General features: G+C 70.3%; 192 protein-coding genes, 6 tRNA genes, 2 pseudogenes and 2 riboswitches (2 of these 202 only partly in view). Of the genes and pseudogenes, 95 read left to right on the top strand and 105 right to left on the bottom strand.

Going from position 1 to position 229,954, the window contains the following annotated elements:
* The 3 genes from DVK44_RS09570 to DVK44_RS37600 form a co-directional block, all read left to right on the top strand.
* Nucleotides 1–2,053, top strand: partial view of an alpha-mannosidase gene (locus tag DVK44_RS09570; RefSeq protein ID WP_114659269.1) — the 3' portion only. 1,016 nt of this gene lie to the left of the window's left edge; the window shows 2,053 of its 3,069 coding nt (coding positions 1,017–3,069); the start codon falls outside the window, past its left edge; its stop codon occupies nt 2,051–2,053.
* Nucleotides 2,054–2,154: 101 nt separating this feature from the next.
* Entirely contained in the window at nt 2,155–2,688 is a 534-nt protein-coding gene (locus DVK44_RS09575; protein WP_114659270.1) for a GNAT family N-acetyltransferase, read from the top strand.
* Between the two features lie 245 nt (nt 2,689–2,933).
* A complete protein-coding gene (locus DVK44_RS37600; protein WP_114659271.1) occupies nt 2,934–3,737 on the top strand; it encodes a DUF4232 domain-containing protein in 804 nt (267 codons plus the stop codon).
* Nucleotides 3,738–3,962: 225 nt separating this feature from the next.
* Here the strand turns inward: DVK44_RS37600 and DVK44_RS09585 are convergent, their stop codons facing one another.
* Complete coding sequence (locus DVK44_RS09585; RefSeq protein WP_114659272.1) at nt 3,963–4,748, bottom strand: DUF4232 domain-containing protein; 786 nt, start codon at nt 4,746–4,748, stop codon at nt 3,963–3,965.
* A gap of 47 nt (nt 4,749–4,795) precedes the next feature.
* A pseudogene (locus DVK44_RS37005) lies at nt 4,796–5,113 on the bottom strand (DUF4291 family protein); the annotation flags it as partial.
* A gap of 454 nt (nt 5,114–5,567) precedes the next feature.
* On the opposite strand from DVK44_RS37005, the gene DVK44_RS09595 reads away from it, so the two are divergent.
* Entirely contained in the window at nt 5,568–6,173 is a 606-nt protein-coding gene (locus DVK44_RS09595) for a response regulator transcription factor (protein WP_162793731.1), read from the top strand.
* 129 nt (nt 6,174–6,302) lie between these two features.
* Nucleotides 6,303–7,643, top strand: coding sequence for a cation:proton antiporter (locus DVK44_RS09600; RefSeq protein WP_228447063.1), 1,341 nt, complete (start codon nt 6,303–6,305; stop codon nt 7,641–7,643).
* A gap of 64 nt (nt 7,644–7,707) precedes the next feature.
* On the opposite strand, the gene asnB (DVK44_RS09605) is transcribed toward DVK44_RS09600, so the two are convergent.
* The gene (gene asnB / locus DVK44_RS09605; RefSeq protein WP_114659276.1) at nt 7,708–9,552 is read right to left on the bottom strand and encodes an asparagine synthase (glutamine-hydrolyzing); all 1,845 of its coding nucleotides are present in this window, start codon (nt 9,550–9,552) and stop codon (nt 7,708–7,710) included.
* A gap of 167 nt (nt 9,553–9,719) precedes the next feature.
* Between asnB (DVK44_RS09605) and DVK44_RS09610 the strand changes: the two genes are divergently transcribed.
* Nucleotides 9,720–10,403 (top strand): TetR/AcrR family transcriptional regulator, encoded by a 684-nt coding sequence (locus DVK44_RS09610; protein WP_114659277.1) that lies wholly within the window; start codon nt 9,720–9,722, stop codon nt 10,401–10,403.
* Nucleotides 10,404–10,412: 9 nt separating this feature from the next.
* Here DVK44_RS09610 and DVK44_RS09615 read toward each other — a convergent pair whose 3' ends face one another.
* From DVK44_RS09615 to DVK44_RS09655, 9 genes are read right to left on the bottom strand one after another with little or no spacing between them, the layout of a single operon-like run.
* Entirely contained in the window at nt 10,413–11,213 is an 801-nt protein-coding gene (locus DVK44_RS09615) for a thioesterase II family protein (RefSeq protein ID WP_181957438.1), read from the bottom strand.
* A gap of 6 nt (nt 11,214–11,219) precedes the next feature.
* Entirely contained in the window at nt 11,220–12,935 is a 1,716-nt protein-coding gene (locus DVK44_RS09620) for an ABC transporter ATP-binding protein (RefSeq protein WP_114659279.1), read from the bottom strand.
* Nucleotides 12,932–14,644 carry an ABC transporter ATP-binding protein gene (locus DVK44_RS09625; protein ID WP_228447590.1) on the bottom strand — a complete coding sequence of 571 codons (1,713 nt, stop codon included), beginning with the start codon at nt 14,642–14,644 and terminating at the stop codon, nt 12,932–12,934. The genes DVK44_RS09620 and DVK44_RS09625 overlap by 4 nt, the downstream gene beginning before the upstream one ends.
* A 38-nt stretch (nt 14,645–14,682) precedes the next feature.
* The gene (locus DVK44_RS09630; protein ID WP_114659281.1) at nt 14,683–15,759 is read right to left on the bottom strand and encodes a Gfo/Idh/MocA family oxidoreductase; all 1,077 of its coding nucleotides are present in this window, start codon (nt 15,757–15,759) and stop codon (nt 14,683–14,685) included.
* Complete coding sequence (locus tag DVK44_RS09635) at nt 15,756–20,048, bottom strand: non-ribosomal peptide synthetase (protein ID WP_228447064.1); 4,293 nt, start codon at nt 20,046–20,048, stop codon at nt 15,756–15,758. The genes DVK44_RS09630 and DVK44_RS09635 overlap by 4 nt, the downstream gene beginning before the upstream one ends.
* Nucleotides 20,045–24,511, bottom strand: coding sequence for a non-ribosomal peptide synthetase (locus DVK44_RS09640; protein ID WP_114659283.1), 4,467 nt, complete (start codon nt 24,509–24,511; stop codon nt 20,045–20,047). Before DVK44_RS09640 ends, DVK44_RS09635 begins: the two co-directional genes overlap by 4 nt.
* A 12-nt stretch (nt 24,512–24,523) precedes the next feature.
* Nucleotides 24,524–26,134 (bottom strand): tryptophan halogenase family protein, encoded by a 1,611-nt coding sequence (locus DVK44_RS09645; RefSeq protein WP_114659284.1) that lies wholly within the window; start codon nt 26,132–26,134, stop codon nt 24,524–24,526.
* The gene (locus tag DVK44_RS09650) at nt 26,115–26,873 is read right to left on the bottom strand and encodes a tryptophan 2,3-dioxygenase family protein (RefSeq protein ID WP_114659285.1); all 759 of its coding nucleotides are present in this window, start codon (nt 26,871–26,873) and stop codon (nt 26,115–26,117) included. The genes DVK44_RS09645 and DVK44_RS09650 overlap by 20 nt, the downstream gene beginning before the upstream one ends.
* Entirely contained in the window at nt 26,870–28,483 is a 1,614-nt protein-coding gene (locus DVK44_RS09655) for a (2,3-dihydroxybenzoyl)adenylate synthase (RefSeq protein WP_114659286.1), read from the bottom strand. The genes DVK44_RS09650 and DVK44_RS09655 overlap by 4 nt, the downstream gene beginning before the upstream one ends.
* Before the next feature lie 119 nt (nt 28,484–28,602).
* Between DVK44_RS09655 and DVK44_RS09660 the strand changes: the two genes are divergently transcribed.
* The 6 genes from DVK44_RS09660 (at nt 28,603) to DVK44_RS09685 (ending at nt 33,662) form a co-directional block, all read left to right on the top strand.
* Nucleotides 28,603–29,370, top strand: a complete 768-nt coding sequence (locus DVK44_RS09660; protein WP_162793733.1) for a thioesterase II family protein — start codon at nt 28,603–28,605, stop codon at nt 29,368–29,370.
* Nucleotides 29,367–30,113, top strand: coding sequence for an SDR family NAD(P)-dependent oxidoreductase (locus tag DVK44_RS09665; RefSeq protein WP_114659287.1), 747 nt, complete (start codon nt 29,367–29,369; stop codon nt 30,111–30,113). Before DVK44_RS09660 ends, DVK44_RS09665 begins: the two co-directional genes overlap by 4 nt.
* A gap of 41 nt (nt 30,114–30,154) precedes the next feature.
* Complete coding sequence (locus tag DVK44_RS09670) at nt 30,155–31,408, top strand: pyridoxal phosphate-dependent aminotransferase (protein WP_114659288.1); 1,254 nt, start codon at nt 30,155–30,157, stop codon at nt 31,406–31,408.
* A gap of 72 nt (nt 31,409–31,480) precedes the next feature.
* Complete coding sequence (locus tag DVK44_RS09675; protein ID WP_228447065.1) at nt 31,481–31,963, top strand: flavin reductase family protein; 483 nt, start codon at nt 31,481–31,483, stop codon at nt 31,961–31,963.
* A complete protein-coding gene (locus DVK44_RS09680; protein WP_114659290.1) occupies nt 31,960–32,454 on the top strand; it encodes a winged helix-turn-helix transcriptional regulator in 495 nt (164 codons plus the stop codon). The genes DVK44_RS09675 and DVK44_RS09680 overlap by 4 nt, the downstream gene beginning before the upstream one ends.
* Nucleotides 32,451–33,662 carry a cytochrome P450 gene (locus DVK44_RS09685; protein WP_114659291.1) on the top strand — a complete coding sequence of 404 codons (1,212 nt, stop codon included), beginning with the start codon at nt 32,451–32,453 and terminating at the stop codon, nt 33,660–33,662. The genes DVK44_RS09680 and DVK44_RS09685 overlap by 4 nt, the downstream gene beginning before the upstream one ends.
* A 7-nt stretch (nt 33,663–33,669) precedes the next feature.
* Here the strand turns inward: DVK44_RS09685 and DVK44_RS09690 are convergent, their stop codons facing one another.
* The 3 genes from DVK44_RS09690 to DVK44_RS09700 all read right to left on the bottom strand — a co-directional run bounded on the left by DVK44_RS09690 (nt 33,670) and on the right by DVK44_RS09700 (nt 36,249).
* The gene (locus tag DVK44_RS09690; protein ID WP_162793735.1) at nt 33,670–35,436 is read right to left on the bottom strand and encodes a non-ribosomal peptide synthetase; all 1,767 of its coding nucleotides are present in this window, start codon (nt 35,434–35,436) and stop codon (nt 33,670–33,672) included.
* Nucleotides 35,437–35,530: 94 nt separating this feature from the next.
* A complete protein-coding gene (locus tag DVK44_RS09695; protein ID WP_162793737.1) occupies nt 35,531–36,031 on the bottom strand; it encodes a winged helix-turn-helix domain-containing protein in 501 nt (166 codons plus the stop codon).
* A complete protein-coding gene (locus tag DVK44_RS09700; protein WP_114659294.1) occupies nt 36,028–36,249 on the bottom strand; it encodes an MbtH family protein in 222 nt (73 codons plus the stop codon). Before DVK44_RS09700 ends, DVK44_RS09695 begins: the two co-directional genes overlap by 4 nt.
* Nucleotides 36,250–36,442: 193 nt before the next feature.
* Between DVK44_RS09700 and DVK44_RS09705 the strand changes: the two genes are divergently transcribed.
* A complete protein-coding gene (locus DVK44_RS09705; RefSeq protein WP_114659295.1) occupies nt 36,443–37,393 on the top strand; it encodes an alpha/beta hydrolase in 951 nt (316 codons plus the stop codon).
* Here DVK44_RS09705 and DVK44_RS09710 read toward each other — a convergent pair.
* The 5 genes from DVK44_RS09710 to DVK44_RS09730 form a co-directional block, all read right to left on the bottom strand.
* Nucleotides 37,371–37,970 (bottom strand): GNAT family N-acetyltransferase, encoded by a 600-nt coding sequence (locus DVK44_RS09710; protein WP_162793741.1) that lies wholly within the window; start codon nt 37,968–37,970, stop codon nt 37,371–37,373. The genes DVK44_RS09705 and DVK44_RS09710 overlap by 23 nt on opposite strands.
* 94 nt (nt 37,971–38,064) lie before the next feature.
* The gene (locus tag DVK44_RS09715) at nt 38,065–39,048 is read right to left on the bottom strand and encodes a 4-hydroxy-3-methylbut-2-enyl diphosphate reductase (RefSeq protein WP_114659297.1); all 984 of its coding nucleotides are present in this window, start codon (nt 39,046–39,048) and stop codon (nt 38,065–38,067) included.
* Nucleotides 39,045–40,124, bottom strand: coding sequence for a polyprenyl synthetase family protein (locus tag DVK44_RS09720; RefSeq protein WP_114659298.1), 1,080 nt, complete (start codon nt 40,122–40,124; stop codon nt 39,045–39,047). Before DVK44_RS09720 ends, DVK44_RS09715 begins: the two co-directional genes overlap by 4 nt.
* Nucleotides 40,121–41,266: a flavodoxin-dependent (E)-4-hydroxy-3-methylbut-2-enyl-diphosphate synthase gene (gene ispG / locus DVK44_RS09725; RefSeq protein ID WP_114659299.1), complete on the bottom strand. Its 1,146-nt coding sequence runs from the start codon at nt 41,264–41,266 to the stop codon at nt 40,121–40,123. Before ispG ends, DVK44_RS09720 begins: the two co-directional genes overlap by 4 nt.
* Complete coding sequence (locus DVK44_RS09730) at nt 41,263–43,104, bottom strand: 1-deoxy-D-xylulose-5-phosphate synthase (protein WP_228447066.1); 1,842 nt, start codon at nt 43,102–43,104, stop codon at nt 41,263–41,265. Before DVK44_RS09730 ends, ispG begins: the two co-directional genes overlap by 4 nt.
* A gap of 271 nt (nt 43,105–43,375) precedes the next feature.
* On the opposite strand from DVK44_RS09730, the gene DVK44_RS09735 reads away from it, so the two are divergent.
* From DVK44_RS09735 to DVK44_RS09745, 3 genes are read left to right on the top strand one after another with little or no spacing between them, the layout of a single operon-like run.
* A complete protein-coding gene (locus tag DVK44_RS09735; RefSeq protein WP_162793743.1) occupies nt 43,376–44,740 on the top strand; it encodes a cytochrome P450 in 1,365 nt (454 codons plus the stop codon).
* A gap of 13 nt (nt 44,741–44,753) precedes the next feature.
* A complete protein-coding gene (locus DVK44_RS09740; RefSeq protein ID WP_228447067.1) occupies nt 44,754–46,277 on the top strand; it encodes an ent-copalyl diphosphate synthase in 1,524 nt (507 codons plus the stop codon).
* 56 nt (nt 46,278–46,333) lie between these two features.
* Nucleotides 46,334–47,191 carry an ent-pimara-9(11),15-diene synthase gene (locus DVK44_RS09745; RefSeq protein ID WP_456243364.1) on the top strand — a complete coding sequence of 286 codons (858 nt, stop codon included), beginning with the start codon at nt 46,334–46,336 and terminating at the stop codon, nt 47,189–47,191.
* Here the strand turns inward: DVK44_RS09745 and DVK44_RS09750 are convergent.
* Nucleotides 47,181–47,810, bottom strand: a complete 630-nt coding sequence (locus DVK44_RS09750) for a TetR/AcrR family transcriptional regulator C-terminal domain-containing protein (protein ID WP_162793745.1) — start codon at nt 47,808–47,810, stop codon at nt 47,181–47,183. The genes DVK44_RS09745 and DVK44_RS09750 overlap by 11 nt on opposite strands.
* 169 nt (nt 47,811–47,979) lie before the next feature.
* On the opposite strand from DVK44_RS09750, the gene DVK44_RS09755 reads away from it, so the two are divergent.
* Nucleotides 47,980–49,401, top strand: a complete 1,422-nt coding sequence (locus tag DVK44_RS09755; protein ID WP_162793747.1) for a DHA2 family efflux MFS transporter permease subunit — start codon at nt 47,980–47,982, stop codon at nt 49,399–49,401.
* 8 nt (nt 49,402–49,409) lie between these two features.
* Here DVK44_RS09755 and DVK44_RS09760 read toward each other — a convergent pair whose 3' ends face one another.
* The 12 genes from DVK44_RS09760 to DVK44_RS09815 form a co-directional block, all read right to left on the bottom strand.
* Nucleotides 49,410–50,663 (bottom strand): hypothetical protein, encoded by a 1,254-nt coding sequence (locus tag DVK44_RS09760; RefSeq protein ID WP_162793750.1) that lies wholly within the window; start codon nt 50,661–50,663, stop codon nt 49,410–49,412.
* Between the two features lie 117 nt (nt 50,664–50,780).
* Nucleotides 50,781–52,232 (bottom strand): hypothetical protein, encoded by a 1,452-nt coding sequence (locus DVK44_RS09765; RefSeq protein ID WP_162793752.1) that lies wholly within the window; start codon nt 52,230–52,232, stop codon nt 50,781–50,783.
* Between the two features lie 129 nt (nt 52,233–52,361).
* Nucleotides 52,362–52,937 carry a 4'-phosphopantetheinyl transferase superfamily protein gene (locus tag DVK44_RS09770; protein WP_162793754.1) on the bottom strand — a complete coding sequence of 192 codons (576 nt, stop codon included), beginning with the start codon at nt 52,935–52,937 and terminating at the stop codon, nt 52,362–52,364.
* Between the two features lie 11 nt (nt 52,938–52,948).
* The gene (locus tag DVK44_RS09775; protein WP_162793756.1) at nt 52,949–53,200 is read right to left on the bottom strand and encodes a phosphopantetheine-binding protein; all 252 of its coding nucleotides are present in this window, start codon (nt 53,198–53,200) and stop codon (nt 52,949–52,951) included.
* Nucleotides 53,193–54,059: an alpha/beta fold hydrolase gene (locus DVK44_RS09780; protein ID WP_114659309.1), complete on the bottom strand. Its 867-nt coding sequence runs from the start codon at nt 54,057–54,059 to the stop codon at nt 53,193–53,195. The genes DVK44_RS09775 and DVK44_RS09780 overlap by 8 nt, the downstream gene beginning before the upstream one ends.
* A gap of 7 nt (nt 54,060–54,066) precedes the next feature.
* Nucleotides 54,067–55,050, bottom strand: coding sequence for an NAD(P)H-dependent flavin oxidoreductase (locus tag DVK44_RS09785; RefSeq protein ID WP_114659310.1), 984 nt, complete (start codon nt 55,048–55,050; stop codon nt 54,067–54,069).
* Nucleotides 55,050–55,877, bottom strand: coding sequence for an aminoacyl--tRNA ligase-related protein (locus DVK44_RS09790; RefSeq protein WP_114659311.1), 828 nt, complete (start codon nt 55,875–55,877; stop codon nt 55,050–55,052). The genes DVK44_RS09785 and DVK44_RS09790 overlap by 1 nt, the downstream gene beginning before the upstream one ends.
* Nucleotides 55,874–56,122: an acyl carrier protein gene (locus DVK44_RS09795; protein ID WP_114659312.1), complete on the bottom strand. Its 249-nt coding sequence runs from the start codon at nt 56,120–56,122 to the stop codon at nt 55,874–55,876. Before DVK44_RS09795 ends, DVK44_RS09790 begins: the two co-directional genes overlap by 4 nt.
* Complete coding sequence (locus DVK44_RS09800; protein ID WP_114659313.1) at nt 56,119–56,997, bottom strand: diiron oxygenase; 879 nt, start codon at nt 56,995–56,997, stop codon at nt 56,119–56,121. Before DVK44_RS09800 ends, DVK44_RS09795 begins: the two co-directional genes overlap by 4 nt.
* A gap of 42 nt (nt 56,998–57,039) precedes the next feature.
* Nucleotides 57,040–57,984: a hypothetical protein gene (locus tag DVK44_RS09805; protein ID WP_114659314.1), complete on the bottom strand. Its 945-nt coding sequence runs from the start codon at nt 57,982–57,984 to the stop codon at nt 57,040–57,042.
* A gap of 216 nt (nt 57,985–58,200) precedes the next feature.
* On the bottom strand, nt 58,201–59,769 hold the full coding sequence (locus DVK44_RS09810) for a flavin-containing monooxygenase (protein ID WP_114659315.1): 1,569 nt from the start codon (nt 59,767–59,769) through the stop codon (nt 58,201–58,203).
* A 319-nt stretch (nt 59,770–60,088) separates the two neighbouring features.
* A complete protein-coding gene (locus DVK44_RS09815; protein WP_114659316.1) occupies nt 60,089–60,679 on the bottom strand; it encodes a DUF4291 domain-containing protein in 591 nt (196 codons plus the stop codon).
* A 174-nt stretch (nt 60,680–60,853) separates the two neighbouring features.
* Between DVK44_RS09815 and DVK44_RS09820 the strand changes: the two genes are divergently transcribed.
* Complete coding sequence (locus DVK44_RS09820) at nt 60,854–64,606, top strand: glycoside hydrolase family 9 protein (protein WP_162793758.1); 3,753 nt, start codon at nt 60,854–60,856, stop codon at nt 64,604–64,606.
* Nucleotides 64,607–64,702: 96 nt separating this feature from the next.
* On the opposite strand, the gene DVK44_RS09825 is transcribed toward DVK44_RS09820, so the two are convergent.
* Nucleotides 64,703–65,113 carry an organic hydroperoxide resistance protein gene (locus DVK44_RS09825; RefSeq protein ID WP_114659318.1) on the bottom strand — a complete coding sequence of 137 codons (411 nt, stop codon included), beginning with the start codon at nt 65,111–65,113 and terminating at the stop codon, nt 64,703–64,705.
* Nucleotides 65,114–65,238: 125 nt separating this feature from the next.
* Between DVK44_RS09825 and DVK44_RS09830 the strand changes: the two genes are divergently transcribed.
* Nucleotides 65,239–65,784 (top strand): MarR family winged helix-turn-helix transcriptional regulator, encoded by a 546-nt coding sequence (locus DVK44_RS09830; RefSeq protein ID WP_114659319.1) that lies wholly within the window; start codon nt 65,239–65,241, stop codon nt 65,782–65,784.
* A 64-nt stretch (nt 65,785–65,848) separates the two neighbouring features.
* Here the strand turns inward: DVK44_RS09830 and DVK44_RS09835 are convergent, their stop codons facing one another.
* From DVK44_RS09835 to mmsA, 3 genes are all read right to left on the bottom strand, one after another.
* Nucleotides 65,849–66,040, bottom strand: coding sequence for a YegP family protein (locus DVK44_RS09835; protein WP_114659320.1), 192 nt, complete (start codon nt 66,038–66,040; stop codon nt 65,849–65,851).
* Nucleotides 66,041–66,161: 121 nt separating this feature from the next.
* Nucleotides 66,162–68,003, bottom strand: a complete 1,842-nt coding sequence (asnB, locus tag DVK44_RS09840) for an asparagine synthase (glutamine-hydrolyzing) (RefSeq protein ID WP_114659321.1) — start codon at nt 68,001–68,003, stop codon at nt 66,162–66,164.
* 258 nt (nt 68,004–68,261) lie between these two features.
* Entirely contained in the window at nt 68,262–69,761 is a 1,500-nt protein-coding gene (mmsA, locus tag DVK44_RS09845) for a CoA-acylating methylmalonate-semialdehyde dehydrogenase (RefSeq protein WP_114659322.1), read from the bottom strand.
* 669 nt (nt 69,762–70,430) lie between these two features.
* Between mmsA and DVK44_RS09850 the strand changes: the two genes are divergently transcribed.
* Nucleotides 70,431–71,342 carry a sugar phosphate isomerase/epimerase family protein gene (locus tag DVK44_RS09850; protein WP_114665028.1) on the top strand — a complete coding sequence of 304 codons (912 nt, stop codon included), beginning with the start codon at nt 70,431–70,433 and terminating at the stop codon, nt 71,340–71,342.
* A 127-nt stretch (nt 71,343–71,469) separates the two neighbouring features.
* Here the strand turns inward: DVK44_RS09850 and DVK44_RS09855 are convergent, their stop codons facing one another.
* The gene (locus tag DVK44_RS09855) at nt 71,470–73,695 is read right to left on the bottom strand and encodes an MMPL family transporter (protein ID WP_114659323.1); all 2,226 of its coding nucleotides are present in this window, start codon (nt 73,693–73,695) and stop codon (nt 71,470–71,472) included.
* A 141-nt stretch (nt 73,696–73,836) separates the two neighbouring features.
* Between DVK44_RS09855 and DVK44_RS09860 the strand changes: the two genes are divergently transcribed.
* Nucleotides 73,837–74,496, top strand: a complete 660-nt coding sequence (locus DVK44_RS09860) for a TetR/AcrR family transcriptional regulator (protein WP_114659324.1) — start codon at nt 73,837–73,839, stop codon at nt 74,494–74,496.
* 148 nt (nt 74,497–74,644) lie between these two features.
* Nucleotides 74,645–74,878, top strand: coding sequence for a heavy-metal-associated domain-containing protein (locus tag DVK44_RS09865; protein WP_114659325.1), 234 nt, complete (start codon nt 74,645–74,647; stop codon nt 74,876–74,878).
* 488 nt (nt 74,879–75,366) lie between these two features.
* On the opposite strand, the gene DVK44_RS09870 is transcribed toward DVK44_RS09865, so the two are convergent.
* The 5 genes from DVK44_RS09870 to DVK44_RS09890 all read right to left on the bottom strand — a co-directional run bounded on the left by DVK44_RS09870 (nt 75,367) and on the right by DVK44_RS09890 (nt 82,447).
* Complete coding sequence (locus tag DVK44_RS09870) at nt 75,367–76,665, bottom strand: citrate synthase (protein ID WP_114659326.1); 1,299 nt, start codon at nt 76,663–76,665, stop codon at nt 75,367–75,369.
* A gap of 133 nt (nt 76,666–76,798) precedes the next feature.
* On the bottom strand, nt 76,799–79,051 hold the full coding sequence (recD2, locus tag DVK44_RS09875; RefSeq protein WP_114659327.1) for an SF1B family DNA helicase RecD2: 2,253 nt from the start codon (nt 79,049–79,051) through the stop codon (nt 76,799–76,801).
* 251 nt (nt 79,052–79,302) lie between these two features.
* Nucleotides 79,303–80,139 (bottom strand): sugar phosphate isomerase/epimerase family protein, encoded by an 837-nt coding sequence (locus DVK44_RS09880; RefSeq protein WP_114659328.1) that lies wholly within the window; start codon nt 80,137–80,139, stop codon nt 79,303–79,305.
* Nucleotides 80,136–81,299: a dihydrodipicolinate synthase family protein gene (locus DVK44_RS09885; RefSeq protein WP_114659329.1), complete on the bottom strand. Its 1,164-nt coding sequence runs from the start codon at nt 81,297–81,299 to the stop codon at nt 80,136–80,138. The genes DVK44_RS09880 and DVK44_RS09885 overlap by 4 nt, the downstream gene beginning before the upstream one ends.
* Nucleotides 81,296–82,447, bottom strand: a complete 1,152-nt coding sequence (locus tag DVK44_RS09890) for a Gfo/Idh/MocA family protein (RefSeq protein WP_114659330.1) — start codon at nt 82,445–82,447, stop codon at nt 81,296–81,298. Before DVK44_RS09890 ends, DVK44_RS09885 begins: the two co-directional genes overlap by 4 nt.
* A gap of 149 nt (nt 82,448–82,596) precedes the next feature.
* Here DVK44_RS09890 and DVK44_RS09895 point away from each other — a divergent pair, with 149 nt between their 5' ends.
* The 3 genes from DVK44_RS09895 to DVK44_RS09905 all read left to right on the top strand — a co-directional run bounded on the left by DVK44_RS09895 (nt 82,597) and on the right by DVK44_RS09905 (nt 85,622).
* Nucleotides 82,597–83,661 carry a LacI family DNA-binding transcriptional regulator gene (locus DVK44_RS09895; RefSeq protein ID WP_114659331.1) on the top strand — a complete coding sequence of 355 codons (1,065 nt, stop codon included), beginning with the start codon at nt 82,597–82,599 and terminating at the stop codon, nt 83,659–83,661.
* Nucleotides 83,662–83,865: 204 nt separating this feature from the next.
* Complete coding sequence (locus DVK44_RS09900; RefSeq protein ID WP_114659332.1) at nt 83,866–84,834, top strand: bifunctional helix-turn-helix transcriptional regulator/GNAT family N-acetyltransferase; 969 nt, start codon at nt 83,866–83,868, stop codon at nt 84,832–84,834.
* Complete coding sequence (locus DVK44_RS09905) at nt 84,831–85,622, top strand: sugar phosphate isomerase/epimerase family protein (protein WP_114659333.1); 792 nt, start codon at nt 84,831–84,833, stop codon at nt 85,620–85,622. The genes DVK44_RS09900 and DVK44_RS09905 overlap by 4 nt, the downstream gene beginning before the upstream one ends.
* Nucleotides 85,623–85,681: 59 nt before the next feature.
* Here DVK44_RS09905 and DVK44_RS09915 read toward each other — a convergent pair whose 3' ends face one another.
* Complete coding sequence (locus DVK44_RS09915) at nt 85,682–86,146, bottom strand: DUF2269 family protein (protein WP_114659334.1); 465 nt, start codon at nt 86,144–86,146, stop codon at nt 85,682–85,684.
* Between the two features lie 322 nt (nt 86,147–86,468).
* Between DVK44_RS09915 and DVK44_RS09920 the strand changes: the two genes are divergently transcribed.
* Nucleotides 86,469–87,437, top strand: coding sequence for a GlxA family transcriptional regulator (locus DVK44_RS09920; protein ID WP_114659335.1), 969 nt, complete (start codon nt 86,469–86,471; stop codon nt 87,435–87,437).
* Here the strand turns inward: DVK44_RS09920 and DVK44_RS09925 are convergent.
* Nucleotides 87,355–88,317 (bottom strand): EamA family transporter, encoded by a 963-nt coding sequence (locus DVK44_RS09925; protein ID WP_114659336.1) that lies wholly within the window; start codon nt 88,315–88,317, stop codon nt 87,355–87,357. The genes DVK44_RS09920 and DVK44_RS09925 overlap by 83 nt on opposite strands.
* Nucleotides 88,318–88,403: 86 nt before the next feature.
* Between DVK44_RS09925 and DVK44_RS09930 the strand changes: the two genes are divergently transcribed.
* Nucleotides 88,404–89,312 carry a LysR family transcriptional regulator gene (locus tag DVK44_RS09930; protein ID WP_114659337.1) on the top strand — a complete coding sequence of 303 codons (909 nt, stop codon included), beginning with the start codon at nt 88,404–88,406 and terminating at the stop codon, nt 89,310–89,312.
* A 442-nt stretch (nt 89,313–89,754) separates the two neighbouring features.
* Nucleotides 89,755–91,584 (top strand): glycoside hydrolase family 3 protein, encoded by a 1,830-nt coding sequence (locus DVK44_RS09935; protein WP_114659338.1) that lies wholly within the window; start codon nt 89,755–89,757, stop codon nt 91,582–91,584.
* Nucleotides 91,585–91,671: 87 nt separating this feature from the next.
* On the opposite strand, the gene DVK44_RS09940 is transcribed toward DVK44_RS09935, so the two are convergent.
* From DVK44_RS09940 to DVK44_RS09960, 5 genes are all read right to left on the bottom strand, one after another.
* Nucleotides 91,672–93,093, bottom strand: a complete 1,422-nt coding sequence (locus DVK44_RS09940) for a S28 family serine protease (RefSeq protein WP_114659339.1) — start codon at nt 93,091–93,093, stop codon at nt 91,672–91,674.
* A 186-nt stretch (nt 93,094–93,279) separates the two neighbouring features.
* Complete coding sequence (locus DVK44_RS09945; protein ID WP_114659340.1) at nt 93,280–93,645, bottom strand: hypothetical protein; 366 nt, start codon at nt 93,643–93,645, stop codon at nt 93,280–93,282.
* 214 nt (nt 93,646–93,859) lie between these two features.
* Nucleotides 93,860–97,840, bottom strand: coding sequence for an ABC transporter ATP-binding protein (locus DVK44_RS09950; protein ID WP_114659341.1), 3,981 nt, complete (start codon nt 97,838–97,840; stop codon nt 93,860–93,862).
* Nucleotides 97,841–97,986: 146 nt separating this feature from the next.
* The gene (locus tag DVK44_RS09955; protein ID WP_114659342.1) at nt 97,987–98,931 is read right to left on the bottom strand and encodes a serine hydrolase; all 945 of its coding nucleotides are present in this window, start codon (nt 98,929–98,931) and stop codon (nt 97,987–97,989) included.
* Nucleotides 98,932–99,162: 231 nt separating this feature from the next.
* Nucleotides 99,163–100,827 (bottom strand): thiamine pyrophosphate-binding protein, encoded by a 1,665-nt coding sequence (locus tag DVK44_RS09960; protein WP_114665029.1) that lies wholly within the window; start codon nt 100,825–100,827, stop codon nt 99,163–99,165.
* 210 nt (nt 100,828–101,037) lie between these two features.
* Here DVK44_RS09960 and DVK44_RS09965 point away from each other — a divergent pair, with 210 nt between their 5' ends.
* From DVK44_RS09965 to DVK44_RS09975, 3 genes are all read left to right on the top strand, one after another.
* Nucleotides 101,038–101,724 (top strand): hypothetical protein, encoded by a 687-nt coding sequence (locus DVK44_RS09965; protein ID WP_162793760.1) that lies wholly within the window; start codon nt 101,038–101,040, stop codon nt 101,722–101,724.
* Between the two features lie 116 nt (nt 101,725–101,840).
* On the top strand, nt 101,841–102,998 hold the full coding sequence (locus DVK44_RS09970) for an acyl-CoA dehydrogenase family protein (protein WP_114659344.1): 1,158 nt from the start codon (nt 101,841–101,843) through the stop codon (nt 102,996–102,998).
* A 26-nt stretch (nt 102,999–103,024) separates the two neighbouring features.
* Nucleotides 103,025–103,915 (top strand): acyl-CoA thioesterase, encoded by an 891-nt coding sequence (locus DVK44_RS09975; RefSeq protein ID WP_114659345.1) that lies wholly within the window; start codon nt 103,025–103,027, stop codon nt 103,913–103,915.
* 46 nt (nt 103,916–103,961) lie between these two features.
* On the opposite strand, the gene DVK44_RS09980 is transcribed toward DVK44_RS09975, so the two are convergent.
* Nucleotides 103,962–104,741 carry a phosphatase gene (locus DVK44_RS09980; protein ID WP_114659346.1) on the bottom strand — a complete coding sequence of 260 codons (780 nt, stop codon included), beginning with the start codon at nt 104,739–104,741 and terminating at the stop codon, nt 103,962–103,964.
* 82 nt (nt 104,742–104,823) lie between these two features.
* Between DVK44_RS09980 and DVK44_RS09985 the strand changes: the two genes are divergently transcribed.
* The 3 genes from DVK44_RS09985 to DVK44_RS09995 all read left to right on the top strand — a co-directional run bounded on the left by DVK44_RS09985 (nt 104,824) and on the right by DVK44_RS09995 (nt 105,948).
* On the top strand, nt 104,824–105,105 hold the full coding sequence (locus DVK44_RS09985; protein ID WP_228447068.1) for a type II toxin-antitoxin system Phd/YefM family antitoxin: 282 nt from the start codon (nt 104,824–104,826) through the stop codon (nt 105,103–105,105).
* A gap of 4 nt (nt 105,106–105,109) precedes the next feature.
* The gene (locus DVK44_RS09990) at nt 105,110–105,388 is read left to right on the top strand and encodes a type II toxin-antitoxin system RelE family toxin (RefSeq protein ID WP_114659347.1); all 279 of its coding nucleotides are present in this window, start codon (nt 105,110–105,112) and stop codon (nt 105,386–105,388) included.
* Between the two features lie 74 nt (nt 105,389–105,462).
* Complete coding sequence (locus tag DVK44_RS09995; protein ID WP_114659348.1) at nt 105,463–105,948, top strand: peroxiredoxin; 486 nt, start codon at nt 105,463–105,465, stop codon at nt 105,946–105,948.
* Nucleotides 105,949–106,026: 78 nt separating this feature from the next.
* On the opposite strand, the gene DVK44_RS10000 is transcribed toward DVK44_RS09995, so the two are convergent.
* A complete protein-coding gene (locus tag DVK44_RS10000) occupies nt 106,027–106,725 on the bottom strand; it encodes an SACE_7040 family transcriptional regulator (protein WP_114659349.1) in 699 nt (232 codons plus the stop codon).
* Nucleotides 106,726–106,865: 140 nt separating this feature from the next.
* Between DVK44_RS10000 and DVK44_RS10005 the strand changes: the two genes are divergently transcribed.
* The 13 genes from DVK44_RS10005 (at nt 106,866) to glmS (ending at nt 123,722) form a co-directional block, all read left to right on the top strand.
* Nucleotides 106,866–108,482 carry a carboxyl transferase domain-containing protein gene (locus DVK44_RS10005; RefSeq protein ID WP_114659350.1) on the top strand — a complete coding sequence of 539 codons (1,617 nt, stop codon included), beginning with the start codon at nt 106,866–106,868 and terminating at the stop codon, nt 108,480–108,482.
* A gap of 14 nt (nt 108,483–108,496) precedes the next feature.
* The gene (locus DVK44_RS10010; RefSeq protein ID WP_114659351.1) at nt 108,497–110,680 is read left to right on the top strand and encodes an acetyl/propionyl/methylcrotonyl-CoA carboxylase subunit alpha; all 2,184 of its coding nucleotides are present in this window, start codon (nt 108,497–108,499) and stop codon (nt 110,678–110,680) included.
* Nucleotides 110,677–111,651: a hydroxymethylglutaryl-CoA lyase gene (locus tag DVK44_RS10015; RefSeq protein WP_114659352.1), complete on the top strand. Its 975-nt coding sequence runs from the start codon at nt 110,677–110,679 to the stop codon at nt 111,649–111,651. Before DVK44_RS10010 ends, DVK44_RS10015 begins: the two co-directional genes overlap by 4 nt.
* A gap of 8 nt (nt 111,652–111,659) precedes the next feature.
* Nucleotides 111,660–112,820, top strand: coding sequence for an acyl-CoA dehydrogenase family protein (locus tag DVK44_RS10020; RefSeq protein ID WP_114659353.1), 1,161 nt, complete (start codon nt 111,660–111,662; stop codon nt 112,818–112,820).
* Between the two features lie 161 nt (nt 112,821–112,981).
* Nucleotides 112,982–114,037: an ABC transporter substrate-binding protein gene (locus DVK44_RS10025; protein ID WP_114659354.1), complete on the top strand. Its 1,056-nt coding sequence runs from the start codon at nt 112,982–112,984 to the stop codon at nt 114,035–114,037.
* A 4-nt stretch (nt 114,038–114,041) separates the two neighbouring features.
* Complete coding sequence (locus DVK44_RS10030) at nt 114,042–114,866, top strand: siderophore-interacting protein (RefSeq protein ID WP_114659355.1); 825 nt, start codon at nt 114,042–114,044, stop codon at nt 114,864–114,866.
* A gap of 372 nt (nt 114,867–115,238) precedes the next feature.
* Nucleotides 115,239–116,681, top strand: a complete 1,443-nt coding sequence (locus DVK44_RS10035) for a pyridoxal phosphate-dependent decarboxylase family protein (protein ID WP_114659356.1) — start codon at nt 115,239–115,241, stop codon at nt 116,679–116,681.
* A complete protein-coding gene (locus DVK44_RS10040) occupies nt 116,665–117,975 on the top strand; it encodes a lysine N(6)-hydroxylase/L-ornithine N(5)-oxygenase family protein (protein ID WP_114659357.1) in 1,311 nt (436 codons plus the stop codon). Before DVK44_RS10035 ends, DVK44_RS10040 begins: the two co-directional genes overlap by 17 nt.
* A complete protein-coding gene (locus DVK44_RS10045; RefSeq protein ID WP_114659358.1) occupies nt 117,972–118,586 on the top strand; it encodes a GNAT family N-acetyltransferase in 615 nt (204 codons plus the stop codon). The genes DVK44_RS10040 and DVK44_RS10045 overlap by 4 nt, the downstream gene beginning before the upstream one ends.
* Nucleotides 118,583–120,397: an IucA/IucC family protein gene (locus DVK44_RS10050; RefSeq protein ID WP_114659359.1), complete on the top strand. Its 1,815-nt coding sequence runs from the start codon at nt 118,583–118,585 to the stop codon at nt 120,395–120,397. The genes DVK44_RS10045 and DVK44_RS10050 overlap by 4 nt, the downstream gene beginning before the upstream one ends.
* 89 nt (nt 120,398–120,486) lie before the next feature.
* The gene (locus tag DVK44_RS10055) at nt 120,487–121,452 is read left to right on the top strand and encodes a DUF4429 domain-containing protein (RefSeq protein WP_114659360.1); all 966 of its coding nucleotides are present in this window, start codon (nt 120,487–120,489) and stop codon (nt 121,450–121,452) included.
* A gap of 88 nt (nt 121,453–121,540) precedes the next feature.
* The gene (locus DVK44_RS10060; RefSeq protein WP_114659361.1) at nt 121,541–121,816 is read left to right on the top strand and encodes a hypothetical protein; all 276 of its coding nucleotides are present in this window, start codon (nt 121,541–121,543) and stop codon (nt 121,814–121,816) included.
* A 76-nt stretch (nt 121,817–121,892) separates the two neighbouring features.
* Nucleotides 121,893–123,722, top strand: coding sequence for a glutamine--fructose-6-phosphate transaminase (isomerizing) (gene glmS / locus DVK44_RS10065; protein ID WP_114659362.1), 1,830 nt, complete (start codon nt 121,893–121,895; stop codon nt 123,720–123,722).
* A gap of 159 nt (nt 123,723–123,881) precedes the next feature.
* Here the strand turns inward: glmS and DVK44_RS10070 are convergent, their stop codons facing one another.
* Both DVK44_RS10070 and DVK44_RS10075 read right to left on the bottom strand, forming a co-directional pair.
* A complete protein-coding gene (locus tag DVK44_RS10070) occupies nt 123,882–124,472 on the bottom strand; it encodes a GPR1/FUN34/YaaH family transporter (protein ID WP_114659363.1) in 591 nt (196 codons plus the stop codon).
* A gap of 215 nt (nt 124,473–124,687) precedes the next feature.
* Complete coding sequence (locus tag DVK44_RS10075) at nt 124,688–125,209, bottom strand: universal stress protein (RefSeq protein ID WP_114665031.1); 522 nt, start codon at nt 125,207–125,209, stop codon at nt 124,688–124,690.
* Between the two features lie 1,020 nt (nt 125,210–126,229).
* Between DVK44_RS10075 and DVK44_RS10080 the strand changes: the two genes are divergently transcribed.
* From DVK44_RS10080 to DVK44_RS10090, 3 genes are all read left to right on the top strand, one after another.
* A complete protein-coding gene (locus DVK44_RS10080) occupies nt 126,230–127,447 on the top strand; it encodes a GlxA family transcriptional regulator (protein ID WP_114659364.1) in 1,218 nt (405 codons plus the stop codon).
* Nucleotides 127,448–127,457: 10 nt separating this feature from the next.
* Entirely contained in the window at nt 127,458–128,060 is a 603-nt protein-coding gene (gene orn / locus DVK44_RS10085) for an oligoribonuclease (protein ID WP_114659365.1), read from the top strand.
* Nucleotides 128,061–128,135: 75 nt separating this feature from the next.
* Nucleotides 128,136–128,208, top strand: a tRNA-His gene (locus DVK44_RS10090).
* A 91-nt stretch (nt 128,209–128,299) separates the two neighbouring features.
* On the opposite strand, the gene DVK44_RS10095 is transcribed toward DVK44_RS10090, so the two are convergent.
* Complete coding sequence (locus DVK44_RS10095; protein ID WP_114659366.1) at nt 128,300–129,349, bottom strand: LacI family DNA-binding transcriptional regulator; 1,050 nt, start codon at nt 129,347–129,349, stop codon at nt 128,300–128,302.
* Nucleotides 129,350–129,618: 269 nt separating this feature from the next.
* Between DVK44_RS10095 and DVK44_RS10100 the strand changes: the two genes are divergently transcribed.
* The 4 genes from DVK44_RS10100 to DVK44_RS10115 all read left to right on the top strand — a co-directional run bounded on the left by DVK44_RS10100 (nt 129,619) and on the right by DVK44_RS10115 (nt 134,527).
* A complete protein-coding gene (locus tag DVK44_RS10100; protein ID WP_114659367.1) occupies nt 129,619–130,968 on the top strand; it encodes an ABC transporter substrate-binding protein in 1,350 nt (449 codons plus the stop codon).
* Nucleotides 130,969–130,971: 3 nt separating this feature from the next.
* On the top strand, nt 130,972–131,973 hold the full coding sequence (locus DVK44_RS10105; RefSeq protein WP_114659368.1) for a carbohydrate ABC transporter permease: 1,002 nt from the start codon (nt 130,972–130,974) through the stop codon (nt 131,971–131,973).
* 9 nt (nt 131,974–131,982) lie between these two features.
* Entirely contained in the window at nt 131,983–132,933 is a 951-nt protein-coding gene (locus DVK44_RS10110; protein ID WP_114659369.1) for a carbohydrate ABC transporter permease, read from the top strand.
* A 184-nt stretch (nt 132,934–133,117) separates the two neighbouring features.
* Entirely contained in the window at nt 133,118–134,527 is a 1,410-nt protein-coding gene (locus tag DVK44_RS10115; RefSeq protein ID WP_114659370.1) for a GH1 family beta-glucosidase, read from the top strand.
* A 282-nt stretch (nt 134,528–134,809) separates the two neighbouring features.
* Here the strand turns inward: DVK44_RS10115 and DVK44_RS10120 are convergent, their stop codons facing one another.
* Nucleotides 134,810–136,246, bottom strand: coding sequence for a HAMP domain-containing sensor histidine kinase (locus tag DVK44_RS10120; protein WP_114659371.1), 1,437 nt, complete (start codon nt 136,244–136,246; stop codon nt 134,810–134,812).
* Complete coding sequence (locus tag DVK44_RS10125; RefSeq protein ID WP_162793762.1) at nt 136,243–136,935, bottom strand: response regulator transcription factor; 693 nt, start codon at nt 136,933–136,935, stop codon at nt 136,243–136,245. Before DVK44_RS10125 ends, DVK44_RS10120 begins: the two co-directional genes overlap by 4 nt.
* Before the next feature lie 178 nt (nt 136,936–137,113).
* Between DVK44_RS10125 and DVK44_RS10130 the strand changes: the two genes are divergently transcribed.
* Nucleotides 137,114–137,734, top strand: coding sequence for a hypothetical protein (locus DVK44_RS10130; protein ID WP_114659373.1), 621 nt, complete (start codon nt 137,114–137,116; stop codon nt 137,732–137,734).
* Between the two features lie 46 nt (nt 137,735–137,780).
* Here DVK44_RS10130 and DVK44_RS10135 read toward each other — a convergent pair whose 3' ends face one another.
* Both DVK44_RS10135 and DVK44_RS10140 read right to left on the bottom strand, forming a co-directional pair.
* Nucleotides 137,781–138,656 (bottom strand): spermidine synthase, encoded by an 876-nt coding sequence (locus tag DVK44_RS10135; protein WP_114659374.1) that lies wholly within the window; start codon nt 138,654–138,656, stop codon nt 137,781–137,783.
* 55 nt (nt 138,657–138,711) lie between these two features.
* Nucleotides 138,712–139,101 (bottom strand): hypothetical protein, encoded by a 390-nt coding sequence (locus tag DVK44_RS10140; RefSeq protein ID WP_114665032.1) that lies wholly within the window; start codon nt 139,099–139,101, stop codon nt 138,712–138,714.
* A gap of 264 nt (nt 139,102–139,365) precedes the next feature.
* Here DVK44_RS10140 and DVK44_RS10145 point away from each other — a divergent pair, with 264 nt between their 5' ends.
* Nucleotides 139,366–140,808, top strand: coding sequence for a tetratricopeptide repeat protein (locus tag DVK44_RS10145; RefSeq protein ID WP_114659375.1), 1,443 nt, complete (start codon nt 139,366–139,368; stop codon nt 140,806–140,808).
* A 64-nt stretch (nt 140,809–140,872) separates the two neighbouring features.
* Here the strand turns inward: DVK44_RS10145 and DVK44_RS10150 are convergent, their stop codons facing one another.
* A complete protein-coding gene (locus DVK44_RS10150; protein WP_114659376.1) occupies nt 140,873–141,469 on the bottom strand; it encodes a histidine phosphatase family protein in 597 nt (198 codons plus the stop codon).
* A 232-nt stretch (nt 141,470–141,701) separates the two neighbouring features.
* Between DVK44_RS10150 and DVK44_RS10155 the strand changes: the two genes are divergently transcribed.
* The 7 genes and pseudogenes from DVK44_RS10155 to DVK44_RS10185 all read left to right on the top strand — a co-directional run bounded on the left by DVK44_RS10155 (nt 141,702) and on the right by DVK44_RS10185 (nt 148,286).
* Complete coding sequence (locus tag DVK44_RS10155; RefSeq protein ID WP_114659377.1) at nt 141,702–142,763, top strand: phosphatase PAP2 family protein; 1,062 nt, start codon at nt 141,702–141,704, stop codon at nt 142,761–142,763.
* Nucleotides 142,714–143,898, top strand: coding sequence for a hypothetical protein (locus DVK44_RS10160; RefSeq protein WP_114659378.1), 1,185 nt, complete (start codon nt 142,714–142,716; stop codon nt 143,896–143,898). Before DVK44_RS10155 ends, DVK44_RS10160 begins: the two co-directional genes overlap by 50 nt.
* Complete coding sequence (locus DVK44_RS10165) at nt 143,889–145,466, top strand: hypothetical protein (protein WP_114659379.1); 1,578 nt, start codon at nt 143,889–143,891, stop codon at nt 145,464–145,466. Before DVK44_RS10160 ends, DVK44_RS10165 begins: the two co-directional genes overlap by 10 nt.
* Before the next feature lie 51 nt (nt 145,467–145,517).
* Entirely contained in the window at nt 145,518–146,867 is a 1,350-nt protein-coding gene (locus tag DVK44_RS10170; protein WP_114659380.1) for an AAA family ATPase, read from the top strand.
* 107 nt (nt 146,868–146,974) lie between these two features.
* Complete coding sequence (locus tag DVK44_RS10175; protein ID WP_114659381.1) at nt 146,975–147,337, top strand: hypothetical protein; 363 nt, start codon at nt 146,975–146,977, stop codon at nt 147,335–147,337.
* Nucleotides 147,338–147,528: 191 nt separating this feature from the next.
* A pseudogene (locus tag DVK44_RS10180) lies at nt 147,529–148,222 on the top strand (bifunctional DNA primase/polymerase).
* Nucleotides 148,213–148,286: transfer RNA gene (locus DVK44_RS10185), tRNA-Lys, on the top strand. The pseudogene DVK44_RS10180 and the gene DVK44_RS10185 overlap by 10 nt, the downstream one beginning before the upstream one ends.
* An 82-nt stretch (nt 148,287–148,368) precedes the next feature.
* On the opposite strand, the gene DVK44_RS10190 is transcribed toward DVK44_RS10185, so the two are convergent.
* Nucleotides 148,369–149,613 carry a M6 family metalloprotease domain-containing protein gene (locus tag DVK44_RS10190; protein WP_114659383.1) on the bottom strand — a complete coding sequence of 415 codons (1,245 nt, stop codon included), beginning with the start codon at nt 149,611–149,613 and terminating at the stop codon, nt 148,369–148,371.
* Between the two features lie 367 nt (nt 149,614–149,980).
* On the opposite strand from DVK44_RS10190, the gene DVK44_RS10195 reads away from it, so the two are divergent.
* Nucleotides 149,981–152,047: a putative bifunctional diguanylate cyclase/phosphodiesterase gene (locus DVK44_RS10195; protein ID WP_228447069.1), complete on the top strand. Its 2,067-nt coding sequence runs from the start codon at nt 149,981–149,983 to the stop codon at nt 152,045–152,047.
* Here the strand turns inward: DVK44_RS10195 and DVK44_RS10200 are convergent.
* Nucleotides 152,031–153,470: a WGR domain-containing protein gene (locus DVK44_RS10200; protein ID WP_114659384.1), complete on the bottom strand. Its 1,440-nt coding sequence runs from the start codon at nt 153,468–153,470 to the stop codon at nt 152,031–152,033. The genes DVK44_RS10195 and DVK44_RS10200 overlap by 17 nt on opposite strands.
* Before the next feature lie 157 nt (nt 153,471–153,627).
* Nucleotides 153,628–154,680 carry an LLM class flavin-dependent oxidoreductase gene (locus tag DVK44_RS10205; protein ID WP_228447591.1) on the bottom strand — a complete coding sequence of 351 codons (1,053 nt, stop codon included), beginning with the start codon at nt 154,678–154,680 and terminating at the stop codon, nt 153,628–153,630.
* A 303-nt stretch (nt 154,681–154,983) separates the two neighbouring features.
* Between DVK44_RS10205 and DVK44_RS10210 the strand changes: the two genes are divergently transcribed.
* The 4 genes from DVK44_RS10210 (at nt 154,984) to DVK44_RS10225 (ending at nt 158,646) form a co-directional block, all read left to right on the top strand.
* Nucleotides 154,984–156,003, top strand: a complete 1,020-nt coding sequence (locus DVK44_RS10210; protein WP_114659386.1) for a D-2-hydroxyacid dehydrogenase — start codon at nt 154,984–154,986, stop codon at nt 156,001–156,003.
* Nucleotides 155,996–157,450, top strand: coding sequence for an amidase (locus tag DVK44_RS10215; protein ID WP_114659387.1), 1,455 nt, complete (start codon nt 155,996–155,998; stop codon nt 157,448–157,450). Before DVK44_RS10210 ends, DVK44_RS10215 begins: the two co-directional genes overlap by 8 nt.
* A 261-nt stretch (nt 157,451–157,711) precedes the next feature.
* Nucleotides 157,712–158,470, top strand: coding sequence for an IclR family transcriptional regulator (locus DVK44_RS10220; protein WP_114659388.1), 759 nt, complete (start codon nt 157,712–157,714; stop codon nt 158,468–158,470).
* A gap of 102 nt (nt 158,471–158,572) precedes the next feature.
* A tRNA-Lys gene (locus DVK44_RS10225) sits at nt 158,573–158,646 on the top strand.
* Between the two features lie 62 nt (nt 158,647–158,708).
* On the opposite strand, the gene DVK44_RS10230 is transcribed toward DVK44_RS10225, so the two are convergent.
* The 3 genes from DVK44_RS10230 to DVK44_RS10240 all read right to left on the bottom strand — a co-directional run bounded on the left by DVK44_RS10230 (nt 158,709) and on the right by DVK44_RS10240 (nt 162,679).
* Nucleotides 158,709–159,188, bottom strand: coding sequence for a phospholipase (locus DVK44_RS10230; protein WP_114659389.1), 480 nt, complete (start codon nt 159,186–159,188; stop codon nt 158,709–158,711).
* A gap of 390 nt (nt 159,189–159,578) precedes the next feature.
* A complete protein-coding gene (locus DVK44_RS10235; protein WP_408055304.1) occupies nt 159,579–161,108 on the bottom strand; it encodes an SPFH domain-containing protein in 1,530 nt (509 codons plus the stop codon).
* Between the two features lie 14 nt (nt 161,109–161,122).
* Nucleotides 161,123–162,679 (bottom strand): peptidoglycan-binding protein, encoded by a 1,557-nt coding sequence (locus tag DVK44_RS10240; protein WP_114659391.1) that lies wholly within the window; start codon nt 162,677–162,679, stop codon nt 161,123–161,125.
* Nucleotides 162,680–162,862: 183 nt separating this feature from the next.
* Between DVK44_RS10240 and DVK44_RS10245 the strand changes: the two genes are divergently transcribed.
* From DVK44_RS10245 to DVK44_RS10275, 7 genes are all read left to right on the top strand, one after another.
* Nucleotides 162,863–162,936: transfer RNA gene (locus DVK44_RS10245), tRNA-Lys, on the top strand.
* A 595-nt stretch (nt 162,937–163,531) separates the two neighbouring features.
* Complete coding sequence (locus tag DVK44_RS10250) at nt 163,532–165,520, top strand: glycosyltransferase family 2 protein (protein ID WP_114659392.1); 1,989 nt, start codon at nt 163,532–163,534, stop codon at nt 165,518–165,520.
* Nucleotides 165,517–167,472: a radical copper oxidase GlxA gene (gene glxA / locus DVK44_RS10255; RefSeq protein ID WP_114659393.1), complete on the top strand. Its 1,956-nt coding sequence runs from the start codon at nt 165,517–165,519 to the stop codon at nt 167,470–167,472. The genes DVK44_RS10250 and glxA overlap by 4 nt, the downstream gene beginning before the upstream one ends.
* An 82-nt stretch (nt 167,473–167,554) precedes the next feature.
* Nucleotides 167,555–167,869 carry a hypothetical protein gene (locus DVK44_RS10260; protein ID WP_114659394.1) on the top strand — a complete coding sequence of 105 codons (315 nt, stop codon included), beginning with the start codon at nt 167,555–167,557 and terminating at the stop codon, nt 167,867–167,869.
* Nucleotides 167,851–168,264 (top strand): PIN domain-containing protein, encoded by a 414-nt coding sequence (locus DVK44_RS10265; RefSeq protein WP_114659395.1) that lies wholly within the window; start codon nt 167,851–167,853, stop codon nt 168,262–168,264. Before DVK44_RS10260 ends, DVK44_RS10265 begins: the two co-directional genes overlap by 19 nt.
* Before the next feature lie 83 nt (nt 168,265–168,347).
* Nucleotides 168,348–168,437, top strand: a riboswitch (ZMP/ZTP riboswitch).
* A 98-nt stretch (nt 168,438–168,535) separates the two neighbouring features.
* Nucleotides 168,536–169,825 (top strand): serine hydroxymethyltransferase, encoded by a 1,290-nt coding sequence (locus DVK44_RS10270; protein WP_114659396.1) that lies wholly within the window; start codon nt 168,536–168,538, stop codon nt 169,823–169,825.
* Between the two features lie 194 nt (nt 169,826–170,019).
* A tRNA-Trp gene (locus DVK44_RS10275) sits at nt 170,020–170,096 on the top strand.
* Between the two features lie 10 nt (nt 170,097–170,106).
* Here the strand turns inward: DVK44_RS10275 and DVK44_RS10280 are convergent.
* From DVK44_RS10280 to DVK44_RS10305, 6 genes are all read right to left on the bottom strand, one after another.
* Nucleotides 170,107–170,781, bottom strand: coding sequence for a hypothetical protein (locus DVK44_RS10280; RefSeq protein ID WP_114659397.1), 675 nt, complete (start codon nt 170,779–170,781; stop codon nt 170,107–170,109).
* A gap of 139 nt (nt 170,782–170,920) precedes the next feature.
* Nucleotides 170,921–171,964 carry a glycoside hydrolase family 6 protein gene (locus DVK44_RS10285; protein ID WP_114665034.1) on the bottom strand — a complete coding sequence of 348 codons (1,044 nt, stop codon included), beginning with the start codon at nt 171,962–171,964 and terminating at the stop codon, nt 170,921–170,923.
* Between the two features lie 119 nt (nt 171,965–172,083).
* Nucleotides 172,084–172,941, bottom strand: a complete 858-nt coding sequence (locus tag DVK44_RS10290) for a class F sortase (protein WP_114665035.1) — start codon at nt 172,939–172,941, stop codon at nt 172,084–172,086.
* 107 nt (nt 172,942–173,048) lie between these two features.
* Complete coding sequence (locus DVK44_RS10295; RefSeq protein ID WP_228447070.1) at nt 173,049–173,792, bottom strand: hypothetical protein; 744 nt, start codon at nt 173,790–173,792, stop codon at nt 173,049–173,051.
* 135 nt (nt 173,793–173,927) lie between these two features.
* The gene (locus tag DVK44_RS10300; protein ID WP_114659398.1) at nt 173,928–174,707 is read right to left on the bottom strand and encodes an HAD-IIA family hydrolase; all 780 of its coding nucleotides are present in this window, start codon (nt 174,705–174,707) and stop codon (nt 173,928–173,930) included.
* 54 nt (nt 174,708–174,761) lie between these two features.
* Nucleotides 174,762–176,267, bottom strand: coding sequence for an ROK family transcriptional regulator (locus DVK44_RS10305; RefSeq protein WP_114659399.1), 1,506 nt, complete (start codon nt 176,265–176,267; stop codon nt 174,762–174,764).
* A 58-nt stretch (nt 176,268–176,325) separates the two neighbouring features.
* Between DVK44_RS10305 and DVK44_RS10310 the strand changes: the two genes are divergently transcribed.
* Complete coding sequence (locus DVK44_RS10310) at nt 176,326–177,444, top strand: Gfo/Idh/MocA family oxidoreductase (RefSeq protein ID WP_114659400.1); 1,119 nt, start codon at nt 176,326–176,328, stop codon at nt 177,442–177,444.
* A 132-nt stretch (nt 177,445–177,576) separates the two neighbouring features.
* Here the strand turns inward: DVK44_RS10310 and DVK44_RS10315 are convergent, their stop codons facing one another.
* The 5 genes from DVK44_RS10315 to DVK44_RS10335 form a co-directional block, all read right to left on the bottom strand.
* The gene (locus DVK44_RS10315; protein ID WP_114659401.1) at nt 177,577–178,452 is read right to left on the bottom strand and encodes a fumarylacetoacetate hydrolase family protein; all 876 of its coding nucleotides are present in this window, start codon (nt 178,450–178,452) and stop codon (nt 177,577–177,579) included.
* 221 nt (nt 178,453–178,673) lie between these two features.
* Nucleotides 178,674–179,456, bottom strand: coding sequence for a YidC/Oxa1 family membrane protein insertase (locus tag DVK44_RS10320; protein ID WP_114659402.1), 783 nt, complete (start codon nt 179,454–179,456; stop codon nt 178,674–178,676).
* 205 nt (nt 179,457–179,661) lie between these two features.
* Nucleotides 179,662–179,979 (bottom strand): DUF6412 domain-containing protein, encoded by a 318-nt coding sequence (locus DVK44_RS10325; RefSeq protein WP_331461587.1) that lies wholly within the window; start codon nt 179,977–179,979, stop codon nt 179,662–179,664.
* 55 nt (nt 179,980–180,034) lie between these two features.
* Entirely contained in the window at nt 180,035–181,648 is a 1,614-nt protein-coding gene (locus DVK44_RS10330) for a sodium:solute symporter family protein (RefSeq protein WP_114659404.1), read from the bottom strand.
* Entirely contained in the window at nt 181,645–181,878 is a 234-nt protein-coding gene (locus DVK44_RS10335) for a DUF3311 domain-containing protein (RefSeq protein WP_228447072.1), read from the bottom strand. Before DVK44_RS10335 ends, DVK44_RS10330 begins: the two co-directional genes overlap by 4 nt.
* Nucleotides 181,879–182,060: 182 nt before the next feature.
* Between DVK44_RS10335 and DVK44_RS10340 the strand changes: the two genes are divergently transcribed.
* Both DVK44_RS10340 and DVK44_RS10345 read left to right on the top strand, forming a co-directional pair.
* Nucleotides 182,061–183,062 carry a tetratricopeptide repeat protein gene (locus DVK44_RS10340; RefSeq protein WP_114659405.1) on the top strand — a complete coding sequence of 334 codons (1,002 nt, stop codon included), beginning with the start codon at nt 182,061–182,063 and terminating at the stop codon, nt 183,060–183,062.
* Between the two features lie 81 nt (nt 183,063–183,143).
* Nucleotides 183,144–183,575, top strand: coding sequence for a very short patch repair endonuclease (locus tag DVK44_RS10345; protein WP_181957440.1), 432 nt, complete (start codon nt 183,144–183,146; stop codon nt 183,573–183,575).
* A 66-nt stretch (nt 183,576–183,641) separates the two neighbouring features.
* On the opposite strand, the gene DVK44_RS10350 is transcribed toward DVK44_RS10345, so the two are convergent.
* Both DVK44_RS10350 and DVK44_RS37780 read right to left on the bottom strand, forming a co-directional pair.
* Nucleotides 183,642–184,757, bottom strand: a complete 1,116-nt coding sequence (locus DVK44_RS10350; protein WP_114659406.1) for an MrcB family domain-containing protein — start codon at nt 184,755–184,757, stop codon at nt 183,642–183,644.
* Between the two features lie 35 nt (nt 184,758–184,792).
* The gene (locus DVK44_RS37780) at nt 184,793–185,131 is read right to left on the bottom strand and encodes a hypothetical protein (protein WP_331461588.1); all 339 of its coding nucleotides are present in this window, start codon (nt 185,129–185,131) and stop codon (nt 184,793–184,795) included.
* Between the two features lie 426 nt (nt 185,132–185,557).
* Here DVK44_RS37780 and DVK44_RS10360 point away from each other — a divergent pair, with 426 nt between their 5' ends.
* Together DVK44_RS10360 and DVK44_RS10365 are read left to right on the top strand one after the other, a co-directional pair.
* Nucleotides 185,558–186,403, top strand: coding sequence for a helix-turn-helix domain-containing protein (locus DVK44_RS10360; RefSeq protein ID WP_114659407.1), 846 nt, complete (start codon nt 185,558–185,560; stop codon nt 186,401–186,403).
* A 5-nt stretch (nt 186,404–186,408) separates the two neighbouring features.
* Nucleotides 186,409–186,639: a DUF397 domain-containing protein gene (locus DVK44_RS10365; RefSeq protein WP_114659408.1), complete on the top strand. Its 231-nt coding sequence runs from the start codon at nt 186,409–186,411 to the stop codon at nt 186,637–186,639.
* 1,193 nt (nt 186,640–187,832) lie between these two features.
* On the opposite strand, the gene DVK44_RS10375 is transcribed toward DVK44_RS10365, so the two are convergent.
* The 4 genes from DVK44_RS10375 to DVK44_RS10390 form a co-directional block, all read right to left on the bottom strand.
* Nucleotides 187,833–188,921 (bottom strand): hypothetical protein, encoded by a 1,089-nt coding sequence (locus DVK44_RS10375; RefSeq protein ID WP_114659409.1) that lies wholly within the window; start codon nt 188,919–188,921, stop codon nt 187,833–187,835.
* A gap of 78 nt (nt 188,922–188,999) precedes the next feature.
* On the bottom strand, nt 189,000–189,992 hold the full coding sequence (locus tag DVK44_RS10380; protein WP_114659410.1) for an ABC transporter ATP-binding protein: 993 nt from the start codon (nt 189,990–189,992) through the stop codon (nt 189,000–189,002).
* Entirely contained in the window at nt 189,989–192,964 is a 2,976-nt protein-coding gene (locus tag DVK44_RS10385; protein ID WP_228447073.1) for an ABC transporter permease, read from the bottom strand. The genes DVK44_RS10380 and DVK44_RS10385 overlap by 4 nt, the downstream gene beginning before the upstream one ends.
* Nucleotides 192,965–193,029: 65 nt before the next feature.
* Complete coding sequence (locus DVK44_RS10390; RefSeq protein ID WP_114659411.1) at nt 193,030–196,500, bottom strand: FtsX-like permease family protein; 3,471 nt, start codon at nt 196,498–196,500, stop codon at nt 193,030–193,032.
* A 228-nt stretch (nt 196,501–196,728) separates the two neighbouring features.
* On the opposite strand from DVK44_RS10390, the gene DVK44_RS10395 reads away from it, so the two are divergent.
* Nucleotides 196,729–197,472, top strand: a complete 744-nt coding sequence (locus DVK44_RS10395) for an ABC transporter ATP-binding protein (protein WP_114659412.1) — start codon at nt 196,729–196,731, stop codon at nt 197,470–197,472.
* 134 nt (nt 197,473–197,606) lie between these two features.
* On the top strand, nt 197,607–197,924 hold the full coding sequence (locus DVK44_RS10400; protein ID WP_114659413.1) for a hypothetical protein: 318 nt from the start codon (nt 197,607–197,609) through the stop codon (nt 197,922–197,924).
* A gap of 165 nt (nt 197,925–198,089) precedes the next feature.
* Here DVK44_RS10400 and DVK44_RS10405 read toward each other — a convergent pair whose 3' ends face one another.
* The 5 genes from DVK44_RS10405 to DVK44_RS10425 form a co-directional block, all read right to left on the bottom strand.
* A complete protein-coding gene (locus tag DVK44_RS10405) occupies nt 198,090–199,484 on the bottom strand; it encodes a DUF445 domain-containing protein (RefSeq protein ID WP_114659414.1) in 1,395 nt (464 codons plus the stop codon).
* A gap of 149 nt (nt 199,485–199,633) precedes the next feature.
* Nucleotides 199,634–200,383 carry a DUF1707 SHOCT-like domain-containing protein gene (locus DVK44_RS10410; RefSeq protein ID WP_228447074.1) on the bottom strand — a complete coding sequence of 250 codons (750 nt, stop codon included), beginning with the start codon at nt 200,381–200,383 and terminating at the stop codon, nt 199,634–199,636.
* 115 nt (nt 200,384–200,498) lie between these two features.
* Nucleotides 200,499–201,479 carry an ABC transporter ATP-binding protein gene (locus tag DVK44_RS10415; protein WP_228447075.1) on the bottom strand — a complete coding sequence of 327 codons (981 nt, stop codon included), beginning with the start codon at nt 201,477–201,479 and terminating at the stop codon, nt 200,499–200,501.
* A gap of 13 nt (nt 201,480–201,492) precedes the next feature.
* Nucleotides 201,493–202,344, bottom strand: coding sequence for an ABC transporter permease (locus DVK44_RS10420; protein WP_228447076.1), 852 nt, complete (start codon nt 202,342–202,344; stop codon nt 201,493–201,495).
* Nucleotides 202,345–202,441: 97 nt separating this feature from the next.
* Entirely contained in the window at nt 202,442–203,242 is an 801-nt protein-coding gene (locus DVK44_RS10425; RefSeq protein ID WP_114659417.1) for an ABC transporter permease, read from the bottom strand.
* A gap of 219 nt (nt 203,243–203,461) precedes the next feature.
* Between DVK44_RS10425 and DVK44_RS10430 the strand changes: the two genes are divergently transcribed.
* Nucleotides 203,462–205,954 carry a transglycosylase domain-containing protein gene (locus DVK44_RS10430; RefSeq protein ID WP_114659418.1) on the top strand — a complete coding sequence of 831 codons (2,493 nt, stop codon included), beginning with the start codon at nt 203,462–203,464 and terminating at the stop codon, nt 205,952–205,954.
* A 41-nt stretch (nt 205,955–205,995) separates the two neighbouring features.
* Here the strand turns inward: DVK44_RS10430 and DVK44_RS10435 are convergent, their stop codons facing one another.
* The 3 genes from DVK44_RS10435 to DVK44_RS10445 all read right to left on the bottom strand — a co-directional run bounded on the left by DVK44_RS10435 (nt 205,996) and on the right by DVK44_RS10445 (nt 207,192).
* Complete coding sequence (locus DVK44_RS10435; protein WP_114659419.1) at nt 205,996–206,316, bottom strand: DMT family transporter; 321 nt, start codon at nt 206,314–206,316, stop codon at nt 205,996–205,998.
* A gap of 34 nt (nt 206,317–206,350) precedes the next feature.
* Nucleotides 206,351–206,410, bottom strand: a riboswitch (guanidine-III (ykkC-III) riboswitch).
* 58 nt (nt 206,411–206,468) lie between these two features.
* Entirely contained in the window at nt 206,469–206,771 is a 303-nt protein-coding gene (locus DVK44_RS10440; RefSeq protein ID WP_114665042.1) for a GroES family chaperonin, read from the bottom strand.
* A gap of 100 nt (nt 206,772–206,871) precedes the next feature.
* The gene (locus DVK44_RS10445; RefSeq protein WP_114659420.1) at nt 206,872–207,192 is read right to left on the bottom strand and encodes a DUF3618 domain-containing protein; all 321 of its coding nucleotides are present in this window, start codon (nt 207,190–207,192) and stop codon (nt 206,872–206,874) included.
* Nucleotides 207,193–207,337: 145 nt separating this feature from the next.
* Between DVK44_RS10445 and bcp the strand changes: the two genes are divergently transcribed.
* The 4 genes from bcp to DVK44_RS10465 all read left to right on the top strand — a co-directional run bounded on the left by bcp (nt 207,338) and on the right by DVK44_RS10465 (nt 209,514).
* Complete coding sequence (gene bcp, locus DVK44_RS10450) at nt 207,338–207,805, top strand: thioredoxin-dependent thiol peroxidase (protein WP_114659421.1); 468 nt, start codon at nt 207,338–207,340, stop codon at nt 207,803–207,805.
* A 147-nt stretch (nt 207,806–207,952) separates the two neighbouring features.
* Nucleotides 207,953–208,582, top strand: coding sequence for an HNH endonuclease signature motif containing protein (locus DVK44_RS10455; protein WP_114659422.1), 630 nt, complete (start codon nt 207,953–207,955; stop codon nt 208,580–208,582).
* Nucleotides 208,579–209,427 (top strand): HNH endonuclease signature motif containing protein, encoded by an 849-nt coding sequence (locus DVK44_RS10460; protein WP_114659423.1) that lies wholly within the window; start codon nt 208,579–208,581, stop codon nt 209,425–209,427. The genes DVK44_RS10455 and DVK44_RS10460 overlap by 4 nt, the downstream gene beginning before the upstream one ends.
* Before the next feature lie 12 nt (nt 209,428–209,439).
* Nucleotides 209,440–209,514 (top strand) — tRNA-Leu (locus DVK44_RS10465).
* Between the two features lie 57 nt (nt 209,515–209,571).
* Here the strand turns inward: DVK44_RS10465 and rdgB are convergent.
* On the bottom strand, nt 209,572–210,174 hold the full coding sequence (rdgB, locus tag DVK44_RS10470; protein ID WP_114659424.1) for an RdgB/HAM1 family non-canonical purine NTP pyrophosphatase: 603 nt from the start codon (nt 210,172–210,174) through the stop codon (nt 209,572–209,574).
* Between the two features lie 131 nt (nt 210,175–210,305).
* Nucleotides 210,306–212,540, bottom strand: coding sequence for an MMPL family transporter (locus DVK44_RS10475; RefSeq protein ID WP_162793764.1), 2,235 nt, complete (start codon nt 212,538–212,540; stop codon nt 210,306–210,308).
* A 95-nt stretch (nt 212,541–212,635) separates the two neighbouring features.
* On the opposite strand from DVK44_RS10475, the gene DVK44_RS10480 reads away from it, so the two are divergent.
* The gene (locus DVK44_RS10480) at nt 212,636–213,247 is read left to right on the top strand and encodes a TetR/AcrR family transcriptional regulator (RefSeq protein ID WP_114659426.1); all 612 of its coding nucleotides are present in this window, start codon (nt 212,636–212,638) and stop codon (nt 213,245–213,247) included.
* A 161-nt stretch (nt 213,248–213,408) separates the two neighbouring features.
* Here the strand turns inward: DVK44_RS10480 and rph are convergent, their stop codons facing one another.
* Both rph and DVK44_RS10490 read right to left on the bottom strand, forming a co-directional pair.
* Nucleotides 213,409–214,140 carry a ribonuclease PH gene (gene rph, locus DVK44_RS10485; protein WP_114659427.1) on the bottom strand — a complete coding sequence of 244 codons (732 nt, stop codon included), beginning with the start codon at nt 214,138–214,140 and terminating at the stop codon, nt 213,409–213,411.
* A 123-nt stretch (nt 214,141–214,263) separates the two neighbouring features.
* On the bottom strand, nt 214,264–214,497 hold the full coding sequence (locus tag DVK44_RS10490; RefSeq protein ID WP_114659428.1) for a glucose PTS transporter subunit EIIB: 234 nt from the start codon (nt 214,495–214,497) through the stop codon (nt 214,264–214,266).
* Nucleotides 214,498–214,653: 156 nt separating this feature from the next.
* Between DVK44_RS10490 and DVK44_RS10495 the strand changes: the two genes are divergently transcribed.
* A complete protein-coding gene (locus DVK44_RS10495) occupies nt 214,654–215,937 on the top strand; it encodes a PTS transporter subunit EIIC (protein WP_114659429.1) in 1,284 nt (427 codons plus the stop codon).
* A 90-nt stretch (nt 215,938–216,027) separates the two neighbouring features.
* On the opposite strand, the gene DVK44_RS10500 is transcribed toward DVK44_RS10495, so the two are convergent.
* The 7 genes from DVK44_RS10500 to DVK44_RS10530 all read right to left on the bottom strand — a co-directional run bounded on the left by DVK44_RS10500 (nt 216,028) and on the right by DVK44_RS10530 (nt 221,190).
* Nucleotides 216,028–216,780: an MBL fold metallo-hydrolase gene (locus DVK44_RS10500; protein ID WP_114659430.1), complete on the bottom strand. Its 753-nt coding sequence runs from the start codon at nt 216,778–216,780 to the stop codon at nt 216,028–216,030.
* 497 nt (nt 216,781–217,277) lie between these two features.
* A complete protein-coding gene (locus DVK44_RS10510) occupies nt 217,278–218,228 on the bottom strand; it encodes a PLP-dependent cysteine synthase family protein (RefSeq protein ID WP_114659431.1) in 951 nt (316 codons plus the stop codon).
* Nucleotides 218,228–218,530, bottom strand: coding sequence for a MoaD/ThiS family protein (locus DVK44_RS10515; protein ID WP_114659432.1), 303 nt, complete (start codon nt 218,528–218,530; stop codon nt 218,228–218,230). Before DVK44_RS10515 ends, DVK44_RS10510 begins: the two co-directional genes overlap by 1 nt.
* Nucleotides 218,531–218,650: 120 nt before the next feature.
* Complete coding sequence (locus DVK44_RS37785; RefSeq protein ID WP_331461589.1) at nt 218,651–218,767, bottom strand: putative leader peptide; 117 nt, start codon at nt 218,765–218,767, stop codon at nt 218,651–218,653.
* Nucleotides 218,768–218,864: 97 nt separating this feature from the next.
* A complete protein-coding gene (locus DVK44_RS10520) occupies nt 218,865–219,278 on the bottom strand; it encodes a Mov34/MPN/PAD-1 family protein (RefSeq protein WP_114659433.1) in 414 nt (137 codons plus the stop codon).
* 122 nt (nt 219,279–219,400) lie between these two features.
* Nucleotides 219,401–219,940, bottom strand: coding sequence for a GNAT family N-acetyltransferase (locus tag DVK44_RS10525; protein ID WP_114659434.1), 540 nt, complete (start codon nt 219,938–219,940; stop codon nt 219,401–219,403).
* Nucleotides 219,925–221,190, bottom strand: coding sequence for a helix-turn-helix domain-containing protein (locus DVK44_RS10530; RefSeq protein WP_114665043.1), 1,266 nt, complete (start codon nt 221,188–221,190; stop codon nt 219,925–219,927). The genes DVK44_RS10525 and DVK44_RS10530 overlap by 16 nt, the downstream gene beginning before the upstream one ends.
* Before the next feature lie 182 nt (nt 221,191–221,372).
* Between DVK44_RS10530 and DVK44_RS10535 the strand changes: the two genes are divergently transcribed.
* The 5 genes from DVK44_RS10535 to DVK44_RS10555 all read left to right on the top strand — a co-directional run bounded on the left by DVK44_RS10535 (nt 221,373) and on the right by DVK44_RS10555 (nt 226,306).
* Nucleotides 221,373–221,798 (top strand): ATP-binding protein, encoded by a 426-nt coding sequence (locus DVK44_RS10535; RefSeq protein ID WP_114659435.1) that lies wholly within the window; start codon nt 221,373–221,375, stop codon nt 221,796–221,798.
* A 510-nt stretch (nt 221,799–222,308) separates the two neighbouring features.
* Nucleotides 222,309–223,667, top strand: a complete 1,359-nt coding sequence (locus tag DVK44_RS36305; protein WP_162793766.1) for a radical SAM/SPASM domain-containing protein — start codon at nt 222,309–222,311, stop codon at nt 223,665–223,667.
* Entirely contained in the window at nt 223,664–223,942 is a 279-nt protein-coding gene (locus tag DVK44_RS10545; RefSeq protein WP_162793768.1) for an acyl carrier protein, read from the top strand. The genes DVK44_RS36305 and DVK44_RS10545 overlap by 4 nt, the downstream gene beginning before the upstream one ends.
* Nucleotides 223,939–225,147, top strand: coding sequence for an enoyl-[acyl-carrier-protein] reductase FabV (gene fabV / locus DVK44_RS10550; RefSeq protein WP_114659437.1), 1,209 nt, complete (start codon nt 223,939–223,941; stop codon nt 225,145–225,147). The genes DVK44_RS10545 and fabV overlap by 4 nt, the downstream gene beginning before the upstream one ends.
* A 19-nt stretch (nt 225,148–225,166) precedes the next feature.
* Nucleotides 225,167–226,306 carry a polyprenyl synthetase family protein gene (locus DVK44_RS10555; protein ID WP_162793770.1) on the top strand — a complete coding sequence of 380 codons (1,140 nt, stop codon included), beginning with the start codon at nt 225,167–225,169 and terminating at the stop codon, nt 226,304–226,306.
* A 97-nt stretch (nt 226,307–226,403) separates the two neighbouring features.
* On the opposite strand, the gene DVK44_RS10560 is transcribed toward DVK44_RS10555, so the two are convergent.
* The 3 genes from DVK44_RS10560 to clpS form a co-directional block, all read right to left on the bottom strand.
* The gene (locus tag DVK44_RS10560) at nt 226,404–227,867 is read right to left on the bottom strand and encodes an amino acid permease (RefSeq protein WP_114659439.1); all 1,464 of its coding nucleotides are present in this window, start codon (nt 227,865–227,867) and stop codon (nt 226,404–226,406) included.
* A gap of 319 nt (nt 227,868–228,186) precedes the next feature.
* On the bottom strand, nt 228,187–228,780 hold the full coding sequence (locus DVK44_RS10565) for a DUF2017 domain-containing protein (protein WP_114659440.1): 594 nt from the start codon (nt 228,778–228,780) through the stop codon (nt 228,187–228,189).
* Nucleotides 228,780–229,085 (bottom strand): ATP-dependent Clp protease adapter ClpS, encoded by a 306-nt coding sequence (gene clpS / locus DVK44_RS10570; protein ID WP_114659441.1) that lies wholly within the window; start codon nt 229,083–229,085, stop codon nt 228,780–228,782. The genes DVK44_RS10565 and clpS overlap by 1 nt, the downstream gene beginning before the upstream one ends.
* A 202-nt stretch (nt 229,086–229,287) precedes the next feature.
* Between clpS and DVK44_RS10575 the strand changes: the two genes are divergently transcribed.
* Nucleotides 229,288–229,954: the 5' portion of a nicotinate phosphoribosyltransferase gene (locus tag DVK44_RS10575; protein ID WP_114659442.1), read on the top strand. The gene runs 662 nt beyond the window's last position; the window shows 667 of its 1,329 coding nt (coding positions 1–667); the start codon lies at nt 229,288–229,290; its stop codon lies beyond the right edge, outside the window.

Genomic DNA, 229,954 nt, shown 5'->3' on the forward strand with positions numbered 1-229,954 from the left:
GCAGTTCCTGCCGACGGGCAGCCTCTGGGTGGAGCCGGACACGAACATCACGGGCGGCGAGGCGCTGGCGCGGCAGTTCGTGCACGGAAAGCGCTTCTACCTCGACGAGTTCGGTGTCGAGACCGAGGAGATGTGGCTGCCCGACACCTTCGGCTACAACGCGGCGCTGCCGCAGCTGATGAAGCTGGCCGGGGTGAAGTGGTTCCTGACGCAGAAGATCTCCTGGAACACCACCAACAAGTTCCCGCACCACACCTTCCGCTGGGAGGGCATCGACGGCACCCGGATCCTCAGCCACTTCCCGCCGGTCGACACGTACAACAGCGATCTGTCCGGCGCCGAAGTCGCCCACAGCGTAAGGAACTTCCAGGACAAGGGCGCCACGAACCGCTCGATGATCCCGTTCGGTTACGGGGACGGCGGCGGCGGCCCGACCCGCGAGATGGTGGCCCGCGCGGGCCGTCTCGCGGACCTGGAGGGCTCGGCCCGGATCGCGATCGAGAAGCCGGCCGACTTCTTCGAGCAGGCGGAGGCGGACTACCCGGACGCGCCGGTGTGGGTCGGCGAGCTGTATCTGGAGTTCCACCGGGGCACACTGACCAGCCAGCTGGCGGGCAAGCAGGGGAACAGGCGCAGCGAGCACCTGCTGCGCGAGGCGGAGCTGTGGGCGGCGACCGCGGCGGTACGCGGCGATTTCGACTACCCCCACGAGCAGCTGGACCGTATCTGGAAGACCGTTCTGCTGCACCAGTTCCACGACATCCTGCCGGGCACGTCGATCGCGTGGGTGCACCGCGAGGCGGAGGAGACGTACGCGGAGCTGGCGCGTGAGCTGGGCGAACTGATCGAGCGGGCGCAGCGCTCGCTGGCCGGTCCGGCGACGGACGGCGGCGAGGTCGTCTTCAACGCGGCGCCGCACCCGCGCGGCGGCGTACCGGCGCTGGGCGGCACGGTCCGTACGGCGGCGTCCGCGGCGGCGGTGGCCCCGGTGGCCGAGGGCACGGATCTGGTCCTGGACAACGGTCTGGTACGGGTCGTGATCGACGCCCGTGGTCTGATCACCTCGGCGTACGACCTGACGGCGGACCGCGAGGCGCTGGCCCCGGGCACGACGGCCAACCTGCTCCAGCTGCACCAGGACTTCCCGAACGAGTGGGACGCCTGGGACATCGACGCCTTCTACCGCAACTCGGTCCGCGACCTGACGGAGGTGGAGGAGGTGACGGCGACCGCGACCGGAGTGTCGGTCACCCGTGCCTTCAACGCCTCCCGGATCACCCAGACGCTGACCCTGCGCGAGGGCGCCCGCCGGCTGGACATCGACAACGTCATCGACTGGCACGAGAAGGAGAAGCTCCTCAAGGCGGCCTTCCCGCTGGACGTACGGGCCGCGCACTCCACGGCGGAGATCCCGTACGGTCACGTCGAGCGCCCCACGCACACCAACACCAGCTGGGACGCGGCGAAGTTCGAGTTCTGCGCGCACCGCTTCCTGCATGTGGGCGAGCGCGGCTGGGGTGCGGCGCTGGTCAACGACTCGACGTACGGCCATGACGTCACCCGGGACGTACGCGAGGACGGCGGGACGACCACCACGGTCCGCCTCTCCCTGCTGCGCGCGCCCCTCTTCCCGGACCCCGACGCGGACCAGGGCCGCCACCGCCTCTCCTACGGCTTCGTCATCGGCGCCGAGGTGGCGGACGCGGTCCGCGAGGGCTACCACCTGAACCTGCCCGAGCGCGCGGTCCCCGGCTCGGCGGCGGTGGCACCGCTGGTGGAGGTCGACAACGACGCGGTGGTGATCGAGGCGGTCAAGCTGGCGGACGACCGCTCGGGCGACCTGGTGGTACGCCTGTACGAGGCCCATGGCGCGCGCGCCGGGGCGACCCTGACCACCAGCTTCCCGCTGGCGGGCGCGGAGGCGACGGACCTGCTGGAGCGGCCCCTGCCGGAGGAGACGGCGGCGGAGTACACGGCGGGGGCGGAGGCGTCGGTGGGGCTGCGGCTGCGGCCGTTCCAGATCCTGACGCTGAGGCTGAAGGCGGGCGCGTAACGCCGTAGGGGGGTGGGGGCGGACCAAGAACAGGGTCCGCCCCCACTGCCATGCCCATGCCCGCCCCCGTACCCGTCCCCGTCCCCTGACAAGATGGGGAGATGACCGAGATCCAGACCCCCCGCCTGCTCCTGCGCCGCTGGCACGAGGACGACCTCGTCCCCATGGCCGAGATCAACGCCGACCCCGAGGTCATGCGGTGGATCGACGACGGCGAGGTCCTCGACACCGACGGCACGGCCGAGGCCATCGAGGTGTGGGAGGAGGAGTGGGACGAGGAGGGCTTCGGCATCTTCGCCGTGGAACTGCTCGCCTCGGGCGAACTGGCGGGCTTCACGGGCCTGTCCGTACCGCACTACCTGCCCGGGGAACTGCCGGCCGTGGAGATCGGCTGGCGCCTGGGCCAGCCGTTCTGGGGCCAGGGCTACGCGTCCGAAGCGGCCCACGCGGCCCTGGAGTTCGCCCTCCAGGACCGGGGCCTGGACCGTGTCATCAGCATCAGCCGCCCGGGCAACGAGGCGTCGGAGAACGTGATGCGGAAGCTGGGCATGGAGCTGGACCACACCACCAGCCACCCCCGCTACGGCTTCCCCCTCCACGTACACGCCATCGACCTGACCGAATTCACGGCCTGAACCGCCTGCGGGCGCGTCGGAGGAGTGCGCCCGGATCCGTAGCGGGAGAGACCTCCGCCGAACGGGCCTCCGGCGGCCCGCCGGAGGGTCAACTCCCTTGCCCCAAAGGGCAGTTACACAACCTGTACACATTCTTCAGAACCAGGCCCCCGGCAGATCGCTCTCAGTCTCCGTATTGATCAGTTGGAACGGTGGAACGACGCGAAAGCAGCGGTCGCACCGTGCCCGAAGCACATGGAGATTCAGTGAAGTCCGCTCGTCGCGCCGCCCGTTCCATCGGGTTCGCCACCCTCGCCGCTGTCGCCACGTTCTCGCTGACAGCCTGCGACGGCGATGACAGCTCGGCCGCCGCCGGCTCATCGGCCAGCCCATCGGCGTCCACCGATCCATCGGCCTCCGCCGAGCCGTCGAAGGAGTCGGAGTCGGAGTCGGAGTCGGGAGAATCGGGCTCCGACAAGTCGGGGGCGACCGGCTCCACCGGCTCCACCGGCTCCGGCTCCACCGGCGGGTCCAGCTCGTCCGGCGGGTCCGGCTCCACCGGCGGCTCCAGCTCGTCCGGCGGCTCCAGCTCCTCCGGCTCCGGATCCACGGGCGGCGGGAGCAGCACGGACGACGACGAGGACGTGCCCGAGGCCCGTTCGTGCAACACCAGCTCTGTCAGCGTCAAGCTGGAAGCATCCGGCGGTACCGTGCCGGTCGCCATTCTCAAGGCCACCAACAAGACGTCCACCGCATGCAGCCTGCACGGCTTCCCGTTCGTCGGCTGGCCGAACGCCCAGGCGCCGCTTTTCGAAGCCACCAGCACCGCCTACAACGGCGGGCTGCTTCTGGAGCCGGGTGTCACCGCCTACGCCTCCATCCGCCTGGAGCAGGGTGATGCCAACAACATGCACCGTGAGAAGAGCATCACCGTCCAGTTCGCCGACTCCCAGCAGAGGGGCATCGGTGGCACCGCCACAGTCGCCGCCCCCGGCGGCGCCGGCATCGCCCTGAGCGACAAGTCCACCGTCACCTACTGGGTCGACAACCAGGAGCAAGCGATGCGCTGAACATCGCCCTCGCACCACCGGTCCGAGTAGTCCACAGGAGCTGTCCGCCTCCCCCAGGGCGGACAGTGAACAGCGAAGCACCCCTCCGGCCACGGACCGCCCCGGCCCCGGACCGCCGCGCGCCGGCCACTCCCACGTTCTTCTGAATCCGGTCCACCGCGCACACACGAAAGTGCTGGCCGCAGCCGCCACGAGCGGCCGCGACCAGCACTTTCGTCATATGCCCTAGTAGTTGCGGAGGTTGGGGATGGCCTTCTGCTGGTCGGTGTGCCAGTACGAGACGATGGGCTTGTTGACCTCGCCCCAGCCCTTGGGGACCTTGAACGTGACGGGCGTGTCGGTCTCGAAGGTGATGAGGGAGAAGTTGCTGTACTCCTTGGCCCCGCCGTCGTCGACAGAGATGGGCATGACGCCGAGGTAGGCGACGGCGGAACCGGTGAGCTTGATGTTCTCCGGCTTGTCCTTCTTGTCGATGGTGGCGTTGCCGTCCACGTCGGCGCCGTAGAAGAGCGACGGCACGTCGCCCAGGTGACAGGTGATGCCGGACTTGGCCTGCGCCTTGATGTACATGTAGCCGCCGGCCTGGGTGTCCGTGCCGACCGTGAGGGTCAGGTCGCCGTTTCCGCACGACTGCCCGTAGCCGTCCTTGCCGGCGTCGTCACCGCTGGAGCCAGAACCGGTGGACCCACTGGAGCCGGTGGACCCACCGGACCCACCGGACCCGCTGGAGCCCGAGCCAGTAGAGCCGGTGGAGCCGCCTCCGGTGGAGCCACCACTCGTCGACCCATCGGAGCTGGAACCGGCTTCGCCGGCGTCCGTGCCGGTCGAGGGGGAGGAGGCACCGTCGCTCGCCTCGGGAGAGGCGGAGCTTTCACTCGCCGAGGGGCTGCTGCCGGCCGCCGCGTCGGCGGCGTCGTCCGAGTCGCAGGCGGTGGCGGTGGCGGCGAGGGCTGTCACCGCCACCGCTGTCATGGCGAGGCGGGCAAGGCGGGAGGTGGGGCGCGAGCGCATGCGAAACTCCGTGAACTGTGTGGGTTGATGGTGCCGCGTCAGAGGTTTCAGCCGTACCACCAGCTCCGCCCGTTGGTGTCCGCGGCGGCCGTCGTGCTGTCCTGCTGCTGTCGATAACTGTAGGAGGCAGGAGTTTCTCGAATGATCTCGTGACTGTCGTGATTCTGTATCAACTGCCTTGCCTCAAGGCTGAGTTGGAGGGAGCGGTAGGGCAGCGGTTTCAGGTGGAGGTCGCGCTCCGGGTCCCACTGCACGCGTGCCGGTGCTCGCTTCAACTCCCGTTTCCAGGACGCCCGGTCGGGGTGGACCGAGGGCACGCAGTGGGAGAGGCAGGCGTTGTCCAGCGCCCAGCCGTGTGCCTTCCTGCCGGCAGGAAGGCACACCCACCCCGGCGGGTCGGATCATGAAACCGTGACACGCGCGGACGGAAAGTCTCAATTGTTCTGAAAGCAACGACAGCAATGGTGTCAAGAGGCGCGAATGAGTCACACCGCGGCACCCAAAAGGGCCACGCCGAGCCTTGCGTTCTCGTATGACCATTGTATTATTTGTTTTCAGTTTGATCGTCTGATTGCGGGGGTTCAGGGAGATCACGACGGGGGAGTCCTGACGTCCAGGACAGGATGCGGCAGGAAACGGCGCAGCGCCGCCTGCGAATGTCCATGACGTTCTGCTCATTCTCAGCATGTCGCTACACCGCGTAGCTCCCATCACGCCCTGACCGGACCGCTCCAGGAGCCGGTCCGGCCCCGAATCATGCGCGTGCTCAGTCAGAGTCGAACAATCTGCCTCAGCATCAGCAACAGGGGGAAGAAAGTAATGGGAATCAACGTACTGGTATCCGACAAGTTAAATGTGTCCCGTTACGCGCTCAGCGCGCTGCTCGAAAAGGGCAAGGGGATCCAGGTCGTCGGGTCAGTGGGCGGCAATCTCGATGCGCTTGAGTACGCCGACGCGCATCAACCGGACGTCATAATCTTCAGCTTCGACGGCGCGGACGGCGACACCATCACCATTGCCGAGAAGATCACGGGCCTTCCGAAGTGCCGATGTCTGCTGCTCGCCGAATCATTCACCCGATCGGTAGTACGCCAGGCATTCACCGGCGGAATCGCCGGGATGGTACAGCAGAACGCCTCTCCGTACCGCCTTTTCGAGGCTGTCCATCGAGTACACCAAGGCGAAAGGATCTTCGACACGGAGTTAACGGTAGCCGTACTGGGAAACAGCGACTGCCCGTTGTCCGAGCGGCAACTCTCCGTGCTCGAAAAGCTCTCCCAAGGTGACACACTCAGCGAGATAGCCGCACAGTTGCACATCTCCGACGGAACCGTGCGGAACTACCTCTTGTCCGCGGTGACGAAACTGGGCGCACGTAACCGCATAGACGCACTGCGCATCGCGCAGGAATCACACTGGATCTGAAATGTAAGCCACCCTCGGCGTGGGGACTTACGTCAGAACATTCCAGCTCTTATTGATGGAAAACCTCCGGCATCCGCCGCGCACGGCGCTGACCTGCATCAATGCGGCACACCGGGCGGAACCGTATGAGTGACCATCAATATTCACGGAGGGTCGATCATGGCGGATGCATCCGCTCGGAGCGCAGACCTGATCATCGCCATCACGATGGCCGATATCGCCATCATTCTTGTCGCCGGCTCGATCCTGGGTTGGCTCGTCCGATACGTGCGCCAGCCGCCCGTCGTAGGAGAGATCATTGCCGGTATCGCCCTGGGGCCGAGTCTTCTCGGTCTACTGCCCGGGGATCTCCCCTCTCACATCTTCCCGAGTGAGGTGCGGCCGCATCTGTCGGCGATAGCCCAGGTCGGACTGCTCGTCTTCATGTTCGGAATCGGGTGGGAATTCGACAAGAGGTTGTTGCAGGGACGGCAAGGAACCGCAGCGGCAGTCTCGATCGCCTCGGTCGTGGTCTCTTTCGTCCTGGCCATCGGGCTCGCGGCGCTGCTGTACGACCGGCACAACGTCGTCAACGGAAAACACATCTCCTTTACCGCGTTCGCACTTTTCATGGGCGCGGCAATGTCGATCACCGCTTTCCCCGTCCTGGCCCGGATACTGACCGAACACCGGATGATGGGAACGCGTGTCGGTGCACTGGCACTGGCCAGCGCGGCCATCGACGATGTCCTCGCCTGGTGCCTGCTCGCGCTGGTGGCGGCGATCGTGACCGCGTCCGGCGGTTCCGGAGATTTCGCGCAGACCATCGTCCTCTCCCTGCTCTATGTCACGGTGATGTTGCTCGTCGTGCGCCCCCTTCTGTCGTACCTCATACGCCGCCGGGTCCGTGACCGAATTCCTCCGCAGCTCATCGTGGTACTCGTCGCCGGCCTGTTCCTGTCCTCCTATGCGACGACATGGATCGGGATCCACGCGATATTCGGCGCTTTCGCCTTCGGCTTCGTCATGCCGAGAGAGCCGCGCGGTGTGCTCGACGAAGGAGCGAAAAGGCCATTCGGCGGGATCAGCCTGGTGTTGCTGCCAGTCTTTTTCATCGTCACCGGACTGAACGTCGACATCGGCGCACTGTCCGGACGTGACCTGCTCGAACTGAGCGCCATCATTTTCGTTGCCTGCGCCGGTAAGCTGATCGGCGCCTCGGTTCCCGGGAGACTGGCCGGAATGTCGTGGAGGGAGGCCGGCACCCTCGGCATCCTGATGAACACGCGCGGCCTCACCGAGTTGATCATCCTGAACGCCGGCGTCAGCCTCGGCGTCCTGGACGATCGGATGTTCACCATGATGGTCGTGATGGCGTTGTTCACGACCGTGCTCACCGGGCCGTTCCTCCCGAAGGCTCCGGTCCGCGTAGACCGGGCCGGATCCCGGGCCCTCTCGGAGGAGCCGGCCGCGGCTGCCTCCTCGGTGTAAGCCGGTGGACAAGGCGATCGCCGCCATGACAGTGCCATGGCGGCGATGCACCGAGCAGAGCCGATCAGTCCAGCAACAGTTCGGGTGAGTGCAGCTCCAGCCAGACGTGCAGGTCGAGCATGCGCTCGAGGTTGGACCGTACCGCCATCGACATGGCCGCCGGATCCTGCGACCCGATCTGCTGCGCCCAAGCGCGGTCGACCAGCGCGAACACCTGCGCGTCCGGTTCCGCCACCACCTCCTTCACCTGTTGCTGAAGGTGAGCGGCGTACCCGGGATTCTGAGGCGAGGGGTACGGGCTCTTGACCCGCTCCAGCACCGAGCGTGGCAGCACAGGCGCCGCGGCCTGTCGGAGCAGACTCTTCTCCTGGCCGTCAAACGTCTTCATCGCCCATGGTGTGTTGTAGACGTACTCAACGAGCTGATGACTGCAGAAGGGCACCCGCACCTCAAGCCCGACGGCCATCGACAGCCGGTCCTTGCGGTCCAGCAGCGCGCGAACGAATCGTGTGAGATGCAAATGGCTCGTCATGCGCATGAGCTGGTCAAGCTCGGATTCCCCGTCCAGATGCTCGACCTCGGCGCGCGCCGTCGCGAATTGGTCGGCGGTGTAGGCCGCCACATCGAGCCGCGCCCGCAGGCCGGGTTCGATGTGATCGGTCCGTGCCGCGAGACTCATCGGGGGGATGAACATCATCCACGGGAAGGTGTCCCCGCGCAGCGCCGCCGGGTGATGAAACCAGGGGTAGCCGCCGAAGAGCTCGTCGGCCGACTCGCCCGACAGAGCCACCGTCGAATGCTCCCGGATCGCCTTGAACAGCAGGTACAGGGAACTGTCGAGATCCCCGAACCCGTTCGGGATGTCCCGGGCGCCGACCGTGGCGCGGCGCACCGAAGGGTCCGAGATATCGGCGGGGTCGAGCATCACATTCCGGTGCGTAGACCGCACATGTGCTGCGACATCACGAACGAAGGGCGCATCGGGAGTCTCGCGCATCTCGTCCGGGACGAAGTTCTTCTCCTGGCCGACGAAGTCCACGGAGAACGTGCGCACCTGCTCGCCCCGCATACCCAGCCGCTGCGCCGCCAGCCCGGTAATCGCGCTGGAGTCCAGACCGCCCGAGAGCAGGACACACTGCGGCACATCGGAGATCAGCTGCCGGTCGACGATGCCGGTGAGCAGTTCCCGCACCCGGGCCACGGTGTCCTCGCGGCTGTCGGTGTGCTCGACCGCGCGCAGGCGCCAATACGTCCGTTCCCGCAAACCACTGCGGTCCACACTGATCAGCGTGCCGGGCGCCACCTCGCGCATGCCCTTCCACAGTGCCCAGCCCGGGGTCTTGGTCTGCGCGACCAGCTCTCTCAGCCCGTCGGCGTCGACCGCCTTCCGCACCAGGGGGTTCGCCAGGATCGCCTTGGGTTCGGAGCCGAACAGCACTCCGTCGGGTGTCGGATAGCAGAAGAGCGGTTTGATACCCATGCGGTCGCGGACGAGAAGCAGCCTCTGATCGCGCTCGTCCCAGATGGCGAACGCGTACATGCCGTCCAGGTGGTCGACGACGCTCTCGCCCCACCGCAGGTAACCGCGGAGCACGACCTCGGTGTCACTTTCCGTCCGGAACGGGTGCCCCAACGCCTTGAGCTGATCGCGTAGTTCCCGGAAGTTGTAGATCTCCCCGGAGAAGACCAGGACGATGTCGCCGGCCGGTGTGCTCACACTCATCGGCTGCGCTCCGCCGGGCAGGTCGATGACGGCCAGGCGCCGATGCCCCAGCGCGGTATGTGTGCGCAGATATGTGCCGCGATCGTCCGGCCCGCGACAGGCCATTGTCTCGGTCATCGCGTCGAGAACATCACCCCGGTGCGTCAGATCGGCTTCGAAGGATACCCAGCCCGCAATCCCGCACATCTCACGTCCTCTTTTCCATGGCACCCTTTTTCAACCAATCAAGAACACACGAATATGGCCAAATTAACATCGCAGCCTTTACCCGGCAATGTTCGTTCCACATCGACCTGTGTGGATTTTCCATAGGCACGGAATGATAGAATCCCCTTACCGATACGGAGGACAAGATGCCCGCAGAGCAGCCCCGCGCAAAACCCGTCGGCCGGCCACCTCATTTGTCCCTCGACGCCATCATCGCCGCAGCGGATCGCATTCTGCAGACCGAGGGTGCGGGAAAACTGTCGATGCGGCGCCTGGCGGACGAATTGAACAGCGCCCCAATGGCGCTTTACTACCATGTGCGCAACAAAGATGAGCTGCTTCTGCTCGTGATGGAGAATCAGGCTCGGAACACACCCCGCCCGGAACTTCCGGAGGATCCCCGTGAGCGGCTGATCGCGGTGTCGACCACGCTCTACGAGCTGCTCGCCGACCGGCTGTGGATCATCCAGGTGCTGGCCGGTGACGACCTCATGGCTCCCTCGGCCCTCTGGTTCGTCGAGGAGATGATCGGCGCCGCGGTGGACTACGGCCACACTCCGGAACAGGCCGTATACATCTACCGCACGATCTGGTACTCCATCGTCGGCGACCTGATCATCCGTGTGAACGGCAAGCACCGGCGCAGCCGGGCCACCGGACCGACCTATGAGGACCAGGTCGTCGCCGGTCTCGGGAGCGGCACACATCCGCATCTGACGTCGGTCGCCGACCGATGGGCCGATCTCAACGCCCGTGACACTCACCGGCAGGGTCTGGCGGCGATCATTGACGGACTGCTGCGGTCGGACACGACCACACAAGACCGGTGACTCAACGCCTCACGGGGCGGACGGCCAGGGGACCGATGAGGTCCCGGACGCCGTCCGCGCGTACGCGGTGAGGAGTTCGATGACCGCGTCGCGGTGCTCGTCCAGGTAGAAGTGCCCGCCCTCGAAGGTGCGGAATACGCACGCGCCGTCGGTGACCTCGCGCCACCCCTGTGCTTCCGCCGGAGTGATCTCCGGATCCCGATCGCCGTACAGCACCGTGACCGGAGTCCGCAGGCGCGCGCCGGGCGACGGCCGATATGTCTCGCTCAACCGGTAGTCGCTCCGGATCATGGGCAGGAACGTCCGGACGATCGGGGCATTGTCGAGGATATCGAGCCGGGTCGCATCGGTGCGGCGTAATTCCTCGATCAGCTCCTCGTCACTGCCAAGATGAATCCGGCCCCGCCGTGTCAACGCCGGGGCGGGATGTCCGGACACGGCCAACCCCATGGGCGGGTCGCCCGCCGCCGTAAGACGACGGGCGATCTCATACGCGACGACGGCTCCCATACTGTGCCCGAAAAGAATCGTCGGAATCGGCGGGCCATCAAGCGGCAGGTCGGCCGCCAATACGTCGGTGAGCCGTCGCATGTCGTCCGGCACCGGTTCGGCATACCGGTCCTCCCGGCCCGGGTACTGGACAGCGAAGAATTCGATGTCCCAGGGGGCTGCCCGGGCCCATGACCGGTAATAGCTCGCGCTGCCGCCACCATGCGGAAACAGAAGCACTCGGGCCCGGGCACAGGGCCGGGATGCGATCCGTCGGAATGCGCCGGCCCGCCGGTCCCCCGGCAAAGGATCGATCAGCATACCCACTCATTCACTCGCTACCGGTGTCACGGAAATGTTCCAGAAGTCGGCGTAGCGGCCACTTCGGCTCAGAAGCTCGTCGTGGCTGCCCTCCTCCACAATCCGGCCGCCTTCCAGGAAAAGGACGCGGTCGGCACGTTGCACGGTCCGCATCCGGTGCGCGACCATCACCACGGTCCGCCCCGCCATGAGGCGCTCAATGCCCTCGTGGACGGCTGCCTCGTTCACCGGGTCAAGGGCGGAGGTCACCTCGTCCAGCAGGACCACGGGCACGTTCTTCAGCAGCGCCCGCGCGATCGAAACACGCTGGCGTTCACCGCCCGACAGCAGTGTGCCGCCCTCGCCGACGTTCGCCGCCCATCCGCCGGGCAGCCGCTCGACCACCTCGTCCAGTCGTGCGGCGGTCGCCGCCGCCCGGACGTCGGCTTCGTCGGCGTCGGGACGGCCGAGGCGTACGTTCTCCTCGATGGTGCCGTCGAAGAGATAGACGTCCTGGAAGACGATGGCGATCTGCGCCATCAGCACGTCCGTACTGATCTCGCGCACATCCACGCCGCCCACGCGTACCGCGCCCGTGTCCACGTCATAGAAGCGCGCGAGCAGTTGCAGCAGTGTGCTCTTGCCCGCACCCGACAGTCCGACAACGGCGAGCCGCTGTCCCTGAGGTACGGAGAACGACACTTCGTCGAACACGGTGCGTTCGCCATGCCGGAAGGTTACGGACTCGAGCGCCAGGTCGTGGCGGACCGGCCGGAGGGGTTCCCGGGGCTCCGGCAGCGGCTCGGTGCGCAGAACCTTGTCGAGCCTCTCCAGCTCGGACCGCGCACCGCGGAGTTTGCCGCCGATGTCCGACAGCGACAGCAGCGGATCGGCGCAGCGAGCCGCGAGCACCAGGATCGTCAGGACCTCCGCCGCCCCGATGCTCCCGCCGAGTGCGAGGGAAGTGCCCAGAGCCAGCACCACGGTGAAACTCACCTGGACCGTGAGCGTCAGGCCCACCGCACCGGGCAGCATCGCCAGCACGCTACGGCGGGATGCGCGCTGGACCTCCCGCAACGAGTCGTCGAGCAGTTCGAAGCGTTCTCCGGTCCGGCCGCCGGCGCGCAGCACCGGCTGCGCCTGGAGGAATTCGATGACGCGGCCCGAGGCCTCCGTGTCCCGTGCGTGACGCTCCGCGTCGGTGCCGGCCATCGAGCGTGCGGTCCAGACCTGGATCGCCGCCACGACGGGAGCGGCGATCAACGCGGCGAGTCCCAGCTGCCAGTTGAAGGCGATCATCACGGCGACGATCGTCAGGGGAGTCACCAGGGCGGAGACGAACGGTGCCAGCAGGTGGGCGGCCACGCCCATCGCCTGCAGCAGGCCGCGGCTGGCCATGACGGACACCTCGCCGACCCGTCCGGAGTTGTACCAGCCGATGGGCAGCCGGGCCAGGTGCTCGCCCAGCCGGTAGTACATGCCGTGCAACATCTTCGTGCCGACGCGCATGCCGGACAGATCGCTGATGTAGCGCAGCACTGCGTAGACCGCGACCGCCGCCCCGAACGCGATCAGCCACGGCACGGCGTCGTCGGGTGTGCTGCCGAACAGTTCCCGCAGCACCGGAACCAGCAACGCGTAGGACAGACCCTCGACCGCCGCGGTGATCGCCATCAGGGCGACGGTGCGACGCATCGTCCGGGCGTACTCGGGTCCCAGCACGCGCAGCAGTGTTCGAATCATCCGGGCAAGCCTCCTTGGGATCGCCAGAACGCGGCGAACCTTCCTTCCCGCGCCAGCAGTTCGGCGGGTCTGCCGCGCTCGACGATCGACCCGTTCTCCAGCATCACGACGGTGTCCGCGTCGGCAACCGTTTCCAGTCGATGGGCGATCACCATGATCGTTCGGTCGCCGCCCAGCGTCGCCAGGGCCTGACGGATCGCCTGTTCGGTCTGCGGGTCGGCGAAGGCGGTCGCCTCGTCCAGCACCAGCACGGGCGTGTCGGCCAGCAACGCCCGGGCGAGAGAGAGCCGCTGGGCCTCGCCGCCCGAGAGCTTGACGTCCTCACCGATCACTGTCTCGTAGCCGTGCGGCAGTTCAAGAATCCGGTCATGGATATGCGCCAGCCGGGCAGCGCGCACCACGTCGTCGCGCTCGGCGTGCGGCACCGCCAGTGCGATGTTGTCCGCGACCGACGCGCGCAGCAGGCGGACGTCCTGGAAGACGAAGGAGACCATCCGGTAGAGCTGCCGACTGCCGATCTCACGCAGATCGACACCGCCCAGGACGACCGAGCCGTGGTCCGGGTCGAAAAACCGCGGCAGCAGTTGGACCAGTGTTGATTTCCCGCTTCCCGACGGCCCGACGACCGCTGTGCATGTCCCCGGCTCCAGTACCAGGTCGATACCGCGCAGCACCTCGCGACCGTCTTCGTAGCCGAAGCGAACGTCCCGCAGTTCTACCCGGTGCCCTTGGGGCGCTACCGGGTGCGCGGGCTCCGGCAGGGGCTCGACGTCGAGCACTTCCCTGATCCGGCCGACCGCGCGGCCGGCGGCCTGCATGTCGTCGAAGCCGTGGCCCAGTGCCGCCACCGGAGCGGTCAGTCCCAGGCCCAGCAGCAGGAAGGGCAGCAGATCGGCCGGGGCGAGACTCCCGGACCTGATCAGCGACGTACCGCCGATCAGGACGACCAGCAGGACGAAAGGCGGCGACAGCGCCAGCTGCATCCCGGCGGCGACCAGGGACATGCCGCGCACCCACCGGAAGAAGGTACGGACGAAATCGTCCACGGCGGAGAGGAACTTCCCGTGGGCTCGCTCGGATCCGCCGAACGCCTTGACCACCGAGATGCCCTGTACGAACTCGACGACGGAGCTGGCGATCCGTCCCATCGCCGCGTCGAACTCCTCCTGCTCACGCGTCCTGGCGGGGAGCATCAGCAGCGGGACCAGCGCGATGGCCAGCACCACCGGGATCAGCGTGATCAACGTCAGCCGCCAGTCAATGGTGAACAGGTAGATCAGCGACACCAGTGGGACCACGAACGCGGAGACCAGTTCGCCGGGCGCGTGGGCGATGAGGGGGTGCACGGCACTCACGTCCTCCCCCACCACCTTGGCCAGCTCGCCGGTCCTGCGCCGGGAGAACCAGCCGATCGGCACGCGTCCCAGCCGCGCTGCCAGTAATCGGCGGAACGTGAGTTGCACCTGCCCGTCGAGCACATGCCCGAGCCCCGAGGACGCGGCCGTGAACAGCAGCCGCACGAGCAAGCCGGCCGCTCCCGCGGTCACGACCCACCAGAGGTGAGCTTCATCGACCGGGCCCGGCGCCAGCAGGGTGCGCCCCAGTTCGACGACCGCCAGCAGCGGTGCCAGTCCCGCGAGAGCGCCGACCACTTGCAGGATCGCGACGGCCGCAAAACTCCGGACATGGGGGCGCAGCATGCGTGGCAGGCTCCGCTCCCCCGCTCCAACAGCGTCGATCGCGTTCATCACCCTCCATTCGTACGCGTACAAATATTACTGTACTTCGCCGCACGCTCCGAGGGCCAGAGATCAGCGACCGTCAGCGTCTCCCCGGGGTCCGGTTCGGCGGCCGCGGGATAACCCAGGGCCTCGGTCAGCTCCTTCCAGGCACCGGCGACGGCCAGATGGCGCTGCTGGCCGCGCAGCGGATCCGCGCCCGCCTCTATCCGCGCGCGCAGCTCATCCATGACGGTCAGCACCCCCTCCCCCCACACCTCATCGACGGCGACCGCCCAGGCGGGCGTCTCGGCCGCACCCACGTAGGCGCCGGTCGGCCCGAGAGCGTCCGGGCCCGGCAGGCGCAGCACCGGGCTCCAGATCACCGGACCATGGGTGTTGACCAGCATCAGGTTGCCCGCGTCGGTGCCGATGGTGATCCGGTGCAGGAACAGGCTGGTGCTGTCGTCGCCCGCCTGCATCCGGTTCTCCACCCGCAGCGTCAGCGGAACACCCGCGACCCGCGCGTCCACACCGGCCAGTGGGCGACCGGCATGGCCGGCGACCGGGGCGATCGACCATGGGCGCAGCCCGTCGAAGATCTCAGCGAGGATGTCAAGCAGATCGAAGGAGACCTGCACCGCGCACATGGCGTCGACGAACACCGGCTTGCGCAGCCGGACCAGCTCGCGGGCGGCCGAGGTGAACCGCCGCACCGGTTCGAGATGCGGGTAGAAGGTGTTCAGCAGGTACTGGGTCCCGGTCCTGCGCGCCACCCGCAGGCAATCGGCCAGCTCGTCGGGGTGCACCGGATGCTCCTGAAGCACATGGATTCCGCGTTCGAGCAGGGCCTTGGCCAGTTCGGCGCCCCGCCCGCCGCCGACCGCGGTCGACACCACGACACACGCCGCGTCGATGTCGTCGGGCAGCTGCTCGACGGAGTCGTACAGCGGGACGCCGTACGCGTGGGCGAGCGCCACGGAGCGGGCGCTGCCCCGTGCCAGGATGCCGGCGAGCAGGAAGCCCTCGGGCGCGCAGGCGAGAGCCTCGGCGTATATCCGGCCGAAGCGTGTGCCGCAGACGACCACGCGCATCGGGCGGGTCATCGGCGCTCCGCCGGCCGCGCGGTGAGAACGTCCGTCAGGCGCGTCACGTGGGGTGGTTGGAGGCAGCTGAAGTGATCGCCCGGAACGTCGGCCACCGTCATCTCCCCCAGACACACCCCGCGCCAGAAATCGCTTGTGTCGTCCCGCGTGCCGGGGATGATGTGCGCGGGCTCCACGGGGCGCAGAAAGGTGATGTCCCCCGCGTACGGGAGCGGCTCGTAGCGCGTCACCGCCTCAAGGATCCGCGCGAAGACGGCATGTCTCGCGGCCACCTGGACGGGGTCGCCGAGCGCGCGGTGCAGTTCCTCCCGCCGTTCCGCGGCGTCCCGCTGCCCAAGGGCGTGGAACCGCGCGGGGACCGGTTCGAGCGGCTCGTCGCCCGCCAGCCTCCCGGTGGCGCCCTCGGCCGGGACGGCCGGCGCCTCGGCGGGCCGGTCGAAGGCCGCCGGGTCGGCGCCCATCGTCCGGGCGAAGGCGTAGTCGACCGTGAGGTCGTCGTGCGGCAGGCAGGGAACCCGGTAGCTGGAGACCAGGGTCAGCCGCCGCACCGTCACATCCGCTTCACCCAGGGCGCGGCCCAGCTCCAGGGCGATCGGGCCGCCGAGGCAGTAGCCGATGATCTCGACGCTGTCGTGCCCGGCGGCCCGTACCTCACGGGCGTATCCGAGGGCCAGTTCCTCGATGAGGTCCGGGGCGGCGGGGCCGAGGTAACGTTCGCTGCCGGACGCGGCGAGCCCCAGCAGGGTGGTGTCGGCACCGAGTTCGCCGATCAGCGCCTGGTACGGCCCGAGGGTGCCCGATCCGTCGTGCACCAGCAGCCGCACCGGACCCGCCCCGGACCCGGCCAGCGGAATCAGCGACGATGTCCGGGCCGTCGCGGCCGGCTCCGTGGCCCGTGCCGCCGCGGCACCGGATCGCAGCCACTGTGCCAGGCCGGCGACCGAAGGGGTGTCCAGCAGAGCCCGCAGCAGCATGTCGAAGGTGACGTCCGCGGCCTCGGGAACGAGTTCGCGCACCCGCCCGACGAGCCGCGCCGCCAGCAGCGAGTCACCGCCGGTGTCGAAGAATCCCGCTTCGCGGCTCGGCGGTTCGGAACCGAGGACCGCGCCCCACAGTTCGGCAATCCGCCGCTCCAGGCCCGGACGCGGTGGCTCGGAAGACTCGTTCCGCGGTGCGGCGGAAGGCGCCGACGCGAGCAGCTTCGCGCGGTCGACCTTGCCGTTCGGGGTCAGCGGCAGCGTGCCGACGAGCCGCACCTGCGCGGGAACCATGTGCGACGGCAGCCGATCGGCCACCCATCCGACGAGTTCCGCGGGCTCGACGGATCCGGACCGCTGCCGTGGCATCACAAAGGCGACCAGGGCCCGTTCGAACGCGCTGCTGCCTGCCGCCAGGACTACGGACGTGTCCACCATCGGGTGCTCACCGAGCACCGCCTCGATCTCGCCGAGTTCGATCCGATGTCCGCGGATCTTGACCTGCTGGTCCGCGCGGCCGAGGAACTCGATCTCGCCGGACGGCAGGTAGCGGCCCAGATCACCGGTGCGGTAGAGCCGCTCTCTCGTCTCCGGGTGGTGGATGAATCGCTCCGCGGTCCGCTCGGGGTCGTTGAGATAGCCGGTCGCCAGGCCGGTGCCCGCGATGTACAGCTCGCCGACGACCAGATCGGGCCGGTCGCGCAGCGCGGTATCGAGCACGTGGAAACGCTGGTTCGCCAGGGGGATCCCGTACGGAATGCTGCGCCAGTGCGCTTCGACGGTCTTGACTGGATGGTGGATCGACCAGATCGCCGCCTCCGTCGCCCCGCCCAGGCTGACCAGCTCGGCGTCGGGCAGGTGCCGTCCGGCGTGGCCGGGCAGGGTCAGCGGAATCCAGTCGCCCGACAGCAGCGCCAGCCGCAGCTTCCCGAGGCCGGCGGATTCGGCGGATTCGGCGTCAAGATAGTGCAGCAGCATCTGCAACTGCGCGGGAACCGAGTTCCACAGCGTCACCCCGTGCGCCGCCAGCGTCTCGGCCCAGTGCGAGGGATCACCGCGGCGTGCGGGGTCCGGCAGCACCAGGGCGGCACCGGCGGCCGGCGGGCCGAACAGGTCGTAGACGGACAGGTCGAAGCTCAACGCCGCCAGCCCCAGAACGCGATCGGAGCCGCTGACGCCAAAGCGCTGATTGATGTCGAGCACCGTGTTGAGGGCGGCGCGGTGGCTGATCATCACCCCCTTGGGCACTCCGGTCGAACCCGAGGTGTGCATGACGTAGGCCAGCTCCCCGGGGGCCGTCCGGGGGCCCCGGGGGATCTCGGACACCGGGATCGGCCGCACCCCGGCCACGGCCACCGCCCTTACGCCCTGCGGGAGTTCGGCGGTCGCGGCGTCGGCGACGACCGCGAACCCGGTGCGGCTGTCGGTGAGAATGCGGTCGCGTCGGATCCGGGGCTGGCCGGAGTCGACCGGAACGTACACGCCACCCACGAGCAGCACACCGAGTACGGCGACGGCCTGAGCCCGGCACTTGTCGATCAGCACACCGACGAAGTCACCGGGGCCGCATCCAGCGGCCCGGAGCCGCTCGGCCACCGCGGCGGCGCCGCCCAGCCACTGCCCGTACGTCAGCGACCCGGCGGTGTCGATCACCGCGACCCGGTCGGGGAATTCCCGCGCGTAGGCGACGAGCGGCTCGTGCAGCAGGCCCGCCGGCGCCGGCGCCGCCGTCGCGTTCACCGCGGCGCGGAGGGTGCGCTGCCGTTCGGGCAACGGCTGCGGATCCACCGCGGTCCAGGTCTCGGCGCGCTCGGCCAGCCGGTGCAGCAACGCCTCGAACGTGGCGAACATGTCGTCCACCATGCCGTCGGGGAAGATCCCCTCCCGCACGTCCCAGTTCATGTCCAGGCCGCCGGACTGGTCGCCCACCTGGCAGTCGATCCACACCTGTGGCGTCTGGCTGATTCCGTACGACGGCCGCGGCTTCCTGCCCGCCACCGACACCGCGTCGCCACCGACACCGACACCGACACCGATGCTGCCGGTGAACACCACCGGCAGCATCGCCTCCTCTCGGCCACGGCGGCGGGCGATCTCACGCAGCACTTCGACCCCGCTGTACAGCCGGTGATCGAGGTCGTCGAAGACCCGCTCGCCCAGAAGTCGGGCGCGTTCGGCAAAGCTCGTCCTGCCTTCCCGGTCGACAGCGAGAAGGCTCAGCGAAGTGAAGTCGCCGAGCAGCCGGTCCACGTGCGGGTGCAACGGCATGCGCTGGAGCACGGGCAACCCGACACAGAATCGTTCGGCGCCGCTCCAGCGGCCGATCGTCTCCACGTACGCCGCGAGCACCGCGTTGGCCGGCGTGATCCCCTGCTCGGCGGAGCGGGCCTTCAACGACCGCCACACGCGGTTGTCCAGTGTCGTCGCCAGGCGGCGGAACCGCGGTGGCGCCGTGGCCGGATCGTGGTCCTCGCGCAGCGGCAGCACCGGCGGCCCGGGCAGCTCGTCGACACGGTTCCACCAGTACGCGCGGTCGCGCGCGTACTGGCCGGTGTCACGCAGCCGGCGCTCGGCGAGAACGTAGTCCCGGTAGGTGGCGTCGATCTCGGGCAGTTCACACTCCGGCTGCTGGTAACGGCGGTCCAGCTCGGTCAGCACGTGCTGCATGCTGAGCCAGTCCAGCGCCATGAAATCCACCGACAGGTGGAGGACGCTGCGATCGGCGACCAGGGTCAGGCGCAGCTCGTACATGGGGCGTTCACCCGTGGGGTGCACCTTGTGCGACAGCTCGTCGCGCACCCCGCTGATCGCTCTTTCGGCCTCGTCACCGGTCGCTCCACGAAGGTCGGCGACCGCGATACGGGTGTCCCCCAGTTCGGGCAGGACACGTTGCGTACCGTCCTCGCGGACAACCATCCGCAGGACGTCGTGTCGCCGGACCAGACCGTCCCACGCCTTTTGCAGCCGGTCCGCGTCCAGGCCTGCCGGATAGTCCAGTTCCTGATAGATGTGGCAGGAGACGCCGCCGTAGCCGAAGGCGGGATTGCGGCCGAAAAGGTAGGCGGACTGGATATCGGTCAGCGGGAAGGGCTGCTCCCGCTCGTCGGGCCGGGCCAGCCACACCGGATCGTCCTGGGAGCCGGCTCCGGTGTCCGCCATGACGGTCAGCAGTTCCGCTTTGTGGCGGCGCAGCTCCGCCAGACGCCGGTCGTTCATGACGCCCCGGGGAGCGCGGAATCGCAGTTGCCCGCCCTCACGCCACAGGCGGATCCCGGCGCCGGAAAACTCCTCAAGCAGGTCGTTGGCGTTCACACCGCACCCTCTTCGCATCCGTCAGCGGCACGGAGCCGGTCGATCAGCACGCTCAGCCCCGCGACGGTCGGTGTGCGGATGACGTCGCGCATGGGCAGTTCGACACCCCAGGCGCCGCGCACCTCGGCGACGAAGCGCGTCGCGATCAGGCTGTCGCCGCCGAGCCTGAAGAAGTTCTCGTCCCGGCCCACCGACTCCAGCCCGACCAGCTTCGTCCACCGGTCGGCGACGAATGTCTCGGTGGCGCCGCGCGGCGGATCGCCCACGTCACGCGGCCGGTCGACGCACTGTTCGAGGATGGTCCGCACCTGCGGGCGGTCGATCTTTCCGTTGGCGCTGAGCGGCAACGCGGGCAGCACGGCGAAGTGGGCCGGGACCATGTGTTCCGGCAGCCGGTCGGCCGCCCAGTGGCGCAGCCCGGCCGCGTCGAACCCGCGGGCCGTACCGGGCCGGTCCGCGGAGAGCAGGATCTCGCCGCCTGTCCCGGTGCGCAGGACCCGGACATCGGACAGGCCCGCCTCGGCGCAGGCTCGCTGCCACCGATCGGAGCCGTACAGCCAGGCGGTTTCGGGACGGCCCGCCGCGAACCTCCCCGCACGCGCTTCCAACGGCAACGCGGTCACCAGCCCGAGCGGCGTCGGATGCGCGCGTTCGAGCAAATAAAGGCGTCCGCCCGGCGCGAGCAGCAGGGCCAGCGTGGCCACGGCGACTTCCGGGTCCGGCATGCGGTGCAGGACGTTGTTCGCGACGACGGCGTCGTAGGCGTGGAGGTGCCGCACGTCCACGGCGTCAGCGCTCTGCCATGCGGTCCGGGTGCGGTGCCCCCGCTCTTCCAGCAGCGTCCGGGTCCTGGCCAGCGAGGACTTCGAGGAGCCGAGCAGGGTGTATTCGACCGCGTCGGGCCCGAGTTCGGCGAGCAGTCGCGCGGCACCACGGCCACCGGCCACGTCCCACTCCGCGACACGCGCCCGCGCGCCACCGTCGCTTCGTGCCCGCAGGTCCCGCGCGACGTCCCGGAGACAAGCGGCCGTCGCCGGCATCAGATCGCCGAGTGCCTCCGGAGCCAGTACCGGATCGTCCAGCAGAGCGGTGGCGTCGGCGTCGCCGGACATGATGCCCGACATGAGCGGCCCGGCCCATTCCAGCGCGGCGGCCACGGGCTCGAAGCACGTCCCGCCGGCGGCCTCGCGAGCCTGCTCGATCCACGCCGGACCCGTGACCTCGTCCCATCGGGCGCCGTACGAGTACGTCCCGCCGCCGCGGACGAGCACGCGGCGTTCCCCGAGGTACTCGAGCCAGATGTCCACCACCGGACGCTGTTCGTCGCAGACCGGCGGGCGGACGCCGTCGGTCCCGATCAGCGGTGCGACGACTTCGGCCAGCAGTACCTCCACCAACTGGTGTTCCCGCAGATGCGGATCGGGCACGCGCGAGGCTTCGGGCGGCAGGAACGCGTTCCTCGTACGGTCCGTGTCCTCCCGGGCCCGGTCCGGCGCCGACGAGCGTTCGACCACGGCGGCGACCAGTTCCCGGCGCCCTTCGGTGACCGGAACGGCCACGGCCTGAGCCACCTCGGGATGCCCCTGCAAGCAGGCTTCGACCTCCCCCAGCTCGACCCGGAAGCCGTTGATCTTCACCTGATGGTCGAGCCGCCCGAGGAACTCCAGATTGCCGTCGGGCCGGTAGCGGCCGAGGTCGCCGGTGCGGTACCAGCGCTCGCCCTTGTGCTCGGGGAAGCGTGTCGCGGTCAGCTCAGGATCGCCCAGGTAGCCGAGGGCGACACCGGTGCCGCCGATCCATAGCTCGCCGGGCACCCAGTCCGGGCAGTCCCTGCCCCGTCCGTCCACCACCCGGAACTTCTGATTCCGCAACGGCTTCCCGTACGGAATCGATCGCCAGCCGGCCGGAACCTCGGTGACCTCATACGCGTTCGACCAGATCGCGGCCTCGGTGGCGCCGCCGAGTGAGATGAACCGGCACCGGCCGTCCGTCGCCCAGGCCAGTCGTTCGGGCAGGTCAAGCCCGATCCAGTCGCCGGACAGCAGGGCCAGGCGCAGCGTGTCGGCCAGCGGAGACCCGTCCGCCGCGGTCAGCAGCATCTCAAGCAGGGCCGGGACGGTGTTCCAGACGGTCACCGCGTGCCGTCCGCACAGCGTCAGCCACTCGGCGGCGTCGCGCCGCCCGGACTCCGGCACCAGGACAGCGGCGCCGCCCACCGCGAGGAATCCGAAGATGTCCCACACCGAGAGATCGAAATCCAGCGCGGAGACCGCCAGCACCCGATCGCCCGCCCCGATCCCGAACCGCTCATTGAGGTCTTCGACGGTGTTGACCGCGGCGCGATGGCTGACCTCGACCCCCTTGGGCAGGCCCGTGGAGCCCGAGGTGAAGATCACGTACGCGGTGTCCGAGGGTTCGGCCGGCACCGGTGCGCTCAGCGGCCGCGCGCGCATCGCCGCGTCGATCGAGAGCACCTCGCCGTCCGCGTCGGCCGGTTCGAGGAGCCCACTGCCGTCGAGAACGACCTCGGCTCCGCACAGCTCCAGGATGCGGGCGCGCCGCTCCGCCGGCTGCTCGACACCGATCGGCACATACGCCGCGCCCGCGGCCAGGACCCCGAGCACCGCCGCGATCTGCCGCGTCCCCTTGGGCGCGACCACCGCCACGTACGATCCGCGGCCGACTCCGCGCCGCACCAGGGCACCCGCGATGCTGAGCGCGCGCCGAGCGACCTCGTCGTGCGCCATCGATGCGCCGTCGCCCCACAGCAGGGCGGGCTGCCCGGCGCGCTCGGCGGCCCGCTCGAAGAACACCGTGTGCAGAAGGTTCCCGGTGACCGTACGTACCTGCGAGTTGACCGCCGTCCGTGTCATCCGCTGCGCGGCCGGCAACGGCATCTCCGGCAGCGCGGCCTGCCACTCGCCGTGGAGCAGATCGCGGACCAGTGCCTCGTAGGCCGACATCATCGTGTCGAGGACGCCGTCCGGGAACAGCTCCTCGACGGCGTCCCAGACCATCCGCACGCTGCCGTCCCGGGTGCGGTAGACCTGATGGTCGAGCCAGACCTGCGGCGTCTGGGAGATCATCCAGCTCACGTCACCGAAGCGCTCCGCGAACTCGTCCGGGATCAGCGGCGCCGACAGATCGAGGGAGAACACGACGGGCGCGCTGCGGAGCGAGTCCAGGTCGTCGCGGGCGAGGTCGCGCAGGACGTCGACGCCGCTGTAGGCCGCGTGCCCGATGTCCTCGTGCACCTGCTTCTGAACGGCACGGGCGCACTCCTCGAAGCCGGATCCGGAGAGGTTCACCTCAAGCAGCACCAGCCCCGTGAAGTCGCCCACGACGCGCTCGATCTCGGGGTGCGCGCCGAGGTCACGGTCGAACAGCGGCAGGCCGAGCAGGAAGCGCTCGTCGCCGGACCAGCGGCTCAGGATCATGGCGTACGCGGTGGCCAGGACCACCGCCGGTGTCAGGCCCGCGCTGTTCCCCCGCCGCTCCAGGGTGAGCCACTCGTCCGCCGTGAGATCGAAGTACCGGCGGACGAAGCGCGGGGCGGCGACAGCCAGGGGGTCGATCGCCAACGGCAGCTTCGGCCCGCCCGGCAGCGACGGAACCCGCCGCTGCCAGTACGGGCGTGCCCGCTCGCTCTCCGCACGGCGGCCGGCGGCCCGGTCGGCGAGATACCGGCCGAATGTGTAGTCAATCCCGTCGAGGCTCACCGGGTCGTCGTACAGGGCGGCCAGCTCGACGAGCAGCAGCCGGAAACTGGCCAGATCGGCGACGAGGAGGTCGGTGTTGAAGTGGAGCCGGTCGACCCCACCGGGCAGCCGTGTCAGCTGGACGTCGATGACTTCTCCGCGGCCGACGTCCAGCACCCGGTGTGACAGCCGGTCGCGGAGGTCCAGTGCCGCGGCCTCCGCCTCGGCAGCCGTGTGGGCGCGGAAGTCGTTGACGGTCAGACCGGGCCACGGCGACTCCGGCAGGACATGGTGGGTCGCGTCGTCGGTGAAGCGCGCCCGGAGCATCGGATGCCGTGCGAGCAGTGCCCGTACGGCCCGGTCGAGGCGTTCGGGCCCGATCGGCCGGACCACATCGAATTCCATGTAGTTGTGGCAGCCGACGCCGCCGAGGGGCTGGCCCTCGGCACGGCCGATCAGATACGCCTGCTGCACCGCGGTCAGCGAGTAGCCCCGGTCCGTCTCGTCCTGATGCTCCTCGACGGCTTCCGGCTCCGGTTCCCCGCCCTTGAGGGGCAGCACCCTCTCGTACCAGGCCGACAGCCGCGGTTCGTCGGCCAACCGCGCGAACGAGGCGTCGAGGCCAGCCCGGTTGAGCCGGCTCACCAGCCGCATCAGGTCCATGGACTGCAAGCCCAGCTCAAAGAGGTCGCAGTCGTCGTCCGCCGCGGTCAGTTCCATACCGAGCACGCCGGACACCACTTCACGCAGAGCTTCCCGGTCCATGTCGACACTCCTTCAGACCGCGCCGGCGCGCATGTTCGCGAAGTACTGGTTCTGGGTGGGGAGTTCCTGGACGAGCTTCTCCGCCTTCAGCCGGATGCGTTCGAACTCGGCCAGCGCCGCCCGGTCGTCGGCCAGGTCGAGTGCGGGCGAGTGACGGACCTCGATACCGCCGGCACCCAGCAGGATGCAGTTGTACGAGTACGGCGGAAGCCCGTGGTAGTACGGGAATACGGTCTGCGCGTCCGGCACCTTGTGCTTCCAGATCTCGATGCGCTCGGCCAGCGAATCCGGGATCCTGCGCGTCTTCGTGTCCTTCCAGTACTGGTTGTCGGCGCGCTTGGCACCCACGTAATGCAGCACCAGGAACTCGCGAACGCCGTCCATGACGTGCTCGATCGATTCGTTGTACAGATTCCGCAGGTGATGGTCGTCGCGGCCGGACGGGAAGTACTTGACGATCTGCTCGATGGCGTGGTGGATGAAGAAGATCCCGGTCGATTCAAGCGGCTCCACGAAGCCGCTCGACAGCCCGACGGCCACGCAGTTCTTCACCCAGGAACGGCGGCTGCGGCCGATGCGCATCTTGATGTGGTTCGCCTCGACGTCCGCTGCCGCGGGGCCTATGAACGCACGCAGCGTGCGCTCCGCCTCCTCGGGTGTGGTGTAGTCACTGGCGTAGACGTAGCCCGAGCCGATGCGGCTGACCAGCGGGATCGTCCAGATCCACCCCGCCTCCCGAGCCGTCGCGGTGGTGCAGGGCCGCATCGGCTCGCGGTCCATGTCCAGCGGCACCTGGAGTGCGACCGCCCTGTCGTTGGGCAACGTGTCCTGGTACGACTCGAAGGGCTCGCCGAGCGCCTTGTTCAACAGCAGCGCGCGGAAACCCGTACAGTCCACGAACAGATCGCCATCGAGCCGTCCGTGCCCGGCCGTCCGCACATGCGAGATGAACCCGTCCTCGTCGAGCGCGACATCCGTGACATCGTCGGAGATGTGCCGGACGCCGCGCTGGGTGGAGTATTTCGTCAGGTACTTCGCCAGCAGGGCTGCTTCGAAATGGTAGGCGTACGGGAACTGCGTCCCCTGATACTCCACGATCGTCGACCGGGCCGAGGTCTCATCACGCTCCTGCTCGGCGAATCCCTGGTCGATCAGCTTTCCGTCGAGGTAGCGTGGCGAGCGCCCGGCGTCGCACAGCGACGCCAGCACAAAGCAGTCCTTGTCGAACCGGCTCGTGGTCGGGCTGCGCAGCCACCAGTCGCTGAGCGGGAACCCGTCGACCGAGCCGAGCTGCTCGAACGGGTGGTAGAAGTGATGCCCCGGTTCCCGCCAGTCCTCGAACCGCACGGCCAGTTTGTAGGTGGCGTTGCAGGCCGGCATCCAGTCCGACTCGGCCAGCTGGAGGAATTCGAAGAAGTGCCTGATGTCGCTGAATGTCGCCTCACCGACACCGACGGTGCCGATCCGGGCCGATTCCACGACGGTCACGTCGATCCGGTCGCCGAACGCGGCCACCAGGTAGGACGCCGTCATCCATCCCGCCGTACCGCCGCCGACGATCACCACGCGCTTCTTCCGGCCCGGGTCGTTCGCCTGCCGATTGTCAGTACCGCTCGCAGACATCACTGTGCACTCCTTCATCAACGCGGTGACGAGATTCGGGGGACGCCGGCTCTTCGGCCGCCATGAGTTCCGGAAAAAGGGTGCGCGCCGCCGCGCGCCGCAGATACGCGGCACCGGACGAGCCCGCCGTGCCCGACCCGCCGCCGAGGAACGACTCCGCCACCGCGGCGTGCCGCCCCCGGCAGAAACGCATCGAGGCGTCGAAGGCGGCCATCGCGTCGCGGATCCGCTCGACGTCCGCACCGGCACGGTGCCGGTACGCGCCGAACGCGGCGTCCAGCGACTGCTCGTCGAGGCGCCCGAGCAAACGGGCCCGATCACGGTCGGTCAGCCCGGGAATGTTCAGCAGCCGGTGGTCCCTGGCCCCGCAGAGGAACTCGATCTCGCGGAACTGGACGGACTGGAAACCGCTCGATGTCCCGAGCGTCAGCCGGATGGCGTTGAACTCATCCGGAGTCAGCGCGCGAAATGCCTCGAAGTGCTGGGTGATCACCGTCATGATCAGGGGCAGCCGCTCCAGATGTTCGCAGGCCGCGGCGGCTTCCCCCTCGGTCAGCGCCTGACATGCGGACTCCAGGTGGCGCAGGACGACGGCGAACCAGATCTCGCATGCCTGGTGGGCCCCGAAGAACAGGGCACGTTCCGGAGTGTCGCGCACGCAGGCGATCTCAAGAAGCTCGTCCAGCCTGAGCCTTTCGCCGTACGCCGGACAGTGATCGGTGTCTGCCTGATCGTTCACCGCGGCTGCCCCTCACGCAGAAGCCTCTTGTCGATCTTTCCGACGGGAGTGCGGGGGAAATCGGACACGACGACCAGGTCGTCCGGCAGCTTGTACAGGGCCAGCCCGCGGTGGCGGATGTGCTCCCTGATCGCGCGCAACGAGAGCGGTGCCGCCGCGCCGTCCGCGCCCGCGGCGAGGACGACGAACACGCGGATGCGCTCGTCGCGCTCCTCGTCGGGGATGCCGACGACCGCGGCGTCCCGGACCAGTGGATGGGTCAGTACGTGGCCCTCCACCTCCTCGGCCGAAACCTTCTCGCCGAGACGGTGGATGATGTCCTTCAGCCGGCCCTCGATGACGATGTTCCCGTCCGCCGTCATGCGGGCCAGATCGCCGGTGCGGTAGAACCCGTCAGCGGTGAACGCCCGGCGATTGGCCTCGGGCGCGGCGAAGTAGCCCCGGATCGTGTACGGGCCGCGGGTGAGCAGCTCGCCGGTCGCGCCAGGGGCGACAGCGTTGTCGGCGGCGTCGACGATCCTGATCTCGTCGTCGGGTGACAGCGGCTTGCCCTCGGTGCCGAAGACGACCTCCCGCGGATCGTCGAGCCGCGTGTGGGTGATCAGTCCCTCACCCGTACCGAACACATTCATGATCCGGCACCCGAGGTTCTTGCTGACCCGTTCCGCCGCGGTCGGCCCGAACTTCGAACTGCCCACCTGAATGGTCATGCCGGTCATGTCGACCGGGTTGGCGAGCGCCTCTTCCGCCCACAGCAGCGCCATCGCGGGTACCAGCGAGGTGAGCGTGACGCCCTCCTTCCCGATGAGCGGGAACACCAGGCCGGGGCTGGGGTTGGCGGCCAGGACGGCCTTTCCGCCGACGAGCAGCGCGCCCAGCACGCCGGGGCAGCCGAGCGCGGCGTTGTGCGGCACGGGATTCGCGGCGAGATACACACCGTTCTCGTCGAACCCGGTCGCCCTGGCACACGCGAGCATGTTGTAGGCGTAGTCGTCGTGGGTCCGGGGAATCAGCTTCGGCGCCCCGGTGGTCCCGCCCGACAGCAGCAGCAGCGCCACCTCGGACGCGTCGGCCATCGGCAGGTCCCGCGGTTCGGATCCGGCCAGCTCGGACAGCGGTGTGTGCTCCTCCGCCTCGCCGGCTATCACGATGTGCCGCAGCCCCGGTGCGTCGGCGCGAACCTCGCGGGCCAGCTTCCGGTGGTCGAAACCCTGCAAACGGTCCGGGCCGACGTAGGCCACCGCGTCCGAGGCGCGTACCAGGTGGCGGATCTCGTCCCGGCGATGTCCGGGCAGTGCCATCACGGGGATGGCCCCGATACGGAACAGCGCGATCATGGTGGTCAGGAACTCGATGACGTTCGGCAGGTGCAGCACGACCCGGTCCTGCCCGCGGACGCCGAGTTCCAGCAGGCCGGACGCGATACGGTCGGCCTCGTCGAGCAGCTCCCCGTAGGTGACCCGGCGCCTCATGTCCACCGCGGCGGTCCTGTCCGGGTGGCGCTCCGCACGGTCGGCCACCCGTTGCGGGAGGGAGACCCCCGTCCAGTGGCCGGCTCGCCGGTATCTCTCCGCGAAGTCGGGTGGCCACGGCACGAACCCGTCCTGCATGCGTCCTCCTTGGTTGCGGCGCCTTCAGAGTCGGGCAGGGGCCCTCACGCCGCATCAATCCCCAACAGAGCTATGAAAGTTTTGGCCAGGGAGGCCATCGGCCTGGTGAACCTCGTGTCGTGAACCGAGTGCGAACTCAAGGGCGAAACTGGGTACGGGTCATCAGCGGCGAGGAGCGGCCGGCGGCGCGGCTGGTCTGCTTCCCTCATTCCGGTGGTACCGCGGCGGCCTACCGTGACTGGTCATCGGCGATGCCGGCGGGCACCCAGCTGCTGGCCGTGCAGTATCCGGGCCTGGCGGACCGGATCCGCGAGGCACCCGCGGGCCTCATCACCGAGATCGCGTCGTGCGTGGGCGCGGAGCTGTCACTGCTGGACCCGGCCCGCTGCGTCCTGTTCGGACACAGCCTGGGCGCGCTGGCCGCGTACGAGACCGCGAGAGTACTGCAGGCAGTCGGACGCCCCGCGCACGGGCTGGTCGTCTCGGGGTCGCTCGCACCAGGGCAGGCTCATGGCGGCGCGATGCACCGGGCCGGTGACGCGGAGCTGTGGTCCATCCTGCGGGATTTCGGCGGAATCGACCCGTCGATCGCCGACGACCAGGAGCTGCGGGATCTGCTGCTCCCGCCCCTTCGCGCGTACATCGAACTCACCGAGACCTACCGGCCCGCGGCGGGCCCGGAGCCGCTGCACTGCCAGGTCCGTTGCCACTACAACACCGGGGATCCGCTCATGGACCCCGCGCGGGTCGAGCCCTGGGCGGCGGTCACCACCGGCCGGACCGGCGTAAGGGTCCGGCCGGGCGGACACTTCGGGTCGCTCTCCGAACCCTCGGAACTGATCGCCGACATCTCCGAAGTTCTCCTGGAAGGACCAGCCCTGCCATGACCCTTGCCGGTAAGTCCGTCATCGTCACCGGCGCCGCCACAGGCATCGGCCGGGGAATCACGGAATGCTTGCTGAAGGCGGGGGCCGGCATCACGGTGGCCGGCCGCCGGGAGAAGCCGCTGCTGGAGCTGGCGGAGCGGTACGGGGACGCGGTGTCCGTCGTGGCACAGGATGTCGCCGCGCCCGGGGCCGCCGAACGGATCGTCGCGGCGGCGGCCGACAGGTTCGGCGGAGTCGACGCCGTGGTCAACAATGCGGGCCTGGCCCGGTTCGGCGACCTGGACACGATCGACCCCGCGCAGTTCGACGCAATGTTCGCCGTCAACGTCCGTGCGCCCGCCGAGCTGATCCGGTGCGCCCTGCCGTATCTCCGTGCCGGCCGGGGCAGCGTCGTCAACATCTCGTCGGCCGGCGGCGTCCTGTCCATGCCCGGGCGGGCTTTCTACGGTGCGACCAAGGCGGCCGTCAACAGCCTCACCCGCTCCCTGGCGGTGGAACTCGCGCCGGACGTACGGGTGAACGCCCTCCTGCCCGGACCGGTGCTGACGCCGATGTGGGACGAGACCGGCCTGGACACGGAGGGCGCCGAGCGGCTGCGCGCGGGCCTGCTCAAGTCGACCCCGATGGGGCGGTTCGGAGAAGACGGGGAGATCGGCCGGTGGGTCTGCCTGCTGCTCGACTCGGAGGTATCGGGCTGGGTCACCGGCGCTCTGATGTCCGTCGACGGCGGGCGCACGGCATGACCGGCCTGTCGGCCGAAAACACTCTCGCAGAACAAAGGGGTATGAGCGTGAGTCCAGAGAACATGTCCGTCGCAGGCTCCATTCCCTCGTCGTGCCTGGTCAGCATCTTCTGGGCAGCGGAGAAGCTGGAGAGGGAGACCGGCATCGACGTGGTGAAGCTGCACGTCGGCGACCCGTATTTCCATCCGTCGGACGATGTCGCCCAGGCGTTCGTGGACGCCGTGCGGCGCGGCGACACCAAGTACACCGGTGTTGAGGGCCTGACCGCTCTGCGGGAGGCGGCGGCCGAGAAGCTGCGCACGGACAACGGATTGGACAGCGATGTCAACAGGCTTCTGATCTCGCCCGGTTCGGCCCAGGGCCTGACCGGCCTCCTGCATTCGCTCGCCGAACCCGGCGCCGAGATCCTGCTGCCGGAACTGCACTGGCCGGTCCACCTCCAGCAGAGCCTGCTCGCGGGTTTCCGGCCGGTCCTGTACCCGCTGGGTCCCGGCTTCCGGCCCGATCCCGACAGGATCGCGGCCGCCGCGACGCCCCGCACCCGAGTCCTTCTGATCAACTCTCCGGCCAACCCGACCGGCGTCGTCCTCGACGGCGACGAGATCCGCACCCTGCTGGACCTGGCCCGGAGAAACCGCTGGCAGGTCATCAGCGACGAGGCATACGAGCACTTCTGCTACGAGGGGGAGCACATATCGGCCGCCTCCTTCGAGCGCGACGTCCCGGCAGCCGAGCGCATCGTGCACAGCGTCTTCACCTTCTCCAAAGGCTTCGCGATGACCGGCTACCGGCTGGGCTACGTGGCACCGGCCACCGATCGCGCCGCCGACGTCATGAAGGTCGTCCAGGAGGCCGGCATCATCGGTACGTCGACCCCGGTGCAGCACGCGGGCATCGCCGCGCTGAAGGGCCGGGCGGACTCGACGGCGTCCCACCGCAAGCTGGTGCAGCGCAACCGGGACGCGGCACTGCCGCCGCTGATCAAGGCCGGGCTGCTGCACGCGCTGCCGGCCGGCGGCTGGTACGCGATGCTCGACGTGACCAGGTCCGGCTTGGACGCCGAGTCGTTCGCGATGCGGCTGCTCGAACGCAAGGGCGTCGCGGTGGTGGCGGGCAACGGGTTCGCCATGCGTCCCGGTGTCGACGACAGGGGTCGTATCCGTTCCCACGACTACGCGCCCTGGGCACGGCACTTGGTGCGGATCGCGTTCTGTGTCGATCCGGCGGCACTCGAAACCGGTGTGCGGCGGATCGTGGAGTTCGTCGAGGAATGCGTCGCCGAGGCGAGGGGGTGACCGGGCATGGCGGATTCCCCAGCCGGTACGGCGACACGGGCGATGGCAGACCCGGCTGCCTTCCGTTCCCTCATGACGGCGCACCCGGCCGGCGTCACGATCGTGACCACCGTGGGACCCGATGCCACACCGTGGGGCATGACCTGCTCCTCGTTGTGCGGTGTCTCGGTCGAACCGCCCACCCTGCTCGTCTGCCTGCGCGCGGAGAGCCCGACGCTGGCGGCGCTGCTGGGAATGTCGGCGTTCGCCGTCAACCTCCTGCACGACCGGGCCGAACCGATGGCGCGGCTGTTCTCCTCCGGGGCGCCGGACCGGTTCGAGAAGGTCGAGTGGGTTCGGAACCCGGAGTCCGGTGTCCCGCACCTGGTCGAGGACGCCCACACGATCGCGGACTGCGAGGTCAGTGAGACGCTGCCGGTCGGGGACCATGTCGTCGTCTTCGGGCAGGTGGTCCAGGTGGCGACCCACGTGACCCGGTCGGCGAATCCGCTGTTGTACGGAATGCGGCGGTACTGGTCGCTGCCGGCTCCGGCGGACGAAGGGAGCGGGCGGTGACCCAGGCGCGCATCCACGACTGCCCGCTGGCACGCACGGCCGGGGTGATCGACCAGTGGTGGACGTTGGAGATCCTGCACGAGGTCCTCGACGGCCACACCCGGTTCGCGTCGATCCGCCGGCACCTCGGGACTCCCGCCGATGTCCTGACGGAGCGGATCGCCGTGCTGACGGCAAGAGGTCTTCTCGAGACCGACGACACAGCCGGGCCCGGTGACCCGGCGTACCGGCCCACCGGTCTGGGCCGCTCGCTGCGCCCGCTCCTCCTGGTCATGGCGGCCTTCGGAAACCACCGGCTGGCTCCGGAGGACCGCAGCGTCATCGTGGTCGACGAGGAGACGGGCGTGGCGGTGGAACCGGTTGTGGTCGACCGGCTGACCGGCCGCCGGCTCGACACCACCGGCTACGTCTTCGCCCGTGGCCCGAGGGCCGGCGAACAAGTCATGGCCCGCTATCCGGAAGTCCCCGCGAGAAGGAACCGTCCGACATGAGCCAGACCGATCTCAGCGCGCGTTCCCTGGACCTCACCGATCCGGCCACGTTCGTGGAGAACGACGTTCACGAGTTCTGGCGTGGAGTGCGCGCGCGCAATCCCGTCTACTGGCACGAGCCCACGGACCGCAACCCGGGATTCTGGGTGGTGTCCCGGTACGCCGACGTGCAACCGCTGTACACCGATGCGGCCCTGATCTCCGCTCGGGGAAACGTCCTCGACGTCGTCCTGCGCGGTGACGACTCGGCCGGCGGGAGCATGGTGGCGGTCACCGACGCTCCGCGCCACCGGCCCTTGCGCAATCTCATGTTCAGCGCGTTCACCCCGCGGGTTCTCGGAAAGGTCGTCGAGGAGGTCGGGCGGCGCACCACCGCGCTCGTGTCCGCGGCCGTCGGACGGGATTCGTTCGACTTCGCCGCCGAGATCGCGGACCGGATCCCGATGAACACGATCTGCGATCTGCTGTCCGTTCCCGCGGGAGACCGCGGCGACCTGCTGCGGTGGAACAAGATGGCGCTCTCGTCGGTCCACGCCGAGCACGATGAGCTGGACGCGCTCGGCGCCCGCAACGAGATCGTGCTCTACTTCATGGATCTGGCGCAGGAGCGCCGCGACCGTCCCGGCGACGATGTCATCAGCCTGCTCGCCGCCGCCGAGGTCGAGGGCCGCCCGCTCACTGTCGAGGAGCTGGCGGTCAACTGCTACAGCCTGGTTCTCGGCGGCGACGAGACATCCCGGGTCTCGGCGATCTGCGGGGTGCTCGCCCTGATCGACCATCCCGGTCAGTGGCAGGCCCTGCGAACGGGCGAGGTCTCCGTCGAGTCGGCCGTGGAGGAGGTCCTTCGCTGGTCGACGCCCTCCTTCCACCTGGCCCGCACCGCCGTCCGGGACATGGAGATCAACGGCAACCAGGTACGCGCCGGAGACATCGTCACGCTGTGGACCGTCTCCGCCAACAACGACGAGGAGGTCTTCGACGAGCCGCGCCGGTTCACGCTGTCCCGCTCGCCCAACAAGCACCTCTCGTTCGGCCACGGCCCGCACTACTGCCTGGGCGCGTTCCTTGCCCGTGCGGAGCTGAGGACGCTGCTCGGCGCCCTGGTGGCTCAGGTCGGCCGGATGGAGCTGCGCGGCACGCCCCGGCCGATCTATTCGAACTTCCTGAACGGCTACGACGTCCTGCCGGTCCGCTTCGAAGGCCGCTGACGCCGGATCAGACGCGCTCGGCACGCTCCATGATCCTCGCCAGCTCCGCGATGCTCTCCGCCCCGAGCATGTCCCGCATCGGCAGGACCACGCCCAGCTCCTGGCGCACCCGCCTGGCCAGCTTCGCGGCGAGTACCGAGTGGCCGCCCAGATCGAAGAAGTTGTCCTCGGGCCCCACTTCGCCGATCTTCAGCGTCTCCCTCACCATGCCGCAGAGGATCTGTTCGTACGATCCCCGGTCGCCCGCGGCGACGGGCACCGTGGTGGCGGGCGCGGTGCGCGCCGCCCGCTCCTGGAGTTCCCCGCGATCGATCTTCCCGTTCAGCAGGGTCGGGAACCGTTCGAGCATCACGACGGCCGACGGGACCATGTGCTCGGGAAGTGCGCCACGAGCGTGCTCGCGCAGCTGCTCCTCCGTCACCTCGTGCCGCGCCGAGGGCTTGACATAGGCGACGATGTGCTGGGAGGAGGCGTCGTCACCGCTCACCACCGCGACGACGATCTCCACGGCCCGGTGGCTCTCCAGCCGCGCCTCGACCTCACCCAGCTCGACACGGAAGCCACGGACCTTGACCTGGTTGTCGACCCGGCCGGTGAAGTACAGCGCGCCGTCGGCCTCGCGCCTGCCCCTGTCGCCCGACCGGTACATTCTGCTGCCGGGCGGGCCGTACGGATCCGCGACAAAGCGGGCCGCGGTCAGGCCGGGACGGTTCAGATAGCCTCGGGCCACGCCTGAGCCCGCCAGGTACAGCTCGCCTTCGGTGCCGTCGCGCAGGTCGCTCAGCGACCCGTCGAGCACGTGGACCGCGCCGCCGTCCCACGGCGTCCCGACGGGCACTTCCTCCTGGATGCCCTCGATCGGCCCGCCGATCGACGCGCCCACCGTCACCTCGGTCGGGCCGTAGCCGTTGTAGAGGCGCCTGCCCTTGGACCACTCAGCCGCCAGGGACCTCGTGCAGACATCACCGGTGGAGGTGACCGTGCCGCCGAGCAGAAGCCCCGCACTGTCGGTGATACCCAGCGCCACCGGCGGCAGGACAGCGTGGTCGACGTCGTGCTTGAGCATGGTGTCACGCAGCGACTCCCCCGGCATCAGCTCGTGCTGCTCCGCCATGACGAGTGCCGCACCGTTCAGCAGGGCCAGTGTGAAGTCCCAGAACCAGGCGTCAAAGCTGAAGGACGCCCATTGCAGCACACGCTCGCCGGGACCGACTCCGAACACCCTCGCCTGGGTCGAGACCAGGTCTGCCACACCGGAGTGGCTGACCGCGACACCCTTGGGCACGCCGGTCGAACCGGAGGTGTAGATGACGTACATCAGATGGGCCGGGCGCAGCGGCGCGAGGCGCTCGTCCTCAGTGACGTCGCCACCGCTCTTCCGTTCGCAGGCGGCTTCGAAGGCCGGGTCGCCGAGTACGGCCTCGGGCACGTCCAGCCGCGGCGAGGTGACGTCTTCCGTCCGCAGCAGCAGGACGGGCTTCGCGTCCATGACCATGTGCGTGAGCCGATCGGCCGGATAGGCCGGGTCCAGTGGCAGGTACGCCCCGCCGGCCTTCAGTACGGCGAGCACCGCGACCACCAGCCGCACCGAACGCGGCACCGCGATCGCGACCAGGCGGTCGGGGCCGACGCCGGATGCGATCAGCCATCTGGCGAGCCGGTTCGCCTGTGCGTTCAGCTCCGTGTAGCCGACGACGGTGTCTCCGAAGACGACCGCCGGAGCGTCGGCGGACTCGGCGACCTTGGACTCGAAGAAATCCGGGAAAACACTCAACTCCGCCTCCGAGGCAGGCTTCCAGCGTGATGGGGACGAATAGTGGTGCGCGGCACCGGGGCACGCGAGGCCGGCGAGATCCAGACGAGAGGCCCTAGTCCGGCTCGATGGTGAAGCCCCGTCCCCAGACGTTCCGCAGCGTGAGGCCGACGGGCCGCAGCCGGCGGCGCAGCCGGAGCACATGCAGATCGATCGCGTTGCTGGACGCGCTGGCACCGGCCTGCTCAAGGATCTTCCCCAGTTCGTCGCGGTAGACCACCTGGCAGTAGCGGGTGACCAGCGGGGCGAGGATCTCGCACTGGAGCATCGAGAGCGTGACGGAGGAGTCCCGGAAGCAGAGAATACCGGCCGGGTCGAGCACGGGCTTCTCGTTGAGGACGACACGGGCCTCCAGCTGGCTGACCCGGGCCTGGAGATCCTCCGGAACGATGGGCGGGCGTACCCAGTCCTCGTAGAGACCGATCCGCTCGGGCGGAGGGGCGCCATGCTCCACGACCAGAAGACAGAGACGCCGCGTTGCCCGGCACTCCTCACGGATGTCGCGCTCCGCGGGCCAGCGGACGAATCTCACCCAGCTCTTCAGATCGGCCGTCACCGGGAGTCTCCTTGTGCGACTGCGTTCCGCAGACTTTTCGGCCGCATATCCGTCCATGACCGTTCGATATGGTCAAGAATCTCCTTCCTGGTGGCCGGCCCGTACACGACGCGCCAGCCGACGGGGACCTCGGTGTCCTGCGGCCAGAGCGAATACTGCTCTTCTTCATTACTCAGCGCCAGATACTCCCGGCTGTCGTCCTCGAATGGATTGGGCATAAGCAGAACCTTCCCCCGGACCTGAAACCATCACTCGACGGTACCGCAGCGTCCCGTACTGGAGAAGGATTAATTTTCCATATGCGCCCATGTGATTTGCATTCGTTTCAGAGCGATCTTCACCATGGTTCTTCCAGAACGAACCATTTATCATTAATCGTTGATTCCACGAACCAGCCCGCAGGGGGCCGTGATGCCTTTGGACCGATTTTTGCGCAGCTTGATCGCCTGGCAGAGCGCCGGGGATCCTCCGGTTCCGGATCGCTTCCTGACAGTCGAACAGGCCCGTGAGCGGTACCGGGCGAGTGTGTCGCGCCCGCACCGGGAGGACGGTCTTCCCCCCACCGCTGTCACCGCCGTCGATCAGACGATCGGTACCGCGGACGGAGCCTCGATCCGGTGCAGGGTGTACACGCCGGCATCGGATGAGCGCCGGGTGATCACTTATCTGCACGGTGGCGGATGGGTGCTGGGCGATCTCGACACTCACGACGGGGCCTGCCGGATCCTCGCGGCGACACTGGGCGCCGTCGTCGTCTCCGCCGACTATCGACGGCCGCCGGAGTTCCCGTACCCCACTCCGCTGCGCGATGCCGTCGCCGCGGCCCGCTGGACGGCTCGGTCGTTCCCCGGCCGCGATCATGTGATCGCCGGCGACAGTGCCGGTGCCGGCCTGTCGCTGGGTGTCGCCTTCGACGCACGCGACACCGGTGACCTACCGCTCGCCGCGCTGCTGCTGATGTACCCGCCGGTGGATCCGAGCCTGCGGATCGCCTCGGCCTCCGAGCATGCCGAGGGATACCTGCTGACCGTCGCGGACATGGTCTGGAGCTATGAGATGTACGTCCCCGACCCGCGGCACCGCGGCGATCCCGCTGTCGACCTGCTCAACGCCGATCTGCGGGGTCTGCCGGCGACGGTGCTCGCCACCGCCGAGTTCGACCCGCTTCACGACGAGGGAGTGCGGCTGGCCGAAAGGCTGGACGCCTCAGGTGTGTCCGTGTGCGAGATACCTGGACCAGGTCTCGTCCACGGCTATTTCCTGATGCAGGACATGGTGCCCGCAGCGGCCGCGTGCAGCCGGCTGGTCCTCGAAAAGCTGCACGCGGTGCTGAGGTCGCTCAGCGCGCCTCGCGCCACATGAAGCGGGTGTTGACGCCAAGGATCTCCTCCTGGGAGACCACCTTGAAGCCGAACCTCTCGTAGAGCACGACGTTGCGGTCGACATCCGTCTGCAGGAAGACAGGTGCCCGCTGCTGATCGACCTCGTCGAGGAACGCGCCGAGCAGCGCCGTCCCGACCCCGTGCCGCTGCTCTTCCGGGTGCACGGCGACCGGCCCTATGTGCCAGTGGGGCTCGCGGGGCTCGTGCTTGGCCCTCGAACTCATCACCTTGAAGGCGCGCGGCAGGTTGAAGCCGATCGTCCGGATCATCACCGGCGCCATTTTCAGTTTCTCGCCCGTCGTCATCTGACAGTGCGGCCATTCCGTGGCATTCAGCACGCCGACGAGCCGCCCTTTCCGTTCGGCCCCGAGCACATGGCTGAAAGGGCTCCCGAGCTTGATGATGCGCGTTCCCTGCTCCATCGCCCGGGTGGCCTTTTCCTGGTCACCGCGCACGGTGGCCAGATTACTCGGATTATCGGCGAAGGCGAGCCCGACTATTCGGCACGCGATTTCCAACTCGGCGGCAGAAACCGACCGTACGGCCACATCGCTCACTTCAACCTCCAGGATGCAATCATCGGCTGCGTTCGATTCGGCCGATCATTGCGTAAACGATTGAGCAATTCAACCGATACTGGAAAATCGATGACTATATCGGCTTCTTCTCGGCCATCCGCGCCTGGTGGGGCGGGGCGGCGTTCAGCTCATGGGGAAGGGCGAAGGTGATCGACTCGATGGCGGCCCGGGAGGTCTCGACCCGGTCCCAGCCGCGTGCCGCCAGGAAGCCGAGGACCTCCTGGACGAGGGACTCGGGAGACGAGGCCCCGGCGGACAGACCGATGGCCCCGGCTCCTTCGAGCCATGCCTCGTCGATCCTCGTGGCGTCCTCGATCAGATGGGCCCGGCGGGCGCCCGCCAGGACGGCTGTCTCGACGAGACGGCGGGAGTTGGAGGACGTGGCCGAGCCGACGATCAGGACGAGATCGGAGTCGGCGGCGAGCCGCTTGACGGCCTGCTGCCGGTTCTGGGTCGCGTAACAGATGTCCGAGCTGGGCGGGCCCTGAAGGTGGGGAAAGCGTTCGGCGAGCACCTCGACGGTCTCGGTGGTCTCGTCCACGCACAAGGTGGTCTGGGACAGCCACGCGAGTCTTTCCCTGTCGGGCACGCTGATGTGGAGTGCGTCTTCGGGGCCGTCGACCAGGGTGACCCGTCCGGGGGCATGGCCCATGGTGCCGATGACCTCTTCGTGGCCTTCGTGTCCGATCAGAAGGATGTGGTAGTCCTCGGCCACGTATCGCTGCACTTCTCTGTGGACCTTGGTGACCAGCGGGCAGGTGGCATCGATGGTCCGCTGCCCGCGCGCCCGGGCCTCGGCGCGCACGGCCGGGGCGACACCGTGCGCGGAGTACATCAGGATCGCGCCCTCGGGTGCCTGTGCGGCCTCGTCCACGAACACCGCGCCCTTGGCTTCGAGTTCGCGCACGACATGGACATTGTGGACAATCTCGTGCCGGACATAGACCGGCGCACCATAGAGTTCGAGCGCCTTCTCCACCGCGGCCACCGCCCGCTCGACTCCGGCGCAGAAGCCGCGGGGGGCGGCGAGCAATACCCGCTTGCCCTCGCCGCTCATGAGTTCCTCCAGGCAGCCGCGCGCGCGATGGTGCGAAGCGCGTGCTCGACGGGTTCGGGCAGGAGGGCGGCCCCCAGTGCGTCCAGGGCCTGGCGGTAGCGCTCCTCGATCATCTGCTCGACGCCCGCGGCGGCGCCGGTCGCGGTCATGATCTCCCTCGCGCGCTCGGCCGCGTCCTCCGTGATCGCCCGGTCACCCAGGGTCGCGCGCAGGTCGGCCTCCTGCTCCTTGTCGGCGGCGGCCAGCGTGAGTGCGACCAGGACGGTGTGTTTGCCCTCGCGCAGGTCGTCGGAGCGGGACTTGCCGGTCTCCCCCGGGTCGCCGAATATCCCGAGGAGGTCGTCGCGCAGCTGGAACGCCTCACCGAGCGGGATCGCGAAAGCGCTGAGGGCGTCGAGCAGCCGCCGGTCCGCGCCGGCGAGCGCCGCGCCGACCTGCAACGGCCGCTCGATCGTGTATTTCGCGGTCTTGTACCTGATGACGGTGAGCGGGCGCCGGGTGGACGCCTCCAACCGCGCGCCGCCCGTGAGGTCGAGGTACTGCCCGTACATGACCTCCGTGCGCATCTTGTCGATCAGCGAGAACACGGCGGCGAGGCGGTCCGGCGACAGGCCCACGCTGCGCAGGAGTTCGTCGGACCAGGTCATCGCGAGGTCGCCGATGAGAATCGCCGCGCCGATGCCCAGCTGCTCCGCCTCGGCGTGCGGGTGAGTACGGGCGAATTCGGTGGCCATGCCCCGGTGAACGGTGGGCCGGCCGCGGCGGACGTCGGAACGGTCCATGACATCGTCGTGGATCAGGGCGAAGGCGTGAAACATCTCAAGAGCGGCCCCCGCCGTTACCAGGCCGGCTCCCTCGGGCCCGCCCCCTGCGGCATGCCAGCCGCACGCGCAGAGCAGGGGCCTGATCCGCTTGCCGCTGGCGGCCAGGAACGTCCGGAGACCCTGGACCGCGGGCAGGGCGTACGGTTGGGCGGCGTGGATCTTCCCGGTGAGGAACGCCTCCAGACACGCCTCCACCCGGATCCGGTAGGAGTCGAGGTCCAGGTCGGCAGGAGAGGTAAGAGTCCCGGTCACAGGTTGTCCTCCGCGGTCTCTGAGGTGTCGGACTCGGCGATACGCAGCGCTTCTTCCATGAGTCGTTCGACGATCCGGCTTTCGGGAACCGTGGCCACGACCTGGCCACGTACGAAGATCTGGCCCTTTCCGTTGCCGGAGGACACACCGAGGTCCGCCTCGCGCGATTCACCGGGACCGTTGACCACACAGCCCATCACCGCCACCCGCAGCGGGTGGGGGAATCCGTCGAAAGCCGCCTCGACCTTCTTGGCGAGGGAGTGGATATCGACTTGGAGCCGCCCGCATCCGGGGCAGGAGACGATCTCGAGGCGGCGGGCGCGCAGCCCGAGCGAGGCGAGGATGTGGATGCCGGCCTTGACCTGCTCGACCGGCGGCTCGGACAGGGAGACACGGATGGTGTCACCGACCCCCTCCGCGAGAAGGACTCCCATCGCGACGGCGGATTTGATCGAACCCTGGAAGGCGGGTCCGGCCTCGGTCACCCCGAGGTGCAGGGGGTAGTCGCAGGAGCGCGCGAGGATCCGGTTGGCCTGGATCATCACGAGGGGGTCGTGGTGCTTGACGGCGATCTTCAGATCGGTGAAGCCGTGCTCCTCGAACAGCGAGCACTCCCACAGCGCCGATTCGGCGAGGGCTCCGGGGGTGGGGCCGCCGTGCTTGGCCAGCAACCGCGCGTCGAGGGAACCCGCGTTGACCCCGATACGGATCGGGACGCCCGCCGCGCCCGCCACTTCGGCGATCCGCTGGACCTGGTCGTCAAAACGCTTGATGTTGCCGGGGTTGACCCGCACGGCCGCGCATCCGGCGTCGATGGCGGAGAAGATGTACCGGGGCTGGAAGTGGATATCGGCGATCACCGGGATCGGGGACCGTTCGACGATCGAGGCAAGCGCGTCGGCGTCGTCCTGGGAGGGCACGGCGACCCGGACGATATCGCACCCGGCCGCGGTGACCGCGGCTATCTGCTGCAGGGTGGCATCGACGTCGGCGGTGACGGTGGTGGTCATCGTCTGCACGCTGACCGGCGCACCGCCGCCCACGGGCACACTGCCCACCTCAAGCCGTCTGCTGGTCCGGCGCGGGCGCAGGACCCCGGCGGACGGAGGGAGAGCCGGAGTGGGTACATCGACGAGGGTCATCGCGTCCTCTCAGCGGGGCGGGCAAGGGCGAGCGCGTCGAGGGACGCGCGGACAATACCGGGTGCGTCGAGACCGTGTGCCGCGAGCAGTTCGCCGCGCGAACCGTGCTCGATGAACTCCCTCGGCAGCCCGAGCACCCGTATCCGGTGCGGAAGTCCGGCGTCCACGCAGGCCAGGGCAAGCGCGGCGCCGAATCCTCCGACGCGGCAGCCGTCCTCGACCGTCACCACCGAGCCGTGGCTCCGGACGAGATCGAGCGCGGCCTCGGGAACCGGCAGGACCCAGCGTGGATCGGCGACCGTCACACCGACGCCGCGGGCCTCCAGTCGCCGTGCCGCTTCGACCGCGTCGGCGGCCAGTGGGCCGCAGGCCAGCAGCAGTACATCGCGCTTGCCGGCTTCGTCGTGGTGAAGCACGTCGATCCCGTCAATGCCCTTGAGCCGCGCGATCCCGGGTCCCGCCGCGGCCTTCGGAAAGCGGATCACGCACGGTCCCGTTCCCGTGACCGCTTCGCGCAGCAGCGCCTTGAGCTGCCCGGCGTCACGCGGGGCGGCCACCCTCAGGCCGGGGATCTGTGCGAGGAACCCCAGGTCCCACATGCCGTGGTGGCTTGCCCCGTCCGGCCCGGTGACTCCGGCGCGGTCGAGGACGAACGTCACCGGCATGCGGTGCAGGGCAACGTCCATGAGTACTTGGTCCAGTGCCCGGGTGAGGAACGTGGCGTAGACCGCGACCACCGGACGGCTCCCCGCCATCGCCATTCCCGACGCGGTACACACCGCCTGCTGCTCGGCGATCCCGACATCGAAGAACCGCTCGGGAAAACGCTCGGCGAACGGAGCGAGTCCCACCGGCCCGCGCATCGCGCCGCTCAGACAGACGATGTCCTCGAACTCCGCGCCCAGCTCGGCCATCTCCCGCCCGAACACCTCGGTCCACGACGTGCCCGCCGGAGCGTGGGGCCTCCCGGTCACGGGGTCGAGCACGCCGATCCCGTGCATACGATCCGCCGGGTCGGTCTCGGCCGGCGCCCAGCCGCGGCCCTTGTCGGTGACGGTGTGCACCACCACTACCTGGCGCATTTCGCGCGCCTTTCGCAGCGCCGCCTCCGTGGCGGGGATGTCGTGCCCGTCCACCGGGCCGAGGTAGGCGAGTCCCAGCTGCTCGAACACGTTCGGGCCATCGGCGCCCGGACCGCGGCGTCCGGCGCGCAGTCCGGCCAGATGCCGGGCGAGGCCGCCGATCGTCGGATCGTAGGATCTGCCGTTGTCGTTGAGCACGATCACCACCGGCAGCTCCGGACGCTCAGCCAGATTGTTCAGGCCCTCCCAGGCGAGACCTCCGGTCATCGCCCCGTCCCCGATCACCGCCGCCACGGACCTGCCCGCCCGGTGATCATGGAGCCCGAGCCCGGCGGCAAGCCCGTGCGCGTAGGAGAGCGCGGTCGAGGCGTGCGAGTTCTCCACCCAGTCGTGGACGGACTCGGCCCGCGACGGGTAGCCCGACAGGCCGTGCCGCCGGCGCAGGCTCCCGAACTCCTTCGCCCGCCCCGTAAGGATCTTGTGGACATACGACTGATGCCCGGTGTCGAACACGATCGGATCCCGCGGGGAGTCGAAGACCCGGTGCAGCGCGATCGACAGCTCCACCACGCCCAGGTTCACGCCCAGATGCCCACCGGAGGCGCACACCTGCTCCACCAGCATCGTCCTGATCTCGGCCGCAAGGGCACGAAGACGGCCGTGACCCATCGCGAGCAGAGCCGAGCGGTCAAGGTCCAGCCGGCTTTCGGCGTCCGGTCTCGCCACCGGAGCGTTGGGGGCGGCCTGCTCAGCCACGGGCATCCTCCTGCCTTCACACACGACGATTCGTCGAACTCTCGCCGAGACGGGAATGGGGTTTCCGTACGCGTACAACTCTCATTTGCGCTGCTCCAGGGCCTGCCCGGCAAGGCCCCCGTACGGACTGACGTGTCGCGCTTCGGCCGTGTGTCGCGCCTCCGCGGGCAAGCGCGACACGCGTCCGAAGCGCGACACGTCGCGCGTGTTCGGCCCCTGTCGGGGAGGGCCCCGGTCTGTCGTACTTGGAGCCATGCCGGAGCAACCTGCCATGAGAACAGCCCCCCGAAGCCTGCCTCTGGCGGGCCACGCCGTACCACTGCTCACCCGGCCACTGGAATTCCTCAAGACGCTTCCGGCATTCGGCAGCCTTGTGCGAATCCGGATCGGCCCCGGTGATGCCTACGTGCCCTGCGAACCAGCCCTGTTCCGGCAGATACTCAAGGATCCCCGGGTCCACGACAAAGGCGGCCTGTTCTACGAGCGGGGACGCGAGGCGGTGGGCAATGGCCTGGTCACCTGCCGCTGGGACGACCATCGCCGACAACGCCCGCTGATGCAGCCGTCGTTCGACCACAGGCACATCAACCACTACGCCGGGCTCATGGCGGACGAGATAGCCGCCTTGATGCGAACATGGCGATCAGGCGATGTCGTCGACATCGACAGGGCGATGGCGACCCTCACCCTCCGCATCACGACCAGAGCCCTGTTCTCGGTCCCCGCGGATCACGAGCTGGTCGCTCAGGTGGAGAAATGGCTCCCGGTCCTCATGGACGGCTTCTTCCGCCGCATGTTCGTCCCGGCACGGCTCCTGTCACTCGTTCCGACGAGGATGAACCGGCAGTATCCCCGCGCGATCGCCGAAATGCGGAAGCTCACCGAAGAGATCATCCATGAGGTGAGACGCAAGAAGGGCCAGGACCCCGGCCTTCTCGCAAGCCTGCTGAACGCACGCGACGAGGTGACCGGAGACCCGCTCGGAACCCAGGAGATCTTCGATCAGGCCCTCATCCTTCTGATCGCCGGCTCGGAGACCACCGCGACAGCGCTGGGGTTCACCTTTCATCTGCTCGGCGCACACCCCGAAGCCGGCGCCCGTCTCCGGGACGAAGTCGACGGCCTGCTGGGCGGCCGGACACCCCGCTTCGAGGATCTCTCCGGACTGACGTTCACGAGGCAGGTGCTCATGGAGAGCCTTCGCCTCTATCCGCCGGCGTGGATGTTCACCCGTGCCACCACCACCGCCTGCGAACTCGGCGGTCATGAGTTCCCCGAGGCGACGACGTTCCTGCTCAGCCCTTACATCCTGCACCACGATCCGGATCTGTTCCCCAGCCCGGAAACCTTCGATCCGGATCGCTGGCAGCCCGGGGGAATGAGTGAGGAGTCACGCCGGTCGGTGCTCCCCTTCGGCTCGGGCGGCCGAAAGTGCATCGGCGACCAGTTCGCGCTCAACGAAGCGATGCTGGCCGTCGCGGGAATCGCGGGCCGCTGGAACCTGAGCCCGGTCACCGACCGGCCGATGCGGCCCATCGCCCGGGCCACGCTCAAACCGGGCCCTCTCCCGATGAGGCTCCAGGAACGTCTGCGCCAACCGGTCCGGAAAGCGACGATCACAGATCTCAGAGACTAGAGGCGGGCGGATCATGAACGTGACCTCCTTCGCGGCCATGCGCGGTTCGGCTCAGGAAATCGTCGACGCGATGACCGCCGATCCCTACGGACTCACCTCACCCTCGGTGTACGAGACCGCGCGGATGGTGGCGTCCGCGTCCTGGCTGGCCGGCCATCAACAGCGTGTGGAGTTCCTGCTGGCGGAGCAGCACGAGGACGGTACCTGGGGCGGGCCGGCGGCTTACGGTCTGCTGCCCACGCTCAGCGCCGTCGACGCCCTGCTGTCCGTCGCCGGACCGTATGACACGCGGCGGGTCGCCAGGGCCGTGGAATCAGGGATGGCCGCACTGGCCAGGCGGTCCCGCCGGAACGTCCAATTGCCGGACACCATCGCGGTGGAGCTTCTGGTGCCCTGGCTGGTCGAACAGATCAATCAGCGGCTCACCCGGATGGACGGCCGAGACGGTATGCCCGGCCGGCTCAGTCTCCAGGCCGACACGGGAACGCTGAGCCGGATCCGCGAGCTTCTGCGTACCCACTCCGGCATCCCCGAGAAGACCTGGCACTCGCTGGAGGCCCTCGGCACACCGGCCGTCCGGTCCCCCGCGGTGATACCGACGAGCGGATCGGTAGGCGCCTCTCCCGCGGCCACCACCGCCTGGCTGGGCGATCCGCCTCATGCGTACGCCGCGACATCATGTCTGGACTATCTGCACCGGACCCAGGCACGCCATGGCGGCCCGGTCTCGGGCATCACCTCGATCACCTATTTCGAACAGGCATGGGTGGTGACGGCACTGTGCGGCTCCGGTCTGGATGTGGAGATCCCCGCCCAGGTCCCGGACAGCCTGCGGAGCGCTCTGCGGACGAATGGCCTGCCCGCCGGCCCGGGTCTCCCGGCCGACTCCGATGACACGGCCGCCGCCCTGCACGCCCTCGCGCTTCTCGGGAAACCCGAATCAGTCGACTGCCTGTGGGAATACGACACCGGCAGCCACTTCGTCTGCTTCCCCAACGAACGGACCCCTTCAACCTCGACGAACGCGCACATCCTCGTCGCCTTGGCGGATCGCCACGGACAGGGCGACCCGCGCTGCGACCTCGCCGTGGAGCGGGTGGGCGGCTGGCTCACCGAGCAGCAGCACCCGGCCGGTCACTGGACCGACAAGTGGCACGCCTCTCCGTACTACGCGACCGCCTGCGGTGCCGCCGCCGTGTCCCGCCTGGACGGACCGCAGGCATCCGCGGCCCTGGACAACGCCGTCCGCTGGGTGCTGAGCACACAGCGCGCCGACGGGTCATGGGGACAATGGGCGGGCACCGGCGAGGAGACCGCCTACGCCCTTCAGATACTGAATCACCGCGCCGTCCCCGATCGGCCGGCCATCGACGCGATCCTCGGCGGCAGGGCGTTCCTGTCGCACCATATCGGGACCGACAGCGACGATCCGCCGCTGTGGCACGACAAGGACCTGTACACGCCGGTCCGGGTCATCCGCGCCGAGATCCTTGCCACCCTGGCCGCGACGCGGCACCTGACCGAGGCCCAGAATTGAGCACGGACGTGTCCCAGACCCTCGACGGCCTCTCTTTTCCGTCCGCGGCGCAGTGTGTGCCGGTCACCGTACTGGCGCTGGAACTCCTGGCCGACCTGCGGTCCTGGGCGGCTCAATACCCGCAGGTCCTTGCGGCCACGCCCATCGAAGCCCTCGCGATCTCCACCGCGGCGATCAGCCCGTGGCGCGGCGCGGACGAACTCCGGCTGCCGGCGCGCATGTACGTGTGGGCCTACGCGCTGGACGACCATGTCGAGCAGAACGTCCGGAGCCTCGACGAACTCGACGACCTGTTCGGCCGCTGCGACGCGGTCGTCCGGAGCGGTGGCCGAGACGACAGCCACCCCTTGCTGGCCTCGCTGTCCGGCTGGCAGTCCGCGCTGGAGAGTGCTCCGCTCTACCCGCGACTGGCCGGCCTGTGGGCCGCCAGATTCGCCGAGGCCCTGCGCGGTGAGCGGTACGACTGGACCGCCGGACGGGCCAGAGACCGCGGAGACGGCCCTTCCGATCCCGAGGAGTACCTGACCTACGCCGCCAGTTCCAACGCGTGGATGACCCACTTCCCACGCTGGGCGACCAGCGATCGCGGCGATCTCCTCGACAACCTGCCCGTCCTCGACAGCGCCCTTGAGGCGATCGAGGTCGCCGTCCGCCTCTCCAATGACCTGGCCACCTTCGAGCGGGAACGGTCCGAGCCCGGGCAGAACAACATCCTGATGTACGACACCTCACCCGAATGGGTACGCGGCGAACTCGCCCGGCACTCCCGGAAAGCGCGGGAGCAGCTGAAGGCACTGGTGACCGCCGGGTCCGCGCCCGCTGTCGAACTGCTCCGCCTGCTCGATTGGTCGGTCACCTTCTACAGCGGCGCCGACTTCCGCGGATGGGGATCGGACCGCGATCTCACCGGGTAGCGGCCGTCGGTGGGATCCGGCTGGCGACGCCCTCGATGAAGGTGTTCAGACCGTAGGCGAACCGTTCCGCCGGATCGGTCTTCATGAGGGAAGCGAACGCCTCCGCGTACTGGGGCGACAGCACGTTCGCAAGCTGGGTGCCGCGGGCCTGCCACTCCTCGGCCGACGAGTGGGCCTGGTTCTGCTCATCGATGGTGTGGCCGAGAACGTAGTAATAAAGGGAGAAAGCCAGCGATCCGGCCTGTGCGGGGGCCAGGCCCGCTCCACAGAGAACATCGACGACGAGGCTGCCCGCGGTGATGGAGTTGGCGCCGGTGGCGTGGGTGCCGCTCACCAGGCGCGCGCCGTCGCGGTGCGCCAGCATGGCCGTCCGGAACCGCTGTCCCAGGACGTAGATCTGGTCGCGCCAGGGAGCCTCGGGCAAGGGGACCCCGACACCTTCGGTGAGCTTGTTGGCCATCGCCTCGAGCAGGGCCGCCTTGTTCGGGAAGTGCCGGTAGAGGGCACCGCCGTGCACGTTGAGCGCGGCGCCGAGCTTGCGCATCGTCAGACCGTCGAGCCCTTCGGCGTCGAGGAACTTCAGGGCGCCGTCGACCACGTCGGCCTTTCGCAGCAGCATTCGTCGCTCCATCGTTGACATCCCCCGAATCATATAGCTAACGTAAACGACGTTCACAGTAAACAACGTTCACGGTGAACGGCGTTCACCAGGAGGTCCGATGTCCGCACTCCCTCCCTCACCGCCCACCCCCGCGGTCCTTCGACCGAACCTGCCACTCGGTGTCGTAGTGGCCATATCCTGCGTGGCGCTCTTCATGGTCGTGCTCGACACCACGATCGTCACGCTCGCCCTGCCGCAGATGCACGACGCACTGGACATGTCGGTCAGCGAGCAGCAGTGGGTCGTGACCGGCTACCTGATCACTCTCGGCGGTTTCCTGCTGCTGGCCGCCAGGGCCGGTGACCTGTTCGGTCACAAACGCGTGTTCCTGTTCGGCATGGTCGTCTTCACCGCCGCCAGCCTCGTGGGCGGCCTTGCCACCAGTCCCACCACGCTGATCGTGTCCCGGTTCGTCCAGGGCATCGGTGCCGCCGCGCTCACACCCACCAGTCTGAGCCTCATCACCACGAGCCATACCGACGAAACCCAGCGGCAGCGCGCCCTGTCCCTGTGGAGCATCACCATCGCGTTCGCCGGCACGGCCGGTGTTCTCCTGGGCGGCGTACTCACCAGCGAGCTGAACTGGCGATGGGTGCTGTTCATCAACATCCCGCCCGGCGTCGCGCTGTTCACCGCGGCGGTCCTGTGCCTGCTCCCCGCCCGGGTCGGCCCCAAGCGGGTCCGGCTCGATCTTCCCGGCGCCCTCAGCGTGACCCTGGGGATCGGGGCGCTCTCCTACGGGCTCTCGCAGGCGTCCGCCGACGGGTGGGGGTCGTCGAAGGTCCTGATCGCCCTTGGCGCGGCCGTGGTCCTCATCGCGTGCTTCGTGGCCGTCCAGATCACCAGCGCCCAGCCGCTCATCCCGCGGACCCTGTTCCGGCTGCGCACCCTGGCGCTCGGAAACCTGGTCATGTTCCTTCTCGGGGTGGTCCTCAACGCGTCCTTCTTCTTCATCTCCCTGTACCTGCAGCAGGCCATCGGTTACGGCCCTCTGCGGGCCGGCATGGCCATGGTGCCCGTGACCCTCATCGTCATCGTCGGCGGCTTCGCCTCCCGCAAGCTCGTCCTCGTCCTCGGGCCCCGCAACTTGATCATCATCGGCGGGCTCGTCGTCGCCGCCGGCATGGCCTGGCTGTCCGGAGTGCCCGCCCGTCCCCCGGTCTTCCTGGCCCATATCCTCGGGCCCACCCTCATCGTCGGGATCGGCCTGGGCTTCCTGCTCCTGTCGATCACCCTCACCGGTACCTCCGACGTCGGTCCCGAGGACGCCGGCGCCGCCTCCGGGTTGCTCAACACCTCCCGCCAGGTCGGCGGAGCCATCGGCCTCGCCGTACTCACCACCATCGCCGCCACCGCGACCACCAACGCCGTCGACACATCCCATCCCGTCGAGGCGCTCGTCCATGGATACCGTGTCGCGTTCCTGATCTGTGCGGGCGTCATGATCGCCGCCGCCCTGATCGCGCTGGCCCTGCCGAACATCAAGGCGCCCAGGCCGGAGGCAGGAGAAAAGGTCAGCGAGGAGCGGTCGGCGAACACTCCGTCATGAACCGGATCTCACGCGTCGATGACGGTCCCGTCCGGCAAGGCGGGTGCGGTGAGTGCCGGGCCTCCGTACCCCGGGCGAGGGCCGGTCCGGACCTGCCGGGTCACGACGGACAGCGGTCCCAGGCCCGCCAGGGCGTCGAGCACCTGGGTCATCAGCTCCTCGGGGGCCGACCGGGTGGGAACCACGCCGATCGCGTTCACACCGGTCAGCCAGGCGGCTGCGACATCACCCGCGGCCGCCAGGCGACGGACGGTCCGGCCGCCCGCGGAGGCTTCCGCCTCCATGTGATCGGCGTCCGGGTCGTCGGCGGCGCCGAGGACCAGGGTGAGGTCGCTGGTCCCGGCGACCATACGGACGGCATCGGCGCGGTCGGTGGCGGCGTAGCAGAGCGCGTCGTAATGCTGCCCGCGCACCCGCGGGAAGCGCTCACGCAGGGTCCCGATCATCACAGCCGCGTCCTCCACGGAGATCCCTGTCTGCACCACGAGGGAAAGCCTGTCCGGGTCGGCCCCGGACCACTGGAGACCGGCCGCCTGTGCGGCGCTCCGCATCGTCAGCACGAACTCCGGCGCCTGAGAGACCGATACCCGCTCCGCCACGGTGTCGCGGGCCCCGGTGATCAGCACCACGGTGTCGCCGCGGTGGACGTAGGCCGCGACATCGCGATGCGTCAGGGCGGCCAGCGGGCAGGTCGTGTCCACCAGCCCGAGCCCGCGTGCGGCCGCTTCCGCCCGTACCGGCAAGGGCACCCCGTGCGGTGGGAACACCACCACTCCCCCGTCCGGTACGGCATCCAGATCGTCGGTGATCGCGACACCGGCCGCGGTGAGCCGCGCGAGCCGGCTGACCGAGGCGACCGGCCGGCCGTACACATGCACCGGCGCATCCGGCGCCTCACGGACTGCCCGGAGGGTGGCCTCGATACCCGCCCGGGCACCCGCGCAGTCGGGATCGGCATCCGCCACCAGCAGCCGGCGCGACCGCAGGAGTCCGGCCCACTGGGCGACAAGCTCCGCGCACACCTCCACCGCCGCGCGATCACCCGCGTGCGCGGCCGCTCCGAGGCCCACAGCCCGGCCGTTCAGGTCCAGGTAGGAGGCCATGACGAGCACCGCGCCGCCCCCGCCGGAGTCCGCCGCCGTCCCGTTCACCGGATGGAGCCGGACCCGCCGTCGGCCCGGATCGGGTTCGCCGCGGCCCAGTGCCGCGGCCAACAGCGGTGCCGCGGGCGAGCTGACCGTCCCTCGCTCAGGATGAGTCATACCGGTGGCGACCAGAATCTCTCCCGGCCGAACGCCGCTCACGCAAAACCGCTCCACCCGCAACGTACGATTCACGATCACTCATCTCATATGGCTGAATTGGGATGTTGCCGGCACTCACGAGGCCACCGTGTCCGGAGTCCAGGTGGTGGTGCGGACCAGCAGCTGCCTGACGGCACGATTGGCGCGCTGCGGATGAAGCCGGGATCGCAGGGCGTTCACCGCGGTGGTGGCGCGCCCGCACGTCAGGAAGGCCGCGTCATCGAGGAATGCGTGCCAGACGGCGACGGCCTGGTCGAGATCTCCCTGGTCCAGGTGCAACCCGGCGAGGCGGGCATGGACGAGAGCGCGGGAGCGGCGCTCCCGCAGCGGGCGGTGGCGGGTGGCCTCGGCGAGCGTGGCGATCGCTCCCTTCGTGTCACCGAGCAGCGCCCGGACGGCCGCCTGCTGGTTCGCCAGTGCCGCGGGATGGTACCTGCCCATGGCGGTGCCGCCCTGGGCCGCCGAGTCCCCCGCTGTCCGGGAGCAAGCCTGCTCCAGGCGCCGTTCCGCGGCCGCGATCGTGGTCAGTGCGTGCTGCCGGTCCCCCGCCGCGGCGGCGGCGACCGCGACCTGCCCCAGGAAGAATGCCTGGCGGGCCGGACCAGTGGTGCCCCTGCTGATCCTCGCCGCGGACTCGGCGAGGTCGACGGCGTGCTGGTGGTGCCCCAGGGTCTGTGCCTGAACCGACAGGCCCCGCAGCGTGACGGCGTATCCGGCCGGGTCGTTGTTCTCGCACGCCAGCATCAGAGCGGCCCGGTAGTAGCGCTGCCCCAGCCCATGGCACCCGTCGTCGAAGCACATGAACGCGGCCAGGTAGGTGAGCTGCGTGGCCGCCGCGAGGAGTCTGCGTCGCAGCGCCGGAGTCCCGGCGGCACGCAGCCTGGGCGCGATGTCGAAGGCGAGATAACAGGACAGTTCCGCACGAGCGTGGCCGCCTCCGAAGGAGTCGTCGATGTCGGAGAACAGCCGTGCCATCTGCTCGGCCGCGGCCACCTGCCCCAACTCCAGCCGCTGCGCACACGCCGTGTCCGGCCAGGGCCTCGGACCGGATTGACAGGCGGCGGCCTGCGCCCACCCGGGCACTGCGAGAGCGGCCACGCGGTAGGCGGTGGCGGACAGCGCCCGCCGCCGGTCGTCGTCGAACTGCGCCAGACCGGTCAGAACCGAGACAACGTCCCGGGGCTGGCCGTCAGTGTCCGACGGCCGGTCGGCAGCGGCGGGGGAAAGACGTCTCGGATCCCGCTCCTCCCGGACGGCCGGAGCGGCGGCCTGCCCGCCCAGCCCCATGTCGGCGAGACCGACCGAGCGGTGGAGCCCGCGAGAGATCGCCTCGGCGATCAGCTCGGGCACCGGTGATCTGGGACGCCGGCCGGCGAGCCAGTGCGTCACCGACCGCCGGTCCAGCCGCATCACCACACCGGATTCGGCGGCCACCGCGTTGACCTGCCGGGCGAGGAAGTCCTCGGTCCAGCCCGCCTCGGCCAGCAGGCCGCGCAATAGCCTGTTCGGCACCTTCGGTTTCGTCATGACGCGCTCCAGCCCCCACGAGTCGCCGCACATTTCCCGAGCCTTCCCGTTGGCCAAATCGGAGGCTACCAATCAAGTCGATTCGGGAAATAGTGACAATTTCACATGCGATCGTGAGTTATGGAGAACTCACCCGGGTAAAATAGCCAGGGCGAGCGAAAGATCTACGTCGGAGTTGATCCACACCGTTACCGGCACTCCACCGTAGGACGCGATCAGAGCGTCATCGGACTGACCGAGTTCAATCCGCCAGAACAGGAAATCACCCAGGGTGCCCCTTGCGGAAAGCGCCTTGAAGGCTGCCTCCTTGGCGGCGAACAGCTCACGTGGGGTGTATTTTCCCGCGGGCGGCAGCAGCGTCAGCCGCTCCTGCCCGCGGAGGATGAATCCGGCCACGCGGGGGCTGATAACCGCGCTTTCGATATCCACACCGACCGCCGCGGCACCGGGGACCACCACGGCGACCGCCAGGCGGTCGGTGTGGGCGATCGAGCCGGCGAACCCTCGCGGGAAGCGCGGCCGACCGCCGGGTTCACGAGGCACGACCCGATCGGGGGCCCCTGCCGCCGCCAGTGCCGCCGCAGCCGCCCGGCGTCCCGCCGTGAACTGCTGACGTGGCCCGAACGGCCGACGTACCGGGCGCCATTCGGCCCGGACCCCCGACGCGGCGGCGCCGGCGGGAACCTCGGGCCCGTCGGTTGGCATGTGGACCTCGGTCAACGAAGGGAAACGACGTGGTCGGCCAGCGACTCGATCGAGCGCAGCGCCTCGGGCCGGACGTCCTCGTCCCATTCGAAGCCGAACGCGTCCTCCATCGCCACCAGCAGGCTGACCAGCGCGGTGGAGGAAATCCCGGCCTGCCGGAGGGACTCGGCGTCGGAAACGTTGCCGACGAGACGGTCGTTGCCGAAGAGATCGATGAGCAGCCCTCTGATGCGCCGCCGAACTGCGAGTGCCTTGTCAGACACGCGATTCCACGTCCTTGATGAATTCGAGAATGATTTCCTGGAAGGCTCCGGCGTCATCGAAGAAAGGCTGATGCCCGGCTTTCGGAATGATCCGGCAGGTACCGTCCTGGAACTGCTCGGCCAGCTCCCTGGCGCCCGTCGGGCTCAGCAGGAGGTCGTCATCGCCCACGACGACCAGCGTGGGCGCGGCGATGCGTGGCGGCAGCTCGGGGCTGTGGTTGTCGCTCGCGGCACTCTTGAAGCTCTGGGCGAGTTCCTTGGGGTCGGAGACCGCCATGAACGCTTCCCGCAGACCCAGGAAACCCGGGGTACCGAGTGCCTCATTCATTTCCGAGCTGAACATCTCCGGATAGAGATGGTCGAACACGGCCGCGAGGCCATGGCTTTCCAGCGTTCTCAGCCAGTTCCGCTGCAACTGCTTCTGACGCCGCATGCCCTGGGGACCGAAGACCGGGCCCGACAGCACCAGGCCCTTGATGCGGTCCGGGTGCCACAGCGCCATGTCCCGGGCGAAGACCGTGGTGGTCGACGAGCCGATCAGATAGGTCGACTCGATCTCCAGCGCGTCGAGCATCGCGATCAGATCGGCCCCGTGCTCTTCCCAGGTCGGCTCTTTCTCGACCCGTGACGAGGCGCCATGATTGCACAGGTCGTAGACGAGGACACGGTGGTGCTGCGCGAGTTCCTGGGTGAATCCCCGCCAGATCGGAGCTGTCGCGACGAGATTGCTGAGGGGAGTAATGACCGTGCCTTCACCACGGGACTCGCAGTAGAGTTCAACGCCTTCCCTGGTGCGAATCCGCGGCGCGTCGTCGCGATATGACAGGTCCAGCCGGGCCATGTTCTCAATGATTGACATGGAATCTCTATCCTATTTCTGTTTCGAAGATCTCGATACCTCGAAGGATGCGAGCGAACTCGGCAACAATTTCGGCCGCCGCTTGCACGCCAGAAATATCGCCGCAGGACAGGCCGCAGTACATCGCCATTTCCTCGATCCGACCACTGGTCGCCTCGGTCGGTGCCGCGGCACTGAACCGCGGTATCAGATAGGGCTTTCCCTCGACCACGGTCCGGCCGATGAACTTCCTGGCCTGCTTCCCGTCGCGCGTGGCAGCCGTCTCCAGCACACGGTGCCGCCGGCCCGGCCACCCGATCTCGTAGACATCGGTGATCACCGTGTCGGTCTCGTCGGCGGTGCTCACCGCTCCCTTGAAGTAGGAGTGCGCCCGCGATTCGTGGGCGACGACGAAGGCGGTACCAAGCAGCACACCATCGGCACCGGCGGTGAGGGCCCTGCCGGCCTCGGCGGGCGAACCGATGCCGCCCGCGGCGACGATGCATGCCTCCGGAAGTGCTTCGCGCAGCGCGGCGACCAGCGTGTCCCGGCGCGATTCGCCCAGGAGATGGCCACCAGCCTCGATGCCCTGTGCCACCACCACGGAGCCCTGTCCGGCGGCTCGCACACCGTCCTTCACGGTCCCGACCTGGACGACCAGGTGCCGTCCCGCCGCGGTGATCCGATCGAATACGGCGTCACCCGGCATGCCGAACAGGGACAGGTACACGTGCTGAGGCGTCTCGTCGAGCACCTGCGTCACCTGCTGATCCAGCTCTTCCGGCCCGACCACCTCCGGAATCAGGTTTACGCCGACTGGCCGATCGGTCCCCGCGGTCAGCCGGCTGAGCACGGCCGACAGCGCGTCGCCGACCAGTTTGTAACCGCCCACGCAGCCTGCCGCACCCGCGTTGGACACCGCGCATGCCAGTTCGGGCCCGGCGACACCACCCATGCCCGACTGAAGCAGGCTCACTTCGATTCCGAGCACCCCGGCCAGCGTGTTTCGCATCAGCCCAGAGCCTCCATCGCGGAAAGGGCTGCCTCAGTACTGCCGAAATGCTCTGTCAAGGTGTGCACCCAGCGTTCCAGACCGAAGGCAAGACAGCTGGTGTGCGCCGTGTCATCACCTGCCCGGATCGAGCACCGTTCACCGAAGAAGTTCCGGTGGTAGTTCACCGAGCCGATCGCCAGGCCGTTGACGACGAACTCCTCCTTCACCGGGAACAAGCGCTGCATCTTGGCCTTACCACTGTTCTTGTCGAAGAACGGATCGGTGGCGACCTCAAGGCGGACGTCCAGTCCCAGCTCGGCGCAGAGCGCCGCCACGGCATCCTTGGCGCGGAGCAGATGCTGCTTGGCTCCGTCCTCGGGTCCGATGAAGACGATCTCCCGCATGGAGAAGCCGTGGAGCCGCTGCAGACCGTCGTAGTGGTCCTCGTTACGGAAACAGGTTCCGAGCGTGGTCCGCGTCACCCCGTCCGCGGACAGCCCGGAACCGGCCAGGTCGAGGTAGACCGCGTAGCACGCCGCCGAGGGCAGCGCCAACGCGGTCGGCTCCATCACCTCCGCCGGAATCCGGTCCAGCGGCCGGGGCGCGTCCGCCAGCAGGGCGCCGAGGCGCCGCGGATCCAGCCGAGTGGCTGCCAGACCCAAGTGGGGGAAGTTGTCGAAGTAGTCGAAGGTGTCGAGATCCTGGCACCTGATCAGGAACGGGAACCGGAACTCCGGGGCGTTCCAGGTCTGGCCCAGGCGCAGGAACGCCGCGTCGATCGACCGCAACAACCGCAGCTGGCCTCCGTCGAGGATCCGTAAGCCGTTGTCGGTAGTCGTGGTCATTGCGCTGCCTTCTGCTTGAAGAAGCGGGCTTCAATAGCGTTGAGACTGCGGAAGTCGTCCAAGTCCAGGTCTTCCGGATCGATCCCCTCGCCGGTCAGCTCTTCCAGCAGGAAGATGAAGTCGACGAAGGCCAGTGAGTTGATGGCCCGGCTGTCGATCAGATCCATCTGGGGTGCCAGCTGACCGATCTTCGGGTTGCGCTCCAGGATGAAATCCCGGACCTTCTGCATCGGATCAGCCGTCATCCGATCAGTTCCCTTCCAGCACCTGCCCTGCTCAGGAACTTCCTCGTCCGCTTCAGGATCTGATCGTGCGCCTGCAGCCGGGCGGGGTGCTCAAGCGCGCGCCGCCGCAGCGCCAGCGCGTCCGGGATGCCCGCGTCACGGTAGGCGGCGGGGTTGTAGAGGGTGCCGATGCTGTACTGCAGATAGTTCTCGAGGTACTCGGCGACCGCCGGCACCTCGGCCGGATCGCGCTTGGCCACCTGGCCGAGCAGGTCGACAAAGACCATCCGGCCGAACGCGACGTGCCTGCTCTCGTCCTGATGGTGCACTCGGTTGATCTCACGAGCGATGTGCGGCAGCGACTGGTCGGTCGCCATGTAGGCGTTGAAGTAGTCGACTATCTCTTCGAAGATCAGGATGCGCGCGAATATGATCGCCTCACGGGCCACCGGTGAGAGGTGTGCCACGGAGTCGGCCCGCAACGCCGGCTGCGCCGGATACAACTTGCCGCCGTAGCGCAGGCAGAACCGCGCGAAGAACCACATGTGCTCGTTTTCTTCACCGATGAAGTGATGCAGAAACTCCGAGACGCCCGCGTAGGCACGCTCATGAATGCGCATCACTACTTCGCTCATCAGCTCACGGATGCCGTGGATGTTGAGGCTGAAGAAGTTGATCGCCTCGTACTTGGTCAGCGCGAACTGCTGCTCGCGGCTCAGTTCGTCCCACATCGGCGTACCCGCCAGCGTGGTCAGGTTCTCGCTCATCCACGGCTTTCCGGGCTCGATTACCTCGGGCCATTCGAAAATCGTGTACGGATTGTAGTAGCCGGATTCGGCCATTTGCTCGAGCCGATCCAGGTCCAGCGAAATCGGCTCAATTTCTCGTACAGTCATTTACCCTCAGTCTTCCCCGTAGAGTGTCTCTGGGTTCCGCCTTCAACGCACTGCCTGAATGTCCGCGTGAACCTGAATCGGCAGCCGCGAACCGCAGTCGTGATATCCGAAGGCCGCATTTCCGGAGGCGGTTGACGGAATGACCTTGTTGTAGATCGATCCGAGGCACAATTCCTGGAATTCCGCCGTGTTGGGCGAGAGCCGCGCGGCCAGTTGGGCCTTGGCGATATCGACGGTCTTGACCGCACCGTCATCGTCCTCGACCTCCACACACGCGTGCGGCAGGTCAAGGGCACCGCCGAGCACGCCGCAGAACCAGCCTCGTTTCGCCTCGGCCCGGTACCCTGCCTCGCGAAAGCTCTCGGCCAGAAACAGACTCGCCGCGATGCAACTCGTGGCACCCATGGCGTGCACCTGCTCCGGGTGCGCCTGCATAGGGACGGGAATCATCTGCCAGCGATAGCCGGCATCCAGGTACTCACGGGTCAGCCGCCGCAGCGCGGGTGAGACGACGGGAGTCCGGGCGCCGGTCGTCGTCACCGTCGCCACGTATTCCGCCGATCCCCGGCTCGCAGCCGGCGCCGTCACACCGGAAACGCTTCCTCCGAACCGGAGGACATCCGGCTCTTCCAGACGCCATGGAGCCGTCTCCGAGCAGCCGCCGCATTCCAGCCCGACCCGGAAGGCCCATGTCCTGGCGCGCAGCAAATCGTCCACCGGCCGCTGGGCGAACCGGAAGAGCAGACGGAACGTCAGTTCCGGCTGCGTCCTCGCGCTGTTTGAGTACATGCCGAGGTTGTACAGATCATTGGCGTCGAAATAGCGCACTCCGGCCCGACACTCGAACGGAAGGCCCGCGTCGACAAGTCTGTCGATCTCTGCCGGTACGCAGCGCAGCATCTCCTGGGCGCCCGATTCCGGCTGAGTCTTGCTGGAATATTCGGCGGGAACGAACTCGATGGAGTTCGCCACCTTCTCCCAGGCCACATTCTCTGCTGCAGCTTGACGAGACACAGTCCTTCTCCCGGACAGAACGAGTCTGAATCTGCGGACAACCAGACAGTACTGGCAGGTGATACCGCACGACAGATTGTTTCCACACGCACCCCTATGGATTTTCCATATCCAAGAAAGGCGATACACATTCAATGCGCAATCGGTTCCGGCCCGACGGACAGGCCGGAAGGGTCCCTGTCCGTGATCTCAGTAGAGGGGGTCCGGCTTCATCAAGCCCATCGCTATCAGCACACGCGAAGCGCCGCTGACCGCCAAGGTCGCGAGAATCTCGGGAGCCCGGAACGCCGAGGGAAGGCTCATGACCGTCCGGCGTGCCGCCCTGCGGTCACTGTGCGGTCCGTACAGTCGATAGACGTGGGGCATCTGAGAGCCGCACCACAGCCTCTGGGCCAGCCGCGGATTCAGGAAGACGGCCGGACGCCACGGGGAGCATCCGATCACCTTCGCGAAATCGATCATGTAGTGGTTGTAGTGCACCAGGGTCCGCAGACCGGGATTGCCGTGGAATACCTCGTTCTCGTAGGCAGCCTGCCGCTCGATGAGGCCCTGGAGCCGCACCCGGTCCGGCAGCTGTTTCTTGCCGCTGCACAGGAGAGCGAAATACCTGCTCTGCATCTCGGAACAGGCCGGCACGCCACCGGCGGCCGGCCTCGCCCACCCGATAAAGACCACATCGGCACCGAGATCCGGATGGATCATATGCTTGTACAGTCTGCGGACATCGCTGATGTTCGCATCCTTGAGGATGCTGAAGTCTTCGGTGTACCCCGTGTTCAGCATGACCGTGTCGATCGTTTCTCGATGACCGTCCTTGAACAGGACATAATCCTCGCCGAGACGCTCGATACCCGATGCGTTGACCGTCAATGTGCCGTCGACGACCCTATGGATAAAGGACTCGTTCTTGGTCAGGAAGTGGTTGAAGAAATTTCTGTTCTTCGAGTTCCACTCGCCCACCGCCCTGGCGGCACCTGTCTTTCCCTGGGTCTTGTTCCGCTTCATCCCGAACCGCATGACCGCGGTAGCGGCTGCCAACGGTACCGAATGCAGCAGATGCGAAGTGTAGGCGTCATTCGTGTGCCCCCGCCCTCCGGGGTACCTCTCGACAACGGACTGGTAGCGGCGCACGGACAATGTGCAGCTCTCGGACACCTGGGCGATCTCGTTCACGACGTCCGCCGCCGTCTCGCCGATCCCCACACACAGGACCCGCTTTCCGCGAAAGCGTTCGGAGTTTCGATAGTGGGCCGAGTGCACAATCTCTCCGGCGAATTCTTCCTGCCCGGGAAGATCGATGAAGTTCGGGACTCTGTGGGTCCCCGTGGAGATGACCACCGCATCGAACTGATGCGTAACTCTCTCCTCGGGGGCGTCGGCCGGGGAAACCTCCACCGCGTAGCCGCCGCTTTCGTTCTTCGATATACCCAGAACGTCGGTCCGATAGCGGATTACGGAACCGAGCTTGAACTTATCGACAAAGTCGATCAGGTATTGACGGTATTCACCTGCCGACCAGTACCGGCGCTCCTGGTTCTCCGGCGGAGGGAAGCTGGAGAAGGTCATCATATAATTCGAGATGGTCAGCATTGTCGAGTCGTAGGCGCCCGCTTCGTCGGGTCCGACTCCCGCGCGGAACACACCACCGATTTCGGATCCACGCTCAAAGCAGGTAACCGACTGGCCTTCGTCCAGCAGCTCCTTCAGCGCGACCAAACCCGACGGACCCGCACCGATGACACAGACATTCCTTCTCACTTTTTACCTCTCCGCTTCGGGTAGTTTTCTCGGTCGCCACATCGGGGGCCTTCGAGGTGAATGGGCAGGCTTGGGCGGAAGGTACAGAAAATGCGCATCGGAAAGTGCCCGGATGGTCGCGATCGAGAGAACAACAAGCACCGAGATCGGGCCCGACTCATCGCGTTATGGTGGCAGGTTCACAGGCCCGCCGCCCAAACTCTTACCAGTTCCTTTCCACTGACCTTCCGACAGCCCGCACCACAGCGGGCAGACGGGCGCCGACCGTCAGACGGTTGCCACTCGTGACAGCCAGTCCGCAAGGCCGGCCGCTGCGCCATCAGCGCTCCGCGCGGACATGGACGGTGTCGGCCGGGTATCCCGTCTCCACCGGCAACAGCGCCGTCGCCGCCGCCAGGTCTCCGGCCCGTACGGCATCACGCACCCGGTGGGCGAGCGGGGTCACATCCCGTACGGATACGGTCCACTCGTCCGCGTACCTCCGCGCCGCCTCGCCCGTCAGGCCGAGCTGAAGAGCGCGGGAGGACAGCGGTTTCAGATGGAGATCGCGCTCCGGGTCCCACTGCACCCGTGCCGGCGCTCGCTTCAACTCCCGTTTCCAGGAAGCCCGGTCGGGGTGGACCGAGGGCACGTAGTGGGAGAGGCAGGCGTTGTCCAGCGCCCAGTCGAAGCCGGTGCGGCTGATCTCCACGGCCAGGACCGTCGTCTGGCCCTCCTTGGTGCCCCAGCCGCTGCGGTACATCATCCAGAGGAACGACGGCTTGATCCAGGTCATGCGGTCGCGCTTCCACTCCTCGGGGAACCGGCCGTCGCGGGCGGTGGGCAGGCCGATGGTTGGCCCGTATGCCTGGTAGACGGTGATCGTGGAGTCGGTGTGGAGTGCGCGGACGCGGTGCTTCGGTTCTGGCATGGGGTCAGGTTTCCTGGAACGCTCCTTGAGCGCCACCGAGTATGGGCGCGGCCTGAAGTCGTGGGCGTTCACGTCGAGTTGATCAACATGTGCGAACCTGCTGGGCCACCGGGGGCGGCCGGCTCCCGGGATTCGAGCAGAGGGAGTTCCGCAGTGCGTGCACGAAGCACTGTCATGCGTTCAAGACCTACGGCCCTGGGCTGGTGTGTGGCGCTGGCGCTGGTCATGCTGGCCGGGCCCGCGGTTACGGCGCCGGTTCCGGGGGGTGGTGGCGAAGGGACGATGGGCCTCGCGTCGACCGGGACGCCGGGGCCGTCCGAGGACGGCAAGTTCTATCTCCAGAGCGTCGTCAGCGGCTACAACATGTCGGCCTCCAAGGACTGGGTCGCCACTCACAAGCCCAAGGGCGACGAGGACGATCAGCAGTGGGAATTCAGTCACAACGCGAACGGCACCTACAAGATCAAGAATCTTGACCAGAGCGGAAAGTGCCTGACCGAGAAGGACAACCCCGAGGGCAACGCGCGCCTCGTCCTCGGCTCCTGCGATGCCGCGAAGACTGACTGGGAGCTGCGCCACGAGGCCGGGGAGAAGTACCGGATCCATGTGCCGGGGACCGAGCGCCGGCTGTGGGGCGAGCCGGTGCTGGACTCGTACATGCAGGTGAAGATAGCGGAGAGCAGCGTCCCCGGGCAGTCCTGGTATCTCACACCGGTCGCGCCGCTGCGCAAGCCGATGCCGTCGGACCCCCGGCTCGACGACATGACGTTCCTGACGTCGCACAACGCCATGCACAACTCCGAGGACCATCCGCTCGCCCTCGTCGCCGCGCCCAACCAGCCGCACCGGGTCAGCAGACAGCTCAGGGACGGGGTGCGGGCGCTGATGCTGGACGCGCACTTCGCGGAAGACCGGGTGCGTTTCTGTCACGACATGCCGGTGCTGGCCAAATGCGGTGTCATGCGGGAAGGGGTCAAGTTCTTCGAGGACATCGCCGAGTTCCTGGAGGAGGACAAGCAGGCCGTGGTGACCGTCCTGCTGGAGGACTACACCACCGCCGAGCAGCTGGAGAAGGAGCTGGGCAGCCTCCTCGGGGCGGGCAAGCCGCTGGCCCGCAAGGTCTTCAGGCCCGATGCGGAAGGGGTACGGGAGCACGGCTGGCCGACGGTGAAGTCGATGGTGGAGTCGGACAAGCGCCTGCTGCTCTTCACCCATGACAACGCGGCGTCGAACACGGACAACGGCAAGAACAAGCTCGGGTTCATGGCCCAGGAGGACTGGACCGTCGAGAACTACTGGTCGATGGGTCCGGGCCTCGGCGGTTCCAACTGGAGCTGCTACAGCCGGTGGAATCATCTCCCGCTCAGCCTGGAGGAGGAGGGGTTCCGGCGGCTGTACGTGATGAACCACTTCCGCGATGTGCCGATGTCCCCGACGTACCGCACGGACAACGAGAAGCTCCAGAACCGCGCCGAGCGCTTCTGCACCCCCGCCGCCCGTAAGAAGCCGAACTTCCTGGCCATCGACGAGTACAAGGACGGCGACCCGATGGCCGCCGTCACGGCGCTCAACAGGTACACGTACCACGGGGACACCCCCGGAATGGGCGGCACCCCGAAGGACGACGGCAGCGGCGACGGCGGTGGTGGTGGTAATGGTGATGGCGGCGGCAGCGGTCCGCCGAGCGGTCAGCTGCCGACGGGCACACTGCCCGCGTACGGCGGCGGGCAGCCCAGCCCCCGGGTGAACGGCAGGCTGCTCCAGAACGAGGGCTTCTCGGAGACGGACAAGCCCTGGTGGGCGAATGCCGGGATGGAGCCGGAGCTGAAGGACGGGGCCTACTGCGTCACCGCCCCCGCGTCGGAGAAGCCGTGGGACATCCTGGTCGGGCACAACAGCATCTATCTGCCGGGCGGCGGCTCGTACACCCTGAAGTTCAAGGTGCGGACGAGCGCGACCGCGAGCATGGTGGTGCAGGTGGCGCCCTTCGACAATCCCGGCAATGTCACGTACCTCGTCAAGTACCCGACGGTGGCCGGCGGGGCGTGGAAGGAGTACGAGTACACCTTCGACACGACGTACCGCGACGAGTACGTGCTCTCGCAGTTGCAGTTCCGGCTCGGGGGAGCCGCCAAGCCGTACGAGTTCTGCATGGACGACGTGTCGCTCAACGGTGCCGAGTACGCGTACGCGGCGAAGACCGGCCCGGCGGTGAAGGTGAACCAGCACGGGTACCTCCCGAACGGTCCGAAGAAGGCGACGGTGCTGACCAACGCCGCGTCCGCGCTGCCCTGGACGCTGCGGCGCGCCGGCGGCGCCGCTGTCGCGAGCGGTATGACGACCCCCGCGGGCCACGACGGTTCCGCCGCGGCCCGGGTCCACACGGTCGACTTCGGCTCCGTATCGGCCACCGGCACGTTCCGGCTGGTGGTCGACGGCGCGGAGAGCCACTCCTTCGACATCAGGAAGGACCTGTACGCGTCGCTGCGCTCCGACTCGATGCGGTTCTTCTACACCAACCGCAGTGGCATCGCGATCGACGGCGGCATCGCGGGCGCGGCGTACGCCCGCCCGGCCGGGCACGTCGCCTCCTCACCGGGCGGTGGTGACACCAAGGTGCCGTGCCAGTCACCGAAGTCCTACGTCGACAACTGGACGTGTGACTACACACTGGATGTGACCGGCGGCTGGTACGACGCGGGCGACCACGGGAAGTACGTCGTCAACGGCGGTATCGCCACCTACCAGTTGCTCAACGCCTGGGAGCGCGCCGTGGCCGAGGGCAGCGAAGCCGCCCTCGGTGACTCCACCCTCGCCATCCCCGAGCGCGGCAACGGTGTGCCCGACATCCTCGACGAGGCCCGCTGGAACCTGGAGTTCATGCTCAAAATGCAGGTGCCCAGCGGCAAACCCGACTCGGGCATGGTCCACCACAAAGTCCACGACGAGACCTGGACCGGCCCCCCGACCCTCCCCCACCTCGACAAGAAGAAGCGCGAACTGCACCGCCCCTCGACCGCGGCCACCCTCAACCTCGCCGCCGTCGCCGCCCAGGGCGCCCGCGTCTACAAGCGCTTCGACCCGGCCTTCGCCGAACGGCTGAGCCTCGCCGCCGTACGCGCCTACAACGCGGCTGAGATGAACCAGAGGCAGTACGCGCCGCAGGCGGACCGTATCGGCGGCGGCCCGTACGCGGACAACGACGTCTCCGACGAGATCTACTGGGCCTCCGCGCAGCTCTACCTCACCACCAAGAGCCAGCGCTACCTCGACGCCGTACGCGTCAGCCGCTTCCACAAGGCGGGAGAGGCGTTCAACCAGAACGGCTTCTACTGGGGCTCGGTGGCCGCGATCGCCCAGCTCGACCTGGCACGCTTCGGAACGGACCTCTCCGAGCGGGACCAGATCCGGAAGTGGGTGAGCCAGGGGGCGGACCGGCTCATCTCGTTCCAGCGGGCCGAGCGGTTCGGCCAGACGTACACACCGACGAACGGTAAATACGACTGGGGATCGAACGCCTCGATGCTCAACAACCAGGCCGTCCTGGCCACCGCCTACGACCTGACCGGCGACACGAAGTACGCCGACGCCGTGTTCGAGGGCCTCGACTATCTGCTCGGCCGTAACGCCCTCGGGCAGTCGTACATCACGGGTTACGGCACGAACGACGCCAAGAACCAGCACAGCCGCTGGTACGCGAAGTCCCTGGACGCCACCCTGCCCAACCCGCCGGCCGGATCCGTGTCCGGCGGACCGAACTCCACGCTCCAGGACCCGCTGGCGGCGTCCTGGCTCCACGGCTGCGCGCCCCAGCTGTGCTACGTCGACAACATCGAGGCGTGGTCGGTCAACGAGATCACCATCAACTGGAACTCGGCACTCGCCTGGGTGAGCGCCTTCGCGGCCGACGTGGCCGCCAAACGCTGAGACACCGCCGCTGAGGCACCGTCTCCGAAAGCTCCACCGACGACTGCCCGCCCGGTCCCCCGGGCGGGCAGTCCCCGTTCCGGGCCCGTGGCACCGCTACTCGGTGACGAGGGTGACCTCGATGTTGCCCCGAGTGGCCTTCGAGTACGGGCAGACGTCGTGGGCCTGCCGCACGAGCGCCTCGCCGGCCTCTCCGGCCAGACTGTCGGGAAGTTCGACACGCAGGGTGACCGCGAGCCCGAAGCTGGTGCCGTCCTTGCCGATGCCGACCTCGGCGGTCACCGAGACATCGCTCGTGTCGACCTTCGCCTGCCTGCCGACCAGGCCGAGGGCGCTGGCGAAACACGCCGCGTAACCGGCCGCGAAGAGCTGCTCCGGGTTGGTGCCCTTGCCGTCGCCGCCCAGCGCCGGCGGCATGGCGAGCGGCAGGTCCAGCTGGCCGTCGGAGCTGACGGCCCGTCCCTCACGGCCGTTCGCAGTGGCCACGGCGGTGTAGAGCGCGTCCATGGAAACCATCCCTCTCGTCCTGGTCGGCGGCTGTCCGCCGCCGCCGTCGTCTTCGTCGGGTAGAAGTAGAGCACACAATTAAATTGTGCGCAATCAAATGCCGCGCACTGAGCTACCCTGGACACATGACCGCGACGCCGACCTCGCCGACCGCAACGACGCCCACCACCGCCACCGAGGACTACCTCCGCCTGGACCGGCAGATCTGCTTCTCGCTGAACGCCGCGTCCCGCGCCTTCGGCGGCGTCTACCGCGTCCTCCTGAAGGACCTCGGGCTGACCTATCCGCAGTACCTGGTGATGCTGGTGCTCTGGGAGCGCGGCCCGCTCCCCGTCAAGGAGCTGGGCGAGCGGCTGCGCCTGGACTCGGGGACGCTGTCCCCGCTGCTGAAGCGGCTGGAGAGCGCCGGGCAGCTACGGCGCGTACGCGGCACCCGGGACGAGCGGACGGTGCACATCCACCTCACCGAGAGCGGTACGGCCCTGCGGGAGCGGGCGCTGACCATGCCGCCGCGGATCGCGGCGGCCACCGGGTTCGGCTTCGACGAGATCAACGACCTGCGGGCCCGGCTGGACCGGCTCACCCAGGCGCTGGACGCCGCCGAACTCGGCGGGGAGGGCGCGGGAGAGGTCACGGGAAAGGGCGAGGGGGACAGCGGCTGCGCCTCCTGACGGGCGCCGGGGCACGGCGGCCCGCGTACGCCCCACCACCCCAGCCCCACCTCGCCCCGGCGGGCTACTTGTCCCCGGTCTCCATGTCCTTCACGGGCGCCTCGGCCGCGTTCGCCTTCACCGAGGCGATGCCCTTCTCCGCGGACGCCTTGCTGTTGTACGCCTCGCCCACGGCGATGATCTCGCCGTTGCCCGCCTTGAGGCGGAAGCGGTGCTTCCCGGCCTTGTCCTGGTACAGCTCGAAGTGTCCTGACATCGGGTCATCCCTTTCTCGTATCGACCCCCTGTCATATAAACCACCCGGCAGAGAGGGCACCCTCGATCCGCGCGGCGAGTCCGGGGCAGCTTCACTCCATTGCCAGCCGCTGCTTCCGCCGTCAGGTGAAGGAGACTTCCGGGCCGTACAGGTCCATCCAGAGCGCGAGATCCAGGGTCCGTTCCATACCGCGCCGCGAGGCCGTCGTGCTCCGCGGCGTACGGGAGTCCGCGAGGAGCGCGACCTTCGCCGCGTCCACCAGGCCGAAGACCGGATGGGAGGGGCGGGCGAGCAGATCCCGGGTCTGTTCCTGGAGGGCGACCGCGTACCGGGGGTCCTGGGTGGAGGGGTACGGGCTCTTCACCCGGTCGTACACCGACCGCGGCAGGACATCGGCCGTCGCCTCCCGCAGCAGGCTCTTCTCCCTGCCGTCGAAGGACTTGAAGGACCACGGGGTGTTGTAGACGTACTCGACCAGCCGGTGGTCGCAGAACGGCACCCGCACCTCCAGTCCCACCGCCATGCTCGCCCGGTCCTTCCGGTCCAGCAGCACCCGGACGAAGCGGGTGAGATGGAGATGGCAGATCGTGCGCATCCGGTACTCGAAGTCGCTCTCGCCGGGCAGCCGCGCGATGCCCGCGACGGCGGTGGCGTAGCTGTCGCGGATGAAGACGGGCAGATCGATGGCGCGGTTGACCTCGGGCCGCAGCACCCCCGCGTCGTCGCCGAAGTGCTCCTCGAAATCGACGAGCCAGGGGTACGTGTCGGCCTTCCGCGCGCGCTCGTCGAAGAACTGGAGGTAGCCGCCGAAGACCTCGTCCGCCGACTCCCCCGAGAGCGCGACCGTGGAGCGCTGCCGGATCGCCTTGAAGAGCAGATAGAGGGAGGAGTCCATGTCCCCCAGCCCCATGGGGAGATCGCGGGCCCTGATCATCCTGGCCCGCACCTCGGGGTCGGCCAGGGCGACCGAGTCGAGCACGATGTCCTGGTGGTCCGTGGCCGCGGCGCGGGCGACATCGTGCACGAAGGGCGCGTCGGGGGTGGTGCGGAACGCGTCGGCGACGAAGTTCTCCGTACGGCCCGCGAAGTCGACGGAGAAGCTGCGGACGGTCTCACCGCTCTCCGCGAGCTGCCGCGCCGCGATCGCCGTCATGGCGGAGGAGTCGAGTCCGCCGGAGAGGAGGGTGCAGACCGGCACATCGGCCACCATCTGCCGTCGCACGATGTCGTCGAGGAGCGTACGGACCCGCCGTACCGTCGTGTCCAGGTCATCGGTGTGCGGCCGGGTCTCCAGCGACCAGTAGACGCGCCGGCGCGCGCCGGCGCGGTCCACGGTGACGACGGTGCCGGGCTCGACCTCGTACATGCCCTCCCACACGCCGTGGCCGGGCGTCTTGACGAAGGCGAACAGTTCCCGCAGACCGTCGAGTCCGACGCGGGCGCGGGCGAGCGGGTTGGCGAGGATGGCCTTGGGCTCGGAGCCGAACAGCACCCCGTCGGGGGTCGGGTAGTACGAGAACGGCTTGATGCCCATCCGGTCCCGGATCATCACCAACTGCTGCCGCCGGCCGTCCCAGATGGCGAAGGCGTACATCCCGTTCAGCCGCTCCGCGACCTCCTCGCCCCACCGGAGATACCCCTGGAGGACGACCTCGGTGTCGGAGTCGGTGGTGAACCGGTGCCCCTTGGAGACGAGTTCCCGGCGCAGCTCGGTGAAGTTGTACGTCTCGCCCGAGTAGACGAGCGCGAGCGTGCCCTCCGGGGTGTCCAGCGTCATCGGCTGCCGCCCGCCGGGCAGGTCGATGATGGCCAGCCTGCGGTGGCCGAGCGCCACGGGGCCGCTGATCCATGTGCCGCGGTCGTCCGGGCCGCGGCAGGACATGGTCTCCGTCATCGCGTCCACGGTGGTGGAGGCGGATCGCAGATCACGGTCGTAGGAGACCCAGCCGGTGATGCCGCACATGTGTGTCGTCCCGCTTCCGATCGCGCGTGGGCCGTACGAGGTCGGCCGTACGAGGTGAGCCGTACGAAGTGGGCCGTACGACGTGAGCCGTACGACGTGGACCCGGGAGGCGGGCCGTACGGCTGCGGACGGTCAACGCGCGCGCGGCGCCGGCGGTTACGGCATGCGCGGCGATACACGGCGGCGGCCCGTACGGCAGGGGATGCCGTACGGGCCGCTGTCGGGCTGTTCTGTTAGATGTGGCCGTCGCGGGCCGCGTCAGTGGTTGCGCGGGAAGCCCAGGTCCACGCCGGACGGGGCGTCGGCCGGGTCGGGCCAGCGGGTGGTGACCACCTTGCCGCGCGTGTAGAAGTGCACGCCGTCGTTGCCGTAGATGTGGTGGTCTCCGAAGAGCGAGTCCTTCCAGCCGCCGAAGGAGTGGTAGCCGACGGGGACGGGGATCGGTACGTTCACCCCGACCATCCCGGCCTCGATCTCCAGCTGGAAGCGGCGGGCCGCGCCGCCGTCGCGGGTGAAGATCGCCGTGCCGTTGCCGAACGGCGAGGCGTTGATGAGCGCGACGCCCTCCTCGTAGGTCTCCGCGCGCAGGACGCAGAGCACCGGGCCGAAGATCTCGTCGCGGTACGCGTCGGACTCCGTGGAGACCCGGTCGAGCAGCGACAGCCCGATCCAGTGGCCGTCCTCGTGCCCCTCGACGGTGTACCCCGTACCGTCCAGGACGACTTCGGCGCCCTGGGCCGCCGCGCCCGTGACATATCCGGCGACCTTGTCGCGGTGCGCGCGGGTGATGAGCGGGCCCATCTCGGAGGCCGGGTCGCTGCCGGGGCCGATCTTGATCTTCTCCGCGCGCTCACGGATCTTCGCGACCAGCTCGTCGCCGATCGCGCCGACGGCCACGACGGCCGAGATCGCCATGCAGCGCTCGCCCGCCGAACCGTACGCGGCCGAGACCGCCGCGTCCGCCGCCGCGTCGAGGTCCGCGTCCGGCAGCACCAGCATGTGGTTCTTGGCGCCGCCGAGGGCCTGTACGCGCTTGCCGTTGGCCGAGGCGGTGGTGTGGATGTAGCGGGCGATCGGGGTGGAACCGACGAAGGAGACCGCCGCCACGTCCGGGTGCGCGAGGAGGGAGTCCACGGCGACCTTGTCCCCGTGGACGACGTTGAGCACACCGTCGGGCAGCCCGGCCTCGGCGGCCAGCTCCGCCAGCAGATTGGCCGCGGAGGGGTCCTTCTCGCTGGGCTTGAGGACGAAGGTGTTGCCGCAGGCGACGGCCAGCGGGAACATCCACATCGGCACCATCGCCGGGAAGTTGAACGGTGTGATGCCCGCGACGACGCCCAACGGCTGCCGGATCGAGGCCACATCCACCCGGCTGGAGACCTGGGTGGACAGCTCCCCCTTGAGCTGGGTGGTGATCCCGCAGGCCAGCTCGACGATTTCGAGCCCGCGCGCCACCTCGCCGAGCGCGTCCGAGTGCACCTTGCCGTGCTCGGCGGTGATCGCCGCGGCGATGTTGTCCCGGCGCGCGTCGAGCAGCGCGCGGTAGCGGAAGAGAACGGCCGTGCGCTGCGCGAGCGACGAGGTGCCCCACGTGGCGTACGCGGCCTTCGCGGCGGCGACCGCGCTGTCCACCTCCTCGGCGGAGGCGAGCGCGACCTGTGTGGTGACGGCGCCGGTCGCGGGGTCGGTGACCGGTCCCCAGTTGCCCGAGGCGCCTTCGACGGTCTTGCCACCGATCCAGTGATTGACGGTCTTCATCTCTTCTTCTCTCCCTCACAGACGGCGGTGTGCGCTCCCGGCCACGGAGACAACGGAGACATCCCACCACGCCGGGACGCGCGGGTCGCCCGACACTGTGTCTGCCGTTCCGGTCTCCGCATAGACACCTCCCGCGAACGCGCGCGCATCCTTCTGGAGACGCTGCCGCGGGAAAGGAGACCTCCGGCGCGGGGCCGTGCGAGCGGGGAGCTGTCGCTCGCGTTCCGCTCCTGCCAGGGCGGAACGGCTCCGCGCCGGAGGCGATCTGTGCCCGGGCGTCGCGGGCGCCGAGGGACGGGGTCCGGGCGACCCCGCCGAAAGCGCTCTCTGCCCGGCGGTTCAGTGGATCTCGCGGTACGTGCGCACGGTACAACCGCCGGGGAGAACACCACAGACCGGGCGGCACGCGAGGGGCGGGCGGCGCGCGAGGGGCCGGACCGTCCGACCGCCCATGGTCGTCACGTCGTTCGTCACGTCGTGCGGCGCAGGCATCCGTGTCCCTTCGGAGGCGGCGGCCGGGCGCGGCGGATCGCGGGGCGATCGTGGGGAGATACCGGCACCGGTGCCGGGCACCACCTTGCTGGTCGCGCCCGCGCCCTGTCAATATTTTGTCCTTACATCCGGACGATGGGTTGACACTCTTTCCGAATGGCCGGAAAGCTGACCGGTATGACCTCCTCCGTTCCCACGTCGAACCGCATCAGGGTCGGGTCCGCCCCCGACTCCTGGGGTGTGTGGTTTCCCGACGACCCCCAGCAGGTTCCCTGGCAGCGCTTCCTCGACGAGGTCGCCGAAGCCGGCTACGAGTGGATCGAACTCGGTCCCTACGGCTATCTCCCCTCCGATCCCGAGCGGCTGCGCGCCGAGACCGCCAAGCGCGGGCTGAAGGTCTCCGCGGGGACCGTCTTCACCGGGCTGCACCACGGCCCCGCGGTCTGGGAGAAGACCTGGGCCCATGTCGCGGACATCGCCGCGCTCACCCAGGAGATGGGGGCGGAACATCTCGTCGTCATCCCGTCGTTCTGGCGGGACGACAAGACCGGTGAGGTGCTGGAGGACAGCACACTCACCCCGCAGCAGTGGCGCGACCTGACGGCCCAGACCGAACGTCTCGGCCGTGAGGTGCGGGACCGGTACGGGCTGAGCATCGTCGTCCACCCGCACGCCGACACGCATATCGACAGCGAGGAGAACGTCAACCGGTTCCTCGACGCGACCGATCCCGACCTGGTCTCGCTCTGCCTGGACACCGGGCACTACGCCTACTGCGGGGGCGACAGCGTCAAGCTGATCGAGACCTACGGCGAGCGGATCGGCTATCTCCATCTCAAGCAGGTGGATCCGGAGATCCTCGCCGATGTCGTGGCGAACGAGGTGCCGTTCGGCCCCGCGGTCGGCCGCGGGGTGATGTGCGAGCCGCCGACCGGCGTGCCCGCGCTGGAGCCGGTCCTGGCCGCGGCGGCCAAGCTGGACGTGGACCTCTTCGCCATCGTCGAGCAGGACATGTACCCGTGCCCGCCCGACAAGCCGCTCCCCATCGCCACCCGCACCCGCCAGTTCCTGCGGAGCTGCGGCGCCTGAGCCCCCTGGGCAACGGCGCGGGCCGGGAACCCCGGCGCCGTACGGTACGGACGGCTCGCGCCCGTACCGTACGGCCCCCACCGCCGGGTCCGGCAGTCGTGGCCGGCAGCCGGGGCCGGCCGGGGTGTCAGACCCCGGCCGGGTCCCGGTCGCGGACCGGGGGATCCTCGCGGTCCACGGGAACCGGCGCCGATTCGCCCTCGCTCAGACCGAACCGGTCGTGGAAGCGGCGCAGCGGAGCCGGTGCCCACCAGGTCGCCTTCCCGGTCAGCCGCATCACCGCGGGGACCAGCAGGCTGCGGACGACCATCGCGTCCATGAGCACGGCGAGCGCGAGGCCGAGCCCCAGCATCTTGGTGTTGGTCACCCCCGAGGTGCCTATCGCCACCATGACCACCGCGAGGATGACGGCGGCGGCCGTGATCAGCCCGCCGGTGCGGCTGACGCCGAAGACCACCGCGCGCTCCAGGTCGCCGCCCCGGTCGTACTCCTCCTTGACCCGGGAGAGCAGGAAGACCCCGTAGTCCATGGAGAGGCCGAAGGCGACACAGAACATCACGACCGGCACGTTCGTCTCGATGTCGCCGGTGGAGGTGAAGCCGAGCAGTCCGGAGAGATGGCCGTCCTGGAATATCCAGACCATCGCCCCGAACATCGCCGTGAGGCTGAGCGCGTTGAGCACGACCGCCTGGATCGGCACCAGCACACTGCCGGTGAGCAGAAAGACCAGGAACAGGGTGACCACCACGATGATCGTGAGGGCCCAGGGCAGTCCGTCGGCGATGGCGTCCTTGGCGTCGACCAGCACGGCGGCGCCGCCCGTCACCGAGGTGTCGAAGGGGGCCGGCACGGCCCGGATGTCACGGACGAGCTGCTGGGTGTCCTGATCCACGGCCTCGCCCTTGGGCAGCACCGTGAAGTAGGCGTGTGTGCCCGAGGTGACGGGCCCGTCGGCCACCTGGACGTCCGGCAGGGCGGCGATCCGGCCGCGGTAGTCGGCGTACTCGGCGGGGGTGGCGGCGCCTTCCGTGAGGACCTGGAGAGCCCCGCCCGGGTTGCCGGTGAAGTTGTCCCGTATGTGCTCCTGGATGATCCGGGACTCCGCGTCCGGAGGGAGCTGCCGGTAGTCGACGGTGCCGAACTTGGCGCCCAGGAAGGGCAGTCCGAGCAGGACCAGTACGGCGGTGGTGCCGAGGGCGAAGAACGGGGCCCTGCGCATCACCAGTGTCGTCATACGCGCCCAGCCCGCGCCCTCCTCCCCCCGCTCCGGCGCGTCGGACCCGCCGCGCCGCCGGCGCAGCAGCCGCCGCAGATCGAGGGCGTTGACCCGGTGTCCCAGCAGCATCAGCGCGGCCGGCAGCAGGAACAGCGCGGCGGCGGCGGCCAGCAGGACCACCGCTATCCCCGCGTACGCGAAGGACTTGAGGAAGGACTGCGGGAAGACCATCATCGCGGCCAGCGACACCGCGACGGTCAGCGCGGAGAACAGCACCGTCCGCCCGGCGGTACGCAGGGTGACGCCCAGCGCCTCCCGTGTCTCCGCCCCGGCGGCCAGCTCCTCGCGGAACCGCCGCACGATGAAGAGCGCGTAGTCGATGGCGAGGCCGAGCCCGAGGGCGGTGGTCAGGTTCTGCGCGAAGACGGAGACTTCGGTGAACTCCGTCAGCCCGCGCAGCACCGCGTTGGTCCCCAGGATGGCGACGATGCCGACGCCCAGGGGCAGCAGGGCGGCGATCGCGCTGCCGAAGACCATCACCAGCAGCACCAGCGTCACGGGCAGGGCGATCATCTCGGCCCGCAGCAGGTCCGTCTTGATGGTCTCCTGGATCTCGTGTCCGACGGCGAGAGGACCGGCGAACGCGACCTTCAACGACCCCTGTGTGCCGCCGTACTCGGGCTTTATCCGCTCCAGGACCGCCGCCGCGTCCTTCTCGTCCCCCTCGATCCGCGCCGCGATCAGCGCTTCGTGCCCGTCCTCGGCGCGCAGCGCGGGCATCTTCGTCTGCCAGTAGGAGCCGACGCCGATGATGCCCTGCTCCGCCGCGAGGCGTTCGGTCAGCCGCTCGGCCTCGGCGGCCACCGCGGGGTCGTCGACGCTCCGGCTTCCGCTGTCGACGAGGAGGAGCAGATTGGGCTGGGAGGCCGGGAACTCACGTTCCAGTGCCTTGGTGGCGTACGTCGACTCGGCGCGCGGATCCTCCCAGCCGCCGCTTCCCATGTGGTCCGTGACACCGCTCCCGGCGAACACGGCCAGGGCCGTGATGACCAGTGTGACCAGCAGGGAGAGCCTTGGACGCGCGGTGACGAACCGGGTCCAGCCCCCGAGCGCGGATCGCGTGTTGACTTCGGACATCGTGCGGTGTCCCCTTCACCGTGACCCGTTGCGCGGGTCGGCCAGCACCATAGAATTGAAAATACGAGTCTTCCCTCGCATTACCCAAGAATGCGAGGGGTCACTCGCATTTGTCAACCGATCCAGAAAGCCGGGGATGACATGCCGGAGGAGAAGAACGGCGGCGACACCGCGACCGTCAAACCGCGACGCCGCCAGGCGCGCGGCGAGCGCCGCATCGCACAGCTCCTCGAAGCGGCGGCCACGGTCTTCTGCACCACCGGCTACACCGCCGCGAGCACCAGCTCCATCGCCCGCGAGGCCGGCGTCTCCCCAGGCACGCTCTACCAGTTCTTCCCGAACAAGGAAGCGATCGCCGTCGAGCTGGGCGACCGGCTCCTCAAGCAGTGGCACACCACCTACGGAGAAGCGCTCACGCCGGCCCATATCGCGCTGCCGCTGGAGGAGCTGCTGGACGCGGTCCTCGATCCGCTGATCCGGTTCAGCCTCGACAACCCGGCCTTCGGCGCCCTGATGCACGGCTCCGACGTCCCCGGCCACATCGCGCGGGAACACGACGTGCTCCACTCCACCTCGCTCGCCCGGGTCGAGGAGATCATCGCCACGTACTGCCCCGACATGCCGCGGGCCGACGCCACCCGGACCGCGCGGACGGCCTTCACCATCTACAAGGGCGGACTCGACCTGATCCTCGCCGCGGAGCCCGACGAGCGGGAGGCGTACATCGCGGAGCTGAAGACGGTCCTCTACCGCTATCTCCGCCCGACCTTCACAGACCCCGAAACGGGTGACGCGGAATGACGCAGCGATCCGCCCCCGGGTTCGCTTTCATACCCCCTAGGGGTACAGTCGGTGGCGAGCGTCGGAGAGTCGCGCCCTGGGCGCGCCCCTCGGCACGCGGTCGATTTCCGCACTGTTCGCGCCAGAATCCCCCGAAGAGGAGTACGCCATGACCACCGAGGCGAAGAGCCAGGTCACCACCGTCTACCGGGTCACGGGCATGACCTGCGGCCACTGCGAGGGCGCCGTCACCGGCGAGATCTCGGGCATCGAGGGCGTCGTCTCCGTACAGGCCGCGGCCGCGACCGGAGAGGTGACCGTCGTGTCGCAGGCACCGCTGGACGAGGCCACCGTACGGGCGGCCGTCGACGAGGCGGGATACGAACTGGCCGGGCAGTCCTGACCCGACCCCCCGATCACAGGCACAATCAAGCCATCCCCTCCGTTTGCCTGGTTACCACCCCTCTGGACCTGTGACCCTTCACATGCACCACAAGTCCTTCACAAAGAGATCTAGATCACATAGATTGTGGGGTAACCATTAGGCCATCTCGCGTGTCTAAGAGGACGATGCCAGAAGAACGTCTTGGGGGACGTTCGACGGGATCGCAGGGGATGTCTTGGGGGACATCCCAGGCAAGCGATTGGCCGGGGCACGTGCACCGGGGAGCTTTGAGCGGCCCTCCCGTACGTACCCCGGTCCGACCGCGCGAGTAGCCGTTCTGGTTACGGCAGACGCCCGGCCCGGATCCCGTGGGGGGAATCCGCTCCGGGGATATGGAAAGCGCCCCGCTCACCGACCCGTGGGGGGATCGGTGGCGGGGCGCTTTTCGCCGTGTACGGCGGTGTCGACCTGCCGGACCGTACGGCGGAGTGCGGGTGCGAGCGGTGTCAGCGGCCTTCGACCGGCACGAAGTCGCGCAGGACCTCGCCGGTGTAGATCTGGCGCGGACGGCCGATACGCGAACCGGGCTCCTTGATCATCTCGTGCCACTGGGCGATCCAGCCGGGGAGCCGGCCGAGCGCGAACAGTACGGTGAACATCTCGGTCGGGAAGCCCATGGCCCGGTAGATCAGACCGGTGTAGAAGTCCACGTTCGGGTAGAGCTTGCGCTCGACGAAGTACTCGTCGGCCAGCGCGTGCTCCTCCAGCTTCAGCGCGATGTCCAGCAGCTCGTCGGACTTGCCGAGCGCCGAGAGGACATCGTGCGCCGCCGCCTTGATGATCTTCGCCCGGGGGTCGAAGTTCTTGTAGACGCGGTGCCCGAAGCCCATGAGCTTCACGCCGTCTTCCTTGTTCTTCACCTTGCGGATGAAGGTGTCGACATCGCCGCCGGACGCCTGGATGCCTTCGAGCATCTCCAGCACCGACTGGTTGGCGCCGCCGTGCAGCGGGCCCCACAGGGCGCTGATGCCGGCCGAGATCGAGGCGAACATGTTCGCCTGCGAGGAGCCGACCAGCCGCACGGTGGAGGTCGAACAGTTCTGCTCGTGGTCCGCGTGCAGAATGAGCAGCTTGTCGAGCGCGGCGACCACGACCGGGTCGGGCTCGTACTCCTGCGCCGGGACCGAGAAGGTCATCCGCAGGAAGTTCTCGACGTACCCGAGGTCGTTGCGCGGGTAGACGAAGGGGTGACCGATCGACTTCTTGTACGCGTACGCCGCGATCGTCGGCAGCTTGGCGAGCAGCCGGATCGTGGAGAGATGGCGCTGCTTCTCGTCGAACGGGTTGTGGCTGTCCTGGTAGAACGTGGAGAGCGCGCTGACCACGGAGGACAGCATCGCCATCGGGTGCGCGTCCCGCGGGAAGCCGTCGTAGAAGCGCTTGACGTCCTCGTGCAGCAGGGTGTGCTGCGTGATCTCGTTCTTGAACGTGGCCAGCTCGTCGACGGTCGGCAGCTCACCGTTGATCAGCAGATACGCCACCTCGACAAAGCTGGACGACTCCGCCAGCTGCTCGATCGGGTAGCCGCGATAACGCAGGATCCCCTGCTCGCCGTCGAGATAGGTGATCGCCGACTTGTAGGCGGCGGTGTTGCCGTAGCCGCTGTCCAGCGTCACCAGACCGGTCTGGGAACGGAGCTTCCCGATGTCGAAGCCCGTATCGCCGACGGTGCTGTCGATCACCGGATAGGTGTACTCGCCGTCGCCGTACCGCAGTACTACCGCGTTGTCGCGTTTCTCGCTCACGTCATCCCTCACCGACGTAGTGCCTCTTCTTCGAGGTGCCCTGACTGTCTCTACCATCCCCCATTTGGCTCAGGAGAGTGCACTCGGGGTCGGCCATTAGACCTTTTGGCGGCACTCAGTGCCGCCAACCTGCTTATCCTGCCCCGTTCGCCCCGGTTGTGGGAAGTCGTGGTGCGGGAAGTGCTCCGAGCCGATGATCGAGTGCAGTGAAGCGTCTGCCCGCCGAAACCGTCCGCACCGCCTGCCCTATGGCTTTTCTGGAGCCGACCAGCACGACGAGCTTCTTGGCGCGGGTGACCGCCGTGTAGAGCAGGTTCCGCTGGAGCATCATCCAGGCGCCGCTGGTGACCGGGATGACCACGGCCGGGTACTCGCTGCCCTGGGAGCGGTGGATCGTCATGGCGTACGCGTGCGCCAGCTCGTCCAGCTCGTCGAAGTCGTACGGCACCTCCTCGTCCTCGTCCGTCAGGACGGTCAGCCGCTGGTCGTCGAGATTGAGCGCGGTGACGACGCCCACCGTGCCGTTGAAGACCCCGTTCTCCCCCTTCTCGTAGTTGTTGCGGATCTGGGTGACCTTGTCGCCGACCCGGAAGACCCGGCCGCCGAGCCGCTTCTCCGGGAGATCGGGCCGGCCGGGGGTGATGGCCTGCTGAAGCAGTCCGTTCAGCGCGCCGGCGCCGGCCGGGCCGCGGTGCATCGGGGCCAGCACCTGGACGTCGCGCCGGGGGTCGAGACCGAATTTGGCGGGAATGCGATGGGCCGCGACCTCGACCGTGACCCGTCCGGCGTCCTCCGTCTCGTCCTCCACGAAGTGGAAGAAGTCCGCGAGCCCCTGGGTGAGCGGCGGCACCCCGGAGTTGATGCGGTGCGCGTTGGTCACCACGCCCGACTGCTGAGCCTGCCGGAAGATCCGGGTGAGCCGGACCCGCGGCACCGGGCCGCCCTCGGCGAGCAGATCGCGCAGCACCTCCCCGGCTCCGACCGACGGAAGCTGGTCCACGTCCCCGACCAGCAGCAGATGCGCGCCCGGCGCCACCGCCTTGACCAGCTTGTTGGCCAGCAGCAGATCGAGCATCGACGCCTCGTCGACCACCACCAGATCGGCGTCCAGCGGCCGGTCCCGGTCGTACGCGGCGTCCCCGCCGGGGCGCAGCTCCAGCAGCCGGTGGACGGTGGACGCCTCGGCGCCGGTCAGCTCGGACAGCCGCTTGGCCGCCCGGCCGGTGGGAGCGGCGAGGACGACCTTGGCCTTCTTGGCCCGCGCCAGCTCGACGATCGAGCGGACGGTGAAGGACTTCCCGCAGCCGGGCCCGCCGGTCAGCACGGCGACCTTCTCCGTGAGCGCGAGCCGGACCGCCTCCCGCTGCTCGGGGGCCAGCTCCGCGCCCGTACGCCCGGCCAGCCACGTCAGCGCCTTGTCCCAGGCGACGTCCCGGAAGGCCGGCATCCGGTCCTCCCCGGTCCGCAGCAGGCGCAGCACCTGGCCGGAGAGGGACAGCTCGGCGCGGTGGAACGGCACCAGGTAGACGGCGGTGACCGGCTCGCCGCCGTCCGGCCCCGGCACCTTCTCCTTGACGACTCCCTCGTCCTCGGCCGCCAGCTCGGCGAGGCACTCGATGATCAGGCCCGTGTCCACCTGGAGCAGCTTGCCGGCGTCCCGGATGAGCTGGTCCTCTGGGAGGAAGCAGTGTCCCTGGTCGGTGGATTGCGACAGCGCGTACTGGAGCCCGGCCTTGACCCGCTCCGGGCTGTCGTGCGGGATGCCGACGGCCTGGGCGATCCGGTCCGCGGTGAGGAATCCGATGCCCCAGACGTCGGCCGCGAGCCGGTAGGGCTCGTTCTTCACGACCGAGATCGAGCCGTCGCCGTACTTCTTGTAGATGCGGACGGCGATGGAGGTGGAGACGCCGACTCCCTGGAGGAAGACCATGACCTCCTTGATGGCCTTCTGCTCCTCCCAGGCGGCGGCGATCATCTTCGTCCGCTTGGGGCCGAGGCCGGGCACCTCGACGAGCCGCTTCGGCTCCTGCTCGATGATGTCGAGGGTGTCGACGCCGAAGTGGGTGGTGATCCGGTCGGCCATCACCGGGCCGATGCCCTTGATCAGGCCGGAGCCGAGATAGCGGCGGATGCCCTGGATGGTGGCGGGCAGGACCGTGGTGTAGTTCTCCACCGTGAACTGCTTGCCGTACTGGGAGTGCGAGCCCCAGCGCCCCTCCATCCGCAGGGACTCGCCCGGCTGCGCGCCGAGCAGGGAGCCGACCACGGTGAGGAGATCGCCCCCGCGGCCGGTGTCGACGCGGGCGACCGTGTAGCCGTTCTCCTCGTTGGCATACGTGATGCGCTCAAGGACGGCTTCCAGAACGGCCATCGGTGGATTGGACATGTACCGACGCTACCGCCCGGCTCCGACAGCGCGGCCGGTCTGTGGACAACCCGCCGCACGACCGCGGCCCGGAGCACTACTACCAGGGGCCCGGTCCGTCGGACCGGGCCCCACGCGCTCCCCCCTCGAACAGGGACTTCCGATCCCCCCGGATCCAATCCCCCCGAAGGCCCTGTTGACGTATACGACTCACGTCACCCCGGGAGGGTTGCACGGATCCGCAGAGTTATTTTTTTCCTCGTGACTCACGCTCACCAGGTGTGCGTGACATACCGGCGCGTGATCTCGGTGAGGAGTTCCACGCCGTCGCGGGCCCAGAGTTCGTCGTTGAACAGCTCCACCTCGATGGGGCCGGTGTAGCCCGCCGCGTCCACCCGTTCGCGCCAGGCGCGCATGTCGATGGAGCCGTCGCCGATCTGGCCGCGGCCGTTCAGCACACCGGCCGGGAGCGGGGTGGTCCAGTCGGCCAGCTGGAAGGTGAAGATCCGCTCCGCCGCGCGCGCGACGGCCGCGGGCGCGCGGTCGTCCCACCAGATGTGGTACGTGTCCACGGCCACCCCGACCCGGTCGGCGGGGAAGCGCTCCGCCAGGTCGAGGGCCTGGTCGAGGGTGGAGACCACACAGCGGTCGGACGCGAACATCGGGTGCAGCGGCTCGATCGCCAGCCGGACGCCCCGCTCGGCCGCGTACGGCGCCAGTTCGGCCAGCGCGTCGGCGATGCGTTCGCGGGCGGCGGGCAGGTCCTTGTCGCCCTCGGGGAGGCCCCCGGAGACCAGCACCAGGGTGTCCGTGCCGAGCGTCGCCGCCTCGTCGATCGCGGCCCGGTTGTCGGCCAGCGCCTCGGCACGCGCGCGTGCCTCCACCGCGGTGAGGAATCCGCCGCGGCAGAGCGTGGTGACGGCGAGGCCCGCGTCGCGGACGAGCTTGGCCGCGGCCTCGACGCCGTACGCCCGGACCGGCTCGCGCCAGAGCCCGACGCCCGGGACGCCGAGGCGTACGCATGCCTCGGTCAGCTCGGGCAGCGACAGCTGCTTGACCGTCATCTGGTTGATGCTGAACCGGCTCAGACCGGCGGCCGGCGCGGTCATCGGTCCACTCCGTACACGCTGAGCAGAGAGGCCATCCGGGCCGCGGCCAGCGCCGGGTCGGGGAACAGGCCGAGGCCGTCGGCCAGTTCGTACGCGCGGGCCAGATGCGGCAGGGAGCGGGCCGACTGGAGGCCGCCGACCATCGTGAAGTGGTCCTGGTGGCCGGCCAGCCAGGCGAGCAGCACCACGCCCGTCTTGTAGAAGCGCGTGGGCGTCTGGAAGAGGTGCCGGGACAGCTCGACGGTGGGGTCGAGAAGGTCGCGGAAGCCCTGCGTGTCGCCGGTGTCCAGGACCCGTACGGCCTCCGCCGCCAGGGGCGCCAGCGGGTCGAAGATGCCGAGCAGCGCGTGGCTGAAGCCCTGCTCGTCACCGGCGATCAGCTCGGGGTAGTTGAAGTCGTCGCCGGTGTAGCAGCGCACGCCCTTCGGCAGCCGGCGGCGCAGCTCGATCTCGCGGTCCGCGTCCAGCAGCGAGATCTTGATGCCGTCGACCTTGTCCGGGTGGTCCGTGATGACCTGGAGGAATGTCTCGGTCGCCGCGTCGAGGTCGGCGCTGCCCCAGTAGCCGTCCAGCGCCGGGTCGAACATGGGGCCGAGCCAGTGCAGGACGACCGGTTCCGCGGACTGCCGCAGGAGGTGGGCGTAGACGTCGAGATAGTCGTCCGGGGTCGTCGCGGCGGCGGCGAGCGCGCGCGAGGCCATCAGGATGGCCTGCGAGCCGCTCTCCTCCACGAGGGCGAGCTGCTCCTCGTAGGCCGCGCGGACCCGGTCCAGGGAGTGCGTCCCCGGCGCCAGCTGGTCGGTGCCCACGCCGCAGGCGATCCGGCCGCCGACGGCCTTGGCCTCGGCGGCCGAGCGGCGGATCAGCTCGGCGGCGCCCGCCCAGTCCAGTCCCATGCCGCGCTGCGCGGTGTCCATGGCCTCGGCGACCCCGAGCCCGTGCGACCACAGGTGCCGGCGGAAGGCGAGGGTGGCGTCCCAGTCGACGGCGGCGGGCGCGTCCGGGCTGATGTCGGCGTACGGGTCGGCGACCACATGGGCCGCGGAGAAGACCGTACGGGAGGCGAGCGGCGAACCGCCCGCGGCGAACCGGGCCGGCTCGTCGCGGGGTGTGTACGCGCGCGTGCCGCCGTCCGGGGCGGGGAGGCGAAGCGTGGTCACAGCGTCAGCTCCGGGATGTCGAAGCGGCGGCCCTCCGCCGAGGAGCGCAGTCCCAGCTCGGCGAGCTGGACCCCGCGCGCGCCGGCGAGGAGGTCCCACTGGTAGGGCTCGTCGAGCACGACATGGCGCAGGAACAGCTCCCACTGCGCCTTGAAGCCGTTGTCGAACTCGGCGTTGTCCGGCACCTCCTGCCACTGGTCGCGGAAGGACTCGGTGACGGGCAGGTCGGGGTTCCAGACCGGCTTGGGGGTGGCACTGCGGTGCTGGACGCGGCAGTTGCGCAGCCCGGCGACGGCGGATCCGTGCGTACCGTCGACCTGGAACTCGACCAGTTCGTCGCGGTTGACACGGACCGCCCAGGAGGAGTTGATCTGGGCGACGGCGCCGCCCTCCAGCTCGAAGATCCCGTACGCGGCGTCGTCGGCCGTGGCGGCGTACGGCTTGCCCTGCTCGTCCCAGCGCTGCGGGATGTGGGTCGTGACATGTGCCTGGACGCTCAGGACGCGCCCGAACAGCTCGTGCAGGACGTACTCCCAGTGCGGGAACATGTCGACGACGATGCCGCCGCCGTCCTCCGCGCGGTAGTTCCAGGAGGGGCGCTGCGCGTCCTGCCAGTCGCCCTCGAAGACCCAGTAGCCGAACTCTCCCCGTACGGAGAGGATGTCGCCGAAGAATCCGCCGTCGATGAGGCGCTTCAGCTTGAGCAGACCGGGCAGGAAGATCTTGTCCTGGACGACACCGTGCTTGATCCCCGCGGTCCGGGCCAGCCGGGCCAGTTCGAGGGCGCCTTCGAGGTCGGTCGCGGTCGGCTTCTCCGTATAGATGTGCTTTCCGGCGTCGATCGCCTTCTTGATGGCCTCGACGCGGGCCGAGGTGACCTGCGCGTCGAAGTAGATGTCGATGGTGTCGTCGTCGAGGACGGCGTCGAGGTCGGTGGACCATTCGGTCAGACCGTGCCGCTCGGCGATCTCCCTGAGCGCGTGGTCGCGACGGCCGATGAGGACGGGTTCGGGCCACAGCGTCTCGCCGCCGCCGAGATCGACACCTCCCTGCTCGCGGATCGCGAGGACGGAACGGAGCAGATGCTGCCGGTACCCCATCCGCCCCGTGACGCCGTTCATGGCGATCCGCACTGTCCTTCGTGTCACGAAGTTCCCTCCATACAGCCGTAGCAAGCGCTTTCTATTGGGTAAGAAGCTAGCCTGCGACAGCGGCCCGGACAAGTGCCGCGCCCGATCTCTCCCCGATGCCACCCGTAGATCCCACCGGTACACCTCGGACCCCTCGGAGGAAAACGATGACAGTCACGCTGGCGGATGTGGCGGCCCGCGCCCGGGTCTCACCGGCCACCGTCTCCCGCGTGCTGAACGGCAACTATCCGGTCGCCGCGGCCACCCGGGAACGCGTACTGCGGGCGGTGGACGAGCTGGACTATGTGCTGAACGGGCCCGCCAGCTCGCTGGCCGCCGCCACCTCCGACCTGGTGGGCATCCTCGTCAACGACATCGCCGACCCCTTCTTCGGGATCATGGCCGGGGCCGCGCAGACCGAGATCGGCGGGCAGGAGGGGACAGGGAGAGCGGGCGGCGAGAAGCTCGCCGTCGTCTGCAACACGGGCGGTTCGCCCGAGCGCGAACTGACGTATCTGACCCTGCTCCAGCGGCAGCGGGCCGCGGCCGTGATCCTCACCGGCGGAGCGCTCGAAGACCCCGCGCACATCGCCGCGATGACCGCGAAGCTGGCGAAACTCGCCGACGCGGGCACCCGGGTGGTGCTGTGCGGACGCCCGCCGCTCCAGGGAAGCGACGCGATCGTGGCGGCGCTGGCCTTCGACAACCGGGGCGGCGGGCGGCGGCTGACGGACCATCTGCTCACACTGGGACACCGCCGGATCGGCTACGTCGCCGGACCGGTGGAGCGGACGACGACCCGGGACCGGCTGGAGGGACACCGGGCCGCGCTGCGGGACGCGGGACTGGACGGCGCGTCGGAGGAGCTGACGGTGCACGGCTCCTACAGCCGCCGCTCCGGGTACGAGGCGACGCTGGAGCTGCTGCGGCGCGCCCCCGACCTGACCGCGGTGGTCGCCGCGAACGACACGGTGGCGCTGGGGGCGTGCGCGGCGGTACGGGACCAGGGGCTGCGCATCCCGGCGGACATCTCGGTGGCCGGCTTCGACGATCTGCCGTTCTCGGTGGACGCGACACCGGCGCTGACGACCGTACGGCTGCCGCTGTTCGAGGCCGGGGCCCGGGCGGGCCGGCTGGCGATGGGGACGGAGAGCCCGCCGCCGGGCGGGATCGCCACGATCCCGGCGGAGCTGATGGCGCGGGCGTCGACGGCGCCGCCCCGGACGGGGTGAGGCGGGGCGCGGGGACGGCGGACGCGGGCCGGGAGAGGGCGGACGCGGCCGGGGGCCGGACGTGGGACGGGAGTGGGGGCAGGGGCGCGGCGGTCGGATTTGGCGAGTAGTCGCCAATGGGTGGACAGGGTCTTGCCGGGTGTCAGAGGTCCGACCTACCGTTGACTCAGTCAAAGGAAAAATTCGGGGGCACGGGAGTCGGTCATGGCTGTCCAGGAAATCCGCGCGTTCAACCGCTTCTACACGAATCTCATCGGGGCGCTCGACTACGGCAAGCACCTCTATACGCCGTTCACCCTCACCGAGTCGCGCGTGCTGTACGAGCTGGCGCACGCCTCGCGTACGGACGCCGCGGATCTGCGGGCCGAGCTGTCGCTCGACGCCGGATATCTGAGCCGGCTGCTGACCAAGTTCGAGCGGGACGGGCTGGTCGGACGCGCGCCGTCCGAGCAGGACGCGCGGCGCCAGCGGATCACCCTGACACCCCAGGGCCGCGAGGCCGCGGCGCTCCTCGACGAGCGGTCGCGGGAGGCCGTGGGCTCGCTGCTCGACCGGGTCGAGCCGGCCCGCAGACCCGAGCTGGCGCGGGCGATGCGGACGGTCCGGGACATACTCGACCGCACCCCGGGAGCGCGCGAGGACGCGGCGGTGCGCGGCGAGCCGCTGCTGCGCGATTCCGTGCCCGGCGACCTGGGCTGGATCGTGCAGCGCCACGGCGCGGTGTACGCGGCGGAGTACGGCTGGAACACCGAGTTCGAGGGGATGGTCGCCCGGATCGTCGCGGACTTCGCGCAGCGCCACGATCCGCGGCGGGAGCGGGTCTGGATCGCCGAGCTGGACGGCCGGCCGGTGGGTTCGGTGATGTGTGTACGGGACGAGGAGCCCGGCACCGCGAGGCTGCGGCTGCTGCTGGTCGAGCCCGAGGCCCGGGGGCACGGGCTCGGGGCACGGATGGTCGGGACGGTGGTGGACTTCGCCCGCCGGGCGGGGTACGAGGCGGTGACGCTGTGGACCAATGACGTCCTGGCCGGTGCGCGTGTTCTCTACGAGCGTGCCGGATTCACGCTCGTCTCGGAGAAACCCCACCACTCGTACGGCGCGGAGCTGATAGGCCAGGACTGGCGGCTCCCTCTCCGGGAGCCGGCCGTACGCCAGGAAGGAACAGCACCATGAAGTTCGCCTTCTCCACCCTCGGAGTGCCGGGTCTGCCCATCCCCGAGGTCGTCGCGCTCGCCGCGGCCAACGGATACCGGGGAGTGGAGCTGCGGGCCCACCCGGAGGAGCCGGTCCACCGGGGCATCGGCCGGCGGGACCGGGCCGCCGTGGCCGACGAGTTCAAGCGCGCCGGCGTGGAGATCCTGGGGATAGCCGGGTACGCGCGGGTGGCGAGCGCGGAGGCCGACGAGGACCGGGTGCGGCAGGAGCTGGAGGAGCTGCTGTGGCTCGCGCGGGATCTGGGCGCGCCGTTCGTGCGGGTCTTTCCGGGCGGTGACGACCGTCCGTCGGCGGAGGCCGACGCGACGGCCGCGCGGCGGCTGGCCACGGCGGCCGAGGTGGCGTCGGACCTCGATGTGCGGATCCTGCTGGAGACGCACGACTCGCACCGTACGGGCAGGGACGCGGCCCGGGTGGTGGGGCCGGTGGGGCACCAGCGGGTCGGGGTGCTCTGGGATGTGATGCACACCTGGCTGGGCGGTGAGGATCCGGTCACCACCCACTCGGTACTCGCCCCGCACCTCGGCTATGTCCAGGTGAAGGACATCGCGTCGGCGCGGGACACGACCCCGCTGGCGCTCGGCGCGGGGGTGCTCCCGCTGGGTGAGTGCCTCGCGCTGCTCGACCAGGACAGCTGGGTCTGCTGGGAGTACGAGAAGCGCTGGTATCCCCAGGCGGAGGAGCTGCCGAAGCTGCTGGCGGCGGGCCGGGTGCATCTGGAGGCGCTGGCGGGCGGACACGGCTGAGAGGGGCCGACCCAAGGGGGCCCCGGCCGGGGCGGGCGGGCGGGAAGGGGGCGGCGGGGTCAGGCTCCGGTGGTGGAGCCCGGTCTCACGATCATCAGGACCGTGACCGTGGCCCAGAGCAGGTTGAAGACGCCGGTGTACATGGCGAGTCGGGCGAGGGCGGGTCGCGGCGGCGCCGCGGGCGGGGCGGACTCGCCGCCGGGGGCCGCTTCCGCGGCCGCGAGAAGCGCTCCCTGGCGCGGCAGTATCAGCGCCCCGAGTACGGCGGCGGCCGCGGCGGTCAGGGCCATGGAGACGATCAGCCAGGCGTCACCGAGGACCCCCATGGTGTTCGCCGTGGCCAAGCCGAAGACGGGGACGGTGACCCCGACGACCGCGTAGACGCGGCAGATGCGGTGGAACACGGCGACGCTCGCCCAGGCGTTGGCGCGGACCGCCGCGGTGAACATGCTGGCCGCCGCGGTGACCGGACCGATGGCGATGATGGCCGCGAGGACATGGACCGAGAGGAGGAGCTTCGTCATGACAGTGAACACCCCGTCGGAGCGGGCGAGTCGAAGCCTTCGGACGGCACGGTCTGAACGGCGGGCACGGAGCATCAGTCCTTCGTGGTGCGGTCGCGCGCCCGGGGAGGGCGCCGTGGCCGACGGTAGTCAGCGCCCGGAGCCGCGAGTAGTGGCAGGAGTGCCATATGGCAACGGGTTCTCGCCAGCAGCGCCGGTAGCGCCGGCACCACCGGGAGCACGGGCTGCGCCGCCACCGCCGGCACCGCCGGCAGCGCCCGTGGGGCCGCTCTCGGTGCCCCCTCGCGGTGGCGGCGGCCCGTCGCCCCTCTACCTTGGCGCCATGCACACCGTGGCCGTACTCGCCCTCGACGGCGTCATCCCCTTCGATGCCGCCACTCCCATCGAGACCTTCAGCCGGATCCGGCTGCCGGACGGAGCGGCGCCCTACCGGGTGCGGGTGTGCTCGCCGGCCGAGGAGGTGTCGGCCGGGGCGTTCGCGCTGCGGGCGCCCTGGGGGCTCGACGCGCTCGCCGAGGCGGACACGATCGTGCTGCCCGGTATCGCGGAGCCGACCGCGCCCGTGCCGCCGGAGGTGCTCAACGCGCTGCGGGAGGCGGCCGGCCGGGGCACCCGTATCGTCTCGGTCTGCGTCGGCGCGTTCATTCTCGCGGCGACGGGGCTGCTGGACGGCCGGCGGGCCACCACGCACTGGCTCGCCGCCCCGCTGCTGGCCCAGCTGTATCCGGCGATCGAGGTGGATCCCGAGGTGCTCTATGTGGACAACGGGCAGTTCCTGACGTCCGCGGGCGCCGCGGCGGGGCTCGATCTCTGTCTGCACATCATCCGGCGCGACCATGGCTCCGCCGTGGCCGCCGACGCGGCCCGGCTGACGGTGATGCCGCTGGAACGGGACGGCGGCCAGGCCCAGTTCATCGTCCACGAGCAGCCTCCCGTGCCGCGCGGATCGGTCATGGAGCCGCTGCTGAACTGGCTGGAGGAGAACGCGGAGCACGAGCTGACGCTCGACACCATCGCGGACCGGGCCGGCATGAGCACCCGCACGCTGAACCGGCGCTTCCGCGAGCAGACCGGCACCACCCCGCTCCAGTGGCTGCACCGGGCCCGGATACGCAAGGCGCAGTATCTGCTGGAGACGACGGCGCACCCGGTCGACCGGATCGCCGAGCGCGTCGGCTTCGGGAGTCCCACCGCCTTCCGGGACCGGTTCAAGCGTCTCGTGGGGACAAGTCCGCACGCGTATCGCCACGCGTTCCGCGGGACGCCGCCACCGCGGGAGGCGGGAGCGTGAGCGCCGGGGCGGGGACGGCCGCCGCGGCACCGCGCGGGAGTGAGGCGAGGGCCACTCCCCCGACCAGCAGGACGGCCGCGCACCAGCGCAGCGGGCTGAGGGACTCGCCCAGTACCAGGGCCGCCGCGGACATCCCGAAGACGGGCACGAGCAGCGAGAAGGGGGCCACGGAGGAGGCCGGGTAGCGGCGCAGCAGGAAGCCCCAGGCGCCGAAGCCGAAGACGGTGGTGCCCCAGGCGACGTACAGGATGATCGCGGCGCCGGCTCCGTCCAGCGCGCGCAGGGCGGCCAGGCCGGCGGACGGCCCTTCGAAGAGGAGCGAGAGACCGAGCAGCGGGAGTACGGGGACGGTCGAGACCCAGACCATGAAGTTCAGCGCGTCCGGCGGGGAGGCTTTGCGGGTGAGCACATTGGAGACGCCCCAGAACACGGCGGCGGCGATGACCAGGGCGAAGGCGGCCAGCGGGCCGGAGGTCCCCTCGTCGACGGCGGCGACCGCGATACCGGCGAGGGCGACGCCCATGCCCAGCAGCCGGGTCCGGCCGGGCCGCTCGCCGAGGGCGACCGCGGCGAACAGGGCGGTGAAGACCGCCTGGATCTGGAGGACGAGCGACGACAGACCGGCGGGCATGCCCTGGTTCATCCCGACGAAGAGCAGCCCGAACTTCGCCACGCCGAGCGCGAGTCCGACCCCGATCACCCATTTCCAGGCCACCTTCGGGCGGCCGACGAAGAAGACCGCGGGCAGCGCCGCGACCAGGAACCGCAGCGCGGAGAAGAGGAGGGGCGGGAAGTGGCCGAGACCGATCTCGATGACGACGAAGTTCACCCCCCAGAGCGCGGTGACAAGGACGGCGAGAGCGATATGTGCAGGACGCATGGGGACAGGTTCCCGCGCCCGATCATGTAGCACTAGCGCAGATTTCTTCATGGTTGAATTGAGCGTTGCTTACGAATGAGGTGACCATGCTCGACCTGGCCCGGCTGCGGGCACTGCATGCCGTGTCCGTGCACGGCTCCGTCGCGGCGGCGGCGGCCTTCCTCGGCTACACCCCCTCGGCCGTGTCCCAGCAGATCACCAAGCTGGAGCGGGAGACCCGTACACCCCTGCTCGAACGGCACGGCCGCGGTGTGGTGCTCACCGACGAGGCGCGCCATCTCGCCGCCACGGCCGAGGAGCTGCTCGCCATCGTCGAGCGGGCCGAAACCACATTGGAGGAGCGCCGGGGACAGCCGACCGGACAGCTGGTGGTCGGGGCGTTCGCCTCGTCGGCGCGGGGGCTGCTCCCCGGTGTGCTGGCCAAGCTGGCCGGGCTGCACCCCACTCTCGATGTGCGGCTGCGGGAGGTCGATCCGCATCTCTCCATCGATCTGGTGGCCCGCGGCGCGATCGACCTGGCGGTCGCCCACGACTGGGACATCGCACCGCTGCCCGCGCCCGACGGCGTGGAGCAGGCGTTCATCGGGGACGATCTGTGCGATCTGCTGGTCCCGGCCGGCCATCCGCTGGCGGCGCGCCCCTCCGTGCGCAGGGAGGAGCTGACGGGCCAGCGCTGGATCTGCCAGCCGCCGGGGACGGTCTGCCACGACTGGCTGGTCCGCACCCTGCGCGCGGCCGGCTGTGAGCCGGATCTCGCGCATCAGGCCGAGGAGAACCACACACAGCTGGCGCTGGTCGCGGCCGGCCTCGGCATCGCCATGATGCCGCGCCTGGGCCGCGGTCCGCTGCCGGAGGGAATACGCGCGATCAGCCTGGACCCGGTGCCGACACGGCGGCTGTACGCGCTGTGGCGCGCGGGCGCGGCCAGACGCCCGGCCGTCACGGTGACCGTGGAGACCCTGCGGAGACACTGGCCGACGGTCGCCGCCGGGTAACGGCACCCGGGCCGGCCCACCGCCCGAGGCCCGTCAGCCAGGCCGGTCACCCGGACCGGCCGCCCAGGGCGCGCCACCCCGGGCCTGCCACCCCGGACCGGCCGCCCAGGGTCCGCCGCCCGAGGGCGCGTTCGGGCTCGCGGGCGGCGGATTGTGTGGCTCGCGGCGGAACCCCGGGCTCCTGGCTCTCGTCCTACTGACGTGCGCCGGCGAGTCTCCGCGGCGGTGTCGGCTCGCCGCGGATCGCGACCGCCGACGTCCCTCTCCGGCCGCCGCGGCCGGCCCACGCGCCGCCACCGGTGCGTCCCCCTTTCCGCGCCGGTGGCGGCCCTCACCTCCCCATGCCGCCATGTCTCTTGACTGACAGTTATTTTCCGGATACCCGTGAATATTCGGAAGTTTCCTTCAGCTTCCTCGCAGCGCAAGGCCGAAAGGAGCACCCGTGCACGACGACCGGACCCTCTCCAGACGCACTCTTCTCAGCGCGACCGCCGTAGCGGCGGCCGCGGTCTCCGCCACGGCTCTCCCCGCGCACGCCCGCCCCTACCCCAGGCCCGCCGCCCCGCGCGCCGGCCGGCTCCGCCGGATCGTCTCCCGGATGACCCTGGAGGAGAAGGTCGGACAGCTCTTCGTCATGCGGGTGTACGGACACTCCGCCACCGCCCCCGACCGGGCCGACATCGACGCCAACCTGGCCGAGATCGGGGTGCGTACGGCCGCCGAGCTGATCTCCACGTACCACGTCGGCGGCATCATCTACTTCGGCTGGGCGCACAACACGCGTGACCCGCGGCAGATCGCCGCGCTCTCCAACGGCATCCAGGATGCGGGGCTGGCCCAGCGCAGCGCGGTGCCCCTGCTGATCGCCACCGACCAGGAGCACGGCGCCGTCGCCCGGGTCGGGAAGCCCGCCACCCTGCTGCCGGGCGCGATGGCGCTCGGCGCCTCGCGCTCCCCCGCCGACGCGCGCGAGGCCGCCCGGATCGCCGGCGCCGAGCTGGCCGCCATGGGTATCAACCAGAACTACGCGCCGGACGCGGACGTCAACGTCAACCCCGCCAACCCCGTGATCGGCGTACGGTCGTTCGGCGCCGATCCGGCGGCCGTCGCCGCGCTGGTGGCGGAGCAGATCGAGGGGTACCGGAGCGCGGGGATCGCCACCACCGCCAAGCACTTCCCCGGGCACGGCGACACCTCGGTCGACAGTCACTACGCGCTGCCCACCATCCACCACACGCACGCGCAGTGGACCGCCCTGGACGCGCCGCCGTTCCGGGCCGCGATCGCCGCCGGGACCGCCTCGATCATGACCGCGCACATCGTCGTCCCCGCGCTCGACCCGAGCGAGGATCCCGCGACGCTCTCGCGGCCCATCGTCACCGGCATCCTGCGCGAACAGCTCGGCTACGACGGCCTGGTGATCACGGACGCGCTCGACATGAAGGGCGTCCGGGAGAAGTACGGCGACGACCGGGTGCCCGTCCTCGCCCTCAAGGCGGGCGTGGATCAGCTGCTCAACCCGCCGAACCTGCGGCTCGCCCGGGACGCCGTGCTGGCCGCCGTGCGCGGCGGGGAGCTGAGTGTGCGGCGGATCGAGGAGTCCGTGCTGCGTGTGCTCGCGCTCAAGGAGCGGCTGGGGCTGTTCCGCGATCCGTACGTCCCGGTCGCGGACGTGGACCGTACGGTCGGCTCCCGGGCCCATCTCACCGCCGCCGACCGGATCGCCGACGCGACCACCACCCTGCTCGTCAACGAGGGCGGGCTGCTGCCGCTGAGCCCGGACCGGCAGCGGAGTCTGCTGGTCGTCGGCGCGGACGTGGCCTCCCCCTCGGGGACGACCGGCCCGCCCGTCGCCGTGCTGGCCGCCGCCCTGACGGAGGCGGGTTTCACGACCACCGCCCTGGTCACCGGTACGGCGCCGGCCCAGGCGCGGATCGACGAGGCCGTGGCCGCCTCCCGGGGCAAGGGCGCGGTGGTCGTGGCCACGTACAACGTGTCGGCGAGCAGCACCCAGCGCGCGCTGGTCGGCGCGCTGGCCGCGACCGGGGTGCCGGTGGTGACGGTCGCCCTGCGCAATCCGTACGACATCGCCCAGCTGTCCGGGGTCACGGCGTCGCTCGCCACGTACTCCTGGACGGATGTGGAGGTACGGGCCGCCGCGCGGGTGATCGCGGGGCAGGTCCGGCCGCGGGGAAGGCTGCCCGTGCCGGTGCAGCGCGCGGACGATCCGGCCCGGGTGCTCCATCCGATCGGCCACGGGCTGACGTACTGACAGCTGACGGACCGGCCCGTCGAACCGCTGCCGTCGCCGTCGCTGGACCAGCGACGGCGACGGCAGCGGCGACGGCAGCGGCGGGTGCTACGGCCGCAGCGTGTGGCGGCGGTCCAGCTTCTGCCGGTCCAGCTTGGCGTCGTACGCCGCCAGCGGCTTCGCCTTCGCCTCGTCCTTCTGTACGGCGGCGGGCGCGACGCCCGCCCACTCCAGGATCCGGGCGGTGGCCTTGGCCTGCTGCTCCGGGACCAGACCCGCCACATTGGCGCCGTGGTTGGCGCCCGGCGCGACATACACATAGCTGTCGCGCGCGCCGTGGCCGAGGCGGAACGGCTTGGAGCCCCACGGGTCGTTCTGCCCGTACACGAACAGCATCCGGTTCGCGTTGTTACGGACCCACCTGTCGATGTCCGGCATCACGCGCGGGTCGAACTTCATCGGGATCTCGCTCGGCACGAAGCTGCGCGGCGGCTGGTAGCCGTACCGGCTCAGCTTGGCGAGCTTCGGCTGCTTGATGGTGGGCCAGCCCAGCTGGGTGCCCGCCTGGTAGTAGTACGGCGTGTACGTGGCCAGGCTCTGGTCGGTCGGCGCGGAGAAGCCGGAGATCGCGTCGACGCTGTTGTAGATGTCGTCGTCGGACGCGGTGGCCGACGGGATGCTGTCGCAGTCGTCGAGCAGCCCGTACTGCCAGAAGCCCCACGCGTAGTCGAGCACGACGGCCTCGTACGCCTTGTCGAGCGTGCCGACGGTGGTGAAGGTCGCGCCCTCCCGCTCGGCCCACGCCCGGTACTTCTTCTGGAGCGGTACGCGGCGGATCAGCGCCTCGCGCTGCACGGCGGTGAGCTTGTCGCGGCACTCCTTGGTGCCGACGCGTTCAAAGAAGCGGTCGTACGCCGAATCGTCTTTGTTCACCACGTCGTTGGGCGCGACGTACGCGACGACACCGTCCATGTCGCGCGGGTAGAAGCGCTCGTAGTACGTGGCGGTCATACCGCCCTTGGAACCGCCAGTGGCGAGCCAGTTGCGCGGGTAGATCTTCTTCAGCGCGGTGAAGACGCGGTGCTGGTCGCTGGCCGCCTGCCAGATGTCCAGCTTCGACCAGTCGGCCGGCTGGGGCCGCGACGGGGTGAAGAAGCGGTACTCCAAGGAGACCTGGTTGCCGTCGACGATCCGCGTCGGCTCACTGCGGCCGGGGTTAGTGGAGACGTTGTAGCCGCTGGTGAAGAAGACCGTGGGACGGCTGGTGTCCTTGTGCAGAAGCGTGACGCGCTGCTGGAAGGTGCCCTTGGAGGGGTGCCGGTGGTCCACCGGCTGGGTGTAGTTGAGAACGAAGTAGCGATAGCCGGTGTACGGCTTCTCCTGGATCAGACTCATCCCCGGGATCGCCAGGATGCGGTCCTTGATGTCGGTGTCGGTGTCGGTGCTCTCGGCGGCGGTGGCCGCGCCTGCTGTGGCCACCGCGCCTATGACCAGCACGAGCGACAACAGCCATCTCAACGCCTTGCGCATGCACGCTCCCTGTGTTCATGACAGACGTCGTGAACCTAGCGGGCGGCCACCCGCCCCCGCCAGACCACACCCCGCCGGGGAGCGCGTTTTCGGCGTCAGGTCGCGCGCCCCCGGCGTCAGGAGCGCGCGCGTTCCGGAGTGTGCGTCAGGAGCGCGCGCTCCGGAGTGTGCGTCAGGAGCGCGCGCTCAGCAGAGGATCCAGCCGGTCGAACCCGACTTCCCGGCGACGGAACCGGTGGCGCGCACACACCGGTTGAGCGCGTGGACCGTGACCGGACCCGCATGGCGCGTGTAACGGCCGCTGTCCACCACGGCGTTGCCGCCGCGCGGCTGGAGACTGACCGACATGGGGCGCTTCTGGCCGGGGTTCTTGGCCACGGTGGTCGCGCAGGCGTAGTCGCGGACCTTGTACACCCGCAGCTCACCGGTGGCGAACGGCACCGTCCGCACCGGCCGGCCCGAGCACACGGAGGCCGCCCGGGCCTGCTCCGCGCCAGGGTCGGCCACCACCAGGGCGCCCAGCGCCGTCAGCACCGCGAACCCGTGGGTCATCGCCCTCCCGAGCCCGATCCGACGGGTCCTGCGCGCCCCCGCCCTGAGCAGCGACACCTGCGACACCCGCACCGACCCTCGCACCCCCGTACCCACTCCCGCACCCGCCCCTGAAAAACCGAACAAAGGTGCCCCCTATGGTTTTTCTGCGTACACGCGTACGACGCACAGGAAGCGGGGATGGTTGCGGTAAGTAGCCCTCGTCCCTACCGCCTCACCCCACCACCGCTGCTTCCGTCTCCGCCTCGCCCTCCCCGAGGCCGAGGAAGCTGCGCCAGAGCGTGGCGTACCGGCCGTCCAGCGCGAGCAGTTCCGCGTGGGTGCCGTCCTCCACGACCCGCCCGTGGTCCATCACGACCACCCGGTCCGCGCGCGCCGCCGTGGTCAGCCGGTGGGCGACGACAAGGGTGGTACGGCGCGCGCCAGCGCTCGATGAGGGGTGGCGGTCGGGCGACGGGTGGGCTGTACGGCGGCCCGCGAGCCGCTCCGTGGCCTGGTTGACCAGCGCCTCGGTCGCCAGGTCCAGCGCGGCCGTCGCCTCGTCGAGCAGCAGTATGTCCGGATCGACCAGCTCGGCGCGGGCCAGGGCGATCAACTGCCGCTGGCCGGCGGAGAGATTGCGGCCGCGCTCGGCGACCGCGTGCAGATAGCCGCCGTCGAGCGTGGCGATCATGTCGTGCGCGCCGACCGCGCGGGCCGCCGTCTCCACCTGCGCGTCGCTCGCGCCGGGACGCCCGTACGCGATGGCGTCCCGCACCGTACCGGCGAAGAGGTACGGCTCCTGCGGGACGACACCGAGCCGGTGCCGGTACGAGGCGAGGTCCAGCGCGCGCAGATCCGTACCGTCCACGGTGACCCGGCCGCCGGTCGGGTCGTAGTACCGCGCGACCAGTTTGACGAGGGTGGACTTGCCCGCGCCGGTCTCCCCGACGAAGGCGACGGTCTGGCCGGCCGCGATCCGCAGATCGACCCCGGAGAGCGCCACTTCCCCGGCCGACGGCTCCGTGCCGGCCTCCGCCCCCGCATCCGTCCCGTACGCGAAGCTCACGTTCTCGAAGGCGATCTCCCCGCGCAGCGACACGACGTCGAGCGGCTTCTCGGCGGCGCCCGTCGAGGTCCGCTCCCGCAGCAGCTCCTGGATGCGGCCCAGCGAGACCGTCGCCTGCTGGTATCCGTCGAAGACCTGGGAGAGCTGCTGCACGGGCGCGAAGAACAGGTCGATGTAGAGCAGGTACGCGACAAGCGCGCCCGTCGTCAGTGTGCCCGCCTCCACCCGGCCCGCGCCCACGATCAGCACGGCCGCGGCGGCCACCGAGGACAGCAGCTGCACGAACGGGAAGTAGACCGAGATCAGCCACTGCCCGCGCACCCGGGCCTTGCGGTAGTGGTCGCTGCGGGCGGCGAACCGCTCGGCGCCGGAGCGCTCGCGCCGGAACGCCTGGACGATACGGAGCCCGGCGACGGACTCCTGGAGGTCGGCGTTGACCGCGCCGACGCGCTCGCGCGCCAGCTCGTACGCCCGCACGCTCTGGCGGCGGAAGAAGACCGTGCCGATGATCAGCACGGGCAGCGTCGCGAAGACCACCATCGCGAGCTGTACGTCGATGACCAGCAGCACCACCAGAATGCCGCTGAAGGTCACGACGGAGACGAACGCGGTGACCAGCCCGGTCTGGAGGAACGTCGAGAGCGCGTCGATGTCGGTCGTCATCCGCGTCATGATGCGGCCGGTCAGCTCGCGCTCGTAGTAGTCGAGTCCGAGCCGCTGGAGCTGCGCGAAGATCTTCAGCCGCAGCGCGTACAGGACCCGCTCGCCGGTGCGGCCGGTCCGCCGCGTCTCGCCGATCTGCGCGGCCCACTGGACGAGCACGACGAGCAGCCCGAGCGACGAGGCCGCCCACACCGCGCCGAGCGCGAGCCGCTCCACGCCCTGGTCGATTCCGTGCCGGATGAGGACCGGCAGCAGCAGGCCCATGCCCGCGTCGACGGCGACCAGCCCCAGGCTGACCAGCAGCGGCAGCCAGAATCCGCGGAGCAGCGCGCGCAGTCCGTACGATTCCTCGGCGGCGACCGCGCGGGCCTCGTCGACCTCGGGTGTGTCGGTGGCCGGGGGCAGCGCCGCTACGAGGGCGAGAAGTTCGGGGGAGGCGCCGGAGGCGGTACGTGAAGCCGGGCCGGCCTTGTCAGCCTTGTCGGCCTTGTCAGCCTTGTCGGCCTTGCCCGCCTTGTCGAGTACGGCGGGCACGGCAGGCGGTGCGGCGGGCGGTGCGGTGGAGCCGTCGGGACATCGTTCGCCCGGACATCGACCGCCGCCCGCGTCACCCGCGTCACGTACCCACAGCGCCGGAGTGACCCCGCGCTCGGCGTCGAACTCGGCGTCGATCTCCCGCTGGATCGCCCGGTCGTCCTCCGGGCTGACCACGTCGGCGGCCGACGCCGCGACCGGGGCATGGCCGGGCGAGACGCCGACCAGTTCGTCGGGCTCGGTGAGCAGCCGCCGGTAGAGGGCGGACCGTTCCTGCAACTCGTCGTGGGTGCCGAGGTCGGCGAGCCGGCCCGCGTCCAGGACGGCGATCCGGTCGGCCAGGCCGAGGGTCGAGCGGCGGTGGGCGATGAGCAGCGTCGTACGCCCGGCCATCACGGCCCGCAGCGCCTCGTGGATCTCGTGCTCCACGCGCGCGTCGACGGCGGAGGTCGCGTCGTCGAGCACGAGCAGCCGGGGGTCCGTGAGGATCGCCCGCGCCAGGGCGATGCGCTGGCGCTGGCCGCCGGAGAGCGTGAGGCCGTGCTCGCCGACCGCCGTGTCGTAGCCGTCGGGCAGCGCGGTGATGAAGTCGTGGGCCCGGGCGGCGCGGGTGGCGCGGTGGATCTCCTCGTCGGTGGCGTCGGGCTTCCCGTAGGCGAGGTTGGCGCGGACGGTGTCGGAGAAGAGGAAGCTGTCCTCCGGTACGAGCCCGATGGCGGCGCGCAGCGAGTGCAGCGTCAGCTCGCGCACATCGTGGCCGCCGACGAGGACGGCGCCGTGCGAGACGTCGTAGAAGCGGGGCAGCAGCAGCGAGAGCGTGGACTTGCCGCTGCCGGAGGCGCCGACGACGGCGACGGTCTCGCCGGGGCGCATCTCCAGCGAGAAGCCGTCGAGCACGGACCGGCCGTCCTCGTAGGCGAACGACACGCCGTCGAACTCGACCGACGCCTCGGCGTCCGCCGGCAGCTCCTTCGTACCGTCCCGGAGGGTCGGTTCGGTGTCGATCAGCTCCAGGACGCGTTCCACGCCGGCGCGCGCCTGCTGGCCGACGGTCAGGACCATGGCGAGCATCCGTACGGGGCCGACGAGTTGCGCCAGATAGGTGGAGAAGGCGACGAACGTGCCGAGCGTGATCTCCCCCCGGGTGGCCAGCCAGCCGCCGAGCGCCAGCATCGCGACCTGGCCGAGCGCGGGTACGGCCTGAAGCGCGGGGGTGTAGCGGGAGTTGAGCCGGATGGTGCGCAGCCGCCCGGCGAAGAGGGCGCGGCCGGCCTCGCGCAGCTTGCCGGTCTCCTGCTCCTCCTGCCCGAAGCCCTTGACGACCCGGACCCCGGAGACGGCGCCGTCCACGACCCCGGCGACGTTCCCGGCCTGCGACTGCGCGTACCAGGTGGCGGGGTGCAGCTTGGCGCGGCTGCGGCGGGCGATGAACCAGAGGGCCGGGGCGACGGCCAGCGCGACCAGGGTCAGGGGCGGGGAGAGCCACGCCATGATCCCCAGGGAGATCACGAACAGCAGGATGTTGCCGATGGTCATCGGCAGCATGAAGAGCAGGCTCTGGATGAGCTGGAGGTCGCTGGTGGCGCGGCCGATGACCTGGCCGGTGGAGAGGGTGTCCTGGCGCCGTCCGTCGAGGCGGCCGATCGTCTCGTACATCTCCGTACGGAGATCGTGCTGTACGTCGAGCGCGAGCCGGCCGCCGTAGTAGCGGCGGACGAAGGCCGCGGCGTAGATGACGAGGGCGGCGAGGAGGAGCAGACCGGTCCAGACGGCGAGGGAGCGCGATCCGGAGCCGATGACATCGTCGATGACGACCTTGGTGATCAGCGGTACGAGCGCCATCACCGCCATGCCGGCGAGCGACGCCCCGAGGGCGAGCAGCACATCCCGCCGGTACCGCCACGCGTACCCGGACAGCCGCCGTGCCCAGCCCTGCTCCGCCGCCGCCACTGCTGCCTCCCGCTCGCCGGACCGTGGGTCCGATCGCCTTGTCGTGCCGGATGGCACCAACGCGGGCGGCGGCGGATTTCATCCCTCCGCAACAAAAGACAGATCTTCCGACCTAGGCCCTCTCAAGTTTGGAGAGGTCTTCGGACCTAGGGCTTCCCGGGTGTCTCCGGGGTGTCGGGCATCGTGTCGTACGCGGCCGACGGGGCGACCTGGACCGTGGTGGTGGACTTGGCGGCGGTGGGGTTGAGGTTCTTGTGGACGACCTTGGCGACGGCCTGGATGGTGTTGATGCCGTCGTTCATCGTCTTGTTGTCGTGGGTGAGGACGCTGATCGTGTAGTCGTGGCCGTTGCCGGTGAACGCGCCGACGCTGTGCACGCGCCAGCCGTGCGTGGACCGCTGGAGCCAGCCGTTCTTGAGCTGGACCGTGGCGGTGGTGGGGGCCCCGGCGGGGACGCCCCAGCGCTGGGAGGCAACGACCTTGCCCATCCGGCCGAGGATGTACGCGCGCGAGCTGTCGGTGAGCACGGCGTTCTCGGCGGTGAGCAGGGAGAGCAGCTGCCGCTGGTCGGTGGCGGTGATCTGGGTGAGTCCCCAGTAGCCGTTCGCGCCCGGGATCGTCTGTGTCATCTTCGCGGCCTTGAGGAAGCCCTTGACCTTGGTCAGGCCGAGCTGCTTCCAGAGCGTGCTGGTCGACGCGTTGTCCGACTTGGTGATCATGGCTGTGGCGAGGGTGGTCTCGCGCGTGGTGAGCTTGCGGCCGGTCTTCTGCGCGTCCCAGAGCAGCGTAGCCAGGACCGTGACCTTGACCACACTGGCCGAGTCGTACTTCTGTGCGGCCCGCAGGGTGCAGCGGGTGTTGGTGGTGCGGTCGTGGACGGAGAGGGCCGTGGTGGCCTTCCTGGTGGCGAGCGCCGCGGTGATGTCCTTGGCCATCTTGACGGCGAGGCCGGCCTTGTCCGAGGTGCAGACCACGGCCGGGGTGGCGGCGGCGGCCGGTGCGGCGGCGGCCAGGACCGGTAGGAGCACGCCCCCGGCGAGAGCGACGGAGAGTGCGCCCCGGGCACGCCGGGGTATTCGCTGGTGAGTCATGAAGAAGTCCCGCCCCTGCTGCGCGAAAGTGCGACTACATGTGCGATGCATGTGCGAGTGCGTACGCGATACGCCACTCGATCGGTACTTGAGTACGGGTGCGCCTTCCATGCCGCACTCGAACACATGATGCATGGGACGGTCGGAAGGTTGTATGGCGCTGAACACATGACGAAATCCGTACCGGCCCGGCGCCCGTCGGACCGCGCTCAGGGGCTGGTCAGCGGCCGGTCACCGGTCGGACAGATGTGTCGGAAGGAACATTTCGAGCCGCGCCGGAAGGACGACGACCGACGGCCCGGGCGCGGCCAGCGCCTTGGCCAGATCCTCACGGAGCGTCTCCGGGTCCGTACGGACGGCCGGGACGCCGAAGGACTCGGCGAGGGCGACGAAGTCGGGGCCGGCCAGCCCCTCCGTACCGTGGCCGCCCGTACCGTGACCGCCGTCCATGTGGCCGCCGTCCGTACCGTGGCCGCCGCCGTCGACGATCAGCCAGGTCACCGGCAGGCCGTACCGGCGGGCGGTGGCCAGTTCCGCGAGCGAGTACAGCGCGCCGTCGTCGCCCGAGACGGCGAGGACCGGTTTCGTACGGTCGGCCGCGGCGGCGCCGAGCGCGGCGGGGAAGCCGTAGCCGAGGCCGCCGGCGCCCTGCCCGGAGTGCATCGGTCCCGGCCAGGCGGACCAGGCCCAGTGGGCGAGGGGCGTCATGTCCCAGAAGCTGTCGGCGGTGGCGGGCAGCGCCTCGCGCACCGCGGCCAGCACTCGCTGTTCGAGCCCCAGGTCCTGGGCCGCGATCCGCTCCCGTACCTTCGCGAGGACCGTACGGACCGATCCGGCCGCGGCCGGGTCGCGGCGCTCCGTCACCGAGTCCAGCAGCGCGGAGAGCGCGGCCCGCGCGTCGGCGTGGATGCCGAGCGCCGGGTGGTTGGACTCCAGCTTGCCGAGGTCCGCCTCGATCTGGATCACCCGGCCGCGCGGGCGGAAGGTGTGGTGGTTCGAGGAGAGTTCGCCCAGGCCCGAGCCGACCACCAGCAGAACGTCGGCGTCCGCCAGGAAGTCGGTGGTGTGCCGGTCCTCCAGCCAGGACTGGAGCGAGAGCGGATGCTCCCAGGGGAACGCGCCCTTACCACCGAAGGTGGTGACAACGGGCGCGTCCAGCTTCTCGGCTAGCGCGCGGAGCTTGCCGGCCGCGTCGGCCCGTACCACCCCGCCGCCCGCGATGATCACCGGACGCTCGGCGTGGGACAGCGCGTGCGCGGCGACGGCGGTCAGCTCGGGGCGCGGCGGCAGCTCGCGCGGGGTGGCGTCCACCGCGGTCACCGGCGGCAGCGTGGTCTCCGCGAGCAGGACGTCCCCCGGGATCTCCACCCAGACCGGCCCGTACGGCGCGGTGAGCGCGGACTCCCAGGCGGCGGCGACCGCGGACGGGATCTGGGAGGCGGTACGGACCGGATGCACGGACTTCACGACCTCGCGGAAGCACGCCTGCTGATCACGGAGTTCGCGCGCATACCCACGGCGCCCGCCCCCGGGCCCGGCCGCCGGGACCTGCCAGGAGACGGCGACCACGGGCGCCGAGGCCGCGGCCGCCTCCTGAAGCGCGGCAAGCGAGGCGAGCGCACCGGGCCCACCGGAGAGCAGCAACGTGGCGGCCTCACCGGTCACCCGCCCGTACCCGTCGGCGGCGAACCCCGCGTTGCTCTCGACGCTCAGACCGACGTAGTCGAGCTGTCCGTGCTGTCCGGGGAGCCCCGGCGGCCCGAAGACGGTGGTGGCGCCGAGCCCGTACAGCGTCTCGACGACAAGATCACCCCCGGTGCGCCCCGGCGGAGGATTGAGCGCGGCGGCGGTCTGTTCCGCGGTGAAAGGCGGAATGTCGTGGTCATGGTCGTGCATGTACGCCACTGCCCTTCCTGCGCCGCCCTCCCGGCCGGCCGCGATCCGTCGGGACCCGATGATCCCCGCGTGATCGTACGCGGGCACCATTCCACGAGTTCCGGGCGCCCGTACGGAGGCCGAAGCGGCGACGGGAACGGAATGCCCGCCGGTGGCGTCTTTTGAGATTGCGTCCTCAGGGGCGTTTGTCACTCGACTCGGGGGGTCACCATGCGCCGTTCCGCGCCTGTCGTTGCTGTCTTTGTCGTCTTCGCCGCACTGCTCGGGGCCTCGGGCTGTACCGCTTCGAAGGAGGCCGACGGGGACTCGAAGAGCGCCGGTTCGTCGGCTTGTTCCGGGGGCACGGCGGGCTCGGGCGGGTCCTTTGTATGGAGCAACGTGCGGCACGAGGCGAAGCTGACCGGGGTCAGCGAGCCCGTCCATCATTCCGGTGGCGATTTCCTGGCGGTCGACATCCTGCCCGTCGAGGAGCGCTACAAGCCGGCCGTCACCGGCACGTCCCAGGGGCGTTCGGCGGCCGAGGTGATCACCGCGCTCAGCGCGTACCTCAAGACCGACGAGCCGCTCGCCGGGCCCGACGAGGGGCCGGTGCAGGAGGAGCCGGTCCGGTTCGAGGCCGCCACCGGGCTGCCGGCGGGCGACTACTACGCCTGGAAGTGGGTCTCGCTGGTGACGGCCGACTTCACTCACCCCTGCGCCCCGAAGAGCGGCGACCGCTCCGGCTCGGTCGGTCACGTGGTGACCTGGGAGTCCACCGGCTCCGGGGTGCTGTCCTGCGCCAACCGCCGTACCGGGGCCGACGACGCGAAAGAGAAGGGGGCGGACGCCGTCGAGCGACAGGCCGCCATCGCCGCGTGCCCCGAAGGGGCCCCGGCCACTCTGGAGCCGGCCGGGTGATCCGGTCCGGGTGCCCGGAACCTCTGGACACTCGGACGAACCGCCGGGTAACTTGGCGAGGACTGAGCAAGCGCTTAGCCCTGTGAACCCCATCAGCCGCAGAAAGGGAGGCGACCGTGCGCCGTACCGTTTACAACGAGGACCACGAGGCGTTCCGGGAGACCATCCGCGCCTTCATCGAGGCCGAGGTCGTCCCCGTGCACGACGAGTGGAACGCGGCTGGACAGGCGCCCCGCGAGTTCTACCACACCCTCGGTGAGCTGGGGATCTTCGGGATAGAGGTGCCCGAGGAGTACGGCGGGGCGGGCGAGGAGTCGTTCAAGTTCCAGGCGATCATGTCCGAGGAGACGGCCCGCGCGGGTGTCTCCTTCGGCGGCTCGGGCGTCCATGTCGCGCTCTGCCTGCCGTATCTGAAGGCGTACGCCACGGACGAACAGAAGAAGCGCTGGCTGCCGGACTTCGTCACGGGCCGCACGATGTACGCGATCGCCATGACCGAGCCGGGCACCGGCTCCGACCTGGCCGGGATGAAGACGACGGCGAAGCTGTCCGAGGACGGTACGCACTACGTGCTGAACGGCGCGAAGACGTTCATCACCGGCGGCGTCCACGCGGACCGCGTCATCGTCTGCGCGCGCACCGCCCCGGCGACGGCGGAGGACCGCCGGTTCGGGATCTCGCTGCTGGTCGTGGACACGAAGGCCGAGGGGTACGCGGTCGGGCGCAAGCTCGACAAGCTCGGGCTGCGGACCTCGGACACCGCCGAGCTGTCGTTCACGGACGTCAAGGTCCCCGTGGGGGACCTGCTCGGCGAGGAGAACAAGGGCTTCTCCTACCTGGGCCAGAATCTGCCGCAGGAGCGTCTGGGCATCGCCGTCGGCGCGTACGCCCAGGCCGCGGCGGCGGTGCGGTTCGCGCAGGCGTATGTGAAGGAGCGGACGGTCTTCGGGCAGAGCGTCGCGTCCTTCCAGAACACCAAGTTCGAGCTGGCCGCCTGCAAGGCGGAGGTGGACGCGGCCGAGGCCGTCGTGGACCGCGCGCTGGAGGCGCACGACCTGGGCGAGCTGACGGCCGCCGAGGCCGCCTCCGCGAAGCTGTTCACCACGGAGGTCGCGCACCGCGTCATCGACAAGTGCCTCCAGCTGCACGGCGGATACGGCTACATGAACGAGTACCCGATCGCGCGGCTGTACGCGGACAACCGGGTCAACCGGATCTACGGCGGCACCAGCGAGGTCATGAAGATGATCATCGCGAAGTCGATGGGGCTGTAGAAGGGCGTCCGGAAGCCGAGCCGCCCATGTCCTCCGACGCCGGCCCCGCCGCGCTCGCGAACCTCCTCGACCTGCTCGATCTGGAGCGGGTCGAGGAGAACATCTTCCGCGGCCGGAGCCATGCCTCCGTCATCCCGCGTGTCTTCGGCGGGCAGGTCGCCGCGCAGGCGCTGGTGGCCGCGGGCCGTACCGTATCGGCGGACCGGACGCCGCACTCCCTGCACGCGTACTTCCTGCGAGCGGGCGATCCGGGCGAGCCGATCGTCTACACCGTCGACCGGATCAGGGACGGGCGCTCCTTCACCACACGGCGGGTCGTCGCCGTCCAGCACGGTGAGCCGGTCTTCCATCTCTCGGCGTCCTTCCAGGTGTACGAGGAAGGACTCGAACACCAGGTGGAGATGCCGGCGGCGCCCGATCCGGAGACGCTGCGGACGGACGAGGACATGATGTCCTGGTACACCGACCGGTTCGAAGATCCGGACATACCGGCACGGCTGCTGCGGGCGCGCGCCGCGATCGATCTGCGCTACGTGGACCCGCCGCCGTACGCCCGGGTCGGGGAACCGCGCGAGCCGCGCTCCCAGGTGTGGTTCCGTACGGCCGGGAAGCTGGCGGACGACCCGCTGCTGCACGCCTGTCTGGTGACGTACGTCTCCGACATGACGCTGCTGGACTCGGTGCTACTGGCTCATGGGCGGGGCGGCTGGGCGGTCGGGGACGTGGTGGGCGCGAGCCTGGACCACGCGATGTGGTTCCACCGGCCGTTCCGGGCGGACGAGTGGCTGCTCTACGACCAGGAATCGCCGTCCTCCTACGGAGGACGCGGACTCGGCCAGGCGCGGATCTTCACGCGGTACGGCGGGCTGGCCGTCACGGTGATCCAGGAGGGCGTCGTCCGCGTACCGCGTGGCTGACCGGGCACGCACGGGGCGCCGGTCGCCCGGCCCCTTCGGAGATCCCTCAGATGAGGTCCGCCTCATTGAGCAGATACGCGGTCATCGGGTCGTAGAAACGCGGGTCCGTTACATGGTCGTCCAGCGGGACCGTCACCTGGAGCGTGCCCTCGGCCTCCGCGAGGAAGAGCGCGGGGTCGTTGCAGTCCGCGTAGCCCATGGAGTCCAGCCCGCGCTGGCCCGCGCACCCGGCCCAGCCGTGGTCCGCGACGACGAGATCCGGCTGCGGCCGGCCGTCGCGCTCCAGGCCGTCCAGGATGGCGCGCATGGGCTCGGGCGAGTGCGTGTGCCAGAGGGTGGCGCCGCGCTCCAGCACCGCGACATCGGCGAACTGGAAGACCATGCCCTCGTCCGCGACGAGCCCGCCCGGAATCCGTACGATCTCGCAGCCCGCCGCCCGCAGGGCGTCCGCGGTCTGCCGGTGGACGTCGAGCAGGCCGCCGGGGTGCCCGGTCGCGAACAGCACGCGCTCCCGGCCGGCCGCGGCCTTCCGCAGCCGGGCGGCCATCCGCTCCAGCGCGTCGACGGTCAGCTCGGGGTCGATGGTGTCCTGCCCGGCCCGGTGCTCCGGATCGTCGATCACCCCGCACCGCTCGGCCATCACGGCCAGCACGTCCTGCTCGTCCCGCCACCGGTCGCCCAGCTCCAGCCCCAGCCAGTAGTGGCGGTCGCCGTTGGCGAGCTTGCGGTAGTGGGAGAGGTTGTTGTCGCGGGGAGTGGCGACGTTTCCGGCGATACGGGTCCGGACGAGGTGCTCGACGAGGGCGGCGCGGCTGGGTATGGACATGAGGCCATTGTGCCGCCCGGGGGCACGCCGTAGCGGGTGCCTCCAACCGGTGCACCAGATGTACATCTGCTACGTTTACTACATGAATGAGCCGGTGACCGCATCCATGGCCGAGGTCCGCAGCAACCTGGCGGACGCCATAGACCGCGCACGCCGGGAGGACACCCCCACCGTCATCACGCGCCGCGGCAAGGAAGAAGCCGTTCTGGTCGACATCGACGAGTACCGGCGGCTGCGGCGGATCGCGGAGCACAGCGAGGAAGCCTGGCTCAACCAGCTGGCCGACGAAGCGGAGTCGGAGGGGACGGCGGGCTCGGTCTCCCTTGAGGAGATGGCCGACCTGCTCCGCTCCCACCCCGCCTGAACCCGTGGGACACACCACGCGGTTCACACCGCATGCCCAGCGGGACATGCTCAAGATTCCCCGCCCCGACGCCATCCGGATCCTTCAGCGCCTCGCAGCGCTCCAGAAGGCCCTGGACGCGGGGGACACCAGCGCCTTCGACATCAAGGCACTTCAGGGCCACAGCGCCCGATGGCGGCTCAGGGTGGGCGATCACCGCGCTGTCTACACGGTCGAGAACGGTCAACTGATCGTATGGGTGCTGGCCGTTGGGAACCGCCGGGACGTCTACCGCTCTCAGTGAGCCGACGGCCGCGTGGTCCACTGAACTTCCCTACGTACTACGTACGTACCTTCCTCGCAGCTTGGGAGTGACCAGTGGCAGTATCACCCGAACTCGGCCGGACGGTGGAGGACTTCACCCTGCCGGGCGGTGTCCTCGACGGTGAGACCTTCGTACGGCGGGACTACGGCCTGGCGGAGCGGCGCGGTCTGCCGCTGGTGATCGCGTTCTATCCGGGCGACAACACGGCCGTCTGCACCAAGCAGTTGTGCTCGTACTCCAGCGGGCTGGAGACCTTCACGGATCTCGGGGCGGAGGTCTGGGGCATCAGTCCGCAGGACGTGGACAGCCACGAGTCCTTCGCGCGGGCGAACAACCTCCGGATTCCGCTGCTGGCCGATACGGACCGGGCGGTCGCACGGGCGTTCGGGGTGGCCGCTCCGGGGATCGGGGTGCGGCGGTCGGTGTTCCTGATCGGGCCGGACGGGGCGCTGCGGTGGAAGCATGTGGCGCTGCTGGGTGTGACCTTCCAGCCGGTGGAGACGCTGGCGCGCGAGCTGGCGCGGATCGAGGCTCCCTGATCCCGGGCGGCCGCGGCTGATCGCGGCAGCCGTGCGGCCGTCCCGGTTACGGTCGGGCGCGGGCGTACGGTCCGGTGGTTACGGTCGGCGCGGGCCGGATCCGGCCGGGAGTGGCCATGTCCCCTCGCCCGCCGCGTCGGCGCCCTCGTCGCCCAGCGCGGCGAAGGCGCCGTGGGCCAGGCGGCGCAGCAGGGCCTCGGTGGCGGCGCGGCCCGGCGGGCCGCCGTGCCGGCCGAGGCGCGGGGTGGAGTTCAGCAGGCCGAAGACGGCGTGGACGGCGCCGCGCGCCACCGTCTCCGGGACGCGCGGGTACAGCTCCCGTACGACCGTGACCCATAGCTCGACGTACTGCCGCTGGAACTGGCGCACCAGCTTGCGGTCGCTCTCCCTGAGCCGGTCCAGCTCCCGGTCGTGGAGGGTGATCAGCGGGCGGTCGTCGAGGGCGAAGTCGATGTGCCCGTCGATCAGCGAGGCGAGCAGCGCCGACGGATCACCGGCGGCGCCGTCCGCGCCGGCGGAGGCGGCGGAGGCGACCGCGGCGGCCTCGCGGACCCGTAGCCGCCCGCCGTCCAGCAGCCGGCTGCTGATGCCGACGAGCAGCTCGGCGAGCATCGCCTCCTTGCCCGGGAAGTGGCGGTAGAGGCCGGGGCCGCTGATGCCGACCGCCGCTCCTATCTCATCGACACCGACGCCGTGGAACCCGCGCTCGGCGAAGAGGCGCGCGGCCTGCTTGAGGATCTGTTCGCGGCGGGTCGGGGCGGGGGTCCGGGTGCTCATGGGAAATATTCTAGACAGGGCGGTTAGCGGTCGTTAACTTGGACATAATCGAGTTAGCGGTCGTTAACGAGCGGCCGTGGAGCTGGACCGACAAGACCGATGCGGGACCCGTGTGGGACCGATGAGGGAGGGGTAGCGCGATGCGGCAGGCACCGGTGCTGACGAGCGCCGCCGATCCGGCGTCCGACGCCTGGCGGGCCAACGAGGCGGCGCACGAGGAGCTGACCGCCGAGCTGCGCGGCCGGCTCGCGGCGGCGCGGCTCGGCGGCGGCGAGAAGGCCCGCGCCCGGCACACGGCGCGCGGGAAGCTCCTCCCGCGCGACAGGGTGGACACCCTGCTGGATCCGGGCTCGCCCTTCCTGGAGCTGGCGCCGCTCGCGGCGGAGGGGATGTACGGCGGGGCGGCGCCGGCCGCCGGGGTGATCGCCGGGATCGGCCGGGTGAGCGGCCGGGAGACGGTGATCGTCGCCAATGACGCCACGGTGAAGGGGGGCACGTACTACCCGCTGACGGTGAAGAAGCATCTGCGCGCCCAGGAGGTCGCGCTGGAGAACCGGCTGCCGTGCCTGTATCTGGTGGACTCCGGCGGCGCCTTCCTGCCGATGCAGGACGAGGTCTTCCCGGACCGGGACCACTTCGGGCGGATCTTCTACAACCAGGCCCGGATGTCCGGCGCGGGCATCCCGCAGATCGCGGCGGTGCTCGGGTCGTGCACGGCGGGCGGGGCGTATGTCCCGGCGATGAGCGACGAGGCCGTGATCGTGCGCGGCCAGGGCACGATCTTCCTGGGCGGGCCGCCGCTGGTGAAGGCGGCGACGGGCGAGGTCGTCACGGCGGAGGAGCTGGGCGGCGGCGAGGTCCACTCCCGTACGTCGGGGGTCACCGACCATCTCGCGGAGGACGACGCGCACGCGCTGCGGATCGTCCGCACCATCGTCTCGACGCTCCCGGCGCGCGGCGAGCCGCCGTGGTCCGTCGAGCCGGTCGAGGAGCCCAAGGCCGATCCGGCCGGGCTGTACGGCGCGGTGCCGGTCGACCCCCGTACGCCCTACGACGTCCGGGAGGTGATCGCGCGGGTGGTGGACGGCTCGCGGTTCGCCGAGTTCAAGGCCGAGTTCGGCACGACCCTGGTCACCGGGTTCGCGCGGATCCACGGCCATCCGGTCGGGATCGTCGCGAACAACGGGATCCTGTTCTCCGAATCGGCCCAGAAGGGCGCGCACTTCATCGAGCTGTGCGACCAGCGCGGCATCCCGCTGCTCTTCCTCCAGAACATCTCCGGCTTCATGGTCGGCCGGGACTACGAGGCGGGCGGTATCGCCAAGCACGGCGCGAAGATGGTCACGGCGGTGGCCTGCGCGCGGGTGCCGAAGCTGACGGTCGTGATCGGCGGGTCGTACGGCGCGGGGAACTACTCGATGTGCGGCCGGGCCTACTCCCCCCGCTTCCTGTGGATGTGGCCCAACGCCAAGATCTCGGTGATGGGCGGCGAGCAGGCGGCCTCCGTCCTCGCGACGGTCAAGCGCGACCAGCTGGAGGGGCGCGGCGAGCAGTGGCCGGCCGAGGACGAGGAGTCCTTCAAGGAGCCGATCCGCGCGCAGTACGAGTCCCAGGGCAATGCCTACTACGCGACCGCGCGGCTCTGGGACGACGGCGTGATCGACCCGCTGGAGACCCGGCAGGTGGTGGGGCTGGCGCTGACCGCGTGCGCCAACGCCCCGCTGGGCGAGCCCGGCTTCGGCGTCTTCCGGATGTGAGAGTGAGGGCGGGAATGTTCGACACGGTTCTGGTCGCCAACCGCGGTGAGATCGCGGTCCGCGTCATCCGCACCCTGCGGGCGCTGGGGGTCCGCTCCGTCGCGGTCTTCAGCGACGCGGACGCGGACGCCCGGCATGTGCGGGAGGCCGACACGGCGGTGCGGATCGGCCCGGCGCCGGCCGCCGGGAGCTATCTCTCGATCGACCGGCTGCTGGACGCGGCGGCGCGTACGGGAGCGGAGGCGGTGCACCCGGGGTACGGCTTCCTCTCGGAGAACGCGGCCTTCGCGCGCGCCTGCGCGGACGCGGGGCTGGTCTTCGTCGGGCCGCCGGCCTCCGCCATCGAGCTGATGGGCGACAAGATCCGGGCCAAGGAGACGGTACGGGCGGCCGGGGTGCCGGTGGTCCCGGGCTCCTCGGGCAGTGGGCTGACGGACGGGCAACTCGCCGCGGCGGCCGGGGAGATCGGGATGCCGGTGCTGCTCAAGCCCTCGGCGGGCGGTGGCGGCAAGGGCATGCGGCTGGTGCGGTCCGAGTCCCTGCTCGCCGAGGAGATCGCGGCGGCCCGCCGCGAGGCCCGGTCCTCCTTCGGGGACGACACCCTGCTGGTGGAGCGGTGGGTGGACCGCCCGCGCCATATCGAGATCCAGATCCTGGCGGACACCCGGGGGAACGTGGTGCATCTGGGCGAGCGCGAGTGCTCGCTCCAGCGCCGCCACCAGAAGGTGATCGAGGAGGCGCCGTCCGTCCTGCTGGACGGGGCGACCCGGGCGGCGATGGGCGAGGCGGCGGTGCGGGCGGCGCGCTCCTGTGGGTACACGGGGGCGGGGACGGTCGAGTTCATCGTCCCGGGCCGCGATCCCGCGTCCTACTTCTTCATGGAGATGAACACCCGCCTCCAGGTCGAGCACCCCGTCACCGAACTGGTCACCGGCGTGGACCTGGTGGAGTGGCAGCTCCGGGTGGCCGCCGGGGAGGAGCTGCCCTTCGCCCAGGACGGCGTCGCGTTCACCGGCCACGCGGTGGAGGCCCGGCTGTACGCCGAGGATCCCGCCCGGGGCTTTCTGCCCTCCGGCGGGAGGGTGCTGACGCTGCGCGAGCCGCGCGGCGCGGGTGTGCGGACGGACTCGGGTCTCGTCGAGGGCTCCGAGGTCGGCTCCCTGTACGACCCGATGCTCTCCAAGGTCATCGCCCATGGCCCCGACCGGCCGACGGCCCTGCGCAGGCTCCGCGCGGCCCTCGCGGAGACCGTCACCCTCGGCGTCCCGACCAACGCCGGTTTTATGCGGCGGCTGCTGGCCCATCCGGCGGTGGTCGCGGGCGAGCTGGACACGGGGCTGGTGGAGCGCGAGGCGGCGGGGCTCGTGCCGGACGCGGTGCCGCCCGAGGTGTATGCGGCGGCGGCGCTGCTGCGGCAGCGCGCGCTGGCGCCGGCCCATGGCGCCGGTGGCGGCCGTCCCGGCTGGACGGATCCGTTCTCCGTGCCCAGCGGCTGGCGCCTGGGCGGCGAGCCCGCGTGGACCACGCACCACGCGCGGGTGGCGGGGCAGGAGCCGGTGTCCGTACGGGTACGCGAAGCCGTCGGCGCGGCGGCGGGCGCCGGCGCGCCCGGCGGCACCATGACGGTCCGGCTCGACGGCGGCGCGCCGGTCCCGGCCCGGCTCCTCGACACCGGCGGGGACCCCGGCAGAGACACCGGCGGGGACGCCCTCGGAAGCACCGGCGGGACGGACACGGCGCGGGTGCGCGTCGAGTACGACGGTGTGAGCCATGCCTTCGTCCACGCGCGCGGCCCGGAGGGCGACTGGCTCGGCAGGGACGGCGACAGCTGGTACGTGCGGGACCACGACCCCGTCGAGGCGGCGCTGCGCGAGGTGGCCGGGACGGGCGGCGCCGGGGCGCTGACCGCGCCCATGCCGGGGACGGTGACGGTCGTGAAGGCGGCCGTCGGGGACGAGGTGACGGCCGGCCAGAGCCTGCTGGTCGTGGAGGCCATGAAGATGGAGCACGTCATCTCCGCGCCGCACGCCGGCACCGTCACGGAGCTGGATGTCTCCCCCGGCGCCACCGTCGCCATGGACCAGGTGCTCGCCGTCGTCACCCCGGCGGAGCCCCCGGCGGTCACCCCGTCGCCCGCCGCCCTGTCCGCCGAACCGTCAGCCGAACCGTCCGGAGCGCACGGGGAGGTGGCGTCATGACCGGACCGTCGGCCGGCGGGCTACCCATGGCCGTCGCCCTGCCCGGGCTGCCGGCCCGGGTGCGGATCCACGAAGTGGGCGCGCGTGACGGGCTCCAGAACGAGAAGAGCGTCGTACCGACCGAGGTGAAGGCCGAGTTCATCCACCGGCTGGCCGGCGCAGGGCTGACCACCATCGAGGCGACCAGCTTCGTACATCCCAAGTGGGTTCCCCAACTGGCCGACGCGGAGCGGCTCTTCCCGCTCCTGGGCGATCTGCCGGACATCGCGCTGCCGGTGCTCGTGCCGAACGCCCGGGGGCTGGAGCGGGCCCTCGCCCTCGGGGCTCGCCGGGTCGCCGTGTTCGGCAGCGCCACGGAGTCCTTCGCGCGGGCCAATCTCAACCGGAGCGTGGCCGGATCGCTCGCCATGTTCGCGCCGGTCGTCGCGCGGGCCCGGGCGGAGGGGCTCCATGTCCGGGGCTATCTCTCCATGTGCTTCGGCGACCCCTGGGAAGGGGCGGTGCCCGTGGCCCGGGTGGCCGAGGTCGCCAAGGAGCTACTGGACCTCGGCTGCGACGAGCTGAGTCTCGGCGACACGATCGGTGTCGCCACCCCCGGCCATGTGGCGGCGCTGCTGACCGAGCTGACCGGGAGGGGCGTGGCCGTGGACGCGATCGGGGTGCACTTCCACGACACGTACGGCCAGGCCCTCGCCAACACCCTTGTCGCGCTCCAGCACGGGGTGACCACCGTGGACGCCTCCGCCGGCGGCCTCGGCGGCTGCCCGTTCGCGAAGAGCGCCACAGGGAATCTCGCCACCGAGGATCTCGTGTGGATGCTCGACGGACTCGGCATCGACACCGGGGTCGATCTCGGCCGGCTCACCGCCACCAGCCGCTGGCTGGCCGGCCGGCTGGGCCGCCCCAGCCCGTCCCGTACCGTCCGCGCGCTGTCGCCGGAGCAGGCGCAGTCCCCGTCCTCCGAGGAGTGAGCACCGTCATGTCGCTGGACCACCGGCTCTCCGCCGAACACGAAGAACTGCGCCGTACCGTCGAGGCGTTCGCGCACGATGTGATCGCGCCCAAGATCGGCGACTTCTACGAGCGGCACGAGTTCCCGTACGAGATCGTGCGCGAGATGGGACGAATGGGGCTGTTCGGGCTGCCGTTCCCCGAGGAGTACGGCGGGATGGGCGGCGACTATCTCGCCCTGGGGGTCGCCCTCGAAGAGCTGGCCCGGGTGGACTCCTCGGTGGCGATCACCCTGGAGGCGGCGGTCTCGCTCGGCGCCATGCCGGTGTACCGCTTCGGCACGGAGGAGCAGAAGCGCGCGTGGCTGCCTCTCCTCTGCTCCGGTGAGCGGCTCGGCGCGTTCGGGCTGACGGAGCCGGACTGCGGCTCGGACGCGGGCGGCACCCGGACGACCGCCGTGCGGGACGGCGACGAATGGGTGATCAACGGCACCAAGTGCTTCATCACCAACTCCGGTACGGACATCACCGGTCTGGTGACGGTCACCGCCGTCACCGGCCGCACGGAGGACGGCCGGCCGCGGATCTCCTCGATCATCGTGCCGTCCGGCACGCGGGGCTTCACCGTCGGCGCGCCCTACTCCAAGGTCGGGTGGAACGCGTCGGACACCCGGGAGCTGTCCTTCGCCGATGTCCGGGTCCCGCTGGCGAATCTGCTGGGCGAGGAGGGCCGCGGATACGCCCAGTTCCTGCGCATCCTCGACGAGGGCCGGATCGCGATCTCCGCGCTGGCGACCGGCCTCGCCCAGGGGTGTGTGGACGAGTCCGTGGCGTACGCGAAGGCGCGGCACGCGTTCGGCCGGCCGATCGGCGCCAACCAGGCCATTCAGTTCAAGCTCGCCGACATGGAGACCCGGGCGCACATGGCGCGGATCGGCTGGCGGGACGCGGCCTCCCGGCTCACACACGGTCAGCCGTTCAAGAAGGAGGCGGCGATCGCGAAGCTCTACTCCTCGACGGTCGCGGTGGACAACGCGCGCGACGCCACCCAGATCCATGGCGGCTACGGCTTCATGAATGAGTATCCGGTGGCGAGGATGTGGCGCGACTCCAAGATCCTGGAGATCGGAGAGGGGACGAGCGAGGTCCAGCGGATGCTGATCGCAAGGGAGTTGGGGCTGGCCGGCTGAGCGGGCGGCAAGCCCGCCGCCGGGCGGGCGAGGGGCCCGGCGGTGGTCCGGTGGAGGTCCGGTTCCGAGGCACCCTGGGCGCAGTGGTGAGGTTAGGCTAACCTACCCTCGAACCGCCCACCGGCCGGATATCTGACCTGTACGCCAGAGAGCTGATCACCATGCGCGAAACCCGAGTGTCCCATCTCACCCGTCGCGGCCTGCTGGCCGCGGGCGGCGCCGCCGGTCTCGGCGCCGTGCTCGCCGCCTGCGGCAGTGACAGCGGCGGCGACAGCGACAGCGGCTCCAAGAGCGGATCGGATTCGGCCAAGGCCGCCGACGACGCATCGGGCCCCTGGTCCTTCAAGGACGACCGCGGCGTGACCGCGAAGGCGAGCCGCACCCCCCGGACCATCGTCGCCTTCACCGGCACGGCCGCCGCGCTGCACGACTACGGCGTGACGGTGAAGGGCGTCTTCGGCCCGACGAAGACGGCCGACGGCAAGCCCGATGTCCAGGCCGGCGACCTCGACATCAGCAAGGTCAAGATCCTCGGCAATGTCTGGGGCGAGTTCAACGTCGAGGAGTACGCGGCGCTCGCCCCGGATCTCCTGGTGACCGCGATGTGGGCGAAGGACGCGCTCTGGTACGTGCCGGACGCGTCCCGGGCGAAGATCCTCAAGCTCGCCCCGAGCGTCGCCCTGTGGGCCGCCGAGACGACGATGCCCGAGGCGATCCAGCGCCACGCCGAACTGGCCGAGTCCCTCGGCGGCGACCTCGGTACGGCCAAGGTCAAGGCCGCCAAGGCCCGCTTCGAGAAGGCCGCCGAGCGGCTGCGCCAGGCCGCCAAGGCCAACCCCGGCATCAAGGTGCTGATCGGCTCGGCCAGCCAGGACCTGTTCTACGTCTCCCCCGGGGAGGTGTCCCCCGACACCCGCTACTTCCAGAGCCTCGGCGTGAAGTTCGTCGAGCCGAAGGTCGACGCCCAGGGCTTCTTCGAGAGCCTGAGCTGGGAGAACGCCGACAAGTACGGCGCCGACGTCATCATGATGGACAACCGCACCTCGGCCATCCAGCCCAGCGCGCTGAAGTCCAAGCCGACCTGGAAGACGCTGCCCGCGGTGAAGGCGGGACAGGTCATCCCCCGGACCACCGAGCCCATCTACTCCTACGACAAGTGCGCCCCGGTCCTGGAGGACCTGGCCCAGGCCATCGAGACCGCGAAGAAGGTCGACTGATCCGATGAAGACGGCTACCGAGACCGCCCCGTTCGGTTTCTTCTCCCTCCAGGTCGCACGGACGAGGCGGCTCGGCCCGTCCATGACCCGGATCACCTTCGCGGGCCCCGACCTCGCCCGCTTCACCTCGGCCGGCCGGGACCAGAGCCTCTCGCTCTTCCTCCCGCACCCCGGCCAGAGCGAGCCCCTCGTCCCGGTCGAGGAGGGTGACAACTGGTTCACCGCGTTCCGGGCGCTGCCCGAGGACGTCCGGGCCGTGATGCGCTCGTACACCCTGCGCGAGGAGCGGCACGACCCGGACGAGATCGACATCGACTTCGCCCTGCACCCCGACGGCGGGCCCGCCTGCCGCTGGGCGGAGCGGGCCGCGGCCGGGGACCGGGTGCTGCTGCTCGGACCGGTCGTGACGGACAACACCGGGATACGGTTCCGGCCGCCGGCCGACGCCGACTCCGTACTGATCTGGGCCGACGAGACGGCGCTGCCCGCCGCCGCGGCGATCCTCAAGACGCTCCCCGCCCATCTGAAGGCGGACGTCTGGCTGGAGGTCCCGCACACCGATGACCGGCGGCCCCTGCCCACCGCCGCCGACGCCAGAGTCACCTGGCTCGTCCAGGAGGAGGGCGCGCCCGGCTCGCTGGACGCCGTCCGGGCCGCCGAGCCGCGCGGCAGCAACCCGTACGCCTGGATCGCCGGGGAGTCGGGGACGGTCAAGGAGCTGCGCCGCCATCTGGTGCGCGAACGCGAACTCGACCGTCGGCGGGTCACCTTCGTCGGGTACTGGCGGCGCGGGCTGAGCGAGGATCAGTTCCGCGCGGCGGCGGCCTGACCTGCCGACACGCCGGAGCCGCTCCCCCACCGCCACGCCCCGCCGCCCGTCCCCGCACCACCGCCACGCCCCGCCGCCCGTACCCGCACCACCGCCACGCCCCGCCGCCCGTACCCGCTCCCCCGCCGCCCGTCCCCGCACCGCCGCCGCGCCGTACCCAACTCGCCCCCGCGACCTGGGTACGGCGCCGCCGCGACAGGGGCACGGAGCGCAACGCACGCGTTACATGCGTGACCCATGAGGGATATGAGTCACACCCCGATGCCATTGGGTAACGAAGTTAGGTTAGGCTAGCCTTACTTCCACGCCGTGCCCTCGCCCCTCACTCCTGTCCTGAGGGCCCGGCAAACCCCCACATCCGGGAGGACCTTGATGCGTGCGCACCTGCTCAATGACACGACGGCGGAGCGCTACCGACGCTCCGTCACCGAAGGAGTCGAGCGGGTGGCGGCCCAACTCGCCGCTACGAAAAGGCCGTTCAGCGGGGTGACACCCGACGCGCTGGCCCCGGTGGTCGCCGCGGTCGACCTGGACCAGCCCCTCGGTGATGCCTCGGCCGCCCTGGACGAACTGGAGCGCGTCTATCTGCGGGACGCGGTCTACTTCCACCACCCGCGCTACCTCGCCCATCTCAACTGCCCGGTCGTCATACCCGCCGTTCTCGGCGAGGCCGTGCTCACCGCCGTCAACTCCTCCCTCGACACCTGGGACCAGAGCGCCGGCGGCACCCTCATCGAGCGCAAACTGATCGACTGGACGACCGCCCGCATCGGCCTCGGCGACGCCGCCGACGGCGTCTTCACCAGCGGCGGTACGCAGTCCAACCTCCAGGCGCTGCTGCTCGCCCGCGAGGAGGCCAAGGCCGACGCGCCGGCAAAACTGCGTGTCTTCGCCTCCGAGTGCAGCCACTTCAGCGTCCAGAAGTCGGCCACCCTGCTCGGACTCGGCCCCGACGCCGTCGTCTCCATCCCCTGCGACCGCGAGAAGCGCATGCAGGCCGTCGTCCTCGCCGCCGAGCTGGAGCGCTGCCGCGCCGAGGGGCTGACCCCGATGGCCGTCGTCGCCACCGCGGGCACCACCGACTTCGGCTCCATCGACCCGCTGCCGGAGATCGCCGCGCTCTGCGCCCAGTACGGCGCCTGGATGCATGTCGACGCCGCGTACGGCTGCGGGCTGCTCGCCTCCCCCACCCGGCGCGCCCTGCTCGACGGCATCGAGCACGCCGACTCCGTCACCGTCGACTACCACAAGTCCTTCTTCCAGCCGGTCAGTTCCTCGGCCGTGCTGGTACGGGACGGCGCCACGCTGCGGCACGCGACGTACCACGCGGACTATCTCAACCCGCGCCGCACCATCGAGGAGCGCATCCCCAACCAGGTCGACAAGTCCCTCCAGACGACCCGCCGCTTCGACGCGCTCAAGCTCTGGATGACCCTGCGCGTCATGGGCGCCGACGGCATCGGTGAACTCTTCGACGAGGTCTGCGACCTGGCCGCCGAGGGCTGGCAGGTGCTCGCCGCCGACCCGCGCTACGACGTCGTCGTGGAGCCCAGCCTCTCCACCCTCGTCTTCCGCTACATCCCCGAGCGTGTCACCAGTCCCCTGGAGATCGACCGGGCCAATCTCCACGCCCGCAAGGCCCTCTTCGCCTCCGGTGAGGCCGTGGTGGCCGGGACGTCCGTGGGCGGCCGGCAGTACCTCAAGTTCACCCTGCTCAACCCCGAGACCACTGTGCGGGACATCACCGCCGTCCTCGATCTGATCGCCGGCCACGCCGAGCAGTACCTGGGAGAGACCCTTGTCCACGCGTCCTGACCACCGCGCGCCGCACGCGATCCACGACTTCGTCGGTATCGGTCTCGGCCCGTTCAATCTCGGTCTCGCCTGTCTGACCGAGCCCATAGCCGAACTCGACGGGATCTTCCTGGAGTCGAAACCCGACTTCGAGTGGCACTCCGGGATGTTCCTCGAAGGCGCCCACCTCCAGACCCCGTTCCTCTCCGACCTGGTGACCCTGGCCGACCCCACCTCGCCGTACTCCTTCCTCAACTACCTCAAGGAGTCCGGGCGGCTGTACTCGTTCTACATCCGCGAGAACTTCTATCCGCTGCGCATCGAGTACAACGACTACTGCCGCTGGGCCGCCGCGAAACTCTCCAACGTGCGCTTCAACCGGACGGTGACCTCGGTCTCGTACGACGAGAGCGCCGAGCTGTACGAGATCACCACCGCGGACGAGACCTACCGCGCCCGGCGCCTCGTGCTGGGCACCGGCACCCCGCCGTACGTCCCGGACTCCTGCCGCGGCCTCGGCGGTGACTTCCTGCACAACTCCCGCTATGTCCAGGGCAGGGCGGAGCTTCAGAAGAAGGACTCCATCACCCTCGTCGGCAGCGGACAGAGCGCGGCGGAGATCTACTACGACCTGCTCTCCGAGATCGATGTCCACGGCTACCGGCTGAACTGGATCACCCGCTCCGCCCGGTTCTTCCCGCTCGAATACACCAAACTCACGCTGGAGATGACCTCCCCGGAGTACATCGACTACTTCCACGCGCTGCCGGAGGCCACCCGCTACGGGCTGGAGGCCGGCCAGAAGGGCCTGTTCAAGGGCATCGACTCGGAGCTGATCAACGAGATCTTCGATCTGCTCTACCAGAAGAACCTCAAGGGCCCGGTGCCCACCCGGCTGATCGCCAACACCGCGCTGCACTCCGCCGCGTACGACACCGGGAACGGTACGTACACGCTGGGGCTGCGCCAGGAGGAGCAGGGGCGGGACTTCTCGCTCACCAGCCAGGGGCTCGTCCTCGCCACCGGGTACAAGTACGTCACCCCCGAGTTCCTGGCGCCGGTCGCCGGCCGGCTGCGCCTCGACGGGCAGGGCCGCTTCGACGTCGCGCGCAATTACAGCATCGACACGACCGGGCGCGGGGTCTTCCTCCAGAACGCCGGCGTGCACACCCACAGCATCACCTCGCCCGACCTGGGGATGGGCCCCTACCGCAACGCGTACATCATCGCCGAGCTGCTGGGCCGCGAGTACTACCCGGTCGAGAAGGCCATCGCGTTCCAGGAGTTCTCCGCCCCGGAAGGCAACGTCGTATGAGCGACCGCATCCTGTTCGCCCGCACCGACGAGCGGCTCGGCCGCTTCGAGGTCCGCGCGGTGGACCCGTTCCGCGACGCGCGGCTGCTGCACAGCTGGGTCACCCACCCCAAGGCCGCGTACTGGCTGATGCAGGACGCCACGCTGCCCGACGTCGAGCGCGAGTACATGGCGATCGCCGCCGCCGGGAACCACGACGCGTTCATCGGACTGTACGAGGGCCGGCCCGCGTTCCTGATCGAGCGCTACGACCCGGCGGAGGTGGAGCTGAAGGGCCTGTACGACGCCCTGCCCGGCGATATCGGCATGCACTTCCTGGTCGCGCCGGTCGACACGGACCGGCGGCTGCACGGCTTCACGCGTGCGGTGATCACCACGGTGATGGCGCTGCTCTTCGACGATCCGGCCGTACGGCGGGTGGTCGTCGAGCCCGACGTACGGAACACGGCCGTCCACGCCCTCAACGAGGCCGTCGGGTTCACGGTCGTGGAGCGGCTCGCCAAGCCGGAGAAGGAAGCGCTGCTGAGCGTGTGCACGCGTGAGATGTTCCAGTCCGCGGTGTCCGCGGCAGCAGTCCCCGCCACCGCCACCGCACAAGGAGTCACCCGATGAGCAGCCCCACCGGCATCACTGACATCACGGACAGCGTCGCCCATCTGACCCCTGAGCTGTGGGACCGGGCAGGCCGGCTGCTGATCCGCAAAGCGCTCGCGGAGTTCTCCCACGAGCGCATCCTGACCCCGGAGCCGCTGTCCGGCGAGGATGGCCGCTACCGCGTCCTCAGCGACGACAAAGCCACCGAGTACCGCTTCACCGCCCGCCGCTTCGCCCTCGACCACTGGTCGATCCCCGCCGAGTCGGTCGAGCGCCACCGCGGTGACGAGGAACTGCCGCTGGACGCGCTGGACTTCTTCATCGAGCTGCGCGACACGCTCGGGCTCTCCGCCGGGATCCTGCCGGTCTATCTGGAGGAGATCTCCTCCACGCTGTCGGGGACCGCGTACAAACTCACCAAGAAGCCCGTGACCTCGGCGGAGCTGGCCACCGCCGGCTTCCAGGAGATCGAGACGGGGATGACCGAGGGCCACCCCTGCTTCGTCGCCAACAACGGCCGGCTCGGCTTCGGCGTCGACGAGTACCGCGCGTACGCCCCCGAGACCGCCAGCCCCGTCCGGCTGGTCTGGCTCGCGGCCCGCCGCGACCGCGCCACCTTCACGGCGGGCGCCGGGCTCGACCACGACTCGCTGATGCGCGAGGAACTGTCCGAGGAGACCCGGGAGCGGTTCGACGGGGTGCTGCGCGGCCAGGGTCTCGACCCGGCCGACTTCCTGCTGATCCCCGTACACCCCTGGCAGTGGTGGAACAAACTGTCCGTGACCTTCGCCGCCGAGCTGGGCCGCCGCTCTCTGGTCTGCCTCGGCGAGGGCGACGACAGCTATCTCGCGCAGCAGTCGATCCGTACGTTCTTCAACAAGAGCGACCCGGCCAAGCACTATGTGAAAACCGCGCTGTCCGTCCTCAACATGGGCTTCATGCGCGGCCTGTCCGCCGCCTACATGGAGGCCACCCCCGCGATCAACGACTGGCTCGCCGGGCTGATCGAGAGCGACGCCGTCCTGCGCGCGGCCCGGTTCTCGATCATCCGGGAGCGGGCGGCCGTCGGCTACCACCACCGCCAGTACGAGGCCGCCACCGCCAAGGGCTCCCCGTATCTGAAAATGCTGGCCGCGCTCTGGCGCGAGAGCCCGGTGCCCTCGCTCCAGGGGCGCGAGCGGCTCTCCACGATGGCATCGCTGCTCCATGTCGACCGGGAGGGCGGCTCGTTCGCGGGCGCGCTGATCGCCGAGTCGGGGCTGGCGCCGGCGGAGTGGCTGCGCGGATATCTGGACGCGTACCTCGTACCGGTGCTGCACTCGTTCTACGCGTACGACCTGGTCTTCATGCCGCACGGCGAGAACGTCATCCTGGTCGTCGAGGACGGCGCCGTGCGGCGGGCGATCTTCAAGGACATCGCGGAGGAGATCGCGGTGATGGACCCGGGCGCCGTGCTGCCGCCGGCGGTCGAGCGCATCCGCGCGGACGTCCCCGAGGACATGAAACTGCTGTCGGTCTTCACGGACGTCTTCGACTGCTTCTTCCGCTTCCTGAGCGCGGAGCTGGTCGCGGACGGGACGCTCGCCGACGAGGAGACGTTCTGGCGGGCGGTCGCGGACTGCGTCCGGCGCTACCAGGAGTCGGTGCCGCAGCTCGCGGCCAAGTTCGAGCAGTACGACCTGTTCGCGGACGAGTTCGCGCTGTCCTGCCTGAACCGGCTCCAGCTGCGCAACAACGAGCAGATGGTCGACATCGCCGACCCGGCGGGCGCGCTCCAGCTGGTGGGCACTCTGCGCAACCCGATCGCGCGGTTCGCGGACGCTTCGTAGGGCGGCACGGGGGGTCCTTGTGACCCGGGCGGGCGGCGGGGGCTTGGCAGAGCCCCCGCCGCCCGCTTGTGTGATGAAAGAATCTCCGTATGGCGGAAATCATCCAGAAAAACGGCACCTGGACCTTCGACGGGGACACGATCCGTATCGTGCCCGGCAGCGACAAGAGCATCAGCCCGCTGCGCGCCACCCTCGGTGAGATCGTCGTACCGCTGCCCGCCGTGGCGGGTGTCTCGTTCGAGGCGGGGCGCAGGTCCGGCCGGCTGCGGCTACGGCTGCGGGACGGCGCGGATCCGCTGCTCCAGGTCGCGGCCGGCCGGCTGGGCGACGCCTCGGACCCGTACCGGCTGACCGTGGAGGGCGACCGCGCGGGCGTCGCCGAGTATCTGGTGGACGAGATACGCAACGCCCTGCTGCTCGGCGGGGTGGAGTCCGGCCCCGTGGACCGCTATCTGCTGCCGGGGCCCGCGCTGCCGCTCACGGTGGGCGCGGGCGACGCGACCGTCTCCTTCGACGGGGAGCGGATCCGGCTGGAGTGGAACTGGAAGACGGAGACCTCCAAGTCCTCCGGCGGCCCCCGGACCCTGGCGCTGGGCGAGGTGCGGGCGGTGGAGTGGCAGCCGAGCGCCGGGCTGGAGAACGGGTTTCTGCGCTTCCTGACCGGCCCGGCGCCGGTCACCGTACCGCCGAAGTACGACGCGAACGCGGTGGAGCTGTGGGGCTTCAAGAAGGATCCGCTGATGGCGCTGGTGGGGGCGGCGGTGCTGGCCCGGCTGCCGCATCCGTCGGCGGAGGCATCGGCGTCGGTGGAGGCGGGGGCGGAGCCTCCGGCCGCCCTGGAGTCCGCGCCGGTACGGGCGTCGGCACCCGAGCCCGCAGCCGCGCCCGCCTTGACCGCCTTGCCCGCCGCCGCGCCCGCGCCCGCCCCGGCCGGCGGGGACGATCATGACGCCCTGCTGCGCAGACTGCGGGAGCTGGGCGAGCTGCATCAGTCCGGAGTACTGACGGCGGACGAGTTCACCGCCGCCAAACAGGCCGTGCTCAAGCGGCTCTGAGAGCCGCCCCGAGTGACTCTCTCCTCATTCCTGCCCGATTCCGGGCAGGAATCTTGCGCATGCGCCGCCGCACCAGCAATATCAACGGGTGCTTGAACGCCGCCCGTCGTACGACGATCTTATTGACCATCTGGTCCGCTCCACCGCGCTCCACCGCGGTGAGGCCGCCCGGGTGGTGCTCGACGTGCTGGCGTACTTCGACGAGACGACCGAGGAGTTCGTCCGCCGCCGCCACCGGGAGATGCAGTCCGGCGGGGGCACGAACGCGGAGATCTTCGAACGGATCGCCGCCGAACTGCCGCACCGCGCGGTGGCGCCCCCGGAGCTGTCGCTCCGGCAGCTGCGCCGCATCGTCTACGGCTGAGGCGGCGACCAAGGCGGCGGCTGAAGCGCTGAGCGCCGCCGGGCACACATCATTCATCAGGAGGGGCAGAGACCGTATGTGCGGAATTGTCGGATACATCGGTAAGCGGGACGTGGCACCACTGCTGCTGGAGGGGCTCCAGCGGCTGGAGTACCGGGGGTACGACTCGGCGGGCATCGTCATCACCGGCAAGCCGGCCGCGGGCAAGGCCGCCGCGCTGAAGATGGTCAAGGCCAAGGGCCGCGTCCGCGAGCTGGAGGCCCGGGTCCCCAAGCGCTTCGCCGGCACCACCGGTATCGCGCACACCCGCTGGGCCACGCACGGCGCCCCGAGCGACGAGAACGCCCATCCGCACCTGGACCCCGAGGGCAAGGTCGCCCTCGTCCACAACGGCATCATCGACAACGCCTCCCAGCTGCGCGTGAAGCTGGAGGCGGACGGGGTGGTGTTCCTCTCCGAGACCGACACCGAGGTGCTGACCCATCTCATCGCCCGCTCCCAGGCCCCGACGCTGGAGGAGAAGGTCCGCCAGGCGCTCAAGCTGATCGAGGGCACGTACGGCATCGCCGTGCTGCACGCCGACTTCCCGGACCGCATCGTCGTCGCCCGCAACGGCTCCCCGGTCGTCCTCGGCATCGGCGAGAAGGAGATGTTCGTCGCCTCCGACGTGGCGGCGCTGGTCTCCCACACCCGCCAGGTCGTGACGCTGGACGACGGCGAGATGGCCACCCTGAAGGCCGACGACTTCCGTACGTACACGACCGAGGGCTCGACCACCTCGGCCACGCCGACCACCGTGGAGTGGGAGGCCGAGTCGTACGACATGGGCGGCCACGACACGTACATGCACAAGGAGATCTCCGAGCAGCCGGACGCCGTGGACCGGGTGCTGCGCGGCCGGATCGACGACCGGTTCTCCACCGTGCACCTGGGCGGGCTCAATCTGGACGCGCGCGAGGCGCGGGGTGTGCGCCGGATCAAGATCCTGGGCTGCGGCACCTCCTACCACGCGGGTCTGATCGGCGCGCAGCTGATCGAGGAGCTGGCCCGGATCCCCGCGGACGCCGAGCCGGCCTCCGAGTTCCGCTACCGCAACCCGGTCGTGGACCCCGACACGCTCTATGTCGCGGTCTCCCAGTCCGGTGAGACGTACGACGTGCTGGCGGCCGTGCAGGAGCTGAAGCGCAAGGGCGCCCGGGTGCTGGGCGTGGTGAACGTCGTCGGCTCGGCGATCGCCCGGGAGACCGACGGCGGGGTGTACGTACACGCCGGTCCCGAGGTCTGTGTCGTCTCCACCAAGTGCTTCACCAACACCGTGGTCTCCTTCGCGCTGCTCGCGCTGCACCTGGGGCGGATCCGCGATCTGTCCGTCGCCGACGGCAAGCGGATCATCGCGGGGCTGCGCAGGCTGCCCGAGCAGATCTCCGAGATCCTGGCGACGGAGGGCGACATCGAGAAGCTGGCCGCGCAGTACGCGCAGGCCAGTTCGATGATGTTCATCGGCCGGGTGCGCGGCTATCCGGTGGCGCTGGAGGCGTCGCTGAAGCTCAAGGAGATCTCGTACATCCACGCCGAGGCGTACCCCGCCTCGGAGTTGAAGCACGGTCCGCTGGCGCTGATCGAGCCGGCCCTGCCGACGGTCGCGATCGTCCCCGACGACGATCTGCTGGAGAAGAACCGGGCGGCGCTGGAGGAGATCAAGGCGCGCAGCGGTCCGATCCTGGCCGTGGCGCACCAGGAGCAGGAGAAGGCCGACCACACGATCGTCGTGCCGAAGAACGAGACCGAGCTGGACGCGATCCTGATGGGCATCCCGCTCCAACTGCTCGCCTACCACACGGCGCTGGCGCTGGGCCGGGACATCGACAAGCCCCGTAACCTCGCGAAGTCCGTGACGGTCGAGTAGCCGGACTCTCCGGGGGGCGGGTCCTTCCGGGGCGGCCTCCGGTGGACGGGAGCGCCTCCAGCGCGTGCCACCCGTCGCGCTGGAGGCGCTCCCCGGAAGGGGCCGGTGCTTGCCCGGGCACCGGCCCCTGGGCCGGCTGCCGCGTGCCCCTTCGGGGCACTATCCGGTGGCCGTCACGCCCCGGTCGGCAGCACGACGCGGGAGCAGCCGGCGCGGCACCTCGGTCGGCCAGTGCGCGAGCGCGGCCGTCGCCCCGTACCAGGAGGCGAGGCCCGCCACGGCCGCGACCCAGCCGGCGACCTTGAAGAACACCGTCGACTCGCCGAAGAGCCCGATCGCTATCAGCAGCAGCGCGACCGTGAACAGCCCGTACGCCCCCTGGAAGAGGCGTCCGGCGCCCCCGGCGCCCAGGGTCAGGCTGAACGCCAGCAGGGCCCACAGGACGATGAAGAGCCCCGCCGCGTTCGACGACACGAGGTCGCCGGAGCTGATCGCCCAGATGAACCAGAAGGCGCCGAAGCCCGCGAAGGCCGTGCCGGTGGGTGTGTCGCCCGTCCGCAGGGCGAGCAGCCCGGCGAGGAACAGCGTCCCGCCGCCGAGGTAGAGCGCGAGGGGCAGGCTGGTGGCCGCCACGACGCCGTCTATGGCGCGGGTCTGGCCGATGCCGAAGGCCAGCAGGGTGAGTCCGAGGGCGAGATGACCGAGAACCGAGGTCGAGGTGGTGCTTCCCGCAGAGACGTCATTGTCCACGGCGGGCTCCCTTCATGATGCGCGGGTGTGCAGTGTCCCAGCGACCGTTATGTACCCTTCACAAGCGCGCAACGCACCTCTACGCGTGAGTAAATTCACGCGGGGAGTAAGGGAGTTGACAGAAGTTGACGGGAGGCTCAGCCCTTCCGTCCGTTCCGCCGGAACAGCGCGCGGACCAGCGCCCCGAGCGGTGACCGGAACAGCGCGGAACAGCGCTACGGGATGACCACCACGGGCCGTCGCGCCCGGCGCGCGAGCCGTCCCGCGACCGAGCCGAAGATGCGCCCGACGATGCCGTGCGTGGATCCGACGACGATCGCGTCGGCCGAGTACTCCTGGCCGACCTCTTCCAGCTCGTGACAGATGTCACCGCCGCGCTCGACCAGGATCCACGGCACTTCGGCGAGATAGTCGGCGCAGGCCAGCTCCAGACCGAGCACTTCGGTGCGGTGGTCCGGCACGTCCACGAAGACGGGGGGCTCGCAGCCCGCCCAGACCGTGGTCGGGAGCCGGTTGGCGACATGGACGATGATCAGACCGGAGCCGAGCCGCCGGGCCATGCCGATGGCGTAGGCCAGCGCCCGTTCACTGGACATCGAGCCGTCGAAACCGACGACGACTCCGTGCATGAAGGCGGGATCGCAGGAGGCGTGGGTCTGGGCCGCAGGCCGTAGCTCCGACAGAGGGTCGGCTACGCGCTCGCGGTCTGCGGGTTCTGGGATTTCGTGACCGGCCATGGGTGTCTCGGCGAAGAGGTCCTCGTGAAAGATCAACGGGGGCGTGACGGACGGAGCTGTGTCCGGGAATCATCTTCCCAAGCCCATACCCCGAAGGGTACGGCGACACTCCTCTCATGCCCAGAGCCCGGCGTCCCACACGCGGCATTTCAGGGGAGCATGCACGAGGCGGGGCCGGATCGCAATGGCGGATGGCCCCTACAGCCGTCGGGGCGCGGCGACCGTACCGTTTCCCCTGCCGTCGGCCATCGGCCACCTCGCAGCCCCCAGGGAGCCCCCTGTGTCCGCCGTGCCCGCCCCACCGCCCGCCCGGGTTCCCGCCGGCCACCCGCGCCCCCGTGGGGCCCACGCGGCCCGCCACGAGCCTCGCGCAGCGCCCGTGACGGCCCCTGAGGGGGCCGCGGAGGGCGGGAAGGGCGGCGGGGCGGGTCACGGGCCTCCCGGAGCGGCACACGGCCGTACGCGGATTCCGGCCCCCCTGGTCGCGCTCCCACGCCCCGGGGGTACCGTCACACTCGCCGCACCGAACGTCCAGAAGTCGCCAATACGACGGAGGACACCGGAGCGCGCACGGAAGCGGACGGGGGCGCGTCCCGGCTCGCACGCACGCGAGAGGAGTGCGCCGGGGGGCTCAGGGCGCCCCCAAGACACACCCAGCACTTTTCAGCCAACTTCGCACTTGAGCAGAACCTTTGGTGGAATGGCCTGCCAACCCCCTTGCCACCAGGCAAGAAAGGACCGTTACCGTCGTCCGCACCCTACGGGGACGGGCCATGCGCGTGAGGCCCACTTCCACTCTCGGCTTCCGAGTGGAACGCTTCGTGATCGAATGCTTCGCGCCAAGTTGCCTTGTCGACATAGCGCCGGTTGGGGAACTTGTCACGCCGGCACCACGGAACACAGTAGATTCGATCATGAGTATCGACGGCTGGGGACCCGTGCAAAACCGAGGGGAATCGTGCAGGAGCGAAAGGCCCGACAAGAACGGGGAGACGCGAACACCGAGGGGGGCTTAGCACCATGAGCCAGGACTCCACTGCCGCACCGGAGTCAGTACGGAAGCTTTCCGGGCGTCGACGCCGGGAAGTCGTCGCCGTGCTGCTCTTCAGCGGCGGCCCCATCTTCGAGAGCTCCATCCCGCTCTCCGTGTTCGGAATCGACCGCCAGGACGCCGGGGTTCCCCGCTACCGCCTGCTCGTCTGCGGCGGGGAGGACGGACCGCTGCGGACCACCGGCGGCCTCGAACTCACCGCGCCGTACGGACTGGAGGCGGTCAGCAGGGCCGGCACGGTCGTCGTACCGGCCTGGCGGTCGATCACATCACCGCCACCACCGGAAGCGCTGGACGCGCTGCGCCGCGCCCACGAGGAAGGCGCCAGGATCGTCGGTCTGTGCACCGGCGCGTTCGTGCTCGCCGCGGCCGGTCTGCTGGACGGCCGCCCGGCGACGACGCACTGGATGTACGCGCCGACGCTCGCCAAGCGCTATCCGTCCGTACACGTGGATCCGCGAGAGCTGTTCGTCGATGACGGGGATGTACTCACATCCGCCGGCACGGCGGCCGGAATCGATCTGTGCCTGCATATAGTCCGGACGGACCACGGCGCGGAGGCCGCGAGCGCGCTCGCGCGCCGACTCGTCGTACCGCCGCGGCGCGGCAGCGGTCAGGAGCGCTATCTGGACAGGTCTTTACCAGAGGAAATCGGCTCCGACCCGCTCGCCGAGGTCGTCGCCTGGGCGCTGGAGCATCTTCACGAGCAGTTCGACGTGGAGACGCTCGCGGCTCGCGCGTACATGAGCCGCCGGACCTTCGACCGGCGGTTCAGATCGCTCACCGGAAGCGCGCCGCTCCAGTGGCTGATCACCCAGCGGGTGCTTCAGGCACAGCGGCTGCTGGAGACCTCCGACTACTCGGTCGACGAGGTCGCGGGCCGCTGCGGCTTCCGCTCCCCGGTGGCCCTGCGCGGTCACTTCCGGCGGCAGCTCGGCTCGTCCCCGGCCGCCTACCGGTCCGCGTACCGGGCCAGGCGTCCGCAGGGCGAGCCCATGACGCAGGGCGGCATGGATCCGGTCGTACCGGCCCAGGCGTCCCCGCACTCGCGGCGGACGGCGGCTTCCGGTGCCCCGGGGCACATGTCGGCCTCGTCGGCGCTCCCGGAGCACCCGAAAGCCAGTTCCGACATGTACGCGACAGGTTCGGGCCGTCCGAGTCTGCCCGGCCAGCGGAGCGCACCGTAGGGTAAGGCGCATGAACGATCGAATGGTGTGGATCGACTGCGAGATGACCGGGCTCTCGTTGACGGACGACGCACTCATCGAGGTGGCCGCGCTGGTCACCGACTCGGAACTGAACGTGCTCGGTGAAGGGGTGGACATCGTGATCCGCCCGCCGGACGCGGCGCTGGAGACCATGCCCGAGGTGGTGCGGCAGATGCACACCACCTCGGGGCTCCTCGACGAGCTGGCGGGCGGCACCACGCTCGCGGCCGCCGAGGAGCAGGTCCTGGCGTATGTCCGCGAGCATGTGAAGGAGCCGGGCAAGGCGCCGCTGTGCGGGAACACGGTCGGCACCGACCGCGGCTTCCTGCTGCGCGACATGGCGACGCTGGAGAGCTATCTGCACTACCGGATCGTCGATGTCTCCTCGATCAAGGAGCTGGCCCGCCGCTGGTACCCCCGGGCCTACTTCAACAGCCCGGAGAAGAGCGGCAACCACCGTGCCCTCGCCGACATCCGCGAATCCATCGCGGAGCTGCGCTACTACCGCGAGGCCGTCTTCGTGCCGCAGCCCGGCCCGGACTCGGACACCGCGAAGCAGATCGCCGCGAAGCACGTGCTGCGCGAGGTCTGAAAGGCTGGTGCGAGCACCCTTTCAGACCCTGTACACTTTTTCTCGGCCGGTCGGAGAAAAAGAAGACCGGGCGTGGTGGGTATAGCTCAGCTGGTAGAGCACCTGGTTGTGGTCCAGGATGTCGCGGGTTCAAGTCCCGTTACTCACCCTTGATGAAGGAAGGCCCGGTCCGCGGAAGCGGACCGGGCCTTCCTCGTGTGCGACGCCTTGACGCGCCTGCGCGCCGACGGCCCCCGGCCCTACGACGACTCCCGCACCACCAGCTCGGTCGGCAGCACGAGATGGCGCGGTCCGGACTCCCCCGCCACGACCGCCAGGACCAGTTCGGCCATCGCCCGGCCCATCTCCTCGATCGGCTGGCGCACGCTGGTCAGCGGCGGGTCCATGTGGCGGGCCACCGCCGAGTCGTCGAAGCCGATGAGGGCCACATCGTCCGGGGTACGGCGGCCCGCCGCGCGGAGGGCCTGGCGGGCGCCCGCGGCCATCACGTCGGAGGCGGCGAAGACCGCGTCCAGGTCCGGGCGGCGGGCCAGCAGGCCGGCCATGGCGCGCCGGCCGCCCTCCTCCGAGAAGTCGGCCACCGCGATCAGCCCGGGGTCGGGCGCGTGGCCCGCCTCGGCGAGGGCCCTGCGGTAGCCGTCGAGGCGGCAGGCCGCGCCGTACACCTCCAGCCGGCCGGTGATCGTCGCGATCGTACGGCGGCCCCGGGCGAGCAGGTGGGAGACGGCCGTACGGGCGCCCTCGGCGTTGTCGGAGTCGACGGACGGCAGCGGTTCGGCGGCCGAGCGGGGGCCGCTGATGACCGTCGGGATGCCGATGCCCGTGAGCAGCTCCGGGAGCGGGTCGTCGGCGCGTACGGAGACGAGGAGCGCGCCGTCGGCGCGGTGGGCGGCGAGGTACTGGGCCAGCCGGCGGCGCTCGCGGGCGCCCCCGGCGAAGGTCAGCAGCAGCTGCATCCCGGAGTCGGCCAGGGCGTCCCCGATGCCGCCGACGATGTCCGAGAAGTACGGCTCGGCGAAGAACCGGGCCTCGGGCTCGGGGACGACCAGGGCGATCGCGTCGGCCCGGTTCGCGGCGAGCGCGCGGGCCGCGCGGTTCGGTACGTACCCCAGCTCGGCGACGGCCGCCTCGACGGCGGCCCTGGTGCGCTCGCTGACGCGCGGGGAACCGTTGATCACCCGGGAGACCGTGCCGCGGCCGACACCGGCGCGCACGGCGACCTCTTCCAGCGTGGGTGGCCGGCCGTCGCGCGCTTTTCCTTCCCGCGAGCGGGTTCCCCGTGATGTCATGTCCGCCTCCACACCCTGGAGCCGTGGGTCCGCCCCCGGCCGTTCAACCCACAAATGGATAAAGGAGCCAGCTCCCGCCGCCCGGTCCCTTGACACCCCCACAGGGACGGGCGACCCTTCAACACATCACACATGGGAGCGCTCCCACCGTACCCGACCCATACATGCCCCGCACGTGGCCCGACCGCGCCGGACCCCCCTCCCGCAGCGGACGCAGCACGCAGCAGTCGGCCGGAGTCCGGCCCCGTCGGTGCACTAGGAGGACGTCAATGCGTACACGTACTCGTTCGTCACGCCGGGCGGTGGTTCTCATGGCCGTCGCCGCCCTGGCGGCCGGAGCCCTCTCCGGCTGCTCGAAGGACAGCGAGGAACCCTCCGACGGCGCTACGAGCGCTTCGAGCTCCGGCGGCGGTGGCAGCGACAAGGGCAAGACCACGCTCACGATGGGACTCTTCGGCGCCTTCGGCTACCAGGAGGCCGGGCTCTACGACGAGTACATGGCGCTCAACCCGAACATCGTCATCAAGCAGACGACGATCGAGCGGAACGAGAACTACTACCCGCCGCTCCTCACCCACCTGGGCACCGGCAGCGGGCTCGCCGACATCCAGGGTGTCGAGATCTCCAACATCAACGAGGTCACCAACACCCAGGCCGACAAGCTGATGGACCTCGGCAAGGCGCCGGGCGTGGAGAAGGACAGCTTCCTGCCCTGGAAGTGGGGGCAGGCCACCAACGCGGCCGGCAAGACCATCGGGCTCGGCACCGACATCGGGCCCCAGGGCATCTGCTACCGCAAGGACCTCTTCGCCAAGGCGGGGCTGCCCACCGACCGCGAGGCGGTCGGCAAGCTCTGGGCCGGCGACTGGCAGAAGTATCTGGAGGTCGGGAAGCGGTTCCAGGCCAAGGCGCCCAGCGGGGTGTCCTTCGTGGACGCGGCCGGCGGGGTGCTGAACGCGATCCTCGGCGGCAGCCCGGACCGGTTCTACGACAAGAACGGCAAGATCATCTACAAGACCAACCCGGGTGTGCGCGCGGCCTGGGACACCGCCGCCGGCTTCGCCGAGGCCAAACTGAGCGCCCGGCTCCAGCAGTTCACGCCCAGCTGGGACCAGGGCTACGCCAACAGCAAGTTCGCCACCGTGGCCTGCCCGCCGTGGATGCTCGGCTATATCCAGGACAAGGCGGGCGCCGCGGGCAAGGGCAAGTGGGACGTGGCCGCCACACCCAAGCCCAGCAACTGGGGCGGTGCCTTCCTCACCGTGCCCGAGGCGGGCAAGAACAAGGACGAGGCAGCCAAGCTCGCCGCCTGGCTGACCGCGCCCGAGCAGCAGGCCACGCTCTTCACCAAGCGCGCCAGCTTCCCCAGCTCCCAGGCGGCGTACGCGCTGCCCGCCGTGGGTGAGGCCAAGCACGAGTACTTCGACAACGCGCCCATCGGGCAGATCTTCGTCAAGGCGGCCAAGGACATGCCGATCCAGACCCTGGGCCCGAAGGACCTGATCATCCAGCAGAACCTGTCCGACGTCGGCATGCTCCAGGTCGACCAGAAGGGTACGTCGTCCAAGGACGGCTGGAACGCCGCCGTGAAGGCGATCGACAACGCGCTGGACCAGTGACCGATGGCCACGGACGCACCCGCCGCGCCCTCCGAAAAGGAGGGCGCGGCCCCGGCCACGGACCAGGACGCCATCCTCCGGGAGGAGCGCCGCCGGGAGCGGCGCAGCCGCTGGTACCGCCGCGATGTGCGGTGGAGCCCGTACGCGCTGATCGCCCCGTTCTTCGTCTTCTTCCTGGCCTTCGGGCTCTTTCCGCTGCTCTACACCGGCTGGGCCTCGCTGCACCGGGTGGAGCTGACGGCGCCCACCGACATGGAGTGGGTGGGGCTGCGGAACTTCTCGCGGCTGCTGAGCGACGACTTCTTCTGGAACGCGCTGCGCAACACCCTGACCATCGGGGTGATCTCGACCGTCCCCCAGCTGCTGATGGCGCTGGCCATCGCCCATATGCTCAACTACCGGCTGCGCGGCTCGATGTTCTTCCGGGTCGCGGTCCTCACCCCGTACGCCACCTCGGTGGCCGCCGCGACGCTCGTCTTCGTCCTGCTCTTCGGGCGGGACTACGGGATGATCAACTGGGCGCTGAACATGGTCGGTATCGACCCGGTCGACTGGCAGAACGGCACCTGGACCTCCCAGTTCGCCGTCTCGACCATCGTCATCTGGCGCTGGACCGGCTACAACGCGCTGATCTATCTCGCGGCGATGCAGTCGATCCCCGACGATCTGTACGAGTCGGCGGCGCTGGACGGGGCCTCGCGCTGGCAGCAGTTCCTGCATGTGACCGTGCCGTCGCTGCGGCCGACGATCCTGTTCACGGTCGTGGTCTCGACGATAGGGGCGACCCAGCTGTTCGGTGAGCCGCTGCTGTTCAACGGCTCGGCGGGCGCGAACGGCGGGTCCGACCACCAGTTCCAGACGCTGGGTCTCTATCTGTACGAGCAGGGCTGGGTGAATCTGCATCTCGGCCGGGCCTCGGCGATCGCCTGGACGATGTTCCTGATCCTGCTGCTGATCGGCGCGGTGAACTGGCTCGTCAGCCGTCGTCTGCGCAAGAGTTCGTAGAGGAGACACATGTCGACGACGACTTCGCGGACCCCGGCCCTCGGCGGGGAGCACGGCGAGAACGGCAGCGCCGGCCAGCGCGACCAGGACGGCAAGGGCGGCAAGCGCGGTAAGGGCGGTAAGGGCAAGGGCGCGGGCCGCCAGCTGCACGGCGGAAAGATCACCTACGCCGTGCTGACCCTCTTCACCGTCGGTTCGCTCTTCCCCCTGGTGTGGACGGCGATCGCGGCGTCCCGCAACAACACCCGGCTCGCCCAGACGCCGCCGCCGTTCTGGTTCGGCGGGAACCTCTTCAAGAACCTGGAGATCGCCTGGACCGACGCCAACATGGGGACGGCCCTCTTCAACACGACGCTGGTCGCCGGGTCCATCGCCGCCGGTACGGTCCTCTTCTCGACGCTCGCCGGCTTCGCCTTCGCCAAGCTGCGCTTCCGGTTCCAGAACGTGCTGCTGCTGATGGTGATCGGCACGATGATGGTGCCGCCCCAGCTCAGCGTCGTACCGCTCTACATGATGGTCGCCAAGCTGTCGTGGACCGATCAGCTCCAGTCCGTCATCCTGCCCACCCTGGTCAGCGCCTTCGGGGTGTTCTTCATGCGGCAGTACCTGCTCGGCGCGCTGCCCGGCGAGCTGGTCGAGGCGGCGCGCGTGGACGGCGCGAGCAGCTGGCGTGTCGTGTGGCACGTCGTCTTCCCCGCCGCGCGGCCCGCGATGGCCGTGCTGGGGATGCTGACCTTCGTCATGGCCTGGAACGACTTCTTCTGGCCCATCATCGCGCTGACGCAGAACGGCAGTCCCACCGTGCAGGTGGCGCTGACCGGGCTCGGCCGCGGCTATATCCCCGACCAGTCGGTGATCATGGCCGGCGCGCTGCTGGGCACGCTGCCGCTGCTGATCGCCTTCGTACTGTTCGGCAAGCACATCGTCGGCGGGATCATGCAGGGCGCGGTCAAGGGCTGAGCCGGTACGTCGGCGTTCCGCCCGCGCCGCCGCCCCCGCTCGTACCGCCCACGCTCGGACCGCGCCCGTCCGTACAGCGACCGTCCGAACAGCGCCCACCGCCGACAGACCCCGCCGCGGCGCGTCCCATGGACGCGCCCCGCGCCCCTCACCCCCCATCCCTACGGTCATTGGGAGCTGCATCATGTCCGACACCTTTCCGGCGGGCTTCCTGTGGGGCACCGCCACAGCCGCTTATCAGATCGAGGGCGCGCCCCAGGAGGACGGCCGTACGCCGTCCATCTGGGACACCTTCAGCCATACGCCCGGCAAGACCGAGGGCGGCGCGACCGGCGACATCGCCGTCGACCACTACCACCGCCGGGCCGAGGACGTCCGGCTGATGGCCGACCTCGGGCTCAACGCGTACCGCTTCTCCGTCTCCTGGCCGCGGGTCCAGCCCACCGGCCGGGGACCCGCCGTCCAGCGCGGGCTGGACTTCTACCGCGGGCTCGTCGACGATCTGCTCGACCACGGCATCGAGCCCGTCCTCACCCTCTACCACTGGGACCTGCCGCAGGAGCTGGAGGCGGCAGGCGGCTGGCCGGAGCGCGAGACCGCGTACCGCTTCGCCGAGTACGCCCGCCTGGTCGGCGAGGCGCTGGGCGACCGGGTGCGGCGCTGGACCACCCTCAACGAGCCCTGGTGCAGCTCCTTCCTGGGGTACGGCTCCGGGGTGCACGCCCCCGGCCGGACCGACCCCCTGGCCACCCTGCGCGCCGCCCACCACCTCAATCTCGGCCACGGTCTCGCGGCCCAGGCGCTGCGCTCCGTGCTCCCGGCCGGCGGCCAGGTCTCCGTGAGCCTCAACCCGTCGTGCGTACGGGCCCGTACACAGTCGCCGGACGACCTGGACGCGCGCCGCCAGATCGACGCCCTCGCGAACCGGATCTTCAGCGGGCCGATGCTGAACGGCGCGTACCCCGAGGACCTCATCGCGGACACCGCGCGCCTCACCGACTGGTCCTTCGTGCAGAGCGGTGACGAGGCGCTCTGCAAGCAGCCGCTGGACTCGCTGGGCATCAACTACTACACGCCCGCGGTGGTCTCGGCGTCCACCGACCCGACCGCCGAGCGCCACGACGGTCACGGCGCGAGCGACCACTCCCCCTGGCCGGGGGTCGACTCGGTCGCCTTCCACCAGCCGCCCGGCGAAGTGACCGAGATGGGCTGGTCGGTGGACCCGACCGGGATGTACGAGCTGCTGATGCGCTACTCCCGCGAGGCGCCGGGCGTACCGTTGCAGATCACCGAGAGCGGCGCCGCCTACGACGACAAGCCGGACGCCGACGGTGTCGTCCACGACCCCGAGCGGATCCGCTATCTGCACGCCCATCTGTCGGCCGTACGGCGCGCGATCGACGACGGCGCCGATGTCCGGGGCTACTTCCTCTGGTCGCTCATGGACAACTTCGAGTGGGCGTACGGATACACCAAGCGCTTCGGCGTCGTCCGCGTCGACTTCGAGACCCAGCGCCGCACCCCGAAGTCCAGCGCCCACTGGTACGCGAAGCTGGCCGCCACGGGCGTCCTCCCGGACGTGCCCCTCGGCTGACGCGGCCCCGTCACTACTTGACGGTGCCTATCTCCCGGTCGGCCGCCCCGACACCTCTCGGCGCGGCCGGCACGGCGGCGAGCGGCATTCTTCGTACGGTCACGGTCACGGTCATTGTCACAGCTGGCCTCCCCCGAGTACGGCGCTCCCTGGAACCTGGAGCCTGGAACCTCTTCAATCCGTCACTCTGCGTAATATGCCCACGCTGTCGGAGCGTTGAACCGCGCCACCGCCCCTTGGCGACTTCACGCCAATACGCGCTCTGATGTTTGGTAAGCGCTCTCACGTCCTGGCCGTCGCCGCCCTGCGCGAGGGCCACCAGCTCCGCCCCGGCCCCCTCCCCCGGCCGCGCAGCCGGTGGCCCGCGCGCCGGGCGTCCGGGCCATGGAGGCCGTGCATGCCGTGCAGGCCGATCCAGATCCGGATCTCGGTGCCGCCGAGGACCGAGCGGCCGATCCGTACATCGCCGCCCGTCGACTCCGCGACCCGGCGCGCGATGTCGAGGCCGAGGCCGGTGGAGCCGTCACGGGCCCCGCTGTTGCCCCGGGCGAGCGCGGCCTCGGGGTCGGCGATGCCCGGGCCCGCGTCGGAGACCAGGACGATCACGGCGTCGTCACCGTTGTGGACATCGACGGCGAACGCCGTGCCCTCCGGGGTGTGGCGGAAGACATTGCCGAGCAACGCGTCCAGCGCGGCGGCGAGTTCGGCGCGTACCACCGGGATACGTACCGGCCGGTCAACGCCCGCGAGGCGTACCGTACGGCCCTCGTCCTCCGCCAGCGCCGACCAGAAGTCCATCCGCTCCCGGACGACCTCGGAGACGTCGCAGCCGCCCGCCGGCCCGGCCGCGACCGTCCTCGGGGTGGCCTCGCGGGCGGTGCGGATGATCGTGTCGACCTCGCGCTCCAGCTGCGCGACCGCCGCCCTGGTCTGGTCGGCGGCCGGCCCCTCACCCAGCGAGGCGGCGTTGAGACGGAGCACGGTGAGCGGGGTGCGGAGCCGGTGCGAAAGGTCGGCGGCGAGTTCGCGTTCATTGGCGAGAAGCCCGACGACCTGGTCGGCCATCGAGTTGAAGGCGAGCGCGGCGGACCGCAGTTCGGCGGGCCCCTCCTCCGGGACCCGTACGCCGAGCTTCCCCTCACCGAGGGCGTGCGCCGCGCCCGCGAGCCGCCGGGCGGGCCGCACCATCCGTACACCGAGCCGGTCGGCGACCGCGACCGACCCGACGATCAGCGCGAGACCGACCCCCGAGAGGACCAGCCACGCGGTGGTGACCCCGTTGGTGACCTCGTCCCGGGGCACATGGATCTCGACGACCGCGATCCGGCCGGAGCCGAGGGCGATCGGCTGGAGCAGTACGGAGCCGCCCGGCGCGGCGGCGGTGGCGGCGCGCGGCTCACGCTGGACGGTGCGCAGGTCCTTGGCGGCGGCCCGGGTCGTGCCGATCTCCAGCGCCGGCGCGGACCCGTCGGGCGCCGCCGGGACATGGACCGCCATCCGCCCGGCCGCCCCGGCCTGGGTGGAGGCCATCGCGCGCTCCAGGGCGCCCCGTTCGGTGGTGATGGAGAGGGTCGGGCCGATCGCGGCGGCCTGCCGCTCGGCATTGGTCAGGGCCCGGTCCCGGGCCATCTCCTTGATCACCAGCCCGAGGGGCACGGCGAAGGCCACCACGACCATCACCGTCGCGGCGAGCGCCACCTTGACCAGGGCCCACCTCATAGGGGCGGCTCCAGCTTCACACCGACACCGCGCAGTGTGTGCAGATAGCGCGGGCGCGCCGCCGTCTCGCCCAGTTTCCGCCGCAGCCAGGACAGATGGACGTCAATGGTCTGGTCGTCGCCGTACGACTGCTGCCACACCTCGGCGAGCAGCTCCTTGCGCGGTACGACAACACCCGGGCGCGCGGCGAGAAAGGTCAGCAGGTCGAACTCCCGCCGGGTCAGATCCAGCCGTCTGCCGTCCAGTTCGGCCTGGCGGCGCAACGGATCGATGGCCAGCCCACCGACCCGGAGCACCCGCGGCGACGCGGCCCCCGGCTCGGCGGTGGCCCGCGCCCGGCGCAGCACGGCGGCCATCCTGGCCGACAGGTGCTCCACGGAGAACGGCTTGGTGAGGTAGTCGTCGGCGCCGTCGTTGAGCAGCCGTACGATCTCCGTCTCGTCGTCGCGCGCGGTGGCGACGATCACAGGAACGTCGGTGATGCCGCGCAGCATCTTCAGCGCCTCCGACCCGTCGAGATCGGGCAGTCCGAGATCGAGAATGACCATGTCGAACCGGAAATGAGCGACTTCACGCAGCGCCTCCAGGGCCGTCCCGACGCTGCGCACGGTGTGGCCCGCCTCGGTCAGATGCCGGATGAGGGCGGAGCGTACGAACTGGTCGTCCTCGACGACGAGCACACTGGGCATGGGCGGCACCGTACGCCATTCGGGTGAGGCGGGGAGGCGTGTCGCGACGGTCGGGCATCGGTGGGGGCATCGGTGGGGCGGTACGCGGAACCGGTTCTGACGCTCCGTTGTCCTGGGAGACGGGTGTTCTGTGGGGCTCCTGGGACAACTGGTGGGTGTGTGGGGCACTATGGCCCCGATGAAGGCCCCGACGCGTACCGGACTCGTCCACACCACGGCATGGCTGCTCGCCACAGGTGCCGCCGTCACGCTGTCGTGGTGGGGGGTCCATACGGTCATGGCGGGTACGGCGTACGACCCTCCGCGTGCGCTCCCGTTGCCCGCCGGCAGTGCGCCGGAGCGGAGTGCCGAGCCGGCCGCCTCGTCCACCCGGCGGGCGGAGAGCCCGGCGGCGAAGCGGACACGGGCGGACGGGCCGGGCACGGAGTCACCGGCCGGTGGCGGCTCCGATTCGGGTTCCGGAAGCGGAAGCGGGAGCAGTGCCTCCGATCCGCCTGGGCCCAGCCCCTCGGCTCCGGCGCCGGAGCCCTCCCGTACCTCCGAACGCACCGGCGGGGGAACGGAGTCGGCGGCCGGTGGCCAGGTGAAGAGCTATACCGTCGACGGCGGCCGGGTCGCGCTCGATCTGGGCGAGTCCTCGGCGGAGCTGGTCTCGGCGACGCCGGAGGCGGGCTGGCGGATGCAGGTGTGGACCGAGCCGTACTGGATCCGGGTGACGTTCACGCTGGACGGCCGGGAGGTCTCCGTCTTCTGTACCTGGTACAACCATCCGCCGTTGGTCGAGTTCGACGACCGTTGACGGCATCAGCAGCATCTTTAAAGAAGCGAACGCCAAAGGGCGATCGTCACGAAGCGAACGTGCCCGCCGGCGGCAGCGGTGACGCCTTGGCCGTCGCGTCCGTGACCGCGGGGGCGCCGCCGGTGAAGTCCGTGAGGTCACGCCCGTGTTCGACCCGTCCGGGGTGCGGGTCGCCCGCGATCCGGCGGGTCAGTTCGGCGAGGGGCAGCTCCCGGTCCGACGCCATCAGGACGGCGTTGCCGAAGCGCTTTCCGCGCAGCACGGCCGGATCGGCGGCGAGCGCGAGCTGTCCGAACACCCCGGCGGCGGTGGAGATCTGGCCGCGCAGATGGGCGAGGGGCGGTCCGTCGGCGAGGTTGGCCGCGTACCAGCCGTCCGGCCGCAGCGCCCGCCGTACCTCCCGCAGGAACTCCGTACTGGTCAGATGCGCGGGCGTACGGGCGCCGCCGAACACATCGGCGATCACCAGATCCGCCCATCCGTCCGGCACCTTGCCGAGCCCCGCGCGGGCGTCGGTGGCGCGGACGCGGATCCGGGCGCCCGGGTCGAGCGGCAGCCGCTCGCGTACGAAACGGATGAGCGCCGCGTCCAGTTCCACGATCTGCTGGGTGGACCGGGGGCGGGTCGCGGCGACATAGCGGGCGAGCGTGAAGGCGCCGCCACCGAGGTGGACGACGTGCAACGGGCGGCCGGGGGGCGCGACGAGGTCGGCCACATGCCCGAGCCGGCGCTGGTACGCGAACGAGAGATACGCCGGGTCCGCCAGGTCGACATGCGACTGCGGGGCACCGTCGATCAGCAGCGTCCAGGCGCGACGGCGCTCCCGGTCGGGTATCAGCTCGGCAGTACCGCCGTCGACGGCCTCGGCGGTCCCGACGGGCTCGACGTCGCCGTCGCGCGCACTGCGTTTGTTCTTTGCCACCCGCCCATTATCGGCCGGGCCGGTGCCGGGAGGGGAATCAGTGCCGGGAGGAGCGTCAGGAGCAGCGGTCGGCGGCCTCGATCAGCCGCGCCGCCTCGCCCAGCGCCTCCCGCAGCACCGCCGGGTCCGTGACCGGTCCCGTCGTGTCGGGCGGCAGGAGCCAGTCCGAGCCGGTGACCGGCGGTTCGGCCGGGATACGCAGGCCGCGGCCGTCCGTCCGCGTACAGGCGCTGCCCGGCACGTCCCAGGCCGCCGCCGTGCCGGGCGGCACCAGAAAGCCGAGGGTGTCGCACGGGCCGTCGTGCAGCACGGGCCCCACGGCCGGGGCTGCGCCGCGGCGCAGGATGTCGACCGCCTCCAGCCCCTGCCGGGCGGGCACCGTCACCAGATCGCACGGTTCCTCCGCGGGCCCGACCGCGTCCCCGGAATGCGCGCTGAACTCCATACCGACCTCCAACGTGGGCGTCTTCCATGAGGTTCAACGCGACATCGCGTCAACAGCTACGGCGGCACGCCGCCGCAAAGGATGGCATTTCATGGCGGATCGTGGGCGAGAAATCCGATTTGTAGCAGAACTCGGTGTGAAGACCCCATCACAGACGGTACGTTCTTGATCCGCCGGAACAACCGGAGTCGGGCGCCGCGAGGCCGTGTCATCCATGGCACCGCGCCCGCGGCACCGACGGCTGTACCAGGAGAGGGCTCGGCCATGGCGTCGTCTCGGGCAGTTCCCAACCTCGCCTTCCGCCGGTTGCGCGCCACGCACTCGCCGGGGGAGTTCGCCGCCGCCGTACGCCGGGCGGCACGCGAGATCGGTGAGCAAGTCGCCTGTGACGCACGTTATATCGGACGGGTCGAGGCAGGCGAGATCCGCTGTCCCAACTACGCGTACGAACGGGTCTTCCTGCACATGTTCCCCGGACTGACGCTCCAGGACCTGGGCTTCCGCGCCCGCGCGGAGGTACGGGGCAGAGCGGCGCGGCCCGCGCCGTTCCCCGTGACCGATCCACCGACCGATGCACTCACCGATCCGCCGGCCCGGCCCCCGGGTGGAACCGGCGCCCTCGGCGCAACCAGCGAAACCAGCGAAACCCAAGAGGAGAGCGACGTGCTGCGTCGCGCATTCATGACCAGCGGCTCCGTCACCGTGATGGCGGCGTCCCTCGGCCTCGGCGGTGTGCCCGCCGCCGCGGCCCCGCCCCCGCCCCCCGTCCTCTCCGTACCCGTGATCCCCTCCCCGCGGCGGGTCGGCGAGGCCGAGGTGAACGCCGTCGAGGACGCCGTACGGCGCATCCGGCTGCTCGACGACCGGCACGGCGCCGACGGCCTGTTCCGGCGCGCGGCCCAGCCGCTGCGCGCCGCGTACGCCCTGCTCGACGCGGGGGCCACGACCCGGCAGTCCACGGCGGACCGGCTGCACGCCGGCGCGGGCGAGCTGTCGATCTCGGTGGGCTGGCTGGCGCACGACTCGGGCCGTCTCGACGACGCGCGCTCGTACTACGCGGAGGCGCTGGCGACCGCGCGGATCGCGGGCGACCAGGCGCTGGAGGCGCACGCCTTCTCCAACACCTCGTTCCTGGCCCGGGATTCGGGCCGCTGCCGGGAGGCCGTACGGGCCGCTCAGGCGGGCCGGCGCGCGGCGGGGCCGCTGGGCTCGGCCCGGCTGCTGTCGCTGCTCGCGCTCCGGGAGGCGGCGGGATGGGCCGGCCTCGGCGACCGCGCGGGGTGCGAGCAGTCCCTCGCCCAGGCCCACCAGCTCTTCGCCAAGGGCCCCCACGACGCCGACCCCGAGTGGATGTCCTTCTTCGGGGAGCCCGAACTGGAGGCGCAGGAGGCGCTGTGCCACGAGGCGCTCGGCGACTGGGCGCGCGCGGCCCGGCACGCGCACCGCGCGACGGTCCTCCAGGAGCCGCACTTCGCCCGCAACCTCGCCCTGTACCGCGCGGAGCTGGCCACCTACCTGGCGCGCGCGGGGTCGCCGGACGAGGCCGCGGCGGCCGGCCACCAGGTGCTGGATCTGCTCGACGAGGTCCAGTCGTCCCGTATCCAGACGAAGCTCGCGTCCACCGCCCGCGCGCTGCTGCCCCAGCGGCGGATGCCGGAGGTCGGCGCCTTCCTGGAGCGGCACGCGTCGACGAACGTACGGGCGTGACGGCGGCGTTTTCGTCAGCCTAAGGGCGTAAGGCCGTGCGCCTTACGCCTTACGGCCTTACGCCTTACGGCGTGAGGTGCCCGGTGTCGTTCCACACGTGGATCGCGGTGTTGCCGTACGCCCAGCCGAGCACCGACAGCGAGGTCGGGTCGAGCCGGACGCGGGCCGCGAAGGAGATGTCCTCGCCCAGCCAGCGGGCGGCGATCACGCGCAGGATGTGGCCGTGCGCGAAGACCAGCACATCGCGGTCGGCCGAGCGCGCCCAGTCGACGACCTCGTCGGCCCGCCCGGAGACCTGCGCCAGCGTCTCGCCGTCCGGGACGCCGTCGCGCCAGATGAGCCAGTCCGGCCGGTCCGCCTTGATGTCGTCCGGCGTCATGCCCTCGTACGCGCCGTAGTCGAACTCCATCAGCGCGTCCCACGGCTCGGCCCGCTCCCCGAAGCCCGCGAGCGCGCAGGTCTCGGCGGCGCGGGCCAGGGGGCTGGTGCGTACTTCCATGTCCTTGAGGCCCGCCCAGGGCTCGCGGTGCAGCCGCTCACCGAGCAGTTTCGCGCCGCGACGCCCCTCCTCAAGGAGGGGGATGTCCGTCCTGCCGGTGTGCTTTCCGGACAGTGACCAGGCCGTCTGGCCGTGCCGGGCGAGCAGGATGCGCGGTGCCATGGTGGTACTCCCTGAGTTCAATACGGGTGCACCTACGGGTGCCGTTCCATCATCACGCACCTGAATAAGAGGCAACCTTCAGGGGGATACGGACGTCCCTCATGGCAGCCGGAAAGTGTCCCAGCCGTACAGCCGATCGAGACACCACCCGGCCGGGGGGGCGTGAGCGCCTACACCGTACGGTTGAACGTCGGCCGACCGCTGCACGAAAACATGATGGAGACCGTCCCGAATGCCGTACAGCGCCAGCGCGACCAGCGGACCGCTGCCCAGCCCGGGTCCCAGGACCCTGCCCCGCTGGTGGACCGAACTGCTCCTGATAGTCGTGGTGTACGGCGCGTACTCGGGCGGCCGGCTGCTGGCCCGTGGCGATGTGTCGACGGCGGTCGATCACGGGCTGGCGATCCTGCGCATAGAGAAGATGTTCCTCCTCAACGCCGAGCACCCGCTCAACCGGCTCTTCACCAGCACCCCGGCGATCGGGATACCCGCCGACTTCATCTATGCCTCGCTGCACTATCTCGTCACTCCGGCCGTGCTGATCTGGATCTTCCGCCGCCGGCCCGCCGCCTACCGGGCGGCCCGTACCTGGCTGATGCTCTCCACGCTCCTCGGCCTCGTCGGCTTCACCCTCCTGCCCACCTGCCCGCCCCGGCTGCTCGACGCCGGGCACGGGTTCGTCGACACGATGGCGCAGTACAGCTCGTACGGCTGGTGGGGCGCCGAGGCGAGCGCGCCGCGCGGGCTCGGCGGTATGACCAACCAGTACGCGGCGATGCCGAGCCTGCACGTCGGCTGGGCCCTGTGGTGCGGGCTGCTGCTGTGGAGGCACGCCCGTACGCCGCTGGTCCGGTGGCTGGGCCTGGCGTATCCGCTGCTGATCACGGTGGTGGTGATGGGGACCGCCAACCACTACTTCCTGGACGCGGTCGCGGGCTGCGCGGTGATGGGCCTGGGCGCGCTGCTGACCGCGCCGGGGATGCGCGCGGCGGCCCGCGCGCGGGCCTGGGCGGGGACCAGGACCGGAGCCACTTCCGGTGCCCGGGTGACGACGGAGAACACCGCCGCGCAGGGCGTGCCGTCCGCGTCGCCGGCACGGTCGTCCACAGCCTCCGCCCCGCGTTCCGCCCCGATTGTCAGTGCCGGATGCGAGACTTCCGCGGGTGAGCGATTCCCTGAGCAGCGGACCCGCGCCAACAGCGCCGACGACGGCGTCAGTGGCGTCGTCAGCGGTGGCAGCGGCGATGGCAGCAGCGCCTCCGCGGCGGACGACACTCCGGCGGCGACTCGCTGAGCTGCGCGGTCCCGCCGTCGCGCCGCATCCGCTGGACGCCCGCGCGCTGGCCGCCCTCGCCGCCAACCCCGGCTGCCGGCGGCGCGCCCTGCTGGACGGCGCCGGGGTCGACAAGTCGGCGCTCGCGGCGGCGCTCGGCTCGCCCGCGCCGTTCGGCCAGTCCCAGTTCGCCTTCATGCGCGGGAACGCGTTCGAGGCGAAGGTCAAGGCCGACGGCGGTACGGAGCTGATGCGCCTCCTCGCCGAGCGCCTCGGCGACGGGGTCCCGGCGCCCGAGCCCGGCGAGGTGCTCGTCCCCGACCTCTCGGCGGCCGGTCCCGAGGGGCGTACGGCCCGTACGGCGCTGGCCCTGCGGGAGGCCACCGAGGCGGGCGCCTGGGCGCTGCTGGACCATCCGCTGCTCGCCCTGGAGGTCGCCGGCTCGCCCGCGTATCTGGAGCCGGACGCGGTCGTGGTGCGCCCCGACGGCCGGTGGACGGTCGTGGAGATCAAGTCCTTCCCGATGATCGACGGTTCCGCCGACGCGGCGAAGGTCGGCGCGGCGGCGCGGCAGGCCGCGGTGTACGTCCTGGCCCTGGACCGGGTCGCCGCCCGCACCCGGGGCGCCGAGGTCGGTGACCGCGTCCTGCTGGTCTGCCCGATGGACTTCTCGAACCTGCCGACCGCGTCCGTCGTGGACGTACGGAAGCAGTTGTCGGTGACGCGCCGTCAACTGGCCCGGCTGACCCGGATCGAGGACATCGCCGCCGCGCTGCCCGAGGGCACCACGTTCGATGTGGGCGCCCGCACCGGCGAGGAGCTGACCACCGCCGTCGAATCCGTCGCCGCGGCCTACGCGCCCGAGTGCCTGGCCGCCTGCGAACTGGCCTTCCACTGCCGCTCCCGGGCCCGCGAGGCGGGCGCGGTGGAGGCGCTGGGCCGGAGCGTACGGGGCGAGCTGGGCGGTCTGACGACCGTCGCCGAGGTCCTCGCGGCGGCGCACGGCGAGGCGGGCGACCCGGCCGACCCGACGGTCGCGGCGCTGCGCAGGGCGGCGGCGCTGCGGGCGGAGGCCCTGGGCTCTGCCCGGACGAAGGCCCTGGGCTCCGCCCAAGCCGATGTGACGGGCACGACGGGGGTGGCGGCATGTCGCTGATCGGCACCCTGGCCCGGCTGGAGGCGGTGCACAGCGGGCGGGCCCAGCCGCTGGCCACCGTCCGGCACCGCCGTATCTCCGACCGGCCGCTCGTGCTCGTCCCGCTCAGCACCTCGGGCGAGGCCGGCGCCCCGCTCGGCGCGCTCGTCGGTACGGACCGGGACGCGCCCCGGCTGCTCGCGGTCGCGCAGCCGCGCGACCGCGATCTGCGGTTCGCGTTCCTCGGTGAGCTGGCCGAGGCCGTCCTGCCGCATCTGGACGCCCACGCCGATGTCGTCGAGCCCGCCGAGCGGAACGAGACCGACCCGGAGACCGGCAAGCGGGTCAAGGTCGAGGTCGAGCTGTGCGTGGACGCGCCGCAGCTGATCGTGCCGAGCCGGCCCGGTATCGACTTCGTCCGGCTGCTGGGCCGGTCCATGCGGTTCCGCCGCACCGCCGAGGACGACCCGGACGCGCCGTACCCCGCGCCCCCGCGCGTGCCGCTGCTCGGCCGCTGGCTCACGCACTACGGCGAGCGCGCCCGGGTGCCCGGGTCGTCCCTGCTGCTCGCGACGACCGATCTGCTCAACCGGCACTGGGCGACCGGCCAGTCCAGCCTGGAGGACCAGCACCTCGGCGCGCTGCTCGCCTGGCTCGACGCCCCGGCGGGAGCCTCCGGCGCGGAGGCCGCGCTCCACGCGGAGCTGGACCGGGACCGGGAGGGCCAGTTGCGGTGCCCGCCCGCGGGCCCGGCGACGGACCCCGCCTTCGACAACCGGCTGCTGGCCCCGGCCATCGAAGCGTACGACCGCGCCCGCCAGGCGCTCGCGGCGGCCGAGGACGGACCGGGCGCGGAGGAGCAGCTCGCCCGGCTGACCGCGGCGGAGCGGCGGATCCGCGAGCTGCTGGCCGCCGTCATGCGGCCGACCTGGGACGCGGTCTGGCACAGCCTCGACCTGCTGCGGGAGCTGCCGGAGGGGCCGCGCGTCGGCGACCGCTGGACCCGCGACCGCTGGTCCTTCACCGGCCACCGCGACCGGGTCCGCGCGGGCGAGCCGCCGCAGCCGCGCCACGACGACGCGGTCACGGCCGCGCAGAAGCTGGCGTCCCGCGAGACGGCGCAGGCGCAGCTGGACGCCCAGGAGGCGCTGGACGATCCGCTGGTGCTGGCGGGCCGCCGGCTCTCCGGCGAGGCGTTCCTCTGCGAGGTGACGGAGGCCGTCATGGCCTACACCGAGACCAAACGCCCGAGCCCCCGGCCTCTCCTGACCGTCCGCACCGACGACGACCCGAGGCTGACCGCCGGCACAAAGGTCTACCGCTCCCTGGACGGCAAGCCCCAGTCCGCGGAGTTCGTCCACGCAGTGCCCGCCGACGGCGTGCTCGTCCTGCGGCTGCTGGACCGCATGGGCCGCGGCCGGGAACCGGCCCCGGGCTCCGTGCCGGCCAAGGGCGACCGCATCGCCTGGACCCTCTTCGAGCACGACCAGCGCGGGGGCCCGAAGCTCCCGGCTCCGGAGGAGACCCCCTGGACCCATGGCGGCCCGCCGGCACCGCCGGGAGACGCGCTTCCCGGCGTGGGGCCGTAAAAAACACCAAGCCCTTCCCCGAACCCGAACCGACCACGCCCCGGAGCCCAGATGCCCCCGACCGCCCCTGCCGGCCCCGCCGATCCCGCCGTCGCCGCCGGTCTCGCGACCGAGGCGATCCTCCGCGACACGCTCCACAGCCCCCACCGCGGCATCGTCGTCGACTCGCCGCCCGGGGCCGGGAAGTCGACGCTCGTCGTGCGGGCCGCGCTGGAGCTGGCGGCGGCCGGGCGCCCGCTGATGGTCGTCGCGCAGACGAACGCGCAGGTGGACGATCTCGTCGTGCGGCTCGCGGAGAAGAACGCCGAACTGCCGGTCGGCCGACTGCACAGCAATGACGCCGATCCGTACGACAAGGCGCTGGACGCGCTGCCCTCCGTACGGAAGTCGGCGAAGGCCGCGGACCTCGCGGGGCTGGACGTCGTCGTGTCGACGGCCGCGAAGTGGGCGCATGTGCGGGTAACCGAGCCCTGGCGGCACGCGATCGTGGACGAGGCGTACCAGATGCGGTCGGACGCGCTGCTCGCCGTCGCGGGGCTCTTCGAGCGCGCGCTGTTCGTGGGGGACCCGGGCCAGCTGGACCCGTTCAGCGTGGTGGGCGCGGACCAGTGGGCGGGGCTGTCCTACGACCCGTCGGCGAGCGCCGTGTCGACGCTCCTGGCGCACAACCCGGAGCTGCCGCAGCACCGGCTGCCCGTCTCGTGGCGGCTGCCCGCGTCGGCCGCGCCGCTGGTGTCGGGCGCGTTCTATCCGTACACCCCGTTCCGCAGCGGTACGGGCCCGGGCGACCGGCGGCTCGCGTTCGGGGTGGCGTCGGACGGTTCGGGCCCGGACCGGGTGCTGGACGAGGCGGCCGAGTCGGGCTGGGGCCTGCTGGAACTGCCGGCCCGGCACACACCCCGTACGGACCCGGAGGCGGTACGGGCGGTGGCCCAGGTCGTGCGCAGACTGCTGGACCGGGGCGCGGCGGCGACGAGCGAGCGGTCGCCGGATCCGGTGCCGGTGACGGCGGACCGGATCGCGGTCGGCACGGCCCACCGCGACCAGGCGGCGGCGGTCCGCGCGGCGCTGGCCGGGCTGGGGGTGAGCGGGGTGGCGGTGGACACGGCGAACCGGCTCCAGGGCCGCGAGTTCGATGTGACGGTCGTGCTGCACCCCCTCTCGGGCCGCCCGGACGCGACGGCATTCCATCTGGAGACGGGCCGGCTCTGCGTCCTCGCCTCCCGGCACCGCCACGCCTGCGTCGTGGTCTGCCGCGCGGGCGTCGCGGAGCTGCTCGACGAACACCCGTCGACGGAGCCGGTCCAGCTGGGCGTGACGGTGAAGTTCCCGGACGGCTGGGAGGCCAACCACGCGGTCCTGGCGGAACTCGCCGAACACCGCGTGAGCTGGCGTCCGTAAGCGGAACCGAGGCCCGGACCCGGCCGGATCCGGAGGCCCCCTTGCGCCGGGTTGGACAATGGACGGTGGCCCATGGGGCCGGTACCCGTACGAGCAGGAGGAACCACATGGCGGATGCCGAGCGGAGTGAGCGGCGGACGCGTCCCGCGCCGCTGCTCTTCGAGCCGTCGGAGGCGGCCGCCGATCCGGAGCACTTCTTCGATCTGGAATCCATCGAGGATCCGGCCGAGCTGCTGTCCCGCGCGACCGAGCTGACGCTCGCGTTCCGGGCGGCGACGGACCGGGCGGTGGAGTTCCAGGCCGTGGCCGCGGCCCAGCTCGCGGATCCGCGGCGGTTCGACCGGCTGACGACCGCGGACATCGCGCTGCGCGCGGAGTGGACCGAGGACTACGCGAAGAAGATGGTCGAGTTCGGCCGGGAGCTGCTCAGCGGCGAGGGCGGGGCGGGCGGGGCCGCGAACGGGCGTTGAGCGGGGGCCGCACCCGGGAGGGGCGGCGGACCGGTGGGCGCGAGGGCGGCGGCCGGTAGGCGCGGCAAACCGGTGCGCGCGCCAGCCGCCTGGCATATGCCGGGGCGCAGGTTACGCGCATGCGTACCGTCCCGTCCCGGTTTTCGGAAACTCTCGGGAGCAGGATCGTCACTCCCGGTAGACATGAACGTATGAGCGCATGGCTGCGAGACGAATCCCCCCACCGTCGCCCCGACATCCTCGGCCTTCTCCGTGACGAGAGCCGCCACCAGACCGCCTACGTCACCCCCGCCGGAGCCGAGTGGCTGGCGTCCGCCGGACCGTACCCCCGCGCGACCCGTTCCCTCTGGGCCGCCCGGCCCGCCGCGCCGAGTGTGCTGCCGTGCGGCTCCGCCTTCGACGTGGTGAGCGCCCCGGTCGTGTTCGGCCGCCGGATGCTGGACCGGCTGTGGTGCGACGGGCCCGGCTCGGGGCCGGTCGCCGAGCACCGGAGCCGTACGCTCCTGTTCGCCGCGCCGGGCACCGCGCAGCGGCTGCCGTCGCTGCTGTCCTGGGAGGAGTGGGGCAGCGGCCGGGGCAGCGCGCCGCCGCCGCTGCTCTGCCACGGCGCCGGTGACGCCGTGACCGTACCGCCGCTGACGCCGGGCCCGGCGGCGGGTCCGCGCTGGCTGGTCGCCCCCGACACCCGGCATCCATGGCTGCCCGGCCCCGAGGTGCTGCTCTGGGCGTGCGTACGGGCCGCGCGGGCCGCCGCGCGTACCGCCCTGACCACCTGAAACGCCCCCGGAACGGCCCGGGACCGACACCCGGACGGCCCTGGCGATATCGATTTTTCCTCGCGGCGATCCGGATGCTAAGGTCTACGACGTCAGCAGGCGCCGCTAGCTCAGTTGGTTAGAGCAGCTGACTCTTAATCAGCGGGTCCGGGGTTCGAGTCCCTGGCGGCGCACCGACAACGAGAAGCCCCTCACCTTGGTGAGGGGCTTCTCGCGTATGCCGTATGTCACGGGGTCGGCTCGCGGCGCCGGCTGTCATGGGTTCGGGGTGATCTTCACCGTCCACGCGCCCGTCGCCGTACGGTCCTCCACCTGCACCCGTGTTCCCTCACCCGGCACCGTGAAGGTCTCGCCGACGCCCAGCGGCGCGTCCGCCAGCTGCGGGTAGACCGACCGGTCGGGGCACGCCTCGCTGCGCGGATGGGTGTCGACGACCTCCACCGGGCCGCCGCCCGAGGCGGTGGAGCCCCGTACGCGGTAGATCAGCACCCCCTCGGTGCAGGTGTGGACATCGTTGCCGGTGGCGGCGCGCGCCTCGATGGCCAGCGCCGTGTCCTTGCCGGTACGGACGACCGCGAGCCGGGTCCCGGCGGCGCCGGCGACGGAGGCCGGGGCGGAGATCGGCTCCAGGGTGAGCAGGCTGGTGCCGGCCGGCGATACACAGCTGACCTGGCGCCGGTCCAGCCAGCCCAGCTTCCACTTGTGCCAGCCGAAGAGGTCGGGGGCCAGCCCGAACTGGCTGCCCATCACGTCCCAGTCGCCCACGTAGGTGTCCCAGTCGCCCTTGCCGTCCATGGGCCGGTGGTAGAGATCCGCCAGGTCGAAGATGTGCCCGGTCTCGTGGGCCAGCACATTGCGGTCGGGGGGATGCCGTTCGAAGACGGTGACGACGCGCTTGATGTCCGTCCCGCCCGCCCGCATCGGCCGTTCGAAGTTGACCACCTTCGTGGCGTCCGAGTCGACGCCCGGCGCGTCCGGGTCGGCGACGAAGTAGACGATGTCGTACCGCGAGAAGTCGACCGTCCGTTCGGCGACGGCCAGCGCGTCGCGCAGATAGGCGGTGCGCCGGGCCGGCGCCCAGTCGCGCCGTATGCCGTACGCGGTGGACGGGCGCGGCATCCGGAGCCAGCGGAGCCGCGGGTGCGCGCGCAGCCGGAACTTGCCGTACGAGGCGCGCTCGTAGAACGTGCCGGTGGCGGGGAAGTGGTCGGCGGCCAGCGCGCCCGGAGCGGTCAGCGGCTCCGCGTCGGGGAAGGACAGGAAGATCATGACCGCGTCGAGGGCCCGGTCGGGGCGCGGGTAGGAGGAGTTCCAGGTGTCGAGCCCGAGGGAGTGGTGCGCGGCGGTCCGGGGCAGGGCGCACGGCCCGCGCGCGGTCCCGGCCGCGGCGGAGCCGGCCACCAGGGAGGTGGCGGCGAGCGCCATGAGCGAGGTGAGGGCCGCCGCGGTCCTGCGCAGTCGGGGCCGCTCCCCCGCCCCGGGTGGCTGCGGACGCTCCACATCGACCTCCGGCTGCGGGATTGAGGGACACCACTCCCACCTTGTGGGATTTTGTGGTGATACGCCCTGTTCCGCTGCCCCACCCGGGTGAGGAGCCGTCAGCCGGTGCCGCCGCGCGGGGCCGTCAGCCCGGCGACACCCCGGGACTCACGGAAAGTCACCTCGGATCCGGACCGGGCCATTCGGCGTCCGCCGAGGCCAGACGCACAGAAACGATCGTTCAATCACTCGTCCGTGGATTTCCGCGGCCCGCTTCTCGACCCAGGAGCTGGAACGGCCACCCGGCCTACCTCTATGATCGGCACACTTTCTCTGGCTGACCGTCCCGAACCCCCTGTACGCCACCACTGCACCGCGGGAGCGAGCCGTGAGCGGAACCTCCGAAGGGCCGCGACCCGCGGCAGTCGCGGCGGCCGGCACCGTACGACAATCCGTGACGGAGAGTCACGTTCTCGGTAGAGAACTCACAGCCGAGGCGGAGCCGGAGGCCGAACCCGAGACCGGGACCGCCGCACCCGTCGTGTCCGGCACGTCCGCCGGGACCACCGCGTCCGCGCCCGGCCCGGCCGCCGCGGCGCGCGACTACCGCGCCGCGTTCCAGATCGCCCAGCTCGCGATGGCCGTCGTGGACCACGAGGGCGCGGTCGTCCGCGCCAATGACGCGCTGGGCGCGCTCCTCGGCACGGAACCCGCCGCGCTGCGCCGACGGCCCGCGGCCGACCTCGTCGACCTCGCCTCCGACAGCCGCACCTGGCACTCCTACCGCCAGGTGCTGGACAACCGGCGCGCCCGGTTCCGCTGCACCCGCCGGCTCAAGCACGCCGACGGGCGGACGGTCTGGGCCGAGGTGACCGTCGCCCCCGTACCCGGGAGCGGCGACATCCTGCTGTCGGTCACGGACATCAGCGACCGGCGCGAACTCCAGGCGCGGCTGCGCCATCTCCAGATGCACGACTCGGTGACCCTGCTGCCGAACCGGGCCCTGTTCTTCGAACGGCTCGCCTCCGCGCTGGAGTCGGCGTCGGGCGGCATGGGGGCCTTCGACCCGGCGACCCGGCCGTACGGCGACGCCGGGGCCGGTGGCGGCGCGGGCGGCGCGGCCGATAGCAGAGCGGACGGCGTCGTGGACGGCGGCGCGCGCCGCAGGGGGGATGGCAGAACAGGGCGGATCGGTCTCTGCTATCTGGATCTCGACGGTTTCAAGGCCGTCAACGACACCCTCGGGCACCGCACCGGCGACCGGCTGCTCGCCGCCGTCGCCAGCCGGCTGACCGAGTGCGCCGAGCACGACGAGCACGACGACCGCACCGGCGGCGGGGGCCATCTGGTGGCCCGGCTCGGCGGGGACGAGTTCGCGGTCCTCGTCGAGGACTCCACCGGTACGGAGCAGCTCGCCGGCCTCGCCCGCCGGATCCTCGCCGCGCTCCAGCGCCCGTTCGACCTGGCCGGGCAGCGGCTGTCGATGTCCGCGTCGATCGGGGTCGTGGAGCGCGCGGCCGAAGGCACCACGCCGACCGGTCTGATGCAGGCCGCCGACACCACGCTGTACTGGGCGAAGGCGGACGGCAAGGCGCGCTGGACGCTCTTCGACCCGGAGCGCAACGCCCACCGGATGACCCGGCAGGCGCTCAGCTCGACGCTGCGGCCGGCCGTCGAGCGCGAGGAGTTCGTCCTCCAGTACCAGCCGCTGGTGGGGATGGCCGACGGAGTGGTGCGCGGGGTGGAGGCGCTGGTGCGCTGGAACCACCCGCAGTTCGGGACTCTCGCGCCGAATCGGTTCGTCGGGATCGCCGAGGAGGACGGCTCGATCGTGCAGCTCGGGCGGTGGGTGCTGCGGACCGCGTGCCGCCAGGCGCGCCGCTGGCAGCTGGACCACCCGGGCGTGGCGCCGCTCTTCGTCAGCGTCAATGTGGCCGTCCGGCAGGTCTGGGACTCGGATCTGGTCGCGGATGTCGCCGGGATCCTCGCCGAGACGGGGCTCGCGCCCGACCTGCTGCAACTGGAGCTGACCGAGTCCGCGGTGATGGGCTCCGCGGGCCGCCCGCTCCAGGCGCTCCAGGCGCTGAGCAACATGGGGGTGCGGATCGCCATCGACGATTTCGGCACCGGCTACTCGAATCTCGCGTATCTGAGCAGGCTGCCCGTGTCGGTCCTCAAGCTGGACGGCTCGTTCGTCCGGGGCTTCCGCTACGACGAGGGGGTGCACCCGAGCCCGGCCGACGAGACGATCGTCGAGGCGCTCGTCCAGCTCGCGCACCGGCTGGGGCTGACGGTCACCGCCGAGTGCGTGGAGACCTCGGGCCAGGCCGCGCGTCTCCAGCGGATCGGCTGCGACACGGGCCAGGGCTGGCTGTTCTCCCGTCCGGTCGCGCCGGAGCGCATCGCGGAGATGATCGTGGCCCTGGACACCAGTCGCGTCACACCAGGCGCCTGATCTCGCCGCGCACCCGGTAGAAGCCCGCCCTGGCCGGGTGCAGGGAGTCGACCACATAGCGGGTGCCGGCCTCGCGTATGCCGCGCGGGAACTGCACGTTCCACGAAGGCTCGTAGCCGTCCGAGACGACCTGGACGCGGAGCCGGCCGCCCGCGTCGACGCACTCCACGACCACTCCGCCGGCCGGGGCGGCGCTCACCGTCGCGACCGTACGCACCGAGGTGGCCGGGGTGTAGGTGGGCAGCGCGGCGGCCGACTTGACGTCCATGGCGACGGGGACGGTGCCCTCCTGGGCGGCGGCGATCGCGGCGGGGCTCGCGTCGACGCAGACCAGGGTGCCGTCGGTGGTGACCATGTACAGCTTGTCGTCCAGGAACTGCATGGAGAGCGCCGAGCCGCCGCCCGTGCCCAGCTTCCACAGCCGTGTCCCGTCGGCGTCGAAGCAGTAGACCGAGGAGGAGCGGTCGCCGGCGAAGACATGGCGCCCGTCCGGCGCGGTCGCGCACGAGTAGACCGTCCCGTCACAGCGGTAGGTCGCCTCGATCGCGCCGGTGGTCTTGGCGAGCCGCTGCACGACATGGCTGGACGTGCCCGCGTACACCGCGTCGTCCTCCTGCCAGCCGAAGAGCACCCCGCCCTTCGTCCGGGTGTGCCACAGCTCCCCGGCGCCGCCCGGCTCGTACGCCGTGACGCCGTCGCCGTGCCCGTGGTAGACGGCGCGGTCGTCGGCGCGCACCATCCAGCCGTACGAGCCGGTGGACTTACGGGCCCACTGGTGCTCGTCCTCGTGGTTGATGACCGTCAGGCCGCCGTTGTGGTCCGAGACGTTCAGCACGCCCTCGTGGATGTCCAGCCAGAAGATGTCGACGTCCGGCGCGATGTCGTACGCGGCGAAGGGCAGCTTGGACGAGAGGTCGTAGACCTTGCCGTCGTCGCAGCCGGCGTAGATCCAGAAGTCGTCCGCCACCAGGCACTTGACGCCGTCGGGGAGCGCGTAGCGGGAGAGGACCTCGCCGCTGTGGCTGAGCGTGTAGACGTCCCCCGCCTGATTGCCCACCCAGCAGTGGTCCTCGTCGATGTGGATGCCGAACGCCGCCGAGCCCGTACGGAACCGCCACAGCACCGGGGCGACGGAGCGGGACGTGGTGGGCGCCGAGGAGACCTCACGGCGGGTGACCGGGCGGGCCGCGCGCTGCCCCTCGACGGCCGGGGCGTACCCCTTGCGGATCTTCTCGCCGATCTTCTTGGCCGCCGCCGCCTCCGCCTTGGCCCGCGTGGGGAAGGACGAGGTCTGGGCCTGGCCGCCGGCGCCGATCCGTCCGTACCGCACGGAGACGACGGTGTCCTCGACGATCACCTCGTAGAACTTGTGTGCCCCGGCGCCGTCCTGCGACAGCTCCAGATACGTCCTCGTACGCGACATGGCAGACCTCTCCCCCACGTGGAGGTGCGGCGGCCGGTCCGCCGCACCCACTACGAGAACGCTACGAGGGGGCACTGACAATCGGCCCTGACCTGCGACAACGCCCGCCGCACAGCGGACCGTTCACGCCCGCGCCACTCCGTCGGCGCGGCCCGCGTCACTCCGTCGGCAGGCCGTACGCGTCCGCGATCAGGTCATAGCTGCGCAGCCGCGTCGCGCCGCCGTGGGAGTTGGCCGTGAGCATCAGCTCGTCGGCTCCGGTGCGCTTCTGAAGGTCGTTCAGGCCCTCGCGCACGGCGTCCGGGGTGCCGTGGACGATGTTGGTGAGCCAGCCGTCCACGAAGTCCCGCTCCATGGCGGTGTACGGGTACGCCGCGGCCTCCTCCGGCGTCGGGATGAGCCCGGCGCGGCCGGTGCGCAGCCGGAGCATGGACAGGGCGCCGGTCAGCACCTGCGCGCGGGCCTCGGCCTCGTCGTCGCAGGCCAGGGCAGCGACGCCGATCAGCGCGTACGGCTCGGCCAGTACCGAGGAGGGGCGGAAGGACTCGCGGTAGAGGTCCAGCGCGGGGACGGTGTTCTGCGCGGAGAAGTGGTGCGCGAAGGCGAACGGCAGCCCCAGCGTCCCCGCCAGCCGCGCGCTGAAGCCGGAGGAGCCGAGCAGCCAGACCGGCGGGCGGCCGGGCGGCCCCTGCACCGGTCCGGGCACCGCGTGGATACGGGAGTAGGGGTGGCCGTCCGGGAAGTCGTCGTCCAGGAAGCGGATCAGCTCGGCGAGCTGCTGCGGGAAGTCGTCGGCGCCCTCGTTCAGCCGCTCGGAGCGGCGCAGCGCGGCGGCCGTCGCCCCGTCGGTGCCCGGCGCGCGGCCGAGGCCCAGATCGACGCGGCCCGGGGCGAGCGCCTCCAGGGTGCCGAACTGCTCGGCGATCACCAGGGGCGCGTGGTTGGGGAGCATCACCCCGCCGGAGCCGAGCCTGATGCGCTCGGTGTGCGCGGCGAGATGCGCGAGGATCACCGCCGGGGAGGACGACGCGACGCCCGGCATGGAGTGGTGCTCGGCGACCCAGTGGCGGTGGTAGCCCCTGCGCTCGGCGAGCCGGGCCAGCTCTGCGCTCGTCCGGAGCGCCTGGGCGGCGGTGGAGCCGCTGCCCACGGTGACCAGGTCCAGTACGGACAGGGGTACGGGTGCGGTGCCGCGCGTCACCCCCCGGATCGCGTCGTCCGTGCCGGCCGCACCGGTCGCGTCTCCCGTGTTCTCCGGGACGTCCGTGCCTTCCGTGCCTTCCGTGCCGTTCTCCGTGGTGCCCCGGCTCGCCTCGTCCACCTGTTCAAACCCTCCGCGCGTCGCGTTGCGTACAGTCCAGGCACAACAGGAGGGGTACTCCGGTTATTCCCGGCCGGACCTTTCCGGCCCGGCCACGCCGGGCCGGGCCGCTTGTTGACGTTGGCCGGAGCCGGGTGCGAGCGTGGTCGATCGTCACCTCTCCGACGTCGCACGGCGGAAGGGCTCATCCATATGCCGTCATCGCAGCCCGAAACCCGTTCCGGCCGCCCTGTCCACGCCGCCCGGCCGGACCTCCCCACGCTCCTCGTGCTCGAAGCGGACCCCGCCGCCGGCAAGCCGTCCCCGCGCCTGGGCCGGCTCACCGGCCGGGCCCGGATCCGTACCACCGACGCGGCCGGGCTCGCCGCCGAACTGCCGGCCGCCGACGCCCTGCTGGTCTGGGACTTCACCTCGGAGGCCGTCCGGGACGCCTGGCCGGGCGAGGGCCCGAGGCCGCGCTGGGTGCACACCGCGAGCGCCGGGGTGGACCGGCTGCTCTGCCCCCCGCTGGTCGCCTCCGACACGGTCGTGACCAACGCCCGGGGGATCTTCGAGGAGCCGATCGCCGAGTACGTGGCCGCCCTGGTGCTCGCCATGGCGAAGGATCTGCCCGGCACGCTGGACCTCCAGCGGCAGCGGCGCTGGCGCCACCGCGAGGGGCTGCGGGTCGCGGACAGCCGCGCCGTCGTGATCGGCTCGGGCCCGATCGGCCGGACCGTGGCCCGTACGCTGCGCTCCCTCGGCGCGACCGTGGCAGTCACGGGGCGTACGGCCCGCCCCGGGGTGTACGGCGCCGACCAGCTGGACCGGCTGGTCACCCGGGCCGACTGGGTGATCGGCGCGGCGCCGCTCACGGACGCGACCAAGGGGATGTTCGACGCCCGGCTGTTCGGGCTGATGCAGCCCTCGGCGCGCTTCATCAACGTGGGGCGCGGCGGGCAGGTCGTGGAGAGGGACCTCGCGGCGGCCGTGTCGAAGCGGTGGATCGCGGGCGCGGCGGTCGATGTCTTCGAACACGAGCCGCTGGACGCCCGGAGCCCGCTGTGGGACGTGCCGGGACTGATCGTCTCCCCGCACATGAGCGGTGACACGGTGGGGTGGTGCGACCGTCTGGGTGAACAGTTCGTAGAGCTTTACGGACTTTGGTCGGCCGGAAAGCCCCTACTCAACGTGGTGGACAAGAAACGTGGGTACGTCCCCATGCATGACTGATCACACACTTCTCACCGACTTGACCCGACTCTCCGCACATCAGCTGCTGGCCGGCTACGCGCGCGGCGACTTCTCCCCCGTCGACGCGGTCCGGGCCGTGCTGGACCGGATCGACACGGTCCAGCCGCTGGTCAACGCGTTCGTACGGATCGACTCCGGGGCGGCGCTCGACGCGGCCGAGAAGTCGGCCGCCCGGTGGCGGAACAAGGAGCCGCACGGACTGCTGGACGGGGTGCCGGTGTCCGTGAAGGACCTCTTCCTCCAGAGCGGCGGCCCCACCCTGCGCGGTTCACGGACCGTACGGACGGCCGGCGCCTGGGCCGAGGACGCCCCGGCGGTGGCGCGGCTGCGCGAGCACGGCGCGGTGCTCGTCGGGAAGACGACGACGCCGGAGTTCGGCTGGAAGGGCGTCACGGACTCCCCGCTGAACGGCGTGACGCGCAATCCGTACGACCTCTCCCGCACCTCCGGCGGGTCCAGCGGGGGCAGCGCGGCGGCGGTGGCGACGGGCGCGGCTCCGCTGTCGATCGGGACGGACGGCGGCGGCTCGGTCCGTATCCCGGCGTCCTTCTGCGGGATCTTCGGTTTCAAACCCACGCACGGGCGCGTACCGCTGTATCCGGCCGGACCGTTCAGCACGCTCGCGCACGCCGGTCCGATGGCGCGGGACGCGGCGGACGCGGCGCTGTTGCTGGATGTGATCAGCGGCCCCGACTGGCGCGACTGGTCCCAGCCCGCCCCGGCCGCGCCGCTCACCTCCACGCTCACGGACGGCGTGAACGGCGTGAAGGGGGTGCGGATCGCCTACTCCCCCTCCTTCGGAGGGCAGGTGGCGGTCCGGCCGGCGGTGGCCTCGGCGGTACGGCGGGCGGTGGAGCGGCTCGCGGAGCTGGGCGCGTACATCGAGGAGGCCGATCCGGACATCACCGATCCCGTGGAGACCTTCCACACCCTGTGGTTCGGCGGCGCGGCCCGGCTGGTGCAGCCGTACGGCGAGGACCGGCGGGCGCTGCTCGACCCGGGGCTGCGGGAGATCGCCGCGGCGGGCGAGCGGTACAGCGCGCTGGACTATCTGAAGGCGGTGGACGCGCGGATGGAGCTGGGGCGGCGGCTGGGCAGGTTCCACGCGTCGTACGACCTGCTGGTCACCCCGACGCTGCCGATCACCGCGTTCGAGGCGGGCCGGGAGTCGCCGCCCGGCGCGCGCGGGGTGCCGGGCTCGCGCAGTTCGGGGCAGCGCCGGTGGACGACGTGGACACCGTTCACGTACCCGTTCAATCTGACGCGGCAGCCGGCCGCGACCGTGCCGTGCGGGGTGGACGGGGACGGGCTGCCGATCGGGGTGCAGCTGGTCGCGGCCCGGCACGGCGACGCGCTGGTGATGCGCGCCGCGCACGCGCTGTACGAGGCGGGGGCGGCCCGGATCCCGGAGCCCGCGCTCCGCTGAGCGCCAAGAAAAATCCTCGCGCCCGCCCGGCGCGGGCAAACCTACTCGCGGGTTACCCGCGCGGCGCTCCGGTTCCCGCCCGCACGGCTCTGACCTCACACTCTGTTGAAGTGGTATGCGTCTGGCATATGCCAGCGTAGTGCGGCCCAGTACAGGGGCCCTGGGCCGCACCTGGATCCGTGGTCCACAGCGGCCCCGTCGCGGTCCCCCGGCGGCTATCGTGGTCCGTGAGCTTGCGGTCACAACCTGCTAGGGGGAACCGTGGTGCTGAAGCCGGAGCCGACCGCGCCCTTCCACTCGGTGCGGTACGTCCTGCGCGTACTGGAGACCGTTTCCAAGTACGGCGGCGGCGTCACGGACACCCAGATCGCCCGCGAGAGCGGACTGCCGGCCGGTCATCTCGTCCCCCTGCTGTCGATGCTGCGCCGCGAGGGATACGTGGAGCGGGTCCCGGACGGCGCGTATGTGATCGGCGACTCGCTCGCGCTGCTCGGCTCGGGCGCCGACCGGAAGCAGGCGCTGGCCGCCCGGGTGCGGGACAGCCTCGACGAGCTGCGCGACACCGTGGGCGCGGCGGTCTACGTCAGCCGCTACATCGACGGGGAGATCCGGGTCACGGAGGTCTCCGACGGCCCGCTCACCCCCGCGGTCAACGAGTACGTGGACTTCCGCGCGACCGGCCACGCCAGCGCGATCGGCAAGTGCCTGCTGACCCAGCTGGACCACCACGGCCGCAAGGACCATCTGGCCCGGCACCGGATCGCCCGGTTCACCTCGCGGACGATCACCAGCGAGCAGCTGCTGCTCTCCCGGCTGGACAGCCAGCCGGCGACCATGCCCGTACTGGACCTCCAGGAGTACGCGCTGGGCACGGTCTGCGCGGCGGTCCCGCTGACGGCGGGGGCCACGGTGGGCTGCCTCGCGCTCTCCCTCCCGCTGGACAACATGCACCGGCTGCGCGCGGCGGCGGAGACGCTGAACCGCAGCGCGGCCCCGATGGCGCTGGCCCTGACGATCTAGGACCTGCCCCCCTAGGACCGGGACCGGACCAGGACCGGGACGACGGCGTGGGTGCTGGTCCCGAGCACCCCGGAACAGCGGGTATTATTTTCGAGTCAGCAGGCGCCGCTAGCTCAGTTGGTTAGAGCAGCTGACTCTTAATCAGCGGGTCCGGGGTTCGAGTCCCTGGCGGCGCACCGACAGGGTGAGGCCCCTCGTGAGAACGAGGGGCCTCACTTTTTTCCGTGCGGGGTCCCGATTACGCCGCTGTCCCGTTCGCCGGGGAGACCCCGAAGATGTCGACCGCCTTGTAGTACGTCCACGCCGTGCTGGTGCACGAGACCTTCGTCGCGCCCGAGTACGCGGCGCACACCCGCTTCAGGTCCTCGTAGAAGGCCGAGTCGAGCCGGGCCTTGTTGGCGCTGAACGTGCCGGCCGCCTTGTAGTTGCGGTAGCCGAAGTCATGGCGGGCGCAGGAGTTCTTGAAGGGGAAGCCGAAGGGGTTGTCGGGGGACTTCGAGCAGTAGTCGGTGGACCAGTCGAACCCGTACGCCGACCACGCGCCCGGGTTGGCCCGAGCGGCCGCCCAGGCGTTGTAACTGGCGGCGCTGGTCTGCGTCCAGGAGCTGAGCACCTGCGGCTTGTCGGCGGGGGCGGCATGGGCCTGAGTGCTGGTCAGCAGGACGGCGGGGAGCGCGAGTGCCGCGGATATGAGGGAGAGCGACAGGCTTCTGCGCATGACGGAAAACCTCCGGGCGGAAGTGGGGGGATGGGGACGCGAAGGGGGAATCCGGGTGGAACAGGGGAAAGATGGGGGAAATCTGGGGGAACTGTCGGGGATACGTCGCTCCCCGCCCGGGACGGCGCGGAGCGACCACAGCGCGAACCACACAGTCACCGCAAGGTTCTACGCGCGGTGACCGTCGTCGAAATGGTCCCCCACAATCCGGTGGGGGCAAACCCCTCCGACACCGAACTCCCCAATAAACATGGCTTGTTACCGACACAGGAGCCCCGGGGTTCACCCGGGGCTCACTCGTGGTTCACGCCATTGCGCGCGGCCCGGGGAGCGGCGCCCCGCCCGGCACCCCGCCCGGAGCCCCACCCGGCGCCCCGCCCGGACCCGGTCTCACAGCCGCTCGCCGCCCCCCTGACGGCCCGTGTAGAACGCGACGGTGAGGTCCTTGACCAGCGCCTTGCGCTCGTAGTCGTCCAGTTCGACCAGCCCGCGCGAAGTCAGCCTGCCGACCGTGTCGTCCACCGCGTCCACCACCGAGGTCAGCACGCTGTCCCGGTGCTGGGCGTCGATCGCCGCGATCCGGCTGCGCTGCATGGCCGCGGCGATCTCCGGGGCGTACTCGATCCGGGTCGGCTGCGCGGAGAAGACGTCGATCCCCACCGGCAGGCACTCCGCCGACAGCAGCCGCGTCAGCGCGTCACCCACCGCCTCGGCGTCGCGCAGGGTCGGCGCCTCGTCGTGGAACGCGTCGGCGGGCAGCTGCGAGAGGACCCGCGCCATCGCCGCCTCCACCTGCTCCCGCAGATACTCCTCGTGGTCCTGGACGCCGAGGGCCGCGCGTACGGTGTCCCCGACCCGCCAGATCACCAGCACGACGACGCGCAGCGCGGTGCCGTTCGAGTCGACCGCAGGCATCGGCTCGCTGCGCCAGTGCCGCAGCCGTACGTCCACGCCCCGGCGCAGCAGCAGGGGGCTCATCCAGAGCAGTCCCGTACGGCGCACGCTCCCCCGGTAGTCGCCGAAGAGCGTCAGCACCCACGCCTGGCCGACCCGGCCGCGGCCCAGTCCGCCGAAGGCGAGGAGCGCGACGGTCAGACCGACCGCGAGCAGCACCCAGAGCCCGGCCCCGACGCCCGGCCCGTGGTACGGGCGCGACGGCAGCCGGAGCGCGCCGCTCACCCCCGCCGGCAGCGCCCCCGCCCACCACACCGCTGCCGCGCACCCGAGCAGCGCGGCGGTCCCGGTGAGGACGGCGGCCCAGCCGGGGAGCGCCGGCCCCGGCCGCTCGGCCAGCCTGGGATCGCAGGGCGGCGCGGCGCGCGGCGGCCGGACGGGGGCCGGCGCGGGCGCCCGTACCCACTCCCGCACCCGGGGCTGCTCGCCGGTGCCCCGGCGCCGTCCGATGACGGTGGACCGGGCGGGGCCGCCGGCCGCTTCGAGGGCGTCGGCCTCGTCACGGAAGAGAAGATGGACGGGGATCTCCTGGGTGGCCTCCCCCACGATGAGCGGGTTCCAGCGGGGCAGCTGACCGCTGTTGACGCGTCCGTCGCCGTTCGCCGGACCGAAGGACGCGGCGGATACGGCGGGGGCGGCGATCACCGCAGGTACGTCGGGAATGGATGCGGGGACGGTGACCGTCGAAGGAACAGCGGGCCCGGCCTCCACCACGGCCTCGGTCTCCGGTTCGGGCTCGCGTTCGGATTCGCGTTCATATGCGCGTTCCGGCTCGCGTTCGCGTTCGACGACCGGCTCGGGCGGCGCCTCGGCCGGCTCCACCGGGTGCGTCGGCTCCGCCACCTCCGCCGCCGGATCCCGCACCAGCACTCCGTACCCGGCGTCCGCCGGGGACGACTCGGGCCGTACGACGAACACGCCCCGCAGGTCGGGCACGTCGTCGTTCGATTGCGAGGTCGTCGTCATCCTTCTTGCCTCCGTCATGCGAAGAGTCGCCGCCAGGTCTGCGGGCCGGGGTAGCCGTCGGCCTCCGCGCCGCGCCAGCCCTGCGCGCGTTGGAACGCCTCGACATTGCGCCGGTCCGCCTCGGTCCATCGCGTTCCCGGGCCCGAGACGTAGTGCTTGCCGAAGCCCTTGCGCACGAGCTGCCGGCCGAGTTCGGCGACGTACGCGCTGGAGCGGCCCGGCCGGAAGTGCCCGGCGCCGGGAAACGCCGACGCCTTCGCCCCGGCGCTCACCTGCGTACCCCTGCCGCCCTGCGCGCCGGGACCAGCACCGGCACCGCCCGCGAGTCCGGCTCCCGCTCCCGGTCCGGCCGCAGGTGCTGCGCCCGCGCCCGCCGGCGGGATGTCCTTGCCCAGCCCCTTCACCAGATACCGCCAGGTCTCCGGGCCCGGCAGCCCGTCCGCCTCCGCGCCGCGCCAGCCCTGCGCGAGCTGGAACGCCTGGGTGGCCCGCCGGTCCGCCTCGCCCCAGCTCGGCCCGGGGCCCTGGGTGTAGAAGCGCCGGCCGCCGCGCTCGACCAGCATCTGGCCGAGCTGTGTGACGTACTTGTTGTGCGCGCCGGGACCGAAGGCCGACGCCCCCGGATACGTGGCCGACGCGCCGGTGCTGGTCGGCTTGCCGGCGCCGGTCCCCGTACCCGTACCGGTGTCCGGGCCCTTGCCGTCGGTGTCGTCCGTCACCCCCTTGTAGCGGTACGGCACGTAGCGGCTGGAGTTGCTCCAGTACGCCATGGGCGTGGCCTGCGCGCGGGTGTACGGCTTGGTCTGCTCGTAGGCGACGTACGACGCGTGCGTGTAGTCGGTCCAGCCGCCGAAGATCGTGACGTGGGAGCCCTTGTTGGGGTCGGCGGGGTTGTGGAAGAGCAGCATGTCGCCGGGCTGGAGTTCCTCGCGGTCGATTTTCACCCCGTACTCCGCGAGGCTGCCCGTCCATTCGTTGCTCCCGAGGTTCCAGGCCATCGAGACATAGCCGGAGCAGTCCTGGCGGTACCCGTCCGACCAGTACTTCTCCATGCTGTACGGCACCTGCGCGTCCACCCACCGCTTGGCCCGGTTGATGATGTCGGCGCGGGTGGACTTACGGAGCTGCCCCGAAGGCGAGCTGGAGCCGGGGCCCGGCAGCGGGCGGCCGTGGAGGGGGCCGCTGCCGCCCTGCGGGGTGTCCGGGTCGGGAGCGGCGGGCAGCGCCACCGCGTCGATCCGGTCGGCGATGTCCGGCAGGCCCACCGTGTCGATCCGGTCGGCCGTGTCCGGCAGCCCCACCGCGTCGAGCTGGGACAGGCCCGCCGGTGTCCCCGTCGGCGTCCCCGCCGGAAGGCCGGCCGCCTGCGCCGCGTGGGCACCGGCCCCCGGCGTGCCGAACGCGACCCCGGCGGCGGTCGCCAGGACGAGCGCCCTGCGCACGCCGTGCGCGGCCGGGTGACCGCCCGCGCGCACCGGCAGCCCTCTGGCCAGATCCCGACGGCGCTCCGCGCACCCCGCGCAGGCGCAGTCGAGAGCGGGCTCGTACTCCTCGAAGACCGGGACGGTCATGCGATCCCCTCCACACTCATCAAGATCTTTGGGCGCGATGGCACGGGCGTCAGTGTCTCAACTGTCCAGACAATTCGCATTTTGACGGATCAAAGGTAAGAAAAGACAATCCGACAGGCCGCAACACCCATCAAATGGTCGGAGCCATCTACCGCGATCGGGTAGAGTTCTCCAGGTCAGCAGGCGCCGCTAGCTCAGTTGGTTAGAGCAGCTGACTCTTAATCAGCGGGTCCGGGGTTCGAGTCCCTGGCGGCGCACGCACAGCGAAAGCCCCCTCACCTCACGTGAGGGGGCTTCGCGCATTCCTTCGACGCCGGGCCGGCCATCACCGCACACCCCGGCACCCAGGGGCACTCCACGACACCGGAGCGTCCCCACCGGGAAGCTTTACGACATCCACGGCATACCGCCCCACACCGCTTCGCGCGTTTGAAACCCGTGAGGCGTGGCGCATGGTCGCCACGACATCCATCACACATGCGTCACACCAGGCGCTCAAATCGCCCAAATGACCGACATTCGGCCTTTTTCTTCCTTGCGATCACGCCGGGGGTCGGACAACCTATCCTGAACTCATTGACTCCAATGGGTTATGCGGTCCGAACAGTTCCGAACAGTTGGACAGGGCACGAGGAGACGTTCCGGCGGCGAGGCCCGCCGGGGCAGGGGGACCTCCGTGCCACGCGTGGCCGCCGTCACAGGTCCGTATGCAACCGGACGGCCGCTGTTTCCTGTCCACTCCGGACAGGGGACGCAATGGACGCGTCCGGAGCGACGGTCGAGGGCGACCGGCCCGGACGGACGAACCGATCGACCAGACACGCAGCGAAGTGCGTGCGGGGGGATGGACTCATGGCGTCGACGCCGGACGGCGACCCGCAGGACAACGACGTTTCACGGACCACTCAGCTCCGGCTTCCCCCGCAGCTCAGAAGGGGCGGAGCGAGAGCGCGGCAGAAGAAGGCCGAGCTGCCCCGGTACGACTACGAGCACTACAGCCGGCTCGCGGGACCGCTGACGCGCCCCGACCCGTCGAAGCCGTACCGCGTGCAGTACCGCTCGCTCCTCTCCCAGGAGCCGCACCGCGTACGGGCGGCGCTGCTGCTCGGCGCCGCGCCGCTGCTCTCGCTCGGGCTCTTCGTCTGGCTGATGCAGCCGCAGCACTGGACCGAGCGCGACCCCAACCTCCAGAACGACACCCTGCTCGTCCTGGACATCGTCATGCTCGTCTCGATCGGTCTGATCGAGCTGTTCCGGACGATGAACGTGCTGTCGAACGCGCACGCGACGCTGGTGGCCCGCGACCCGATCCCCGTCATCCCCGAGCCCGACACCCGGGTGGCCTTCCTCACCTCCTTCGTCCCGGGCAAGGAGCCCCTGGAGATGGTGACGAAGACGCTGGAGGCCGCGGTCAAGATCCGGCACCGCGGGCTGATGCACGTCTGGCTGCTGGACGAGGGCGACGACCCGGCCGTCAAGGAGGTCTGCGCCCGGCTCGGCGTCCACCACTTCTCCCGCAAGGGCATCGCGAAGTGGAACATGGCCAAGGGCCCGCACCGCGCCAAAACCAAGCACGGCAACTACAACGCCTGGCTCGACGCGCACGGTGACCACTACGACTACTTCGCCTCCGTGGACACCGACCACATCCCGATGCCCAACTATCTGGAGCGGATGCTCGGTTACTTCCGCGACCCGGACATCGGCTTCGTCATCGGCCCGCAGGTCTACGGCAACTACGACTCGTTCGTCACGAAGGCCGCCGAGTCGCAGCAGTTCCTCTTCCACGCGCTGATCCAGCGCGCGGGCAACCGCTACGGCGCGCCCATGTTCGTCGGTACGAGCAACGCCGTCCGGATCAAGGCGCTCAAGCAGATCGGCGGGCTGTACGACTCGATCACCGAGGACATGGCCACCGGTTTCGAGATCCACCGCCACAAGAACCCGGCCACCGGCCGCAAGTGGCGCTCCGTCTACACCCCGGACGTGCTGGCCGTCGGCGAGGGCCCCAGCGCCTGGACGGACTTCTTCACCCAGCAGCTGCGCTGGTCGCGCGGTACGTACGACACGATCCTCCGGCAGTACTGGCGCGGCTTCACCACGCTCCCGCCGGGCAAGCTCTTCAACTACACGATGATGATCATCTTCTACCCGATGTCCGCCCTCAACTGGATCCTGGCCGCGCTGAGCTGCGCGCTGTTCCTGGGCATGGGCGCCTCGGGTGTGCAGATCGACCCGACGATCTGGATGATGCTGTACGGGAACGCCTCCGCCCTCCAGATCGGCCTCTACATCTGGAACCGCCGCCACAACGTCTCGCCGCACGAGCCCGAGGGCTCCGGCGGGCTGGCGGGGATGGCGATGTCCGCAATGTCAGCGCCGCTCTACGCCCGGTCGCTGATGGACGCCGTACTGAACCGCAAGAGCAAGTTCGTGGTGACGCCGAAGGGCGACTCGTCCAGCCCGGACACGCTCTCCGGCACGTTCCGGATCCATCTCTTCTTCATCGTGATCTTCGGCGGGTCGATCGTCGCGTCGTTCTTCAACGGGCACTCCCACCCGGCGATGGTCATCTGGGCCTCGCTCGCGATGCTGATCACGGCGGCGCCGATCATCGTGTGGCGGCTCGGTATGCGCGAGGAGAAGAAGAAGCGGCGGCGGGCGCGGTCTCCGCGGCACCAGGGGCCGCCTCAGGGCACGCCCGGCGGGCCACCGGCGGGCGGACCCCTCCCGCACACCGCGCCCCTCCCGGTCACCCACGACCAGACACAAGCACAGACATCAGCACCGACGTCGGCACCGACGTCCGCACAGATTTCCCTTGGGGGACGTAAGAAATGAGTGCGATTCCCGTCCGGCAACAGAACCATCGCAAGAACCGCGCGCGGCGCATCGCGATAGGCGCCGCCGTCGTGGTCGCGGTTGCCGGGTTCAACGGACCCGCCCTCTACCGGTTCAGCTCGCAGCAGTACCACGAGTACAAGATCAACCGGGCCGACTACAAGGCGGAGAACGGCCACTGGGACTTCCTCGACGTCCCGGCCCGGTTCCGGATCAACTCGATCCACGCCTCGCTGCTGCACACCGGCAAGGTGCTGCTGATAGCCGGCTCCGGGAACAACCAGAAGAACTTCGACGCGGGCAAGTTCGAGTCCGTGCTCTGGGACCCGGTGAAGAACACGTACAAGATGATCCCCACCCCCAAGGACATGTTCTGCTCCGGGCACACCCAGCTGCCCGACGGGAACCTGCTGGTGGCGGGCGGTACGAAGCGGTACGAGAAGCTCCAGGGCGATGTCACCAAAGCGGGCGGCCTGATGGTCGTCCACAACGAGGACCCGGACAAGCCGATGACCCTGCCCGCAGGCACGGTCTTCACCGGCAAGAAGAACGGCAAGACGTTCGTCTCCAAGGACCCGGTCCTCGTCGAGAAGGCCGAGAAGATCTTCGACCCGGACACGGGCGAGTTCCTCCGTACGGAGGCGGGTCTCGGCCGTATCTACGTCGAGGCGCGGGAGTCCGGCGCGAAGTACGAGACCGGCGCCGAGGACAACTACCGGGTCCAGGGCATGAAGGGCTCCGACGCCCGCAATGTGTACGGCATCGCCCAGAAGCTGGCGCTGGACAAGAAGGACTTCCAGGGCATCAGGGAGGCGTACGAGTTCGACCCGGTCGCGGAGAAGTACATCACCGTCGACCCGATGAACGAGGCGCGCTGGTACCCGACGCTCACCACGCTCAAGGACGGCAAGGTCCTGGCGATGTCCGGCCTGGACGAGATCGGCCAGATCGTGCCCGGCAAGGACGAGATCTACGATCCGGAGACGCGCGGCTGGGAGTACACCGGGATCATCCGGAAGTTCCCCACGTACCCGGCGGTCTTCCTGCTGGACAGCGGCAAGCTCTTCTACAGCGGCTCCAACGCGGGATACGGGCCGGCCGACGTCGGCCGCGATCCCGGCGTCTGGGACCTGGAGACCAACAAGTTCAGCAAGATCCCCGGGCTGAGCGACCCCGACAAGATGGAGACCTCCGCGACGGTCATGCTGCCGCCCGCGCAGGACCAGAAGTTCATGGTCATCGGCGGTGGCGGGGTCGGCGAGTCGAAGAAGTCCAGCGAGAAGTCCCGGCTGGTCGACCTGAAGGACCCCGAGCCCCGCTTCAAGGACGGCCCGAGCCTCGACAAGGGCACCCGCTACCCGAGCGCCTCCCTGCTGCCGGACGACACGGTGCTGGTCACCGGCGGCTCCGAGGACTACCGGGGGCGCGGCGGCTCCAACGTCCTCCAGGCCCGTACGTACGATCCGGCGACCGGCACGTACACCCGCCTCGCGGACCCGGCGGTGGGCCGCAACTACCACTCGGGCTCGGTGCTGCTGCCCGACGGCCGGGTCATGATCTTCGGCTCGGACTCGCTGTACGCGGACAAGGCCAACACCAAGCCGGGCGTCTTCGAGCAGCGCATCGAGATCTACACGCCGCCGTATCTCTACCGCGACTCCCGCCCCGAACTCACCGGTGGCCCCAAGGAGATCGAGCGCGGCGGCACGGCCGTCTTCAAGGCGGCGGACCCGGCCTCGATCAAGACGGCGAAGCTGATGCGCCCGAGCGCGGTCACCCATGTGACGGACGTGGAGCAGCGCTCGATCGCGCTGGACCTGAAGAAGACGAAGGACGGCATCGAGATCACGGTCCCGAAGAACACGGCCCTGGTCCCGGCCGGCTGGTACATGCTCTTCGTGACGGACGAGAAGGGGACGCCGTCGGAGGCGGTGTGGGTGGACATCCCGTAGCGCACGGGGCGGGGCGGGAGACGAGCACCCTGCCGGAGAGGGAGAACGGACCACTTTCCTACTCGTTTGATAAAGTCGGCCCATGAGTGATTCTCCCTCTCCTCCTCCCCCTCCCACCCCTTCTCCGTACAGCGTCGGAGAAGGCCCCGCGACAAGAGTCAGCCTCTCCCTGCCGGAGGGCACGGCAGAGGCGATCCGCCGGCGCGTCGGCAAGCGTGAATTCTCGGCGTTCATCACCCTGGCGGTCGAGCGCGAGCTGCGCGGTCAGATCCTGGACGAGTACCTGGCCGACTACGAGCGCCGGAAGGGGCCGGTCTCGGAAGCGGAGCAGGAGCGGGCGCGCCGGGTGTTCGACGAGGTGTTCACGGAGGAGAGCCAGTGGCCCGCCGCAAGCTGAGCCACGAGGGCACGCTCGTCCTCGACTGCGAAGGACTGTCGAAACTCGTCTCCGACGACGAGCCCGCGGTCGCCCTGGTCTCCGAGGCGCGCAGACGTGGCATGGAGGTGGTGATCAGCGCATTGACCATCATCGAAGCCGCACACCGCCGTACGGACAAGGCGCGGCTCGCCTGGATCCTGTCAGGTGTGCGGATCGTCCACATCGGCGACGAGGAGGCGAAGGCGGCCTCGGAGCTGCTGATCAGCACCGGACTCCACGGTCACAAGTACGCCATCGACGCCACCGTCGCCGAGATGGCGCTGCGGCAACAGCGCCCGGTCGTCATGCTCACCTCGGATTCCGACGACATGACGAAGCTCTGCGGCAATCAGGTACGGGTCGTGGCTGTATAGCCGTGCTCGGCGCGGCGGAGGTACGGGTCCGTGGATGCGCGGCCGTGATCGGCGCGGAGCGGTGGCCCCCGGCTATGCTGGCCGGGACGCGCGGCGACTGGCGCACGGGGAAGTGACCCCGGGGAAGCCGCGCGGGCCGAGCACACGGGGTGCCGCCCGCCTGGGCACCTACGGGACATGTCCCGTACGGGTGCGCGGCGGGGCAGGTGGCCGGGCACCCGGGACGGGACGACGACCGAACGATACGGATCGCGCCCCCGGAGGCCCCACAATGACAACAACGCCCGCAACAACTCCCGTTCCCACTCCCCACCCCACCCTCTCGGCCGCCGACCCCGAACTGGCGGCGCTGATCGGGGCGGAGGAGCGGCTCCAGTCCGACACGCTGCGGCTCATCCCGAGCGAGAACTACGCGTCGAGCGCGGTGCTGGAAGCGTCCGGCACCGTCCTCCAGAACAAGTACAGCGAGGGCTACCCGGGCCGCCGCTACTACGAGGGCCAGCAGATCATCGACCAGGTCGAGCGGCTCGCGGTGGCCCGCGCCAAGGCCGTCTTCGGCGTCGAGCACGCCAATGTGCAGCCGTACTCCGGCTCCCCGGCGAACCTCGCCGTCTACCTCGCCTTCGCCCGGCCCGGCGATACGGTCATGGGCATGGCGCTGCCGATGGGCGGCCACCTCACCCACGGCTGGAGCGTCTCGGCGACGGGCTCGTGGTTCCGGGGCGTCCAGTACGGCGTACGGGCGGACACCGGCCGGATCGATCTCGACGAGGTGCGCGACCTGGCGCTCAAGGAGCGGCCGAAGATCATCTTCTGTGGCGGTACGGCTCTCCCCCGGACGATCGACTTCGCGGGCTTCGCGGAGATCGCCCAGGAGTCCGGCGCCGTCCTGGTCGCCGACATCGCGCATATCGCCGGCCTGATCGCGGGCGGCGCGCACCCGTCGCCCGTCCCGTACGCGGACGTCATCTCGACGACCACGCACAAGACCCTGCGCGGCCCGCGCGGCGCGATGCTGATGTCGCGCGCGGAACACGCCAAGGCGCTCGACAAGGCGGTCTTCCCCGGCCTCCAGGGCGGCCCGCACAACCAGACCACCGCCGCCATCGCCGTCGCCCTGCGCGAGGCCGCGGCGCCGTCCTTCCGCGACTACGCCCACGCGGTCGTCGCGAACGCCGCCGCCCTGGCCGACGCACTGCGGGCCCGAGGCTACGACCTGGTCTCCGGCGGCACCGACAACCACCTGATCCTGATCGACCTCACGGCCAAGGACGTCCCGGGCAAGACGGCGGCGAAGGCCCTCGACCGCGCGGGCATCGTCGTCAACTACAACACCGTCCCCTACGACCCCAGGAAGCCCTTCGACCCCTCCGGCATCCGCATCGGCACCCCGTCCCTCACCTCCCGCGGCCTGTCCACGGAACACATGGCAACGGTCGCGGAGTGGCTCGACCGAGGCATCACGGCGGCGAAGACAGACAACGAGGCCGCCCTCCTCGAACTCCGCACCGAGGTAGCCGACCTCCTGTCGGCATATCCGGCCCCGGGCCTGCCGGTCTGACGCGGGGGCCGCGGTCCGGGTGCCCGGTCCGGCGGGATCTCGTACGGGATCCCGCCGGACCGGGCCGCCCTCCCGGGGCTCGTGTCAGCGCCGTAGCTCCGACAGCTCCTCGTCGCCGAGACGGCGGTGGGCCCCACCGCCCGGGAAAACCCGTGGCAGTGGCGGTGTTGGCCGTGTGAGAGTGGCGGCAGCGAAGGGGCGTAGCTCAGTTGGCCAGAGCGCCGGTCTCCAAAACCGGATGCCGCAGGTTCGATTCCTGCCGCCCCTGCCAGTTCGGAGTCTCAGAAGAACCCGCCCGGGCCGCCGCCCATGCCGTGGCCGCCTGGACCGCCGAACCCGGGGCCGCCGTGGTGGAAGGTGTTCAGCAGGGAGTCCGCCAGGAGGAGGCCGCCGAAGCCTGCCGCGCCCGCTACGAGGGCGGTCTTCCACCATGGGGTGCTGTACCAGCCGCCGGGTACGGTGCGGCCGGCGACGGTGCCGCCCGGGAAGTAGTACGGGGTGGTGGCGCCCTGGGCGGCGGAGGGGGTGTAGGTGCGGCCGTCGACCGTGACCGTGCCGCCCTGGCCGACCGTGATCGGTGTCGGGAGTTCGGGGCCGGGGTCCAGGCCGAGGGCGGTGCGGGCCGCGCGGAGGTGGTGGAGGCCCTCGGTGGCGGTCTGGACGACCAGGGCGTACTGGGCGGAGCCGTACGCGGTGGCCAGTTGGGCCTGTGCGGCGCGGTGGCGTTCGGCGGCGTCGGCCAGCGACTGGGCGGCGGCCCGGCTGCCGCGCGCCTCCAGCGTGGAGAGCCCGCCGCCGAGCCGGTCCACCCAGCTGTGGGCCTCCACCTCGGCGTCCCGCGCGTCGGTGACCGTACCCGCGCCCGGGCCCGGTGGGGTGTTTCCGGTCCGGGCCCGCTGTGTGAAGAGGATCGCCCCGCCCACGATCATGGCCAGCAGAAGCACGATCACGACCATCGCTCGTTCCCTCCGGAGTGTCACGGGCCATCAGCCACCGGGGGCCGTCGACCCCCGTGGCTCCATGGCACACCGGCCCCCTTTGAGGGGCCTGTGAACCCGCTTCGGGTGGGCTGAGCGCACCGAGCCCGCGCTCCCCCTACTTGGCGTTCCGCGCCAGGCCCAGGGCGTACTCCTCGTACCAGTCGCCCGCCTTGGGGCCGCCCTTGCAGTCGCCGTCGGATTCGCCGGGGCGCTTGATCCAGAGATACGCCTTCACCAGGGGGTCGGAGGTCTGTGTGGTGGGGCGCTCGCCCAGGGCGCGGCCCGGGGGGTTGCACCAGTTCTCGGCCGGATCGCCCCCGGTGTAGGGGCCGTTGCCGTTGCGGCTGGTGTCGATGACGAAGGGCTTGCCGCCGACCTTGGCGGAGAGGCGCTTCCCGAAGTCCGCACTCGCTTTCGTGGGGTAGAAGTTGGACACATTGACGGAGAATCCGTCGGCCGCGGCGATGCCGGCGCGCTGGAGCGGCTCGAAGAGCGTGTCCGGCGACTGCCAGCCGGCGTTGCCCGCGTCGAGGTAGACCGTGGTGGCGGGCTGCTGCTTGAGACGTTCGACGGCGCCCTTGAGCAGGTCGTACCGCTCCTCGTGGAACTCCTGGGGGGTGCAGCCGTCCACCAGGTGCAGCACGGCGTCGGGCTCCAGGATCACCGTGGTACGGCGGTCACCGATGCCCTTGGCGACCTTGTCGACCCACGTCCGGTACTCATTGCCGTCCGCGGCGCCGCCCCTGGAGAACTGGCCGCAGTCGCGGTGCGGGACGTTGTAGAGGACCAGCAGGGCCTCGCGGTCGGCCGCGGCCGCCGCTTCGGTGAAGCCCTTGGCCTGTTCCTCGGGGGTGTCGGGGGATATCCACTCCCCGACCGGCTGTTCCGCGATCTTCTTGATCAGCTCGGCGTTCTCGTCGTCGCCCTTGCCCACATACGCGGCGACCTGCCGGGCCGCGTTCCCGTCAGGGTTCACCCAGAACGGGTCGACCGCCTTGGGCTGCTGGCTGACCGGCGGGGCCTTCTTCTTTCCGTCTGCCTCGCCGTCCTCCTTCGACGAACAGCCCGCCACCAACAGGACCACCCCCGTCGCGGCCATCGCCGTACGGACGAACCCGCCCGCGCGCACGCGACCCCGGCCGGGATAACTGCCGTACATCCGCTCCCCCTTGGTGCACTGTTCCACGTTGCCGCATGACCACCCCCGACCGGACCCTCCCGGCTTTCGTCAATCCTGGCATACCGGGCCCGGCGGCCACGGGTCCTGTGGAAAACCACTCAGCGGCCGGCCGCGGCGGGGGTCGCAGACGGGGAGACCGGCGCCGCGGGGGTCGCTGCCGCGGGGGTCGCCGTCGGGGGATTCGCGGGCGTGACCGGTTCGCGTACGCCGGTCAGATACGCGGAGACCACCACGTTCGCCGTGTACGCACGCGCCTTGCGGTCAAACGTTCCGCCGCAGGTGATCAGCCGCAGCTCGGCGCGGTTCTTCACGCGCGGGCCGTAGACCTTCTTCGCGTCGAAGCGGTCGAGGGGAACGACCCGTACGTCCTCGATGGTGAACTCAGCGATCCGCCCGTCGGCCCTGGTCACCCGGACCTTCCCGCCGGGCTTGGCGGCGCTCAGCCCGTAGAACACGGCGGCGTCCTCCGCCGTGTCGACATGCCCGACCAAGAGGGCCGCGCCCGCCGCGCCCGGCTCCGCGCCGTCGCCGTACCAGCCGACCGTGTCCGGTGTCCCGTACGGCGGCGGGTCGACCGCGCCCGTGGCATCGAGGCCGCGGGCGACGACGGGCGCGGCGATGCCGAGGGACGGGATCTCGACCCTGCGCGGGGTCGGGGCCCGGTCCGGGCCCGAGTTCGCCGCTCGCACGTCGGGCAGCGGGGCCCGAGCGGACGGCAGCGCCGCCGCCACGAACGGGCGGCCCACCGCCGCGACATCCCCGGTGGTGGGCAGGGACTGCCCGCGGGGCACGCCCGGTCCGTCGCCGGGGCCCGTGCCGGGGCCGGTCCCGAGGCCGTGGCCCCAGAACCAGAGCCCGAGCAGGAGGACGGCCCAGGCCGCGCCCGCGCTGGTGAACAGCCGTCGGGTTGCCCCATGGGCTCGGGGGGAGCCATGGGTTCCGGTGGAACCGGTGATTCCGGTGGAACCGGTACCGTCGCGGCCCGTTGAGCCCGTACGGAAACGGCCTCCGAAGCGGACTCGAAAGCGGCGGCGTGCCCAGCGGCGTCCGATCCGCACGACGGTCAGTCCGCGTCGCGCGCCGACGTGCGCTGCCGTCGCACGCTCCTGAACGCGACGGTCACCGCCGCCACGCCCGCCAGCACCAGCCCGATCACCGCGTGCTGGGTACCGGGACCACTGCCACCGCCGGTCTCGGCCGCGGCCTCCGTCGCGGCTGTCGTCGTCGCCGTACCGCCGCCTCCGGCGTGCACCGGCGCGTACGGAGTGGGGCGGTGCTCGGAGCGTTCGTGGTCGGAGCGCCGTTCGTGATCGGGCCGTTCGTGATCGTTCCGCTGGCCTTCTGGTCTGTGGCCCTCGGTCCGGCGGCCCTCGCCGCGCCCGGCGGGCGGCCCTGACCCCCTGCCGACCTCGAAGCTCCCGGCCGCCACATGGTCGCGGCCGTCACAGGTGACGCTGATCTCCTGCCGTCCCCGCGCGGCGTCCGGTTTGACGTCGACGTGTCCGCGCAGCGGGATGACGTAGTTGGGGTTTCTGGCGACTTCGGCCTGATCCTGGTTGTACTCCTCGCCGAAGGCACGGCGCGCGAGATCGGCGGCCGAGGTGAAGGCCCGGGACGTGGCCGTGGCCGTCTGGGCCTTGCAGCCCTCGACCTGGACCTCGACCCTGCCCCCCGGCTGGATGGTGGACGGTTTGACGGTGACCCGTACGGAGTCGTCGGCTTGGGCGGCGGTGGTGCCGAGGGCGGGCGCGGTCACCAGGACAGTGACCACGCTCGCGGCACGGAGAGCGAGCAGAGCAGAGCGCATCGTTAACCTCCTGGACCGAGACTCACCCGCGCGGGCGGTTTTCGCATCCGGAGCGCGCCGTCACCGGCGCGTCGTCACCCCGTACACCCCGCTGACGTGCTGTGACGTACGTCGGATGACGTGCCGGTACGCGGGTCAGACGCGGTCGATGAGATCGGCGATCGAGTTCATGACCCGGGACGGCCGGAAGGGGTAACGGTCGATGTCCGCGTGGGTCGTGACCCCGGTCAGCACGAGGAAGGTCTCCATCCCGGCCTCCAGCCCCGCCAGCACATCGGTGTCCATCCGGTCACCGATCATCGCGCTGGTCTCGGAGTGCGCGCCGATGGCGTTGAGCCCGGTCCGCATCATGAGCGGGTTGGGCTTGCCCGCGAAGTACGGTTCCTTGCCGGTCGCCTTCGTGATCAGCGCGGCGACGGCGCCGGTCGCGGGGAGCGGGCCCTCGGTGGAGGGGCCGGTCTCGTCCGGATTGGTGCAGATGAACCGCGCGCCGCCGTTGATCAGCCGGATCGCCCTGGTCAGGGCCTCGAAGCTGTACGTACGGGTCTCGCCGAGGACGACGTAGTCCGGCTCGTGGTCGGTGAGGATGTAGCCGATGTCGTGCAGCGCGGTGGTCAGACCCGCCTCACCGATGACATAGGCCGTGCCGCCGGGCCGCTGGTCCTCCAGGAACTTGGCGGTGGCGAGCGCGGACGTCCAGATGTTGTCCACGGGTACGTCGAGACCCATGCGGGACAGCCGGGCCTGGAGATCGCGCGGGGTGTAGATGGAGTTGTTCGTGAGGACGAGGAACGGCTTGCCCGACTCCCTCAGTCGCTTGATGAACTCGGCGGCGCCGGGGATCGGGACACCCTCGTGGATGAGGACGCCGTCCATGTCGGTGAGCCAGGACTCGATCGGCTTGCGCTCTGCCACTGGACTGTTCTCCGCTCTGCGGTGGCCAATAATGCACTGTCCGACACGCCCAGCCTATCCGGGTGTTCCCGGGGCGCGGAGAGGGCGTACGGAGCCGGCGTACGCGGTGGTGAAGCCGGCGGTCGACCCGGTGCTGAAGCCGGTGGTGGGCCCGGTGGTGAACCCCTGCCCGAAGAGCGGCGCCAGGATGAGCTGCGCGGCCCCCTCGGCCACCAGATGCGGGCCGCCCCCGGCGGCGCCGACAGGGACAGCGGTACCGATTGCCGTACGTGGCGCACGTCCGGCGACGGCCGCGCGCACCCCCCGGACGAAACGTTCCTCGTACGCGGCGACGGTACGGCCGCCGAGCAGTACGCGGTCAATGCCGAGGAGCCCGACGAGGTTCGCCGCACCGGCGCCGAGCACGCGCGCGGCCTCGTCCGGATCGCCGCGTTCGACGGCGGCGAGGCAGAGCGCCTCGATACAGCCGCGGTTGCCGCAGTCGCACGTACGCGGGGGCACGCGCGCGTGCCGGACGCTGGCGTCCGGCCGGGGTCCGTCCGTGGGCCATGGCCCGTCGGGCCCGTCGAGCTGAATGACCTGGTGGCCGAACTCGCCCGCGCCGGTACGCGCGCCGCGGTGAAGCGCGCCCCGGAGGACCAGGCCGGCGCCCAGGCCCGTACCGAAGTGCAGATACGCGAACGAGTCGCCGGCCCCACGCAGGGCGAGGGCGAGGGCGGCGGCGTTGGTGTCCTTGTCGAGCACGACGGGGAGCCCGAGACGGGCGGCGAGATCGTCGCGCAGGGGGTGGCCGGCCCACTGCGGAAAGCCGGTGACGCGGCCGAGGACGCCGGTGGCGTGGTCGAGCGGGCCCGGCATGGCGACGCCGACGCCGAGCAGATTCCCAACGGGAGCGGCAGGACCGGTTAAACCGGCGGGACCGGCGGGACCGGCGGGACCGGTAGAACCGGCGGGACCGGCAGGACCGGCGGGTCCAACGGGAAGCCCTCCGGCGCCGGAACCGCCACCAGCACGCCCGCCCGGGCCGGCCGCCCGCACCACCGCGGCCACCTGCGCCGCCAGCTCCCCCGCGACGCGCGCCGCACCCGCGCCCGTACCCGCGCCGAGGTCGAGCGGTGCGGTCCGTACGGCCACCGGCCCGCCCGCCAGGTCCACCAGCACCGCCGTCACCTCGTCCCGCTCCAGGTGCAGCCCCACCGCGTAACCGGCCGACGGGACCAGCCGCAGTACGGTCCGGGGCTTGCCTCCCGTGGACGCGCGGCGCCCGGCCTCCGCCACGAGGCCCTCCGTGCGCAACCTCGCCGTGATCTTGCTGACCGCCTGCGGGGTGAGCCCGGTGCGCTCGGCGAGTTCGAGCCGGCTGATGCCGCCCTCACCGGCCGTGCGCAGGAGGTCGAGCACCAGGGCGGCGTTATGACCGCGCAGCACCGGGAGGTTGGCACCGGCGCCGCTTCTGCGCGCGCCTGCCGCGCCTGCCGCGCCCGCCGCGCCTCTCGTCCCTGCGGTGCCCGCCGCTTCTGCCGCACCCGCTGTGCCCACCGCGTCTTTCGCATCTCGCATCGTCCCTGTATTGTGCCGCGCGCTTGCCCTTTGGCAACAGCGTTGCTTAAGTGGGCGCATGACTGGCACGACTGATACGCCCGGCGCTCCTTCCCCGCTGCGCGTCGGACTCATCGGCTACGGCGTCGCGGGCGCCTTCTTCCATGCCCCGCTGATCGCCGCCACCGACGGGCTGGTGCTGGACACGATCGTCACGTCCAGCGAGGAGCGGCGTGCGCGGGCGCGCGCCGAGTTCCCGGACGTACGGTTCGAGGTCGCGCCGGAGGCCCTGTGGAGCGCGGACCGGCCCGGAAAGCTCGACCTGATCGTCATCGCCTCCCCCAACAGGACCCATGTCCCCTTCGCGACCGCCGCCCTGAAGGCCGGTCTGCCCGTTGTCGTGGACAAGCCGCTCGCGGGCAGCGCGGCCGAGGCGCGCGAGCTGGCGGCGCTCGCGGAGGAGCGCGGACTGCTGCACTCCGTCTTCCAGAACCGCCGCTGGGACAACGACTTCCTCACGCTCACCCGGCTGATCGGCGCCGGCGAGCTGGGCGACGTACAGCGCTTTGAATCGCGCTTCGAGCGGTGGCGGCCCCAGCTCAAGGGCGGCTGGCGCGAGTCGGGCGCGGCGGAGGAGATCGGCGGGCTGCTGTACGACCTCGGCAGCCATGTCGTCGACCAGGCGCTGACGCTGTTCGGCCCGGCGGTACGGGTGTACGCGGAGGCGGACGTACGGCGGCCGGGCGCCGCGGCGGACGACGACACGTTCATCGCGATCACGCACGCGGGGGGCGTGCGCTCCCATCTGTACGTCAGCGCCACCGCAGCCCAGCTCGGCCCGCGCTTCCGGGTGCTGGGCTCGGCGGCGGGATACGTGAAGTACGGCCTCGACCCCCAGGAGGCGGACCTGCGCGCGGGTCTGCGGCCGGGCAGCGGGGTGGGCTGGGGCGTGGAGCCCGAGGCGCTGTGGGGCCGGATCGGCGCCGGGCAGTCGCCGCTGACGGGCGGCGGCAACCCGGTGGAGACCGAGCCGGGCGACTACCCGGCGTACTACGCGAACATCGCGAGCGCCCTGCGCGAGGGTACGGAACCGGCGGTGACGGTGCGCCAGGTGGCGGCGGCGCTCGATGTGCTGGAGGCGGCGGTGCGCTCGGCGCGCGAGGGTGTGACGGTGACGCTGGGGGACGGGGAGCAGTAAGGGGCCCGCGCGCAGGCGGCCCGCTTGGGGAGGGCCGCGCAGGGGGGCACTCCTGGGTCACCCCGGAGACCCCCCTGACGACGCGCCCTTGAACGCCTGAGTCTCCTTGAACGCCTAAGCGTCCTTGAACACCTAAGCGTCCTTGAACACCTGCCGCTGCCGCCCCAGCCCGTCGATCTCCAGCTCCACCACGTCCCCGGCCCGCAGATACGGCTTGGGGTCCGGCCGCCCCATCGCCACGCCCGCCGGCGTCCCCGTGTTGATCACATCGCCCGGGTAGAGCGTCATGAACTGGCTGACGTAGCGGACGACCTCGCCCACCCCGAAGATCTGGTCGGCGGTGGTCCCGTCCTGCTTGGGGTCTCCGTTCACCCACAGCCGCAGGCCGAGGGTCTGTGGGTCGGGCACCTCGTCGGCGGTGACCAGCCAGGGGCCGAGCGGGTTGAACGTCTCGCAGTTCTTGCCCTTGTCCCAGGTGCCGCCGCGCTCGATCTGGAACGCGCGCTCGGAGACGTCGTGCGCGACGGCGTAGCCGCCGACATGGGCGAGGCCCTCCTCCGCCGAGTCCAGATAGCGGGCCGTACGTCCGATGACCACCGCGAGTTCGACTTCCCAGTCGGTCTTGAGGCTGCCTCGGGGAACGAGAACGGTGTCCTCAGGACCGATCACCGTGTCCGGCGCCTTGAAGAAGATGATCGGCTCGGCGGGGATCGCCGAACCAGTCTCGGCGGCGTGATCGTGGTAGTTCAGCCCGATGCAGACGATCTTCCCAATACGACCGAGGGGCGCCCCGACCCGTACCCCGCCATCGTTGCTGGAGTCGCTATCGAGCACAGGCAGCTCGCCGGAGGCCACGGCGGCCCGGATCCGGTCGAGCGCCGCATCGTCCGCGAGCAGCGCCCCGTCGATGTCGGTGACGAGCCCGGAGAGGTCCCTGAGGGTCGCCCCGTCCGGGTCGAGCAGTGCCGGGCGCTCCGCTCCGGCCGTACCGACACGCAACAGCTTCATGGGCGACGACTCCCGACTCAACAAAACACGACAGTATTCGGCAGAAGAAAACAGAGACCCGTCCGACGGCCGCGACCGTCAGGAGCCATGACCGTCGAACGGGGATGGAGTGATCGTGCAAGACATCGGATGACTGTGCAAGACCCCATTCACTCAGTGGACGCCCCGAGGACGCCCGAGAACATCCGTGGAGGCCTCTGGAGGCGCCCGCTTCCCGTCCCTCAGAGCGCGGTCACGGGCGCCGCGGCACCGGCCGCCGGCATGTCGCGGTAGAGGAAGTACCGCTCGGCCGCCGACCAGGTCGTGCTGGTCACCACGTACAACGCGGCGGCCAGCGGCACGACGGCGACGGTGAAGAGCGTCGCGAACGACATCAGCGGCATCACCTTCATCATCGCCCCCATCCCGGGCACCGGCTGCCCGTCGGGCCCCTCCGGCAGCGCGGGCGCGGGCGCCGAGGCCATCTGGATCCGGGTCCGGCGGAAGTTGAACGTGGCGACGGCGGCGACGATCGCGAAGAGGGCCAGATACACGACCCCGGCGCCGCCGAACACCCCGCCCCCGGCGGCCGAGAGCGCGTCGGGCCAGCGATCACCGAGCGGGGCGGCGAAGAGGGAGTGGCTGAGCAGCTCGTTCGGCTCGCCGCCGATCTCGCGCTGCGAGAACAGGTGGTACATCAGGAAGAACGCGGGCATCTGCGCCAGGCTCGGCAGGCAGCCGGAGAGCGGCGAGACCTTCTCCTTGGTGTGCAGCTCCATGAGCGCCTTCTGCATGCGCTCGGGGTTCTTGCCGTGCTTCTTGCGCAACTCGGCGATCTGCGGCGCGAGCCGCGTCCGGGCCTTCTGGCCGCGCGCGGAGGCCCGGGAGAGGGGGTGGACGGCGAGCCGTACACAGGCGGTGAAGAGGACGATCGCCGCGGCGGCCGAACCGGTGTGGAAGAGGGGCTGGAGAAGATCGGCCAGTTGCCCGACCAGGTGGGCGAAGGCGGAGAAAAAGGCGGACATGGTGAGCCCTCCGAGGGGTCTCGTCGTGCCGGAAACGGGGATACGGCAGGACGACGCGCACGCGGGGAGGAAGCGACCAGAAGCCGCGGAACGGACAGAACCTCAACGGAACGGACCCGAACAGAACGGCCCTGAACGGAAGCGAACCCAAAACCGAACTCAAAACCGAATCCGAATCCGAGGCCGCCGGACCGACCGAGCCGCCCTACGCGTACGCGATCGTCGCGAGACCAAGCCCCGGCGCCCGGGGCCTCGTACGGCCCGAGGCGTCCGGATCCCGTTGCGGCAGGAACGCGGTGCGCTGCTCGCGGTCGCGGATGGCCGTCCGTACACGCTGGCGCGGCACGGCGGGCACCGTACGGGCGCTGATGACGGCGCAGAGGGCGAGCGCGGACCCGGCGGCGGCGGTGGCCGCGAGGGCGACGGCGGCGGAGAGGGTGCCGGCGTCGAGCAGGAGGACTTCGGTGAGGAGGAAGAGGAGCAGGCCGGCGCGGCGCAGCAGCCGGTAGGCGCTGAGATCCACGGGGTCCACTCCTCTCACTCGGTACGCGCGGTGCGTACGGCAACAGTCCCAGCCGTTATACACGAGAGGAGCCGAGGCCATCGAGTGCGCCCGGCGCATCCGGGGAATCGCGGGAATCACGGGACCCGAGAGAACCCCGAGCCCCCTCAGCATCCAGCGAATCCAGCGAACTCACCGAATCCAGCGAGTCGTGGGCAAGCACATCACCATCGGGCCTGCCGTCAAGGCCATCGGCCTCCCCCGCGTACGTGACCGCCAGCGCCACCGCCAGATTCGCGGCGAGGGCGACCAGCCCGGCGTTCGTCCCCCACACCGGATCATGGCCGCTGAACACCAGGGCGCATACGGTCGCCACCCCCACGACCAGCCCGCTCACGCCTCCCGCCAGGGTGAACCGGCGCCACACCAGCCCCAGCAGCAACAGCGGAAGGAGCTGCGCCATGCCCTCGTACGAGATGAGCGAGAGCCGTACGAGCGTCTGGGGCGCCCCGTACGTCAGCCCCAGCGCGATCCCGCCCGCCACGACGACGACCACTTGCGCGGCGCCCTTCTGCCCCTGCCCGGACCGTCGGCGCGGCAGCAGGGAGAGCACGCTGCGCCCCCACATCGTGCCGATGACCAGCATGAACACAGCCATCGGCACAATCGAGGAGAGGGCCGCGGCGACCCCGATGAGACCGACCGCCCAGGCGGGCAGCGAGTCGACGACGAGCCGGAAGAGCGCGAGGTTGGAGTCGGCGCCGGAGAGGCCGGGGACGACGAAGAGCGCGGCCATGCCGAGGAGCATCGGAACGAAGAGGAGGACGTTGTAGGCGGGCAGCCAGATCGCGTTGCGGCGCAGCGCGTCGGCGTCGCGGGCGCCGAGGTAGCCGGCGACGGTGGTGGGAAAGATGACGACCGTCAGCGCGTTGAGCAGCGAGGTACTGACGAACCACCCCGCGCCCAGCCCGCCGCCGCCGGCGCTCCCGTGCCCGGGCAGCGTCAGCCACTCGCCCTTCTCGGCGACGAGCCGGTCGAGGAGCGGACCGTACCCGCCGAAGTAGTGCAGGGGTACGTACACGGCGAGGAACCCCAGCGTGCCGATCACCAGCACGTCCTTGAGCACGGAGACCCAGGCGCTGCCGCGCAGCCCGCTCACCACGACAAAGCCGGTGGTGACCGCGAAGGCGATGAAGTAGCCCCAGTGGAGGCTGATCGCGCCGTAGGAGATGGTCGAGACGACGACGCCCATGCCGGTGATCTGGAGCTGGATGTAGGGAAGGAGGAAGACCGTCACCAGAACGGCGACGAGAGCGCCGGCCCAGGGCCGGCCGTAGCGGTGGGCGATGATGTCGCTGAGGCCGACGAGTCCGTGGCGGCGGGCGTAGCGCCAGAGCATGGGGCCGACGAGGTAGCCGAGCGCGTAGCCGCAGGACATGTACGCGACGACGTAGAGGACGGGCGCGCCGTAGTTGTAGCCCCAGCCGGCGGCGCCGAGGTAGCTGAAACTGGTGTAGCTCTCGCCCGCCATCAGCACCCAGATGAAGACGGTGCCGAGGCTGCGCCCTCCGACGGACCACTCGGCGAGCCCGCCACCGCCACCACCGCCGCGGCGGACGGCGAGCAGCCCGAGAACGACAGTCCCGACCATAAAGAAACCAAAAACGGCGATAGCCACAGAAGCATTCACCGCGACCGCTCCCGCTCCCGCTCCCGCTCCCGCGAACGTCGTAGCCGCTGGTCCCCGCGCCAGGCGAGCGAGACGGAGAGCGGGGTGAGGAGGGTGGCGGCGAGCAGCCAGAACGGAAGGAAGGGCAGCCCGAGGACGACGGGCCGGACCCGGTTGACCCAGGGCAGCGCGACAAGGAAGAGGACGAAGGGCACCAGGAGCCAGAGCAGGTGCGGACGGTGTCGGAGCACGGGAGGACGGTATCCGGTGATACGGGACGAGTAGCACCGGAGCAGACGCGAAGCCCCAAACCACCTCACGCGAAACCACCCCGAAGGAGAACCTCCGGAGAACCTCCCCCCGGGGAATCCGGCGGAAAACCGGGGCCCGGTCCCCCTCCGCCGGTACGCCGCACGGCAGTACGGTGTGCATCATGCGCCCAGACATGCTGCCTGCCGACCACACCGCGGAAGCCGAGCGCCTGCTGCGCACCGCGACCCAGTACCCCGAGGACAACGAGCCCCTGCTCCTCCAGGCGGCGGCCCATCTCGAACTGGCCGGCGACCGCTCCCGCGCCACCGGCCTCTACGACAGCCTCCTGGCGGGCTCCCCGGACCACCCCCACCTGGTCAAGGCCCTGAAGGCGGCCAACCTGTGGGAGTACGGCCATGAGGCGGAGGCCCGCGCGATCATCGAGGGCCTGCGCGCCGCGGCCCCGCTGGAGCCGGCGCCGTGGGAGATCGTGGCGGAGACCCTGGAGGCCCACGACGAGCTGGAGGCGGCTCACGCCACCTTCACCACGGCGCTGAAGCTCCTCCTGGCGCCGGACGAGGACGTCCCGTACCCCACCCAGTCCCTGCTGATCGGCCGCCACCGCGTCCGCCGCCTGCTGGGCCTGGACCACGACACGCTGGACGCCCGCGCCGACCACGTCAACCCGGCGCCCGTCCCCCTGGACGAACTCCACGACCCGAAGCGCCTCTGGGCCCTCGGCTCCGACAACCCGGCCGAACTCCAGGCCGAGATCACCCGCCTCCGCGCCGAACTGGGCTCCTACCGCACGGCCCTGTCCCGCCCGTTCCCCGTAGCGGTCCTCCACTGGCCCACGGCCGAACTGACGGAACTCCTCACCGCGTACCCCGCCCTCACCACCGAATACCCCTCCCACGCGGCCCACCTGTCCGACCTCGAATCCTCCCTGCGCGACCTGGCCGCCACCGGCACCCCCAACCTGGGCATCGTCACCGCCACAGTCCCGTCATACGAAGCCTTCGCCGCCTCCGAACAGTCCTCCCCCGCCCACCCCCCACTCCTCCCCCAATACGCCACCACCCTCGCCGCCCGAGGCCGAGCCACCCCCTGGCCCCCACCCAAAAACGCCCCCTGCTGGTGCACCGCAGAAACCACCTACGGCAAGTGCCACGGCGCGCCGTAACCGCCCGAGACGCCCCCGCGCACAGCGCCCCTCTCCCGCCCGACCACGCCCCGCCCCCGTTCCCGGGGGCGCGCAGGAGCCATGAGCACAGCGAAGCCCTCATCCCCCGGTGTCTCCGCCCGCATGAGTCGCCAGACATCTCGGGACACCGCACCGGAAGTAGCCGTACGAAAGCTGCTCCACGCCTCCGGCTACCGCTACCGCGTCAACGTGCGCGTACCCGACATGCCACGGCGGACGATCGACATCGTCTTCCCCCGGGTCAAGGTCGCGGTCTTCCTGGACGGCTGCTTCTGGCACGGCTGCCCACAGCACGCGACACAACCGAAGGCGAACGCGGCCTGGTGGAGGGAGAAACTCGACCGCAACATGGCCAGGGACCGGGAGACCACGGAGCACTTGGCAGATCTCGGCTGGATTGTCCTACGGTTCTGGGAACACGAGGCATCCGGAACCGTGGCCGATCAGGTAGCGGCGGCCGTACATCGACAGAAGACGGATGGCGCGGTCTGATCTCGCCAACCGTTCCTCGAACGGAGTTGAGTTCCGCGCCATCCGGCCGTCGACGGGTTCAGGGAGCTATCTAACCATTCCCCACTCCCCCGCGAGGGGAGAACCTTCCCACTCATCCCCCTTCTGCCATATCGAGGCGATTCCATGCTTCTCCAGGTAACTGGAGTATCCCCCGATATCTTCAGTGAATAGACCTACGAGATGCGGTTCAGGCCGACGCCTCTCCTCGTACAGGAAATGGCTGTACTCGAAGAGTTGACCCACAGCTTGCCGCACCGCCTCGGTGGGGTTGCCACGACGGACCACCTTTGCCTCTACGAGCCATTCCTCATCGGCGCTCCTCCGCTCCTCGGCACGGTGAAGCACAAGGTCTTTGGGATGCATCAGATGCGTCGTCGGCGTGAACCCACGCTCCACCACATACACCCCAAAAGAGTTGATGAGCTTCTCGTGGGAACGTTTCTTCACCTGCTGTCGAGCTGCAATTTTGGCAAAGTAGTCCGAGCTGTCCTTCGGATGGAACCCCGAGAGCGGATCCTCGGACGCAGTGGAATGGACACTGGATGAGTACCCCGCAGTCACGAAATCAGCATTGTCCTGGGACCACCAGGAGAGATCCACTTCATTCACATTCGTCAACAATTGGGCCGCATGCGAGAGATCATCCATCAGGTCGGATTCAGCAGGTAGTTGATCGGTCTCATAGCATCGCGAGATGACACTGGCCGCCTCGTATGCCCTCGGCCTCTCAGCGCGATGCCGTAGCTCAGGTTCGTCCATCCACCCGTTTCTGCGCTGCGCCCCCAAGGCCGCTCGCAGTCGTGCAGCATTACGCCGAAGGTGAATCTGCCTCGCCAAACCTCTACCGAGACGCTGCTCAAGATAAGAGATACTTTGCTGGAGGGTCAGAGACACCGTCCGAAGATCCGCGCTAAAAATGTACGCGAGATAGAGACCTTCCCCTGGCTTCTCGTTGATCCTTGGATCAAAAACGCCGATCCAAGGCGTGGCGGCGGGAGTCGTCCGTCCCCCGTACCCCTTGGCACGGAGAGGGGACGGGAGCGCCAAGTCCGATCGACTCGCCACACCACGCAGCACCTGCTGCCCAACGACGTGACGGTACGACCCCGCGCTCGCATCGTAGGTATTAGCGACTTCACGTAGCAGCTCTTGTATCCCCATGCACCAAATCTAGAACAGGGCAGCTCCGTTGACGATCACCTTTGCGCGGCACGCCGGGACAACTCCGCTTCGTAGCGGGTCTGGGCGCGGTCCAGGGCTTCGTCCGGGTCGCGGCCGTGGGTGCGGAGCCAGTGGAGGAGGTCGGCGATCATGTTGATCGCCACCTCCTCAGCGATGGCGACGGCGAGTCGTTCGTTGCGACGAGGCCCAACGCCGCCTTGATGGCAGTAGAGGGCAAGGAGAGCTTCCGCCTTGGCTACTTGGGGGCTTCCTGCGTGGTCAGAGGCCGAGTTGAGGTTGGTGGGGAGTTCGCACCAGGTGGTCTTGGACGCTTCTTGGGGGATGACGCCCCAGCGGGCGGCGATGGCGCCCACCAAGGCCATACCCCTGCCCGACCCTTCTTCGGTTGTTGCCGAGATGAGTGGAGACCGTCAGGGGGGTGGGGGGTTCCGGGGCCGACGTGGGTAATGACGTTGGTTACCAGCTCCGTCACGCAGAGCTGAGCGGTGTCGATCAGCTCCGGCAGGCCCCAGAGGTTCAGATGCAGGCGCAGGACGCGCCGCAGGCCGGCGAGTTCCTCGGCTTCCGCCAGGAAGGGTAGATCCCACCCCTTCCTGGCGATATCGAATCGGCATTTACTCATATCAATCACCCCCTGACACGTCGGAACTCTCATTTTGGAACTCCCGGAAGTGTTGTCAGGGAGCACGCAGGGTTGTCGCGCGCCCCGGCGTGCGCTCTGTTGCTCGGGGCGCGTGGCACCAGGCACGCTCGGGGAGGCCAACGCGGAGGACCCAGATATGGCAGTCGGACCAACGACCAGAAGGCGCCAACTCGGCGCCGCCCTACGGCGACTACGGGAGAAGAAGGGCTTCACGCTGGACGAGGCGGGAGCACTGGTGAACATCTCCAAGGCAACCTTGAGCAGGTACGAGACCAAGGAGGGCACCGTCAAATGGCCGGCAGTCGACGCGCTCTGCCGGGGATACGACGCCTCCGAGGACGAGCGGCTCACACTGGTCGAGTTGGCCAAGGGCGCGAAAATCCGCGGGTGGTGGCGGTCGCTGGCGGATCCGATCCCCGAGTCGATGAACCTCATGCTCGCCCTTGAGGACGAGGTCGTACGCGAGGATCACTACGCCTGCATGTACGTCCCGGGCCTGCTCCAGACCCGCGCGTACGCGGAGGCTGTGCACCGCGCTTCGGAGATGCGCTGTTCCGACCAGGAGATCACGCACATGGTCGACATCCGCATGAAACGACAGGAGCTTCTGGCGCGGGACGAGCCGCCGCACGTCTGGGCAGTGATCGATGAGGCGGTGGTCCGGCGTGTGGTCGGCGGGCGCGATGTCATGCGTGAGCAGGTGCGTTATCTGCTCGATCGGGCGCGCGAGCCGCACATCACCTTCCAGATCCTGCCGTTCGAGACGGGCGCCCACGCCGCCGCTGTCGGTAGCTTCCTGATTCTCGGTGGCCCCACTCCCGAACTCGACGTCGTGTACGTCGACATCATCGGCGGTGGCCTGTTCATGGAGAAGCCGGAGGAACTGGCGCGCTATAAGTTGGCGTTCGAGTACCTGCGCGCACAGGCGTTGGACATCGATGCGTCCGTCGCGCTCCTGAATCGGGTCTGCGAGGAGCTGTAACTGCGATGGATCGCGACAACGCACAGTGGTTCAAGTCGTCGTACAGCGGCGGAAGTGGCACCGAGTGCGTTGAGGTGGCCGGGCTTCGGGGTGGGGGAGTTGTTGGGGTGCGGGACTCTGGGTGGCTTCGGGGGGAGTCCATAGGCGTGGGGAGTCTCGCTTGGGGGGTGTTCTTGGGAGGCGTTCGGGGCTCGGGGTTTGGGGCTCGGGGCTCGGGTGGTGATGGAGGCCGTTAGTGAGGCTGGGGTGGGGGGTGGTTCGGTGTTCTGGGGTTTGAGCTTCGAGGGGCGAGCTCTGTTTGTTTGATTGGTTGGTTACTTTTCCCACCCACCCTCCCTTCCCCTTTGGGCCTGGGCGGCGGGGAAATCTTACTTTTTGGAGTCAGGTTGCGACTTTGAGTGATCGACGTTTAGCGTGCCCTCAGACGTAAATGGCCTCCACCTGGTGTTCACAGCACCTGGCAGAGGCCTGACCACCGAGATCGAACAAGAGGCGATCCCCATGGCTGACAGCCAGTTTAGTAGTGCCCCGCTCCCCACGCACGTAACTCCCCATCCCATGGCCAGTCCCGGTTACGGCAAGCGGTCCGTGGACGGGCGAGGTAGGGGTTCCGGGGGTGAGTTCGGTGGGCTGCCCGCTCGCGAGGCGTCCATTGCCGGGTTCATCGACCGGTTGCCCGAGGGTGCCGATATTTCTGTGAAGGCCCTGGCCAAAGTGCTGGACTACGGGCAGTGCGCGCTGCGTACGGCCCTCAACCGGCTTCAGCGGGAAGGGTACTTACGGCGGGGGCGTGAGCATCTGGTGGGGGAGGGTGGGGCTCGGTGGGTTACCCGTACGTGGTTCTCGCCCGTCGCCCGGGATGACTCCTGGTGGGTGTCCTTCATCTCCGGAGACGTACCCGGAGATGTACCCGGAGACGCTGTCGTTGATGTTCCTGCTGCCCTCCCCGAACCGGGGCCCCGGCGCTCCCGCGCTTACGCCGTGCTCGCCTCCGTCGGGTTGCGGAACCCGGCCGTGACGCTGTCCGCCGCCGACTGCGCGGCGCTGGAGCCCCTGGCCGCCGAGTGGTTCGTGCGAGGCGCCGGCGAGGAAGATGTTCTGCGTGCCCTTACGAATGGGCTGCCCCTTCCTGTGCATCATCCGGCCGGGCTGGTCCGGGCTCGGCTCTCCTCCAAGTTGCCTCCCGAGGCCCCATTGGTTGCTCGGGAAAGTGCTGTGCGGCCGCCTCTGCGGGTCATGGAGTGCTCCAAGTGCCGTGCTCCTGGGCGGCCCGAGGCGCTGGTGGGTGGTGAGTGTGGCGAGTGCCGGGGGCTGGCCGTGTCCGTACCGCGCCCCGCGCCCCTTTCGCCGGAGGGGGTTCGGGCGCGTGTCGCCGAGGTCAGGGCCGCCGGTGCGCTCGGGGCGCGGGCGGGTCGTGCCTGAGGTGTTGCTATTTGTAGGGGCGGATTACTACGTTTGGGCGGTCTGGTCTTGATTTGGCTTGGCGTAGTTTGGCGGTGACTGCGGCTACCAGTAGTTGCGGCTGGTCTCGGATCAGGGCGGGGACCGCGCTGATTACGTCGATGCCGTGCGCTTCCATGAGCATTCGGCGGCGGAGGGTGGCGCGGTACTGGGATACGCCTTGGTGGAACTGTTCGGAGTCGACTTCCAGTGCCACTCCCGCGAAGGCCCAGTACGCGTCCGGGCGGGCGAGGAAGGTGCCTGTCGGGGTGAGGAGGGTCGGGTTCCAGAGGGCTTCGGGGACGCCGGCGGCGCGGAGGGTGTCGCGGGCCTCGCCCTCGGCGATCGAGCTGACTCCGACCCGGAGTTCGTCCATCACCGCGCGCACCGCCGGATTGCGCAGGGCGTGCGAGGCGTGGAGTTCGGCGCGGAGGTCATCCGGGTGGCAGGGGCACCTCTGGACGGTCGCCGCGAGGATCGCCCGGACGCGCTCCTTGCACGGTTCGTACGCGGCGAAGTCGGAGGCCGCGCGGACCGGGCGTACGCAGGGGATTCCCTCGACCAGCAGCGTCGGCGGCCAGCGGCTGGTGCGGCGCAGCCGTACGTACGACTGGTCGCGCAAACCCCGGCGCGCGCCGATCAGGACATCGGCGCGGCCGTCGCTCGCGTCCCGTACCCCGTACAGCGACAGCGCCGCCTCGCCGGTCAGGACTGCCGTCCGGTCGCGCATGGCCGCTCCGGGGGCGCCGCGGGCGTCGGCGTCGGGACCCTTGCCGTTCTCCGCGTAGAGAACCGCCGCCAGCAGCCTCTGGCGCGGGGTCGGTTCGCCCGTCTGTATCAGGATCACCCCCGGCAGCGGGCGCTGCCACGGGCCGCCCGGCCTGCATCTGCGCGCGGCGGTGCCGGCCGAGAGGCCGGCTGTCCGCAGCTGGCGGCTGTTCGCCAGCCGCTGCTGCGTACGGGAGAGGTGGGCGATCGCCTCGTCGGCGGTCGTTCGTCGGATCGTTGGCGTGCGGATCGTTGCCGTGTGGATCTTTGGGGTGCGGGGGGTATCTGTGAGCTTGAGTTTTTCTGTCATGAGGAGTCTGTGCCCGCCTCACACCCCGAACGGACATCTATTGGCTCGTTGTCACGATCTCTTGTGTCCTCAGGTGCGTTACGCGTCCGTTCCGCCGTCCGCCCATACCTGGATGTGGTCCTGCTCCAGCTCCAGCATCACCCGCTGCTCCATGCCCAGCGCCGCCGTGTACTCCGTAGGCAGCTGCAGCCGCCCGGCCCGGTCCAGCATCGCGTACTCCCGGGCCACCACCGACTCCTGGCCCTCGGCGTCGATCTCCGTACGCCGCAGGACCTCGGACGACGTCCGGCCGTCGCGGATCGCGACCGTACGGCGGACCTCGCTCTCCACCGCCTGGTCGTGTGTGACGATCACGATCGTCGTCCCCAGCTCCTCGTTGGCCCGGCGGAACGCCGCGAAGACCTCCTCCCCCGTCACCGAGTCCAGCTCACCGGTCGGCTCGTCGGCGAGCAGTACGGAAGGCGAGTTGGCCAGGGCCACGGCGATCGCGACGCGCTGCTGCTGGCCTCCGGAGAGCTGCCCCGGGCGGCGGTCGGCGCAGTCGCTGACTCCCAGCATCGCCAGCAGGTCCTTCGTCCGCTCCCCCTTCGTCCCCTTCGCCGCGCTCCGTCGGGCACCGCCGCGCCCTCGCAGCTGCATCGGGAGAGCGACGTTCTGGCGTGCTGTCAGGTAGGGGAGCAGATTGCGGCTCGTCTGCTGCCAGACGAAACCGACCACCTCACGGCGGTAGTTCAGCCGCACCTTCGCGTCCATCGCGAGCAGATCCCGGCCCGCGACCCTGGCCGCCCCGGCGGTCGGGACGTCCAGGCCCGCCAGGATGTTCATCAGCGTCGACTTCCCGCTGCCGGACGCGCCGACCAGGGCCATCAACTCGCCCTCCTGGACCGTGAGATCCAGCCCCTGGAGCGCCTGCACCTCGACACCGTCCGTGGTGAAGACGCGGACCAGCCGGTCACAGGTGATCAGCGCGTCATGCCCGTACGAGGGACGGTCCCGGTGCGCCGCCGCGCGTCGTTCCAGCTCGGTGAGGGTGGGCGGAAGGGGGGATTTCGGTTGTTCCCGGTCCGTCATCTTGAATCTCCCGCCCTCAGCTCCGTCATCGATCCGCGTCTGCCCGCCCACCACGCCTGCCCGGCGGCCACCGCCCCCGCCAGGACCAGCACGCCGACCGCCGGCAGCACCAGCGACCACACGTCCGTACCCAGCGACACACCACCCACCAGGGCCCCGGTCCCCGACCCCGACCCCGATCCCACGGCGAGCTGCGCCAGATCGATACCGGGAGCCAGCAGCCGGACCGTGGCCCAGCCGACGAGCACGCCGCCGCCCGCCGCGAGCAGCGCCTGGGGCAGCGCCTCCAGACCCAGCAGCAGGCGGCCCTGGCCGTTGCTCAGGCCCATGGTGCGCAGCCGGGCCAGCAGGGCGGTCCGTTCCCGCGTGGAGTGCAGGAAGGAGAGGAAGAGGGTGATGACCGCGTAGACCGCGCCGGCCAGTACGGCTACGGCGTAGATCCGCTCGGCACCCGACTGGAGCGGCGACGCCGTGAACGCCGCCCGTTCCGTACTCAGCAGGGTCACTTCCGAAGCCGATGCCGAAGCCGAAGCCGAAGCCGAAGGCTGAGGCTGGTCCTGTGGCGTCGCCGCCGCCTTCAGCTTCCCTCCGTCCAGCCCCTCTCCCGTGACCAGCAACGTCGTCGGTGCCGCCGCCGGCAGGCCCCCGGCGTCCACCAGCAGGAAGTCGGTGCGGGGAGCGGCCGGGGTGCCGGACCGGACCGTGGTGATCCGTACGGTCACCTCGCCCTCCGGCAGGACGATCCGCCGCGACCCGGTGCCCAGCCGCTCGGCGGTGGCCGGGGACGCCACGGCGTCGAGCACCCCGCCCCGACCGTCGCCCGCCTTCAGCGCCCCGGCCGGGAACGCTCCGAGCTGCTGCTGCCGGGCCAGCCTGGTGTACGAGTCCGGCTCCACGCCGATCAGCGTGACCAGCTTCTCCTTCTCGGCCGAAGACGTTGACGTTGACGCCGGTGCGGCTCCGCTTACCGGCCTCGCCGATTCGATCCGTACGGCCGTCACCTCCCGTACGCCCCCCACCCGCCGCACCGCCCCTTCCGCCCCGGCCGGCAGCGGCAGGCTGTCGCCCGGTGTGGAGATCCGCGCGTCCGCGCCCACCGCGAGCAGCGCGACCCGGTCGCGCGCGTCCGTGATCCCCGCCAGTACGGAACCGCCGAACGCCGCCGTCGTCAGCGCGACGATCAGCGCCAGCAGCGGTGCCGCGGCCGTCGACGAGGACGAGCGGCCCGCGCGCGCCAACGCCAGGAAGCCGACCACCCCGCGCAAGCGCGCCACCGGGCGCACCGCGTACCGCAGGGGCAGCGGATACAGCCGTACGAGGACGAAGGCGGCGATCAGCGCGACCAGCACGGGAGCCGCGCTCACCAGCAGGTCACCCGCCCCGCCGCCGGAAGCCCTGGACTCGGACGAGCTGGAAGCCCCGGACGTCCCCCTGCCGCGCAGCGCGACCACCGAGGCAACGGCCAGGAGCAGCAGGGTCAGTTCCGCGACGTTACGGCGCCGGCTCGGCCGCGCCGCCGCGAGGTCGTCGCGGTCCCCGTACGCGCGCGCCCTGCGGAGCGGCAGCAGGGCCCGGACCGGCAGCGCCGCGCAGGCGATCAGCGCGACGGCGGACGCACCGTACACGGCGGGCAGCAGCCGCACCCCGCCTCCTCCGCTCCCGCCGCCGCCCCCGTCCACCAGGAGCACCGCCAGCAGCAGCCCGGCTCCGGCGGCGGGCAGCACGATCACGGCGGTCTCGGCGAGCAGCCGTCCGCCGATGCCGGTCAGGGAGCCGCCGCGCGCACGCAGCAGGGCGAGTTCGGCGGCGCGGCCCGTGGCTATCAGTCCGCCAGCCATCGCGAGCACGACCGCCGCGACCGTGCCCGCCCCGACGGCCGCGACGGTGACGATGCGCGCGATCTCCTCGCGGGTCGCGAGATGGGAGCCGACGACCGCGCCGAGACCGCTCTCCACCTCCGCGTTCCCGCCCGCGATCTCCCGCATCCGCAGCAGGCCGGGGCCGTCTTCGAGGGACGCGATCCGCCGTACCAGCTCCGGGGCGTCCGCCGCCGTCAGCCCTCCGGTGTCGGGGGCGAAGCGCCAGTACTTCTCCGAGTCCGTACGTGTGCCGAGGAGCGCGGGCGCGGCGCCGGGCGCCAGCAGGAGGCCCGCCTCCCAGCGGTACTCCGGCGGCTTGGCCGATGTCGCGGTCAGCCCCGGGGTGCGCAGAAGCGGTTCGGCGGCCCAGTAACTTCCTTCCGGGTTACGGGGTTCGACGATGCCCGTGATCCGTACGGAGAGGGCCGGGGCCCCGGTGACATCGTTCAGTGCCAGTACGGTGCCGACGCGCAGCCGTAGTTCGCGCGCGGTCTCCGTGGTCACGGCGGCCTCCACCACCTTCGTCCGCGCGTCCACGGACGAGGACAGCGACGAAGACGCGGAAGCGGAAGCGGAAGCGGACGGCAGCCGTCCGCTCCGTACGGTGGCGTGGGCGGCCAGCTCCGACTGCGTGGCCAGCGTGAACCGGGGCGGGATCCCGTCTGGACGCGGCAGCCAGCGGTCCTTGCCGATCAGCGGCTCGCCGGTCCGTACCCCGTACGCGGACTGGGTGAGGTCGACGCGCAGCGGGTCCGCCAGCCGCGTCAGCGCCTGCCGGTACACGGCGGCGAGCGCCTCGGGGCGCATCGCGGCCACCCGGGCCTCCTCGGGCAGCTCCAGGCCCGCCTGGGGAGCGGTCAATTGCAGTACGGTGCCGGTCACCGGGGCGCCGGCGATCTCGCGCCGCAGCCCTTCGCTCTCGTACGCGTCGACGGCCCTCGGGAAGGCGGCGGCGAGGAAGGCCGTGAGCAGGACGAGCGCCCCAAGGGCGGCGGCAGCGCCGGGGGCCGTACGCAGCCGGGTGCGCACCCACGGCGCTACGGCGCGCTCGGCACGTGCGCCGTCCTCGCGCGCGCCTTCCACGCGTACGCCGTCCGCGCGCGTGTCATCCACACGTACGCCATCCGCGCGCGTGTCGCCCTCGTACGCGCCCCCGCTCCGTGCGTCGTCGCCCGCCATCAGTGGTCCCCCTGGTGGCGAAGCTCGACCGCGAGGTCGGCGCCGCGTCGGGCCGCGAGAGCCGCGGCGATCAGCAGGGGCACGGCCGCGACGCCCGCGAGGAACAGGGCCGCCTGCGACAGCGGCAGTTCCACGAGCACGTGAGGCACGGGCCGGTCGGCCCGCGACGTCAGCACGGTCAGGGGTACGAGCGCCCGCGTCAGCAGGACGCCGAGGCCCACGCCGACGGTCAGACCGATGCCGATCAGCGCCCCTTGTTCCATCACGACCAGCCGGACGAGGCTCCGGCGGGGTGCGCCGAGGGCGCGCAGGACGGCGAGTTCGGCGGTCCGCTCGCGCAGGGAGGCGGCGGCGCCGACCGCGAAACCGACGGCGGCGAGCGCGGCCGCCGCCATCGCGACGGCGATCAGCGCCGCGCGCGGCCCGTCCCCGAGCGGATCACCGAGCAGCACGGCCGCCGTCTCGTCCCGTACGAGCACCCGGCCGGGCCCGGCACCGTCCGCGCCGTCGCGCAGTACGGACGCGACCTGCGCGGTGGCACCGGGGGCGGTACTCAGCCACCACTCGTTGGGCAGGAGCGCGCGGTCGGCGCGGGCGGCGACGGCGGCGTTGACGGCGCGCAGATCGACCAGCAGCGCACCGGCGTTCCGTACGCTCCCCTCGGCGCCGGCCTCCGTCTCCAGTCCCGCGTCCACGTCCGCGCCCCCGGCCGTCGGCAGCTCCCGTACGGTCTTCGTGATGGTCACGCGCACCTGCTCCCCCGCCAGCGTCAGATCGACGCTGTCCCCGCGTTCGGCTCCGGTGGCGCGCAGAAAGCCATCGGTGGCGACGGCCGCGATCCGCTCCGGGGCGGCGGCGCCCACGACATCGAGCCGTACGGCGAAGTAGCCGGTATCGCCCTTCTGTGCCCGGCCTGTCGAGTAGGTGAAGACCAGCTCCCGGACGACCCGCGCGCTGTCCCCGGTACTCTCGGTGACCTCCGTGCCCTCCGGCGCCGCGACGCTGCCGCGCCAGCGCGTCCCGTCCGGCACGGAGACCGGCACCGGACGCGCGTCGTCCTTGGCCCCCGTGGCCAGCCATCGCTCGACGCTCAGCCGGTGCCGCTCAGCCCGCCCGTCCGGGGCGGTCCCGCTCAGCCTCAGCCCGGTCACGCGGAGCGGCCCGGCCGGGGCGGCGCGGGCGCCCGACGCGGTCCGGTCCAGTGCGACGGCGACCCGGTGGAGCCGGCCGTCGACGGGCACGCGCCCGGCGCTGAGCCGGTACGGAAGGCCGTACCGGTCCTCGACCACCACCAGGAGGGCGGGCGCGAGCCCGTCGCCCTTACCGGCGGCCGTTATCCGTACGTCGAGGAAGAGCCGGCGGGCGTCGGCGGGCAGCACGATCCCCGTACGGTCCGCGGGCTCCGACGGCCGCCCCGACCCCGCCATCGGGGCCGCCACCCCGTCCACCAGCGTCTTCGCCGGTTCGTCGGCCAGATCGGCGCGCAACCGCATCCGCTCCTCGGCGTGTGCCGTGTCCAGCGCGAGTACGGTCGCGGTCAGCCCGCCGGACAGGCTCGACTCCGTACGGTGGGCGGGAGCCGCCTGCCGTACGCCCGGCAGCGAGGCGTACAGACCGGCCTGACCGGGGTCGGCGGGCCTGCCGTCCAGGACACGTACCGACGCGCCCGTGGCGAAGTCCGCCCGGTCGCGCTGCGAACGGTCCCACGACGCGCTCTGGCCAAGGGCGAGCAGGCCCGTCGCGACGGCCAGCACCAGCAGCAGTACGGGACCGGCGCCGCGCAGCGACCGGCGGCCCAGGCGGTGGGCCGCGAGCGCGACGGGCAGCCCCCGGCCGCGAGCGGCGCGCCGTTCGGCGAACCGCGTCAGGGGCGGCAGCAGGCGCAGCGTGAGCACCGTACCGGCGAGCAGCGCCAGCGCGGGGGCCATGGCGAGCAGCGGATCGATGCCCAGGTTGCCGTCGCGGTCGCCGCCGAGCGCTCCCGCCGCGCCCTCGGCCGTCCGGCGGTCCAACTGCCAGTAGGCCAGGGCGGCGATGAGCAGCAGCCCGATGTCCGCGCCCGCCCGTACGGGTGCGGGCAGGGCGGCGAGCCGGCCGCGCGCCCCTCCCACTGCCGCGCCCGTACCGGCCGCCCCGGCCGCTCCGCCCGACCCGGCCAGGGCGGGCAGGACGACCACCGCCGCGCAGCAGAGCGCGACCGCCGCCGAGACCGACCACACCTGCCCTTGCGGCACGTCACCGAGGTGTGTCCCCGCGTCCGGCCCGTCGCCGCCGAGCGCGGACCCCCGCGCGAACAGCCCGGTCAGCGGGGCCGCCAGCAGCGGGGCGCAGAGCGCCGCCGGGAGCGCCAGCAGCAGCGCCTCCGTCGCGGCGAGTGCGGCGAGCCGGCCGCGCGAAGCGCCCCGCGCGCGCAACAGGCTGGTCTCACCGGCCCGTTCCGCGGCGAGCGAGCGGGCCACGAGCAGCAGGGTGTACCCGGCCAGGAGGAGTACTTGCAGCGCCACGATCGCCAGGGTGGAGCGGGCCACCAACAGCCCCCGCTCGGTCCGGTCCAGCAGGGCCGGCAGCGAGGTGCTCACCGTCGCACCGCCCCCGAGCGCCGGATCCTCGCGCAGCCGCTCGGGGACGCGGACGGCCGCGTCGCGCAGGGCGTCGATCCGGCCGGTGGTGACACCCCGGAAGTCGGCGGTGGCCAGCCAGCCGGTGCCGGAGGGCGAGACCCGTCCGCCGGTGAGGACGGACGCGTCCGTGAGGAGCGGGCCGTAGGTGGTGAAGTCAACCTCGCGGACGCCGTATCCGCCGAGCGCGTCCAGTCGCCAGTACGGATCGGTGGGGTCGGTGGCCTTGTAGACACCGGTGATCCGGACCGTGAGACGGTCGTCGGTCAGCCGGTCGGTGAGCGCGATACGCGCGCCCGGGGCCAGCCCCAGCCGCCGGGCGGCCTCTTCGGGCAGGGCCACGGAAACGGGAGCGGTATCGGTGTCGGTTTCGGTGTCGGCAGTGGCATCGGACGCGGAGTCCCGTTCAGCGCCGGCCGCCCCCGGCAGCTCGCCCGCCACCAGCGTGATCCGGGAGCGGTCCAGCACGGCGAAGTGGGTCAGGTCCGGCTTCTCCCCGCCCGTGGCGGCCCCTGAGGAGGTGGCCGTACGGAGCGATCCGGGCAGCGCGTACGGCCCCGAGCGCTCCAGCTTCCGTACGGTCACGGGCAGCCCGTCGAACGTCTCCCGCGCGCCCCGGACCACGGCCTTCTCCGCCGCGTCCCGGCGCTCCGCCGGAATGTCCGCGCTGATCACGAGAACGGTGGACGCGGCGTCCCGGCCACGCAGCGTCTCGCGCAGCGCGGTGTCCCCGACCGAGCCCGAGAACGCGGTGAGGGAGGCGAGTACGCAGGTGGTCAGCGCCACCGCGAGCAGCGCGGCGGCCAGCAGCAGCCGCTGCCCTGTCGCACGCAGAAAAACGAACCCCGTCACACGTCCCCCGCCGGCCCAGCCCGCCGCTCACCGTTCGGCCGGAACGGCGCTCTTGACGTCTCCCTCGTCGGTCGGCGATCAGCCAAACACAAAACGATCCGGTTGCCTAGGTGCGCCAACTCGCCCGCCCTGCGACCGCTTCCGCCCTCCCGTGCCCGCGCATACTGTGGCCGGGCCGGCAACAACGGACAACAACGCGCGGGGGAAGCGCCCATGACGGAGAGGGCCATGACGGAGAAGGCCACGACGGAAGACACCAGCACGCGCCCGTCCGACGGCGGGCCGATGGTCCGCGCCGAGGGCCTGCACCGTTCGTACGGCAGCGGTCCCACCGCCGTCCACGCGCTGCGCGGCACCTCCCTCGACATCGCGCGGGGTGAACTGGTCGCCCTCAAAGGCCGGTCCGGGGCCGGGAAGACCACGCTGCTCAATCTGGTCGGCGGCCTGGACTCGCCGGACCGGGGCCGGATCGTCGTCGACGGCGCCGATCTCTCGGAGCTGGGCGAGCGCGGTCTGCTGGAACTCCGCCGCGACCGCGTCGGATTCGTCTTCCAGTCCTTCGGACTGATCCCCATCCTCACGGCGGCCGAGAACGTCGGGGTGCCGCTGCGGCTGCGTGGCGCCGATCCGCGCGAGCGCGAGGAGCGGGTGGCGCTGCTGCTGGCCCTCGTCGGCCTCACCGAACACGCGGCGCAGCGCCCCGGCGAACTCTCCGGCGGCCAGCAGCAGCGCGTCGCCCTCGCCCGTGCCCTCGCGAACCGGCCGTCCCTGCTGATCGCAGACGAACCGACCGCCCAACTGGACGCCCACACGGGCCTCATGGTGATGGAGCTGCTGCGTACGGTCGTACGGAGCGAGGGCGCGACCGCCCTCGTCGCCACGCACGACCCGCAGCTGCTCGATCTGGCGGACCGGGTGGTGGAGCTGAGCGACGGCCGCATCGTCGAACGGGAGCGAGCCGAGCACCGATGACCGGGCCGGGGGCCCGCCCCCGGCACCCCCGGCCGCCTTCCCCGTCTCGTACGCTCGACAGCGTCCGCGGAACATGGCGGACAGGTCGGACAGCGACAGGCTTGAACGGACAGGGACGACGAAAGGTGGCGGTCATGGCGGCGGCAACAGCGAGGATCCCGGCGACGGCCGTGGCGGCGGGCGGCATCGTCGGGGGTTACGCGCTCGCCCGGTGGACGAAGAAGCGTCCCCTCGGCGGGGCGGCGCTGGCCGCCGCGGGCGCCGTGGCCGCGTACGAGTGGCACCGCACCGGCGGGACGAAGGCGGCCGTCGGGCTGAGCGCCACCTACCTCGCCGCCTTCGCGGGCGCGCACCCGCTCGCGAAGAAGGTCGGCGCGTGGCCCGCGGTCTTCTCCGTGGCGGGCGGGGTGGCCGCCGCGTCCTGGGCGGTCACCCGGCGCGCCGGCGCATAAGGGCGCGGGAAATAAAGTTCGGCGCCCGCTGAACACCCCCGGCATCTTCTTCGTACTCAAGAGCAACTCCCCCATGGTGGCTGGGCGTGTGAACGGACGACAGGGTCCGCGTCACGCGCCCAGCAATCTTTTACGCACCGCCCGCGCCAGCCTCGTCGGCTGTGCCTACCCGCCCAGCGCATGCGACACGGTGTAGATCAGCAGCCCCGCGAGCGCCCCCACCACCGTGCCGTTGATCCGGATGAATTGCAGGTCACGGCCGATATGCGCCTCGATCTTCTTCGATGTGTCGGCCGCGTCCCAGCCCGCCACCGTGTCGGAGATCAGTGAGGTGATCTCCCCCCGGTACGTCGCGACGACATACGCCGCCGCCTCCTCGATCCAGCCGTCCAGCTTCCCCTGCAACCGCTCGTCCGTCGACAGCCGCGCCCCGAGCGACAGCAGCGACGCGCGCGCCCGCAGCCGCAGTTCGCTGCGGTCGTCCTCGGCCGCCGACATGATCATCGCGCGTACGGAGGACCACGCCGAGGCGATGATGTCCTGCACCTCGGGACGTGCGAGCAGCTCCGACTTCAGACGCTCGACCCGCGCGCGGGTGTCCGTGTCCGACTGGAGATCGGTGGCGAAGTCGCGGAGGAACCGGTCGATGGCGCCCCGCGCCGGATGACTCGGCATGTCGCGCATCTCGGTGATGAAGCGCAGCAGCTCCTTGTAGACCCGGTCACCAATGCGCCGGTCCACGAAGCGCGGCGTCCAGCCGGGCGCGCCGCCCTGCACCGCATCCATGACCGAGTCGCCGTGCTCCACCAGCCAGTCGTGCGCGCGGACGCAGATCAGGTCGACGGCGCGATGGTGGGCGCCGTCCGCCACGACCTTGTCGAGGGTCTTCCCTATGCCCGGGGCGATCTCCACGGCGTCCGCACGCCGGGTGATCGCCTCGCCCACCACCGCCTGCACATCCGAGTCCCGCAGCACGGTCAGCGCGCCGCGCAGCGCCGTGGACAGCTCGGCGGTGACCCGGTCGGCGTGCGCGGGCTCCGCGAGCCACGTGCCGAGTCGGCGTCCGATGCCCAGGGCGCGCAGCCGGCTCCGTACGACATCGGCCGAGAGGAAGTTCTCCCCGACGAACGCGCCGAGCGAGGCGCCCAGCTGGTCCTTCTTGTTGGCGATGATCGCGGTGTGCGGAATGGGCAGGCCCAGCGGCCGGCGGAACAGCGCCGTCACCGCGAACCAGTCGGCCAGCGCGCCGACCATCCCCGCCTCGGCCGCCGCCGCGACATAGCCCGCCCAGCTGCCCGCGCCCGAGTTCTTCGCCCAGGTCGCGAGGGCGAATACCACCGCGACCAGCAGAAGCAGACCGGTGGCCGTGGCCTTCATCCGGCGGACGCCGCGGAGCTTCTCCTCATCGGCCGCCGTGTACGAGAAGGAGCCGAGCCCGCGTGCGGCCTGCTGACGAGCGGGCGCCCCCACCGTCCCAGGCGCCTCAGCAGCCCCAGGCGCCCCCGCTGCCCCGGACCCCTTCCCGGGCTCAGGCGCTCGCTCCGGATCCGTGCGTTCCATCCGCTCCACCGTTCATTCCACCCGTCCACGTACGTACCGTGCATCATTCGTACACATTGTCCCTGTCCGCGATGCCGGACGACGTGACCTGTGGATAACGCAGAGGGCGAGGATGGCGCAGCCTGTGGATAAGGGGTCAGGCCGGCCGCTCAGCCGTCCAGTTCCTTGCGCTCCGCCTTCTTCTCCAGCTTCTCGCGCTTGCGCTGCTCCTTGAGCCGCCGCCGCTCCGCCTCCGTGGCCTTCCGCTCGACCCCGACCCCGCCCATCAGCGCGAACCCGGTGACGATCACCCGCGGCGACCCGGGGCTGATCTCCACATCCCCGCTGCTGCGCGCCTCGCCGAAGCCGCCCATCAGCCCGATGCCCCTGACCTCGACGTTCATGTCCGGCGGTACGGTCACCTGCATTCCGCCCATGATCGCGAAGCACCGGATCACCACATCGCGGTCCTCGAACCGAGCCTCGCGCAGATCGATGTCCCCGCCCGCCTGGAAGACGGCGGCCGTGAACTTCCGGCCCACCGTCCACCGCCCCTTGCGGGTGAAACCGCCCCAGAAGGCGAACGCGCCCTTGGACGTGGCGGGTTCCCGGCCGATCCGGTCCGCCCAGCCACCGGTGGCCGTCTCCGGCGCCAGCCCGCGCGCCGGCTGTCCCGCCTGCCCCACGACGTCCGTCGTCGTCCCCGGCGCGGGCAGGTCCCGTACGAGCGGCACCAACTCACCGTGCGTACGGGCCTTGTACGTGAGGTCGAGGCGCTCCTCGAACTCCAGCATGTCGAGCCGACCCTCCGCGACGGCCTCCCGCAGCCGCTCCGCGATCTGCTCCCGCTCGGCGTCGGAAGCCCGCGTATCGGGCGCTGCCAGACCCGGATCGGGCGCCGCCGACCGCGTATCCGGCACTGCCGGCGGGCTCACCGCATGCTTCGGTTCGGGGCGCGGTTCAGGGCTCGATCCGGGGCGCGATTCGGGCTGCTCGCTCGTCATAACAGCAGACTAGTCAACCGCCCGGTCCCCGTCACACAGCCGATCGGTCCGCGTACATCTTGGCGATCACATCCTCGATGTCCGGCTCCCGCACCGACAGATCCACCAGCGGAAACTCCGCCGCGATCCGGGCCACCAGCGGCGCCGCCGATGCCGCCGCCGGGAAGGCCAGCCACTGCCGCGGCCCCTCCACCTTCACCGTACGGACCTCGGCGCCCGGCAGATCGATCGGCGGAAGCTCCCGCTCCAGATCGATGACGAGCGTCCGCTCGCTCTCCCCGACCTCGTGCAGCCCGGACGGCGAGCCGTCGTACAGCAGCCGCCCGTGGTCGATGACCATCACCCGCTCGCACAGCTGCTCGATATCGGTCAGATCGTGCGTCGTGAGCAGCACCGTCGTGCCGCGCTCCGCGTTCAGATCCCGCAGGAACCCCCTGACCTTGGCCTTCGAGATCACATCCAGGCCGATCGTCGGCTCGTCCAGATACAGCACCTCGGGATCGTGCAGCAGCGCCGCCGCGATATCGCCGCGCATCCGCTGGCCGAGCGAGAGCTGCCGTACCGGTACGTCCAGCAGCGCGCCCAGGTCGAGCAGCTCGACGCAGCGCTCCAGATTCACCCGGAACCGCGCGTCCGGCACGCGGTACATCCGGTGCATCAGCCGGTACGAATCGATCAGCGGCAGGTCCCACCAGAGCGTCGTACGCTGCCCGAACACCACGCCGATGCGCTGCGCCAGCCGCGTACGCTCCCGGGACGGATCGATGCCCGCGACCCGCAGCCGGCCGGCGCTCGGGGTCAGAATGCCGGTGAGCATCTTGATGGTGGTGGACTTGCCGGCGCCGTTCGGGCCGATGTAGCCGACCATCTCGCCGCGCGCCACCCGGAAGGAGAGGCTGTCGACGGCCCGCACCTGATGTCTCTCCCGACGCAGCAGCCCCGCCCTCCGGCGTACGTCGAAGACCTTCTCGACCCCGTCCAGCTCAATGAAACCAGCGCCGTCCTCAGCCACCACGACCGTCCTCTCAGCTTCCCGTGCTGCGGTACGCCCGCAGCCCCGCCCGCCACGCCAGCCCCGCCGCCGCGCAGCACACCAGCGCGACCACCGGCGGCAGGAACGCCACCGCGGCCGGCAACCCCAGCGGCAGCTCGCGCCCCATCACGTACAGCGCCGGGATCCAGTTCACGAAGGCCAGCGGCACCACGAACGTCACCCCGCGCACCAGCTCCCGGCCGAAGACCGACGGCGGGTACTGGAGCACGGTGTTGCCGCCGTACGTGAACGCGTGCTGCACCTGCGCGGCGTCCTGCGCCCAGAACTGGAACGCGCCGCCCGCCACGAACACCGCCCCGAAGATCGCCGCGCCGCTCACGATCATCATCGGCAGCATCAGCACCCGCACCACCGTCCAGTCGATGTCCACCAGCAGCAGCGCGTAGCCGAGCACCAGCAGCCCCTGGAGGATCCGGCCCAGCCGCCGCAGCGCGAACCTGTCCGCCGCGACCTGCACCAGTACGGGGACGGGCCGCACCAGCAGCGTGTCGAGCGTGCCGTCCCGCACCCGGCGGCCCAGGCCGTTCATCGACCCGAGAAACAGGTCGGCCAGGCCGAAGGCCGTACCCGTCGTCCCGTACAGAAAGGCCACCTCGGCCAGCGAGTAGCCGCCGAGGGCATCGATGTGCGAGAACATCAGCAGGATCGACAGGAAGTCGAAGCCGGTCGCCGCGAAGTTCCCGAACGCCATCATCACGAAGGACGCGCGGTACGTGAGCGTGGAGCGCGTCCAGGCCGCCACGATCAGGCCGTACGCCCGTAGCCCGGACCACAGGATGTCCCACCGCGAGGTTTCCGGAAGCCGGTATTCCGGAAGAGCCACCGACGCCACCGACGGCCCAGCGCCCCCCACCGAATCGACCGCAGAACCCGCCGAGCCCACAGAGCCCACAACGGCTTCCCCCGCCGCCCCCGCATCCTCAGCCACCCTGGACCACCACCCTCCGCGTCGCCACCGACTGAAGCACCCGGCCCGCCCCGAGCAGCGCCACCGCCCAGCCCGCCTGGAACGCGTACACGCCCGCCAGGTCCCACCCGGTGTGCTTGCCCAGCAGGACATCCGCCGGAATCTGGAGCATCGACGACCACGGCAGCGCCCGCGCCACCTCGCCCAGCGCGCCGGGGAAGACGTTGAGCGGCAGCAGCATCCCGGAGAAGAACATCGCCGCCAGCATCCCCAGCTGCGCCGCCCCCGCGCCGTCCATCAGCCAGAACGCCGACAGCGCGATCAGGAACCGGATCGCGAAACTCACCACCAGCCCCAGCAGCAGCGCCCCCAGGAACGCGAGCCACATCAGCGGATCGCCCGGCAGCGCCAGCTCGAAGGCGAACGCCCCGATCGCCATCGGCACGACCCCGCGCCCGAGCAGCTGGAACGCCGCCCGCCCCAGATCCCCCGCCAGCCACCACAGCTGGAGATCGGCCGGACGGTAGAGATCGACGGCGATGTCGCCCGTACGGATGCGTTCGATCAGCTCGTCCTCGAAGCCGCCGCCCATCAGCGCGCAGGCCGCCAGCAGCGCCTGCCCGAGCCATACGTACGTCATGGCCTGCGGCAGGTCGTACCCGCCGAGCCGCGGCCGCTCGTCCCAGAGCGCGGTGTACGCGTACGCCAGGATGAAGCCGAACACGGTGTTGGTGAACACGCCGGCGAAGGTCGCCACGCGATACGTCGCGTACCGTCGGAAACCGCCCAAGGTCACCACTGCGTACAGCCGCACCGGCGCCCCTCCCCTCCCCCTTCGCAACGCCCCGAGCCGCGGCACAGAACTTCGCGGCACCAAAGCGCACGAACCTAGTCCACGCGCCCACGCCGCCGCGACTCAATATCCGGCGGCTCGCGCTTCTCCCTTCTGGCCGTGTTTTATGGGATTGACCTGATACGACACCGTTATGCCGGGAAGTGAACCTCCGGCTGCGGCCGAGGAGTCTTCACGCATATGAGTGACGAGCCACAGCAGCAGGGCTGGGCCCCACGGGACCCTTCCGACCCCGCGTCCCACCCCGTGTCCGACCCTGCCCCCACCGACCCCGCGTCCGGCCCCGCCCTCACCGGCCGGGCCAGGCGCGCGGCCAGGCGCGCCGAGCGCAAGCGCCGGCGCACCGGCTGGCGCAGGCTCGTCCCCACCTGGCGTATGACGGCCGGCACGTTCCTGGGCTGCGCGCTTCTGCTCGTCTGCGGCTTCGTCGTGGGCTACAAGTACGTCGACATCCCGGCCGCGAACGCCGCCGCCACCGCCCAGTCGAACGTCTTCCTCTATACGGACGGCACCCAGATCGCCCGCGACGGCGAGATCAACCGCGAGAACGTCAAGCTCTCGCAGGTGCCGCGGAGCGTCCAGCGCGCCGTGCTCGCCGCCGAGGACCGCGGCTTCTACGGCGAGCCCGCCGTCGACCCGCAGGGCATGGTCCGCGCCGCCTGGAACACCGCGACCGGCAAGGGCACCCAGGGCGGCTCCACGATCACCCAGCAGTACGTCAAGAACTACTACCTCGGCCAGGAACAGACGGTCATCCGCAAGACCAAGGAATTCTTTATCGCGATCAAGCTCAACCGCGAGGCGTCCAAGGGCCAGATCCTCCAGGGCTATCTGAACACCAGCTACTTCGGCCGCAACGCCTACGGCATCCAGGCCGCCGCCCAGGCGTACTACGGCAAGGACGTCGAGAAGCTCAGCACGGCGGAGGGCGCCTATCTGGCCTCCCTCCTCAACGCCCCCAGCGAGTTCGACGTCGTCGTCCACCCCGAGAACAGACCGGCCGCCGTCGCCCGCTGGAAGTACGTACTCGACGGGATGGTCAAGGAGCACTGGCTCAGCGAGCGCGACCGGGACGCGATGGCCTTCCCGCAGCCCGGAAACCTGCGGCCCTCCTCCTCCGGCCTCACGGGCCAGCGCGGCTATATCGTCCAGGCCGTCAAGGACTATCTGACCAGCAACAAGATCATCGACGAGAACACCCTGGCCACCGGCGGCTACCGGATCACCACCACCCTCGACCGCAAGAAGCAGAACGCCTTCGTACGGGCCGTCAAGGACAAGGTCACCTCCCAGCTCAGCGCCGACCGCACGGCCGACCGCAACGTCCGCGTCGGCGGCGCCTCCATCGACCCGGCGACCGGCCAGGTCGTCGCCATGTACGGCGGCATCGACTACACCAAGCAGTACGTCAACAACGCGACCCGCCGCGACTACCAGGTCGGCTCCACCTTCAAGCCGTTCGTCCTCGCCGCCGCCCTCCAGAACGGCTCCGAGACCCAGGACGGCCGGACGATCTCCCCGAGCACCGTGTACGACGGCACCAACCAGCGCATGGTCCAGGGCCCCAGCGGCCCCACCGGTTACGCCCCTTCCAACGAGGACGATGTCAACTACGGCCCCATCACCGTACGGGTCGCCACTGACAAGTCCGTCAACGCCGTCTACGCGCAGATGGCCCAGGACGTCGGGCCCGAGACCGTCAAGGACACCGCCATCGCCCTCGGCATCCCCAAGAACACCCCCGACCTCACCGCCACCCCCTCCATCGCGCTCGGCCCGGCCACCGCGAGCGTCCTGGACATGGCCGAGGCGTACGCGACACTCGCCAACCACGGCGCGCACGGCACGTACAGCCTCGTCCGGGACATCAGCAGGAACGGTACGGAGCTGGCCCTGCCCGCGCACGACAGCAAGCAGGCGATCAGCCGCGAGGCCGCCGACACCACCACCTCCGTGCTGCGCGGCGTCGTCGACGGCGGTACGGGCACCGCCGCCCAGTCCGCGGGCCGCCCCGCCGCCGGCAAGACCGGCACGGCGGAGAAGGACAAGGCGGCCTGGTTCGCCGGCTACACCCCGAACCTCGCGACCGTCGTGGCCGTAATGGGCGCCGACCCCAAGACCGCCGAGCAGACGCCGCTGTACGGAGCCCTCGGCCTGGGCCGCATCAACGGCGGCGGGGCGCCCGCCCAGATCTGGGGCCAGTACACGGCCGCCGCGCTCCAGGGCACCGCGGTCAAGGACTTCGACCTCCGCGTGACACCCGACGCGGCCGATTCGGCGCTGCCGGACCAGACGGGGTCCCCGCGGCCCGACCGCTCCGGCCAGTCGCAGAACCCTGACACGCGGGGCACCTCCCAGGGCACCCAGGGCTCTTCCGAGGGCCGGACCACCACCCCGGGCACCCAGGGCGCCACCGGGACGACCGGCACCACCACGGGCGACGGCACCACAGGCGGCGGGAGTACGGGCACCACCACCGGCGGCGGTACGGACTCGGGCGGCGGCAGCCCGGGCGACGGCAGTACGGGCGCGGCCACCACCGGCGGCGACAACACGGGCGCGACGACGGACGGCGGCGCGGGGACGAGCACAGGAGGCACGAACACGGGAGGGACGTTCCCGTTCCCAGGAACGTCCCTCCCGGGAACGAGCACGGACGGCCAAGGCCCGTAAAAAGCAAGGGCCCGTAAAAAGAGCCCGTAAAAGCAGACGGCTCAATGCCCGGAGGTGACCTTCAGCCCCACCACGGCCACCAGCAGCAGACAGACGAAGAAGATCCTGGCGGCGGTCGCCGGCTCACCCAGCGCCACCATCCCGACCACAGCCGCCCCGGCCGCGCCGATCCCGACCCACACGCCGTAGGCCGTACCGATCGGCAGCGTCTTCGCCGCCTGTGCCAGCAGCACCATGCTCAGAACGATCCCCGCACCGGTGAACACGCTCGGCCACAGCCGGGTGAACCCCTCGGTGAACTTCATCCCGATCGACCAGCCGATCTCCAGCAGACCAGCGACGATCAACAGAACCCAGGCCATGACGGCACCTCCCGGCGAGAACGCGGAAACAACAGGTGCGTCGTCTTTCGATGACCCGGTACGGCGCGTCTCGTCGGGGAACCCCACGCTAACAAACAAAGCGAGGCACCCAGAAACGGGGGCCCGGAGAACGGCCCGGAGAACCAGGGGAACTACAGATAAAGCCCGGTCGAGTCCTCGGACCCCTCGAACCGGTCCGCCGCGACCGCGTGCAGATCGCGCTCCCGCATCAGTACGTACGCCACCCCGCGCACCTCGACCTCGGCCCGGTCCTCGGGGTCGTACAGCACCCGGTCCCCCGGCGTCACCGTCCGTACGCTCTGTCCCACGGCCACCACCTCGGCCCAGGCCAGCCGACGGCCGACCTCGGCCGTCGCCGGGATCAGGATGCCGCCGGACGAGCGCCGCTCGCCCTCCGGAATGTCCGTCCTGACCAGGACCCGGTCGTGGAGCATCCGGATGGGCAGCTTGTCGTGCTGGCTGTGGGGTTTCTCGCTCACGCCCCAGAACCTACCTGCCGGGCCCGCCGCCGTACGCCATAGGGGTGGCGCGGGCTCAAACCCGGCGGCGCTTGGTGGACACCACGAGCAGCCCGACGACGCCGACGGCGACCAGCGCCACCGGCACCAGGCGCTCCAGCCGGGGGGCGCCCGCGTGGTCGGTGAACGAGGCGCGCACGCCCGCGATCGTCCTGTTCACGGCGACGAACGCGCGCCCCGCCGTACGGTCGACCGTGGAGGTCACCTTGGCCTTCGCGTCGCCCACGATCGTCTTCGGATGCACCCGCACGCCGATCTCGTCGAGCGTCTCGGCAAGCTGCCCGCGCCGGCGAACGATGTCCGCCTCGATCTGCGCCGGGGTCCTGGATTCCGACACCGCGCTGCCTCCGTGGTCGTGTCCGATATTCCTACGTCAGTCCTACGTCGACAGTCTGTCAGCTCAACGCCCACCGCACCCGGCGGCACCCCCGATTACGCTCGGCGGCGTACCACCGATCCACCGGCCAATCCCGAGGAGAACCATGAGCGAGCGCCTCCAGCCCGGCGACACCGCCCCCGCCTTCACCCTGCCCGACGCGGACGGCAACGACGTCTCGCTCGCGGACCACAAGGGCCGCAAGGTCATCGTCTACTTCTACCCGGCCGCGCTCACCCCGGGCTGCACCAAGCAGGCGTGCGACTTCACCGACAACCTGGAGCTGCTGGCCGGCGCCGGCTACGACGTCATCGGCGTCTCGCCCGACAAGCCGGAGAAGCTCGCGAAGTTCCGCGAGAAGGAGAACCTGAAGGTCACACTCCTGGGCGACCCGGCCAAGGCCGTCCTGGAGGCGTACGGCGCCTTCGGCGAGAAGAAGCTGTACGGCAAGACGGTCACCGGCGTCATCCGCTCGACGTTCGTCATCGACGAGAAGGGCCACGTCGAACAGGCCCTCTACAACGTCCGCGCCACCGGCCACGTAGCGAAGATCATCAAAGACCTCGGCATCTGACCCCCGCCACCCCTCCCCCACACAACCGAGGCCCCGCCCAGGCGGGGCCTCGTCCCCTTTGCTGCTCCGGACGGCGTAACTGTCCGATATCCGGTTCGTTGATCAGTACGACGCCGCGAACACGCGGCCGGGACGGGGGGCGGGATCATGCCAGTGCGGTACACCTTCACGCTGCTGCGGGAGGCGGCGCGGGAGACGACAAACGTCGAGGACGCGGTGCGGTGGTGCGGCGGCCAGCCCACCCCGGGGAGCCGCCGGTACCTCCGGACCAAGATGTCCGAGGCGGGCATCGACACGTCGCACTTCACCACCGGGCGCGTGCGGCACACGGACGAGAGGCTGCGCGAGCTGGCCGCGTGCTCGACAAGCGTGGCCGAGGTTGTACGGCGGCTGGGGATCAGCCCGGTGGGCGGCAATCACACGCATATCGGCCGCCGGATCGCGAGGCTCGGCATCGACACCTCCCACTTCTCGCAGGTGCCTCCGCAGCGGGCGAAGGGGATCCGCAGAGAAATCCTGGTCCTGGGGACACCGGCGGGCGGAAGAGTGGCGGGAGAACGCCTGCGGCGCGCACTGCTCCACACCGGGGTGCCGGAGCTGTGTGCCATGTGCGGTAACGGCACCGAGTGGAACGGCAAGCCGCTGAGGCTCGAAACGGACCACCGCAACGGCGACTGGTGGGACAACCGCCCGGAGAATCTGCGGCTGCTCTGTCCCAACTGCCATGCGGTCACCGATACGTATCGCGGCCGTAAGCGGCGAAGGACGGGCGCATGAGCACGGCCGGCCGCCGCAACTCGTACCCCCGCGAGCTGCTGGAACGCACTGCGGCCGAGGCGACCAGCCTGGTCGATCTGCTCCGCAGGCTGGGTACTCCGCTAGGAAGTTCGCCCTTTCGCTATGTGAGAAGCAGACTTGAGGTGTACGGAATCGACACCTCGCACTTTCGTGAGGAACCACTCCCTCCGCGCGACCGTCGTTCCTACACACGGGAGCGGCTGGCGGAAGCCGCCGCGAAATCAAACAGCATTCGGGAAATACTTGAGTTCATGGGCTTCCCGCCCTGCGACAGCCCATATGGCCACATCAGGAAGAAACTTGATCAGTTCGGCATCGACACGTCGCACTTCACCCGGCGCTATGGATCGGGCGGCGGAATCCTGCCGTTGAGCGAGCTGGCACCGGCTGTCGCCGCTTCCACGAGTCTTGCCGGTGTCATCAGACTCCTCGGCCTGCGGGACGGTGGGGCCGCCCGCGCTCGCGTGAAACGCAGCATCGCGGCCCACGGGCTGTCATCCGCGCATTTCACCGGTCAGGGCCACACACAGGGCCTCCCCTCACCTCACAGGAAGTCGGCAGCCGACCTGCTGCTACGCCTCGCACCCGGCTCTCCTCGAACGAAGACCGTCATGCTGAGACGAGCACTCGATGAGCTTGAGACGCCACGCGTCTGTGCCGAGTGCGGCATTGGGGATATGTGGCAGGGCAAGCGGCTCGTACTCGAAATCGATCATGTCAACGGTGACCGGCTGGACAACCGAGCCGGGAACCTGCGCTACCTATGCCCTTCGTGCCACAGCCAGACGAACACCTTCGCCAAGGCCATCCGTGAGGCACAGTAAGCTGATCGCTGCGGGTCCGTACCCCAGCTGGCCAGAGGGCGCCGGTTTAGGTCCGGTGTGTCGTGGGTTCGAATCCCACCGGGCCCACAGCGGAAGGGCACGGATCTCCAGGAGAAGCCGTGCCCTTCCCGCTCTCGCCCCGCGTCAGGCGAGCAGCTCCCGTACCACCGGGACCAGGGCTCGGAACGCCTTGCCGCGGTGGCTGATCGCGTTCTTCTCCGCCGGTGTCAGTTCCGCGCAGGTGCGGGTGTCGTCGGCGGGCTGGAGGATCGGGTCGTAGCCGAAGCCGCCCGTGCCGGACGGGGTGGTGCGGAGGGTGCCCAGGAGGCGGCCTTCCACGACGCGTTCCGTGCCGTCCGGGAGGGCCAGGGCCGCCGCGCAGGCGAAGTGGGCGGTGCGGTGGGGCGGGGCGATGTCGGCGAGCTGGGCCAGGAGGAGGCGGAGGTTGGCCTCGTCGTCGCCGTGCGCGCCCGACCAGCGGGCGGAGAAGATGCCGGGGGCACCGCCGAGGACGTCGACGCAGAGGCCGGAGTCGTCGGCCACCGCCGGCAGGCCGGTCGCGGCGGCGAGGGCGTGCGCCTTGAGCAGGGCGTTCTCCGCGAAGGTAACGCCCGTCTCCTTGACGTCGGGGACCTCCGGATACGCGTCCGCGCCGACGAGTTCGTGCGGTAGGCCGGCGTCCGCGAGGATGGCCTTGAGTTCGGTGAGCTTCCCGGCGTTGCGGGTGGCGAGGATCAGACGGGTCATGCCGTCAAGTATCGGGCGAGGGCGTGAGCCGCCTGTTCGGCGGGATCCGCGACAGGCCCAGGACGAGCCACGCACCGTACCCGGGGCACGGTGCGTGGGGATGGAGCGGCCGCAGGAGTCGGGACGGGTATCTAGCTGCCTGAAGCTCCGTGTCCCGTGGGGACGGGGTTACGTGTGGGCTCGGTGGGGTCCTCGGTGGTGGGGAGGTTCGCTCCTTCGAGGTCGACGTGGGGGATGTTGCGGTCGAGCCAGCCGGGCAGATGCCAGGCGCGGCGGCCGAGCAGGGCCATGGCGGCCGGCACCAGGGCCATGCGCACCAGAAAGGCGTCGATGAACACGCCGACGGCCAGGGCGAAGGCGATGGACTTGGTGATCGGGTCCTGGTTGAAGACGAACCCGCCGAAGACCGCGACCATGATCAGGGCCGCGGCGGAGACCACCCGTCCGCTGTTGGCCACGCCGCTGACGACGGCCGCGGCGGCGTCACGGGTCTGCTCGTGGTGTTCCCGCATCCGGCTGACGAGGAAGACTTCGTAGTCCATCGCGAGGCCGAACAGGACGCCGATGAGAACGACGGGCAGGAAGCTGGTGACAGGACCGGCCGAGGGAATCCCCAGGAGCCCGTTCAGATGGCCGTTCTGGAAGATCCATACGGTGCACCCCAGGGACGCGGCGACCGACAGCAGGAAGCCCAGCACGGCTTTCAGCGGTACGAGGAGCGAGCGGAACGCGACGGTCAGCAGGATCACGGCCAGGATCACGATGATGGCGATGAACAGCGGCAGTGCTTCGGACAGCTTGGCCGAGACGTCGATGGCCGCGGCGGTGCCGCCGGCGATGTAGAGGGTGCCGCCCTGCTGGGAGAAGGCGCTCGCCTGTTCCCGCAGCCGGTGGACCAGGTCGGTGGTGGCCTCGTCGTCGGGTCCGGTCTTCGGAACGATGGAGAGGGCGGACACGGTGGCGTCGGGGTTGACGACCGGCTCCGAGATGTACGCCACGCCGGGGTCCAGGGCGAGGGTGTCGCGCAGTGCGCCGACCGCCCGCTGACGTTCCGCGGCGGGCATGGCGCCGGTGTCGGCGACGGCTGTGAGGGTGGCGTTGAAGCCGTCTCCGAACCCCTCGGCGACCAGGTCGTACGCCTTGTGCTGGGTGCTGGCCACGGGCTGGGCGGCGCCGCTGGGCAGTCCCAGGCGCAGGTCCTTCGCCGGCCAGGCGAGAGCGAGCAGACCGATCACCCCGACGAGCAGCACGAGCAGTGGCCTGCGGGTGACCGCGCGGCCCCACGCCATGCTCCAGGAGACCGCCGCACCCCGGCCCTGCTCGGTGGGCCGGGAGCGGGGCCGGGGCTGTGTACGGGGCCGGGGGCGCAGTCGGTCGCCGGCCACTCCAAGTACGGCGGGGACGAGCGTGATCGCGACGAGGACCGCGAGGAGCACCGTGGCGGCGGCGGCCAGTCCCATGACGGCCAGGAACGGAATGCCGATGACGGCCAGCGCGGCGAGCGCGATGACCACGGTCGCGCCGGCGAAGACGACGGCACTGCCGGCGGTGGCCACGGCGCGGGCGATCGACTCCTCCACCCCGGTGTCCGGGTCGGCCAGTTGCTCGCGGTGCCGGGCGATGATGAACAGGGCGTAGTCGATCCCGACGGCCAGTCCGATCATCAGTGCCAGCACATTGGCCGTGCTCGTCATATCGACGAAGCCGGAGATGAACTGCACCCCCAGCACCCCGATACCCACACCGACGAACGCGGTCAGCAGCGGCAGCCCGGCCGCCACGATCGAGCCCAGGGCCAGGGCGAGCACCACGAACGCGATCACGACCCCGGCCACCTCCGCCAGTTCGCCGCCCTCCAGCACGCTTTCCATGACCGGGCCGTCGAACTCGACCGCCAGCCCGGCGCGGCGCGCGTCGTCCATCGCGTCCGACAGCGCGTCCTTGGAGGTTTCGGACACCTCGTCGGCGGACTGGCGGAACCGTACGTCGGCGTAGGCGATGCGCCGGTCCGGTGAGATCGTCTGCGTTTCGAACGGGTTGGCGACGCCCTCGACGCCCGGTATCCCGCTCACCTTGTCCAGGCTGGTTTCGATGGCCTTCTTGTGCCCGGCGGTGGTGAGCGTGCCACCGGCGGGGGCCGCGATCACCACCCGGGCCGTGCCGCTCTCCGCACCCGGCATCTTCTTCTCCAGCAGATCCTGCGCCCGCTGCGACTCCAGCCCGGGGATCGAGAACTGAGTGCTGAGGGAACCGGCCATGGTGACGCCCAGGCCGCCGATCACGGCGAGGAGCGACAACCAGACGCCGATCACCCAGCCTCGGCGGCGAACCGCCCAATTACCCCATGCGAACAGCACTGATGCCATGTCCGTCTTCCTCGCTCTCCGACGACCAACTTGGTTACATCATGCTGCATATTTACAGTCGACTGCAAGTTTACGTTCGATGGTAAATTGGCGTCATGGAACAAGGAGTACGGGAACGAGGTAAAGCCCGACGCAGACAGGCGATCCTGCGCTCGGCCTACAAGCTGTTCGCCGACCGCGGCTTCGAGCCGACGACCATCGCCGACATCGCCGCGGAAGCGGAGGTGTCCCCCCGGACGGTCACGCTGTACTTCCCCTCCAAGCTGGAGCTGGCGACCTCCTACCTCGACGAAATCGTCGAGCGGCTGGAGAAGGCGCTGCGCGAGAGCGGGGGCGCAGGCTCGGACGCGCTGGAGAACTGGCTGCGCGCGGAGATCGCCGGCACACGCGCCCAGGGCGATCTGGAGGCGCTCTGGGACCGCATGATGGAGCGCAACCCCCCACTGCGCGCCATCGCCAACAACCGGTTGACCTCGGCCATCCAGGAAGGCGCACGCATCTTCGCCGCCGAGCGGGGCGAGGCCCCCGACGGCTTCGTGCCGCGCATGGTGGCCGGAGTCGCCGCGGCGGTCATCAGCGAGGTGTTTCTCCACCCGAGCGAGGAGAACATCGCCACCGCGATGAACTTCCTCGGGGCGGGCATCGCCGCCGTGACGGCCGGCCCGGCCGAGGGGGAAGGGCCCGACGCACCGCGCCCCGCGGAATGACTCGCCCCGCCGGATGACCCGGCCCGCCGAATGAATCGCCCGCCGAATGGCCCGGCCTGCGGTACGCCGACGGGCCCCCGCCAATAGGCAGGGGCCCGTCCACGTTCACGGGTGCGGAGGGTACGTTTCCCGAAGGCCGACCCCGCCCCGTATCCGACCCGTCAGAGAGTCTGTTCGAGCGCCGTGCGCTGGAGTGTCGCCAGGTCGACGCAGCCCGCGGTGGCGAGGTCGAGCAGCGCGTTCAGTTCCTTGCGGTCGAAGGGCTCCGCCTCCGCCGTGCCCTGGACCTCGACGAAGCGGCCGTCGCCGGTGCAGACGACGTTCATGTCCGTCTCGGCGCGCACGTCCTCCTCGTAACAGAGGTCCAGCAGCGGCGCGCCGTCGACGATGCCGACGCTCACCGCCGAGACCGTACCGGTCAGCGGCCGGCGGCCGGCCTTGACGATCTTCTTGCCCTGCGCCCAGGACACCGCGTCCGCGAGGGCGACGTAGGCGCCGGTGATGGCGGCGGTACGGGTGCCGCCGTCGGCCTGGAGGACGTCGCAGTCGAGGACGACGGTGTTCTCGCCGAGCGCCTTGTAGTCGATGACCGCGCGCAGCGAGCGGCCGATCAGGCGGCTGATCTCGTGCGTACGCCCGCCGATCTTGCCGCGGACGGACTCGCGGTCGCCGCGCGTGTTGGTCGAGCGCGGCAGCATCGAGTATTCAGCGGTGACCCAGCCCTCGCCACTGCCCTTGCGCCAGCGCGGGACGCCCTCGGTGACCGAGGCGGTACAGAAGACTCTGGTGTCACCGAAGGAGATGAGGACGGAGCCCTCGGCGTGCTTGCTCCATCCGCGTTCGATGGTAACGGGACGGAGCTGTTCGGGGGTTCGGCCGTCGATTCGAGACATGACCGTGAGCCTATCGGGACCTACGTCAGTGGTCTGGTCCAGGTGGGCGTGGACCGGTGGCTTCACGCCGTACGGCAGGACCCCGCGCCCGTACGTCTATCCGTACGCCCGTCCGCACGCCCGTCACATCATGTCCTCGATCTCGGCCGCCAGCGGGTCCGCGTCGGTGCCGATGACGACCTGGACCGCCGTCCCCATCCGTACGACCCCATGGGCCCCGGCGGCCTTCAGCGCGGCTTCGTCGACGAGATCGGCGTTGACCACCTCGGCGCGCAGACGGGTGATGCAGCCCTCGACCTCTTCGATGTTGTCGAGGCCACCGAGCCCGGCGACGATCTTCTCGGCCTTGCTGGCCATGTCTCTTCTCCCGTCCGTTCGGTCATACCTGCTTCATCCGCCGCACCCGCCGCATCCGTTGCATCCGCTTTGTCACGGTAACGCACAGTTGGCGCATCTTCACGGGCGGACCGTCACCCCCGTACCGAGGATGGGAAGAACGACGGGAGTCAGACCATGAGCGCCTCCAGCACCGCGGCCACCCCCGCCCCGCACCGCCGCCCGCGTCCGCGCTGGTGGAACGGGCTGTTCAACGGGCTCCAGAAGGTCGGGCGCAGTCTCCAGCTGCCGGTGGCCGTACTGCCCGCGGCCGGGCTGCTGGTCAGTCTCGGAAATCTGTTCTCCGCATATCTGCACGGCGCGTTCTGGGACAAGACGGCCAAGGTGTTCACCCTGGGCGGTACGGCCATCCTGGACGGGGCGTTCGGGCTGCCGCTGCTCTTCTGTATCGGTGTCGCGATCGGCTTCGCGAAGAAGGCCGACGGCTCGACGGCGCTCGCCGCGGTCGCCGGCTTCCTCGTCTACCACGGCGTACTGGCCGCGTTCCCGATCGACGGCACGGTCACGGAGGCGCTCCCGGCGGGAACCCCGCAGAACCCCGGCGTGCTCGGCGGCATCCTGATCGGGCTGCTGACGGCGGTCGTCTGGCAGCGGTTCCACCGGACGCGGCTGGTCGACTGGCTGGGCTTCTTCAACGGCCGCCGGCTGGTGCCGATCCTGATGGCCTTCATCGGCGTCGTCCTCGGCGTGCTCTTCGGGCTGCTCTGGCAGCCGGTGGGTGACGCGCTGACCGCGTTCGCGAAACACCTCATCGACCTGGGCGCCTGGGGCGCGGGCATCTTCGGTGTCGCCAACCGGCTACTAATTCCGATCGGTATGCACCAGTTCCTGAACACCTTCTTCTGGTTCCAGGCAGGCGAGTTCACCAAACCGGACGGCACCGTCGTCCAGGGCGATCTGACCCGGTTCTTCGCCGGGGACCCGACGGCCGGTCAGTTCATGTCCGGTTTCTTCCCCATCATGATGTTCGGCCTGCCCGCCGCCGCGCTCGCGATCGCGCACTGTGCGCGCCCCGAACACCGCAAGCGGGTCGCGGGGCTGATGCTCTCCGTGGCCCTCACCTCGTTCGTCACCGGCGTGACCGAACCGCTGGAGTTCTCCTTCATGTTCGCCGCGCCCCTGCTGTACGGCGCGCACGCGCTGCTCACCGGGGCGTCCATGGCGATCACCTGGGCGCTGGGCGTGCACGCGGGCTTCAGCTTCTCGGCGGGCCTGATCGACTACGTGGTGAACTGGCACCTCGACACCAAGCCCTGGCTGATCATCCCCATCGGGCTCTGCTTCGCGCTCGTGTACTACGCCGTCTTCCGCTTCGCGATCACCCGGTTCGACATCCCGACGCCGGGGCGCGAGCCGGAGGAGCTGGAGGAGGAGGCGGAGCAGCAGAACGTACGGCCGTAGGCCCCGGCGGGGCGACGCTGTGGCGTCGTGGCGTGCCGTGGCCTGTCGTCGTGCCGTGCGTCGTGCCGTGGCGTCGTGCCGTCCCGGCGGTCAGATCTCGTAGACCATGCCTGGGGCCGCCAGCTCGGACGGGCCCGCGTATACCTCGCGCGCGTCGGCCAGATTCAGCTCGCCGTCCGTCCACGGCGGGATGTGCGTCAGCACCAGCCGCCGCGCCCGCGCCCGCGCCGCGTGCGCACCGGCCTCCCTGCCGTTCAGGTGGAGACCCTCGACGTCCTCCTTGCCGAACGTGAACGCCGCCTCGCAGAGGAACAGGTCCGTGTCCTCCGCCAGCTCCACGAGCGCCTCGCTGGCGCCCGTGTCCCCGGAGTACACCAGCGACCTGCCGCCGTACTCGACCCTGATCCCGAACGTCTCGACCGGGTGCGCGACCTTCTCCGTACGCACCGAGAACGGCCCGATGTCGAACGATCCCGGCTTGAGCGTGTGGAAGTCGAAGACCTCGCTCATCGACTTCTCCGTCGGCGTGTCCGCGTACGCGGCGGTGAGCCGCTGCTCGGTGCCCTCGGGGCCGTAGACGGGGATGGGGTCGCAGCGACCGCCGTCGAAGCGGTAGTAACGGGCGACGAAGTAGCCGCACATGTCGATGCAGTGGTCGGCGTGGAGATGGCTGAGGAAGATGGCGTCGAGGTCGTACAGACCACAGTGGCGCTGCAACTCGCCCAGGGCGCCATTACCCATGTCGAGCAGCAGCCGGAAGCCGTCGGCCTCTACGAGGTAGCTGGAGCAGGCGGACCCCGCGGCGGGGAACGAGCCTGAACAGCCGACGACGGTGAGCTTCATGGAGCGTGAACCTCCGTGGCGTGGAAGGGGGGCGACGGGGGTCGTACGGGATTCATGCGGTCCGTCGAGCGTAAAGCGCGAAACGGCTGGTCGCTCCTTCAGGGCGGGCCGTTGTGGGGGAACTCACCACCGCCGTCACCGGTTCGGCGGGTCGCCTCGCAGCGAGGTCGCCTCCCGGCGAGGGGGTCGTGGTCTGTGGCGGTGGGGCGGGGTGCGGGCCGGTCCGTCCCGTGCCGGGGGCCGGGGCACTCCGGAGGCGCATCCCCGGATGCACGATTTACGCCGCGTGCGGCAGGGTTCTCTGACCGCGGGTGCGTTCAGCGGCACAAATCGCGCTCTACATCCGGGGACGTCACCTCCTGCGGCCCCGGCCCCCTCCGGTAGGTGGACCGCCGGCGCACAAACGTCCCGGGCCTGGCCCGGTGGGTCCGTGCGGGAACCCGCAGGTGTGCACCGGGCCCCGGCCAAGAAAGACCACGGCCCCCGTCGGGAGACAGCTACGCCCAGAGTTGGCCTTGGAGGGCTTCGATTGCCTCTTCTGTCGTCGGCGCCGTGTAGACGCCCGTCGACAGGTACTTCCAGCCGCCGTCCGCGACGACGAAGGCGATGTCGGCCTGTTCGCCCGCCCGGAGGGCCTTGCGGCCGACGCCGATCGCGGCGTGGAGGGCCGCGCCGGTGGAGACGCCGGCGAAGATGCCTTCCTGCTGGAGGAGTTCGCGGGTGCGGGTGACCGCGTCGGCCGAGCCGACGGAGTAGCGGGTGGTGAGGACGGACGCGTCGTACAGCTCGGGGACGAAGCCCTCGTCGAGGTTGCGGAGGCCGTAGACGAGGTCGTCGTACCGCGGCTCGGCGGCGACGATCTTGACGTCGGGGACATGCTCGCGGAGGTAGCGGCCGACGCCCATGAGGGTGCCGGTCGTGCCGAGGCCCGCCACGAAGTGGGTGATGGAGGGGAGGTCGGCGAGGATCTCGGGGCCGGTGGTGGCGTAGTGCGCGCCCGCGTTGTCGGGGTTGCCGTACTGGTAGAGCATCACCCAGGAGGGGTTCCGCGCGGCGAGTTCCTTGGCGACGCGTACGGCCGTGTTGGAGCCGCCCGCCGCGGGGGACGGGACGATCTCCGCCCCCCACATGGCGAGCAGGTCGCGGCGTTCCTGGGAGGTGTTCTCCGGCATGACGCAGACGATGCGGTAGCCCTTGAGCTTGGCCGCCATGGCGAGCGAGATGCCGGTGTTCCCGCTGGTGGGCTCCAGGATGGTGCAGCCCGGGGTGAGCCGTCCGTCCTTCTCGGCCTGTTCGACCATGTGGAGCGCGGGCCGGTCCTTGATGGAGCCGGTCGGGTTGCGGTCCTCCAGCTTGGCCCAGATCCGTACGGTGTCCGAGGGGGACAGCCGCGGGAGCCGGACGAGGGGCGTGTTGCCGACCGCCGCCAGCGGGGAGTCGTACCGCATCAGGCCGTGTGCGCTTCGAGCGCGCCGCCCGCGACGGCCGGGAGGATGGTGACCGTGTCGCCGTCGGCGAGCTTGGTGGAGATGCCGTCGAGGAAGCGGACGTCCTCGTCGTTGAGGTACACGTTCACGAAGCGGCGGAGCTGGTTGTCCTTGGCGGGGTCGATGAGCCGCTCCTGGATGCCCGCGTGCCGGGTTTCGAGGTCGGCGAAGAGCGCCGCGATGGTGTCGCCGGTGCCGTCGACCGCCTTGGCGCCGTCGGTGTAGGTGCGGAGGATGGTCGGGATGCGGACCTCGATGGACATGGCATGGGCTCCTGTCGGGAGGTGTCGTGTCGGACGCGCGGCTGGGCCCCCCGCGCGGGGGGTGGGGAGGGGTGGTGCTGTTCGCGATCGCGTGCGGCGGGCCGTGCCCGGGGCCGTGGCTCAGCCGGCGGCGCTGTCGGGACAGATGGCACTGGCGAGACGGCACAGGTCGACGTGCAGCCGCGCGACGAGCAGCGGGGTGCTCGGCGTCTTGTCGCTCACGTCGATGGAAACCATGCGGTCATCGTATCGATTCCCGGTCCCTGGCCTGATAGGGGTTCTCGGATGGCGGACGGCAGAGGGCCGGATCGTGGACAGGGGGCTGTGGCGACGCTCAGACGATCTTGACTTCCTCCTCGGTGACCTCGCCTTCGAGGATCCGGTACGAGCGGAACTGAAACGGTCCGGCGCCGTCGGTGTCGGCGGTCGAAACCAGGACGTAGTGGGCGCCCGGCTCGTTGGCGTAGGTGATGTCCGTACGCGACGGATACGCCTCGGTAGCGGTGTGCGAGTGATAGATGACGACCGGCTCCTCGTCCCGGTCGTCCAGATCGCGGTAGAGCTTGAGCAGGTCCGTGGAGTCGAACTCGTAGAACGTGGGCGAGCGCGCCGCGTTGAGCATCGGAATGAACCGCTCAGCCCGGCCGCTCCCGGCGGGCCCGGCCACCATCCCGCACGCCTCGTCGGGATGGTCGGCGCGGGCATGAGCGACGATCTGGTCGTGCAGGGCCTGGGTGATGGTCAGCATGGGAAAAATATAAGCAACCCGTCGACGAATCGGCCGGGGCGCGTGGCCGTGAGCGTACGGCCGCCCGCGTGCGTGCGCCCCGCGAGGGCTTTACGCGAAGGGGCGGGTCCTTATGTTCGGGTTCAGCCCAGCGGGAGATCCGCCAGCATCACCGCGTACACCGGGGAGTCCGGGAAGGGCTGACGGGCACCGACCTTTCGGAATCCCCACGCCTCGTAGAGAGCCTGGACACGGGGGTGGCCCGTATCGACCAGTAGAACCACGAGATCCTCGTCCCGGTCCTCCAGGAGCGCTCTCGTCACCAATTCCGCCGTCCCGGTCTTCCGCCACTTCGTTCGAACGGCCAGCTCGGAGTAGGAGAACGTCCTGCTCCGCGTTGGGGCCGGATCGAGGTGCTCGCGCCACCATTCGCGCTGCGGAGTCGACGGGGCCCCGTACGCGAAGGCCACGGCCTCATCGCCGTCGAAGGCAATCACGCAGGCGAAGTCGGGGTGGCCGCCCCAGTGCTCCACGAACCAGGGAAAGCGCTGGTTGAACTCGTCTTCCATCGCCTCGGCGTAGGCATCGGCGTGCACATCGATCAGAGCCTGGCGAATCCGCGGAAGGTCGTTGTGCGTGAAGCGTCGGACGTCCAGCTCGGCGGCGCTCAAACTCGGCTCCATTCAGATCGATACCTGTCTCCCCACTCTCGGGCGACCCTCGCGTCCGGCACAAGGGAGATCAGGTCCCGGTAGTAGTCACCGAGCAGCGACCGCATGCGCCCAGGGACCGGGGATCCTGCCATCAGCCCGAAAACGCTCGACGCCGTGGCGCACGCCTGATCGACGTCCTGCTGGTGAAGCTGGGCCAGAGCAAGCCGTGCAGTGGCAAGGGCCCGGTTACGGCGGAACTGTTCCGGAATGCTGGCCAGGGCCCTGTGAGAAGCCGCCTCGGCCTCCGCGGCGTCACCCATTCTGTCCCGGACGATGGCGGTGATGGCCGCCAGTTCGGCGGGCCCGTAGAAAGCCACCCAGCTCGGACGAGGCCGCACCTCCGCCTTGCCCAGCGCCTCTTGGGCGTGGCCCAGGGATCGCAGTGCGGCGTGGCGCTCGCCGAGGCTGGAGTGTCCGAGGGCCGTACGCGCGTGAGCCAAGGAGGCGAACAGCGGGTCCCGTTTCGTGATCGCGGTGGCCTGGGCGGCCAGTCCGGCGTCCACTGCATCCGTGCGCTCTCCACGCTGGTGGGCCAGCATCGCGTACGAATTCCAGACCTTCAGCTCCACCACGGGGTCCTGGCCCATCCCCGCGAGGTACAGGGCACGGGCCAGAAGGGCCTGCGCACGGTCGGACCGCCGGGCGTCGATGGCGCTCCAGGCCGCCATGGCGGTGTAGTCGGCCGCCACGCTGAAGAGCCTCTGCCGGACGCGCTGTGTGGCGCTGAGCTTCTGCTTTTCCAGAGCCTCGGCGGCGCCGGCCAGCGCCGCCCGCTCCAGGCCGTCATGGCCGCCCCGGCTGTCGTCCAGCTCCACCAAGGCATCCAGCCCGCTGCGGAGACGGATGACATCGGAGGTACCGACCTGGGGAGGAGCGCCGACAAACGACGACGCCGCGACGGCGGCAGTCGTGCCACTGGCGGCAGCGAGGAAGGTTCTGCGCCTCACCGGGTCCTCCGGAGGAGTTGAGGGGGGTTCTCGTACCGCTGGTGGGCTGAAGCCCAGCTCATCCGCGGTACAGCTGAATACTGCCTCCAGTGCCTCGCGTTGCCGGGAGTGGGGCCACCTCGTTCTCCCGGTTCGCCAGTTGCGGACCGTGCGGTCGCTCACGGTGCCCTCGTGACCGGCGCCGATCAGACGGGTGTTCACGGCATCGGCCAACTCGTTCTGGGTGAAGCCGCGCTCATGCATGGCACTGCTGAGGCGCTCGTTCTCCTCCATGTACCCACGGTAGTGACTGGGCATCCGTCAGTGAGCTGGTTACGCAAGGAAATTTCCGGTGCGACCGTATGCACATCAGAGCGACATTTCCTCCTTCCGGGGCGCCGGCGGTCGTTCACTGAATCAAGGCCGTCGCTGCCTGGGGACACCTCAGGCAGTCCACACACGCAACGAGGTCCTTGATGACTGTGACTGCCACACCGGGTCCGACCGGGCATCCCGGGTACTCCGAGACCCTTCCGAGACAGCCGGAGAGCGCTGCTGTCGCCCGCAGGCTGGTCCGCACGGCTCTGGCCGCGTGGGGCCTGGAGGACCTGGCCGAGGACGCCGCCCTCGTTATCACTGAGTTGGTCTCCAACGCGTCCGATCACGCCCGGCTCGAATCGATCCGTGTGATCGTCTCCCGCTCCGGCGAGAATCGGGTACGTATCGGGGTGGTCGACCGCTCCCGGGTCACCCCCGAGAGGCGTACGGACTCCAACGGCGACCAGACCCGGGGCCGAGGGCTCATGATCGTGGACTCCGTGACGGAATGCTGGGGCGCTGATCTCTACCCCTGGGGCAAACAGGTATGGGGCGAGCTGCGATGCGGGAAGGCGCCGTCGTGAAGAACGGCAAGCCATGGGTGGGCGATCAGATCCACGACGAGAAGACCGGTCGAAACGGCATCGTCACGGACGTGCGCGGCGGTACCTACGTACTGCGTCCACTCCACGGCATCGGGAATTGGACCACTGAGAACGGCTCCGAGCTAGCAGTCGTGGTGCCGCTCGCGGAACGCCCCGACCGGGCCGGACCTCGGCGGACGGGTGCGCAACGGTCCCGTTGAACTCGGCGGCCGGACCACCGGACTCCCGCGCACCGCCGGCAGTTCCGCAGCGCGCGGTCCGGTCCGTACGCCACCGGGGTACTCACCTCGGCGCACGGATCTCCGGGTCCGGCCGGATCACCTCACGTACCAGGAGAAGGAAGTTGAAACGAACGACCCGCCGCAAGGCCGCCGACACCGCCTGGGGGTTCGGCGTCACGGTGTGCTGCCTGTTCATCGCTCTCGGGCTCATCCTCGCGACCCGCACACAGTGACCGACCACGACCAAGTCCAAGACCAGAAACGCGTCATGGTCGCGGTGTTCGCCACCGGCCTCACCCTCCTCGCCTGCCTCGCGGCCACCGCCGCCCTCGCCGTCGCACTGGCCGTCGAAGCCGCCCCTGGCCCCGGCCCCCATTCCACTGACAAGCCGGGCACCGCGCTGTGCCTGGCGGAGGAGCCTGCCGTGATCAAAGAGGGATTAAACGAGTTCGTCGAAGGCCGGGACGAGGTGGTGGCGTTCCGGGGCAAGTACGCGGTCAAGACGCCGGACATCTTCGCCCGGGTACGTGAGCGATGGGCCCGGGTCGGGCTCGACCCGGCTTCGGCCTATCTGCCGATGCGGGTGGAGATGGAACTCACCACCAAGTGCAACGACACCTGTGTCACTTGCGGAATGGGGGCCCTGCCCCTGGCCGAGGGCCGGACTCTCACGGACGGCCAGATCCGTTTCCTGCTCGATCAGTTCGCCTCCATCGGTCTGCCGTCGCTGGCGGTCACCGGCGGAGAGCCGTTCACTGCGTGGCGGGCCCTGTTGAAAGTGCTGGAAGGGGCCCAGGAGCGTCAGATCGACATCTCGAAGCTGACGACGAACGGGGTGTGGGGCACGGCAAGGCGGTGCGGGCCGGTCTTCGACCGTCTGGAAGAGGCCGGTTTCCTGGGCACCCGGCTGTTCGTGCCGCTGCTGATGCTGTCGATCGGCGAGCAGACCACACCTCTGGAAGACGTCGCGCGCATCCTGCACCACGCGGTCAGCCACTACAGCGACCGAGAGCTGAACGTGGCGGTGTCCTCGCTCGCCGATCCGGCCACCCGTGTCCATCGGATCGATGAGCTGATCGCTGTCTACGAGAAGGTGTACGGAACCTTCCCGCACGACCGGGTGCACTCCACCATGCGCGTCTACCTGAACAACGAGCGTCTGGACGAGCAGGCAGAGGTCAACCGGCCCGGCCGTACTCCGGTCGCGCGGTGGATGGACCGCTGTTTCGACTGCTTCGCGCCCACCGTCGGCGCGTACATTCTGCCGACCTCCCTGCTCAAGCAGAACGGGGACTGGTACACCTGCGCGGCATTCAATGTGCCGGAGAAACTGGCGTTCGGGAACCTCTTGCGTGAGCGGGCCACGGACGTCATCGGCCACGCCAACCGGTCCGCCTACGTGGCCCGGGTGCGGGCCGGCCACGGGCTGAAGGCGCTGCACGATGTCGTACCGCGCTCGTTCACGGAGCAGACCCCCTGCACCAGCTTCTGCGACTCCTGCACGCTGCTCATCGACCGCTTCGACAAAGAGACCGGACAGGTGACCGGGCGCGGGAGATCGGCCCCGCTGATTCCCGTCGCCGCGCTGCGCTCCCGTACGGATCGCACGGCGGGAGGGGAAGCGTGAGCGACCGGACCGCGACCAGCGTCGTGGTAGCCCTTGCTCTGGTTACCGGCCGGCCGCAGGAGACGTGTGAGCGGCCCGACGCCGTACTCGAACACGAACTGGGTGTGGACAGTCTCGCGCTGCTCGAAGTGGTGGAGACCCTCCAAGAGCGCTTGGGCATTGCTGTCCCCGACGAGGTGACCGCTCGTGTCCGGACGGTCGCAGACTTGCAGGATGCGGTGCGCTCTCTGGTCACCGCATCCGCGACTACGCCCCCGAAGGACACATCCTCATGACCGAACGCGTCATCACGCCCCGAAACCGCGGCTTCCTGTTCATCGACTCCCACCCCGTGGGCTGCGAGCGTGTGGTGAACGACATGTGGCAGGCCGCCGCCCCACCGGTCTCTGTTCCGGACAGCGCGCCCGTCGCGCTCATCATCGGGTCGTCCGCAGGATACGGACTGGCCGCCACCGTCACCGGGTTGGCCCGGGTCGGCATCCGGGGCATCGGTATCAGCTTCGAGAAGGCACCCGAGCGGCGCACCGGGACCGCCGGCTGGTACCGCACCGCCGCCACCGCGGAACTCGCGCGTCGGCACGGCCGCGACATGGTGTTCCTCAACGGCGACGCGTTCTCCGACGCGATGAAGGACCAGGTCGCCGAACTCATCGAGCAGCGCTTCGGCGGACGGCTCGACTACCTCATCTACTCGGTGGCCGCCCCGCGCCGTACAGATCCCGACACGGGAGTTACCTACGCCTCCGTTCTCAAGCCGATCGGTCACGCGTACCGGACGAAGACCCTCGTCTTCGACGGTGACGGGGAGCCCGAGGTGACGGATGCCGAAATGCAGCCGGCAGCAGGCGACGACATCGCACAGACAGTGGCCGTGATGGGCGGCGCCGACTGGGAGCGGTGGATCGGCCGCCTCGCCGCAAGGGGTCTGCTCGCAGACGGCTTCACCACGGCCGCGCTCTCCTACATCGGCTCCACACTGACCGGCGAGATCTATCGGCAGGGCACCATCGGCGCCGCGAAGACCCACCTCGAACAAACCGCGCGCACGCTGGACGAGCGTCTGGGCAAACTCGTCGGTGGCCGGGCGGTGACATCGGTCAACGCGGCGGCCGTCACCCAGTCCAGCACCGCCATCCCCGGAATCGCCCTCTACGTGGGGCTGCTTCGCGGCGTCCTCGGCAACGCGATGGTGCCGCCCGTCGACCAGCTCGCCGAACTGTGGGACCAGCTCACCGGGGCCCGCCCGCTCGCCCTGGATGCCGAAGGCCGAGTACGCCTCGACACCTGGGAACTCGACCCCGGCGTCCAGGCCGCCGTCGCCGAACGGTGGAACGCCGCCACGACCGGGACCATCACCAGGCTCGCGGACACCCGATGGTTCCACGCGGAAGTCGAGCGGCTTTACGGCTTCGCTGTGCCCGGCATCGACTACACCCAGCCTGTCGAGACCGATGTCCCCTGGCCCGACCTCACGCTCTGACATTCCACGGAGGAACGCCATGCACGTACCGTCCCACGGCACGCTCATCTCCTGGCAGCAGGAACTGGAGGCGAAGCTCATCCGCATCGCCTCTGACACGCAGTTCACCGCCCGGATCAGCGAACCGCTCGTGCACAAAGCGGCCGTCGCTTACCTGACCCGCCCCAGCAAGAGGCTGCTCGGTATGGCGTTCCTCCACGCCGCCCACATGCTCGGCGTCGACGGGTACCGGTTCCACGACCTCATCGCCGTCTCGGCCGCTCTGGAGATCCGGCACGGCGCCATCCTCCTCCACGACGACATCGTGGACGGCGACACCCGACGTGGCGGGCATCCCACCGCCCACCACGCCCTCCGAAACCCGTTCGGCCCCGACGAAGCGGCCGGTGCCGCCCTCCTCGCCGGCGACATCCTGGCAGGCATGGCACCCCTGCCCATCCTGGGCTCCGGTCTGCCGGGCTCCGTACGGTCCCGTCTGTGCGAGCTGTTCCAGGCGAATACGGCCCTGGTCGCCGCAGGACAGATCGAACAGCTCCACCTCGACGTGCGCCGCGACCCCAATACGGTTGGCGAGAACGAGATCCTCCGCATCCACGCCGGCCAGTTCGCGCCCTACCTGATGTGCTCGATCCACCTGGCCGGCGCGCTGGCCGGCCTCGGCGACACCGCACTCGCGCGGATCACCGAGGCCGGGGTGCCTCTGTGCCAGGCATTCCAGGTACAGAACGACCTCGCCGGATACACCGAACTCGCGCGGGTCCTCACCAGCGATCCGGAAACCGAATCGGCCCTGACCCTCGCGAACACCTCCGATCTGGGGCGCCGGCGCCGAACCGTGCTGGTCCACACCGCCCTCAACCGGCTCCCCGGCGGGGACCACGCACAGCTCACCGCCTATCTGAACGGCGCCGACACCGATTTCCTCACGGTCCTCAGCCTGATCGAGGCGTCCGGCGCCGCCGAGCACTGCACGGCTCTCATCACCAACCTGCAAGCCCAGAGCCGGAAGAACATCAGCAACGACCCGGGACTCCCGCCAGAGACACGGACCGCGCTCACGACAACCTGGGACTACATGAACGCCCTGTACGACCCGGCCTCACCCATCAGCCGGCTCTACCTCGACGCGCGGACAGACCTGGCCCGCTTCGGAAAATAGTAGGCATGGCGGCACGCGAAGGCCCCGGACCTGTGGATAACAGGGTCCGGGGCCTTCACGCATGGGGGTCTGGGGGGGGAGGGGGTCGTGTGTTGGGTTATTCGGCCTGTGCGTACTGCGGGTCCGGCCACTTCTCGTTCGTGTTGCCGCCTCGCTTCAGGGCGTACCAGCCGATCGTCAGGACCGCGGCCCAGACCGCGCCCACGTACAGCGAGACCCTCGCGTCGTCGTCCAGGGCGATCAGGACCGTGACGAAGAGCAGGAAGAACGCCGCCACGTAGCTGAAGAGCGCGCCACCGGGGGCCGGGAAGGATGAGCCGGGGAGGGTGCCCAGGCTGACGGCGCGGCGGTAGCGGATGTGGCTGAGCAGGATCATCATCCAGGTCCAGATGCCGGCCGCGGTCGCCACGGAGGTGACGTAGCCGAACGCCTTCTCCGGGACGATGTAGTTGAGGATCACGCCGACGCCCATGAGGGCGACGGAGACGGTGATGCCGACGGCCGGGGTCCTGCGGGAGTTGAGCAGTCCGAAGATCTTCGGTGCCTCGCTGTTGGCGGCGAGGTTACGGAGCATCCGGCCGGTGGAGTACATGCCGGAGTTGCAGGAGGAGAGCGCGGCGGTCAGGACGACGAAGTTGACGATGCCGGCCGCGAGCGGGATGCCCATCTTCTCGAAGGCGTAGACGAAGGGGCTGACGCCCGCCGAGAACTCGGTCCACTTGACGACCGAGAGGATGACCAGGAGCGCGCCGACGTAGAAGACGATGATCCGCCAGGGCAGGGTGTTGATGGCCTTGGGGAGGGTCTTCTCGGGGTCCTCGGACTCGCCCGCCGTGACGCCGACCAGTTCGACGGCGAGGTAGGCGAACATGACGCCCTGGAGGGTCATCAGGCTGGAGCCGATGCCGTTGGGGAAGACCCCGTGGTGCGACCAGAGGTTGGCGGCGGTGGCGGTCTCGCCGGCGTTGGAGAAGCCCAGGGTGAGGACGCCGAGGCCGATGACGATCATGCCGATGATCGCGGTGACCTTGATCATCGAGAACCAGAACTCGACCTCGCCGAAGATCTTCACCGAGATCAGGTTGACGCCGAAGAGCACCACGAGGAAGACCAGGGCGCTGACCCACTGCGGGATGCTCGGGAACCAGAAGTGGATGTAGATGGCGGCGGCGGTCAGCTCCGCCATGCCGGTGACGACCCACATCAGCCAGTACGTCCAGCCGGTGACAAAGCCGAAAAACGGGCCGAGGAACTCGCGGGCGTACTCCGCGAAGGAGCCCGAGACCGGCCGGTACAGGAGCAGCTCGCCGAGCGCCCGCATGATGAAGAAGATCACGACGCCGGCGAGGGCGTACATGAGGATGATGCTGGGGCCCGCCTTGGCGATGTTCGCCCCGGCGCCCATGAAGAGGCCGACGCCGATCGCGCCGCCGATGGCGATCATCTGGACCTGGCGGCTGCCGAGTCCGCGCTCGTACTCCTCCTCCGGCGGGGTGCCGCCGGAGGGGCGGCCGGCGGCGCCGTCGCCCCCGAACTCCGTGTCGACCTTCGCTGAGGTCATGGTCGTGCTGCCTTTCTCCACACCGGTCCGCGCGCCGGTTTCGTCGGCCGCGGACCAGTTCCTGATCCCCCCGGATATGGATGGAGTGCCACCGGCGGTCAGCCGGGGAAGGCACCCCCGGGGACAGGGGTGGCGTCCCCGGGGGGACGAGAAGATTTACCACGGTCGCAACAGCCATCCACGGGCGATTCTGTGACGTACCGCACGAGAAAATTCAGACAAAACACCCCCGAGGCAAGAAAAGCCTCGGGGGTGGTAACGGGATTGTTATCCCGAATTGAGCATTATCTGAGGATATGGAGACCGAGAAATGGGGCGCTTACGGCATCAGCGTCTCGACCAGTGTCTCCTGGAGCGCCCCGAGCCAGAGGTACGCCATCACCATCGGCTTGCGCGGGTCGGAGTCGGGCAGCCGGTACAGCTCGCCGCCCTCGTCCTCGTCGGTGACCTCCAGCCGGGTGCCGATCGTCAGACGGAGGTCGTTGAGCGCGCCGAGCCAGTGCCGGCAGTCCTCGGGGGTGAGCTTGAGGACCGCGCCGCCCCCACCGGTGACGCCCCCACCGGCGGCAGTCACGGCGTCCAGCGTACGGACGAGCGCCATGCCGTCCTCGCGCTTGCGCCCGCGCAGGTCGTTCTCCGTGAACCGGCGGAACTCCGCGGAGTACTCGCACAGTTCGTCGTCACCGTTGCCGTACGCGTCCGGGAAGAGCCGGGCCAGCGCCGGATCGGCGGGCGGCTCGCTGGGGCCGGGGGCGAAGAGCTGGGCGAGCGGGTCCTCGCCCTGGGCCGGTTCGTCGCCGGGCCCGATCAGCTCCAGCAGCTGTACGGCGAGCGAGCGCAGGATCGAGATCTCGACCTCGTCGAGCGCGACGGCCGCGCCGCCGCCCGGGATCGCCTCGAAGTGCCCGGCCATCAGTTGCGGTCCTGGGAGAGGGTCGCCCAGAGCCCGAAGCCGTGCATCGCCTGCACATCGCGCTCCATCTCCTCGCGGCTGCCGCTGGAGACGACCGCGCGGCCCTTGTGGTGGACGTCGAGCATCAGTCTGTGCGCCTTGTCCTTCGAATAGCCGAAATAGGTCTGGAAGACATACGCCACATAACTCATGAGGTTGACCGGATCGTTGTGGACGATCGTCACCCACGGCACATCGGGTTCGGGGACAACGAAGGTCTCCTCTGCCGATTCGGGGCGTTCGATCTCAGTCGGAGCGACACTCACGGTTGGGGACGACCTTCTTCTCTGCCGGGATCTGCTGGATCTGCTGGATCTACTGGGATCTGCTGGGAAAACTGTCTGGTGTGCGGTGGTGTGCCGGAATTCACAGGCCCACCCGTCCCATGCTGCCACCCGTCACGGCGTGTCGCACAAACGCCGGACAGAAATCGTCACTCTGACGAATATCCGGGGGTAGCATCTTCATATGAACACTGCGGACCTTGGGCTGCCGGTGGATGTTCCGTCGACCGCCCTCTTCACCGATCAGTACGAGCTGACGATGCTCCAGGCGGCGCTCCGTGCCGGAACGGCCGATCGCCGCTCGGTCTTCGAGGTCTTCACCCGGCGGCTGCCCGAGGGGCGCCGGTACGGGGTAGTGGCCGGCACCGGTCGGGTGCTGGACGCCGTGGAGAACTTCCGCTTCGACTCCGATGTGCTGGGCTTCCTGCGCGACCGGGGCATCGTCGACGCGCCGACGCTGGAGTGGCTCGGCTCGTACCGGTTCCGCGGGGACATCTGGGGCTATCCGGAGGGCGAGGTGTACTTCCCCGGCTCGCCGATCCTGCGCGTCGAGGGCTCGTTCGCCGAGTGCGTGCTGCTGGAGACCGTGATCCTGTCGATCCTCAACCACGACTCGGCGATCGCCGCGGCGGCCTCCCGGATGGCGGCGGCGGCCGGCGGGCGCGGGCTGATCGAGATGGGTGCGCGCCGTACGCACGAGCTGGCCGCGGTCGCGGCGGCGCGGGCGGCGTACGTCGGCGGCTTCGACACCACCTCCGACCTGGCCGCCGGGTTCCGGTACGGCATTCCGACCGTGGGGACGAGCGCGCACGCGTTCACCCTGCTGCACGACAGCGAGAGCGACGCCTTCC

This window comes from Streptomyces paludis (assembly GCF_003344965.1).
GTDB classification, from domain to species: domain Bacteria; phylum Actinomycetota; class Actinomycetes; order Streptomycetales; family Streptomycetaceae; genus Streptomyces; species Streptomyces paludis.

What these genes read in the sequence shown, in the direction of transcription:
- DVK44_RS09575 (WP_114659270.1), top strand. Translation starts at nt 2,155, where the DNA reads ATGACCGAGATCCAGACCCCCCGCCTGCTCCTGCGCCGCTGGCACGAG.
- DVK44_RS09585 (WP_114659272.1), bottom strand. Translation starts at nt 4,748, where the DNA reads ATGCGCTCGCGCCCCACCTCCCGCCTTGCCCGCCTCGCCATGACAGCG.
- DVK44_RS09595 (WP_162793731.1), top strand. Translation starts at nt 5,568, where the DNA reads ATGGGAATCAACGTACTGGTATCCGACAAGTTAAATGTGTCCCGTTAC.
- asnB (WP_114659276.1), bottom strand. Translation starts at nt 9,552, where the DNA reads ATGTGCGGGATTGCGGGCTGGGTATCCTTCGAAGCCGATCTGACGCAC.
- DVK44_RS09610 (WP_114659277.1), top strand. Translation starts at nt 9,720, where the DNA reads ATGCCCGCAGAGCAGCCCCGCGCAAAACCCGTCGGCCGGCCACCTCAT.
- DVK44_RS09615 (WP_181957438.1), bottom strand. Translation starts at nt 11,213, where the DNA reads ATGCTGATCGATCCTTTGCCGGGGGACCGGCGGGCCGGCGCATTCCGA.
- DVK44_RS09620 (WP_114659279.1), bottom strand. Translation starts at nt 12,935, where the DNA reads ATGATTCGAACACTGCTGCGCGTGCTGGGACCCGAGTACGCCCGGACG.
- DVK44_RS09630 (WP_114659281.1), bottom strand. Translation starts at nt 15,759, where the DNA reads ATGACCCGCCCGATGCGCGTGGTCGTCTGCGGCACACGCTTCGGCCGG.
- DVK44_RS09640 (WP_114659283.1), bottom strand. Translation starts at nt 24,511, where the DNA reads ATGGACCGGGAAGCTCTGCGTGAAGTGGTGTCCGGCGTGCTCGGTATG.
- DVK44_RS09645 (WP_114659284.1), bottom strand. Translation starts at nt 26,134, where the DNA reads ATGTCTGCGAGCGGTACTGACAATCGGCAGGCGAACGACCCGGGCCGG.
- DVK44_RS09655 (WP_114659286.1), bottom strand. Translation starts at nt 28,483, where the DNA reads ATGCAGGACGGGTTCGTGCCGTGGCCACCCGACTTCGCGGAGAGATAC.
- DVK44_RS09665 (WP_114659287.1), top strand. Translation starts at nt 29,367, where the DNA reads ATGACCCTTGCCGGTAAGTCCGTCATCGTCACCGGCGCCGCCACAGGC.
- DVK44_RS09670 (WP_114659288.1), top strand. Translation starts at nt 30,155, where the DNA reads ATGAGCGTGAGTCCAGAGAACATGTCCGTCGCAGGCTCCATTCCCTCG.
- DVK44_RS09675 (WP_228447065.1), top strand. Translation starts at nt 31,481, where the DNA reads ATGACGGCGCACCCGGCCGGCGTCACGATCGTGACCACCGTGGGACCC.
- DVK44_RS09685 (WP_114659291.1), top strand. Translation starts at nt 32,451, where the DNA reads ATGAGCCAGACCGATCTCAGCGCGCGTTCCCTGGACCTCACCGATCCG.
- DVK44_RS09700 (WP_114659294.1), bottom strand. Translation starts at nt 36,249, where the DNA reads ATGCCCAATCCATTCGAGGACGACAGCCGGGAGTATCTGGCGCTGAGT.
- DVK44_RS09705 (WP_114659295.1), top strand. Translation starts at nt 36,443, where the DNA reads ATGCCTTTGGACCGATTTTTGCGCAGCTTGATCGCCTGGCAGAGCGCC.
- DVK44_RS09715 (WP_114659297.1), bottom strand. Translation starts at nt 39,048, where the DNA reads ATGAGCGGCGAGGGCAAGCGGGTATTGCTCGCCGCCCCCCGCGGCTTC.
- ispG (WP_114659299.1), bottom strand. Translation starts at nt 41,266, where the DNA reads ATGACCCTCGTCGATGTACCCACTCCGGCTCTCCCTCCGTCCGCCGGG.
- DVK44_RS09735 (WP_162793743.1), top strand. Translation starts at nt 43,376, where the DNA reads ATGAGAACAGCCCCCCGAAGCCTGCCTCTGGCGGGCCACGCCGTACCA.
- DVK44_RS09740 (WP_228447067.1), top strand. Translation starts at nt 44,754, where the DNA reads ATGAACGTGACCTCCTTCGCGGCCATGCGCGGTTCGGCTCAGGAAATC.
- DVK44_RS09750 (WP_162793745.1), bottom strand. Translation starts at nt 47,810, where the DNA reads ATGCTGCTGCGAAAGGCCGACGTGGTCGACGGCGCCCTGAAGTTCCTC.
- DVK44_RS09760 (WP_162793750.1), bottom strand. Translation starts at nt 50,663, where the DNA reads ATGACTCATCCTGAGCGAGGGACGGTCAGCTCGCCCGCGGCACCGCTG.
- DVK44_RS09765 (WP_162793752.1), bottom strand. Translation starts at nt 52,232, where the DNA reads ATGACGAAACCGAAGGTGCCGAACAGGCTATTGCGCGGCCTGCTGGCC.
- DVK44_RS09770 (WP_162793754.1), bottom strand. Translation starts at nt 52,937, where the DNA reads ATGCCAACCGACGGGCCCGAGGTTCCCGCCGGCGCCGCCGCGTCGGGG.
- DVK44_RS09780 (WP_114659309.1), bottom strand. Translation starts at nt 54,059, where the DNA reads ATGTCAATCATTGAGAACATGGCCCGGCTGGACCTGTCATATCGCGAC.
- DVK44_RS09785 (WP_114659310.1), bottom strand. Translation starts at nt 55,050, where the DNA reads ATGCGAAACACGCTGGCCGGGGTGCTCGGAATCGAAGTGAGCCTGCTT.
- DVK44_RS09790 (WP_114659311.1), bottom strand. Translation starts at nt 55,877, where the DNA reads ATGACCACGACTACCGACAACGGCTTACGGATCCTCGACGGAGGCCAG.
- DVK44_RS09795 (WP_114659312.1), bottom strand. Translation starts at nt 56,122, where the DNA reads ATGACGGCTGATCCGATGCAGAAGGTCCGGGATTTCATCCTGGAGCGC.
- DVK44_RS09800 (WP_114659313.1), bottom strand. Translation starts at nt 56,997, where the DNA reads ATGACTGTACGAGAAATTGAGCCGATTTCGCTGGACCTGGATCGGCTC.
- DVK44_RS09815 (WP_114659316.1), bottom strand. Translation starts at nt 60,679, where the DNA reads ATGCCAGAACCGAAGCACCGCGTCCGCGCACTCCACACCGACTCCACG.
- DVK44_RS09820 (WP_162793758.1), top strand. Translation starts at nt 60,854, where the DNA reads ATGCGTTCAAGACCTACGGCCCTGGGCTGGTGTGTGGCGCTGGCGCTG.
- DVK44_RS09825 (WP_114659318.1), bottom strand. Translation starts at nt 65,113, where the DNA reads ATGGACGCGCTCTACACCGCCGTGGCCACTGCGAACGGCCGTGAGGGA.
- DVK44_RS09830 (WP_114659319.1), top strand. Translation starts at nt 65,239, where the DNA reads ATGACCGCGACGCCGACCTCGCCGACCGCAACGACGCCCACCACCGCC.
- DVK44_RS09835 (WP_114659320.1), bottom strand. Translation starts at nt 66,040, where the DNA reads ATGTCAGGACACTTCGAGCTGTACCAGGACAAGGCCGGGAAGCACCGC.
- asnB (WP_114659321.1), bottom strand. Translation starts at nt 68,003, where the DNA reads ATGTGCGGCATCACCGGCTGGGTCTCCTACGACCGTGATCTGCGATCC.
- mmsA (WP_114659322.1), bottom strand. Translation starts at nt 69,761, where the DNA reads ATGAAGACCGTCAATCACTGGATCGGTGGCAAGACCGTCGAAGGCGCC.
- DVK44_RS09850 (WP_114665028.1), top strand. Translation starts at nt 70,431, where the DNA reads ATGACCTCCTCCGTTCCCACGTCGAACCGCATCAGGGTCGGGTCCGCC.
- DVK44_RS09855 (WP_114659323.1), bottom strand. Translation starts at nt 73,695, where the DNA reads ATGTCCGAAGTCAACACGCGATCCGCGCTCGGGGGCTGGACCCGGTTC.
- DVK44_RS09860 (WP_114659324.1), top strand. Translation starts at nt 73,837, where the DNA reads ATGCCGGAGGAGAAGAACGGCGGCGACACCGCGACCGTCAAACCGCGA.
- DVK44_RS09865 (WP_114659325.1), top strand. Translation starts at nt 74,645, where the DNA reads ATGACCACCGAGGCGAAGAGCCAGGTCACCACCGTCTACCGGGTCACG.
- recD2 (WP_114659327.1), bottom strand. Translation starts at nt 79,051, where the DNA reads ATGTCCAATCCACCGATGGCCGTTCTGGAAGCCGTCCTTGAGCGCATC.
- DVK44_RS09880 (WP_114659328.1), bottom strand. Translation starts at nt 80,139, where the DNA reads ATGACCGCGCCGGCCGCCGGTCTGAGCCGGTTCAGCATCAACCAGATG.
- DVK44_RS09895 (WP_114659331.1), top strand. Translation starts at nt 82,597, where the DNA reads ATGACAGTCACGCTGGCGGATGTGGCGGCCCGCGCCCGGGTCTCACCG.
- DVK44_RS09900 (WP_114659332.1), top strand. Translation starts at nt 83,866, where the DNA reads ATGGCTGTCCAGGAAATCCGCGCGTTCAACCGCTTCTACACGAATCTC.
- DVK44_RS09905 (WP_114659333.1), top strand. Translation starts at nt 84,831, where the DNA reads ATGAAGTTCGCCTTCTCCACCCTCGGAGTGCCGGGTCTGCCCATCCCC.
- DVK44_RS09915 (WP_114659334.1), bottom strand. Translation starts at nt 86,146, where the DNA reads ATGACGAAGCTCCTCCTCTCGGTCCATGTCCTCGCGGCCATCATCGCC.
- DVK44_RS09920 (WP_114659335.1), top strand. Translation starts at nt 86,469, where the DNA reads ATGCACACCGTGGCCGTACTCGCCCTCGACGGCGTCATCCCCTTCGAT.
- DVK44_RS09925 (WP_114659336.1), bottom strand. Translation starts at nt 88,317, where the DNA reads ATGCGTCCTGCACATATCGCTCTCGCCGTCCTTGTCACCGCGCTCTGG.
- DVK44_RS09930 (WP_114659337.1), top strand. Translation starts at nt 88,404, where the DNA reads ATGCTCGACCTGGCCCGGCTGCGGGCACTGCATGCCGTGTCCGTGCAC.
- DVK44_RS09940 (WP_114659339.1), bottom strand. Translation starts at nt 93,093, where the DNA reads ATGCGCAAGGCGTTGAGATGGCTGTTGTCGCTCGTGCTGGTCATAGGC.
- DVK44_RS09945 (WP_114659340.1), bottom strand. Translation starts at nt 93,645, where the DNA reads ATGACCCACGGGTTCGCGGTGCTGACGGCGCTGGGCGCCCTGGTGGTG.
- DVK44_RS09955 (WP_114659342.1), bottom strand. Translation starts at nt 98,931, where the DNA reads ATGACTCACCAGCGAATACCCCGGCGTGCCCGGGGCGCACTCTCCGTC.
- DVK44_RS09960 (WP_114665029.1), bottom strand. Translation starts at nt 100,827, where the DNA reads ATGCACGACCATGACCACGACATTCCGCCTTTCACCGCGGAACAGACC.
- DVK44_RS09965 (WP_162793760.1), top strand. Translation starts at nt 101,038, where the DNA reads ATGCGCCGTTCCGCGCCTGTCGTTGCTGTCTTTGTCGTCTTCGCCGCA.
- DVK44_RS09975 (WP_114659345.1), top strand. Translation starts at nt 103,025, where the DNA reads ATGTCCTCCGACGCCGGCCCCGCCGCGCTCGCGAACCTCCTCGACCTG.
- DVK44_RS09980 (WP_114659346.1), bottom strand. Translation starts at nt 104,741, where the DNA reads ATGTCCATACCCAGCCGCGCCGCCCTCGTCGAGCACCTCGTCCGGACC.
- DVK44_RS09985 (WP_228447068.1), top strand. Translation starts at nt 104,824, where the DNA reads ATGAATGAGCCGGTGACCGCATCCATGGCCGAGGTCCGCAGCAACCTG.
- DVK44_RS10000 (WP_114659349.1), bottom strand. Translation starts at nt 106,725, where the DNA reads ATGAGCACCCGGACCCCCGCCCCGACCCGCCGCGAACAGATCCTCAAG.
- DVK44_RS10005 (WP_114659350.1), top strand. Translation starts at nt 106,866, where the DNA reads ATGCGGCAGGCACCGGTGCTGACGAGCGCCGCCGATCCGGCGTCCGAC.
- DVK44_RS10010 (WP_114659351.1), top strand. Translation starts at nt 108,497, where the DNA reads ATGTTCGACACGGTTCTGGTCGCCAACCGCGGTGAGATCGCGGTCCGC.
- DVK44_RS10015 (WP_114659352.1), top strand. Translation starts at nt 110,677, where the DNA reads ATGACCGGACCGTCGGCCGGCGGGCTACCCATGGCCGTCGCCCTGCCC.
- DVK44_RS10020 (WP_114659353.1), top strand. Translation starts at nt 111,660, where the DNA reads ATGTCGCTGGACCACCGGCTCTCCGCCGAACACGAAGAACTGCGCCGT.
- DVK44_RS10025 (WP_114659354.1), top strand. Translation starts at nt 112,982, where the DNA reads ATGCGCGAAACCCGAGTGTCCCATCTCACCCGTCGCGGCCTGCTGGCC.
- DVK44_RS10030 (WP_114659355.1), top strand. Translation starts at nt 114,042, where the DNA reads ATGAAGACGGCTACCGAGACCGCCCCGTTCGGTTTCTTCTCCCTCCAG.
- DVK44_RS10035 (WP_114659356.1), top strand. Translation starts at nt 115,239, where the DNA reads ATGCGTGCGCACCTGCTCAATGACACGACGGCGGAGCGCTACCGACGC.
- DVK44_RS10045 (WP_114659358.1), top strand. Translation starts at nt 117,972, where the DNA reads ATGAGCGACCGCATCCTGTTCGCCCGCACCGACGAGCGGCTCGGCCGC.
- DVK44_RS10050 (WP_114659359.1), top strand. Translation starts at nt 118,583, where the DNA reads ATGAGCAGCCCCACCGGCATCACTGACATCACGGACAGCGTCGCCCAT.
- DVK44_RS10055 (WP_114659360.1), top strand. Translation starts at nt 120,487, where the DNA reads ATGGCGGAAATCATCCAGAAAAACGGCACCTGGACCTTCGACGGGGAC.
- glmS (WP_114659362.1), top strand. Translation starts at nt 121,893, where the DNA reads ATGTGCGGAATTGTCGGATACATCGGTAAGCGGGACGTGGCACCACTG.
- DVK44_RS10075 (WP_114665031.1), bottom strand. Translation starts at nt 125,209, where the DNA reads ATGGCCGGTCACGAAATCCCAGAACCCGCAGACCGCGAGCGCGTAGCC.
- DVK44_RS10080 (WP_114659364.1), top strand. Translation starts at nt 126,230, where the DNA reads ATGAGCCAGGACTCCACTGCCGCACCGGAGTCAGTACGGAAGCTTTCC.
- orn (WP_114659365.1), top strand. Translation starts at nt 127,458, where the DNA reads ATGAACGATCGAATGGTGTGGATCGACTGCGAGATGACCGGGCTCTCG.
- DVK44_RS10095 (WP_114659366.1), bottom strand. Translation starts at nt 129,349, where the DNA reads ATGACATCACGGGGAACCCGCTCGCGGGAAGGAAAAGCGCGCGACGGC.
- DVK44_RS10100 (WP_114659367.1), top strand. Translation starts at nt 129,619, where the DNA reads ATGCGTACACGTACTCGTTCGTCACGCCGGGCGGTGGTTCTCATGGCC.
- DVK44_RS10105 (WP_114659368.1), top strand. Translation starts at nt 130,972, where the DNA reads ATGGCCACGGACGCACCCGCCGCGCCCTCCGAAAAGGAGGGCGCGGCC.
- DVK44_RS10110 (WP_114659369.1), top strand. Translation starts at nt 131,983, where the DNA reads ATGTCGACGACGACTTCGCGGACCCCGGCCCTCGGCGGGGAGCACGGC.
- DVK44_RS10115 (WP_114659370.1), top strand. Translation starts at nt 133,118, where the DNA reads ATGTCCGACACCTTTCCGGCGGGCTTCCTGTGGGGCACCGCCACAGCC.
- DVK44_RS10120 (WP_114659371.1), bottom strand. Translation starts at nt 136,246, where the DNA reads ATGAGGTGGGCCCTGGTCAAGGTGGCGCTCGCCGCGACGGTGATGGTC.
- DVK44_RS10125 (WP_162793762.1), bottom strand. Translation starts at nt 136,935, where the DNA reads ATGCCCAGTGTGCTCGTCGTCGAGGACGACCAGTTCGTACGCTCCGCC.
- DVK44_RS10130 (WP_114659373.1), top strand. Translation starts at nt 137,114, where the DNA reads ATGAAGGCCCCGACGCGTACCGGACTCGTCCACACCACGGCATGGCTG.
- DVK44_RS10140 (WP_114665032.1), bottom strand. Translation starts at nt 139,101, where the DNA reads ATGGAGTTCAGCGCGCATTCCGGGGACGCGGTCGGGCCCGCGGAGGAA.
- DVK44_RS10145 (WP_114659375.1), top strand. Translation starts at nt 139,366, where the DNA reads ATGGCGTCGTCTCGGGCAGTTCCCAACCTCGCCTTCCGCCGGTTGCGC.
- DVK44_RS10150 (WP_114659376.1), bottom strand. Translation starts at nt 141,469, where the DNA reads ATGGCACCGCGCATCCTGCTCGCCCGGCACGGCCAGACGGCCTGGTCA.
- DVK44_RS10155 (WP_114659377.1), top strand. Translation starts at nt 141,702, where the DNA reads ATGCCGTACAGCGCCAGCGCGACCAGCGGACCGCTGCCCAGCCCGGGT.
- DVK44_RS10160 (WP_114659378.1), top strand. Translation starts at nt 142,714, where the DNA reads ATGGCAGCAGCGCCTCCGCGGCGGACGACACTCCGGCGGCGACTCGCT.
- DVK44_RS10165 (WP_114659379.1), top strand. Translation starts at nt 143,889, where the DNA reads ATGTCGCTGATCGGCACCCTGGCCCGGCTGGAGGCGGTGCACAGCGGG.
- DVK44_RS10170 (WP_114659380.1), top strand. Translation starts at nt 145,518, where the DNA reads ATGCCCCCGACCGCCCCTGCCGGCCCCGCCGATCCCGCCGTCGCCGCC.
- DVK44_RS10175 (WP_114659381.1), top strand. Translation starts at nt 146,975, where the DNA reads ATGGCGGATGCCGAGCGGAGTGAGCGGCGGACGCGTCCCGCGCCGCTG.
- DVK44_RS10200 (WP_114659384.1), bottom strand. Translation starts at nt 153,470, where the DNA reads ATGTCGCGTACGAGGACGTATCTGGAGCTGTCGCAGGACGGCGCCGGG.
- DVK44_RS10210 (WP_114659386.1), top strand. Translation starts at nt 154,984, where the DNA reads ATGCCGTCATCGCAGCCCGAAACCCGTTCCGGCCGCCCTGTCCACGCC.
- DVK44_RS10215 (WP_114659387.1), top strand. Translation starts at nt 155,996, where the DNA reads ATGACTGATCACACACTTCTCACCGACTTGACCCGACTCTCCGCACAT.
- DVK44_RS10230 (WP_114659389.1), bottom strand. Translation starts at nt 159,188, where the DNA reads ATGCGCAGAAGCCTGTCGCTCTCCCTCATATCCGCGGCACTCGCGCTC.
- DVK44_RS10235 (WP_408055304.1), bottom strand. Translation starts at nt 161,108, where the DNA reads ATGACGACGACCTCGCAATCGAACGACGACGTGCCCGACCTGCGGGGC.
- DVK44_RS10240 (WP_114659391.1), bottom strand. Translation starts at nt 162,679, where the DNA reads ATGACCGTCCCGGTCTTCGAGGAGTACGAGCCCGCTCTCGACTGCGCC.
- DVK44_RS10250 (WP_114659392.1), top strand. Translation starts at nt 163,532, where the DNA reads ATGGCGTCGACGCCGGACGGCGACCCGCAGGACAACGACGTTTCACGG.
- glxA (WP_114659393.1), top strand. Translation starts at nt 165,517, where the DNA reads ATGAGTGCGATTCCCGTCCGGCAACAGAACCATCGCAAGAACCGCGCG.
- DVK44_RS10260 (WP_114659394.1), top strand. Translation starts at nt 167,555, where the DNA reads ATGAGTGATTCTCCCTCTCCTCCTCCCCCTCCCACCCCTTCTCCGTAC.
- DVK44_RS10270 (WP_114659396.1), top strand. Translation starts at nt 168,536, where the DNA reads ATGACAACAACGCCCGCAACAACTCCCGTTCCCACTCCCCACCCCACC.
- DVK44_RS10280 (WP_114659397.1), bottom strand. Translation starts at nt 170,781, where the DNA reads ATGGTCGTGATCGTGCTTCTGCTGGCCATGATCGTGGGCGGGGCGATC.
- DVK44_RS10285 (WP_114665034.1), bottom strand. Translation starts at nt 171,964, where the DNA reads ATGTACGGCAGTTATCCCGGCCGGGGTCGCGTGCGCGCGGGCGGGTTC.
- DVK44_RS10295 (WP_228447070.1), bottom strand. Translation starts at nt 173,792, where the DNA reads ATGCGCTCTGCTCTGCTCGCTCTCCGTGCCGCGAGCGTGGTCACTGTC.
- DVK44_RS10305 (WP_114659399.1), bottom strand. Translation starts at nt 176,267, where the DNA reads ATGCGAGATGCGAAAGACGCGGTGGGCACAGCGGGTGCGGCAGAAGCG.
- DVK44_RS10310 (WP_114659400.1), top strand. Translation starts at nt 176,326, where the DNA reads ATGACTGGCACGACTGATACGCCCGGCGCTCCTTCCCCGCTGCGCGTC.
- DVK44_RS10315 (WP_114659401.1), bottom strand. Translation starts at nt 178,452, where the DNA reads ATGAAGCTGTTGCGTGTCGGTACGGCCGGAGCGGAGCGCCCGGCACTG.
- DVK44_RS10320 (WP_114659402.1), bottom strand. Translation starts at nt 179,456, where the DNA reads ATGTCCGCCTTTTTCTCCGCCTTCGCCCACCTGGTCGGGCAACTGGCC.
- DVK44_RS10340 (WP_114659405.1), top strand. Translation starts at nt 182,061, where the DNA reads ATGCGCCCAGACATGCTGCCTGCCGACCACACCGCGGAAGCCGAGCGC.
- DVK44_RS10345 (WP_181957440.1), top strand. Translation starts at nt 183,144, where the DNA reads ATGAGCACAGCGAAGCCCTCATCCCCCGGTGTCTCCGCCCGCATGAGT.
- DVK44_RS10350 (WP_114659406.1), bottom strand. Translation starts at nt 184,757, where the DNA reads ATGGGGATACAAGAGCTGCTACGTGAAGTCGCTAATACCTACGATGCG.
- DVK44_RS10360 (WP_114659407.1), top strand. Translation starts at nt 185,558, where the DNA reads ATGGCAGTCGGACCAACGACCAGAAGGCGCCAACTCGGCGCCGCCCTA.
- DVK44_RS10365 (WP_114659408.1), top strand. Translation starts at nt 186,409, where the DNA reads ATGGATCGCGACAACGCACAGTGGTTCAAGTCGTCGTACAGCGGCGGA.
- DVK44_RS10375 (WP_114659409.1), bottom strand. Translation starts at nt 188,921, where the DNA reads ATGACAGAAAAACTCAAGCTCACAGATACCCCCCGCACCCCAAAGATC.
- DVK44_RS10380 (WP_114659410.1), bottom strand. Translation starts at nt 189,992, where the DNA reads ATGACGGACCGGGAACAACCGAAATCCCCCCTTCCGCCCACCCTCACC.
- DVK44_RS10395 (WP_114659412.1), top strand. Translation starts at nt 196,729, where the DNA reads ATGACGGAGAAGGCCACGACGGAAGACACCAGCACGCGCCCGTCCGAC.
- DVK44_RS10400 (WP_114659413.1), top strand. Translation starts at nt 197,607, where the DNA reads ATGGCGGCGGCAACAGCGAGGATCCCGGCGACGGCCGTGGCGGCGGGC.
- DVK44_RS10405 (WP_114659414.1), bottom strand. Translation starts at nt 199,484, where the DNA reads ATGGAACGCACGGATCCGGAGCGAGCGCCTGAGCCCGGGAAGGGGTCC.
- DVK44_RS10430 (WP_114659418.1), top strand. Translation starts at nt 203,462, where the DNA reads ATGAGTGACGAGCCACAGCAGCAGGGCTGGGCCCCACGGGACCCTTCC.
- DVK44_RS10435 (WP_114659419.1), bottom strand. Translation starts at nt 206,316, where the DNA reads ATGGCCTGGGTTCTGTTGATCGTCGCTGGTCTGCTGGAGATCGGCTGG.
- DVK44_RS10440 (WP_114665042.1), bottom strand. Translation starts at nt 206,771, where the DNA reads ATGCTCCACGACCGGGTCCTGGTCAGGACGGACATTCCGGAGGGCGAG.
- bcp (WP_114659421.1), top strand. Translation starts at nt 207,338, where the DNA reads ATGAGCGAGCGCCTCCAGCCCGGCGACACCGCCCCCGCCTTCACCCTG.
- DVK44_RS10455 (WP_114659422.1), top strand. Translation starts at nt 207,953, where the DNA reads ATGCCAGTGCGGTACACCTTCACGCTGCTGCGGGAGGCGGCGCGGGAG.
- DVK44_RS10460 (WP_114659423.1), top strand. Translation starts at nt 208,579, where the DNA reads ATGAGCACGGCCGGCCGCCGCAACTCGTACCCCCGCGAGCTGCTGGAA.
- rdgB (WP_114659424.1), bottom strand. Translation starts at nt 210,174, where the DNA reads ATGACCCGTCTGATCCTCGCCACCCGCAACGCCGGGAAGCTCACCGAA.
- DVK44_RS10475 (WP_162793764.1), bottom strand. Translation starts at nt 212,540, where the DNA reads ATGGCATCAGTGCTGTTCGCATGGGGTAATTGGGCGGTTCGCCGCCGA.
- DVK44_RS10480 (WP_114659426.1), top strand. Translation starts at nt 212,636, where the DNA reads ATGGAACAAGGAGTACGGGAACGAGGTAAAGCCCGACGCAGACAGGCG.
- rph (WP_114659427.1), bottom strand. Translation starts at nt 214,140, where the DNA reads ATGTCTCGAATCGACGGCCGAACCCCCGAACAGCTCCGTCCCGTTACC.
- DVK44_RS10490 (WP_114659428.1), bottom strand. Translation starts at nt 214,497, where the DNA reads ATGGCCAGCAAGGCCGAGAAGATCGTCGCCGGGCTCGGTGGCCTCGAC.
- DVK44_RS10495 (WP_114659429.1), top strand. Translation starts at nt 214,654, where the DNA reads ATGAGCGCCTCCAGCACCGCGGCCACCCCCGCCCCGCACCGCCGCCCG.
- DVK44_RS10500 (WP_114659430.1), bottom strand. Translation starts at nt 216,780, where the DNA reads ATGAAGCTCACCGTCGTCGGCTGTTCAGGCTCGTTCCCCGCCGCGGGG.
- DVK44_RS10510 (WP_114659431.1), bottom strand. Translation starts at nt 218,228, where the DNA reads ATGCGGTACGACTCCCCGCTGGCGGCGGTCGGCAACACGCCCCTCGTC.
- DVK44_RS10515 (WP_114659432.1), bottom strand. Translation starts at nt 218,530, where the DNA reads ATGTCCATCGAGGTCCGCATCCCGACCATCCTCCGCACCTACACCGAC.
- DVK44_RS37785 (WP_331461589.1), bottom strand. Translation starts at nt 218,767, where the DNA reads ATGGTTTCCATCGACGTGAGCGACAAGACGCCGAGCACCCCGCTGCTC.
- DVK44_RS10520 (WP_114659433.1), bottom strand. Translation starts at nt 219,278, where the DNA reads ATGCTGACCATCACCCAGGCCCTGCACGACCAGATCGTCGCTCATGCC.
- DVK44_RS10525 (WP_114659434.1), bottom strand. Translation starts at nt 219,940, where the DNA reads ATGGAGCCGAGTTTGAGCGCCGCCGAGCTGGACGTCCGACGCTTCACG.
- DVK44_RS10530 (WP_114665043.1), bottom strand. Translation starts at nt 221,190, where the DNA reads ATGGAGGAGAACGAGCGCCTCAGCAGTGCCATGCATGAGCGCGGCTTC.
- DVK44_RS10535 (WP_114659435.1), top strand. Translation starts at nt 221,373, where the DNA reads ATGACTGTGACTGCCACACCGGGTCCGACCGGGCATCCCGGGTACTCC.
- DVK44_RS36305 (WP_162793766.1), top strand. Translation starts at nt 222,309, where the DNA reads ATGGTCGCGGTGTTCGCCACCGGCCTCACCCTCCTCGCCTGCCTCGCG.
- fabV (WP_114659437.1), top strand. Translation starts at nt 223,939, where the DNA reads ATGACCGAACGCGTCATCACGCCCCGAAACCGCGGCTTCCTGTTCATC.
- DVK44_RS10555 (WP_162793770.1), top strand. Translation starts at nt 225,167, where the DNA reads ATGCACGTACCGTCCCACGGCACGCTCATCTCCTGGCAGCAGGAACTG.
- DVK44_RS10560 (WP_114659439.1), bottom strand. Translation starts at nt 227,867, where the DNA reads ATGACCTCAGCGAAGGTCGACACGGAGTTCGGGGGCGACGGCGCCGCC.
- DVK44_RS10565 (WP_114659440.1), bottom strand. Translation starts at nt 228,780, where the DNA reads ATGGCCGGGCACTTCGAGGCGATCCCGGGCGGCGGCGCGGCCGTCGCG.